At 44.5% G+C, this 187023-nt stretch carries 171 protein-coding genes and 1 pseudogene; 81 read left to right on the top strand and 91 right to left on the bottom strand.

Annotation, left to right across the window (positions count from 1 at the left end):
- Nucleotides 1-186: hypothetical protein (locus TW84_RS24960; RefSeq protein ID WP_205622496.1), on the top strand; the 186-nt coding region annotated here is incomplete at its 5' end.
- A 40-nt stretch (nucleotides 187-226) separates the two neighbouring features.
- Here the strand turns inward: TW84_RS24960 and TW84_RS15290 are convergent.
- Together TW84_RS15290 and TW84_RS15285 are read right to left on the bottom strand one after the other, a co-directional pair.
- The gene (locus TW84_RS15290) at nucleotides 227-745 is read right to left on the bottom strand and encodes an NUDIX hydrolase (protein ID WP_045976490.1); all 519 of its coding nucleotides are present in this window, start codon (nucleotides 743-745) and stop codon (nucleotides 227-229) included.
- Between the two features lie 59 nt (nucleotides 746-804).
- Complete coding sequence (locus TW84_RS15285; RefSeq protein WP_045976489.1) at nucleotides 805-2442, bottom strand: methyl-accepting chemotaxis protein; 1638 nt, start codon at nucleotides 2440-2442, stop codon at nucleotides 805-807.
- 309 nt (nucleotides 2443-2751) lie between these two features.
- On the opposite strand from TW84_RS15285, the gene TW84_RS15280 reads away from it, so the two are divergent.
- Complete coding sequence (locus tag TW84_RS15280; RefSeq protein WP_045976488.1) at nucleotides 2752-3750, top strand: 2-hydroxyacid dehydrogenase; 999 nt, start codon at nucleotides 2752-2754, stop codon at nucleotides 3748-3750.
- 36 nt (nucleotides 3751-3786) lie between these two features.
- On the opposite strand, the gene TW84_RS15275 is transcribed toward TW84_RS15280, so the two are convergent.
- A complete protein-coding gene (locus TW84_RS15275; RefSeq protein ID WP_045976487.1) occupies nucleotides 3787-6147 on the bottom strand; it encodes an ATP-binding protein in 2361 nt (786 codons plus the stop codon).
- 214 nt (nucleotides 6148-6361) lie between these two features.
- Between TW84_RS15275 and TW84_RS15270 the strand changes: the two genes are divergently transcribed.
- The gene (locus tag TW84_RS15270) at nucleotides 6362-6856 is read left to right on the top strand and encodes a hypothetical protein (protein WP_045976486.1); all 495 of its coding nucleotides are present in this window, start codon (nucleotides 6362-6364) and stop codon (nucleotides 6854-6856) included.
- Between the two features lie 14 nt (nucleotides 6857-6870).
- Complete coding sequence (locus tag TW84_RS15265; protein WP_045976485.1) at nucleotides 6871-8493, top strand: ABC transporter ATP-binding protein; 1623 nt, start codon at nucleotides 6871-6873, stop codon at nucleotides 8491-8493.
- A 66-nt stretch (nucleotides 8494-8559) separates the two neighbouring features.
- Here the strand turns inward: TW84_RS15265 and TW84_RS15260 are convergent, their stop codons facing one another.
- A complete protein-coding gene (locus TW84_RS15260; RefSeq protein WP_045976484.1) occupies nucleotides 8560-9459 on the bottom strand; it encodes a LysR family transcriptional regulator in 900 nt (299 codons plus the stop codon).
- Between the two features lie 167 nt (nucleotides 9460-9626).
- Between TW84_RS15260 and TW84_RS15255 the strand changes: the two genes are divergently transcribed.
- From TW84_RS15255 to TW84_RS15240, 4 genes are all read left to right on the top strand, one after another.
- Nucleotides 9627-11318 carry an L-lactate permease gene (locus tag TW84_RS15255; protein WP_045976483.1) on the top strand — a complete coding sequence of 564 codons (1692 nt, stop codon included), beginning with the start codon at nucleotides 9627-9629 and terminating at the stop codon, nucleotides 11316-11318.
- 140 nt (nucleotides 11319-11458) lie between these two features.
- The gene (gene lldD / locus TW84_RS15250) at nucleotides 11459-12598 is read left to right on the top strand and encodes an FMN-dependent L-lactate dehydrogenase LldD (protein WP_045976482.1); all 1140 of its coding nucleotides are present in this window, start codon (nucleotides 11459-11461) and stop codon (nucleotides 12596-12598) included.
- Between the two features lie 221 nt (nucleotides 12599-12819).
- On the top strand, nucleotides 12820-13608 hold the full coding sequence (locus TW84_RS15245) for a PhzF family phenazine biosynthesis protein (RefSeq protein WP_045976481.1): 789 nt from the start codon (nucleotides 12820-12822) through the stop codon (nucleotides 13606-13608).
- Between the two features lie 275 nt (nucleotides 13609-13883).
- The gene (locus TW84_RS15240; RefSeq protein WP_045976480.1) at nucleotides 13884-14501 is read left to right on the top strand and encodes an esterase/lipase family protein; all 618 of its coding nucleotides are present in this window, start codon (nucleotides 13884-13886) and stop codon (nucleotides 14499-14501) included.
- A 96-nt stretch (nucleotides 14502-14597) separates the two neighbouring features.
- Here TW84_RS15240 and choV read toward each other — a convergent pair whose 3' ends face one another.
- From choV to betI, 6 genes are read right to left on the bottom strand one after another with little or no spacing between them, the layout of a single operon-like run.
- Nucleotides 14598-15785, bottom strand: coding sequence for a choline ABC transporter ATP-binding protein (gene choV, locus TW84_RS15235; RefSeq protein WP_045976479.1), 1188 nt, complete (start codon nucleotides 15783-15785; stop codon nucleotides 14598-14600).
- A gap of 2 nt (nucleotides 15786-15787) precedes the next feature.
- Nucleotides 15788-16630, bottom strand: coding sequence for a choline ABC transporter permease subunit (choW, locus tag TW84_RS15230; protein ID WP_045976478.1), 843 nt, complete (start codon nucleotides 16628-16630; stop codon nucleotides 15788-15790).
- Between the two features lie 48 nt (nucleotides 16631-16678).
- Nucleotides 16679-17617 (bottom strand): choline ABC transporter substrate-binding protein, encoded by a 939-nt coding sequence (locus tag TW84_RS15225; RefSeq protein ID WP_045976477.1) that lies wholly within the window; start codon nucleotides 17615-17617, stop codon nucleotides 16679-16681.
- A gap of 28 nt (nucleotides 17618-17645) precedes the next feature.
- Nucleotides 17646-19346: a choline dehydrogenase gene (gene betA / locus TW84_RS15220; RefSeq protein WP_045976476.1), complete on the bottom strand. Its 1701-nt coding sequence runs from the start codon at nucleotides 19344-19346 to the stop codon at nucleotides 17646-17648.
- Between the two features lie 19 nt (nucleotides 19347-19365).
- Complete coding sequence (gene betB, locus TW84_RS15215) at nucleotides 19366-20826, bottom strand: betaine-aldehyde dehydrogenase (protein ID WP_045976475.1); 1461 nt, start codon at nucleotides 20824-20826, stop codon at nucleotides 19366-19368.
- A 20-nt stretch (nucleotides 20827-20846) separates the two neighbouring features.
- A complete protein-coding gene (gene betI / locus TW84_RS15210; RefSeq protein WP_045976474.1) occupies nucleotides 20847-21443 on the bottom strand; it encodes a transcriptional regulator BetI in 597 nt (198 codons plus the stop codon).
- A gap of 467 nt (nucleotides 21444-21910) precedes the next feature.
- On the opposite strand from betI, the gene TW84_RS15200 reads away from it, so the two are divergent.
- Complete coding sequence (locus TW84_RS15200; protein WP_045976472.1) at nucleotides 21911-22615, top strand: substrate-binding periplasmic protein; 705 nt, start codon at nucleotides 21911-21913, stop codon at nucleotides 22613-22615.
- Between the two features lie 15 nt (nucleotides 22616-22630).
- Here the strand turns inward: TW84_RS15200 and TW84_RS15195 are convergent, their stop codons facing one another.
- The 3 genes from TW84_RS15195 to TW84_RS24435 all read right to left on the bottom strand — a co-directional run bounded on the left by TW84_RS15195 (nucleotide 22631) and on the right by TW84_RS24435 (nucleotide 27963).
- Nucleotides 22631-23827 carry a hypothetical protein gene (locus TW84_RS15195; protein WP_045976502.1) on the bottom strand — a complete coding sequence of 399 codons (1197 nt, stop codon included), beginning with the start codon at nucleotides 23825-23827 and terminating at the stop codon, nucleotides 22631-22633.
- Between the two features lie 352 nt (nucleotides 23828-24179).
- Nucleotides 24180-24644: a DUF1842 domain-containing protein gene (locus tag TW84_RS15190; RefSeq protein ID WP_052707929.1), complete on the bottom strand. Its 465-nt coding sequence runs from the start codon at nucleotides 24642-24644 to the stop codon at nucleotides 24180-24182.
- Nucleotides 24645-25098: 454 nt separating this feature from the next.
- Nucleotides 25099-27963, bottom strand: coding sequence for an XRE family transcriptional regulator (locus TW84_RS24435; protein WP_045976471.1), 2865 nt, complete (start codon nucleotides 27961-27963; stop codon nucleotides 25099-25101).
- Nucleotides 27964-28293: 330 nt separating this feature from the next.
- On the opposite strand from TW84_RS24435, the gene TW84_RS15180 reads away from it, so the two are divergent.
- Nucleotides 28294-28881 carry a hypothetical protein gene (locus tag TW84_RS15180; protein ID WP_157634053.1) on the top strand — a complete coding sequence of 196 codons (588 nt, stop codon included), beginning with the start codon at nucleotides 28294-28296 and terminating at the stop codon, nucleotides 28879-28881.
- Nucleotides 28882-28981: 100 nt separating this feature from the next.
- Here TW84_RS15180 and TW84_RS15175 read toward each other — a convergent pair whose 3' ends face one another.
- Both TW84_RS15175 and TW84_RS15170 read right to left on the bottom strand, forming a co-directional pair.
- Nucleotides 28982-29707: an aspartate/glutamate racemase family protein gene (locus tag TW84_RS15175; protein WP_205622495.1), complete on the bottom strand. Its 726-nt coding sequence runs from the start codon at nucleotides 29705-29707 to the stop codon at nucleotides 28982-28984.
- Nucleotides 29708-29720: 13 nt separating this feature from the next.
- Nucleotides 29721-30905 (bottom strand): DUF917 domain-containing protein, encoded by a 1185-nt coding sequence (locus TW84_RS15170; RefSeq protein WP_045976469.1) that lies wholly within the window; start codon nucleotides 30903-30905, stop codon nucleotides 29721-29723.
- Between the two features lie 482 nt (nucleotides 30906-31387).
- Between TW84_RS15170 and TW84_RS15165 the strand changes: the two genes are divergently transcribed.
- Nucleotides 31388-32671, top strand: a complete 1284-nt coding sequence (locus TW84_RS15165) for a linear amide C-N hydrolase (RefSeq protein WP_045976468.1) — start codon at nucleotides 31388-31390, stop codon at nucleotides 32669-32671.
- A gap of 176 nt (nucleotides 32672-32847) precedes the next feature.
- Nucleotides 32848-33744, top strand: coding sequence for a hypothetical protein (locus tag TW84_RS15160; RefSeq protein WP_045976467.1), 897 nt, complete (start codon nucleotides 32848-32850; stop codon nucleotides 33742-33744).
- Between the two features lie 230 nt (nucleotides 33745-33974).
- Here TW84_RS15160 and TW84_RS15155 read toward each other — a convergent pair whose 3' ends face one another.
- The 4 genes from TW84_RS15155 to TW84_RS15140 all read right to left on the bottom strand — a co-directional run bounded on the left by TW84_RS15155 (nucleotide 33975) and on the right by TW84_RS15140 (nucleotide 37057).
- The gene (locus TW84_RS15155; protein WP_045976466.1) at nucleotides 33975-35297 is read right to left on the bottom strand and encodes a TolB-like translocation protein; all 1323 of its coding nucleotides are present in this window, start codon (nucleotides 35295-35297) and stop codon (nucleotides 33975-33977) included.
- Between the two features lie 308 nt (nucleotides 35298-35605).
- Nucleotides 35606-35887 (bottom strand): DUF6966 domain-containing protein, encoded by a 282-nt coding sequence (locus TW84_RS15150; protein ID WP_045976465.1) that lies wholly within the window; start codon nucleotides 35885-35887, stop codon nucleotides 35606-35608.
- Nucleotides 35888-36028: 141 nt separating this feature from the next.
- Entirely contained in the window at nucleotides 36029-36793 is a 765-nt protein-coding gene (locus TW84_RS15145; RefSeq protein WP_045976464.1) for a hypothetical protein, read from the bottom strand.
- A gap of 66 nt (nucleotides 36794-36859) precedes the next feature.
- Nucleotides 36860-37057 (bottom strand): hypothetical protein, encoded by a 198-nt coding sequence (locus TW84_RS15140; protein WP_045976463.1) that lies wholly within the window; start codon nucleotides 37055-37057, stop codon nucleotides 36860-36862.
- Nucleotides 37058-38196: 1139 nt separating this feature from the next.
- Here TW84_RS15140 and TW84_RS15135 point away from each other — a divergent pair.
- A complete protein-coding gene (locus TW84_RS15135) occupies nucleotides 38197-39075 on the top strand; it encodes a hypothetical protein (RefSeq protein ID WP_045976462.1) in 879 nt (292 codons plus the stop codon).
- Nucleotides 39076-39331: 256 nt separating this feature from the next.
- Here TW84_RS15135 and TW84_RS15130 read toward each other — a convergent pair whose 3' ends face one another.
- From TW84_RS15130 to TW84_RS15115, 4 genes are all read right to left on the bottom strand, one after another.
- Entirely contained in the window at nucleotides 39332-40378 is a 1047-nt protein-coding gene (locus TW84_RS15130) for a GMP reductase (protein WP_045976461.1), read from the bottom strand.
- Nucleotides 40379-40719: 341 nt separating this feature from the next.
- Entirely contained in the window at nucleotides 40720-42201 is a 1482-nt protein-coding gene (locus tag TW84_RS15125) for a bifunctional ADP-dependent NAD(P)H-hydrate dehydratase/NAD(P)H-hydrate epimerase (RefSeq protein ID WP_045976460.1), read from the bottom strand.
- A 65-nt stretch (nucleotides 42202-42266) separates the two neighbouring features.
- Nucleotides 42267-42710, bottom strand: a complete 444-nt coding sequence (locus TW84_RS15120; RefSeq protein ID WP_045976459.1) for a PAS domain-containing protein — start codon at nucleotides 42708-42710, stop codon at nucleotides 42267-42269.
- A complete protein-coding gene (locus tag TW84_RS15115; protein ID WP_045976458.1) occupies nucleotides 42710-43714 on the bottom strand; it encodes a response regulator in 1005 nt (334 codons plus the stop codon). Before TW84_RS15115 ends, TW84_RS15120 begins: the two co-directional genes overlap by 1 nt.
- 810 nt (nucleotides 43715-44524) lie before the next feature.
- Here TW84_RS15115 and TW84_RS25075 point away from each other — a divergent pair.
- Nucleotides 44525-44711: pseudogene (locus tag TW84_RS25075) on the top strand (methyl-accepting chemotaxis protein); the annotation flags it as partial.
- Between the two features lie 55 nt (nucleotides 44712-44766).
- Here the strand turns inward: TW84_RS25075 and TW84_RS15110 are convergent.
- Nucleotides 44767-45228: a TetR/AcrR family transcriptional regulator gene (locus TW84_RS15110; protein WP_045976457.1), complete on the bottom strand. Its 462-nt coding sequence runs from the start codon at nucleotides 45226-45228 to the stop codon at nucleotides 44767-44769.
- 507 nt (nucleotides 45229-45735) lie between these two features.
- On the opposite strand from TW84_RS15110, the gene TW84_RS15105 reads away from it, so the two are divergent.
- Both TW84_RS15105 and TW84_RS15100 read left to right on the top strand, forming a co-directional pair.
- Nucleotides 45736-46035 carry a YfcZ/YiiS family protein gene (locus tag TW84_RS15105; protein ID WP_045976456.1) on the top strand — a complete coding sequence of 100 codons (300 nt, stop codon included), beginning with the start codon at nucleotides 45736-45738 and terminating at the stop codon, nucleotides 46033-46035.
- A 113-nt stretch (nucleotides 46036-46148) separates the two neighbouring features.
- Entirely contained in the window at nucleotides 46149-46748 is a 600-nt protein-coding gene (locus tag TW84_RS15100) for a hypothetical protein (RefSeq protein ID WP_045976455.1), read from the top strand.
- Nucleotides 46749-46789: 41 nt separating this feature from the next.
- On the opposite strand, the gene TW84_RS15095 is transcribed toward TW84_RS15100, so the two are convergent.
- Nucleotides 46790-47890 (bottom strand): 1-acyl-sn-glycerol-3-phosphate acyltransferase, encoded by a 1101-nt coding sequence (locus tag TW84_RS15095; protein ID WP_045976454.1) that lies wholly within the window; start codon nucleotides 47888-47890, stop codon nucleotides 46790-46792.
- Between the two features lie 197 nt (nucleotides 47891-48087).
- Here TW84_RS15095 and TW84_RS15090 point away from each other — a divergent pair, with 197 nt between their 5' ends.
- On the top strand, nucleotides 48088-48690 hold the full coding sequence (locus TW84_RS15090; RefSeq protein ID WP_045976453.1) for a hypothetical protein: 603 nt from the start codon (nucleotides 48088-48090) through the stop codon (nucleotides 48688-48690).
- 95 nt (nucleotides 48691-48785) lie between these two features.
- Nucleotides 48786-50654, top strand: a complete 1869-nt coding sequence (locus TW84_RS15085; protein ID WP_045976452.1) for a methyl-accepting chemotaxis protein — start codon at nucleotides 48786-48788, stop codon at nucleotides 50652-50654.
- Between the two features lie 31 nt (nucleotides 50655-50685).
- On the opposite strand, the gene TW84_RS15080 is transcribed toward TW84_RS15085, so the two are convergent.
- Entirely contained in the window at nucleotides 50686-52038 is a 1353-nt protein-coding gene (locus TW84_RS15080) for an alpha-amylase family glycosyl hydrolase (RefSeq protein WP_045976499.1), read from the bottom strand.
- Nucleotides 52039-52246: 208 nt separating this feature from the next.
- On the opposite strand from TW84_RS15080, the gene TW84_RS15075 reads away from it, so the two are divergent.
- Entirely contained in the window at nucleotides 52247-52903 is a 657-nt protein-coding gene (locus tag TW84_RS15075; protein ID WP_045976451.1) for a DsbA family oxidoreductase, read from the top strand.
- Nucleotides 52904-52906: 3 nt separating this feature from the next.
- Here the strand turns inward: TW84_RS15075 and TW84_RS15070 are convergent, their stop codons facing one another.
- On the bottom strand, nucleotides 52907-53809 hold the full coding sequence (locus TW84_RS15070) for a DUF808 domain-containing protein (protein WP_045976450.1): 903 nt from the start codon (nucleotides 53807-53809) through the stop codon (nucleotides 52907-52909).
- Between the two features lie 187 nt (nucleotides 53810-53996).
- Here TW84_RS15070 and TW84_RS15065 point away from each other — a divergent pair, with 187 nt between their 5' ends.
- Nucleotides 53997-54911 (top strand): M14 family metallopeptidase, encoded by a 915-nt coding sequence (locus tag TW84_RS15065; RefSeq protein ID WP_045976449.1) that lies wholly within the window; start codon nucleotides 53997-53999, stop codon nucleotides 54909-54911.
- Here the strand turns inward: TW84_RS15065 and TW84_RS15060 are convergent.
- Nucleotides 54906-55697: an AraC family transcriptional regulator gene (locus TW84_RS15060; protein WP_415674501.1), complete on the bottom strand. Its 792-nt coding sequence runs from the start codon at nucleotides 55695-55697 to the stop codon at nucleotides 54906-54908. The genes TW84_RS15065 and TW84_RS15060 overlap by 6 nt on opposite strands.
- Before the next feature lie 96 nt (nucleotides 55698-55793).
- Between TW84_RS15060 and TW84_RS15055 the strand changes: the two genes are divergently transcribed.
- The 3 genes from TW84_RS15055 (at nucleotide 55794) to TW84_RS15045 (ending at nucleotide 58645) form a co-directional block, all read left to right on the top strand.
- On the top strand, nucleotides 55794-56681 hold the full coding sequence (locus TW84_RS15055) for a DMT family transporter (protein ID WP_045976448.1): 888 nt from the start codon (nucleotides 55794-55796) through the stop codon (nucleotides 56679-56681).
- A gap of 330 nt (nucleotides 56682-57011) precedes the next feature.
- Nucleotides 57012-57776, top strand: coding sequence for a DeoR/GlpR family transcriptional regulator (locus TW84_RS15050; protein WP_045976447.1), 765 nt, complete (start codon nucleotides 57012-57014; stop codon nucleotides 57774-57776).
- Nucleotides 57777-57922: 146 nt separating this feature from the next.
- Complete coding sequence (locus TW84_RS15045; protein WP_045976446.1) at nucleotides 57923-58645, top strand: helix-turn-helix transcriptional regulator; 723 nt, start codon at nucleotides 57923-57925, stop codon at nucleotides 58643-58645.
- 289 nt (nucleotides 58646-58934) lie between these two features.
- Here TW84_RS15045 and TW84_RS15040 read toward each other — a convergent pair whose 3' ends face one another.
- The gene (locus tag TW84_RS15040; protein ID WP_045976445.1) at nucleotides 58935-60752 is read right to left on the bottom strand and encodes a hybrid-cluster NAD(P)-dependent oxidoreductase; all 1818 of its coding nucleotides are present in this window, start codon (nucleotides 60750-60752) and stop codon (nucleotides 58935-58937) included.
- A 365-nt stretch (nucleotides 60753-61117) separates the two neighbouring features.
- Between TW84_RS15040 and pyrC the strand changes: the two genes are divergently transcribed.
- Entirely contained in the window at nucleotides 61118-62146 is a 1029-nt protein-coding gene (gene pyrC / locus TW84_RS15035; protein ID WP_045976444.1) for a dihydroorotase, read from the top strand.
- Between the two features lie 54 nt (nucleotides 62147-62200).
- On the opposite strand, the gene TW84_RS15030 is transcribed toward pyrC, so the two are convergent.
- Together TW84_RS15030 and TW84_RS15025 are read right to left on the bottom strand one after the other, a co-directional pair.
- Complete coding sequence (locus tag TW84_RS15030; protein ID WP_045976443.1) at nucleotides 62201-63643, bottom strand: PepSY-associated TM helix domain-containing protein; 1443 nt, start codon at nucleotides 63641-63643, stop codon at nucleotides 62201-62203.
- A 128-nt stretch (nucleotides 63644-63771) separates the two neighbouring features.
- Nucleotides 63772-64125, bottom strand: a complete 354-nt coding sequence (locus TW84_RS15025) for a hypothetical protein (RefSeq protein ID WP_045976442.1) — start codon at nucleotides 64123-64125, stop codon at nucleotides 63772-63774.
- Nucleotides 64126-64465: 340 nt separating this feature from the next.
- On the opposite strand from TW84_RS15025, the gene uhpT reads away from it, so the two are divergent.
- From uhpT to uhpC, 4 genes are all read left to right on the top strand, one after another.
- On the top strand, nucleotides 64466-65857 hold the full coding sequence (gene uhpT / locus TW84_RS15020; RefSeq protein ID WP_045976441.1) for a hexose-6-phosphate:phosphate antiporter: 1392 nt from the start codon (nucleotides 64466-64468) through the stop codon (nucleotides 65855-65857).
- A gap of 145 nt (nucleotides 65858-66002) precedes the next feature.
- Nucleotides 66003-66614, top strand: a complete 612-nt coding sequence (gene uhpA / locus TW84_RS15015; RefSeq protein ID WP_045976440.1) for a response regulator transcription factor UhpA — start codon at nucleotides 66003-66005, stop codon at nucleotides 66612-66614.
- The gene (uhpB, locus tag TW84_RS15010) at nucleotides 66614-68125 is read left to right on the top strand and encodes a signal transduction histidine-protein kinase/phosphatase UhpB (protein ID WP_045976439.1); all 1512 of its coding nucleotides are present in this window, start codon (nucleotides 66614-66616) and stop codon (nucleotides 68123-68125) included. Before uhpA ends, uhpB begins: the two co-directional genes overlap by 1 nt.
- A 10-nt stretch (nucleotides 68126-68135) precedes the next feature.
- Entirely contained in the window at nucleotides 68136-69455 is a 1320-nt protein-coding gene (gene uhpC, locus TW84_RS15005; RefSeq protein WP_045976438.1) for an MFS transporter, read from the top strand.
- Here uhpC and TW84_RS15000 read toward each other — a convergent pair.
- From TW84_RS15000 to TW84_RS14990, 3 genes are all read right to left on the bottom strand, one after another.
- On the bottom strand, nucleotides 69452-69835 hold the full coding sequence (locus tag TW84_RS15000; RefSeq protein WP_045976437.1) for a cytochrome b562: 384 nt from the start codon (nucleotides 69833-69835) through the stop codon (nucleotides 69452-69454). The two genes, uhpC and TW84_RS15000, sit on opposite strands and share 4 nt — an antisense overlap.
- Before the next feature lie 79 nt (nucleotides 69836-69914).
- The gene (locus TW84_RS14995) at nucleotides 69915-70658 is read right to left on the bottom strand and encodes a phosphatase (protein ID WP_045976436.1); all 744 of its coding nucleotides are present in this window, start codon (nucleotides 70656-70658) and stop codon (nucleotides 69915-69917) included.
- Between the two features lie 50 nt (nucleotides 70659-70708).
- Nucleotides 70709-71158 carry an SRPBCC family protein gene (locus tag TW84_RS14990; protein ID WP_045976435.1) on the bottom strand — a complete coding sequence of 150 codons (450 nt, stop codon included), beginning with the start codon at nucleotides 71156-71158 and terminating at the stop codon, nucleotides 70709-70711.
- A 166-nt stretch (nucleotides 71159-71324) separates the two neighbouring features.
- Here TW84_RS14990 and TW84_RS14985 point away from each other — a divergent pair, with 166 nt between their 5' ends.
- The 5 genes from TW84_RS14985 to TW84_RS24900 all read left to right on the top strand — a co-directional run bounded on the left by TW84_RS14985 (nucleotide 71325) and on the right by TW84_RS24900 (nucleotide 78584).
- Nucleotides 71325-74201, top strand: coding sequence for an HD domain-containing phosphohydrolase (locus TW84_RS14985; RefSeq protein WP_045976434.1), 2877 nt, complete (start codon nucleotides 71325-71327; stop codon nucleotides 74199-74201).
- A 343-nt stretch (nucleotides 74202-74544) separates the two neighbouring features.
- Nucleotides 74545-76047, top strand: a complete 1503-nt coding sequence (gene zwf / locus TW84_RS14980; protein WP_045976433.1) for a glucose-6-phosphate dehydrogenase — start codon at nucleotides 74545-74547, stop codon at nucleotides 76045-76047.
- Nucleotides 76044-76760 carry a 6-phosphogluconolactonase gene (gene pgl / locus TW84_RS14975; RefSeq protein ID WP_045976432.1) on the top strand — a complete coding sequence of 239 codons (717 nt, stop codon included), beginning with the start codon at nucleotides 76044-76046 and terminating at the stop codon, nucleotides 76758-76760. Before zwf ends, pgl begins: the two co-directional genes overlap by 4 nt.
- Nucleotides 76761-76797: 37 nt before the next feature.
- Nucleotides 76798-78246, top strand: a complete 1449-nt coding sequence (gene gnd / locus TW84_RS14970; RefSeq protein ID WP_045976431.1) for a decarboxylating NADP(+)-dependent phosphogluconate dehydrogenase — start codon at nucleotides 76798-76800, stop codon at nucleotides 78244-78246.
- Nucleotides 78247-78446: 200 nt separating this feature from the next.
- On the top strand, nucleotides 78447-78584 hold the full coding sequence (locus TW84_RS24900; RefSeq protein ID WP_167336331.1) for a hypothetical protein: 138 nt from the start codon (nucleotides 78447-78449) through the stop codon (nucleotides 78582-78584).
- Between the two features lie 227 nt (nucleotides 78585-78811).
- On the opposite strand, the gene TW84_RS14965 is transcribed toward TW84_RS24900, so the two are convergent.
- Nucleotides 78812-80575, bottom strand: coding sequence for a sigma-54-dependent Fis family transcriptional regulator (locus TW84_RS14965; protein ID WP_045976430.1), 1764 nt, complete (start codon nucleotides 80573-80575; stop codon nucleotides 78812-78814).
- 255 nt (nucleotides 80576-80830) lie between these two features.
- On the opposite strand from TW84_RS14965, the gene exaC reads away from it, so the two are divergent.
- A complete protein-coding gene (gene exaC / locus TW84_RS14960) occupies nucleotides 80831-82351 on the top strand; it encodes an acetaldehyde dehydrogenase ExaC (RefSeq protein ID WP_045976429.1) in 1521 nt (506 codons plus the stop codon).
- A 273-nt stretch (nucleotides 82352-82624) separates the two neighbouring features.
- On the opposite strand, the gene TW84_RS14955 is transcribed toward exaC, so the two are convergent.
- Together TW84_RS14955 and TW84_RS14950 are read right to left on the bottom strand one after the other, a co-directional pair.
- Complete coding sequence (locus tag TW84_RS14955; protein WP_045976428.1) at nucleotides 82625-83392, bottom strand: sulfite exporter TauE/SafE family protein; 768 nt, start codon at nucleotides 83390-83392, stop codon at nucleotides 82625-82627.
- Between the two features lie 113 nt (nucleotides 83393-83505).
- Nucleotides 83506-84336 carry a DUF6279 family lipoprotein gene (locus tag TW84_RS14950; RefSeq protein ID WP_045976427.1) on the bottom strand — a complete coding sequence of 277 codons (831 nt, stop codon included), beginning with the start codon at nucleotides 84334-84336 and terminating at the stop codon, nucleotides 83506-83508.
- A 324-nt stretch (nucleotides 84337-84660) separates the two neighbouring features.
- Between TW84_RS14950 and TW84_RS14945 the strand changes: the two genes are divergently transcribed.
- Entirely contained in the window at nucleotides 84661-85029 is a 369-nt protein-coding gene (locus tag TW84_RS14945; protein WP_045976426.1) for a cystatin family protein, read from the top strand.
- 151 nt (nucleotides 85030-85180) lie between these two features.
- Here TW84_RS14945 and TW84_RS14940 read toward each other — a convergent pair whose 3' ends face one another.
- From TW84_RS14940 to TW84_RS14900, 9 genes are all read right to left on the bottom strand, one after another.
- Nucleotides 85181-85918, bottom strand: coding sequence for a substrate-binding periplasmic protein (locus tag TW84_RS14940; RefSeq protein WP_071209562.1), 738 nt, complete (start codon nucleotides 85916-85918; stop codon nucleotides 85181-85183).
- Between the two features lie 98 nt (nucleotides 85919-86016).
- Nucleotides 86017-86748, bottom strand: coding sequence for a substrate-binding periplasmic protein (locus tag TW84_RS14935; RefSeq protein WP_045976425.1), 732 nt, complete (start codon nucleotides 86746-86748; stop codon nucleotides 86017-86019).
- Nucleotides 86749-87134: 386 nt separating this feature from the next.
- Nucleotides 87135-87488 carry a 50S ribosomal protein L20 gene (gene rplT / locus TW84_RS14930; protein WP_004401084.1) on the bottom strand — a complete coding sequence of 118 codons (354 nt, stop codon included), beginning with the start codon at nucleotides 87486-87488 and terminating at the stop codon, nucleotides 87135-87137.
- Between the two features lie 41 nt (nucleotides 87489-87529).
- The gene (gene rpmI / locus TW84_RS14925; protein ID WP_019275792.1) at nucleotides 87530-87724 is read right to left on the bottom strand and encodes a 50S ribosomal protein L35; all 195 of its coding nucleotides are present in this window, start codon (nucleotides 87722-87724) and stop codon (nucleotides 87530-87532) included.
- A 105-nt stretch (nucleotides 87725-87829) separates the two neighbouring features.
- Nucleotides 87830-88381, bottom strand: a complete 552-nt coding sequence (infC, locus tag TW84_RS14920) for a translation initiation factor IF-3 (RefSeq protein WP_071881323.1) — start codon at nucleotides 88379-88381, stop codon at nucleotides 87830-87832.
- 3 nt (nucleotides 88382-88384) lie between these two features.
- Nucleotides 88385-90313 carry a threonine--tRNA ligase gene (gene thrS / locus TW84_RS14915; RefSeq protein WP_045976424.1) on the bottom strand — a complete coding sequence of 643 codons (1929 nt, stop codon included), beginning with the start codon at nucleotides 90311-90313 and terminating at the stop codon, nucleotides 88385-88387.
- A gap of 229 nt (nucleotides 90314-90542) precedes the next feature.
- Nucleotides 90543-91745 (bottom strand): hypothetical protein, encoded by a 1203-nt coding sequence (locus TW84_RS14910; protein WP_045976423.1) that lies wholly within the window; start codon nucleotides 91743-91745, stop codon nucleotides 90543-90545.
- Nucleotides 91746-91988: 243 nt separating this feature from the next.
- Nucleotides 91989-93593, bottom strand: a complete 1605-nt coding sequence (locus tag TW84_RS14905) for a methyl-accepting chemotaxis protein (protein WP_157634051.1) — start codon at nucleotides 93591-93593, stop codon at nucleotides 91989-91991.
- Between the two features lie 276 nt (nucleotides 93594-93869).
- Complete coding sequence (locus TW84_RS14900; protein ID WP_045976421.1) at nucleotides 93870-94310, bottom strand: Lrp/AsnC family transcriptional regulator; 441 nt, start codon at nucleotides 94308-94310, stop codon at nucleotides 93870-93872.
- Between the two features lie 146 nt (nucleotides 94311-94456).
- Between TW84_RS14900 and TW84_RS14895 the strand changes: the two genes are divergently transcribed.
- Together TW84_RS14895 and TW84_RS14890 are read left to right on the top strand one after the other, a co-directional pair.
- Nucleotides 94457-95041: a LysE family translocator gene (locus TW84_RS14895; RefSeq protein WP_045976420.1), complete on the top strand. Its 585-nt coding sequence runs from the start codon at nucleotides 94457-94459 to the stop codon at nucleotides 95039-95041.
- Nucleotides 95042-95137: 96 nt separating this feature from the next.
- Nucleotides 95138-95908, top strand: coding sequence for a siderophore-interacting protein (locus TW84_RS14890; protein WP_045976419.1), 771 nt, complete (start codon nucleotides 95138-95140; stop codon nucleotides 95906-95908).
- Between the two features lie 40 nt (nucleotides 95909-95948).
- Here TW84_RS14890 and TW84_RS14885 read toward each other — a convergent pair whose 3' ends face one another.
- Complete coding sequence (locus TW84_RS14885; protein ID WP_045976418.1) at nucleotides 95949-97061, bottom strand: DUF481 domain-containing protein; 1113 nt, start codon at nucleotides 97059-97061, stop codon at nucleotides 95949-95951.
- Nucleotides 97062-97335: 274 nt separating this feature from the next.
- On the opposite strand from TW84_RS14885, the gene TW84_RS14880 reads away from it, so the two are divergent.
- Nucleotides 97336-99165, top strand: a complete 1830-nt coding sequence (locus TW84_RS14880) for an MFS transporter (RefSeq protein ID WP_045976417.1) — start codon at nucleotides 97336-97338, stop codon at nucleotides 99163-99165.
- Here TW84_RS14880 and TW84_RS14875 read toward each other — a convergent pair.
- Nucleotides 99142-100026: a LysR family transcriptional regulator gene (locus TW84_RS14875; protein WP_045976416.1), complete on the bottom strand. Its 885-nt coding sequence runs from the start codon at nucleotides 100024-100026 to the stop codon at nucleotides 99142-99144. The genes TW84_RS14880 and TW84_RS14875 overlap by 24 nt on opposite strands.
- A 194-nt stretch (nucleotides 100027-100220) precedes the next feature.
- Between TW84_RS14875 and TW84_RS14870 the strand changes: the two genes are divergently transcribed.
- The 5 genes from TW84_RS14870 (at nucleotide 100221) to TW84_RS14850 (ending at nucleotide 105583) form a co-directional block, all read left to right on the top strand.
- Nucleotides 100221-101369 carry an S-(hydroxymethyl)glutathione dehydrogenase/class III alcohol dehydrogenase gene (locus TW84_RS14870; protein WP_045976415.1) on the top strand — a complete coding sequence of 383 codons (1149 nt, stop codon included), beginning with the start codon at nucleotides 100221-100223 and terminating at the stop codon, nucleotides 101367-101369.
- A 67-nt stretch (nucleotides 101370-101436) separates the two neighbouring features.
- Nucleotides 101437-102276, top strand: a complete 840-nt coding sequence (fghA, locus tag TW84_RS14865; RefSeq protein WP_045976414.1) for an S-formylglutathione hydrolase — start codon at nucleotides 101437-101439, stop codon at nucleotides 102274-102276.
- 202 nt (nucleotides 102277-102478) lie between these two features.
- Complete coding sequence (locus TW84_RS14860; RefSeq protein ID WP_045976413.1) at nucleotides 102479-102880, top strand: hypothetical protein; 402 nt, start codon at nucleotides 102479-102481, stop codon at nucleotides 102878-102880.
- A 121-nt stretch (nucleotides 102881-103001) separates the two neighbouring features.
- Nucleotides 103002-104681 carry an RluA family pseudouridine synthase gene (locus tag TW84_RS14855; protein ID WP_045976412.1) on the top strand — a complete coding sequence of 560 codons (1680 nt, stop codon included), beginning with the start codon at nucleotides 103002-103004 and terminating at the stop codon, nucleotides 104679-104681.
- Between the two features lie 152 nt (nucleotides 104682-104833).
- Nucleotides 104834-105583, top strand: coding sequence for a substrate-binding periplasmic protein (locus TW84_RS14850; protein WP_045976411.1), 750 nt, complete (start codon nucleotides 104834-104836; stop codon nucleotides 105581-105583).
- 80 nt (nucleotides 105584-105663) lie between these two features.
- On the opposite strand, the gene TW84_RS14845 is transcribed toward TW84_RS14850, so the two are convergent.
- The 13 genes from TW84_RS14845 to TW84_RS14780 form a co-directional block, all read right to left on the bottom strand.
- On the bottom strand, nucleotides 105664-106104 hold the full coding sequence (locus tag TW84_RS14845) for a hypothetical protein (protein WP_045976410.1): 441 nt from the start codon (nucleotides 106102-106104) through the stop codon (nucleotides 105664-105666).
- Between the two features lie 15 nt (nucleotides 106105-106119).
- Nucleotides 106120-106449, bottom strand: a complete 330-nt coding sequence (locus TW84_RS14840) for a hypothetical protein (RefSeq protein WP_045976409.1) — start codon at nucleotides 106447-106449, stop codon at nucleotides 106120-106122.
- Nucleotides 106442-107095: a hypothetical protein gene (locus TW84_RS14835; RefSeq protein WP_045976408.1), complete on the bottom strand. Its 654-nt coding sequence runs from the start codon at nucleotides 107093-107095 to the stop codon at nucleotides 106442-106444. Before TW84_RS14835 ends, TW84_RS14840 begins: the two co-directional genes overlap by 8 nt.
- A gap of 146 nt (nucleotides 107096-107241) precedes the next feature.
- Entirely contained in the window at nucleotides 107242-108870 is a 1629-nt protein-coding gene (locus TW84_RS14830; RefSeq protein WP_045976407.1) for an endonuclease, read from the bottom strand.
- Nucleotides 108871-109133: 263 nt separating this feature from the next.
- Nucleotides 109134-109748, bottom strand: coding sequence for a LysE family translocator (locus tag TW84_RS14825; RefSeq protein WP_045976406.1), 615 nt, complete (start codon nucleotides 109746-109748; stop codon nucleotides 109134-109136).
- A 1-nt stretch (nucleotide 109749) separates the two neighbouring features.
- Nucleotides 109750-110196: a hypothetical protein gene (locus TW84_RS14820; RefSeq protein ID WP_052707927.1), complete on the bottom strand. Its 447-nt coding sequence runs from the start codon at nucleotides 110194-110196 to the stop codon at nucleotides 109750-109752.
- Between the two features lie 59 nt (nucleotides 110197-110255).
- Nucleotides 110256-110633 (bottom strand): RidA family protein, encoded by a 378-nt coding sequence (locus tag TW84_RS14815; protein WP_045976495.1) that lies wholly within the window; start codon nucleotides 110631-110633, stop codon nucleotides 110256-110258.
- Between the two features lie 185 nt (nucleotides 110634-110818).
- Entirely contained in the window at nucleotides 110819-111619 is an 801-nt protein-coding gene (locus TW84_RS14810) for a hypothetical protein (RefSeq protein WP_045976405.1), read from the bottom strand.
- Nucleotides 111620-111770: 151 nt separating this feature from the next.
- On the bottom strand, nucleotides 111771-112814 hold the full coding sequence (locus TW84_RS14805; RefSeq protein ID WP_045976404.1) for an NAD(P)H-dependent flavin oxidoreductase: 1044 nt from the start codon (nucleotides 112812-112814) through the stop codon (nucleotides 111771-111773).
- A 517-nt stretch (nucleotides 112815-113331) separates the two neighbouring features.
- Nucleotides 113332-113751, bottom strand: a complete 420-nt coding sequence (locus TW84_RS14800; RefSeq protein WP_157634050.1) for a hypothetical protein — start codon at nucleotides 113749-113751, stop codon at nucleotides 113332-113334.
- The gene (locus TW84_RS14795) at nucleotides 113735-114073 is read right to left on the bottom strand and encodes a hypothetical protein (protein WP_045976402.1); all 339 of its coding nucleotides are present in this window, start codon (nucleotides 114071-114073) and stop codon (nucleotides 113735-113737) included. The genes TW84_RS14800 and TW84_RS14795 overlap by 17 nt, the downstream gene beginning before the upstream one ends.
- An 877-nt stretch (nucleotides 114074-114950) precedes the next feature.
- A complete protein-coding gene (locus tag TW84_RS14785) occupies nucleotides 114951-115796 on the bottom strand; it encodes an MBL fold metallo-hydrolase (RefSeq protein WP_045976400.1) in 846 nt (281 codons plus the stop codon).
- Between the two features lie 143 nt (nucleotides 115797-115939).
- Entirely contained in the window at nucleotides 115940-116554 is a 615-nt protein-coding gene (locus TW84_RS14780; protein ID WP_045976399.1) for a rhomboid family intramembrane serine protease, read from the bottom strand.
- A gap of 276 nt (nucleotides 116555-116830) precedes the next feature.
- Here TW84_RS14780 and TW84_RS14775 point away from each other — a divergent pair, with 276 nt between their 5' ends.
- A complete protein-coding gene (locus TW84_RS14775; RefSeq protein ID WP_052707926.1) occupies nucleotides 116831-119041 on the top strand; it encodes an Ig-like domain-containing protein in 2211 nt (736 codons plus the stop codon).
- A gap of 171 nt (nucleotides 119042-119212) precedes the next feature.
- On the opposite strand, the gene TW84_RS14770 is transcribed toward TW84_RS14775, so the two are convergent.
- From TW84_RS14770 to TW84_RS14750, 5 genes are all read right to left on the bottom strand, one after another.
- Nucleotides 119213-119497 (bottom strand): DUF7684 family protein, encoded by a 285-nt coding sequence (locus TW84_RS14770; protein ID WP_045976398.1) that lies wholly within the window; start codon nucleotides 119495-119497, stop codon nucleotides 119213-119215.
- A 191-nt stretch (nucleotides 119498-119688) separates the two neighbouring features.
- Nucleotides 119689-120075: a hypothetical protein gene (locus TW84_RS14765; protein ID WP_045976397.1), complete on the bottom strand. Its 387-nt coding sequence runs from the start codon at nucleotides 120073-120075 to the stop codon at nucleotides 119689-119691.
- Between the two features lie 90 nt (nucleotides 120076-120165).
- Nucleotides 120166-120642, bottom strand: a complete 477-nt coding sequence (locus tag TW84_RS14760) for an immunity 26/phosphotriesterase HocA family protein (RefSeq protein ID WP_045976396.1) — start codon at nucleotides 120640-120642, stop codon at nucleotides 120166-120168.
- A 264-nt stretch (nucleotides 120643-120906) separates the two neighbouring features.
- A complete protein-coding gene (locus tag TW84_RS14755; protein WP_045976395.1) occupies nucleotides 120907-121767 on the bottom strand; it encodes an HDOD domain-containing protein in 861 nt (286 codons plus the stop codon).
- 538 nt (nucleotides 121768-122305) lie between these two features.
- Nucleotides 122306-123562: an adenylosuccinate synthetase gene (locus tag TW84_RS14750; protein ID WP_045976394.1), complete on the bottom strand. Its 1257-nt coding sequence runs from the start codon at nucleotides 123560-123562 to the stop codon at nucleotides 122306-122308.
- Nucleotides 123563-123668: 106 nt separating this feature from the next.
- On the opposite strand from TW84_RS14750, the gene TW84_RS14745 reads away from it, so the two are divergent.
- A complete protein-coding gene (locus tag TW84_RS14745) occupies nucleotides 123669-124538 on the top strand; it encodes a LysR family transcriptional regulator (RefSeq protein WP_045976393.1) in 870 nt (289 codons plus the stop codon).
- Between the two features lie 124 nt (nucleotides 124539-124662).
- On the opposite strand, the gene TW84_RS14740 is transcribed toward TW84_RS14745, so the two are convergent.
- From TW84_RS14740 to TW84_RS14720, 5 genes are all read right to left on the bottom strand, one after another.
- Nucleotides 124663-125355: a hypothetical protein gene (locus TW84_RS14740; RefSeq protein WP_045976392.1), complete on the bottom strand. Its 693-nt coding sequence runs from the start codon at nucleotides 125353-125355 to the stop codon at nucleotides 124663-124665.
- Nucleotides 125356-125866: 511 nt separating this feature from the next.
- Nucleotides 125867-126604, bottom strand: a complete 738-nt coding sequence (locus TW84_RS14735) for an SDR family NAD(P)-dependent oxidoreductase (RefSeq protein WP_045976391.1) — start codon at nucleotides 126602-126604, stop codon at nucleotides 125867-125869.
- Between the two features lie 151 nt (nucleotides 126605-126755).
- Nucleotides 126756-127214, bottom strand: coding sequence for a hypothetical protein (locus TW84_RS14730; protein WP_045976390.1), 459 nt, complete (start codon nucleotides 127212-127214; stop codon nucleotides 126756-126758).
- Nucleotides 127215-127304: 90 nt separating this feature from the next.
- A complete protein-coding gene (locus TW84_RS14725) occupies nucleotides 127305-127820 on the bottom strand; it encodes a GNAT family N-acetyltransferase (protein ID WP_045976389.1) in 516 nt (171 codons plus the stop codon).
- 275 nt (nucleotides 127821-128095) lie between these two features.
- Nucleotides 128096-128650, bottom strand: coding sequence for a sugar O-acetyltransferase (locus tag TW84_RS14720; RefSeq protein ID WP_045976388.1), 555 nt, complete (start codon nucleotides 128648-128650; stop codon nucleotides 128096-128098).
- Nucleotides 128651-128889: 239 nt separating this feature from the next.
- Here TW84_RS14720 and TW84_RS14715 point away from each other — a divergent pair, with 239 nt between their 5' ends.
- Nucleotides 128890-129762 (top strand): LysR family transcriptional regulator, encoded by an 873-nt coding sequence (locus tag TW84_RS14715; protein WP_045976387.1) that lies wholly within the window; start codon nucleotides 128890-128892, stop codon nucleotides 129760-129762.
- 47 nt (nucleotides 129763-129809) lie between these two features.
- Here the strand turns inward: TW84_RS14715 and TW84_RS14710 are convergent, their stop codons facing one another.
- Nucleotides 129810-131483 carry an amidohydrolase gene (locus TW84_RS14710; RefSeq protein ID WP_045976386.1) on the bottom strand — a complete coding sequence of 558 codons (1674 nt, stop codon included), beginning with the start codon at nucleotides 131481-131483 and terminating at the stop codon, nucleotides 129810-129812.
- A gap of 268 nt (nucleotides 131484-131751) precedes the next feature.
- On the opposite strand from TW84_RS14710, the gene TW84_RS14705 reads away from it, so the two are divergent.
- The 4 genes from TW84_RS14705 (at nucleotide 131752) to TW84_RS14690 (ending at nucleotide 134288) form a co-directional block, all read left to right on the top strand.
- Entirely contained in the window at nucleotides 131752-132222 is a 471-nt protein-coding gene (locus TW84_RS14705) for an OsmC family protein (protein WP_045976385.1), read from the top strand.
- A gap of 109 nt (nucleotides 132223-132331) precedes the next feature.
- Complete coding sequence (locus TW84_RS14700) at nucleotides 132332-133531, top strand: DEAD/DEAH box helicase (RefSeq protein ID WP_045976384.1); 1200 nt, start codon at nucleotides 132332-132334, stop codon at nucleotides 133529-133531.
- Nucleotides 133528-133848 carry a N(4)-acetylcytidine aminohydrolase gene (yqfB, locus tag TW84_RS14695; protein ID WP_045976383.1) on the top strand — a complete coding sequence of 107 codons (321 nt, stop codon included), beginning with the start codon at nucleotides 133528-133530 and terminating at the stop codon, nucleotides 133846-133848. The genes TW84_RS14700 and yqfB overlap by 4 nt, the downstream gene beginning before the upstream one ends.
- Nucleotides 133848-134288: a GNAT family N-acetyltransferase gene (locus tag TW84_RS14690; protein ID WP_205622497.1), complete on the top strand. Its 441-nt coding sequence runs from the start codon at nucleotides 133848-133850 to the stop codon at nucleotides 134286-134288. Before yqfB ends, TW84_RS14690 begins: the two co-directional genes overlap by 1 nt.
- On the opposite strand, the gene TW84_RS14685 is transcribed toward TW84_RS14690, so the two are convergent.
- The gene (locus tag TW84_RS14685) at nucleotides 134281-135045 is read right to left on the bottom strand and encodes a substrate-binding periplasmic protein (RefSeq protein ID WP_045976381.1); all 765 of its coding nucleotides are present in this window, start codon (nucleotides 135043-135045) and stop codon (nucleotides 134281-134283) included. The genes TW84_RS14690 and TW84_RS14685 overlap by 8 nt on opposite strands.
- A gap of 328 nt (nucleotides 135046-135373) precedes the next feature.
- Between TW84_RS14685 and TW84_RS14680 the strand changes: the two genes are divergently transcribed.
- The 5 genes from TW84_RS14680 to katG all read left to right on the top strand — a co-directional run bounded on the left by TW84_RS14680 (nucleotide 135374) and on the right by katG (nucleotide 140204).
- The gene (locus tag TW84_RS14680; RefSeq protein WP_045976380.1) at nucleotides 135374-135958 is read left to right on the top strand and encodes a TetR/AcrR family transcriptional regulator; all 585 of its coding nucleotides are present in this window, start codon (nucleotides 135374-135376) and stop codon (nucleotides 135956-135958) included.
- An 85-nt stretch (nucleotides 135959-136043) separates the two neighbouring features.
- On the top strand, nucleotides 136044-137075 hold the full coding sequence (locus TW84_RS14675) for an NADP-dependent oxidoreductase (RefSeq protein WP_045976379.1): 1032 nt from the start codon (nucleotides 136044-136046) through the stop codon (nucleotides 137073-137075).
- A 12-nt stretch (nucleotides 137076-137087) separates the two neighbouring features.
- Nucleotides 137088-137705, top strand: a complete 618-nt coding sequence (locus tag TW84_RS14670) for a glutathione S-transferase family protein (RefSeq protein WP_045976378.1) — start codon at nucleotides 137088-137090, stop codon at nucleotides 137703-137705.
- A gap of 184 nt (nucleotides 137706-137889) precedes the next feature.
- Complete coding sequence (locus tag TW84_RS25195; RefSeq protein WP_275041674.1) at nucleotides 137890-138015, top strand: hypothetical protein; 126 nt, start codon at nucleotides 137890-137892, stop codon at nucleotides 138013-138015.
- A gap of 11 nt (nucleotides 138016-138026) precedes the next feature.
- Nucleotides 138027-140204 (top strand): catalase/peroxidase HPI, encoded by a 2178-nt coding sequence (gene katG / locus TW84_RS14660; protein ID WP_045976376.1) that lies wholly within the window; start codon nucleotides 138027-138029, stop codon nucleotides 140202-140204.
- A 346-nt stretch (nucleotides 140205-140550) separates the two neighbouring features.
- On the opposite strand, the gene TW84_RS14655 is transcribed toward katG, so the two are convergent.
- Complete coding sequence (locus tag TW84_RS14655; RefSeq protein ID WP_045976375.1) at nucleotides 140551-141429, bottom strand: NAD(P)-dependent oxidoreductase; 879 nt, start codon at nucleotides 141427-141429, stop codon at nucleotides 140551-140553.
- Between the two features lie 326 nt (nucleotides 141430-141755).
- Between TW84_RS14655 and TW84_RS14650 the strand changes: the two genes are divergently transcribed.
- From TW84_RS14650 to trhO, 5 genes are all read left to right on the top strand, one after another.
- The gene (locus tag TW84_RS14650; RefSeq protein WP_045976374.1) at nucleotides 141756-143153 is read left to right on the top strand and encodes an alpha-amylase family protein; all 1398 of its coding nucleotides are present in this window, start codon (nucleotides 141756-141758) and stop codon (nucleotides 143151-143153) included.
- A gap of 115 nt (nucleotides 143154-143268) precedes the next feature.
- A complete protein-coding gene (locus TW84_RS14645; RefSeq protein ID WP_045976373.1) occupies nucleotides 143269-143916 on the top strand; it encodes an HAD family hydrolase in 648 nt (215 codons plus the stop codon).
- A 190-nt stretch (nucleotides 143917-144106) separates the two neighbouring features.
- A complete protein-coding gene (gene yghU / locus TW84_RS14640; protein ID WP_045976372.1) occupies nucleotides 144107-144964 on the top strand; it encodes a glutathione-dependent disulfide-bond oxidoreductase in 858 nt (285 codons plus the stop codon).
- 275 nt (nucleotides 144965-145239) lie between these two features.
- On the top strand, nucleotides 145240-145629 hold the full coding sequence (locus TW84_RS14635; protein WP_045976371.1) for a VOC family protein: 390 nt from the start codon (nucleotides 145240-145242) through the stop codon (nucleotides 145627-145629).
- A gap of 152 nt (nucleotides 145630-145781) precedes the next feature.
- A complete protein-coding gene (gene trhO / locus TW84_RS14630; protein WP_045976370.1) occupies nucleotides 145782-146762 on the top strand; it encodes an oxygen-dependent tRNA uridine(34) hydroxylase TrhO in 981 nt (326 codons plus the stop codon).
- Nucleotides 146763-146910: 148 nt separating this feature from the next.
- On the opposite strand, the gene TW84_RS14625 is transcribed toward trhO, so the two are convergent.
- Together TW84_RS14625 and TW84_RS14620 are read right to left on the bottom strand one after the other, a co-directional pair.
- The gene (locus TW84_RS14625) at nucleotides 146911-147858 is read right to left on the bottom strand and encodes an endonuclease/exonuclease/phosphatase family protein (RefSeq protein WP_045976369.1); all 948 of its coding nucleotides are present in this window, start codon (nucleotides 147856-147858) and stop codon (nucleotides 146911-146913) included.
- A 115-nt stretch (nucleotides 147859-147973) separates the two neighbouring features.
- A complete protein-coding gene (locus tag TW84_RS14620) occupies nucleotides 147974-148360 on the bottom strand; it encodes a helix-turn-helix domain-containing protein (protein WP_045976368.1) in 387 nt (128 codons plus the stop codon).
- A gap of 44 nt (nucleotides 148361-148404) precedes the next feature.
- On the opposite strand from TW84_RS14620, the gene TW84_RS14615 reads away from it, so the two are divergent.
- From TW84_RS14615 to TW84_RS14605, 3 genes are all read left to right on the top strand, one after another.
- On the top strand, nucleotides 148405-148932 hold the full coding sequence (locus TW84_RS14615) for a DUF2938 domain-containing protein (protein ID WP_338061755.1): 528 nt from the start codon (nucleotides 148405-148407) through the stop codon (nucleotides 148930-148932).
- A 145-nt stretch (nucleotides 148933-149077) separates the two neighbouring features.
- Nucleotides 149078-149458 carry a hypothetical protein gene (locus TW84_RS14610; protein WP_045976366.1) on the top strand — a complete coding sequence of 127 codons (381 nt, stop codon included), beginning with the start codon at nucleotides 149078-149080 and terminating at the stop codon, nucleotides 149456-149458.
- 17 nt (nucleotides 149459-149475) lie between these two features.
- Nucleotides 149476-150876: a class II fumarate hydratase gene (locus TW84_RS14605; protein WP_045976365.1), complete on the top strand. Its 1401-nt coding sequence runs from the start codon at nucleotides 149476-149478 to the stop codon at nucleotides 150874-150876.
- A 37-nt stretch (nucleotides 150877-150913) separates the two neighbouring features.
- On the opposite strand, the gene TW84_RS24895 is transcribed toward TW84_RS14605, so the two are convergent.
- Together TW84_RS24895 and TW84_RS14595 are read right to left on the bottom strand one after the other, a co-directional pair.
- Nucleotides 150914-151063 carry a hypothetical protein gene (locus TW84_RS24895; RefSeq protein WP_045976364.1) on the bottom strand — a complete coding sequence of 50 codons (150 nt, stop codon included), beginning with the start codon at nucleotides 151061-151063 and terminating at the stop codon, nucleotides 150914-150916.
- 89 nt (nucleotides 151064-151152) lie between these two features.
- Nucleotides 151153-151503 (bottom strand): hypothetical protein, encoded by a 351-nt coding sequence (locus tag TW84_RS14595; protein WP_045976363.1) that lies wholly within the window; start codon nucleotides 151501-151503, stop codon nucleotides 151153-151155.
- A gap of 185 nt (nucleotides 151504-151688) precedes the next feature.
- On the opposite strand from TW84_RS14595, the gene TW84_RS14590 reads away from it, so the two are divergent.
- The 3 genes from TW84_RS14590 to TW84_RS14580 are packed head-to-tail and all read left to right on the top strand — an operon-like array spanning nucleotide 151689 to nucleotide 154665.
- The gene (locus TW84_RS14590; protein WP_045976362.1) at nucleotides 151689-152639 is read left to right on the top strand and encodes an HlyD family secretion protein; all 951 of its coding nucleotides are present in this window, start codon (nucleotides 151689-151691) and stop codon (nucleotides 152637-152639) included.
- Between the two features lie 5 nt (nucleotides 152640-152644).
- Complete coding sequence (locus TW84_RS14585) at nucleotides 152645-153568, top strand: ABC transporter ATP-binding protein (RefSeq protein ID WP_045976361.1); 924 nt, start codon at nucleotides 152645-152647, stop codon at nucleotides 153566-153568.
- On the top strand, nucleotides 153565-154665 hold the full coding sequence (locus tag TW84_RS14580; RefSeq protein ID WP_045976360.1) for an ABC transporter permease: 1101 nt from the start codon (nucleotides 153565-153567) through the stop codon (nucleotides 154663-154665). Before TW84_RS14585 ends, TW84_RS14580 begins: the two co-directional genes overlap by 4 nt.
- 37 nt (nucleotides 154666-154702) lie before the next feature.
- On the opposite strand, the gene TW84_RS14575 is transcribed toward TW84_RS14580, so the two are convergent.
- On the bottom strand, nucleotides 154703-155071 hold the full coding sequence (locus tag TW84_RS14575) for a VOC family protein (RefSeq protein ID WP_045976359.1): 369 nt from the start codon (nucleotides 155069-155071) through the stop codon (nucleotides 154703-154705).
- A 79-nt stretch (nucleotides 155072-155150) separates the two neighbouring features.
- A complete protein-coding gene (locus TW84_RS14570; protein WP_045976358.1) occupies nucleotides 155151-156083 on the bottom strand; it encodes an endonuclease/exonuclease/phosphatase family protein in 933 nt (310 codons plus the stop codon).
- A 299-nt stretch (nucleotides 156084-156382) separates the two neighbouring features.
- Here TW84_RS14570 and TW84_RS14565 point away from each other — a divergent pair, with 299 nt between their 5' ends.
- From TW84_RS14565 to TW84_RS14555, 3 genes are all read left to right on the top strand, one after another.
- Nucleotides 156383-158311 carry a response regulator gene (locus TW84_RS14565; protein WP_045976493.1) on the top strand — a complete coding sequence of 643 codons (1929 nt, stop codon included), beginning with the start codon at nucleotides 156383-156385 and terminating at the stop codon, nucleotides 158309-158311.
- Nucleotides 158312-158467: 156 nt separating this feature from the next.
- Nucleotides 158468-159253, top strand: a complete 786-nt coding sequence (locus TW84_RS14560; RefSeq protein ID WP_045976357.1) for a substrate-binding periplasmic protein — start codon at nucleotides 158468-158470, stop codon at nucleotides 159251-159253.
- A 70-nt stretch (nucleotides 159254-159323) separates the two neighbouring features.
- Nucleotides 159324-160001, top strand: a complete 678-nt coding sequence (locus TW84_RS14555; RefSeq protein WP_045976356.1) for an HAD family hydrolase — start codon at nucleotides 159324-159326, stop codon at nucleotides 159999-160001.
- Here the strand turns inward: TW84_RS14555 and TW84_RS14550 are convergent.
- Nucleotides 159970-160515 (bottom strand): GNAT family N-acetyltransferase, encoded by a 546-nt coding sequence (locus TW84_RS14550; RefSeq protein ID WP_045976355.1) that lies wholly within the window; start codon nucleotides 160513-160515, stop codon nucleotides 159970-159972. The genes TW84_RS14555 and TW84_RS14550 overlap by 32 nt on opposite strands.
- A gap of 176 nt (nucleotides 160516-160691) precedes the next feature.
- Here TW84_RS14550 and TW84_RS14545 point away from each other — a divergent pair, with 176 nt between their 5' ends.
- From TW84_RS14545 to TW84_RS14525, 5 genes are all read left to right on the top strand, one after another.
- Complete coding sequence (locus TW84_RS14545; RefSeq protein ID WP_045976354.1) at nucleotides 160692-162077, top strand: ATP-binding protein; 1386 nt, start codon at nucleotides 160692-160694, stop codon at nucleotides 162075-162077.
- Nucleotides 162074-162724 carry a response regulator transcription factor gene (locus TW84_RS14540; RefSeq protein ID WP_045976353.1) on the top strand — a complete coding sequence of 217 codons (651 nt, stop codon included), beginning with the start codon at nucleotides 162074-162076 and terminating at the stop codon, nucleotides 162722-162724. The genes TW84_RS14545 and TW84_RS14540 overlap by 4 nt, the downstream gene beginning before the upstream one ends.
- Complete coding sequence (locus tag TW84_RS14535) at nucleotides 162721-163530, top strand: DUF2861 family protein (protein ID WP_045976352.1); 810 nt, start codon at nucleotides 162721-162723, stop codon at nucleotides 163528-163530. Before TW84_RS14540 ends, TW84_RS14535 begins: the two co-directional genes overlap by 4 nt.
- 99 nt (nucleotides 163531-163629) lie before the next feature.
- Nucleotides 163630-165903 (top strand): glycoside hydrolase, encoded by a 2274-nt coding sequence (locus TW84_RS14530; RefSeq protein ID WP_045976351.1) that lies wholly within the window; start codon nucleotides 163630-163632, stop codon nucleotides 165901-165903.
- A 484-nt stretch (nucleotides 165904-166387) separates the two neighbouring features.
- Nucleotides 166388-167023: a TetR/AcrR family transcriptional regulator gene (locus tag TW84_RS14525; RefSeq protein WP_045976350.1), complete on the top strand. Its 636-nt coding sequence runs from the start codon at nucleotides 166388-166390 to the stop codon at nucleotides 167021-167023.
- Nucleotides 167024-167267: 244 nt separating this feature from the next.
- Here TW84_RS14525 and TW84_RS14520 read toward each other — a convergent pair whose 3' ends face one another.
- Nucleotides 167268-170393 carry an efflux RND transporter permease subunit gene (locus tag TW84_RS14520; protein ID WP_045976349.1) on the bottom strand — a complete coding sequence of 1042 codons (3126 nt, stop codon included), beginning with the start codon at nucleotides 170391-170393 and terminating at the stop codon, nucleotides 167268-167270.
- Nucleotides 170394-170402: 9 nt separating this feature from the next.
- Nucleotides 170403-171548, bottom strand: coding sequence for an efflux RND transporter periplasmic adaptor subunit (locus TW84_RS14515; RefSeq protein ID WP_045976348.1), 1146 nt, complete (start codon nucleotides 171546-171548; stop codon nucleotides 170403-170405).
- A 346-nt stretch (nucleotides 171549-171894) separates the two neighbouring features.
- On the opposite strand from TW84_RS14515, the gene TW84_RS14510 reads away from it, so the two are divergent.
- A complete protein-coding gene (locus tag TW84_RS14510; RefSeq protein ID WP_045976347.1) occupies nucleotides 171895-172380 on the top strand; it encodes an HAD family hydrolase in 486 nt (161 codons plus the stop codon).
- 219 nt (nucleotides 172381-172599) lie between these two features.
- Here the strand turns inward: TW84_RS14510 and TW84_RS14505 are convergent, their stop codons facing one another.
- Together TW84_RS14505 and TW84_RS14500 are read right to left on the bottom strand one after the other, a co-directional pair.
- A complete protein-coding gene (locus TW84_RS14505; RefSeq protein ID WP_045976346.1) occupies nucleotides 172600-173961 on the bottom strand; it encodes a diguanylate cyclase domain-containing protein in 1362 nt (453 codons plus the stop codon).
- A gap of 3 nt (nucleotides 173962-173964) precedes the next feature.
- A complete protein-coding gene (locus tag TW84_RS14500) occupies nucleotides 173965-174936 on the bottom strand; it encodes an ABC transporter substrate-binding protein (protein ID WP_045976345.1) in 972 nt (323 codons plus the stop codon).
- A 310-nt stretch (nucleotides 174937-175246) separates the two neighbouring features.
- Between TW84_RS14500 and TW84_RS14495 the strand changes: the two genes are divergently transcribed.
- Entirely contained in the window at nucleotides 175247-175954 is a 708-nt protein-coding gene (locus tag TW84_RS14495; protein ID WP_045976344.1) for an SDR family oxidoreductase, read from the top strand.
- On the opposite strand, the gene TW84_RS24145 is transcribed toward TW84_RS14495, so the two are convergent.
- Both TW84_RS24145 and TW84_RS14490 read right to left on the bottom strand, forming a co-directional pair.
- Nucleotides 175927-176082, bottom strand: coding sequence for a DUF2256 domain-containing protein (locus tag TW84_RS24145; protein ID WP_084720242.1), 156 nt, complete (start codon nucleotides 176080-176082; stop codon nucleotides 175927-175929). The genes TW84_RS14495 and TW84_RS24145 overlap by 28 nt on opposite strands.
- 4 nt (nucleotides 176083-176086) lie before the next feature.
- On the bottom strand, nucleotides 176087-177328 hold the full coding sequence (locus TW84_RS14490; protein WP_045976343.1) for an NADH:ubiquinone reductase (Na(+)-transporting) subunit B: 1242 nt from the start codon (nucleotides 177326-177328) through the stop codon (nucleotides 176087-176089).
- A 138-nt stretch (nucleotides 177329-177466) separates the two neighbouring features.
- On the opposite strand from TW84_RS14490, the gene TW84_RS14485 reads away from it, so the two are divergent.
- Genes TW84_RS14485 through TW84_RS25340 form a run of 3 tightly spaced genes read left to right on the top strand, consistent with a single transcriptional unit; the run spans nucleotide 177467 to nucleotide 179956 of the window.
- Nucleotides 177467-178855 carry a cytochrome ubiquinol oxidase subunit I gene (locus tag TW84_RS14485; protein WP_045976342.1) on the top strand — a complete coding sequence of 463 codons (1389 nt, stop codon included), beginning with the start codon at nucleotides 177467-177469 and terminating at the stop codon, nucleotides 178853-178855.
- Nucleotides 178856-178865: 10 nt separating this feature from the next.
- Entirely contained in the window at nucleotides 178866-179864 is a 999-nt protein-coding gene (cydB, locus tag TW84_RS14480) for a cytochrome d ubiquinol oxidase subunit II (RefSeq protein WP_045976341.1), read from the top strand.
- Complete coding sequence (locus tag TW84_RS25340; protein WP_084720241.1) at nucleotides 179864-179956, top strand: DUF2474 family protein; 93 nt, start codon at nucleotides 179864-179866, stop codon at nucleotides 179954-179956. The genes cydB and TW84_RS25340 overlap by 1 nt, the downstream gene beginning before the upstream one ends.
- 11 nt (nucleotides 179957-179967) lie before the next feature.
- On the opposite strand, the gene TW84_RS14475 is transcribed toward TW84_RS25340, so the two are convergent.
- Nucleotides 179968-180621, bottom strand: a complete 654-nt coding sequence (locus tag TW84_RS14475; RefSeq protein ID WP_045976340.1) for a Qnr family pentapeptide repeat protein — start codon at nucleotides 180619-180621, stop codon at nucleotides 179968-179970.
- A gap of 284 nt (nucleotides 180622-180905) precedes the next feature.
- Here TW84_RS14475 and TW84_RS14470 point away from each other — a divergent pair, with 284 nt between their 5' ends.
- Entirely contained in the window at nucleotides 180906-181382 is a 477-nt protein-coding gene (locus TW84_RS14470) for a peptide-methionine (S)-S-oxide reductase (protein WP_045976339.1), read from the top strand.
- A gap of 51 nt (nucleotides 181383-181433) precedes the next feature.
- On the opposite strand, the gene TW84_RS14465 is transcribed toward TW84_RS14470, so the two are convergent.
- The 3 genes from TW84_RS14465 to TW84_RS14455 all read right to left on the bottom strand — a co-directional run bounded on the left by TW84_RS14465 (nucleotide 181434) and on the right by TW84_RS14455 (nucleotide 185714).
- Nucleotides 181434-183125, bottom strand: coding sequence for a methyl-accepting chemotaxis protein (locus tag TW84_RS14465; protein ID WP_084720240.1), 1692 nt, complete (start codon nucleotides 183123-183125; stop codon nucleotides 181434-181436).
- A gap of 13 nt (nucleotides 183126-183138) precedes the next feature.
- Nucleotides 183139-183564, bottom strand: a complete 426-nt coding sequence (locus tag TW84_RS14460; protein WP_052707925.1) for a BLUF domain-containing protein — start codon at nucleotides 183562-183564, stop codon at nucleotides 183139-183141.
- Nucleotides 183565-184118: 554 nt separating this feature from the next.
- A complete protein-coding gene (locus TW84_RS14455; protein WP_045976338.1) occupies nucleotides 184119-185714 on the bottom strand; it encodes a BCCT family transporter in 1596 nt (531 codons plus the stop codon).
- A gap of 653 nt (nucleotides 185715-186367) precedes the next feature.
- Between TW84_RS14455 and tssI the strand changes: the two genes are divergently transcribed.
- Nucleotides 186368-187023, top strand: a 656-nt coding sequence (tssI, locus tag TW84_RS14450) for a type VI secretion system tip protein TssI/VgrG (RefSeq protein ID WP_045976337.1), incomplete at its 3' end; no start/stop codon positions are given.

The following is a 187023-nucleotide window of genomic DNA, read 5'->3' as shown; positions in this document are numbered from 1 at the left end:
GTACGCGCCAAAGGTACGCGACTGTCCGCAAAGGTACGCAGCGAATTTAAGGTCATTTGGAACATCAGCAATCAGAATGGGAGGGAAAGCCCACTAGGGCTGACGCACTGCAATGGTGGCTCAGTCGGGCATGATCTCAGAGCTATCATTGTGCCGATGTTATTCCCGACTCATTTAATCAATTAATTAAGTATTAAACCCACTAAGGCAGTGAGCTCAATACGGTTTAGAGCATTTCTTTAGCAATCATGTGTAGCAAAAACGTTTCACGCTCAATGCTCATGCCTTTTTTCGGGCTCTCCGCCATCGTTTTTTCATTGTGAGCAATGGCTTGATGAATATTCATCCAGACCGCCTTCATACCGTTGTTAATTTCGTAGTCTTCGTAAGCGGTTTCACCTAATTCACGATCGACTTTGCAAGTGTAACAATATGAATGCATGTGAATGACATCCGCATCGTCTTTGTACCAAGGACGGAATTCTTCATAGATTCCATATGGCTTGATATTGTGAATATTTTGCGCTCCGGTTTCTTCCTGCAGCTCACGTACCATACCGGCAATCACATCTTCACCCTCATCAATACCTCCGCCAGGAATGGTGTAATCATGATAACGTTCGGTATACAAAAGAAGAATATCTTCACCATCAACGACAATCGCTCTTGCCGCATTGCGTTGGAAAACAGTTTTATCGTCTAAGGGACCAATATCAGGGTGAATGGCAGTTTTGAGATGTCGCATGAAATCGTCGTCATTAAAAAATGTGTCGCGATTCTACCATATCACCCTGCTGTCTCAAGCTAAGCAAGCTTAAAGCGATTTATCATTGCCATCAAATCATCCGACACTCGCCCAAGCTCCTTACTAGAACTGGCCATTTGTGCCGACTCCCCAGAGACGGTCGATGCCATATCACTCAGACTCACAACATTGCGATTGATATCATTCACCGTCACCGTCTGCTCTTCTGCAGCGGTGGCGATGTGCTGATTCATGTCCTCAATCGTATGAACTTCTTTGTTGATCTTGTTCAGAGCCTCACCAGCTTGACTCGATAGCTGTGATGCGTTGGTGGCTTTTGCTGTGCCTTCATCCATGACTTTCACCACATTTTCAGCGCCGATCTGCAGTTTCTCAACAATATTTTGAATCTCCAAAGTAGACTCGTGGGTGCGAAGTGAGAGGCTTCTTACTTCATCAGCCACCACCGCAAAGCCGCGCCCTTGTTCACCTGCCCTTGCTGCTTCAATGGCTGCGTTCAGCGCGAGTAAATTGGTTTGCTCGGCGACACCTCGAATCACTTCAAGTACGGTGTCAACATTGCGCGCATCAGAAGCAAGCTTCTGTACAACCTGACTCGCAGACTGGATTTGCGCCGCAAGCTCATTAGCACCTTCAACGTTTCTGTCAATGATCGTACGGCTGTGATTGGCTTCTTGTGCAGCTAAACGACTCGCATCATTCGCTTCCACAGTGCGAGCCGCCACCTCTTCAACCGTTGCTAGCATTTCAGTCATTGCCGTCGCGAGCATATCCACATCGCTTTGTTGTTGGTTGAGGCTGTTGTCGATATGATGAACGGAAGTAGAAAGTTGATTCGCTGCGCTCGAAACCTGACTACCTGAATCGCTGATGCTGAGCATGATTCCCTGAACGGAAGCCACAAACTGGTTGAAATACCGAGCCAAAAGCCTCAATTCTTTGCTGCCTTCTTCAGGCAACCTTTGTGTCAGATCACCCTCCCCCTTGGAAAGGGTCTGCATAGCACGAACCGTACGCTTAATTGGAGATGTGATGGTTTTAATGAAAAAGCCAATGGCAATGGAAAGTCCTAAAAGAATACTGATCGCATAGCCCGCGGATGCAACTTCAGAACGATGCATATCAGCTTGAAGTGCAACCATATTCATTCCCGAGCCAATCATCCAACCCCATGGTTGGAAAATCAACGCATAACTGGTTTTAGGATCCAATGCCTCACTGTCTGGATTCTTCCAGCTATAGTCGACAAAACCACCGCCACTATGAGCGACTTGGTAAAGTTCCTGAACAAAGAATTTACCTTCACTGTCCTTCAGCCCAAGAATATTTTTGCCGAGCAAAGACAGTACGCCACTGGCTAACTGCACACCATCAGCATCACCGACAAAGATATAGTTGTCACCATCAAAACGCATGGAGGAAATGGTCTGTAACGCTCGGCCTTGAGCCTCACTTTCTGAAATTTGACCCGACTGATAGAGTTGATAGTAGTGTTTCGCGACACCTGAAGCGGATTCGACCAGAGTCGAAACACCTCGCTCATAGTTTTCGCGCATGTGTTCACGGGACTCCGCAATGTTGAGGAGAGTATTCGCAAATAAACCAATAGCAAACAAGCCTAATATAGACCACGCTCGTGCTGCTATGGACACTTCAGAAAGCTTTTGTTTAATCATATCCATATTTCCTAGCCAAAGAACAAAATCCCATTTGCTCTTAGCTTCACCTTTATTTAAGTAGATGATTAATAAGCCAAGAGCTATTTAATTTATAAATACCACTTTAGCAGCAAAAAAGTGATCTTGAGATGAAAATTGAGCAAATTTTGCTCGCAAAACTATTAGTAACAAAAGAGTCACTGTAAACATTTGAGCAATATAAGCGTTTCAAACTCCATATAAAATTTATGGTTTAATTTTTCTTGGAATCACGGTTCAATAGAGGCTGTTCTATTTCCTCCCGTAATATTTTGAGAGAGGCCTACCATGTTAGATGTCGCGGTGTTTAGCGCTAAGTCTTATGACGAAGCGTCGTTCGCTAAAGTAAACAAGCAGTATGGATTTGAACTCCATTTCCATGAGTTTCAGTTAACCAAAAAGACCGCCAAAATGGCCCACGATTGCGAGGTGGTTTGTGCGTTTGTTAACGATGATTTATCTGCACCTGTATTAGAAGTACTGGCAGAGCAAGGGGTAAAACTGATTGCAATGCGCTGCGCAGGTTTTGATCGCGTGGATTTAGATGCAGCTAAGCGACTTGGCCTTCAGGTGGTTCGTGTACCCGCTTATTCACCAGAATCTGTCGCAGAGCATACGGTTGGTCTAATGATGAGCCTGAACCGACGTTTCCATAAAGCCTACCAACGTACCCGAGATGCAAATTTCTCATTGGACGGTTTAGTTGGTTTTAACTTTCATGGTAAGACTGTGGGCGTGATTGGTACAGGTAAGATTGGCATCGCGACTATGCGTATCCTAAAAGGCCTGGGCATGAACATACTTTGCTTTGATCCATTTGAGAACCCTATCGCCATCGAACTGGGAGCGCGTTACTGTTCAAAACAAGAGTTATTTGAAAAAAGTGACATCATTACCCTGCACTGCCCAATGTCAGAAGAAAACTACCATCTTCTGGATGAAAAAGCATTCAGCCAGATGAAAGACCGCGTTATGATCATCAACACAAGTCGTGGAGGATTGCTGGATGCCGCTGCTGCCATCGAAGCATTAAAAACTGGACGGATTGGAGCCCTGGGACTGGATGTTTATGAAAATGAGAAAGAGCTCTTTTTCCGAGACAAATCCAATGACGTCATTGTCGATGATGTCTTTCGTCGCTTGTCCGCTTGTCACAATGTCCTCTTCACAGGGCACCAAGCTTTCCTCACCGAGGAAGCGCTCGGCAACATCGCTGATACTACCTTAGGTAACATTGACGCTTTCGGAAAAAACCGCGCTTCTGGTAATGAGCTGGTGGAACGATAGGATGAAAAAGGGCTTTCAGATGAAAGCCCTTTTGAGTTATTTCCTTAATGCATTGAGCTTGGCTTGAGCAATGCCAAATACCGTATCGATTGGATAGCTACCCTCATCACTTGGTTCACCAGCAGGTCTACCCATAAACAATTCGATGGCCTCAGTCACGTGGTCAATCGCCCAGATTTGAAACTCACCTCGTTCAACCGCCTTGACAACGTCAGGGCGTAGCATGAGGTTATGCATGTTGGCTCTTGGTATGATCACACCTTGGTTCTCGCTACGACCTTTAATTGAGCACACATCGAAGAAACCCTCAATTTTCTCGTTAACACCACCAATAGGCTGCGCTTCACCAAATTGGTTCATTGAACCAGTAATGGCGATGTCTTGTCGGTTCGCTTGTTTAGAGAAGGCTGATACGACCGCACAAAACTCGGCCATACTTGCGCTATCACCGTCGACGCCGCCATAGGACTGCTCGAAAGTGATGGTTGTGGTTAATGGTACTTTCGCCGTCTTGCCAAAAACCGAAGAAAGGTAAGCGGTCAATATCATCACACCTTTGGAGTGAATGCTACCACCTAAGTCGACGCTGCGTTCAATGTCGATCACTTCACCGCCACCATAGCAAGTCGTCGCCGTGATACGGTTTGGTGCACCGAACATGTACTCACTGGTGCTCAACACAGATAGCGCGTTGACCTGACCAATCGCTTCTCCTTCCGTTTGGAGCAAGGTCGTTCCGTTAATAAATCCTTCCATCACACTGTCTTTGAGACGACTGACTCGCATCTCCTGATTGGCCAGAGCCTCTTCAACATGACTAGAACGAATCATGTTCGAATTGGCCTGACGAGCAACGTAATTGGATTCTCGGATCAGGTTTGCGATATTGGCTGAGTGCAATGATAGCTTAGTCTGGTCACCTGACAGCCGAGAACTATGCTCGATAATCCGTGCGATGGCCTTCTTATCACAATGGAGCATGTTGTTGTCGTTGACGACACTGGAAATAAAACGCGCATACTGCAGTTCAGACTGCGGGCTACGGGTCATTTCGTCTTCGAAGTCAGCCGTTACACGGAACAGCTCACTAAACTCCGGATCGTAATGTTGCAGCAATTGATAAGTACGATAATCACCAAACAGGATGATCTTTACATCCAATGGGATAGCTTCAGGGTCAAGCGAAACCGCACCTGTTAACGTGACTTCTTTTTCGAGCGAGGTAAAGCTTAGTTTTCGAGCTCGCAGCGCACGCTTCAACCCATCCCAGACATAAGGTTGTTCAAGCACTTTTTGAGCATCCATCATGAGTACGCCGCCATTAGCTTTATGTAGGCTACCTGGGCGAATCAATGAGAAATCGGTAAATACGGTACCTTTGAAGGTGGCTGTTTCAATGTAACCAAACAAACTGTGATAGTTAGGGTTCTCTTCGACAACAATAGGGAATTCATCACCCTTACGGCTTACAAGTACGTTAACCTTATAGCGACGAGGCAGTTTCTTATCTAGAGATGCCGTAGCAACCTCTCCTTGCTCTGCACTTTGTTCGAGAAAAATATCCGCATTTTCAACAATATCTTGCTGGAGTTCTGTCAAATAAGCTTTTATTTCGGCGTAGCCAGAGTAGTCCTTTTTCAGCTGTTTGATGAAGTGAGTAATGACATCCAAGGTCACGTCGTCATTCAGCTTCTTGATTTTTTCACTGTACGCTTCTTCCCATTCCGTCAGCTGACGAACCATGTCTCTCAACTTGATTTCAAGCTCATCAATCGTAGAACCAAAATATTCTTGTTCTTTTTTAGTCAGTTCCTCAAAAGACTCCTCAGTATGCATCTCCTCACCATTCATAGCGACAAACTGGTAGTCACCCTGAGTCGTAATCGTGAGACTGATGCCTTTGGTTTTGGCTTCTTTGGTGATGACGGCTAACTCTGCTTCCTGTTTTTGCGCTAACTGGTTTTTAAGCTTATCAGCTCGACTGTAGTAGAGCTCATTATCGAATGCGAGAGGGATCGCATTGACTAATTTTGACATCAGTTTTTCGATGTCTTGCTTGAGTTGGCTGCCAATTCCACAGGGGAGTGCCAGTACTTTAGGTGTCCTGATATCCTCGAAATTTGCCACATAACACCAATCATAAAGTGCTTTCGCATCATGCTGGTGGCGATTGAGATAACGCAAAATCATTGTTCGCTTGCCAAGGCCGTTCTGGCCAATAGCATAGATGTTGTAGCCTTTCTCCTTAATGGACATAGCGAACTCTACTGCCTTTTGAGCACGTTCTTGACCGACGATTTCGTCAATGGGTGCCAGCTCTTTTGTAGACTTACTCGGTAGCATTTCCAGCTCCGCAGCATGATACAGCTGGCTCATTTCTAGCCGTTGAATTGCCATCTTTCTTTCCTTATTGTTGTTTTCCATCAACTCTATAACGACTTAGTGTAGGCCAGTTTTGGTTATATTTTAGTGACTTAGGCAGTATTAGAGTTCAACTGGCTAAATATCCACCAATTATGCTGACAAATATCATTTAAATGATAATTGTTTGCAATAGATAATAAATTGCATTTAAATATGCCTTGTTACGATTTTGGTGGAGTAATTGAACATGGATCTACAACAGTGCTGGACACATTACCTAAAAGCTGAACAGTTATTAGAACAAGGTCATTGGCCAGAGGCGCACTACTTGTACGATCAAGTTCTGCATCATTTACCGACGCATATTCAAAGCGCGCTAAAGGATGACCAAACCAAACCTTGCCAATTCAGCTGTTTATTGACTGGCTTACGAGATGCTGCTGTCTCTCAATCAGAGATCCTCAACAAGATGGGTCAGCATCAAAATGCCTTCGATTTGCTCAATCAAAGTTATGCTTTGCTGCAGTTTATGTCGATTGAATCTGCAGAATTGGTTCAGGCTACCCACCACATTCTTGCGAAAAACTGTGAGGATCTTTTGCGCCATATGGGCGCGTTTTGTAGTGCTCAACGTAATGCTCAGTGGATGTTAGAATTTCAACAAGTTCAAAAGGCTCATCACCACTTTTCAGCATTGAAGAGCTATGGCAATGCAACGGAAAGCTCGCATCAAATAAATTAAAACAAGGAATGCAAATGTCACAGATGCCAATTCTAGAAGTGAAAAACCTTTCAGTAAGCTTTACAACCAACGACGGTATTGTAGACGCAGTAAAGGATGTTAACTTTGAACTCTTTCAGGGGGAAACACTCGCTATCGTAGGTGAATCCGGTAGCGGTAAGTCCGTTTCGACTAATGCTCTGATGCAGTTACTACCAAATAACGCCATTGTTCACTCTCAGTCCAGCATCATTTTTGAGGGTGAGCAACTGGTCGATAAAGCCGAAAGAGAGATGCAGTCCATTCGCGGCGACCGCATTGGTATGATTTTTCAGGAACCAATGACGTCTCTCAACCCGTTCATGCGAGTGGGTATTCAGGTGGCGGAAGCCATCATGTGTCATCGTCCAGTCTCGCGTTCTCAGGCTAAACAAAAAGTACTTGAACTGTTTAATCTGGTTCACCTTCCAAATCCAGAGCAGGCGTACACTAAGTATCCGCATGAATTCTCAGGCGGTCAGTTGCAACGTATTATGATTGCGATGGCATTGATCAACGAACCTGACATTCTTATTGCTGATGAACCAACTACTGCGCTTGATGTAACAGTACAAGCAGAAGTGCTGAATCTAATTAAAGAGATTCAGGCTAAGATGGGCATGGCTATTTTGTTCATTACACATGACTTAGGGGTCGTAAAACACCTTGCTGACCGAGTCATCGTTATGTGTAAAGGCGATGTGGTTGAGGAAGGACAGTGCCAGGCCTTGTTTAACCATCCTCAGCATGATTACACAAAGATGTTGATCAACTCGATTCCAAAAGGCAGTAAAGATCCGGTAGAAGTTGGCGCACCGCCATTACTTAAAGCCGATAACATTCGCGTCAAATTCCTCATAAAGTCTCATTTTATTCAGAGCAAAAATGAGTACTTTGAAGCGGTTAAGGGTATCTCCCTGGAGCTTAAGCAAGGTGAAACTTTGGGTATTGTTGGAGAATCAGGATCAGGAAAATCGACGCTTGGCCGCGCACTTATCGGCCTGTTACCTTGTACAGGTGGGATTGAATTTAAAGGTCAGGATGTTAAGGCGCTAAGTGAAAAAGAACGCTTTGCGCTTAAGAAAGACATTCAGATGGTGTTCCAAGACCCTTATGGTTCTCTATCTCCACGTATGACCGTCGGCGACATCATTACTGAAGGTCTAACCGTGCATCAGCCTCAGATGGGCCGTGCTGAACGCATGCAGCGCGCTCGCAAAGCATTGGAAGAAGTGAGACTCGACCCTCACTCAATCAACCGTTACCCACATGAGTTCTCTGGTGGTCAGCGTCAGCGTATCGCCATTGCTCGTGCTTTGATCCTAGAACCGTCATTCATTCTGTTGGATGAACCGACGTCTGCACTCGACCGCTCGGTACAGTTGACCGTTATCGACCTGCTTAAAGATATTCAGAAAAAGCACAACATTGGTTTCCTGTTCATCAGCCATGACTTGAGCGTAGTGAAAGCACTTTCTGATCGAGTACTCGTGATGCAGAAAGGCGAAGTGATGGAAGAAGGCACCGCCGATGACATCTTCCACTCTCCGAAAAATGACTACACTAAGATGCTTATCGATGCGTCTTTCGATTTAGACGAAGAGATCGTCGCAGCTTAGTAAGCAGAAACACATTGGTTTGGCCGCCAATCAAAGCCGATGCATGGACGCATCGGCTTTTTTCTCTTAGAAATAGTGAGAAATAGCCAAGTAGCGCGCCCGAATGTGCTCAATTAGCAGCTTAACTTTATTGGGCGGTTGACGAGTAAACGGATAGACTGCGTAAATTCCCAACCGCTTGCCGACCAATTCTGGAAACAGATCCACCAATTGACCGTTGCGAATGTCGTGATAAACCAAACATCGTGGTACGTATGCAATCCCATGCCCGCCCATTGCTGCTTTTCTTAGTGCCGTCGCATTATCCGTCGAGAAGGAGCCGGACACCTTGACCGTATAGTTCCCTGCCTCAGATTTAAATTCCCACTCGGAGGCGCCTGTTGTTTGATAGGCGTATTGCAGGCAGTTGTGGGTAACAAGATCTTCGGGCTGGATCGGTTTTCCATTCCGCGCAATGTAAGAAGGTGATGCACAAACCACCCATTGAGAATCAAGAATATGTCGAGCAATAAGACTCGAATCTTCAAGGTAGCCCGTCCGGATCACAAGATCATACCCGCCTTCTACAAGATCAACAAAGCGATTATCGAGAGACATATCGACCGTTAAGCCTGGATGCAAGTTGCAAAATTCTGCCACTGCATCAGCCAAAATCAGGTCGCCAGAAATTGAGGGCACCGACATTTTGATGTGACCGCTGATATTCTCACCAAATCCCGATACTGCATCCATCGCTTCCTGAGCGGCTTGCTTCACATTTTTCGCGCCGTGGGTCAGTGCCTTACCAGCCTCCGTTAACGTCAATTTACGCGTAGTTCGATATAATAATTGAACGCCAATTGCTTCTTCTAATCGAGCTATTCTTTTGCTAACTACCGAATTTGTAAGGTTATTTATCTCTGCCACCTTACTAAAACTACCCAGTTCTACCACCTGAGAAAATAAAATTATATCGTCCGCACGCATATCATTATGTCATTTTTGGAATTAATTATTTTCATTATTTCCCTATATCAATAAAAAATAAAGGGGTAAATTCACCTCGAATTAACACAAATATCACAATTATAAAATCTAAGAGATTCCAGAGAATCCTGATTTGTAAAAGTAAAAGCCTGTACGAGGATGTACCAATGAGTGAAACCTTACTGGCCTTAGTGGCCTTTTCGCCGATAGTGGTTGCGGCTATATTATTAGTCGGTCTCAACTGGCCAGCGAAACGCGCGATGCCTGTTGCTTTCGGATTGACAGTAGTAATTGCCCTGTTCTGTTGGGATATGTCTACTGCCCGAGTTCTTGCCTCCATTTTTCAGGGACTGGGCATCACTGTCTCTGTACTGTGGATTGTCTTCGGTGCCATTTTCCTGCTCAACACACTAAAACACACTGGTGCGATATCAACCATCCGCAATGGATTTACCAATATCTCGCCAGACCGTCGAGTTCAGGCGATCATCATCGCTTGGTGTTTTGGCTCATTCATTGAGGGCGCCTCTGGTTTTGGTACCCCAGCTGCCATTGCGGCGCCGCTTCTTGTCGCTATTGGTTTTCCAGCCCTTGCCGCGGTTCTAATGGGAATGATGATTCAATCTACGCCAGTGTCTTTCGGTGCAGTGGGAACCCCAATTATTGTTGGTGTGAACAAAGGCCTAGACACACACAATATTACTGAAGCGCTTGTGACTAACGGCTCAAACTGGGACGCCTATCTTCAGCAAATTACCTCAAGCGTGGCACTTATCCATGCCTGTGTTGGCACCCTAATCCCGGTACTGATGGCGATGATGTTAACACGCTTCTTTGGTAAGAATAGAAGCTGGACAGAGGGCCTAGATATCATTCCATTTGCTCTTTTTGCAGGACTCGCCTTCACCATTCCTTACGCGTTAACCGGCGTGTTCTTGGGTGCGGAGTTCCCATCACTCATCGGTGGTCTGGTTGGTTTAACCATTGTGGTTTCTGCAGCTAAACGGGGGTTCCTAGTGCCCAACACCACTTGGGACTTTGAAGACGAGAAAAAATGGCCAGCAGAATGGTTAGGCTCTCTGAAGATTGATCTCACAGACCCTAAAGACAAGCCAATGAGCATGGTTATGGCTTGGCTACCGTATGTGCTTCTGGCTGTCGTTCTAGTTGCTAGTCGTGTCAGTGCTGAGTTTAAGGCTATACTGCGCGGCGTGAGTTTATCGTTTGGTAACATTCTTGGCGAGGCTGGTATCAGTACCGCTATCCAACCTTTATACCTACCGGGTGGACTCTTAGTGTTTGTCGCTTTGCTAGCAGTACTTCTTCAAGCACGCAGTACTGCCCCATTGGCGAAAGCGTTTGGTGAATCGAGCAAAACATTGATTGGTGCAGGATTCGTACTTGTGTTTACTATCCCTATGGTGCGTATCTTTATCAACTCTGGAGTCAACGGTGCTGATTTAGCCAGCATGCCTGTGACTACCGCAAACTTCGCTGCAGGTTTGGTTGGTGAAGCATTCCCTGCGCTCAGCGCAACAGTGGGGGCTTTGGGTGCATTCATCGCCGGCTCAAATACCGTCTCTAACATGATGTTTAGCCAGTTCCAATTTGAAGTAGCCCAAACGTTATCTATTTCAAGTGCCGTCGTTGTCGCTCTGCAGGCCGTCGGTGCAGCATCAGGCAATATGATAGCTATTCATAACGTCGTTGCCGCTTCCGCAACCGTTGGCCTTCTAGGTCGTGAAGGTGCAACACTACGTAAAACCATTATCCCAACATTCTACTATCTTGTAATGACGGGACTTATTGGTTTAGTGGCCATTTACGGTATCCAAGTTACCGATGCCCTAATGCAATAAGCTTTTTAGGTTAATACCCATCCCTTGCGAGACCAGCCACTCGTGTCGAATCACTGAGGGTATTAACGCCTTGTTAATCTATTACAGATGTCGTTCTTGCCTTATTTAGGCCCCCAATATGTAAATGTAGGACTGAATTTATGATCATCTCGGCTTCAACAGACTACCGTAAAGCGGCTAAATCGAAACTTCCGCCGTTCTTGTTCCACTATATTGATGGTGGTTCCTATGGCGAGCACACATTGCGACGCAATACCGAAGATCTCGCGGATATCGCGTTAAAACAACGTGTGCTCAAAAATATGTCTGACCTGGATCTAGAAACCGAAATCTTTGGTGAAAAATTCGCTCTGCCAATTGCGCTCTCTCCAGTCGGACTGACTGGCATGTATGCGAGACGTGGTGAAGTACAGGCCGCTATGGCCGCAGAAAACAAGGGCATCCCATTTACGATGTCGACCGTGTCTGTCTGCCCTATTGAAGAAGTCACCCCAAAGCTGGCACGACCAATGTGGTTTCAGCTCTACGTGTTAAAGGACCGTGGATTTATGAAAAACGTGCTTGAGCGCGCGAAAGCAGCCGGAGTCACAACCCTTGTCTTTACGGTTGATATGCCAGTGCCGGGAGCGCGCTATCGTGACATGCATTCTGGTATGAGCGGATCAAATGCTGCAATGCGCAGAGTCTTTCAAGCGATGCGTCATCCTTCTTGGGCATTCGATGTCGGCCTGTTTGGGAAACCACACGATCTAGGCAATATTTCAACCTACCGCGGTGAGCCAACCAAGCTCGAAGACTATATTGGCTGGTTAGGTGAAAATTTTGATCCTTCCATCTCGTGGCAAGACCTAGAGTGGATCCGTGACTTCTGGGATGGCCCCATGGTCATCAAAGGAATTCTGGATGAGCAGGATGCAAAAGATGCCGTTAAATTTGGTGCTGATGGCATTGTGGTTTCCAACCACGGCGGTCGCCAGTTAGATGGCGTGATGTCGTCGGTTAAAGCATTGCCGAGCATAGCTGATGCAGTAAAAGGTGATCTGAAGATCTTTGTTGATTCTGGTATTCGTACTGGCCTGGATGTAGTCAGAATGCTCGCCTTGGGTGCAGATTGCGCCATGCTAGGCCGTTCTTACATTTATGCACTTGCCGCACAGGGACAGGCAGGTGTAGAAAACCTTCTCGACCTCTACGAAAAGGAAATGCGCGTTGCCATGACTCTGACTGGTGCACAAAACATTAACCAACTCAATCAAGATTCTTTGGTGCGGTTTGCGTAAAAAAACTCGTCGTGGTCCGATGGAAATCATTCGGGCCACAACGCCTTTCTCTAATTCCAGCCTATAATTTCAAGTTCCCTCTACTAATTCATTGAACGAAATGCAACAAAAGCATTATTCTGTGTGAATCTATTCTCAATGAGAAACTGTACACCGTTACAATGCATTGTCTTTATGAATACCATTAAAAAAACAAATTCAAACAACGTATGGAGATAGATATGGAACTGGATATGTTCACCTGTGACGCATTTACAACACAGCGTTTCAAAGGTAACTCCGCAGCAGTTGTTCCTTTGACCGACTGGCTCAGCGACGAAACAATGCAAAATATCGCAACAGAAAACAACCTTTCTGAAACCGCGTTTATTAAACCGACTGGTGCTAACCAATACGAAATTCGCTGGTTCTCACCTAAAGCCGAAGTTGATTTCTGCGGTCACGCTACACTCGCTTCATCCTTTGTCCTTTATCAATTTTTTGAGACTAGTGGCACTATCGAGTTTGAGACTCGACAAGTGGGTAAGCTCAAAGTAGAAAAAGATCTTTCAGGTAGAATATTGATGACATTTCCCATCAAGGAACCAGTAGAATGTGACATTCCTCCTGCATTGTATGAATCGGTCTCTATCTGCCCAAACAAAGTCCTTAAAAGCCAGCAGGCCTACTTTGCTATCTATGAGAACGAACACGATATCAGGGAACTCAATGTGCGTAGAGAGCATCTGGAATCGCTCACTCCATTTGATCTGGTGGTCACCGCTCAAGGAACAGAGTACGATTTTGTATCTCGTTATTTCTGGCCAGATGTCGGTGATTGCGAGGATCCAGTGACAGGGTCAATTCATGCTGGGCTAGCCCCTTATTGGTCCAAGCAACTCGGCAAAACCCACCTAAAAGCTTACCAAGCATCAAAACGTGGAGGCATCTTGTATTGTCACATCGAAGAGAGTGAGGTCATTGTTTCTGGCGACGCCGTATTATACTCGCGCAGTAAAATCTACATTTAAGTCTGTGTGTAAGGCAGGCTAGATAGCCTGCTTTTTTAAGTCACTCGCTCAAAAACAACTCTACAAGCCACCGCACCTGTCTACTGCATTGTTACTCTCCAGCGACTCGCTTTGCTATTATCGTAAGCTCGGAGCTGATTCAATTCTTTATCATCATATCAATCAACCAGACTGGTCAATTACTGTCAGCAAATTATCAAATATGCTATTCCTCACTGGTTAAGCCAGTACAGAATTGGCAAAATAAGGTTAAGATTTTGTCATTGAGGCACCCTATGAAAATAGTCATTATTCATGGCCTGTACATGCATGGATTGGCGATGCAGCCATTGAGTCAAAAGTTGCGTTCATACGGATATGAGACTCAGACCATCAGCTACAACAGTGTATCGATCGATGAGAATAAGGTTTTGACTAAGATAGACCAAGCACTTTCACCTCATCAGCAAAACGTTCTTGTGGGTCATAGCCTTGGCGGCTTGATCATAAAGCATTACTTAGCCTCCAGAGAGCCAGAGACTAACAAAGTATCTCATGTCGTTGCCGTAGGTTCTCCTTTAAGAGGCGCTTCTATCGTTAGCCGTATCCAGGACCTTGGTATGGGCGCGATGCTCGGCAATGCTGCTGAGTTTGGTTTAAAAGAACATGAGGATGTTTGGCGCTTCCCTCAGAAACTCGGCAGTATTGCAGGTACACTGGCGTTGGGCGCTAGAGCGCTGCTGATGATGGGTAACAATACACTGTCTGATGGTACGGTCACCGTCGATGAAACGAAAATTGAAGGGATGAGTGACCATATAGAAATGAAAAGCGCGCATACCAGTATGATTTACACTTCGTTTGTACCTAAACAGATTGATCATTTTGTTCGCACTGATCATTTCTATCGTTGACGCTGAGGTGGTATTCAAGCGGTAAGCGCCCCAAGACACGGCGCGCAATGCCTACACATCATGCGCCGTTGGACTTTTTTCGTATTTAGTATTGTGCTAAGCCGCTTTTGAATGATTGAGCTTTCCTAGCAAGCCCGCATAAAAATCGCTGTCGTCCAACACGCCAATCAACTCATCATTTTCAACCAATAGTATCGGTTGACCACTGCGTTGTTTTAACTTGATCGCTTCTCGCATACCGATATCTGGGCTAGCAATCACCACCGATTCTTGACTGATGTCGCATAGCTCAGTGGCCTCATCACGCCAATCCACCAGTTTGAGATCGGCTTTATTATCCAGATGCAACTGATTATTACGTTCTTCAACCCACACTTTTTTCGTCGGACAGATTTGCCATCTCGCGTCTTCCTGTACCAACTCACTCGCAGGTTGCATTAGAGAGCGGCCTTTTAATACATTGAGCGGATTGGTGTGAGACACAAAGTCTTTAACGTAGTCATTTTCTGGAGATAGCACAATTTGCTCTGGCTTGCCGTGCTGAATCAGTTTTCCCGATTCCATAATGGCAATGTTGTTGCCAATTTTAAGTGCCTCGTCGAGATCATGGCTAACAAACAGAATCGTCTTATTGAGCTTTTTCTGCAACTGGATTAGCTCGTCTTGCAATTGTGCACGAATCAATGGATCAAGGGCTGAAAACGGCTCGTCCATTAATAGAATGTCGGTGTCCATGGCGAAAGCTCTTGCTAAGCCTACACGTTGCTGCATACCACCAGATAACTCATGCGGATATTTGTGCTCCCAGTCTGAAAGCTCGACCATTTCCAACTGCTCACGTGCTTTCGCTCGTCGTTCAGCTTTCGGCATACCTTGCATTTCAAGACCAAACGCAACGTTGTCGAGTACGGTCAGCCATGGCATTAAGGCAAACTTCTGGAATACCATAGATACTCTGTGCGTGCGCAGGTGTCTTAAGGTTTCTTCATTGCAAGAAGAGAGCTCGACCTGATTATCGCCATCCTTGATTTGCAACGAGCCGCGGCTGATTGAGTTCAAGCCATTCACAGCCCTAAGTAGACTTGATTTACCTGAACCAGATAAGCCCATTAATACGCAGATCTCGCCTTCTTTGACACTCATAGTGACATTATCAACGCCCACGACTTGCCCTGTTTGATCGATAATTTCCTGACGTGCTTTGCCTTCATCGAGCAGAGCTAAGGCCTTGTGCGGCTGATCACCAAATACAACATCGAGGTTCTGAATTTTAATCGCATCCATGATTACACTTCCTTCTGATTTGGAGATTTACACAAGCGATCTAAGATGATCGCAACCAGCACAATAGCCAGCCCCGCTTCAAAGCCCTGAGAAATATTCACAGTATTCAAAGCGCGAACCACTGGTTTACCCAGACCATCAGCCCCAACGAGAGCCGCAATCACCACCATAGAAAGCGACAACATAATACATTGGGTGATACCCGCCATAATGCTTGGTAGCGCCGCAGGTAGTTCTACCTTGAATAACAGTTTCATTTTGCTGGCACCAAATGCCTGCCCCGCTTCAATCAGTTCTTCCGGCACTTTGGTAATACCCAGATAAGTCAGGCGGATAGGCGCAGCTATCGCAAAGATGATGGTTGAAATTAGCCCAGGAACAATGCCCAAACCAAACAACACCAAAGTAGGTATCAGGTAGACAAAAGTAGGAACGGTTTGCATCAAGTCCAAAATTGGCCTCAATAAGGTATATAACCACGGACGATGTGCTGCCATCACGCCAACTGGAACGCCAATTAATACGGAAATCGTTGTCGCAGCAAACACTAAGACAAAGGTTTCCAGCATTTCTTGCCAGTAGCCAAGGTTAAGGATCGTTAGAAGTGCACCGATGATAAACAGCACTAAAGGAATGCTCCGATGTAGATACCAAGCAATAGCCGCGGTAAGAAGAATAGGCAACGCCGGTGGCATCCATTTAAAAAGGTCGACAACAAAAAGAATGATGGTTTCAAGAAAATAAGAAACAGAGTCGAAAAAGCCCGCTGCATTCATTGTCAGCCAGTCGACGCCCGTTTCCATCCATTCACCCACTGGGATTTTGTTGTTGGTAATAAAATTCACAATAAAACCTTACGTTGTTAGGTGGACGAAAACGCCCACCTAGTCACTTTATGCATTTGATTTGACGTAGTTGTTTACAGCTTCAGCTGCATCACTACCAGAAAGAGTCTTCACACCCTTAAGCCAAGATTTCACTTGCTCTGGGTTTGCTTGCAGCCACTTGAGAGCCGCCTTTGATGGTTTAACGTTTTGGTTAAGGATCGCTTCCATCAACTCATTCTCCATCTCTAGGCTAAATTCTAGATTCTGAAGTAGCTGACCTACGTTTTGACATTCATTTAGATAGTTAGAACGTACGTTGGTGTAGACATTCGCACCACCGTAGTTCGGGCCGAAGAAGTCATCACCACCATCAAGGTATTCCATATCGACATTGCTGTTCATTGGGTGTGGTGCCCAACCGAGATAAACAATCCACTGGTTGCGACGAGCCGCTCGTGATACCTGCGAAACCATACCTGCCTCACTAGACTCAACGAGGCTGAAATCTTTAAGCCCAAACGCATCACTATCAATCATTGACTGAATCAGGCGATTGCCATCATTGCCAGGCTCAATGCCGTAAATACGATCTTTAAATTTGTCGGCATTTTTTGCTATGTCAGCAAAGCTTTTGACGCCTGCGTCATAAACATATTTAGGTACGGCTAACGTGTATTTTGCCCCTTCAAGGTTTGCTCGAACTGTTTCTACTGTGCCCGCTTGACGGTATTTAGCGATATCTCCCTCCATGGTTGGCATCCAGTTGCCAAGGAAGATATCGATATCACCGTTTGCCATAGATGAATAAGTGACGGGAACAGACAATAAATCAGTTTTCGTTTTGTAGCCCAGACCTTTAAGTAGCTCGCTAGTGACTGCTGTTGTAGCGGTAATATCAGTCCAGCCGACGTCCGCAAATCGAACGGTTTCACATTGGTTGGCATAGGTTGCTGTGGCCATCGTACTTAGAGCGATAGTCGACAGCGTTTTTGTCATCATAGACATAATAGTTTCCTTGTAATATTTACTGACTTTACGAGATAGACGACACGTCTCTTTTCGGTGTCTTGATTCTCTGTTTTTCTTCCCAGTCCGGAGCAATCCATACTGGTAACTCTTTCCCTTCAATCAGAGGCTTGCCTAATATCAAATCGGCAGCACGTTCCGCAACCATAATAGTCGGCGCGTTGAGGTTGCCATTTGGAATCGTTGGGAAGATAGAAGAATCCACAACTCGCAATCCTTCGATGCCACGGACTCGACACTGCTCATCTAACACAGACATCGGGTCATCTTCTGCCCCCATTTTGCAACTGCATGATGGGTGGTAGGCACTCTCTACGTTTTGTTTCACCCACTCATCAATCGCCTCATCAGTCACTATGGTTTCACCCGGTTGTATTTCGTTACCGCGATAGACATCCATGGCAGGTTGAGAAAGGATTTCACGAGTCAGACGAATACAGTCACGCCAGTCCTGACGGTCTTGCTCCGTTGAAATGTAGTTAAACTCGATTTTTGGTTTGTCACTTGGATTAGCAGAGGTAATAGCGACACGCCCGCGGCTCTGTGGTTTGTTCGGCCCAACATGCACCTGAAAGCCATGACCATCAAACGCCGCCTGACCATCGTAGCGCATCGCGGCAGGTAGGAAGTGATACTGAATATTTGGCCACTTCAGTCCTTTGCGAGAACGGATAAATGCGCATGACTCAAAATGGTTCGTCGCGCCTAAGCCTTTACGGGTCAGGATCCATTCAGCACCGATCATCCCTTTGCTCACAAGACCCAGTTTACTGTTGAGTGTAATCGGTTTTTCACAGTGGTATTGGAAGTATACTTCAAGGTGATCTTGAAGGTTTTCACCTACCCCCGGCAAATCATGCATGACTTCAACGCCGGCGTTTTTGAGTACTGATTCAGGTCCAATACCTGACAATTGCAGCAGTTGAACCGAGCCGATTGAGCCTGCACTCGATACCACTTCTTTATTGGCATAACTCTTGACGACTTTTCCAGAGCGTTCGAACTCTACGCCAATCGCTTTTTTGCCATCCAGTAACACCTTATGGGCAACAACACCTTTAATTAGTGTCAGATTAGAACGTTTCAGTGCGCGCCTTAAGTAGGCGTTAGAGGTCGAAGCACGGACGCCTTTATCCACCGTCATGTGCATGGGGCCAAAACCTTCCTGCTGATAACCGTTGTAATCCTCAGTTTCCGGATAACCCGCTTCTTTACCCGCTTCAATAAAGGCTTGGTATAGAGGATTAAGCTTCATGTCGTTACCATTACAGGTTCCGACCGGACCGCTTCCTCCACGATACTTATCTTCGCCACCATTCCACGATTCAGCACGTCGGAAATAAGGTAGACAAGACTGGTAGTTCCAACCTTTTGCTCCTTGTTCTTCCCACTCGTCAAAATCACAGGCATGGCCACGGACATAAACCATTCCGTTGATCGAAGAGCTGCCACCCAGCACTTTACCTCGAGGGCAATGAAGCTTACGCCCATCCAAACCCTCTTCCGCGGTGGTCTCAAATTGCCACGCATACTTTTCTGTATTCATCGGGTAAGACAGTGCAGTCGGCATTTGGATGAAAATGCTTTTGTCCGTACCTCCAGCTTCGAGCAGAAGCACTTGATGCTCGCCACTTTCAGACAAGCGGTCAGCCAGTACACAACCCGCCGACCCTGCACCAACGATAATATAATCGTAGCGTTGCTCCATTTCGTATCTCCGTTGCTGCTTAGGCGTAAGGGCTGGCGTAATCGCCAAGTTCAATTAGGACACTCTTTGTCTGAGTGTAATGGCGAAGCGTTTCTGGTCCGTTTTCACGGCCAATACCAGAATGTTTATAGCCACCTACTGGCATTTCAGCTGGAGAATCACCCCAAGTGTTAACCCAGCAAATGCCAGCTTGCAATTGGTGAATCACTCGGTGCGCGCGAGACAGCTCCTGCGTAAATACCCCGGCAGCTAAGCCATAAGAAGTATCGTTAGCTCGCTCAATCACATCCGATTCCTGTGAGAATTTCAGAACAGACATGACGGGGCCGAAAATTTCATTCTGAACATGTGGCATGTCATCGGTGCAATCGGTGAATACCGTCGGAACAACAAAGTTGCCATTCTCCAACCCATTTTCTTTGACTTGATAACCGCCCGTCAGCAGTGTCGCACCGCTTTGTTTCGCTTCTTCAATCGCACCTAAAACCTTACCCAGATGTTCTTTGGAGATCAGAGCGCCGATTTGAGTATCCATATCCATTGGATTACCCACAATGAGCTTTTCAGTTCGTTCTTTCAACTGACTAACGAACCCATCGTAAATCGCTTCATGAACGTAAACACGTGTGCCATGAGTGCACACTTCACCTTGGGTATAGAAGTTGGCAACCATCGCAGCAGAAACTGCATTGTCTAGCTTGGCATCATCAAAGATCACCATTGGAGATTTGCCACCGAGCTCCATCGTGACTTGTTTCAGTGTTTTGGCGCTATCCGCCATCACAAGTTTGCCAGTACCCGACTCACCCGTGAATGAGACTTTTGCAATCTCTGGGTGTGCCGTTAGCATTTGTCCGACACGATGGTCTCCCTGCACGACGTTAAACACACCATCTGGCAGACCAGCTTCAGAGAAAATTTCTGCTAGTTTTAAAGCGGTCAGAGGTGTTTCTTCCGACGGTTTGAAGATCATGGCGTTACCTGCCGCCAAAGCTGGCGCAGATTTCCACATTGCAATCTGGATTGGGTAATTCCAGGCACCGATGCCAGCACAAATACCGAGTGGCTCGCGGCGTGTATAGAAAAACTGATTCTCACTTAGCGGTTGCTGCTCACCCTGCATTCCAGGCACCAAACCTGCAAAGTACTCGATAACATCGGCGCCGGTAACAATATCCACTTCAATCGCTTCCTGAAGCGGCTTACCTGTATCAGCCACTTCCAAAGCAGCTAGTTCATCATTGCGCTCACGCAAGATTGCAACCGCTTTAAGCAAAATACGGCTGCGCTCCATTGGAGTCATGGCCGACCAAATTTTAAAGCCTTGCTTGGCGGATTCGATCGCGCGCTCTAAGTCTTTAGGGCTCGCCTGACCAATAGTGGCCAGCGGCTCGCCATTGGCAGGGTTGTAAGTTGTAAAGCTTTCACCCGATGTTGCGTTACATGCACAGCCATCGATGTATAGTGATTTCATATCCATTTGATAGTTCTGACTTTTCGTTATTTTTGAGAATAGAAAGTAAGTTGTTTGTCCAGATAATCGTTGATGATCAATCTAGCTTTGTTGGCATCTATGCCATCAGGATTCATTATCCCGCGGAGCCAGATACCGTCGATCAAAGCCGCGATACCATGAGCAATGATTTCTGCCTGCTCTTTTTCAAACAGCGCTTTTAGCTCGATGCTCAAGTGGGAAAGAAGTCGCTTTTCATTAACACGTTGGAGGCGTTTGAGCTCAGGTTCGTGAACAGAATAGGACCAGAAAGCTAGCCATGTTTTGGCCACTTTGTTTTCCGCTTGATAGCCGACAAAGTTCCCATCAATGATGGCGTTAATACGCTGTTGATGGGCATGTTTTGGTAGCTGACTTAAACGCTCAGTCACGGTAGTGGAAAGCTGGCGAAGTACCTCTCTCATGGTTTCATGAAGCAAACCCTGCTTGCCACCAAAGTAGTGATTAACAATGCCCGTCGATACGCCTGCTTCTTTGCTAATCAGCGAAATACTCGCAGCATGCAAGCCGACTTTATCAATCACTGCCATGGTGGCTTGAACCAGTTGAGGCTTCCTTATGTTTGGCATCCCTACCTTAGGCATTACCGCACTCCCTTTTTTAATTGAACGTTCAATTAAATATAAAATGCCTGAAAATTAGTTAGTACTCAAACTATTTTTCAAAAAACCGATACATTAAACCTAAATTTTAGAGAATTTTGATTAATAACTCGATCAATCAATTTAGTCAAAATCAATCAATCCACAAAGTAGAAAACACATCCAACCCGCTGAGGAAATCGTAATTAAATCCATAAGTATCAATTAGATAATTCAAAAATGAACACTCAAACACTTGAGTGCAAGGCTTTATATAAATGCACAAACGTCACTCACCCGAGGCTACGACTTTTGCTAATCTGCAATTTATTATTTAGAGCACTAAAGATAAGAATTCTTTCGTTCTGTAAAAGTCAAACTGGCGAAATAGGCATCAAATTGAAACTAGTCAATCAAGGCTTTATTGACTATTTTAAGAACAGTTTACTCATTAATGGGGCTGAAAAAGTATGAGGTTGTTTTTACTGGCTTTTGTTCCATTTCTTGCACAGGGTTCCTTGATAAGCGTAAAAGGGACACAAGACGTATGGCCACCTTACTTTCAAGAAGCGCCAGACACAGGAAAAGCGCAACTGATTCTGATTGATATTTTTGAACATTCAGGCTTACTACTCGACATTAAGCTACAGCCTTGGAATCGAGCGTTGAAGAGCGTGCGAACAATGGAAAAAGATGTCATTTTAGGCGCATGGAAGACTGGAGAGAGGGAGCGCTTTCTTTATTTCAGCCAACCTTATTACTGGAATGAAATAGTGGTGCTGAGTCGACATAAAAGCCCACTACAATATAGCGGTCGTGAGAGTTTAACTGGGTTCACCATTGGTGTTCAGAGAGGTTACAGATACAGTGACGATTTTGAACAGCTTACCAATTTTAAGAAGTATGAGATCAGCAGTACAGAAGAAGGTATTGAAAAGCTGATCAAGCAACGCGTTGACGCCATATTAGTCGACAAGAACGTGCTGACCTACACATTAGAAAAGGCTCAGGTAAACCACGACCTTTTCCATATCAGCACGATTCATTTCAGTTGTATTCCTTTACACGTTGCGACAAGCAAAGAAAATAGCGCGGCCAAAAAGCATATAGATAAAATCAACACCACGCTCTCAGAAAGACAGGTAACAAGCCCCTGCATAAAAGTAAATCGTTGACTCAGTGTGAGCGGCTTAATCTGATACTAAACTTCGTTGAATGTGAGATGGCAGTCGCCCTGAATTGTAACGCCAATGAATCGCCCCCAGCACAGAGACGTCATAATAGCGAGTGACCCAATTTTTGCCCTTTACGCTTTGTAGGAATGAGGTTGGTAACACTTCAACATAGGACCCAGGGTTATAGTTTACAATCCCGGCTTTCTGAGCAATGGCCATAGACTCATGAAAACTATGCATACCGCCACCAATTAGATACCCAACAATCGCCAACATGTATTGTTTACAAAGTTCAGCATTCCAAGTGTGCAAACCGCCAAATGCACATGCTGCTTGAAGCAGTGTGCCAGTTGTTCCCGAGATTCCCGCGCCAAACAAGAGGTTACGGACATCAACATCATCATAGAAGCTATCTGCCGTTGCATGCTCTTCTCGGTTTGGGTCTCGCTCAAACATATCAACACCACGGTTGCGCTTCTGGTCAACGGCTCCAACGATATCCTGGCTTGAGGCCGGCACAATGCCACCTACCGTGCTTGCAGGTGCAGCATCACCCATTTTTTTGCGGCGGCCACGATAGCGGCTGTCATCAAACCAAGCTTCTCGTACTTTGTTGGCCAATACTGCATATTTGCCTTCTTCTGGCCCTTTGAGTTTTGGCAAAATTTTTCGCCCAACCGCATCGTGAATGGCGAGCTTCTGCTCCAGCGTTCCACTATCTAGCGCTAGAATCAGTTTTTCCCAAATGACAGAAGCGGCAATATCTTTGGCTTTTTCCTCACTAATACGGCCAAAACCCATTCTTCCACCAGTGAAAAAATAGTGTCCAATCTGCGCTTTGACCATTTCAGTGACGCCTTGAGAATCGTTACGTTTGTGTGTTTGGAGATATTGCTTAACACCGGTTGAAACCTTATTCACCGCTTCTTCTGTATACTCTGTAACGTTCAGTGCCATTACACCAAGCACAGATTGCGCCTCCGCCCGACGTGTCTGACTGATGTTCGTATCATAAGGCTTCAGTCGATATTTTCCCCTGCCCATGTTGAAGCCCGTATGCTCGCCTGTTTTGGCATAAACAACTTTAGAGTCTAACGTCACACCCCATGGCACATACGACTCGTGGCGGCTACGTGGAAGCCTACCGTTCTGAGTGTTTTTTGTTGTGTACCCACCTTGGCCACTAAAATCTCTAACTAAAAATTCAGGCATGTCTTTATTACTCCACATATCAATCTACCAACATACGAGTAGACCTTTTAAAATGCCAAATGATTTCAGTCTTAAAATAATAATGAGATAATGATCCAATAATTAGGCAAATTATTTTCGCTGTTTCTAGGTAGGTGATTCTCAGGCCAATGACGCTTTGTCTTCTGAAATCAAAAAATGACAAAAGAATAATGATTGATTGGCTTCATCTATAGCGCGCTGAATCAGTCGCTGAGCCTGCTAAAGTTGAGCTGTTACTATTAGGCAAAGGTGTCAGGTTATAACATCAAACACAGATAGTCGGCACTATCGAATATCTGTGTTTGGAACGCAGCGTCATTACTGATCGCGTTTACGCAGGCGTAAAATCGCCTTTTTCCACCTTAAGCTGCTCAATGCTTGGTACATGCTCCGGCACTTGCAGAGTAACGCGTTGATTTTCGACCTCAATCCATTCGCCCGAGCTGTTTTTGTATTGATACGATGCTATACCTGATTTCCAGTCATCATTGAGTAGGATATTGAGTGTTACGTTGTGAAGATCGATTCCCACAGGAGGAATGCCTGGATAAGGCTGGTAGCCCTGCAACGTCACCATGATATGGCAATCACGCATCGTACATTGATAATTGAAACTGCCATTGAGATCAGTCAGCACATTTAACGGTGGATTAACTGCCTGAAAAATATGTCCCTTACCCAAAATTGATTTGTCTTCGCTGGCTACGAGTAGCTTAATGTCAAAACTCACTCCTCCAGATAAACCGTTACCAATATGATAATGCGCAGCCAAAATTTCTTGTGATTCCATTTTCATTGTTTTCTCCAACTGATGTGTTGTCGTTAGTGACCTATTCAATGTAGATACACTGTCATTCACATTCAGTATCACTTTGGGCTCATTTCCATCTTCCCACATTAACCTCAGCAGGCACGCTGATGTTGGCTGTTTCTTTTTATCAACAAGCTATTTGTCCGACCACACCTGTTTTAGTAAAGCGCAGAGACCAACTGATACCAAACTGATATGGCGCAGTTGTGCACTTACGTTGATAAATAACCAAATATTCGAAAACAAAGATTAATGGATTAGAAAATGATGCAAGAAACTCAAGATAACCAAGCCCTCGCTAAACATTCTAACCCCGAAAGACAACGCCTTGCGGTACTCGGTGCCTACTCAATTGCGAATAATAGACTCGCTTAGCGCAAAAATAAGCGCGATTGACAAAACGTACTAACCAAAATAGCGCAAGGCTTCAACGTTGGCTCTACTGATTAAGGAACAATCGAGCACCTTGCTCATGTGCGATTTCATGGGACCTTTTGATCAGCTCAATATCATCATCAACTAAACGACCCAAAAGCGCATACATTGGAGATAAATAACAGGCTTCATTCTTTTCGAGAGCGACTGCGATCCCATCTTGCAAAATGTCCTGTGCTTCTTCTGAACGACCGACTTCACAATAGAGTTCAGCTTTCATCAATGAATAAAGCGAGTGCGCTATTTGGTCGCCGCTCGATGCTAACCAATGCTGATAGCCTTCCTCAAAAAGCGTGAGCGACGTTTCTTGGTCCGATGGTGCGGTGAAAAATAGCGCCCAACCCTTGAATAGAGAGGCTATGCCTGTATAAAAAGGGAAGTCGTTGGCGGCAGCAATGGCCAACAATTGTTCAGAAAGCGTGATGACCTGCTGGAATTCCTTCAGATGATAAGCAGACCAGATCTCTCCTTGTAACACGATAGCATAGCTGAACGGCTCATTCTCAAGGCTGATGTTGGATTGGAAACGCTGGAAAAATCGGATATCTTCATCACAACAACACAATGTGGCGGATAAACGGCCAAAGCACCCCGCCAACGCGATCGGATTAATGCCAATAGAAGTATAAAAATCCTTATTTACATTTTTTTGGTAACAATCAAATGACGCTTTTGCATGACAAATAGCAGCCTGATGCTTGGCAAGCCAAAACTGCGAATTAGTCAAACAGCTATAGGCCAGGGATTTACAGCGAGTATCATTTGATTGCTCAGCAAGAGAAAGCATTTCATTTGCTGTCTCCTCAGACAACTTAAAGTCCATCGCCATCAATTGCCTAACCCATAATCCGCTGAGTGAAATACAGTGCCGAAAGGTACAACTCAACTTTTTTGCCAATTCTATACATCGTTGATAAGCCACTACCGTACTATGACTTACCCACCCTTTTGTCGTTCGAGCGACTGTTGCCTGTGCCAAGTAAATATCAAACAATAATTCCAGCCACTGTTCAGGGTTTGGTAAGCGTTGGTAGTTTTCCAGCGCCGTATTAAGGTCATGCTTGGCACTGTTATAATCACCTGATTCTATGCATCGTCGTCCGAAAGAGAGCGACAATTGAGCAGCTTTTTGCCACTCCTCTGCCTTCGTATAGTAGCCGATGAGCTGTCGTTGTGTCTCTTGACAGGGAGAGGAATCACCAGACGCCAGATAATCGGCAATGGTTAAATTAATCGCCCGCTTCTCTCTATGGCTTGCTCTTCGTTGAATAACGTCATTCAAAAAAGGATGATTCAAATGAATCCCCTTTTCTGAAGACAGACTAATAAGCTTCTTTTCGAGCAGTGCTTCTATCACACCAGGGGTCGGATTCGACACCGCATAGATGTCCGTAGATGTCACGTTACCGTCCCAAAAAGATATCAATGACATCACGCGTTGCCATTCACTGGGAAATTCATCAACTTTGCTTTCAAGGTCTAGAGTAACCTCATTGGGTATTTTGTTTTGGCTATATGATGTCAAAAGCTGATAAAAATGAGCTGGGTTCCCTTGGGCCCTTTCTATAACTGAATTCATGACCTCCGTTGTGACGTTAAATCCCTCAAGAAATAACTTTTCCATTTCTTGGTGCAGAAGCGGTGTCAGCGTCATGTTGATCATAGGCAATCTGACTGAACTGAACGCTTCAACATGATGATTTGCTGTACGGGTCGGCAAAAAAGCGGCACCGATCAGTAGCGTCTCATTGTCAGACATCGCTATGAACCGGAGCAAGGTAGCAAGAGTGTGCTCATCGATTAAATGAAAATTGTCCATCAGCAAACAAACCGGATCATTATCGCTTTGACGTCGCTGCTCTGGTTCTTTTCGTATGCTGGAATCGTGTTCATTGCTTTCTTGCATACTCGTATCGATAGCCGTGCCTGAGCGCAATTCTTGTAATGCAGTTAACAGCGATTCACTCGGTGATGAAGCAAGCTGAAAATCGACCCTGACCGTTTTCCACCTGCGCTGGTCAGCCATATCTGAGAGAACGTTCAGCAGGTGACTTTTTCCTATTCCCTGAACGCCTTGAAGCGTTAAAAGGCAATGTTCGTTGATGCGCTCTACCTTATCGATGGCATAATGAAACAACTCAATTTCATGAGTTCTACCTTGTGTTTTGCCAAAACAAGCATCACTTCTTTTTAACAGCGCCTTGTAACCTGCGACAACAGCTTGGTCAGCATAACAAAAACACTGAAGGCTGGCTTCGATTAACTCATCTGAAACCAGAACTGTCGCGCTTTCAAGCTGCAAAGCGAGTTCTGACATTTCGTGAATGTACGCTTCGTTAAAATACCAAAGGTTGTCAGTCTGTAGAGATAAACCTTGAGTTGAAATGATCGCTCGAAAATAGGGCGTTACACGGTGAGAAAGGTTGAGTAGGATTTGTTGAATCGTCAAATACAACTTCTTGCCATCATAAATACAGGGCACAGCGGCAACTAAAGTGTTTCCAAAACGTTCAGTAATCAACGGGGACAACAAGGAAATATGGTCTAGTATTTCGTTTATGATTATTTTTGAATCAGCACGCACCCACAACGCCAAAGCCATTTTTTCAACACAAGGTTCTTTTTCTATCTCAGAACCGGCCAGTGTAGTACTCAATAATTCTTCAATAGGGACAGAGAAGAAAGTGGCCAATCGCCCAACGGTTCTTTTACTCAATTTGTTACCAAGTTCAGCACGTTTTATCGTGGCAATGGAAACACTACATCCTTTTTTTTGACTGCATGCATGCTCAAGCCCTTCCTGAGATAGCGCATGCTTTTCTCTTAATGCTTTCAGCCTCTTGCCATTAATCAAGACAGTGTCTGCCATTTTCGCTCCCTAGCATCATCTCCGTATGATAAATCATACTAGCTAACAAAGTGATATTTTCAAGGTGAGCAATTTTGTAACCGAATGATTTACATTGCTAAATGGACAAATTGATACTCAGTGATACTTTGTCATCAACACATGATGCTGGTTTGATACAGAAACATTCTTACGTATGTTTTATCTTAATTATGTCGTCCGAATAGTGAAATAGATGTTCAATATATATAGCTGACAGGACTTGCCTATCCTGTGGAATATAGATTACGGATATAAAATCACTCAAAGTTTATTTTAAATAACAACGTCAACTAGCTAATATGGAGAAACATGATGGAAAATATGCGACTGGTAGATCAGGTAAAAGTCAAAGTAGAATGCAAGCCAAAGTATAATACACAGGCAGAGGAAATTAACGGTTTTCTAAAACTTCAGCCAAATAAAGCAGGAGAAGTCGCTCAAAGAAAAATCTTTGTCGCGACAAACAAAGAGGAAGACGCCACTGTTTTTTTCCGCTATACAACATTACAACCTAAAGACACTGGCTATTACTATGTGGTGAAGGGTTCTGAAGATGATGATGGCACTGTATTATACATGGATGAAGAAACCACATCTGGTATAGTATACGCAAATAGAAGTTCACTAAATGACGAATTTACGGCGCAAAAAACGATTCACTCATGGAAAATTACCGAATCTACGAAACACAAAACATCTCGATTAAGCGCATTTCTAACCGGACACAGCCCAGACCTATTTAACGAAGCTCTTGCTGTTGCCCGAAAAGATCAGCTAGCTATTAGTAAACAGAATGGTGGCAAAGAAATCTTCTGTAATTCCAAAAGAAGCCGCGATGGACTTGTTGTAGAGATTATAACAATTAATGTAAATAATAAAGAATTAGAGAATGCTTAGATAATTCAGTACATATTAATTAACCTCACTATCTTAACGTTAAAAGCAGCCTTATATTGGCTGCTTTTTTAAAATGATATTTTTACTTTTTAAATTAGCATCAAGTATCATTTTCTTGATATGGATAACTCAAACCACTTTGATACAAGTTATTTTCCACCAACATAATTAAATATCCTATCGCACAACAGTTTGGATCCATTACCGGTACATTTTGTTTATATTTAGCCATCAGTAACTCATGCAACGGTGCTGAAAAATGTGTAAATCCGGTACAACCAAACATAATGCTGTCGGCACCATCTTGGTCAATGGCATGACAAGCTAGCTCGAATAACTCCTCAAGAATTTTTGCTTCCGCCTCTAAAGAGGGTTCTTTCAACTCATTGACGGTTTTGTTTAATGGCAATATAGAAGCAAGATTCTCGGTAACGCCAAAAGCTCGCACGTGTTCGTTCTGAAGGTCAACCACATCGCGCACCGTTAGAATAGAAACCTTCTGACTCAGCAACATGGCAGTAAAAAAGCTCGGCCTGAACCCGCCGATAACCGGGATCTTGACCGCTTGTCTTGCTGCTTCCACCCCACACATGTCCATGTCCGTCACAAACACACCATGATATCCATCTTTTTCTGCCTGAATCACTTTCTCTAGGACATAAGGTGCATTAATAGTCAGATCAATTCTAGATTGAATAAATGGAGTTCCTTGATCAATATGCTCTAAATCAATGGTGACTTTATCACTTCTAAAGCGATTCACACTGTCTGAGATTTGTTGTGTAAACTCAGTTGTGTTTACCGGAATAATTATCTTAAGTTTCATCCTCATCGACATTTCAACCTCTCAAGTTATTTTTTAGTGGGGGGTGATAGCTACCAAAGAAACCGAATCTTTTGAATATTGTGGAAAAATGCTGATGAAACCAAGGCTGATTAATTTGTGGAGCAGCATCCACGGTAAAAATCGCCATCTCTTTGAGTCGAGGATCAGCGCAATCTTTCTTCCATGCATCGATAATTTCATCATTGCTCATTAGCGAAGCATCACTAGACAAACAGCAAATTAAATCAGGAGCCATAGCGATTGGCGTACTTAAATCATCTACCCACAAAATCATATTTTCATTTTGTGAAATGACGTAATATTTGGTGCCGCTACCCTCTTCCTGATATTCTTGCGCGACCCAGTCAAAACCATTGCTGGTCATGGTAATAACGTTGCTCAATCTGCCTTTCATCACACAGTGTGCACCATCTAGCGCTTCTATCGCATTAAAACAAGACAGCTGATCTTGAATACATTCTCTGATGTGCCGACCAAGTGCTCTCGCTTTCAGTAACATACCTGGGACAACGGCATTATTTTGCTTTAGTTGCTCCCCTGACATAGCAAATGAAGCAAGGGATGCACGATCATCAAAACTCTTCGATGTGCTAATGATTCCTCTGGTCATCGCATCGACATCCGAACTCGATTCACATTCAATAAGGATGACCCCACCATCTTCTGTTAAAGACTTTTCTGATGTGAGTACACAAGGTGAAACAGAGATTGGGCTTTCCAATGCCAAGTTTGCAAACGTTGATAGCTGTAAGCATGGAAAGGCTCGCCCTCCGCCGTCACCATTGATGATCGGTATTTGTCTCTCTGCGGCAACCAGTAAACTCATACCATAGGCAATCGGGCCAGTTTCAACGGGTGACAATGTGGAAAAGGCAACCTTTTGGATTTTTTCTAGGTCGTGAAATGCCGTAGCGGGAGAGTATCTATATCCTTTTTGAAGAAACTTTTGTGGTGCTCCCATAGCTGCGAGTACTGGAAGCATATCAGTATCTTGGACGTCATTAACGTCAATATACTTCACTGTAACCTCAGATTTTGACGCGAATAGCTTGTCAATTTCCTTGAGCAATTCTTCGCCATTTTCCTGTGCCCCACCGCCGCCACACGCATAAAAATGAGCACCGCGAATAATATCTTCCAAATCTAAGCGATTTAAGCTTTTTACTCCTGATTCCATAAGTAGAGTCCTTTTTCCAAATCAGTAGACACAATAAACAGATGTCGAGATCAGTTCAGTATCACGTTGGTATCAAATCAGTATCATAAGTGATATTTCCCCATCATATTCGTAAAAAAACCTTAGTTCGAGTAAAGCGCGAGGTCTGTTTTAATGTCGGATGCAAAGAGCTATAGCTTTGTTTTTAGGGGATAAACAGCCGTTGTTTTCTCTCAATACAGGTAAGTCGCTTGAACTGGCGATGAAAAGAGTTTTGGTCGATATCGTTCGTCAACGCAATAAAACCTGTTAACTCTATCAACTGATACTAATCTGCTACTGACGTTTTTTGATTGAATACGTAGCTTAATCACGTGCACTTATCTCAAAGGGTCAAATCCATTGTTTAAGCGCAAACCTTTTTATCCATGGTAATTCTAACTATCGATGTAAAGAGTGTCTTGGGTATACATCATTCAAATTACGCAACAAAGAGCATGGCTATGTGTACAGATTTCAATATCAACTTTGGTTGTAACAATCTCCCCCTAACCTTATCCGCTAGAACCATGGAGTTTGCAGTAAACCTTCAGACCGAGGTTTGGTTTAGAGCTAAGCAAAATTTCCAAATTACTACCTTGACGACTAGCGGAAAAGCGGACCGGGTTTTTAATGTTCAGCCACCAGAGTGTCATAATTATCAGCATGAGTTTAAAGCGAGCTGGAAAGGAGCATTAAGCTTCATCCACTGTAATGGCGTTACTCAATACAACAACCCTCTTATTACATCAGATGGTATAAATGAGTCAGGGCTTTCAGTAGGCTCACTCTACTTGCCAATACTTAATAAAAATATTCCGACATCTCGCATACCTGATGAGGCCTTTGCGTTAGGTAGCGGTCTGTTGGGAACCTTTATCCTGTCTACGTTTACTACTGTGGAAGACATGGTGAGCTACTTCACTACCCACCCTGTATACGTATTTAATTCGACTATTTCAACCGGGGAATCTGAGGGTGACAATATGCCTTTAGATCAGCACTTCGTGATTCATGATGCAAATAGTGACAGTGCTGTCATTGAGTTTATCAACGGCAATATGCATATTTATCGATCATTTAAAGAGGGCGAGACGGTCAATCCGCAATCTAGGTATCAATGTATCGAATACAAATTCGATGATTACAAAGTGATTGTGGACCACTCCTACGTGGGTGTTATGACCAACTGCCCGAATTACCATTGGCATGTCAATAATCTTTCCTATTTTTCCAATTTACGTAACTACAATCCAGAATCGGACAAAGACGTGTCCTTACAACGTCACCTCCAAGTTCCAGGACCACTTCAAACCGTGAATGGGGCTGGATTAAAGGGGCTACCCGCCGATCCCACACCGCCATCTCGATTTGTACAAACCTATGCAATTAAGCAATTAAGCGAGCAACCAAGCAACTTCGATGAAGCATTCTCCATAGCGCAAAAGCTTCTCAACCGCGTCGATATACCTTTGGGTATTATGGCGAATGATCTACACACATCAGACAATCCTGAAGTATTTTTCAGCGATATTACCCAGTGGAGTGTGATTAGAAATAACAGTTATCATTCACCTGCCTTGTATCTGCGTACTTATGGAGATATGACTTGGCGAGTCGCGAACGTCAAAGACTACATGGGATTAGATAGGGATTGCCAGATCTCAAGCGTATTACAGCTCATGCCAACAACAAAAGCATTACCGTTTGAACAAGTCGAGTCTAGACCAACGGTCAAAATCGCCTAAATCGAATTTAGATACCACACGCCCCATGGACTCATGGGGCAGATACCACTAGAGGAGGAGGAACTGGTCCTTGGTAGTGTTTTTTGGAGCTTAATTGCAAAACACTTGAGGATAGTACTCTAAATTCAAAACATCTCGTTACGAGAAAAACGATTCATATAAGAAGGAAATACATAATGTCAGTTACTGAACCTAACGTGTTAGAACCAAGTAAATCAATTTCTGAAAACGTAGCTCCAGCTAAAGGCCATGTCACTGGTTTTCTAGGTGCTACTTTCGCACAATTTGCAGCAAGGAACTTAGCAAACGCTGCTTTAAATTCATTCAGTGTTCCTTTAGCTAAAACCGCAAAAAGCTTGTTCTTGCGCGCCGACTCTTCAACGAGAATGTCTCCAAATGATTACCTTGAACAAAACTTTGTTCGTATCTTTAGAATGACGAGGCAAATATACCAAAACGTCAATGATATACCTTTGATAAATGCGAGGAACTTACTACAGTCGAGCTTATCCAGTTTTGAAGAAATTATAACTAATGACCCAGAGGGTGATTACGCTCAAATGAACTACGATAACGCAAGATATGCTGTCACTAAATGTAAAGAAGCCTTAGCTATATTTGACGACCATTCAGATAATCAAGAGTGGATAGGCGCTTACTTTACAGCAGCCAGTCAATATTGCTTCATTTGCCGTCAGATCCTTCAATATCAGAAAGACAACATATTTGTTGAAAATGTTATCGCGAAGGAAAATGTCCTTTCTCAAATTGATAAATCGATAACATACGTCACCCAAACAGTTAATGTAAATGACATGATCAAAGCTGTTAGCAACAAAGTTGCTGAAGTTCGTTATAATAAAGGATCTACCCACCCATGGGGATTCCGCTACTACTTATCTGAAGATAAGACTCACTATAAAACTCTAGCCAACAAAACTAAAGATGGAATGACAGAGTGTAGTGACGCTATCAGACAAAATGCGATTGATTTACTTGAAACTCAAATAATACAACCAGATGTTGTGAGAAGTTGGGAGCTAATTAAGCTTGCGATTGAAGAAGACGTCTAGCTTGAAGAGCTACTAACATAATAATCTCTTTAAAAAAGGCGCCATATTTGGCGCCTTACTAACTTCCAGTAAAAACAACTATCTAAAACACTTTATCAGACACTGGACTTTTATAGTGCCGTTACAGGTAAACGTTGTGAGAGCCCAGTGCCGAACGTTTGGTAGCATATCAGCTAAAAGTGCTTGTTCCCGCACATCCGTCCAGTGCGGGAACAAAACAAGTGGAGGGTTTAGTTGATGTATGGTAAACAGATTTCTGGGATGATTGGTTCGCTTGGCTGCCCCATAATATATAGATAACTTTCTGAGTGTTCCCCTTCAAGTAAACCAGAGCCACGCCCTTGCCATAGAACACCATTACCATTACCATAAATCATAGGTAAAATTGTCTGGCTCGAAGGTTTGCCTGTCCGCTGTGATATACTGGGCTGAATCATCTTCTGATGAATGCGGTCAAAATAAACGACCTGATAAGAAACACTGTTCAAAGCTAAGTAATCGCTGTTTCTGGTTGAAAAGGCAAAGCTTTCGGCATCATTTGAAACAGAAGGCTTATAAATCGCTTGAATCAGTTCTTCGTTGATATCTTTGACGTATTCATATTTCTTCGTCGCAATATGGTATAGGACAAGATAGCTTTGATATTTTTCGTAGTGGCTGTATTCAGGAGAGGATGGCTTTCTAGCCTCGTAAACAACGTACTGACCATCGGGACTGATACTAAAAGCACTAGTATAAGCTGAGTCTAATGCATAGTTTTCTCTGTGTAAGGACGATATTTTGATGTGTTTATCCTCGATACGATCATACAAATACAGATTCTGACTATCTATATCACTAACATTGTCTGGATCCATTTCCGATTTATATGCCACATAAACTGTGTATCTACCGTCATCACTAAACGGACGTATCGAACTTATCTTTATTTCTGCCTCGTTTCCATAAATATCTATATTGACTTTCTTCGTCACTTTTTCTTTTAGATCCGTAATAGATAACTTGCCTAATACATGGGAAAGCATCACAATGCGCTCGTTGATAGGGTAGACAACTGATGTCATTTCGCCCTTGTCTTGAATATATGGAAGTTGGTTCTCGTCATACTCTGCTGGCATTACTTCATCAGTCATTCGATCCCACACAGCTGTCTGTGAACCCGATTTATGGGAAAAACCTATATAACGTCCATTAGGAGATATCCTTACCCAATTCATCAAATCTCTTGGGCCCAAAAGGGATGGTCGCCCTAGTGGCTTTAGTTCCTCAGTCTCTGTGTTTTTGATAAACCACTCAGTCTCAACACCCTCTGAAACCCAGTCTTTATCCCTAGAATTAAACACAACGTATTTATTGTCGCGTGTCATTTTTGTAGATAAAGCCCAATTAATTCCCTGTATCCCGTATTGTGAAGTTACAGAATTTGAATCTGAGCTCACAGAATATGGAGCACCTTCCATCACCCTATTTTGGGAGAGAAGCTCAGGGTTGAATTCAACGGCAAAAGCTGACTGCGATAAAACCGCTAGCAAAGTAAAATATAGTATACGCATAGTACTGTCTTTAGTAATTGTTTAAGAATTAATACATGCGACCGCTTTTCACAAAAATTAAATAACAATAGCTAAAAGTTTTCAGGCAAAAAAAGCCGCAAAATGCGACTCTTAATTATTCGAATTTTCTGAAGTGTGGAGTTACTTCTCTTTACCGAAAACGTTGTTCTCTTGCTCTTGGGAAACTTAAAGGGACAGGCACTTTATCTGTGAAACTTAAAGGGACAGGCACTTTATCTGTACTTTATCTGTACCAATTCAGACTAGTTCCAAGTTTGCCGAGCGTTGATAGTACGTATTGAGCGTATTTATTTTTGTTCGTGCTTGATATCAGTAGCAAGCTCCCATGCTCGTGTCCTTAGCTCACTAAAGACTTCGTTTTTCCGAGTGATTTGACTTAGATACACGTCATTGAATGAGCCCATGCCACCATATGCGAGTAACACTTTTTCAACCCCATAAAAATCAGATTCAACTAGCCAATTTCTAGCTTGTGACATCCAATCGCACCAGTGTTCTTGACCATCCTCATCCAACATTTGAATCAGTCTGTCTAAAACATTTATCAACTCTTTCGTTTTCGGTCCCATAGATACCTAAATACAACAGCTTAAAGGGACAGACACTTTATCAGATTTTCAGTGCTTTCTACTTATCCAGCTTAAAAAGCTTAAAAGGACAGCCACTACAGTTTCGCTGATTCGGTAACAAGGAGCCACTAGGCTCCTTGTTTAGAGATAAGTCTCAGGCTCTTTGTGTTCTTCTTCTTTTTCCCTAAAGCGTTCTTCGTATCGGAAGTCATGCAAATGAGCATGAACAATTTCTCTGAGTGGAAGTGCGATGGTAAATTTATCTAGTTCAACGGAGTCTTCCTGCTCATTCTCTATGTCTTCCATCACTGCATGATAGGGCGTGATCTTGTGGAGCTCTAACGTGTCTCTGTCTCGATATCCACTTAAGTAGGGCACGATATAAATATCGTTAAAATGACCGGTTTGTATTTCGTAGATATAGCCTATGTATACTTTACGGTCGGACATGGTGAAAAGAATAGGGAGCTCGTGGTAGTGAGACTTGAAGAATAGCTGCGTGAACTCTGGGCTTTCCGAATCCATAGAAAACTCAAACATGAACTTAGAAAACTTACGTTCTTCGTTGATGTAGTAGAGTTTTGGGAGAAGCCGGCTTAAGATCAGAGCAATGATTGAGATATCAAATAAAGCGAACTCAGTGTGGGTAGACTCACTTCTAAATACACCAATCAGTACCAACTCACCAACCGAGAAGTGCAACCCTGTCAGTTTTCCGAGCCAAATGCCTATCGCATACACAATCGTCCCGATAGCGAATAAGAACAAACCGATAGCCGCAGACATCAAAAAAGTATGGTATCCATTACTACGCTTTAGTTGATAGTGTGTTTTGTGCCATTGCTGAGCGAAAACATAACCAGAAATGCAAAGTATTAACACAAAAAGTATTGATGGTTTAATCATTTATTGACGTCCATAAAAAAGGGCTAATGCGAATTAGCCCCGGTGTGTACCCTATTGTGTGCAATGTCATGCCTGCACTTTATTGTCTTTCAAATAGCCTTCTCTAGCAGCCTTGGCTTGTTCTTGCGCAGCTTTGCTTTTACGGAAAGCTTTCATATCCATCACCACACGATCTGGGTTAACCATTTTCAGCATTGGGTAATCGCGCTTCGTGGTATTCTGTTTACCAAAGAAGTTTCGGAAAATGTCCATAATCCAACTCATAAATACCTCCTAGATAGACTCACGTTATCAAGTCGGTGTTCTTATCGTAACGTTAGTATAAGTGAGTAAAAGGCAGAGCGACACAGATCTGCTTCAATCCCATCAATTTATGATTATCAATCTAACGTATCACTTATTACCGAGTCAAATCTTCAGGGTCAGATTAGACCTTTCATCAAAAGATGAACTTAAAGGTACAGGCGCTTTCTGTGACCTTTCCCCCCTAAATTAACTGATATGAAAACGAATGGGCTTGGTCTGGCTCGATAGATAGAAGCTGATACAAGGCTTCAAACTGAGCTGTAATGAATCTGAAGATATTCGCCATGTTTTTATCGATACACCATAAGCGTAGAAAAACGTCGAGCTTAAGCTCTAATATTGATCGGTTTAGAGACTTGAACGGTCCTAGGAGCGTATGATAATCCCCCACTAACAAAGTTAGTGGGGATTTTTTATGTTTGCTCAAGAGCTGCTTTTGGCAAACAGAAACTTAAAGGAACAGACACTTTATCAGACTATTCGTTTATTCACCGATCTTCTAAATTCAATCACAAGATATTGAAGTAATGCTGATGATTTGCGCGCTCAACTCAAAACGAATGAATTGAGTGCTTTTCTTGAGAAGGCTATATGGTGTTCATTAAGTCGTCGTATAGGGAAAAACAATAAGAGCGCAACCTTTTTCGTCTTTAGGAGTAAAGTGATTAAGATTTTCAAATTTTGTTTTATTGATAGTGGTTTAATTGACAGACCAATTAGGCCTATCTTCCCATCTGCCCTTATTAAAAGAAGATTCCCACCCTATAGGCAATATAGCTATTGGCGGTAACTTAACATCTAGTGAAGAACGTGTTATCGCAGCATATCATTCTATTTTTAGCGATAGCACGTATTGCCCACAATAATATAATAAAAATAGTGGTGGATATTGTGTTAGTTTTTAACTTTTCACCATAATAAATACCAGATTTTAATTGTCATACTGATCGTTTTGAACAATTAATAATCCGAGCTTTTAGAATAAGACGAATAAAGCGCCCCACGTTATGGTCAAATATCTTTGAATAAGATAAGCTTGCCACCAATTATGTGACTGGCTCACAATAATAGTAAAGTTTAAACAAGGAAACCGCATCATGAGGCAACACTATTTTGGCAATTGGTATAATGATTATACCTCAGGGAACCTAACTGCATTGAAAAGCGCACTTAAAAAGGGAGATACCAAAACAGTGGCTGCGCTTAGTGAAGAATTATTTGATAGTTATCTTGATGTAACAGCAGCGCTAGATATTAAAGAAATTAAACAATATGCTGAAGTAATGGGAGATGTGCTCACTGATATCAAGCTTGATGTTTGCATGGGAGAATTAGTAGACCACCATCAGCCCGATTATATTGAAATGGCTTGTCGCAATAGTATTGCGCTTGGAATTGGCTTCCCATTTTATGACTATTACTCAACTGAAATGACCGCAAACCGCATGGAGTTTGATGTTGAGTTTTTCGAAAGTACTGTTGAGCCTGGTTTCAAGCAGCTGTATCAAGCTGGGAAAATGTCTATCACTGTATTTTTCAAATTGGTGTGTGATATCGTGGGTTATCTAGATCCCATACCATATACAGCTGATTATTTGTTCCGCTTATTACAAAGTCCTGAGATTGACATTAGTACGTTTTCAGAAGAAGAGTTCACCGAGTGCCTCGACGTATGTTTCGGTTTTTACCATCTTAACCCTGAAGTTTTCCGTTTATTTGTAAAGCAAGCTAAGGGTCGTAAGGCGACCAAATCAACCGAAGTATGGCAAGAATCTCGCGAATATTATTTAATCACCTACCAGTTCACCTCATCTTTCGGTGAACGCTGTGCTTGGCATGATTATGAGGAATCATACATTGATGCCTTCACTGAGCTTAAACACAGCGGAATAGTTTCGGATGTAGAAGCAGAGGTTGTCGATTGTCTAAGAGCAGATCGGCTGGATAAATTAGCAGAAATATTTATTAACGCATAAACAAAATACTACCTTATAAAAATTATCGGTTTTATTTGGTAAGTATGACGTGAAATTGGATAACAGACTCCCGCCATAATGTCGAAAAAGCTTAAAAGGCCGGTACATTACTACAGTTTTATGCAAACCTGCTAAATAACGCAAAGAAAAAATTTTTCGCTGGCTGTCGCCACTTTGTCGCCACTTTACGATTTTCAGGCAAAAAAAGAGCCGCAAAATGCGGCTCTTAATTATTCGAATTTTCCGAAGTGTGGGATTACTTCTCTTTACCGAAAACGTTGTTCTCTTGCTCTTGTACGCGGATGAAAGTCGTACGCTTAGTTAGCTCTTTAAGCTTTGCTGCACCTACGTATGTACAGGTTGAACGCACACCACCAAGGATGTCTGAGATAGTGCCGTGAACACTGCCGCGGAATGGCAATAGTACGGTTTTTCCTTCAGCTGCACGGTACTTTGCAACACCGCCTGAGTGCTTGTCCATAGCAGACTGAGAAGACATGCCATAGAACTTCATGAAGCTCTCTCCGTCTTTCTCAATTAGCTCACCACCGGACTCTTCGTGGCCTGCCAGCATACCGCCTAGCATAACGAAATCAGCGCCGCCTCCGAAAGCTTTTGCTACGTCACCCGCACATGAGCAGCCACCATCACCGATGATCATACCACCTAGGCCGTGGGCAGCATCACCACATTCGATGATTGCAGAAAGTTGAGGATAACCAACACCTGTTTTAACGCGAGTAGTACATACAGAACCTGGGCCAATACCCACTTTCACAATGTCTGCACCAGCTAGGATAAGCTCTTCACACATATCACCAGTCACTACATTGCCCGCAGAGATAACTTTGTTAGGGAATGCAGCACGTACCTTCTCGATGTACTCTACTAAGTGCTCAGAGTAACCATTCGCGATATCAATACAGATGAAGATAAGTTCTTCAGATAGCGCCATGATTTCTTTTGTCTTTTCGAAATCAGCATCTGAAGTTCCCGTAGAAACAAACACGTTGTTTAGTGTTTTTTTATCCGCTGATTTCACGAAGTCAGCCCATTGCTCTACGGTATAATGCTTGTGAATTGCAGTCATCACGCCATGTTCTGCTAAAGCTTTAGCCATTTCAAAGCTACCGACTGAGTCCATGTTTGCTGCAATTACGGGTGTGCCAGACCATTGACGACCACTATGCTTGAATGTAAAATCGCGGGTTAATTCAACTTGAGAACGACTTTTGAGAGTAGAACGCTTCGGGCGGAATAGTACATCTTTAAAGCCTAACTTAAGTTCTTGTTCGATACGCATGATAAATTTTCCTATAAGCAAATTTACGTGTCGTGCGTTTTCGGGAAACGTTGGCAGACGCTTTACCGAGTTTCGGACACAAAAAAACCGGAGCGTTGGCAGACGCTCCGGTTTTCAGCATTATAGGCTGTGATTTATTTCCCGCAAGACTGATATTTTCAATTTATTTGTGATACCATTTTGTTATCTTGCAAATCCAATTCCCCTAACTTCAAGCACAAACTAAAACAAACGTTAATAAACAATAGCTTAACAAACAAACCCTATCAGCGCGCAACCGTTTTCCGGAATCGATAACACTGTTGTTTTTGCACATTTTCATCTCGGGCAGCACTGGCCGACTATTTTCCATTTACTAAATGTCGAATATGAGGCAATAAATCACGTGCACAGAGTCCTCGTTCACCGTTTATTTCAGCATCTCTGTCAGCAGCAAGACTATGTATCATGACACCTCTCACGGCAGCATTGACCAAACTTTCACCTTGCACCAATAACCCAACGATGATACCCGTTAGAATATCCCCCATTCCTCCTGTCGCCATACCAGGGTTCCCTGCATTGCAGATATACGTTTCCTTACCATCAAAAATGAGAGTCCCTGCTCCCTTTAATACAACAACGCCACCATACTTTTTGTAAAGGTTCTCCACAGCCCTGAACCTGTCACTCTCAATTTCTTGAACGGAGCACTTTAAGAGTCGAGAAGCCTCACCAGGATGAGGCGTAATAATACGCTTTGCATCATAATTTTCATTTTCGGCAAGTAAGTTGAGTGCGTCTGCATCATACACTTTTGGCAATGTAGAAAACGACATAGCTTTAAACATCTTGGTAGCATTAACGTCCATTCCTAACCCTGGACCAATAGCAAAACAGTCACACCATTGGTTCAACCTAAAATCACTCGCCTCGCTATCCAACCAAGAAGATATCATCACTTCGGGACAGGATACTAAAGCGGGTTGTGTATTCTCCGGGTGGGTAAGTAATGCCGTTAAACCAGCTCCCGCTCTCTGGCAAGCCAGTGCCGAGAGTATTGCAGCACCTCCAAAACCTTGATTCCCACCTATAATAACAGCTTTGCCATGAGAGCCTTTGTGGGCACTTCTTGAACGAGCTATGACGGGGGCAAAATCGCCGATATTATTTAACAGTAGTGACGACGGCACGTTCTGTTGATTAAAGACGTCGTCAACACCTAGTCCAGCGAAATGCACTTTTCCTGTGTAATCGCGAGCTCGTCCGGTAAACAAGCCTTGCTTCAAGCCTATAAACGAGACAGTATGTTCAGCCTGAACACATGTGCCTAAAACCTGTCCAGTATTGCTACACAACCCAGAAGGAATATCCACTGAGACAACCGGGACATCTGTTTGATTAAGCATCTCAATGATAGCAAAAGCCTCTGCTCTGACACTACCGGTCAACCCCGTACCCAACAAGGCGTCAAGAATGCAAGTGTAATCGAGTACAGAATCTAAGCTGGGCAGCTCGGTACGGCCGCCCACTGAAATAAAATCCAGATATGCCTGCAACGCGTCACCTTTTAGTCTGCTCGATTCGACACACTGCCACAGGGTCACATCTATACCAGCTTCAATCGCCAGTTTTCCCACAACATAACCATCTCCACCGTTATTTCCACCACCACAAACAACGAGCAGTGAATCGCAGTTCGAATATTGGCTTCTCACCACTTCAAAAACCGACTGGCCTGCGCGAGTCATAAGTTCATACATAGTGACTGATTTACTTTTCGCAGCAGTGGCTTCACCTGATTTCACCTGCTCGCCACTATAGAGAGGAATGGGTACTGACATTGGCTCTCCTTGGTTAAAAATAAAGCCAGAACAACTCTGGCTTTCATTAACTAGGTCAGTTGAGGCTATTTATTTTGATTCTGTGACACCAAAGCTTCGGCTGTCGCATCTTGTATAGACAAGAACAAAGAACGAATTTCACCCGTCGGCGTTCTCATCGGGTTGAGTGTAATATTTTGGTACATGAATTCCGACTGTTGCGTGACTGGACGTACATTGCGACATTTGAACAAGTAAGGACGCTGTTGCCACGTGATAAAGCTTCGACACCCAAGATCATAGACAGGTTTAGTCTTAAGCTTAAACCAGTCTTCTGGTATTTCAGGGAACAACTCGAATAGCGGCTTTTCTATCGCGTCATGGGCTTGCACACCACTATGATGCGTCATAAATCCGTTCCAAACCTGAACTTTATATTCTCGGTCAATAACAATCAGCCCAAGATCGACATTTTGTACCATGTCCACCATCCAGTGGAATTGCTCAAATTCTGCGGGAAGATTTACCATTAAAAGTCCTCCATCAAATAAGACAACTTGTTGTCGAGCAATGGGAGGGACTCATCAACAAACATAAACAACAAATCACATCGAATAGATGTACCATCAATGTTGTAACTCACCTCAAAGGTCATGGTTTTCTGAAACGAGCCAGTCGTTGACTGAATCACCGAATCAATGGAAATATGCTGGCCTAAAAGCACGGGTGAGCTTTGGAAAAAACGCACCTCCGCTTGCTTGCCCAAACCATTCAAAAACGAACCAACGAGGATATTTGAAACATCCATGAGAAGTTCCAGTTCTTCCAGCTCTTCACTGTCAGCCGGAACCTTCATAAGTTTTTTTAGATCACAAACACTAGAATCACTCAGCAATACTAGTGCCTCACCGGCAATACCCTCACCACTAAATCCCTGACACACTCCTGAAACTTGATCATTTTCTGCTAGGTCACGCAGTGCCATATGCAGCTCACTGACTTCAAAGATATTAACATTGGGAAGAGGAAGGTGGACAAACACATCAAAATGGCGAGCTAAGGCATCTGCGGCTCGGCCGATAGACACATTGGCTACCTCCATATAGATGTCTCGGCGACGAAGAATAGGCAGTTCAACAGTAACAGGCGTGACAATTTGTGGTTGACTTGGTTTTTCAACCAATTCTTTTAACACCGCATTGAGTGCGTCTTTATCAATCGGCTTTTGGATAAACGCTTTCGCGCCAAGCGTCATCACGCGTTCTTTCGCTTTGGGTTGGATGTCACCCGATACGACAACGACTTGGATATCAATACCGCGCGTGCCTATCTCTTCCAGTGTCCCAAAACCATCGAGCTCTGGCATGGTCAAATCAAGGAACATTAACTTGAAGTCGTTTTGTTCCAACTGCTCCAAGGCATCTAGACCATGAACAGCAAAAGTGATGTCTGCATTCAAAGAAGCCGGTAATGAACGCGCCATTTGCTTTCGGGCAAGCGCAGAATCGTCACAAATAAGGACAGGAAAAGCCATGCATATACCTACTGCTATTCTTGTTACTAATAGTTTCAGTGTAACAGATAGTTAGATCATCAGGCATGAATCTAAACAGATTAAACGTATCTATTTTGAGAACGCCGAGCAGACACTCTAATGCTGCCAAAAGACGCTGAACCTACTACCAACAAATTAAACAAAACTACAACCAATAAAGCCTAGAGTCATTTTTCTTCACTAGCTTTCAACTGAAACAAATCTTCATCAGAACCTACCCCATGTACTTAGGTGCAATCTTTTTGAAAATCCGCTCTGTGCGAAGAAAAACATCGATGAGCACTAGTTCCCAAAAGGATACGGCTCCTTCGACCGAAATTTCGCCTGTTTCCGTATGAAGGAAAGCCGGCTTTACGCTAAAACTCGGTTGTCTGCGGCTTCATACAAATCAAGAACGCTGATTGAGTGACCAAGCGTATTTCCACCAAAGACTTTATCCGTATAAAACAAACTGTTCTTCTATAGGCAACACAGACAAGCATATATTCACAGTCGTCAATATGCTTGAAACATGTGTCAGACTCTTCCGAACCTAGTAAAGTATTGAAGTACATGTAATGCTCGTCAAGGCAATCAAGTAAGTGAACACCAAACTCTTACAAAACTACTTATGCCTAATTTGATATCAAGCCGATTATCACCACGGCACTATTTGGTCACTCGATGTAAGCTACTTTTGACATCTAGGCAACCAAGATAGAGACTATTTAATTATCCCAAGTTCCAAAAATTGTACTTACGTTGATTGAGAAATAAAGAACCAGTTTGATTGTCTTGTCGATGCGAGGTCAAATCGCTACAGCGATTGAAGAAATGGCAAGGGTAACCGAAGACATCAACTAAAGCGTTCAATCTATCAGTGATAGTATGCTCCGCCACCAACATCCTAGCCAGCGACACACGTGATGAATGCGAAGGGTTAGTCAACAATCTGGACTCCCAAGGTAAGCTGGTCAATCAATTCCGTAAGCTATAAATACAAAAAGCCTTCCAATCGGAAGGCTTTTTTGACACGGCAACGATATGATCAATTACTTCGCCATGCGAACCAGTGATTTACCAATTAACCACTCTAACTCTTTGGCACTGTCAACGCCGAATTGAGCTTCAGTCGTTTTGTAAAGGCGTTCAATCCCATTCATTGCAAACTCATGAGTGTTTTGAGAGGTTACGATATGGTGGAATAGCAGGCGCAGAATCGCTAGGAACTCGGCATTGTCTAACGCTTTTACCCAGCTGTCTGAGAAATCTTGCAGACTATTGTCAAAATTCAGATGCTCGACAAACATCTTGAAGATTCGACCGTCTAACGCCGCGGTAAAATCAGTCTTCTTTGGAAAGTGGTGGCTGATACCTGTTCGCGATACACCTGTCTGTTGACTTAGGGTTGTGTAAGACATCTTGTCATAGCCCAGACGCAAAAGTTGATCCACTACTGCGTCCATAATCTTCTGAATCGTGATTTCAGTATCTTCTTTACTACGCTTTGGCATGTTCAGGCTCTTCTCTCTGTAAATCCATCTAACTCAAACGAGTCAATAATGATGCCCATCAGATATCCTACAAGACATCCACTGTAGCTTCACAGGGTCCCTGTGGGGAACCTAATAAAGCCATCGTACCATATAATACGAACGGCGTCTTAGATGGAGCACACGATGCCGTGCAAGATAACTTTTCACAAATCACCACATCAGGGAAATTTATAAAATAAATAGGCATTATCTTTCATTTATATAATTTAGCTGACGATAATTATATAAATCGAACTTGCTTACAACTAACTGCACATCCTCATGACTCTAAAATGACATGATATTTCGCAACAACATGACTAACATCACACTATTTGACGTGTTTATCAATTCCAATCCATTCACCTAACCATTTTATAACATAACATCCGGTTCCGAGCTCATTTTTCAAGTGTTCGCATTTTAATGGATCACTTGAAAATAACTCGATAAAATAACCATAACTTTTGTAAGAGGATTGTCGTAATGAGCACACAACAAGAACAAGCAGACGTATGTGAAGCATGTGGTTGCGCTGGCGAAATGGGCTTTATTATCAAAGAAGGGGACGATGTTGCAGAAGTGACGATTTTTGCCCAAGGTAAAGCCCTTCTCGAAGCGGAGCTGAATAAATACATCGATTTGGCAAAACAGGTCTGCGAAGGCGTAGAGTATGAAATCTCTTCTATTGAAGAAGACTCGAGTGAACTAACAGCCCGATTCAAATTCGAAGTCAGCGCGGAAAAACTGATTTTTGAACTAAAGACTCGCTCCCTAGCGCGCTAAGCTATTAAAAAGCGGACATTCAGTCCGCTTTTTTGTTCACTACTTCATCTCTTTATTGACCCGAACCAAACTCCTCATTAATACTTAGGGCAAACCATTGTCTGGATTGTCCTATGAAGCACTGGCTTGTGCCTTCTCTCGTTGTGCTGCTGTCTGCACCTGCTCTCAGTGAGCCGATTGATCATTATCGTATTCTCAATCACTTAGATAATTATGGGAACTTAGATCTGCGCAATAAACCTTATAAAGAGCTGCCATCAGGCTTGGTTGTAAAAGGTAACCTCAATATTGCCAAAACCAGCATTAAAGAGATTCCTCAAGGCGTGGATATTCAAGGCAGTCTAGACGCTTCTAACAGTCAGCTAAAAAAGATAGCAAAAGGCGTCAATATTAGAGGCTATGCCAACTTACTTGCGTCGCAAATTGTTCGATGGCCAGCAGGAATCAAAGTCGGCGGATACGTAAACCTTACAGATACCCCCTTAACCAAACTCCCTCCTCGCTTTAGAGTGAAAGGGGATTTAAGTGTGATTAGAACACCATTGGAATCTTTACCAGAGGGTTTAACAGTTGAGGGAGATCTCTATATTGGCGGGTCAAAAATTACTAAGTTTCCAGACAAGATGACCGTCAAAGGCAACATATTCTTAGGTGGAAACCGAATAACCAAGTGGCCTTCTCAACTCGACCTTGGTGGTGCGGTGGCACCTTAACCAATAGAAAAAAGGACGCTCATCGCGTCCTTTCTGATCTTTTAACTTTGGTTTTTAACTGGGTTAGCGTAGCTTGCGACCAAGTAAGACTGAGCACCTTCCGGAAGCTGGTTCAGCTTGCTAGCCAAAACATCTTTAACCTGCTGTTCGACTTGCTCATCACCCGCCGCCAATTTATTAATTGGGAACAGCTTATAGTTGTCATGTATCTGGCGATCAATTTCTTCTGCCAGAGCTTCCGGTGACTCGAACTCATCACCAATCACATCACCAAATGCAACATGGACACGGCCTTTGTCGCCTACGATTCCCTGAATAATACTTTCAATATCTTCAAATTCGCCTTTTTCATACGTACCGCTTGTCGCCTTCTCAAAAAGCTCACGCGCTTTAGCAATGTCACAAGGATCATTCTCATAAGAGATAGCAACAGGAACAATTCTTAGCGACTTTATGTACTCAGCGAACTCTAACTTCTGCTTACGGCCTTCAACGTGGAACATTTTTAGGATCGCCGGATCAGTAAAGTCATTGCCATCTTTAGCACGACCTTCTTTCTGCGCAATCCAGATAGAGTTCCCCGTATCCAATGAATGTTTGATGTAGCCCGACAAAGTACCTAGCGCCTTCATCATTTCACGAGGGCCTTTTGCAGAGCGCTTTACAATAAAGCTCTTGTTTAGCTTCATCAACTCAGTCGCACAAGGTTTTTTCAGTAGGTTGTCGCCAATAGCGATACGTACTGTTTTATGATCACTCTGGTGTAGACCGTAGTTGACCAATGCTGGGTCCATAGCGATATCACGGTGGTTGGAGACAAATAGATAAGACGTCTGCTTATCCAGCTTATCTAAACCTGAGTACGTTACGCCCTTAGTTGTTGAATTCAATGTCTGCTCAAGGTACTTCTTTACTTCCATCTGAATCACTTCAACGGAGTTGAGTTTAGACCATTTCATCTTGAGGTAAACTTTAACGATTGGTGACATCAAGGCTTTAAACCAACCTGCATGGTTTGCAAATCGATGTTGTAGAATTGCACTGATGAATTCTTCATCGTTAATCAGGCGGTCAATCGCCGCTGGAATTTCTTCGTCATTGTACGGACGAATTTCAACAAAAGGGTCGTTTTTAGAAGTCATTTCTTATTACATCTGATAAAAAGCTCGCCTATTCTACGCGGAGATGGGGGGATTAACAGCTATACTTCTCTCATAATCAAAAAGGTCAGACCAGAGTAAAATCACCGCTTATTTAGAAAGTCGGAGTTAAGTTGGCTTTTTCTGCAAGAAACGTTAACCTTAGCGCCCCTTGAGCATACAAGAATATGAGCAATTTAATGCACTACGCAATCTCGCATAACAAGAGTGAATTTCAGTATCTAACCATGACTCCACGTAAAAAGAGTATCAAACACATGTTACTCAAGGTGGAACAAGGTTTAGCACTAATGAAACTTGGAAAGTCTGAGTATGCGATTGAAGCAGGTCAGACAGTTTGGATTCCGTTTGATGTATTATGCGCATTGACCTTTTTCCCTCAAACTCAAGTTCAGCAAGTGGAAGTCTCTTGTCGTGTCACAACACCCCTGCCAAAACAAGGTGGATTCGTTGCACTTAATGAGTTGACTAATGCTTTGTTAAATAGGCTGAAGGTGATGGAGGAAACTCATGAAGCCCAAAGAGACATTCTAACTGTATTGCAGGCAGAGCTGTCCGTCTTAAAGCCGCAGTTAAAAGAGAGCAAGCTAACCCAAATAATTAACCAGTGGTCACCGAATACCGACAGCAAACTGTTGGCAGAGCAACAACTCGTTTTGACGGTTCGAGAAGCCTATAAGCGAATGAAGTCTGGTAAGAAGCGAGAGCAGATCATTGCCGACCTGTTCGACGACAATGAAGCGATGTACTCACAAATTGAGCATGCAATTCTAGGTAAATAGCCGAAAACTTCACTCAGTTACTGGCTGATTATCGATTTCGTAACTATAAATCTATAAATATCCTCTGTATTTGTAGATGAAATAGGAAGGCGAATATGAAATTCAGCCATAAAATTGTGGCGGCATCCTCTCTCCTTTTACTGGCCACAGTCACTTTACTTACCCTACAGCAATACTACACGGTCCAAACAAAAATTAAATCTCAGGTCACCTCTAGTGTCGCAGAAATCGTCGATGGCGTCAGAGACACAACGGCCGCAGAGATTAATGGGCGAAAAGCCATTGCTAGCTATGCCACCAGTATGTTGGAGTCCAACCTTGCTTTGGACGCCATGGAAACCGTCATTACTCGCCCAATAGTTAAAGAGACCTTCCTATTAGCCGGACTGGGCTTCGAAAAAGATGGTTCAAACATTAATAACGATCCTTCTTGGAATCCTGGCCCTACTTGGGACCCACGAGCTCGCCCTTGGTACATCGATGCGAAAAATGCCGGTAAGCTCATTATTACGGCTCCTTATGCGGACTCGGCAACCGGGGAGATTCTCGTGTCGATTGCCACTCCGGTGAACGACAGCGGGAAGTTCATTGGCGCGATATTCTACGACGTTAGCCTTGCAGGTCTAGCCGATGTCGTGAACAAAGTACAGCTTTTCAATGCAGGATACGTGTTCATTGTCGCCGGCGATGGGACCACCATTGCGCACCCTCAAACCGAACTTAACGGCAAACCAATGAAGGACTTCTTAGGTAACGCTGGTATTCAGGAAGATCCACAACAAGTCTCTATCGAGGGTAAAGATTACACCCTCGACTTCTCTAAAGTCCCAGGAGAAGATTGGTACATCGGCGTTGTTCTAGATGAAGAAGTGGCCTATCAATCATTGGCGGACTTGCGCAACAGCTCAATTATCTACACTGTCGTAGCCTTGATCATTAGCGTCGTCATTCTGCTCGTCTTGATGACTGCACTGATGAGGCCACTTGGCGCACTGAATAGTGCGATTCAGGATGTGGCTTCTGGTGAGGGTGACCTCACTCAGCGTCTCGATACCAATACCGATCAAGAATTTTCATCACTGGCGGCAGGGTTTAACTCATTTACAGGTCGCCTCCAGCAACAGATTATTCAGTCCAAGGCTATTGGAGAAGAAATTCTACGCGGCTCTGAGATGACCTCGATGGGGTTACAAGAGTCAGCCGCTGCTATGCAAGATCAGCTAAGGGAGCTGGAACAACTTGCGACCGCTATGCACGAAATGGCAACAACGTCAGGCGATGTTGCTAACAATGCGCAGGGAGCAGCATCGGCAGCAAAAGATGCCGATGAAGCAACCGAAGTGGGCACACGTGTCGTAGGAGATACAACGGGCGCTATTACAGAATTATCACAACGTATTGATGAAGCCGTTGAAGAAGTAAAAACGCTTGAGTCCGCAACTGGGAACATTGAAACCATTCTGAAAGTTATCAATGATATTGCAGATCAAACTAACCTACTCGCACTCAACGCGGCGATAGAAGCAGCGCGTGCTGGTGAGTCGGGACGAGGGTTTGCGGTTGTAGCAGATGAAGTTCGAACGTTAGCTCAAAGAACGCAAGAGTCCACCACTGAAATTCGCAATATGATCGAACAGTTGCAATCAGGAGCAACTGCAGTAGCTGGGGCAATGAACATGAGCAAAGAGACCGCCAGCAATGCGGTGCTGCGTGCTGAAGAGGCTAACGCAGCCCTGAATAGCATTCGCGATGCGATCCAAGCCATCAGTGACATGAACATTCAAATTGCTTCAGCGGCGGAAGAACAGAGCTTGGTGGCCGAAGAAATAAACAGCAATACCGTCAAAATCAAAGACCTATCTGTTCAGGTAGCAGACGCCGCTGAGAACGCCAATATTGCCATGCAGGCTCAAACCGAAAACATTCGCGAGCAGGATGCCATTCTCAACAAGTTTAAAGTATAAACGCTGTAGCCCTCCGTATTGGGAGGGCTTTTTATTGTTTCAGCAACATTAGGCTCTCTTCACCATTAACCACGATACTCAAACGACTAAGTTGGCTTGAATGGCTTTCACCAGATAGCAAGTCTAACCATTCCCCACTCGCCGGCACCTCGACCTTCTGGGGACGCCTCGATTTATTGATCACCACCATGCCATGCTCCCCTCGTGAGAACACTAAAAGATCATCAGATGCCTCGATCAACCGCATCGTTTTACCATGCATTAAGTTATAAAAACGAATTCGGGCAGTCATTCGCTCATCATTCCAAGCGTCTACCCAACGTGGTTTACCATCAACTCCTTTCAAACCACTGGTATCAAGATCGGTATAAACCAACGGGACACCACCATCTCTGCCCAAGATGTAGCTGTATGCCAGCCATTCTGTTTTGTCTGGCATCACTAAATTAGCAAACACATCGTTGTTAGGTATGTCATGTGTAATCGCAAAAGTAATCGCTCGATTCTCAGACAGTGCTTGGCCAAAACAATAAGGGTTAACCAAGCTCTTGAGACTTCCTTTGGCTTCAAATGCATCAAACATAGTCTGGAATAGAGGAAAATCATACGCTCCCAAACGTGTTTGAGCCAAAAACGGCTCGAGAAAAATGTCATACTCGGGCTTGGTAGCTCCACCGTCTGTAATAATTTCGCCAAAGATATGAATACCTTCACAGATATCTTCGCTCCAAACCTGCTGCAAATGATCTAGTGTCATGTGCTTGGCCGCATCGATTCGAAACCCTTTTACACCGAGTGCTTTTAGCGCCTTAAGATAATGCTGTTGTTGTTCAACGACACGTTGATGCACTCGCAGAGTTGGTAATCCCGGATCCGTTGGGCCACCGGTAATGCGACCATTTTGCACCTGCCACTTGTCTTGCCAATCTTCAATACCGAAAGCTTCAACAAAATCATCTTCAATAAATAAAGGTTTGCTCAGATCGCCGAATAGTTTTGTCTCTTCGTAGTAGTCAGAATCGCTTTTGTAAGACTCCATAACCTCTTTCGCCGGATATTGTAGATCTAATCGTTGATGAGATTCGTTCGCCATGTGGTTAAACACCACATCCGCATACACATAGATAGAACGCTGATTCAGGACGTCGACCATGTTTGTAAAGTCTTGTGTGTTGCCTAACTGGTTATCAATTACGCGATAATCTTGTGGCTGATAACGCTGCCACCACTTTGTACCTTGTGCTAGTTTTAGAGACTTCATTGGGGGGGAAACCAGCACAGATTTATAACCCGCCGCAACGATCTCTTCAGCGCGTTGAGCCACTAATGCATACGGCCAGTCGAAGGCATGAAGAATGACGTTGGCTGTCTTAAAAGCGGTCATGTCATGTTCCTTAAATTCAATTTTCATGATCATCTGCTCATCCACAGATGAAGAGTTGAAACAATTATAATAACCTAAGACTTTTTTTCTTCCCCCCTACCAAGCGGAATGGGTGTAGTAGTTCTAAGGCGTAGAATTTGAACTATTTATAAATTTAATTATCTTCACTCGCTATAATGAAACATGAAGCAGGAAAAAGGCGTCAATCATGAAGAGTGTCCGCATAGACATAGTGTCAGATCTCGTTTGCCCGTGGTGTATCATAGGATACAAACGACTGGAGCAAGCCTTGATGACGCTATCAGACAGTATTGAGGCTGAGATACATTGGCACCCATTCGAATTAAACCCGGCAATGAAGCCAGAAGGCCAGAACCTGCGTGAACACTTAGCGGACAAATACGGCACGTCACTAGAAGCAAGTATATCGGCTCGTCAAACTATTGCCTCGCTAGGTGAAGAACTCGGTTTTGAATTTAATTTCACCGATGAGATGAGCATCTACAACACACGTAAAGCCCACCAGCTTCTATTGTGGTCACAATCGCAGGATTTGCAGCTGGATCTCGAAATAGCCATGTTCCACGCCTATTTTACCGATGGTAAAGATGTCAGCGACGAGAAGGTTTTACTCGATATAGCGGAGTCATTTGGACTCGATCGAGAAACCTGTCAGGCCGTTCTGGAAGACAGCAGTTGGGAAGAGACGGTCGCCTCCACGGAACAACAGTGGCTAGAAGCTGGGATCAATGCGGTGCCTGCTATCATTATTGACCGCAAGCACCTGATTTCTGGCGCTCAGAGTAGTGATATTTTGGTTGAAGCGCTAAGAGAAATTACTCATCAACAGAGCGATATAGACTAAAAACTAGCTGTGTTGGCGAATCTTACCAATAACCCCCCAAGCCAGCACAATCAGCACGCCAGCGACAACGCCAATTAGACCGTTTAGTATCGATGGAAACAGGGCTTTCGCCAATGTTAGGTTGGGTAGATTTAGTAAAATCGGCTCAATCCAGTGGTGAATCGCAGGAACATTGTGTACCACAATACCACCACCGACTAAAAACATGGCCGCTGTACCTACGACCGCAAGAAACTTCATTAACTTTGGTGCGAACACGATTAAACCTTTGCCAATTGAGGCCCTGATGCCCTGACCTTTTGAAATACGATTGAGGTAAAAACCGAGATCATCCAACTTAACGATGGCAGCCACTAGGCCATAAACACCGATTGTCATTAACACCGCAATCAAGCTAACAACGATAATTTGCGTCAACATTGAGTGACCTTGAACGGTGCCGAGCGCAATCACAATGATTTCGGCGGATAAGATAAAGTCGGTGCGAATTGCACCAGCCACTTTCCTCTTCTCATAATCCTCGATGGAGCCTGTTGGTTCCTCCTCTTCGGCTTCCGTTTCTTCACCAGAGTGAAACAACTTCTCCACTAGCTTTTCAGCACCTTCAAAACATAAGAACAATCCACCGAGTAACAACAAAGGCATGATCAACCACGGAGCGAGCGAACTCATTAATAATGCCGCAGGCACCAAAATCAATTTGTTGCGAAAAGAGCCTTTAGCAACACTCCAAACGATAGGGATTTCACGTTCCGCCGCCACACCGGATACCTGCTGCGCATTAAGCGCTAAATCGTCGCCCAGCACACCAGCGGTTTTCTTTGCTGCTACTTTGGACATCAAAGCGACATCATCCAACACCGTAGCGATGTCATCTAACAGGGTTAATAGACTCGCACCCGCCATTTGTTTTCTCTTTGAAATACGACATGTAACCAAATGTAACACCACCTCAAAAGAACTTAAACAGAATTCTCGTCAGTAATGGGTCAATAACAATCGGCTGGATATTGGTTCAACTTATATTGATTGCTTCCCCAAAATGGGCGTTTTATGCTGTGGCCCACATTCCATAACAAACATAGGCAAAGTGATGCACTGTTCTTACCCTATTGGAACACCCGGTCAAAAGTGGCAAGACGCAGAGCGACTGGCTTGGCGTGAACAAACCACCATCAAACGTGAATACCATCAAGAGGTGGTTCCAAAGATTTTAGCCCTACAAGCAAGGTTCGATATCGAACAATATGGTGCGCTCTCCTACGATCCACACCGCTACCCACTTTTTTGCATTAAAAGCAGTAATTGGAACAGCGCAAAACCCGTTGTTCTGATCACAGGAGGCGTTCATGGCTACGAGAGCAGCGGCGTTCATGGTGCACTCAAATTTGCTGACACTCAGATGGAAAAATACGCTGAACACTTCAATATCATCGTCGCTCCATGTGTCAGCCCATGGGGTTACGAGACCATCAATCGCTGGAACCCATTAGCGATTGACCCAAACCGCTCTTTCTATGACAACAGCCCTGCAGAAGAATCCGCCAACCTAAGAGCGCTTGTGGCATCAATAGGGCAAGAGGTATTGGTTCACATTGATTTGCATGAAACGACAGACACAGATGAAACCGAATTCAGGCCGGCTCTGGCTGCCCGTGATGGCATTGAATATATCGAAGGTATGATTCCTGATGGCTTCTACACCGTGGGTGATACGGAAAACCCTCAACCTGAGTTTCAGGCAGCGGTGATTGAGTCAGTTAGAAAAGTGACTCATATTGCTCCCGCAGATGAAAAAGGCGAAATCATCGGCTCGGCCGTGGTACAGCATGGCGTCATCAACTACCCGATGGTGAAGCTTGGCCTGTGTGGCGGTGTAACCAACTGCACTTACGGCACCACGACCGAAGTCTACCCTGATAGTCCTAAAGTAACCGATGAAGAGTGCAACGATGCTCAGGTTGCAGCGATCGTAGGCGGTTTGGATTTTGTCATCAAAACGCTATAACAACTTACTTTTGTACTGCTCCGGGGTGTGCCCGGAGTATTTCTTAAACATTGCGATAAATGGACTGGCTTGATTGTAGCCTAACGTCAAAGCGACTTCTTTGACTGAATGCCCCTTTCTCAGCAAGTCCATTGAGTATAAATAGCGTACTCTCAGCCTCCACTCGGTAAAACTCATCCCTAGCTCAGACTGACAATGTCTCGCCAGAGTACGTTCGGTGGTATGCACTTTCTCGGCCCACTCAGACAGACTGGTGTTATCGATCGGGTTTTCTTCTACTTCCGCCAATATTCTTGCTAGGTACTTATTGTCCGAAGATGGCAGAAAGTGATGCTGAGTATCTCGAGTCGCCAATTGATCTAATAAAACCTGTACTAAGCGTCTATCTGGCTCTGTTTGTGCAACGTTAATCCCTCTCTGACGAAAATCATCGATGATTGAGGAAACGATAGGTGTGATTTTGATCAAACTGGTACAGTCGGGAAAGTTCGTGGTCAGATCTTGTGCAACGTTCAACGAACAATATGATAGCGGTTTACGATTGTAGCTGGTGTGCATAACCCCAGCTGGCACCCAGATAGCGAGATGCGGCGGCGCAAGAAATCGAGTACCTTCCGCCTCCATTTCCAAAATACCACCACTAATAAGCTGAACTTGGCCCCACGGATGACTATGCATTCTCGTTTCCGTGTTCGACAGGAACGCTTCAAAATTCATAAACACATCTGATGGTGCCTTATCAATTGATAAGGAAGGGTGAAGATGTCTGACTGGTTTTCTCAACATTGTCTTCCTGTCGCGCTCGATGTCTTTTAAGAGATATCTACAATCATACAGACCTGTCAAACTCACTACCACTGTTCACTTTGAGATTGAGATCACATGGTCTACATACTTCCAATTTTTACTGTCTTTATCTGGGGAGGCAATGCCATCATCAATAAAATGGCCGCTTCAGTAATTGAACCCAGTGCGATGAGCTTCTTTCGCTGGTTTTTTGCCATGTTGGTACTCACCCCTTTCTGCTTACCTCAAGTCATAAAACAGTGGACTGTAATCAAGCCTCACTTGAACAAACTTGCCTTCCTCGCTTTACTTGGCATGGTGTTGAATCAATCTCTAGGGTACTATGCAGGCGTGACCACCACGGCTTCCAACATGGCATTAATCACCTCACTGGTCCCACTCCTTAGCGTATTTATGAGCCTACCGCTGCTTGGCAAAAGCATCTCTCCGCTCAGTATTATCGGTGGCATTATTTCTCTGGTAGGCCTCTCATTCATGCTAGGCCAAGGAGATATGGTTTTCTTCCTCCACCAAAGCATCACTGAAGGCGACGCCCTGATGGTGGTAGCCGCCATTTGCTACGCCACCTATTGCGTTCTAATAAAGCGCTGGAGAATGCCTTTGTCCAACTGGGTTCTCATCTACATGCAAGGGGTATTTGCAGTACTTATGCTTGCACCACTTTGGCTGTCGAGCGAGCATTTAGCCCCCACTTCGGATTCCATTCCTCTGATTGCTTATGCGTCTATCGCAGCATCTATTCTTGCTCCTTGGATGTGGGTTAAAGCAATTAATGCTATAGGAGCAGATTCAAGTGCAATGTTTATGAACTTACTCCCTGTGGTTACAGTGACACTTGCAGCAACTTTACTGGAAGAAAATATTGCGAGCTATCATGTTGTGGGCGGAATTATGGTGATTTCAGGTGTCATACTTTCACAAATAAAACGAGAGCAGAGCTTAAAAAATGCTAAACAAATGTAGGCTACTGGTCTCAGGAGACTAGAGGCTGACATCAACCAATATCAATATAATACTGATCGGTTTTGTAAAGGCCTGTCCTGAGCCAACGTTACGTTGCCACAAGCTGATGAAGTAGATCGAGGATTTACATTCGTCACTTCTAGTCGATAAAACTCAGTACATCACTGAAAATAGGGTTCAAAACCAACGTGCTAGACGCGCCAATATATGTTCGTTGATGTGAACATTTTCTTAAAACGAACGTAAATCAGACAGTTTCGCTCACAAATTATTGCTTTGCCGTCTGCAAACCGTAGAATTACTCTATTCCAACAGACAAGGACATTGTTAGTGAAAGCCATTAAGCGGCACCAGGAAATCATCGAGCTGGTGCAAACTCAGGGTTTTGTTAGTACAGATGAATTAGTCGAACGCTTTGACGTAAGTCCACAGACCATCCGACGTGATCTCAATGAGCTCGCTGATGAAAACAAGATTCGCAGAAATCATGGCGGAGCCACCATTGCATCCAGCTCAGAAAACTCCTCTTATCAAACTCGACAAATTTCCTATCAAAAGGAAAAAGGCCAAATTGCTTTAGAGCTAGTGAAACATATTCCTGACGGTGCAACTTTGTTCATTGATATTGGTACCACCCCAGAAGCGGTTGCACGAGCCTTGCTTGGAAAACACCAGAATCTGCGTATCGTAACCAACAACATCAACGTCGCAACAATTCTAATGTCTAAACCTGACTTTAAAGTCATTCTTGCTGGTGGTGAAGTCCGCGGCAAAGACGGGGGAGTAACTGGTGAAGCAACATTAGACTTTATTTCTCAGTTCCGCCTTGATTTTGGTATTCTCGGCATTTCAGGCATTGACTATGACGGCTCATTACTCGACTTCGACTATCATGAGGTTCGCGTCAAAAGAGCAATAATTGAGAACAGTCGTTCAGTTCTTCTCGGTGTGGACAATAGTAAATTTGGTCGCAATGCTATGGTCAAACTTGGCACTATCGCCGACGTAGATCTCATCATCACAGATAGAAGCCCCCCCAAAGAAATCGAGTCCTACGCAAAAGATAATGACACTGTTCTTCAGGTTGTAAAATAATATAAGGCGCTAAATGCGCCTTTTATTATATTTTCGCTGTTTTAATGTTCAAAAATGCCACACTCTCACTTCGAACGTAATAAAAACATTACATAACCAGAATGTAATTTGTTATAAGTAGAAAAAAGCGACGTTATTGGCAATAAATGAAAGAAATTTTACGTCTGATCGATGACTATCAAACCATTGATTCTATTGACTCAATGCAAGAATTGCTGGCGCGGTTGAACACGATTGTTAACAGTGAGTACTTTGTGCTGGGTGTGTCCTTTGAACCGCATATCAAAAATGGTCGATTTATTGTCGTAGACAACTTTCCCAGTCCATGTCGAGAAGACTCCTTCAGTCTAGAGTTGATGTATGTTGACGTAATCAGTAAATTTGGTGCGTCAAATTCTATGCCCAGCGTTTGGCACTCTGCTAAGCAAATTGATACTCACTGTGAAGAATTCTACTCGTTGTCACATGTCAACAAAATAGAACAAGGTATCAGCATTCCCATTCACGGATTGAATGGCGAAGTCGGCATGCTCAGCTTCGCTACTTCCGACGTCATAAGCTACCCAACCAACACTGATGTGTTGCTGTTCACTCAATTGATTGTTCCTCTAATTGTTCAGAATCTATGTCATCTAGCTAAAGCCTCTCAAGCCGAAAGCACCAAGACGATACTCACCAATCGGGAAATAGAGTGCCTGACTTGGGCTGCCGATGGAAAAAGTGCATTAGAAATAGCGGGTATTGTTAACTGTACTGAGAGAACCGTAAAGTTTCACCTCAGCAACGCTTGCAAAAAGCTCGGTGCGACCAATCGCTGCCAAGCGGTAACGCGAGCTTTGCTTGGCGGGCATATTAAACCGTACCAGTAAGGGAAAGTAGCCAATCCCACTTTAGTAACAAATAATCAAAGTTGGTTTGATTAGTTATTAGTATATTTTTTGCTTTAATATACTATTTCTTATCAAATTTAATACAAAACCTGTCCGATCGTACAGTTACGCCATCCTATTGTTTTTAATATCATTATTTCACTGAGTTACGACACGTCAGTTGGCTCAGACTGATGAATACAACCTAAATACAAATTAAACAAAGTATTCACACTAAAAAAAGCCCCGGACCATTGGTTCGGGGCTTTTTACCAATAAGCTTCAAAAGTTAACTCACCACATCAATATCTGTTTCAGGAATACAGCAGCAAGCGAGAGCAACGCCCATATTTATTTCGTGGTCTTGCAATCCGGGCACATCCGGTTGGTGGACTTTTCCCGATTCAATCGTCACTCTACATGCACCACACAAACCAGCGCGACAGCTATGTGCAATTGGAATACCTGCATCCTCCGCCTGTTCCAGTAAAGGCTGCTGGTTATTGCCGACAAAAGGCTGACCGTTAACACTAATCTGAACCTGTTTAAAAGGTTGTGTAGTGGTTCGTGAAATACTAAACGCTTCTTGATGGTAATACTCTTCTGGCAACCCTTTTTTCAACAGAAGGTTTTTAGCTTTCTGCATAAAACCATCAGGACCACATACAAACACCTGACGCTGTTCAAGGTTTTCAATCTGCTTTAAGTGAGCGGTCGTTAAGCGCCCTTTTAAACCAAACCAGTCAAGAGAAGGCTGAGACAGCGAAATCAACACTCTCAAACTAGGGTGTTTACGTTTATAGCGATCCAACTCTTCTTTACATGGGATATCTTCAACACTACGGCATTGATGATAAAAGATGACATCATCCGCTTGGTCATGATCAGATAAGTATCTCAACATGGACAACATTGGCGTCACACCGCTTCCCGCAGATAAAAGTAAAATAGGTTGATCGTGTTTATTTCCAAGATGGAAACTGCCATCGGGATTTTCACAAGCTAACGTATCACCGACTTTCAGGTTGTCGTTAAGCCAATTAGATACTTGCCCACCGTCAATACGCTTGACAGAAATGGCTAACCGACTAGGCCTTGAAGGACTGGAAGAAAGCGTATAACGACGTGCAAATTTTTCACCATCAATATCAACTAAAATCGGTAAATGCTGGCCGGGTTGATACGCCGGAGCAGTGCCATATTCTGGTTCTAACCAAAATGTGACAAAGTCACGAGCAATTTCTTCGCGTTCTACGCAAGTCATCGTCAACTGTTGCGGAGTGTTGTCTGGATAGAATTCTTTCTCTTTGTACTCGAGAACTTCAACAACATCTCCCTGACGAACCATACCCTCGTTCTTAGCGACTAGATTTTGACCGAAGAAAACACCACCTCGCTCGTTGGCGCGAAACTGAGATAATGTATTGAGTGGCTCTTTACTGGCTCTGAATTCACCTTTATCGACGTCAACCGTTGTCAGAATGCAGCGTTCACAAGCTTTGACCGCTTCAAACTCTACCTCACCGATACGAATTCGTTTCCAACTGTCTTCCTCAAATGCTTGATTTGTAGATACAATTAAATTTGCACGAAACTGGTCCATAGAGTGATGTTCAGGACTTCGACGGTTGAGTTCATCTAAAGATCCCTGACCAATTACCAGCATTGGGTAACCGTCGGCAAAGCTTACGTTGTGCCCAACTTTTTCTCGCACTCGGTTCGATTGCTCGCCTGAAAACAACAACTCGACTCTCTGTTGCAATACTTCACTAAACCAATCGTCCGCCTCGTCCGTTGTAGTATAAGCAGTGAAGTTATCTTTCCATACCTGAGCAGGGGCTTCCTGCATTTTGAAATCTGAGTACCGTAGGCGAAGTGGCGATTTGCCATCGAAGACAAAAATTAAGCCATCTGGCGTTAAGCTAGATTGGACTTTAACCATATGCGGATACTTGCGAGCTGTGACCATGGAGCCATCGGAGAAAGCAAGCATGAAACGGCGGTCAAACATCAGGCCTTGCTTCTCTACCCACGAAGAGGATTGTGTAATCCCACCTAATGATTTTACTGGATACACGTTTATTTGAGAAAGAGTTGGAGCTGGCATTGCGATTCCTGAACTTCGTTGTTTGCTGCGATTATACCCGACTCTTTAGTGAGATGTTTCATGAAGATACCTATTGAGAGCGGAAAATTTATCTAGCACTTTCTGCTTGATATCATTCAATCTGCGATTATCTCAAGTATGGGAATTGCAACATTGTTGTTTTGCATATCGAAATATAAGCCCGCACTGTTTCTGAATTCAAGGCTTACCTTTCCGCCTCAATGAGGCACATGAGATAAAAAACAGATGCAATAGCAAGCGCTTTGCTCTATCATCCTGTCGCCTAAGCGTAAGCGTTTGCCTTCACAGTTTTTCGTTAATGCTTAGGCTCCAATCAGACAACTCAAATTATGGTGGGAGCAATAATGACAACACTTACGATCACTCGTCCTGACGACTGGCATGTTCACTTACGCGATGGTGATGTTCTAACAGATACCGTCCGCGACATCAGCCGCTACAATGGCCGAGCGCTAATTATGCCAAACACAGTCCCACCAGTTACCGACACTGAAATGGCACTCGCTTATCGAGAGCGCATCATGGCAGAAAAACCAAACGAGCAATTTGAGCCCTTGATGGCATTGTACCTTACAGACAACACATCACCCGATGAAATTCGCAAGGCAAAAGCCTCTGGAAAAGTGGTTGCTGCGAAGCTCTACCCTGCAGGTGCGACAACCAACTCTGATTCAGGTGTGACGTCTGCAAAAAACATCTACCCAGTACTTGAAGCAATGCAGGAAGTCGGCATGCTACTTCTGGTCCACGGTGAAGTCACTACCCATGATGTCGATATTTTTGACCGTGAGAAAGAGTTTCTAGATACCGTTTTGGCGCCCATCGTCAATGATTTTCCAAAATTGAAGATCGTTCTTGAACACATCACAACAGCGGAAGCGGCCACTTTCGTCAAAAACGCCAATGATAATGTTGCAGCCACCATCACGGCTCATCACCTCCTATATAACCGTAACCATATGTTGGTTGGTGGAATAAAACCTCACTTCTACTGCCTACCGATTCTCAAGCGCAACACCCACCAAAAAGCGCTGATTGAGGCAGCAACCAGCGGTAGCAAGAAATTTTTCCTAGGTACAGATTCCGCTCCCCATGCAAAAGGCATGAAGGAAGCAGCGTGTGGTTGTGCTGGTTCATACACAGCTCACGCCGCACTAGAGCTTTATGCAGAAGTATTTGAGCTTGAGGGTAAATTAGAGAACCTTGAAGCATTTGCGAGCCACAATGGCCCTGACTTCTATGGCCTACCACGTAACTCAGATACCGTGACGCTCACTAAAGAAAAGTGGGCAGTGGCGGAGTCGATGCCCTTTGGTAAGGACATTGTCGTCCCCATTCGCGCGGGTGAAACCATCGACTGGTCGGTAAAATAATCGCTGTACACATGATTAGGCCACCATTTGGTGGCCTTTTGGTTACCGAATTGGCTACGGGCGCTGCTGACGGAACACGTACCAGTCAATCACACCAAAGAGGACGATTGTCAACGCCGCTAGTGGAAAAAACGCCGCAACCATAGCAAGTGTCATTACTCCCACCTTCCAAATGCCTTCACTTGCAAAGCGAGGCGGAATACCGACCTGAGTCTTGCCTGATGGCCTTCTGATCCACCACATCACAATACCGATGACAGAAATAACAATAAATGCCACGCAGAATACAACATTGAGTACCTTGTTCACGACACTGACATCCCCTTGGTGCAAAGACACTCCTGCTGCCATAAATTTAGCAAACAAACTGTAGTCTTCCCATGTCACATCCACCAACACTTCACCTGTGTACTGGTCTATGTGAGTGGTTTTGTCTTTTCTTGGATCGTAAATGTCGCCCGCCATAGAATTCGCTGCTAGCGTATATACACCCGTTTCAGACTGAGGCAAAAAGAGATTAAACTGAGTAAAACCAAGGCGCTGTGCTTGCTCGACTATCGAATCGATGCCAATACTCTGACTGATATCATACGAGCTATATTCATGATGAGCATGATCTTCGCTGCCATGAACATGCCCCGTAGATTCAGGTAACGGAGCTTGTTCTAAGTTCCATGGCATTTCTTCCTCACTACCGTGATTGAGGTCAGCGTGGGTCAGCTTTGACTCGGGCTTTTCGCCCCAAGTATAGTAAGTAGGAAACGTATTCCATGCCTGAACCAACTTGCTGCCCCAAACACCAGTCCAAGCCAAACCTGAAATAATGAAAAACAACAACACAATGGACAACAAACCGCCTAAGTTCGCATGCAAGTCACGCATCAAGATACGTGTACCCGATGTAAAACGCACTTTCAGAAATCCCGCTTTGCTTGCGTTGTCCCTTGGTAACCACAAATAGATCCCCGTCACCAACAGTAAGATACTCAAGCTAGCAGAGACTTCGATTAAGTAATCCCCCCATTGACCAATCAGCAGAGTTCCGTGGATTTCATTCGCAAGCTGATACCAGCTGTCACTGCGAACTATTTCACCTAATACCTGACCACTATAGGGATTCACAGTGACAAACACCGAAGTTCCATCTTCGAGACGCACACTGAACTTGTTAACCAAGTTCGCTTTAGCGGCAGGAATATACTGGGTCACCTGCCCAGAAGGGTAACTGGCTTGGACGTTCTCTAGTTGCTGCGAGACGGGTACTTTTGAAGTTTCCGGCATGACGATCATTTGATCTCGGTATCGGGCTTGTTCGATGTCATCATCAAACAACATCACAAGTCCTGTCAGGCTGAGCATCAACATAAAAGGGATAACATAAAGACCAGCATAGAAGTGCCAGCGCCATGTCATGAAATAGCGTGATTTGATTCGAGTTTTGTCTGAAGATAGACGTGAAGATTCCTTAGGCGAAGTCTGAGTTTGACTACCCAACATTACAATTTCCTTTTTATTGCGCGCAGCAAAACCTTCAGATTTAATCCGAATGGTTCATTCAATAATGTCTGCTGAGCATTGACTTTACAGTGAGGTGTTATGCCTTATTTAATAATTTTATTTTTACATCAAGCAATAGACAGAGGCGGCGCACGCGGGAGTGCGAGCTGATAGCGAACGCTTAGAGCCAAAAAAGCATAGGCTTCATCACTCACATACGACTGTCGTGTAAAGTAAAGTGGTGTTGGAAGTGAATCCTGGTGGAAAGAAGAAAAGTGACTGAATGGACAAGGCTTGCCGTGCTGAGTTTCCGGCTTACCTTCTTCGACCTGAACGAGTTCGAAACCATTGATGGTACATAAGGTAGCCCAAACTCCGGCGTTGGAGCCGTGCGCATTTATGACCGGCATCAGAGAAACGAGCAGCCAACTCAGGGCACTCGCCAATAACATCATCCGGTTAAAATTCGTTGGGCGTAACATGATCACTCTCGATTTATTAGCTGCCACTATATAACGTGAAGTTAACAAACTCAGCCATTTATGCTGCAAAACATAAGCTTAGTCATAACTTTTCGATAAAAGGAACAATAACTAACCGAAACGCATTCAGCAAATCATGTGACGTTATTCACGAAACACTCACTAGCTAGTTCGATCTAGGAAATATTCCTAACTCACTTAAGAGCATCTCTCAAGCCACAACGTACCACGGTGAATACACTTAGCGCCATCGATTTAACTCTGATTGTCCATCAACTAAGTCAACCAAATTTATTATTTGCTTCGCCCAAAGGGCTAAGCTGGGCTCTAAGGATTCACTATGTTGAAATTTCTAGAACAAGTGCGTAAACCGACATTGGACTTGCCAGTCGAAGTACGCCGTAAAATGTGGTTTAAACCCTTCTTGCAATCTTACCTTGTCGTATTCATTGGCTACATGACCATGTACCTGATCCGCAAGAACTTTAATATTGCACAGAACGATATGATCTCCACTTATGGCCTGTCAATGACAGAGCTTGGCTTGATCGGTCTTGGCTTCTCGATTACTTATGGCATAGGCAAGACTGTGGTGTCTTATTACGCTGATGGCAAAAACACCAAACAATTTCTGCCTTTCATGCTCATCCTCTCTGGCTTGGCTATGCTGGGTTTCAGTATGAGCATGGGTGGTGGTAGTATCAGCCTTTTCCTAATGGTCGCATTCTATGCTTTGAGTGGTTTCTTCCAGAGTACCGGCGGCCCTTCTAGCTATTCCACCATCACCAAGTGGACACCACGCAACAAACGCGGTTCATACCTTGGCCTGTGGAACATGTCTCACAACGTTGGCGGTGCTGGCGCTGCAGGCGTTGCTCTATTCGGGGCGAATTACCTATTCGATGGTCACGTGATCGGCATGTTCATTTTCCCATCTATCATCGCGCTGATTGTTGGTTTTATCGGTATGCGCTTTGGTAGCGATTCTCCAGAAGCCTATGGTTTGGGTAAAGTAGAAGAGCTGTTCGATGAGGTTGTCAGCGAAGAGGACAATGCCGCGGAAGAGCAGCAAATGTCGAAGCGAGAAATCTTTGTTGAATATGTCCTGAAAAACAAAGTGATCTGGCTGCTGTGTTTCGCCAACATTTTCCTTTATATCGTGCGCATTGGTATCGACCAATGGTCAACGGTTTATGCATACCAAGAGCTTGGTCTATCGAAAGAAACAGCAATTTCTGGTTTCACCCTATTCGAAGTAGGCGCCCTAGTTGGTACATTGATGTGGGGTTACTTGTCAGACTTAGCTAACGGTCGCCGTGCGCTGGTTGCTTGTGTATCACTGGGTTTGATTATCCTATCACTTGAGTTCTATCAACACGCCACCAGTGAGTTCATGTACCTCGCTTCACTATTTGTATTAGGCTTTCTCGTTTTTGGTCCTCAGTTACTGATAGGTGTAGCAGCTGTTGGCTTTGTACCGAAGAAAGCAATCAGTGTCGCTGACGGCGTTAAAGGGACGTTTGCGTATCTTATCGGCGATAGTTTCGCGAAACTTGGACTGGGTATGATTGCAGATGGTACACCTATTTTTGGTCTGACGGGTTGGCAAGGTACTTTTGCTGCTCTGGATACTTCTGCAGCTATCTGTATCGGCTTACTTGCTTTCGTAGCGATAGCTGAAGAGAAGAAAATTCGTAAAGCTAAAAAGCAGCTCGCTCAAGTCAACGCTTAATACCCCCCTTAGCGCTATCTAATACTCTCTGCTTTGCCTGATTCAGAGAGATATAGATAGCGCTTTTTTAGTTCCAAACGCTATTTGCCTATTGGCAAACTTAACGGTAACTTACCCCTGATTCTACCTTGCTTGGATAATTGCCATGATAAATGTTGCTCTCGTTGATGATCACATCATCGTTCGATCCGGTTTTGCCCAGCTGCTAAGCTTGGAAAGTGACATTAACATCGTGGGGGAATTCAGCTCTGTGTCCGATGCCAAACAAGGCTTGCCCGGCAGTGACGCTCATGTGTGTATTGTCGATATCTCTATGCCAGATGAAAGTGGCCTCACTCTACTAGAGTCTATCCCTTCAGGGATCGCCTGCGTGATGCTAAGTGTCCATGACTCTCCTGCAATGGTTGAAAAAGCGCTGGAAGCCGGGGCTCTTGGTTATTTAACGAAAAGATGCAGCCCCGACGAGCTGGTTCAAGCGGTGCGAACAGCGGCCACTGGAGGCTGTTATTTAACACCAGAAATCGCATTGAAATTAGCCTCGCCTAAAGCAACAACCGCTGCATTGAGCCAGCTAACCAAACGAGAAAAGCAAGTCTGTGAATTGCTCGCAGCAGGTATGGATGTCAAGCTAGTAGCCAATCAACTCGGCTTGAGCCATAAGACGGTTCATGTCCATCGCGCCAACGCTATGGATAAACTCGCGGTCAAAAACAACGTTGAACTGGCTAAGCTGTTCAGTCAGGAAATTCCGCTCTGATGCGTAACTATCTAATCACTTCTGCTTGTGCTTGGTTTATCACCCTATGTAGCTGGTTTTGTCTTTGGGTCATTTCCTATTACTTTGTCAATGACGCCGAGTTAGCGATACTCTTTTTTCCCTTCGCTCTTAGATTGGGCGTAACATTACACACCGCCAAAAAACACTGGCCCGCGATCTACACGGCAGAATGGCTACTCACTGTCTGCCTCGCGTTACTATTGGAGCAACCTCAATGGCTCACCGTGATAGCTGCCAGTATGGCCAGCATTCCCGTTACAGCATTGGCTATGCGTTTCAACTATGGTAGCCAATCTCAGCGCTTAATAGTGCAAGCCTCTGCAATCATAGTGACGTCATTGATCAACGTTGCAGCCGTAAGTAGCCACGCAGACCCACTGAGCTTAGTATGGTTGGTCAGTATCACTGGGGGGCTTATGCTAGTACCAACGTGTTACCTTGTCTGGAACTACTTGTTTCAGAGTACCTGGCTACCACTCACTTCCAACGTAATCACTCAACCAATTCAGTTCAAGATCAAGCCGATTATTCTATTTGTCGCTCTATTCTCTGTCAGCATAGCCATGCAAGTTGGGCTTCCCGACGAATTGCGCCGCTTTGCGCCATTCTGCCTGGCTATCCCAATTGTTCTGCTCGCTTATCGCTACGGCTGGCAAGGCGCTATGCTTGGTACGTTGCTTAATAGTATTGCTTTGATCGCAGCACGCAGTGGGGTTTCTCAAATTGAAATCACCGACCTTCTGCTGTCCATTACCGCGCAAACCCTAACAGGAATATTGCTCGGTATGGCAGTTCAACGTCAGCGAGATCTAAATCAAAAGTTACGCTTCGAGCTAAGCCGCAACCAAAACTTGTCACGTCAATTGGTGAAAGCCGAGGAATCCGTCCGTCAAGAAGTCGCACGCGAGCTACACGACGAAATTGGACAGAATATTACTGCCATCCGCACTCAAGCTAGCATCATTAAGCGCGTTGAAAACTCAGAGATGAGCGCTAATTGCGCCTCCACTATCGAATCTCTATCGCTGAACGTTTATGACACGACCAAAGGGCTCTTGACTCGGCTCAGACCCAAAGCACTAGACGACCTTGACCTGATCGACGCACTCAAGCAGTTGGTTCGTGAAATGGAATTTGAGCAGCAAGGCGTTGATGTCACATTCCAGCTGCAAGGCAAGGATTTATCAGCGCTTAGCGATGCGACCAGCGCCACTTTGTATCGAATATGTCAAGAAGCCCTCAACAATGCGAAAAAGTACGCTCAGGCAAGCTGTTTAGAAATAGATATCAAGCTGGGTGAGAACGTCGAGCTGAACATTCAAGATAACGGCATTGGATTCAAACTGCAGGACAGCCAAAAAGGCTTTGGCTTAAAAGGTATGCAAGAGCGAGTGCAAGCACTCGGTGGCAAGTTTAACATTCGCAGCTATAGCCAGCATGAGTCAGAGCAGCATGGAACTGCTATTCATGTCGAGCTACCAGGGATTTGAGGTGTAGCATATGTCCGATTTTATCGATGCGCCTAATCGCAGTTCCCAAGAAGTAAATTCAACTTACCATTACTGGCGACTGCACATCATGGTCGGCATGTATATCGGCTATGCTGGTTTTTACTTTACCCGTAAGACATTCAATTACGCCACGCCCGCTTTGATCACAGACCTAGGTTTAGACAAAGGTGACATAGGTTTAATGGGCACCTTCTTCTATTTGACCTACGGTTTATCTAAATTTATTTCCGGAATCGTCTCGGATCGCTCCAATCCTCGCTATTTCATGGGACTTGGTTTAATTGCAACTGGCATCATTAACATTCTGTTCGGTTTATCCAGTTCACTCTATGCACTTTTCACACTTTGGGTTCTGAATGCTTGGTTTCAGGGTTGGGGGTGGCCTTCCTGTTCAAAGCTGCTGACTACATGGTATTCACGCTCAGAACGTGGTTTCTTTTGGGCAATCTGGAATACCGCTCATAACGTTGGTGGCGCGTTAATCCCTCTTGTGGTCGGTTACATGGTCCTGCATTACAGCTGGCGAGAAGGTTTTATTGTCCCTGGGGTGATTGGTGTCATCATCGGACTTTTCCTTTGTTGGAGACTCAGAGACAAACCTATCACCATGGGGTTACCCACCATAGGTCGATGGAAAAACGACAAGCTGGAGCTGGCACAAGAGAACGATGGTATTGGCCTCAAATCTCACCAAATATTGCGTACCTATGTCCTGAACAACAAATACATTTGGTTGCTTGCGTTTAGCTATGTGCTGGTTTACATCGTACGAACAGCGGTGAATGATTGGGGTAACCTTTACCTTACTGAACAACATAACTTCGATTTGATCAACGCAAATGCTGCTTTGTCCTTGTTTGAAATCGGCGGTTTTATCGGCTCTCTGGTGGCTGGTTGGGGCTCAGACAAGTTATTCGGTGGAAATCGTGGCCCGATGAACCTGATTTTTGCGATGGGAGTCTTTTTGTCAGTCGCCGCTTTGTGGCTAATGCCAGTGACTAATTTTGCGTTTCAAGCGGCAGGCTTTTTTGTGATTGGATTCTTTGTATTTGGTCCCCAAATGCTGATTGGTATGGCTGCGGCAGAATGTTCGCACAAAGACTCAGCAGGTGCTGCAACAGGCTTCGTTGGGCTATTTGCTTATATGGGAGCAGCACTGGCTGGATACCCTATGGCCATGATAATGGAACAATTTCACTGGACTGGTTTCTTCGTCACCATCTCGATCTGTGCTGCCGTTATCGGACTGTTACTCCTACCTTTCTTACAGGCACAATTTGGTAACAGTCCAAATAAAACATTAAGTTAGCCGAATAATTTACTCCAGATACTTGGGTTACGTTTATCGTGATATTCAATGCGAAGATCATCGACCTCACGAAGGGATTCTTTCGCTGATGCCATATCACCCGCATCCAATTCAGCTTCTATCTGCTCCAAAGCACCTGAAAGCTTATTAAAACCTTCAAGATAGGTATCAAACTTTTCTGGTGGGTAATCTCCACGCTTCGATTGTTCAACGAGGTTTGACAGGTTAGATACTGCTGCTTTCATATCCGTAATTTCAGTCGCTTCAGCAGCGTGTTTAAATTCAACTTTCATTTGCTTCATTGTTGCCTTCAGATCGAAATCTGACGCAAAGGCCTGTGCTGATACCATCAGTACCAGAGCCGGAATTAACTGTTTCATTGTCTTGTTCTTATCTTGAAATAGTAGAGATAAGTGTACTGAATTCATTCAACACACTTGAGATAGAAATTGTTTCAACTTATAAATTGATGTACTCCTCGATAGGGACTCGACCACGCAGTTCAAGAAAATCAAGGAATTGACGAACAGAATACGTGATAACCTGAGCACTGTCGATGCCAACATCATCCATCAGCTTGGACACCAAACTAAGGTTACCGACCTCATGACAAAAATGTGCATCACTCCCTGTGGTAAAGTACACGCCCAATTCCTTGCCGATTTGTGCAATCTCATAGCAGCGTTCAATACTCCCCACCCTGCTATTACCTTTTAATGTGGTGTTATTAATTTCGATGGCAACGTTATTATCTTTGGCACACGCAAGAACCGATTGATAGTCAAAATCGAAGTTTGGGTTGCCCAAGTGGCCCAGCGCATCGATTCGACCACTGCGTATGGTATTGATAAGCGCTTCAGTGTGTTCTTTTTCACTCGCAGGACGAAATACTGCTTCATGGAAACTAGCGATTGCCCAATCAAGGTTTTTTTGTGACGAGGGATGAATATCCACTTCACCCTGAATATTGAGTATATTGGATTCAATCCCCCGAATCACAGCAACACCTTCAATAAATCGAGGCAAAACCCGTTGGTTTGAAAAAAACCAGTAATGCGGCGCACCGGGCATAGATTCTGCGTGATCAGTGGTACAAAACATCTCCAGACCGTTCATTTTTGCCAGCTTAGCATTCTCAATAAGCGTACTATAAGCATGGCCACTGGCATAAGTATGGGTATGAGTATCAACAACAAGCTTCATAAAGACAATTTACCTCAATTTCAACGTCGTCCAGCCATAATGTTAACCATTTACGGATTCTGTTGCTCGCAGATTACTTTGATCATAGGCAACGCTTTCCCCCATCCAACATTAAACATGCTGACAAAATCTGGATGAGTTTCAATTGTCACTTTAAGCAAAACTGAGTTTTCCAGAGGGGTAATCTGATAGCTTTCTTTACTGCCTATCCACTTTTGTGCTGCATCACTATCTATGTCTTGAATATGTTCTGGGTTAAAAATAGCAATATGATGATATTCAATCACTTTGTGCTTTTCTATCCGGTCAACAAGCGCCCTTGTTCCACCGAGTTCGGGATCAAAAAAAGCGATATGATTCCCTTCTAACCACTCACCTTCAAACTGAGACTGAGGTGAAAAGGCAGTTGCCCATTGTGAGTACAGTTCTAGTTCAGTGAGCACTTTCCAGATGATTTCTGGCGTTGACGCCACTTCGATCTGATAGTTTAAAGTCAACATCCTGTTCATTCCCTTTACGATACCTCTAATAATTATAGTCGATTCAATGACCTATTCCTTTATAAATCCGCTAACTATCAACTCAGCCGCCATACATTCCACCACAACTTTTGCATGATTCATATATTGACCAATACTTAGTAAGTATCTCACTAGTGGGCATGAAATGAAGAAACGTCACTATTCGTTGAGCATCCATATTACGAGCTTGTTTCTGGCACTGACCTCTTTGGTTGGTGCGGTACTCATTGCGATAAGCTATCACCACTCACAACAGTTGCTTACCGTCAGTGCCAAAGAGCTGAGCAGCGAAAATAGTCGTAAATTAGAGTCGACGTTCAAAGTAAGTACGGGACCCATCCTCACTACGCTCGATTTCATGGCACTTAGCTCCATCATCAGTGAACGCCAAGCCCCTGACAAGGCGGAGCAGTTCCTTTCATCATTAGAACTTATTTTCCAAAGAAATCAGGGGCTTGTTGCACTTTTCTACGCTAACGAAGAGGGTGAGTTCACTATGATTCGTCCACTGCGTGACAATAAGTCACGCAAGAGATTTGGCGCACCGCCCAAAGCAAGCATGATGATCAACTTCACCAAAACTGACGGTTTCAATGAGTTCCACTACCTGGATGGAAACCATCAGCGCGTCGGCTACAAAAAAACCAATGATAATGAATTTGATCCAAGGGTCAGGCCTTGGTTTGTGAATGCCGACCCTGATGGTGATATACGACTGACTGAACCCTACTTTTTTTACTTTCTAAAAACCAACGGGGTGACTTTATCTCGCCGCTCCTCGGATGGAGGAAAAGTCGTTGCGGCAGATTTCACTTTGTCTTCACTATCTGAGCAGATTGGTGAAATTGGCTTCTCCAACAATACCAAATTGGTTCTGTTTGATAACCAGTTTAGGGTTCTAGCTCAGCATCAAGCTAGTATTGACTTAACTCAAGAAAACGGCCAAATACGGCAACAGCTTGAACAGAGCTTATTCGCACCAATCCTCAACCGGCATAGTAGCCAAACACTTTACGAAGCTTTTGTCCAAGAGGGTCAAGACTGGTCGGTAACGCTAACCCCCGTTGTCCTTAACGAGCATGTGCGCCTTTTACTCGCGGAGGCGACACCACAAGACGATCTATTAGTAAATCTACTGTCGATGCGGGACAGGCAAATCATAGTAGCCATTGTTATGCTGGCACTGAGCTTTTTGGTCGTTTGGCTTGTCGCTAACAAACTCGCCACCCCTTTGCACAACTTGGTATTATTGACTGATAACATCACGCGCTTTGATTTTAAGAAAACTCGTTACCCCAGGAGTGCCATCAGAGAAGTCGCTAATTTGACCGAATCGATCGAACTCATGGAACACACATTGCACGACTTACTGAGGTTATTGCGAGAGACAGCCAGCAATCAGGACTTTTCTGTTTTAGCCAAAACCATCACCCATCAAAGTTACCTTGTCACGAAAGCAGAGACCATCGTTCTCTATACGTATGCAGAAAAGCAGAATGCGTTTGAAGTTTCGGCAAACCATGCCATTATTCCATTTAAAATCGAGTTAAATGAATTCCTGTCTGAAACGGCTTGGTTAAAAACCGACTTACACCGAGGTGAGATTGTACACCTCAATCGAAGTGACAATGTCCTCAACCGATATAAAGAACGTTTCTATAATTCTGACGTCTACTTTTTCCCACTACTCAACAAAGAAAAACGTTTAGTTGGTATTTTACTGCTTGGGTATGAACGAAACATCACTAAAGGACAATGCGACAAACATGCCTTCCTCAAAGAACTGCTGAGCTTTGCTGAAATCGCCAAAGAAAACATCGATCAGATGCAGCAACAAAAAGATATGCTAAACGCATTCATCGAATTGATGGCTTCCGCAATAGATACTAAATCCCCCTACACAGGTAGCCATTGCCAACGTGTACCTGAATTAACAAAAATGCTCACTCAGGTCGCACAAGATGACAACATCCACTTCCCTCAGTTTAAGATGAACAAGGAAAAGTGGGAAGAACTTCACCTAGCGGCATGGCTGCACGACTGTGGCAAGATAACCACACCGGAATACGTGATAGATAAAGCAACAAAACTAGAAACCATTTACGATCGCATCCATGAAGTCCGAATGCGTTTTGAATTGCTCAAAGCACAAGCTGAAGTGGAATACTGGCAAGGGCTTTACCAAGGAGGTAGCGCGCCCGAATTAAAACGCACCCTGCAAGACACACACAAAACGTTAGATGAAGAATTTCAGTTTATCGCTCTGTGTAATATCGGTAGTGAGCAAATGGAACAATCTGCCATTGAACGGCTCAATAACATAGCAAAAAGACAGTGGAAGAGAACTTTGGATGATCAAGCTGGTGTATCTTGGGTAGAAAAACAACGCGCTGGTAGAACTGAAACATTGCCCGTAATGGAGCCTTTACTGAGCGACAAACAAGTCCACCAAATACCATGGGAACAGGGCGAAAGCCCACAAGATGTCTGGAAAGAGAGTTTCGTGCTGCAACCAAGCGACCTCAAATACAATCGTGGCGAACTATACAACCTCTCCATTCGCTACGGAACCCTGAATGATGAAGAACGCTTCATCATCAACGATCACATCATCCAGACGATTGCGATGCTTGGCTGCCTTCCTTACCCTGAACATTTGAAAAATATCCCAGAAATTGCAGGTGGACACCATGAACGCTTGGATGGTAAAGGGTACCCAAGAGGGTTGAATGAAGACCAACTTTCTATCCCGGCCAGAGTTATGGCCATTGCGGATATATTTGAAGCACTCACTTCCAGTGACAGACCTTATAAAAAAGCGAAGAACCTAGAGGAATCACTTAACATCATGACCCACATGGCCACTTCAGGTCATATCGATCCTAAGCTTTACTTACTCTTCTTAGAATACGAAATTGATCAGAAATACGCTGAGATGTTCTTAACGCCTCAGCAAATCGTTCCTGTCGAAAGAGAAACGCATATTCAAACCATCAAAGAGCACCTGAGGATTTCATTCTAGATCCGTATAAAACGTTTCAATCATGTAAACAAATAGAGTTTTAACTCCATTTATACTCATCTATCCAACCTCTCTATAAACCTATAAAAATCAATAATCTGACTATTTGGCTAGTCAATATTTAATCGATTGCCTTCACAAAGGTTGATGTATATCAAATACTCATAGACAATACGCTGCCGAACTGAGATTTATCTCTATAGCTCAAGAAGATTAAGGTTTTGGCTATCAAAGTAATAGGCATCACCGATTATCAATTTTGAAGTCCCGTTGATAGGGTTGGCACTTCCAAAGGCCAGCATTGACGGCACATGATAACTACCTCGTTTCTAAGGGAAAGATGATGGTAATACCAGAAAACAGCAGCATCGTTATTTTTGGTGCTTCGGGAGACTTAACGTATCGTAAGTTAATCCCTGCTTTATACCACCTTTATGCGAGTAAGCAGCTTCCACAAAACTTCGCCATTCTAGGTGTCAGCCGCACGGAATACAGCGACGAGTCTTACCGCGAGAAATTGAAGTACTCACTTCAGGAAATGGAAAAAACCGAGCCTGCAACGCTAGATGCATTCATTAATCACTTGCACTACCAAGCGATCAACACCTCTGATACCGCAGACTACAGCAAACTGGTTACCCGTCTTGACCAACTGTCCGAACAGTACCACTTCGAGCAACGTAACACACTATTCTACTTAGCTACTCCACCAAGCCTATACAGTATCATTCCTGCTAGCCTTGCTACACATGGTCTAAGTAACGAAGAGGATGGTTGGAAACGACTCATCATCGAAAAGCCGTTCGGCTACGATCTTGAGTCTGCTCAAAAGCTCGATAAAGAGATTCACGAACACTTCCAAGAGCACCAAATCTACCGTATCGACCATTACCTTGGTAAAGAAACTGTACAGAATCTACTGGTTCTGCGTTTCTCAAATGCGATGTTTGAGCCGCTTTGGAATCGCAACTTTATTGAATACGTTGAGATCACCGGTGCTGAATTCCTAGGTGTTGAAGAGCGTGGCGGCTATTACGATGGCTCTGGTGCGGTACGTGACATGTTCCAAAACCACCTACTACAGGTTCTTGCTATGGTTGGGATGGAGCCACCAGCACAAATCAACGCCGATTCAATGCGTGACGAAGTGGTTAAAGTTCTACAGTGTTTGAAACCTCTAGACGAAGAATCTCTGCGTAAAGACCTTGTTCTCGGCCAATACACCGCATCTGAAGTTCGCGGAGAGCACTTACTGGGCTACCGTGAAGAAAACGGTGTCGCCGAAGATTCACGTACTGAAACCTACATTGGTCTAAAAGCCTACATCAACAACTGGCGTTGGAACGGGGTACCATTCTACGTTCGTACTGGAAAGCGACTGCCGACACGCGTAACAGAAGTGGTTATCCACTTTAAGAACACACCGCACCCAGTGTTTGGTCAGAACGCACCTGAAAACAAACTCATCATTCGTATCCAACCGGACGAAGGCATTCAGATGAGTTTTGGCCTTAAAGAACCAGGTGCTGGCTTTAAAGCTAAAGAAGTGAAGATGAACTTCTCTTACAATGATTTGGAAGAGACTCAGATGCTGACTGCGTATGAGCGTTTACTACTTGATGCTTTGAATGGCGATGCTACTCTATTCGCGCGTACTGATGCCGTAGAAGCTTGCTGGAAGTACGTTCAGCCAATACTCGATTTCAAACAAGACCCACAAGCGCTATTTGGTTACGCCTGTGGTACATGGGGGCCAAAAGAAGCAGACGATCTACTTCAACGCGCTAACCGCGCTTGGCGCTTCCCATGTAAAAACCTAACAGACACGGACTACTGCGAACTATGATCAACCATAAGATCTTCCCAACAGCAGAACAGGTGGTAGAAAGCTTAGCGAACGACATGAAAGCGTTCAGCGAACTAGGTCGACCTGTTCATATTTCACTGTCTGGTGGTAGCACACCTAAAATGCTGTTTAAGCTACTATCAACCGACAAATACGCTACATCCATCCAGTGGAACAACCTGCACTTCTGGTGGGGTGACGAGCGCTGTGTGGCACCTGACGATACAGAAAGCAACTACGGTGAAGCGAACACATTGCTATTTAGCCAAGTGAACCTACCAGCTGAAAACATCCATCGCATCCGTGGCGAAGAAGAACCAAAAGCGGAAGCTGAGCGATTCGCACAAGAGATGGCAGATGTAATTCCGACTGAAAACGGCACACCTGTTTTCGATTGGATTCTGCTAGGCGTTGGTGCAGATGGCCACACAGCATCACTGTTCCCAGGCCAAACTGACTATCAAGATGAGAACCTATCAGTATTGGCTTCTCACCCTGAATCAGGCCAGATTCGTGTTTCTAAAACAGCGAAAGTTTTAGAAGCCGCTAAGCGTATCAGCTATCTTGTACTTGGTGCAGGCAAAGTTGAAATCGTAAACGAAATTCATACTACTCCGGCAAGCGAGCTGCCGTATCCAGCGGCGAAAATCCAGTCTAAAGCTGGCGAGACCGAGTGGTACTTAGATTCAGACGCAGCAGCAAAAATCGCGTAATGCGAGCGTCCATTTTTAGAGAAATTGGAGAGAAATAATGAAAGGTGATATCGGTGTCATTGGCCTAGCAGTAATGGGTCAAAACCTTATCCTGAACATGAACGATCACGGCTTTAAAGTGGTTGCTCACAACCGTACTGCTGCGAAAGTAGACGAATTCCTAGAGGGCCCAGCAAAAGGCACTAACATCGTCGGTGCGTACTCTCTAGAAGAGCTAGTTGAGAAGCTAGAGGCGCCACGTAAAGTGATGCTAATGGTTCGCGCGGGCGACGTCGTTGACAAGTTCATCGAAGCACTTGTGCCTCTGTTAGACAAAGGCGACATCATCATCGATGGTGGTAACACTAACTACCCAGACACAAACCGTCGTGTGGCTGCTCTTCGTGAGAAAGGCATCCACTTCATCGGTACAGGTGTTTCTGGTGGCGAAGAAGGCGCGCGTTTTGGTCCTTCTATCATGCCAGGTGGCGCAGCGGAAGCTTGGGAAGCGGTTAAGCCTATCTTCCAAGGTATCTCTGCAAAAACTGACGCTGGCGAACCTTGTTGTGACTGGGTTGGTAACGACGGTGCTGGCCACTTCGTTAAGATGGTTCACAACGGCATCGAATACGGCGACATGCAGCTGATCACTGAAGCATACCAGTTCATGAAAGATGGCCTTGGTATGTCTGCTGACGAGATGCAAGCAGTCTTCGCTGACTGGAACAAGACAGAACTAGACAGCTACCTAGTCGAAATCACAGCGGACATCCTTGGTTACAAAGATCAAGACGGTGAACCACTAGTAGAGAAGATCCTAGATACTGCTGGCCAAAAAGGTACTGGTAAATGGACAGGTATCAACGCGCTAGACCTGGGTATTCCACTGACGCTGATCTCTGAGTCTGTATTCTCTCGTTGCCTATCTGCTCTTAAAGACCAACGTGTTGAAGCTGAATCTCTATTCGGCAAGACAATCACACCAGTTGAAGGTGACAAGCAAGAGTGGGTTGATGCACTTCGTCAAGCTCTACTGGCTTCTAAGATCATCTCTTACGCTCAAGGCTTTATGCTAATGCGCGAAGCATCTAACGAGAACGGTTGGGACCTAAACTACGGTAATGTCGCTCTAATGTGGCGTGGTGGTTGTATCATCCGCTCTGCTTTCCTAGGTAACATCCGTGATGCGTACGAAGCGAACCCAGATATCGCATTCCTAGGTTCAGATGACTACTTTAAAGGCATTCTACAAAACAGCCTCAGCGCATGGCGCAAAGTCGCGGCTAAGTCGCTAGAAGCCGGCATCCCAATGCCTTGTACCATCTCGGCCTTGTCGTTCCTAGACGGTTACACTACAGCGCGTCTACCAGCTAACCTACTCCAAGCTCAACGTGACTACTTCGGTGCTCACACTTACGAGCGTACTGACCGTCCACGTGGTGAGTTCTTCCACACGAACTGGACTGGTACAGGCGGTGACACAGCGTCGACGACTTACGACGTATAAATCAGTTTAAAGGGGATTAGTACGGTATTTTATAATACCCCACACTCCTACTACAATTAATACGTTATGGAGGATGTTAGCCTAGCTGACATCCTCTATTTTTTGAAACCTACCACAAGGAGTCGCGTGAACCTTTACCGCGGCATTGGTGATTAGCTTAACCTGGACGGTTTATAACAATCTAAATTGAGGTTCTTGAAATGACTATTAATAAGTACTTTGTCTTTGTTCCTTCTATTGAAGGAAGCAAAGCGGAAAAGGAAAGTGAAGTGGTAAAAACTAAGGAAGCTCAACGTCAGGCATTAGTAAAACAGGCGCAGCAACAAGGCGGACTGTAAAGGCTAGGTTTCAATATATAAAGAGCGCCTTCTGGGGCGCTCTTTTTTTACTTTTGTCTTGTACCGTATATAAGAAAATCAGCGATGTACTCTCGCGACTCCATTGAAGCTGCATAATCATGAGGTAAAGCGCAGATGACGAATCATCAAATGCCGTCAATATACCTGCGTCAATGAGCTTATTTCACTGGCATAAAATGTCCAATCATAATGCCCACGCTCGTCTCTCATTTTGCTTTGATAATCCCCAATGCTTTGAGCTTTCGATAAACGGTATTCCGGCTGATTCCCAGCACTCGGGACACCTTGCTGACATTTCCGTTATGCGCATGGTAGGTGTCGATCAATGTGCTATTAAGCGTTGATTTCAAATCCTGTTCTACCACTTCACTTTGCACCGGAGTGTTTTCTAACAATGGCTGGGCAAAGTGAGTAGGCACATGATCAATACTGATTTCTTCTACATCGCTAGCAATCAAGCTGGTGACTTTGAGAAGGTTATCCAACTCTCTCAGATTGCCTAGCCAACGATAATTGAGTAATAACTGCATTAGCGACGCCGATATTTGCTGAGAGTTTTGTTGGTGTTTTGCGTGAATTGCCCGAATCAACGCGGCTTTGTCTTCGCGCTGATACAGTGAAGGTAAAGTAATCACTAAGCCATTCAATCGATAATAGAGGTCCTGCCTAAAGCGTCCCTGTGCGACCAGTTGGTTTAAATCCTGATGCGTTGCGGCAACCACCTGAATGTCCACTTGATAAGATTGAGCCGAACCCACAGGCATAACCACTTTGTCTTGCAGGACAGACAGCAAACGGCACTGCGCATCAAGCGGCATTTCCCCGATTTCATCCAGAAACAAGATACCTTTATCCGCTTGTCTAATCCGCCCTGAGTAACCGTGCTTACTCGCTCCGGTGAACGCTCCAGACGCATGACCAAATAGCTCAGACTCAATCAAATCTTTAGATAATGCCCCGCAATTAACAGTGACAAGCGGCTGCTTACATCGAGCACTGTGTTTGTGTAATGCTTTAACAAACTCGCCTTTACCAACTCCCGTTTCTCCGAGAATTAATAGACTAATATCACAGCCCAACACTTTATTTGCCTGTTGCCACGCTTGTTCAACTTGGTGATCACCATAGTGAAGTTCACTCGATACGCTGAGCCATTTTTTCTGGACCGGCTTCTGACCTAAGGTCCGTTTTTCAAAGACGAACTGCGCGCTCTGCTCTGGCTGCTTGAGAAGGCTCTCGACATGCTCTCCAACAAGTGCTGCCTTAGGGATAAGTTGAGTGGCGACCTGATTGTGTGCCACCACCTGACCATTTTCATCAGCAATCACTATGCCTTGCCAGCCACTCTTCAAAACTGATTCATTGTGCGCAAGGTTGATTTGCAATACTCCCTCAGGGATTTGCGTCAACAGGTAGTTTTCAATCAGCTGCACCATGTTCTGGACCAACAGCTGCGTAGTCACATCATGTTTGCTTTGCTCACTGGTTATATCGAGAATACCAACCAGCTCACCACGATGGTTAAATAACGGGCTCGCCGAGCAACTAATGAAGCGATGCTGTTTGATAAAGTGCTGCTCACCAATAATAGACACTGCTTTCTTTTCGAACAGTGCCGTTCCAATCGCATTCGTCCCTTTCAGCCTTTCCTGCCAGCAACTGCCTGAATCCAGCGCTATCGACATCAACTTTTCTCGGAATCTTTCCTGCCCCCAACTCGCAAGAATGACCCCTTCATCATCCGTCAAAATCAACCGGCTATCTGTTCGAGAAAGAACTTGATTAAACAAAGGCAAAGCGCACTGCTCCAGAGCCTCAATCACGCCTTGAGCTTTATAACGTCGCTCTTTAAGCAGCGCATTAGACACATTAATGTCTTCAGGTTTCTTTACCTGTTTGAGGCCCGCATTAGTACTTCTCTGCCATGAGGACATGAGCCAACTGTCTGGTTGATGGGTTTGTAGTTCCATACCTGTTCCACTCTTGAGCATTTGGGGTGTGCCATTTTGGAACAGGTGAACATTTTGTTAACACCCAATTCCATCTCCATGCGTTTAAAACAACACAGTCTAAGCCTTGAACACTCTAGCGCCAGAACAAAGTCACAACAAGTTTTTAACAATTGGTCTGTGATTTGCGTTAGTTAGATGAAGGGCAATTGAAGTGTTCACCGGTAGTGGCAGCTTCAAACATAACTTGAACGAGAAAATAATAAGGATATTTCTATGATTTACGCACAACCAGGCAGTCAGGATTCTGTGGTTAACTTCAAAACTCATTACGACAATTACATTGGTGGAGAATGGGTGAAGCCTGTATCTGGCGAATACTTTGACAACAAGTCACCAGTCAATGGGCAAGCTTACTGCAAGGTTGCTCGTTCGGGTGAGGCGGACATCAACCTAGCACTTGATGCGGCCCATGAGGTCAGAGCGAGTTGGGCAGCCACGAGCGTAACAGAGCGTTCCAATATTCTCCTCAAGATTGCCGATCGCATTGAGCAGCATCTTGAAGAGCTTGCCGTGGCAGAAACGTGGGAAAACGGCAAACCAGTACGTGAAACCCTTGCGGCAGATCTCCCTCTTGTCGTCGACCATTTCCGCTACTTTGCGGGCTGTATCCGCGCTCAAGAAGGCAGCGCAGCCGAGCTTGATGTGAATACCGCGAGCTACCATTTCCCTGAACCTATTGGTGTTGTCGGCCAGATCATTCCATGGAACTTCCCTATGCTGATGGCCGCATGGAAACTGGCTCCAGCGCTCGCGGCAGGTTGTTGTGTGATTTTGAAACCTGCTGAGCAAACCCCAACTTCTATCTTGCTTTTGATGGAAAAGATCGGTGATCTGATTCCAGCAGGCGTGGTAAACGTCGTCAATGGATTTGGTAGTGAAGCGGGTCAAGCGCTCGCCACCAGTAACCGTATTGCCAAAATCGCTTTCACGGGCTCAACACAAGTCGGAAACCACATTCTTAAATGTGCAGCCGATAACCTGATTCCTTCAACAGTGGAACTGGGCGGTAAGTCGCCTAACATCTATTTCCCAGACATATTCGACCATGAAGACGAGTACTTGGAGAAGTGTATTGAAGGTACGCTATTGGCCTTCTTTAACCAAGGCGAAGTCTGTACCTGCCCTTCACGCGTGTTAGTGCATGAGTCTGTTTATGACAAGTTCATCGCCAAAGTGGCCGAACGCGCAAAGAGCATCCAGCAAGGTAACCCGCTCGATACTGACACTCAGGTGGGTGCACAAGCTTCTCAGGAACAATTTGACAAGATCCTGAGCTACCTAGAAATAGGCCGCCAAGAAGGCGCGAAAGTAGTTTTTGGTGGTGAAGTCGCTCAGCAAAAAGACGGTATCGAGTCGGGTTACTACATTCAACCAACACTTCTTGAGGGTAACAATAAGATGCGCGTCTTCCAGGAGGAGATCTTTGGCCCAGTGATCGCTATTACTAAGTTTAAGGACGAAGCTGAAGCACTGGCCATTGCGAACGATACTGAATACGGCTTAGGCGCAGGTGTTTGGACGCGAGATGCTAATCTCGCCTACCGCATGGGTCGCAACATCGAAGCGGGTCGTATTTGGGTGAACTGTTACCACGCCTACCCTGCACACGCTGCTTTCGGTGGCTATAAGAAGTCAGGTATTGGCCGTGAAACCCACAAGATGATGCTAGACCACTACCAGAACACCAAAAACTTACTTATCAGCTACGATGTTAACCCACTCGGTTTCTTCTAAACACGAAGAGCGCCTTAGGGCGCTCTTTTTGCTGTCAGGCTTGGTCGTATTTATCGCTTTTTTTACGCTTGTCATTCCAAAACAACATGTCACTGGCGATCAAAGCGACCACTGAAACGGTGAACAAAGCTGGCATGTATTTCGGTATTGAAGCTCAGCGTATCAAATATTCAATAACACCTTACCTAAACTTCAAGCAAGCTCAGAATTTCACGATGACTTATATGGTTATTGCTGAGACATAGCATGACTCACCATGATCTATCATCTCATTCACGCCCAATAAACATCGTAGAAGAAATATGTGGTCATCAAAATGCTCGATACTGCCACAAAGCCTTTGACATATCGCTGAGGCACGTCACGTGACACCCGTGCAGCAGCGTAGCCCCCCGACAATGTCCCCAGCATCACGATAAAACCTTTGGGCCAGTCAATAGAACCCTCCACAACAAACACTAAGATGGCTGTCAGCGAAACACACGATGACACCAAAAGCTTGAGGCCATTCATTTGATTAATGTCTTTGTACCCAGAAAGAACCAAGTAACTCAATACGATAACCCCTAGCCCAGCATTAAAGAAGCCCCCATAGGCAGAGACCAATACCAAAACCACGGATAGTATTATGTTCAACCAAACTGGGTTTAAAGAGCCAGTACGAATCAGTTTTCTAGGCCACTCGCTGATTGTACTGCCGAATAAGAACAGCACCGTCGCAAATAATAACAACCAAGGGATAGCTTCTAGAAACAGAGATTCAGAAACACTTAATAGTAAGTAAGCCCCTAAAGCGCCACCGACTAAGCTAAGGATGACGGTAAACAAAATGGGTTTAGGGTGTTTAGCGATGTCTTGTCGAAACCCATAAGCACCACTGACGTAACCAGCACAGGCGGCAAAAGTGTTGGTTGCATTGGCTACAACAGGAGACACACCAACAAACAGTAAACTCGGAAATGTGATAAAACTTCCACCACCGGCAACACTGTTAAGAATTCCGCCAAGCACTCCGGCTACAAACAATAGAATCCATTCCATCTTTTTGATTCAGTTGGGAGTTGTCAGACTAATGTAACGTTGTTGATGAGAGAGGTAAACTAAAGTGACGATTAAATTCGCCTACTTCACCAAGCTTTTACCGCCCAAATCGGCTATTGAATATCCATTGCAACGCTTCTCCAATCTCGTAGCTCTTGGCGATAATGAGCGGTTTGCTTGTCTGTTACTGAGTTAATAATTCTAACCAGATATTTGTTTGCTATCGCTTTGTTGTGACCAATTTTTTCTTCAAGCTCTGTAGAATAGAAGCTGGCAGGGTTAAACATCAGCTGCTGGAAACGGGGTTTGAAGTATTCCACCTGCATGCGATTGGTCAGTAAAGCATTCACTTCAACTCGCATTTTGGTTTGATGATCAATCCAGTCATATGAGGTTACATAGAGTTGAGAGGTCCATTCCTGGATCATTTTTTCTTGTTCAGGCGTCACAGAACCCAGCCAATCATCAAAATTCTCAGTGATCTTTTCTTCATAGTTTTCACGAATTTGGTCTTCAGAGAGCTTCTGATATTTCTTTTTATAACGTGTATGTCGAACACGAATATTGTTCATCAGTTCTTCAGCTTGTTCATCCGACAGCTCACTGGCTAAAGCAAACATTTCTGGCGCTATCTGACTGACCAGTCTTTGAGTATGGTTCTGGAATTGCACTTCTTGCTGCTTTAAGTCCTCTTCAGTAAACGATTTGGGGTCAAGCGCAATGAGCTGATCTAAATGCTGAATGTAATTGGGAATTTCTTCTCGTCGATGCCAATCACTAAGCACTTCAATTTTTTCACTGACTAGCGCTTCTTGCTCGTCATTCAATTCAACAAAATCTTCCAGATACTCAACCAACAACCAATCCATATTGTTATATACAAACTTGGTACTACAGCCAGTTAAAGCAAAACAGAGCGTAGTTAACAATCCCCATTTTTTCATTATCTATTCCTCTGCCCAACACTGTTGAGGACATTGTAAGTGTAGCTCTCACACCTGAACTTGTTTAATGACCAGCAAATTAAGTACCAGAATTTTATACACCCTTTAGCTGGCTGAAATTCCATAGAAACCACTGGAATAAGGCGTTTATCACCTCAGTACTGCGTTTTGCTATGCTGAAAAGCGGCAATCCCTTTCCTCATCCTCAACTCTGACCTAAATTTAACTTGTCGAACATCTAAATCTCTATGATTGAAGCCACTCACTCTAGTAATAGATTGACCTAAGCTTCGCTTACACTCTTAACATCAAGGTATAATTATAATGAACAGAATTTTTGCTTCGTCAGTCATATCTGTGCTGGTACTTGTAGGCTGTGCTAAACAATCGCAGTCTGAGCAAGAACAGGCTAAAAGCCCAGTGTGCATGGAACAAGGGTTACCTGGTGGATGGTCCCCCTCAGGCATAACGCCTGAAGTCATGAGAGCGATGGATACCATTCTTGGTCAAATGAACAACGAGTCATCAGTCAAGCAAATCAACCAAGTAAGAACTCAAGTGGTCAGTGGGATAAACTACGCTATTGAATTTACGCTCGAAAACGGCGCAACGTGGCATGCGGTGGTCAATCGTAACCTTCGGGATGACTATATGATTGAACGAATTGCCAAACCTGGGCCTCTTTGCCCATAACACTACGGTACGGACCGCATATTAGAGAGTCATATATCGACTCCGCTTGCAGCGAACAATACACAGATGGATGTGTCGAGGCTTTACTTAAGCCTCTTGTCTATTTATGCAGATGAACTCATAAAATGAGACCCATTTTCTATCTTAAAACTTAGTCCTTTAATCCATACAGTACGTGCAGAGCTTCCAGCTTACCTTCCGCATGATTTTTAAAGTAGTTATTTAGAATCGAGATGATCTTTTCTGCTTCGGGGTGATCCTTTCTAACCGCAGCATGGAGTGGGGTTGAGTCAAAATAGGCTTTACTAAAGTAGAGTTTATCTTTTGGTATCCTCATTCCATGGGCTGTCCACCTTCCCACTGCTTCGTCAGCTACGAGCACATCGACTTTTTGGGCCATTAGGTAGCGGATGCTATTGGGTAAATCTAAGGTGTGGACAGGAATGATATCTTTGTACTCTCGCAAGTTATTGGCGTATGCATAATCATTAATTAGCGCAATTCTCATTCCTCGCAAACTATCGGCTGATTGATACTCAAATGGTGCTTCGCTGCGAGAGATAAAGACCATATCATTATTCGTATAAGGCTCGCTAAAGCGAAGGTATTTTTCTCTCTTTTCGGTTTTCCATAGGGAAACAATAACGTCATTTTGACCAGTCATGGTCTCCTTGAGTACCCTAGTCCAAGGCTTTATTGAGAACTCTAGCTCGTATCCGGCTGACAGCAATGCATCGGCAACAATATCATGGGCAACACCACTGCCTTGCACAGAATTCATAATGTAAGGTGGCCACAAATCCTGAGATACTTTCAATGTGGTAGCCATCACCGTCTGGCTCCAAAACAACAACAAGGCAAGGGTGAAGTGTGACCGCTTAAAGTACATGACAAAGTTCCTCAAAGACTAATATGAGTGGATGATGTTGCGACATTTTGTTTCGGCCCATAATGTCACCCTAATCGCATTCAGGTTGGAAATGCACACTATTCGTACTTTTCAAAAATGGCGGAGATCCTCCCCGACTGTTGGAGCACTTTCAGACCTGAATTAAAAGCCGAAATAATCTGCTCTTTTTTGGGGTGATCGCGACTCGTCGCTATGTATAAGGGGTTTGCAGCTAACGGTTTCTCAATCAGAGCAAACTCATCAATATCCATGCCGCTATTCTTTAAAAACCAGCGAAAAAAGATCTTATCTGCTACTAGCGCATCAATTCTTCCGGTTTTAAGTTTCTTAACGTTAGTGGCTAAATTGTCTGCATCTAAACGATCAAAGTCATTAGAATGCATAAAAGCATCATCGTAGGCGTAACCCCGAATTACACCTATTCGTTTACCATTCAGGCTTTTTAAATTGTCGTAATCAAACGTATTGCTCTTAAGCGTCACAAAAATCAGTGAGTTGGTTAAGTAAGCGTCACTATAGTAGAGGTACTCCAATCGCTCACTGCTTTTCCACACCGTGAGAGCAATGTCATAGCGTTGAGTTGCCACTTCTCGTAAGGCACGGCTCCATGGCTTGATGGTATACTTCATATTGTAGCCTTGCACAGCAAACGCTTCTTCTACAATCTCATGTGCCAGCCCTTTGATATCATGTGAATCAATCACATAGGGTGGCCACTCGTCCTGAATAGCCCAGACAACCTTCGCACTTACCGTTACTTGGGCGAACAATAAGTACAATGTTAACCCAATAATAATTCGCACAATCATGATCTGATCTCATCAAATACACTTCTAGAGAGTGTAGTCGATGTTGCGTAAGATTGTTCGACTGGTATGGTGTGGCTCTCACCTCGTTGCTTGATCAGAACGCCTACCTAGAGCAGCATAGCCCCCCATTGATGTGTTCGAATAGCGACCACTCACCAAATTCTGTTCAAGCCTTAGAATATCTACGCTCAATTAACCAGATTCAGTCTAGGAAGTTAAATACTGCTATCACTGATTGGGGAAAATAGGCAACATTAAAACATCTTTTCGATGGATGAACAGTAATACCGACGGGATTGGCGATATTGAATGAGGTGTGGGAATAATAGCAAACAAAAAAGGAGAGCCGAAGCTCTCCTTTTATTAATCCTAATCACTAACTCTAATTAAAGAGCAGCTTTCGCTTTCTCAACTAGAACTGCGAATGCAGCCTTGTCGAATACCGCGATGTCAGCAAGGATCTTACGATCGATCTCGATAGATGCTTTCTTAAGACCATTGATGAAACGGCTGTAAGATAGACCATTTTGACGAGATGCCGCGTTGATACGTGCAATCCATAGTTGACGGAATTGACGCTTCTTGTTGCGACGGTCACGGTAAGCGTATTGACCAGCTTTAGTAACTGCTTGGAAAGCTACGCGGTAAACACGTGAACGTGCACCGTAGTAACCTTTAGCTTGTTTTAGAACTTTCTTATGACGTGCACGAGCTTGTACACCACGTTTTACGCGAGGCATTATGCTTCTCCTAAACTAAACGATAAATAAACTAAAAAGAATTAAGCGTATGGCATCATACGAACAACTGCAGCCACTTCACATTTTGGAAGGATTGCGTTTGGACGTAGTTGACGCTTGTTCTTAGTAGTACGCTTAGTCAGGATGTGACGTTTAGTAGCGTGCTTAAACTTAATACCACCAGCAGTTTTCTTGAAACGCTTAGCAGCACCTTTGTTGGTTTTCATCTTAGGCATGATGAATAACTCCGCATTGTAGTAGTTTAATAAACATGTAATCAGGGCGAATAAAGCCCCGCCGCTTTGAAAAACGGCAGGGTTTAATTACTTGTAAGCCGTTAATTACTTCTTCTTAGGGGCAAGCACCATGATCATCTGACGCCCTTCGATTTTCTTAGGGAAAGATTCCACTACTGCTAAATCAACAGTGTCTTCCTTAAGACGATTTAGAACATCAACACCGATCTCTTGGTGTGCCATTTCTCGGCCACGGAAGCGAATTGTTACCTTCACTTTGTTGCCTTCTTCAAGGAAACGCGTCAGGTTGCGTAGTTTTACCTGATAGTCTCCAATATCAGTTCCAGGACGGAATTTAACTTCCTTAATCTGAACCTGTTTTTGCTTCTTCTTCTGCTCTTTAGCAGACTTGCTCTTCTCAAAGAGGAATTTACCGTAGTCCATTACTCGACATACTGGTGGCTCAGCGTTTGGACTAATTTCTACCAAGTCCATACCCGCTTCTTCAGCTGCTGCAACCGCTTCTTGAATAGAAACAACGCCAACTGATTCACCATCAGCGCCAGTCAAACGAACTTCACGAACGCCACGAATTTCACCGTTTAAACGATGAGCATTTTGTTTGGCCGGTACTTGGCCGCGTCTTCCGCCTTTAATAGTTTATTCCTCCAGATTGAGCTTACGGCTTGAGATCTCGTCTTGGATGTAAGAAATAAAGTCATCCACTTTAAACTTGCCGAGATCCTTACCTTTACGAGTACGTACTGCAATCTCTCCGGCTTCCATCTCTTGGTCGCCACAAACCAGCATATACGGTACACGCTTCAAAGTGTGTTCGCGGATTTTAAAGCCTATCTTCTCATTTCTCAAGTCCGCTTTAGCTCTAATTCCACATTTTTGTAGTTTTTGGGCCACTTCCTGAGCATAATCCGATTGCTTATCAGTAATATTCATAATTACTGCTTGCTCCGGAGACAGCCAAGTCGGGAAGAAACCGAAATATTCTTCAATCAGAATACCAATGAATCGTTCTAATGAGCCTAGGATAGCGCGGTGAATCATGACAGGAACTTGACGTTCGTTGTTTTCATCGACGTAGGTCGCACCCAAACGGCCTGGTAGGTTGAAGTCTAGCTGAACCGTACCACACTGCCATGCACGGTCTAAGCAGTCGTGCAGCGTAAATTCAATTTTAGGGCCGTAGAAAGCACCCTCGCCTTCTTGAATCTCGTATGGAATATCCATCGCTTCAAGAGACTGTTTCAACGCTTCTTCAGACTGATCCCAGATTTCATCTGAACCCACACGTTTTTCTGGGCGAGTAGATAGTTTAACGACGATGTTATCAAAACCAAATGTCTGATATGTATCGTAAACCATCTTGATACAGCTAGTGACTTCGTCTTGAATCTGACTTTCAGTACAGAAAATATGCGCATCATCCTGAGTAAAGCCCCGAACACGCATGATACCGTGTAGCGCACCAGAAGGTTCGTTTCGGTGACAAGAGCCAAATTCCGCCATACGTAGCGGTAGATCACGGTAAGACTTAAGTCCTTGGTTGAAGATCTGAACGTGGCCAGGACAATTCATTGGCTTAAGTGCATAGTCACGGTTTTCAGAAGCCGTTGTAAACATGGCTTCTGCGTACTTGTCCCAGTGCCCAGAGCGTTCCCATAAAACACGGTCCATGATTAGTGGACCTTTAACTTCCTGATAGCCGTATTCAGTCAGTTTTTCACGAACGAATACTTCAAGATCTCGGAAGATAGACCAGCCGTTGTGATGCCAGAAGACCATACCCGGAGCTTCTTGCTGCATGTGGAATAGGTCTAGCTGCTTACCGATTTTACGGTGGTCACGCTTCGCTGCTTCTTCTAAGCGAGTAAGGTGCGCTTTAAGCGCTTTTTTGTCATGGAAAGCAGTACCGTAGATACGTTGTAGCATCTTGTTGTCACTGTTACCACGCCAGTAAGCACCTGCTACGTTAAGTAGCGTGAAGTGCTGACAGAACCCCATATGTGGTACGTGTGGACCACGACACATATCGATGTATTCTTCATGATGGTAAAGACCTGGACGATCATCACGAGAAACGTTCTCGTCTAGGATTTCCATCTTGTATGTTTCACCGCGAGCTTCAAATGCATCGCGAGCTTCCTGCCAGCTAACCTTTTTCTTGATGACTTGGTATTTGGTCTTAGCAAGCTCTTTCATACGCTTTTCAATCTTTTCTAGATCTTCTTGCGTTAGAGAGTGCTCAAGGTCGATATCGTAGTAGAAACCATTATCGATAGTTGGACCAATCGCCATTTTCGCTTCCGGGAAAAGCTGCTTGATCGCGTGACCAAGTAGGTGAGCACATGAGTGGCGAACGATTTCTAGACCATCTACTTCATCTTTAACTGTGATGATTTCTAGGCTCGCATCTTGTTCGATAAGATCACAAGCATCAACACGGTTACCATCAACACGACCAGCGATGGTTGCTTTAGCAAGACCAGGACCGATAGATTGTGCGACATCAAGAGTAGAAACAGGGTTGTCAAATTGACGCTGACTGCCGTCAGGAAGAGTAATAATAGGCATTTAACTATCCTTTACAGTGGTGTTGCACACCAAGCAACACTTGATTGTAGAAATATCTTTATATAACAAACAGTTATAAAAAAATAAAGATGTAGGCATACAAACTTGGCTCACTTTTAGGTACAAATACAGATGAACCTCTCAATGAACCAAGTTGGGCATACTAAAACATTCTGAGCTAAAAAGACACCAGCAACTGAATATCACTCAAAATCATCAGTAAAAGAAATCAGTTGAAGCCAGTCTGACAATGCTGAGCAACCATTTGCCGATACTGAAGCACGCTGGCCTGAAAAACAGGGTCTTGCAAGCCAGGGGCATCTGAAGGAGTGTCAATTTCATGTGGGTCGGGGTTCAGTTGTAAATACTCCAGTAAAGCTCGCAGATAATCCCTATTTAGTAGGCTGTTGACGGCGTATATAGTTCGCCCACTATTGGTATCTGTATAGGATGAGCTAACATAGGCGTTACTATTTGTATTAAGCAGTTGCTGTAACGCTGGTACATTACTTGGCCCTGACCAAACGCTGTCATGAGCTGACTGAGCGATATTGCCCGCAAACTGGTCATTCTGATTGGTGGTGAGACTTAACCGACCAGAAAAATTAACGGTGTGCCCTGTAACACCATTGGTTATGCCATCTGACATCAGTGGATGATACTTGATAAAGACATTATCTTGATTACTGGATGTATTGATTGTTCCTGACGTCGTGAAGCCATACTGAGCGACATAATAAAACTCTCCAGCAGAGCAGGAACGCTGCACAACCAATGGAGTCATAAAAAGAAAAGAATCAGGGTAGTATGTCTGTATCAATGGCCCGTTAAATGCGAAAGTGTAGGACCCAGCTCCTGAGTGCCAAGAACCCGAAGCTGGTGACGTTACTTCACCCAACTTATATAAATCGCACCCCATTAGAGAAAGGCTAATAGCGTTACAAAAATCACTAGTATTAATATGCCCAATGTATTGATCGGTATTTGCGTCTAATGGATCTTTAATACCAAAAACTGGCAAATCCAACACCGTCCGACGTCCATCACTTTGAGCGACACCACTGACGGTAATACTACCCTGGGAGTTCTCATCTCTTAGGTATTGAACTGTCATTTGGCATGTCTGTGACGCGGCGAGTTCTACTCCGTGACATTGATTATCAGTCACCGAAAATCCCACTGCCAATCCAGACGTTTCTACCGTTAGATCCAATTGCTCTGAGCCATTGTTCTCTATAGTTAATGTGGTTTCTCTGAGTCCATTTACATTAATCAAGGCGCGTCCCTGATTTGACGAGCGATAAGTTAACGTTGAGGTCGAACTAGATGGCTGAGTCGTTTCACTACTGTCACTGCCACTACCCCCATCATCGCCACCGCAAGCCGATAAAAATAGCGACAACAATAGTACCCATATATATTTCATCTTCATTTACCGTCCTATCCATAGTAACCGCTAATACTAGAACGATGGTTTTCTTGGTCAAGGAAAAATCATATTTCCCTTAGCATTGAAGGCTTATTGCTGTCATTTATAAACATTCATTCAAATTTAACACAACACAAACCATTCAATAATTATATTATATACAGCAATAATATAACCACAAAACAACTCATAAGTAATAATCATTGCTTTCCACTCAAACGTCAATAACGCTTATAAACAACACAATTAAAGCTTAAAGAAATCGAGTTTAGTTTTCTGTTTCTCCACCAATTTAGATAAGGTCGTGCTAGCGTTAGTACTTTGGCTCGTTGCTTCTACGTTTTCGCAAACCAGAGATAGCATCGTTGTAATGTTATCGTTAATATTCTGAGCTACCAGAGAGTTCTGTTCAGTCGCGGTGGAAACTTTCATGTTGAGTTGATTGATGTCGGACACTGATTGCGTTATGCCCGTCAAAGCTTCACTGACTTGATGTGAATGACTGTTACTACTGGCTAACAAATCTAGGCTGCTCTGCATACGTTCGTTGGCCAAATTAGCTTGGTGCTGGATATCTTCTATGATGCTTTGAATCTTAGTGGTTGATTCCTGAGTGCGCCCAGCCAGCATCCGAACTTCATCTGCAACTACAGCGAACCCGCGACCAAGTTCGCCAGCTCTCGCCGCCTCAATGGCGGCATTCAGTGCTAATAAGTTGGTTTGTTCTGAGACATTCTTTATTACCTCCACCACAACATTAATATTTTCTGATTCTTTTTTCAGTATGTGTATCACCTCTGCTGCACTGCCAAGAGATTTACTCATCTGTTGATTCACTTGATGACTTTGTTGAAACACATTCAACCCTGACTGAGCCAATTGATCCGCTTGCTGAGCAGTGGTGTCTGCTAATTGCACATTACCGCTTAAATGCTGAGAAGCGCCAGTCAATTGAGCGACTGCAGCCACAACATATTCAATCTCCTTCAACTCTAACTGGGCATTATTTTCGGTTTTTCCCAGAGCAGAAGTCAATTGTGTGGAGGCGGTAGACACTTCTTCACTTGTCTGTCGCAGCGCTTGCACGGTCGAATGTAACCGACTGACTGTTTTGTTAACATCTCGACTCAATTGGGCAATTTCATTACGTCCTTTAACGTCTAAAGATACTCTTATATCACCCTCCGCGACGTTGCTTACCGCCGTGCGCAGCGTCAATATCGGCTTCACAATAATACCCGACAACCACCAAGCTAAGAGTAGAGACAAAACCAACAGGGTAAATACCATAATGGCTGCCGTATTTTGAACTGTTTGGTAGTTGGCCTGGTTTTCTGCTGTCATCACCCCTGAGAAGTGTACAATCTTTTTCGACATCTCCTTGAGCAATTTCGTCATCTCATCGACATTAGCGCCGAGCTGAGTAATGAAAGTCTGTTGCTGGGGTTCATCGGCAGTACCACTTTCCCCTTGCCTCACGACGTCAAAGAATTGGGTTGACAGTGCGACATAGCGAGCTAACGCTTCACGGATCTTCTCGATATCCTCAGCAAACGTTTTCCTCTCCATCAACATCGACAAATAAGCTTCTATCTGCGCTATCCTCTCTTCGACTTGAACTTGGTTTTCAGCGTCAATAGGCAGCATACGCAATGAGTACAGTTCATCATCAATTTTGGATAAGGTATCTTTATAGAAAATCAAAGATTGAGCATTCACTACAGAGTTTTTCTGCACATTGGCTAAATTATTATTGGTCACTCCAAAAGAGAGCAATAATAAAATCGCTGCCAATATGACAGGGGAGAGAACCTGAGCACGAATAGACATGTTGTTTAAGAGCGAAGTCACTGTTTCGATCCCTTATGTGGAATTAATCTAATATCGCTCTTTATAGACTAATAACTATCGGCACAATGACAGGTTGGACGAATTTATAGATATTTTATACTTATTTATCAGAAAGGTACTGCACACTAAAAGTGTCTTTGCCCATCAACATTTAGAATAGAACGTCGACTCCATTTCATTGTTTAGACAACAAGTCTTTCATAAAGATATATGACATTCCTTGTTATCAATATGTTTTACAATCAACTCAGAATATTAAATCATACGCCTGTTTAATTACCTTTGATCTTTAGGAGAATCCATTACCACCATAGTCGTAATTGCATTGACCTGAGCGCACTCACCTAATACATCGGCATGAAATTTTTTATAACTGGTTAGATCTTCAGTTTCGACCCGCAACAAGTATTCATTTGCACCCGTGATATTGTGGCATTCAACAACTTGATCGACAAACCGAACATGCTGCTCAAACTCGAGCTGGGCTTGCCGACGATGGCTCGCTAACCCGACCGACACATATGCGATAAAACCAACACCCATCTGGGTTCGGTCAAGAACAGCTCGGTAACCTTTAATCATTCCCTGCCGTTCGAGTTCTTGTACCCGTCTTAATGTCGCCGAAGCAGATAAACCAATTCTTTCAGCAAGTGTTACATTGGCTATTTTCCCGTCACTTTTAAGCTCAAGCAATATTCTTTCGTCAAATCTGTCCATAACGCCTCCCTATTGTGCAATTTACGCCTAAGGTTCGAATAAAAGCACAAAATTGCGCTCTAATCCACCTATTATAGAACTTGACCGGTCAGACAATTTATTGAATTTAGCAATCTTTTCCACCCAATAGATTAAGGGATATTATTATGGAATTAGAACAACTGAGCGCTCTGGTGCTCTTTGCCTTTGTCTCGACCTTCACTCCGGGACCTAACAACATCATGCTGATGACATCAGGCGCAAATGTGGGCTATAAACGAACGTTACCCCATATGTCAGGGGTGGCTTTTGGGTTTGCCTTCATGGTGATGTTGGTCGGTATTGGGTTGACTGGTCTTTTTGAAGCCTACCCTGTTACTCACAAAATTCTTAAGTATGTCAGCCTAGCATACCTAGGTTACCTAGCGATTAAAATCGCCCTGAGCGGCAAAGCAAAGGACGTCGAAAACTTTAAGCCAATGACTTTTTTGGCCGCAGCCAGTTTTCAATGGGTGAACCCCAAAGGTTGGTCCATGGCACTCAGCTCCGTCACTTTGTACAGTAACGGCGGCGGTTGGCTGGAGCTATCTATCATCGCCTCAACCTTCTTATTAGTCAATTTCCCATCAGGAAGCTTCTGGATCATTGCAGGGCGAGAACTCCAGCGCTGGTTAACAAGCAATATAAGAGTGAGAAGTTTCAATATGCTGATGGCTGCGCTATTGGTTGGTTCAACCTTACCGATGCTGTAAGCAGGCATTCCAATGTAAATATTGTTAAAGATACTGTCTCGCCGATGAAAGAGCTGTTAGTCTAAATGCGAAAGAGAATAGTTATCGAGTAGAAATATGAATAAGCCATCAGCAAAACAACTCACCGTCCAGTCAACACAGACTATTACGCCAAACATGCAACGGATTACGTTGCATGGCTCCGAGTTAGCTGAATTTCCAGTCGACTGTATCGGCGGCTACATCAAACTCTTATTTAATCAAGAAGGTGGTACCGATTTAACTCAACTAGGCGAAGAACAACGTCCAGTGATGCGAACTTACACTATTCGTCAGTTTGACCCCGTATCCTCTACCCTTGAAGTCGACTTTGTTCGCCACATCACGGAAGATTTGCAGTGTGGTTTTGCCGCACGTTGGGCAATGAGCGCTCAGGTTGGTGATGTAATTTCTATCGCGGGGCCTGGTTCGATCTCTACGATGAACCTTGAGGCTGACTGGTTCTTTATGGTCGCCGATATGACCGCTTTGCCAGCTTTGAGCGTTAAAATTCAAAGTCTACCTGAACAGGCTATCGGTTATGCGGTTATTCAAGTCGATTCAGAACAAGACCGCCAGCCGATTAATGCACCAGAAAACATCAAGATTATTTGGCTTGATGCCTCACAGTCTCTTGCTGAACAAACCCAAGGCTTGCCTTGGCTGGAAGGCGAAGTATCTGTGTGGTGTGCATGTGAATTTGATTCAATGCGCCAACTAAGACAGTACTTCCGCAATGAAAAGGAAGTAGAGCGTGAAAATATCTACATCAGTAGCTATTGGAAAAAGGGCGTCTCAGAAGACGGCCATAAAGTCATCAAACGGCAAGACGCAGACGAGAATCAATAATCAAACAAGCGAAGCGACCTAGCTTCGCTTTTTGGTTTGATTAGATTTCATAACTCAGACCAAAATTGATTTTATAGTCATCGTTTTCCGGTACGACACCGTCTGAATCTGCCTTGGTTTGAGATACGTGTTCCCAGCTGGCTTTGATACTGAACTCTAGGTCACCTACCACGTCGATATCAAACCCAAGATCATTTTTATGGCGCATACCACCCGCATCATTACTTGCCCAGTCAAGGTTATAGGTATAGTTGAAATCGATGTCCTTAGTCAATTCATACTCAAAGTTCGATTCCAAGGTTAAAATCGTACTACTGGCACTATCTTCCTCTCCGGCTGCTACGGTCGAGAACTCACTGTATTGCATACCTGGGCCAATCGACACGTCCCATTCTGCATCCGTGTTAGCAACGAAAAAATAGCCCACTTGCATTGAAGCATTGACTTGATATTCCAAGTTTTGAAATTCGTCACTCAGTGCTGAAAACTTGATTGGTCTGAAAAAAAGTCGGTTGTTGATATAAATATCGTAAGAGCCGTCAAACTGGCTCTTCTGAGCCGTTTTTTCTTTGTTGGATTCAGACACCTCATGACGTGCATTTAGCTTGGTTCTAGATTCGACCGTATTTCGCTCAGCCTCGACTTCACCCAGCATTGAAAACTCATCAGTGTTACCTTTGCTAATATCTAGGCCAAGGAACAAGTCAGCGGTCCAATAGTCAGAGTCCTTTTCAGCCCCTCGATAAATGGAAACCACTTGAGCTACTGGAAAAGACTGCTCCTGATCGCCTTTTTTTAGATAGAGTTTGTTGTCTCGAATAGACAAATAACCATCATGAATATCACCGTCAGCTGTACGAATAGTGAAATAACTTGCCGTTTCAAGCACAGATACATCTTCGAGTTCAATTTCCTGATCGCCAAGATCATCACTGTCGAACTCGATTTCTTGATCGTAAGAGTTTGATTCCTTTTTAACAGTTCCAGTCAATTCACCTTTTAGCACTTCACCGGATTTCAATTTCACCCAATCGTCACTTTCATCGATGTAAACAGTCTGGCTATTAAGCTCTTCTGTCACTTCTTCGGCGGCAAAGGCATTTGGCTGGGCAACAACAGTGGCAATACAAAAAGCCGTTACTTTAAGTTTCATCTGTACCTTTTCTGTCTGGTAGAAACCAATCTAATCACGCATAAGATAATGAGACAACTGAACTTCAATGTCAGAAGCGAGACAAGCGACTGTCAATGTTATTGGCCACGATGCTTAAGCAAGATCATAGAAAAACTAAGCTATTTCACCTCAGCATGACACATCAACCAAGCAGCCATCGAGCCGATACCAGGTTCCATCTATTAACCAAATAACAACACTGCACTTACAACTCACTTGTAAATAGCTCTTTTTTGCTTTTAAATCAATGGTTATGACTATTGCAGCGACACTCAGACCACTAACATTACTCTTCATCAGCTCATTTTTGCTGATGGGAAGCCATGGCTTAAGCGGTATCCTACTCCCTGTTTCGCTTACAGAGGCTAATATCACTATCCAGTCGATTGGCTTCGTCCTCTCCATGTACTCTGTCGGATTTCTGCTGGGAGCGATCCTAGCCAAACGCATTCTGCGCAACATCGGCTTAGTGCGAACTTTTGCTATGTGCGGCAGTCTTGGAGCCAGTGCGATTCTTATCATGGGATTGAGTTCCGACGTCTGGATATGGGCAATAATGCGCGCGGTGATGGGCTTTTGTATTGCTTGTGCAACAACCACTTTAGATACGTGGTTTAATAGTGTGTCGACCGAATCCAATCGTGGAAAAATTCTTGCTTTTAATCAAGTGGTTATCCTCAGTGCGATTACGCTCGGTCAGTTTGGTCTCGCCATCGCCCCGCCAAATGAAACCACGCTTTTTATTCTATGCGGCGTACTTTTTAGTATTTCTGTTACCCCTGTGGTGTTCATTTCTCAGTTCGAGCCAGAAATCGAGCAAGCAGATTCCATCCCTCTCAAATCCATTTATCTGCTTTCTCCGCTAGGATTTGTCACCTGTTTCGTGTGTGGCATCCTATACTCGACCGTTGCTAACATGCTGCCCATTTACGCCGACGGCATTGGTATTACAGGCTTCCAGCTTTCCGTTTTCATGGGGGCAGCCACGGCTGGCGGAATCTTGCTGCAATTACCCATGGGATATTTATCTGACCGGTTTGAGCGACGTAAAGTCATACTTGGAGGCTGTTTTACACTCGCAGTGGTCAGCTTTGCTTTGCCCGTTTCGATTGAATGGCAATGGACATTCACACCACTGCTTCTGGTTGCAATGACGATGGGGTTGATCGCCTGTCTTTATCCTCTAAGCATTTCAGAGACGTTTGACCGTGCGATAAAATCACAACTGGTCTCAGTTTTATCCGGCTTACTGTGTGTTTACGCACTCGGGTCAATTATAGGCCCTTACACTGCTTCAGTATTAATGGAGCGACTAGATGATAGCGCATTGTTTACGTTCCTCATCATGGTGGATTTAGGGCTGATCATATTTACCATTTATCGAATGTCAGTCCGCGAGGCACTACCAGTGGAAGAACAGGAAAGTTTTGTTATGCACACCCCTGCATCCATTCACGGAGACCTAGACCCACGAACTGAATATCAGGAAAGTTCGATTTACGTTGAAGAGGCTCTAGAGAAAGTCGAAGCGCTAGCGGCATCACACCCATCCAATGCTATTAATTTTATTCGTCGTCTTGCTAGCAAACAACCGGAATGGGCGGTGTCTATTGCTGAGCGAGCAGCGCAGCTCGACAATATTGATACTGTTCTGCTTTTCAGAGCTATCACTTTGACCAATCCAGAGCTGTCCGTAGACATAGCGAAGCGTTTAGCGGAATCTGACGATAACCAGATAGAAGAACTCGTTGAATGGTTGGTGGAAAAAGAGCCCGAGAATGCGATGTCTGTCCTAGCGGCGATTACCGAGTCTATGGACAATACACCAATCAAAGTGATTGAAACACTCGCAGAGCATGACCCAGACAAGCTTGTCGAAGTCAGTCAGGAACTGGTAGCAAATATGGTGGAAACCAATAGCAATTTACGGCCTGCTGACCGCGAAGAAAGTAACCTGACTGAATCCGTCGAGGAATGGGTCAATGCTGTTTCAGAAACCGCACCAGAACGAGCTGAAGAGATCGCGGAAATAGTCGAGCAGTCGATTCAGGAAGCAGATTTAGACTCCCATGCTTCCTCCTAGTTTATCCGCCAGAAAATCAATCAAAAGTCGAACTTTAGGGGACAGGTTTCTGTTCTGAGGGTAAAGTGCCCAAATACCTTCCCTGTTGTCACGATAGTCAGACAATACTTCAATCAGTTCGCCACCATCCAACCCTTCTCTCACATAATAATCAGGCAACTGAACTAAACCTAACCCGCGCTTAGCCGCATTCAATAAAGCCGACCCAGAGTTACAATGAATACGTCCGGAAACACGCAGCGATTTTTCCCGTTTGCTCTCTTTAAAGCGCCAATAATCAATAGAGCCAACCAAACATTGGTGATTCTCCAGTTCAGATAAAGTATGTGGTTCACCATAGCGTGCTAAATACTCAGGGCTACCGCATACATAAAGTTGACGGCTAGATAATCGTTTCGCTACTAGGCTGGAATCCTGCAAACGACCCAACCTAATCGCCACATCCACACCCATTTCAATCAAATCGACTTTTTGGTTTGTTAAGTTAAGCTCTAAGTCAACCTGAGGGTAAGACTCAAGAAAATCGAACATTAGTGGTGCCAGGTGTGTTTCACCATAGGTTACCGGTGCAGTCACTTTGAGTAACCCTTTGGGAGTGGATTGCATTTGAGTCACGGCAAGCTCGGCTAACTCTAGTCCTTCGACCAAATGTTTGCACTGTTGGTAATATACCTGCCCCGCTTCAGTTATAGAGACTCTCCGAGTTGTACGATTAAGCAGCTTAACAGCAAGTCTTTCTTCCAACGCAGAAACACGCCTGCTGATCTGTGCAACAGAAGTATCGAGTCTCTTCGCTGCCGTAGTAAATGACTGCGTTTCTGCGACCGCGACAAATTCACTCACGCCATCCCAATTAGCCATAATAATTCTCCCAAAAAGTCGGACAGCAAGTTTATCATTATTACAAATATGTAAAAATCATTTTCATTTAATCGGGATTATCTTCATTAAAGAAATATATAAAATAGCCTCTAGCCAAACGAAGCTGCGAGCGAAGAGTTCCTCGTCTACGCTTACAACGTCATAAAAAACAATTAAATATCAAGGAAAATCCAATGGCACTAGAGATCAAACCGGGTCAAGAGTTTATCAAATCAAAAGCAGCCGTAGCTTGGGCTGCAGGTGAACCGCTAAAAATGGAAGAAGTCGATGTACAACTGCCTAAAAAAGGTGAAGTGTTGATTCGCATCGTTGCAACTGGTGTTTGTCACACTGATGCTTTTACGCTTTCTGGTGATGATCCTGAGGGTATCTTCCCTTCCATTCTTGGTCACGAAGGTGGCGGTATTGTTGAAATGGTTGGTGAAGGCGTCACCAGCGTTGAAGTTGGCGACCACGTTATTCCTTTATACACTGCTGAGTGTGGTGAGTGTAAATTCTGTACTTCAGGTAAAACTAACCTATGTCAGGCAGTACGTGAAACTCAGGGTAAAGGGCTGATGCCAGATGGTACAAGCCGCTTCTCTATCAACGGTGAAACCATTTTCCACTACATGGGTTGTTCCACTTTCTCTGAGTACACGGTTCTTCCAGAAATCTCATTGGCAAAAGTGAATAAAGAAGCACCACTTGAAGAAGTCTGTCTTCTAGGTTGTGGTGTCACAACTGGTATGGGCGCAGTACTGAACACGGCTAAAGTACAGAAAGGAGACACGGTTGCTATCTTCGGCCTAGGCGGTATCGGCCTATCTGCAATCATTGGTGCACGTATGGCTGGTGCCAGCCGCATCATAGGCATCGATATCAACGAGAGTAAGTTTGACCTAGCAAAACAACTTGGCGCGACAGACGTCATCAACCCCCAGAAATTCGAGAAACCAATTCAGGAAGTCATTGTTGAAATGACCGATGGAGGCGTAGATTACTCATTCGAGTGTATCGGTAACGTCAATGTGATGCGTCAAGCGCTTGAATGTTGTCACAAAGGCTGGGGCGAGTCGGTAATCATCGGTGTTGCGGGCGCAGGCCAAGAGATCTCAACTCGTCCATTCCAACTAGTCACTGGCCGCGTATGGCGTGGTAGTGCGTTTGGTGGGGTTAAGGGTCGCTCTGAGCTTCCAGAGATTGTTGAACGCTACATGGCGGGTGAATTTGGCCTTCAAGAATTCATTACCCACACTATGGGCCTCGACGCAGTCAATGAAGCCTTTGACCTAATGCACGAAGGTAAGAGCATCCGTACTGTTATCCATATGGATCAGTGAGCCTAGTTTTAGTCGTTAATAAGTCGCCACATCACCTGATGCGGCGACTTTATCTGAGAGAATATCAATGAGTTTATCCAACATCAGTCAGAATAAAGTCGCAGGCGGTTGGCACAAGCAATACACTCATGCTTCTGCCGCGTTAAATTGCACGATGCGTTTTGCTATCTTCCTCCCACCAAATGCAAGCAAAGAGTCTCCCGCTCCCGTGTTGTATTGGTTGTCTGGGTTGACCTGTAGCGATGAGAACTTCATGCAAAAAGCGGGGGCGTTTAAAAAGGCCGCTGAACTTGGTATTGCAATCGTGGCGCCTGACACTAGTCCACGTGGTGAAGACGTTGCTGACGACGAAGGCTATGATCTGGGCAAAGGCGCGGGGTTCTACCTCAATGCGACTCAAGAGCCATGGTCTACGCACTACCATATGTACGATTACATCGCTCAAGAGCTCCCTAAGGTAATCGAAGCTAACTTCCCAATCTCTACGGTCAAAGCCATTTCTGGCCATAGCATGGGTGGGCATGGCGCGCTCACCATTGGTCTGAAAAACGCTGGGCAATTCACGTCAATTTCTGCCTTCAGTCCAATTTGTAATCCAATGCAATGCCCATGGGGTCAGAAAGCCTTCAATGCTTATTTGGGGAACGACTTTGAAAGCTGGAAAGAATATGACTCTAGCGAACTTCTCAAACTAGCCAAGTCACCTTTACCTATTCTCGTCGATCAAGGTGATGCCGATAACTTTCTTGTTGAGCAGCTAAAGCCTGAAACTCTGATAGCCACAGCGGAAACCCACGGCTCCGATTTAGAGCTACGCATGCAGACCGGGTATGACCACAGCTACTATTTCATCGCTAGTTTTATTGATGAACACCTGATGTTCCACGCGAAACACATGTTCAAATAAACACTATTCACCGAAGAAAATCCTCTCAATGCTTTCTGTTGCGGGGATTTTTCCGGTCAATTAACGAGATCGACAAACTTCGAATGCTGGCCTGTTTTGTTCAATCGATATCAATACAATAAAGTAGCGTCTCGGTCGACGGTCCGTTCCTTAGTAGGAGTTGTGGTAGACTATCCCCTCAAATTAGGTAGCGAATAACACCATGTCTAAAGCCAAACTTATAATCATCATATTCATTTCGGCTCTGAGCTTGCTCCTTGCTTACGTTTTTATCCCAACACATGTTCGCCTTGGGCAAGAGATCGTCAACCGCCCCATCGCCGAAGGCGTTCAGCTGGTCGGGTACAAAGCGACATCTAACGATCCCAAAGATGGCAAGCTCAATCATTATTTTCTGCTAGCTCAAGGGCAATCGGCAAAAGAGGCCCAGCCCTTTCTTGTTACGTCTGATCCTTTTATTCGCGTGGAAAGTGTTGTCGACAATAAACTATACATCACCATCACTGGCCGAGTAACAACCTTCAATAGCGACTTATGGATCACCAAAACGGACGGTACCGCACATCACTGGTTAATAAGCGCCAACATTAAGTACATTCGATAGTCTTTTCGTGTTTAGGCTCCAGCCCGAGTTGGGCTGAAGCCCCTTCCCTTTCATACTGGTAATCACACCCCAAATAGGTACAATCTCGCCTCCTATTTATTCGTCTCGATGGTAAGCTGACATGCATCAACCTGAAAATTTGTTTACTCCGTTCAATGCCCCCATTGATGGATATCGCTTACCCGACAAGTTTACCTTCCCGTTTTTCTATCAACCACATCCTTTATGTGAACTTGCCGCGCAAGAGTTACAGCAATACTTATCTGATCAAACTCACTGGCAGCATAACTTTGGCATCGATGGCAGCCAAAGCGGGACAGGCAAAATGTTTGGGGTACTGCTGGTAGAGTCACTTGAGGGCAAGATCGGTTACCTTTCAGCCTTTTCAGGTAAGATAGCAGACAAGAACATACTCCCAGGCTTTGTTCCACCTGTTTTCGATATGCTGGCAGAAGAGAGTTTCTTTCGGGCAGAAACCGCTGAAATCATGGCGGCGAATAAGAAGTTCAATCTATTAAAAAGCAACCCTCGCATTGCCGAGCTGACTTCTAAGATAAAACAACTCACCTCTGAGTATCAGCAGCAAGAGCAGTTACAGCGTGAGGCAATGATTGCAGGCCGAGCTGAACGCAAAGCACAACGTAAACTGGCTGAATCCTCATTCGCTGGAGAAGCACTACAAAACAGGCTTGATGAACTGGCGAAACAAAGCGTCGCGGAAAAAAACGTGCTCAAATACCTCAAGCTGGAGTGGGATGACAAAATTGCCGTTTTACAACACGAGCTAGATGAATTAAACATCAACCTGAATGCATTACAAGAGCAACGCAAAACCCTGTCTAACACGTTGCAAAATAAGCTGTTTGATAACTACCGCTTTCTAAATATCAGAGGAGAAGAGAAATCCCTCAATGCGATTTTCAAACCGACCAATGCCCCTGTACCACCAGCAGGCGCGGGCGAATGTGCTGCACCAAAGCTGCTCCACTTTGCCTTTAAACATGGTTTTAAGCCGCTCGCATTAGCCGAGTTCTGGTGGGGTGTGTCGCCTAAATCAGAAGTTCGTCAGCATGGAAAGTTCTACCCTTCGTGCCAAAGTAAGTGCTTCCCCATTTTGGGTCATATGCTCGAGGGGATGGACGTTGATGACAATCCGCTCGAAGAAAACTGGGCTGAAGACAAAGAACTTGAAATCTTATTTGAAGATGAAGCCATGGTTGTCGTCAACAAGCCTTCAGGGCTACTATCAGTGCCCGGAAAAACCATCAAGGACTCCGCATACACACGCTTGCAACAGCGCTACCCAGATGTTGAAGGCCCCTTCGTGATTCACCGTCTGGATATGGCGACATCAGGACTGCTGGTTTTTGCTCTGACAAAGCGCGCGAACAAGAGCCTACAGAAACAATTCATTTCACGCTCAGTGCAAAAGCGCTATATGGCGCTGCTTGAAGGAGCAGTCAGCCAAACCAGTGGCCAAATAACGTTGCCAATGCGTGGCGATCCTGATGATCGCCCTAGACAGCTCATCTGCTTTGAGCATGGGAAACCTGCCGAAACTTATTGGGAACTAATTGAAACACGAGATAATCGCTCCAAGCTGTACCTTTACCCAAAAACTGGTCGCACCCATCAGCTCAGAGTTCACTGCGCTCATCATCTCGGGCTTAATTTGCCTATGGTTGGCGATGGTCTCTATGGCCAACGTGCCGATAGATTGCACTTACACGCACAACGATTAAAGATCGAACATCCTTACACTAAACAACCCATGACTTTCGAAGCGGACAGCGAATTCTAACCCTGATAAAGCACCGATAAACGGTGCTTTTTGATTCACTACATGACGGTTTCTAGTCGAATATCGCCTCAATCGCCCTTAAACTTTTTGGTGATATCCTTATCAGCAACTATTCTTTTATTGAATCTATTTGCATGTTTAAGGAAGAAAAAATGCGCAGCTTAACCAAAACCTTTTTGTCTCTGGCCGTTTCTCTGCTCTTTGCCACCCTAGCTCAAGCTAACACCGTCAAACTTGCCAACGGTGAATGGGCGCCGTACATGTCCAAATCACTTAAAAATGGAGGCTTCATGACTCAGATTGTCAAAGAAGCCTTTGAAGCAGAAGGCTATCAAGTTGAGTTTACTTATATGCCATGGAAGCGAGGCTTCGAAGAATCCAAAGCAGGAAGTTTTGATGGTTCACTGATATGGGGTAAAAACCCTGACAGAGAACAGTTTTTCCATTTTACCGACTCCGTTATCACATTAAGTACCGGATTATTCCAACAAAAAAGTAAACCAGTAAACTGGAGTAAGAAAGAAGACCTCAAGGACTTCAAAATCGGCGGTGTCACTGGGTATGCCTATGGGGTCGAAGATATGGAAAAAACTGGGCAAATCAACATACAACGTATCGCTAGTGCCGAAAACAACTATAAAAAACTCAGCGCTGGCCGTCTCGACATCGTGTTGGAAGATATGGATGTGGGGATGGAGCTCATCAACAAACTCAATTTAGCCGACAAAATAGAGCCCAATGAGAAAACGCTGTCTGCGAGAGATTATTTCGTGATCATTTCCAAAAAATCACCTCGTGCGCAAGAGCTGGTCGATGCCTTCAACCGAGGACTGGCGAAACTCAAAGCGGAAGGAAAACTGGATGCGTATCGGGAAGCGTCGATTCGCGGCGAGTACAAATAACGCCTGTTGACTAGGCCAACGATGTTATATCAATAAAGGGATGGCAAATGCCATCCCTTTTTTGACTCATTCAATATCTATTAAGCCGTCTTTCGGGTCCAAAGATAGGCACCAACGAAATAGCACAGAATCGTTGCTACGGATAAACCAAAGTTCTCAACAGTGGAAACTAGATCAGCGTTTAAAAATGCCGATATGCTCGTCACGATAACCGCCGAAATCGCTACATTCCTATAGATGTTAACTCGAGACGTTTTGGCACAGTAATAACCTGCATAGCAAGATATCAAGCCAGCCAAGACTAAAAGTACCCACTGGACAGGAGATTGATAATCAAATTGAAACAGTACAGCTGCAAGCTGGTTGGCATCCCCACCAGTTTTGACTAAATAACCGGCGAATCCCAAAATAGCAACAAATGCTAGTACAGTTGTCCCGATAATATCAATTAGGACAGAAACAATAATGGCCTTTACTGGCTTACCTTTTGGTTCATCTCTATTTAGGAGAGTATTTTCCATCGAGCTTTGGTTCCTTTATTTGTTTGATAATTCGTTGTTACTTTTTTTAACCCACTTCTCACCATCTGAATCAGTGAGATAGCCGTTTCTTATTTTCCCTTGGGTAAGCCATTTTCCGTCAACATAGAGATTGATAGTGCTTAGTTTGACCTTATATGTCCCAACTGTTAACACTCCCTTTTGGAAAAGCTCAAATGAGCTATCTTCACGAAGTAAAATGTAATGCCCATCTTCTTCGGTATATTCATATTGGCCTTGATAGTCATAATCCCGGGTGGATTGACATCCCAACAGCCCAATTACACATAGAAATAGTAAACTTAATTTCAATAAACGCTTAGTCATTCGCTTCTCTCTCTTCAAGTACTTTCGTATAGACACGGAAATGGAAAATGCTGCTAAAAATCAACCCAGTCAAAGAAAGGACTTCTGAAAACCCTATAGAAACAAAATAAGCTATCGAATTTGATGGTTCTAATAGCGTAATCAAAACTTCCAGTATGAACAATGGTGCATTAATAGCGATACCACCTAGTATCAGTGTTAATACAACACCGGAGGTGATACTCCAACTCTCGCTCATAGACTGAAAAGTCGACCGCCTATTAAGAACAAACTCAAAGTCGGCAAAAGCATATTTCGCTATTAAATACAGTCCGGGGATGACCAACGCAATAAGACCTAAAACAATAGCAGTACCATACACGAGGTACAGAATTGAAAGTCTGAAACACTCGGTAAGCGTTACAGATAAGTCTCGAGTACCGCCGGTAACGACTGCCGCCATGTATTTAATCAATCTACAAAATGTGTAAGCATGCGCAACAATAAATACAGCCACATACATAACGAAAAACACTTGAGATTCTTGATTCAACTCATGAGCCACAGAGAGTGCAGCCATCATAAATACGAAAGGGGCAGTAATAATGAAGATTGAGCTGAAATTGTTTTTTAGGAAATAATAGCTTTCAAGCAAAAGCCTTTTCATGTGTACTGTCGTTAAAGCATAAAAATTTGGAATGCTTTATATCAAACCCATCAACAAATAACAATGTTATCGAAAAACTAGCTGCCTTTTGCTCTGTGAGCACAAACCCAAAGGCCTAACATACGTTAGGCCTTTGGGCATTTTGGTTAGTCTCCCCAGACCATGTTGACAAACTCTGGGTGGTCAACGTACGGGTTGCGGTTACCTTGGAAATTGTACACCGCGTTGTTGCGATCAATTTCCTTCTGATCGACAGGGTCATTGGCATGCCAGCGTTTTAGCATCGCTAACACCCAAGGTTCAAATACTGTCGTATTGGTACCATTAAGCACAGCGTTAGCGTTATCGCTGTTCCCTTCCCAATTAGCGATCTCGTTTTCGTAGCGCGTCGCCATGTAGAAATACGTACGGGCCAAATCACCTTTGAACGCATCAATCGGCTCAAACACCGTACCAGCGTACCCCAGGCTAGACACGGCAGAACCGACTTTTGAACCGTTCGAAGACGTGTAAGTGGCACTACCCACTTCACCGAATGGCCAGTTGCTGCGCTTTGCATTCACATAACCATCTGTGGCGTACAAGTGGTGACCATCTGAGTTCATTGGCTCCACTTTGCCGCCAAACCAACTCTTAGGGAAAGAGTGTTCGCGGTTGTAACAATCGCCCTCTTTGCGATACTGGCCACATTGGTCTGTTACTTTAGTAAATTGAATCGAATCGCTGCCAGAGATCTTCTCCGAGTAGATATCGAGAATCGTTCCATCCTTCTCATAGTAGTTATCAATATCAGCGGTTTTAACCAAATTCCAGATGGCAGAGTAGCCTTGAGAATTATGGTTATTGATGATGTTGTAGAGCGCCGTTTTCAACGCATAACCTGTCTTACCTTCGGCTGATTTATAGTAGTCACTGGAGGTTGGTGGCTCTGGATCAGGGTTACTACTACCAAGCGTAAAGGCATGCTGGGAAGCGTTGGTAAACTCTCCGCCAGAGGCCAGTGTTTGACCGTTAGACGCTAGCGTGTAAGACCCATTTCCAGAGCTACAACAGATACCATCGCCATAAGAATCAAGGATTTCAAACACATACGACCCTGATTCAACACACATCGCCTTCTCATAGCTGGCGTTGTTACCGTAGTTAGAGCCAGAGAACAACGTCTGATTATTGCTATTTTTCAGCGTCCAGCTTGTTTCAGAACCATAACTGTCAGTCGTCAGCTTGAAAGAAAGGTCATGATGACTACAAGTGGCTGGAGGTGGCGTTACTGCACCATCAAATGGCTGGAAGTTATCTATGTAGACAACCTCTGAACCTTCAAAACCAGATTCATCATAGAAGCGCAGCCCAACGTTAATGCTCTTGGTACTACTCGCCGTATACGAGTACGCAATGTCCTGCCACTGACCCGTTTGGCTAGGCACGCTGTAGTTTTGGTATCCATCCACATACAGACGGGCTTTAACATTGCCTTGAGTATGGTAAACAGACACAGAGAAGCGATACGTCTGCCCCGATACCACGTTCACAGACTGCTGAAAGTCCGTGTTGCTTTGGGTACCAGTATTGACCGTCACTTTTGCGGCACTGTTACCACTTTTGACAATGCTGGTTTCCTGTGACACCGAGATGCCACTGTCTATTGTGTTCCACCCTGTTGGAGAGGAACTGCTCCATTGTTCGAAATCACCATTAGTCATTTCAGCTAGAGCAAGCGTAGGGGTTAGAAATAGAGACGCCAATAAGACGCTTTTATTCAACGGAGAACTCATCTTGTTTCCTTTTTATTTTATAAGTCCGAAATATAGATTAAGTTTTATTCATCGAATTACTAATACCTGAGTCGCAATTTTAAGCAATAGAATCAATAAGAATTCAAGAAAGTTTAATATTCCGCTCAATTCCAACAGATTTAACAATAAAAAGAAGCGAGAGTTTAATCACAAAAAAAATGTGTAACTAACCTTTTTTAAACAGAACAATAAAACCACCTGTATAATGCAGGTGGTATTATTGTTGATGACAGGAAAAGTGGCTACTGCCTGCTTATCAATAAATTGGCCCCCGAAACAGCAAGAAAGGCAGCACATGCTCGATTAAATCGCTTCGCCATCTCAGGCCTCAAGAACCAATGTCTCAGATAGAGACCGAACAGTGCATAGAGACTGATCGCCGCCAGTTCAAGTGCTAAGAACGTCACTCCTAACGTCAAGAACTGCTGATCCACGTTCGCCGTCACATCAACAAACTGAGGCAAAAACGCGGTAAAGATTAGAATCGCTTTGGGATTTCCCGCGGCGAGCGCAAACTCTTGCTTAGCGAGCCCAAAGTGGTTGCGAGTCTTATCCAACTCTGCCACTGGGCTGGATTGAGAGCGCCAGAGGTTAAACGCAATCCATAGTAGATAGAGTGCGCCCACTAGCTTGATTGTAAAAAACAACACTTCGGAGGTATAGAGAACGATAGCCAATCCAGACGCAGCCAGTGCAATCATACAAGCAAAAGCGACAATGCGCCCCAACCCAGCGACCAATGCAGTTTTAAATCCGTAACAGCGAGCATTGTTCATCGACAACAAATTATTTGGGCCTGGCGTCATATTGAGAGCAAAGCACGTAGGGATAAACAGGGCTAATTTCAACAGTTCCATATTATGTTTGTTCCAGTTTACTCGTCCATACGCTCGACATATGTGCATAACGAGAAGGTCTAAATTGTTCTGGTTTATTCTTATTCGCCCAAAATGCCGGGCCGCCAAAGTTCTCTACTGCACGATAATACAATCTTGCGCGGCGTAAACGAAGCTTGCGAAGAAGACAGAACCCGCCCTTATGTTCGATAGTACGAATCATATTATTCAGAAAGACTCTGTCCGCTGTGTTTTTATCGTTAATATCCTTACCATGATGGTACATCCAGTCATGAATGTTGCAGCTTTCTGATACTGAGAGCCCATATAAACTTTCCGGTACTAACTTTCCTTTCCAACCAGACGTACCACATCCATTGACAATGAGTTCTCGCTCATCAGGTGTTGCCACCCAGTAGCTTTCAGGGGCATACAATTTCAAGTTTCCTCTGCTGCTCTTCTCGCTCATTTCAGATCCTTATTAAGCTTTGAATTACTTCTGATTAAGTAGGCGTTAAAGACGCAATCTTAATCACTTAACGCAACTGTGGCTTCGATCTCTATCTTCAAATCGGCATGAATCAGTTTAGAGACTTCAATCAGTGAGCAGGCGGGCAGTTGTCCGGCATAGAAAACAAAGAGCTGCTCACGAATTGCAGGGAGTAAATTGATGTCAGTGACGAAAATCGTCAGCTTAATTAAATCGCTCTTCGTACACCGCTCATGATCCAGTATCCGACCAATCTGGTTTAAGACTTCAGCACTTTGCTCCACCAAACCTCTCGTTTGTGCTTCAGTACCAAAGGCCGTCAGTCCAGAAATATATAGCGTCTTATTGTGTTTGGCCGCATGGACGTAGGGCCCTGAAATTGCGGGTAGAAAATCGTAGTTTAGTTTTTGTGTCATAAAAAGAAAATCCTGAGTGATTGGCTTAAAGGGAAAGTATGAGTACATAGGTAAACCGTCATACCTTTTGACACTCAACACGCTCAGCGTTGTGAGTTAAATCTCTAAAAATACCAACGCTATATCGCCAGCAGTTGATATAAAAAGCGCCAGAATAAGGGAGTGTCAACGTTTGGCTTAACCAGTCAGCTAAGTTTTGATCGAATTATACTGACTAACGGTTTGATCACGTCTTTATCACTCCAATATTGGCCATGGCTAAATGGGTTCCATGATGCGATCAGACTTCCAGCATTAATGGGGTGATCCTCAACGATAGCATGGTATGAATCATCGAGTTGCCTTAATGGCCAGCCAAGGACATCATCTGGATCATAGTAATTATCCCATCTGAACGAAGGATGAGGCTTAGTGAAACAGTGCCTCTCTTGCAATCCTGCATTAAACAAAGGAATGTTACACCCTGTAGTGATGAGGTTCTCACAAGTTTTTAATTTCATGAAGGATTCTTTGTTGTCACTATCAACATAATTCTCAAACATATTGAGACCATGTTCTGCGTCCCATAAATAATTTGAGATAACCTGGCAACCGAGCGAATGAGCAACAATGATCACTGGTCTGTTTTCATTCTCGCCAATATCAGCATATGCGCATTCAAGCGTTTTGAAGATTTCTTCTTGCACAGCGAGATACTTATCTTTTCGCCTGTGTGAACTGTGCTCGAGCGAACCCGCATCGCCAAACCCATAAAGAAAAAACTGCCTCAATCGTGTGGCATGTAAATCATTGCTCGGCTCTGACATCATGGCTTTCCACAGATCATCTTGTGGTTGCTGTAAAATAGGCGCGTACTGAACATTGTGAAATGACACCTTCACCCATTCAGAGCCCAGTTCCTTTTTGAGTGCTTTCTCTAGCTCATCATAATAATTTAGTTTTACCTTCCCCATTCCATGTAATGTTATTAACGCTACTTCTTTCATTAAAAGTTCCTTGTTAAAACAGCGACAAACCACAGCCAGTCAACCAGCAAGCTTGCTCACTTCTATCGCTTGCCCAGATCACGATCACGTGTGTGTGAATTTTCGTTTCTTGAGACGGAGCAGCACACTGTTGATAAAACGCCAAGTGTGTCTAGTCTGATTTGCCAGCTAGCTGCAATGTGAGATCTCTCGCTGAAATCTGTTTGCATCCTTGAGTATTTTGACCACACCATAGCGGTGAAAAGTCATCAAGACCCTGCTTTTCGGCACGGCGACGCAATTGAGATATTTCTATTGAAGCGTATGGAAACTCTGGCGCTCGCGCTGTCATACAACCCAGTTCACTCATAACGCGGTTCATAATCCCTCTGGCGGGTTTACCCGAAAAGAGGTTCGTTAACACGGTATGCGAAGACTTAGCACTCTGTATTGCCTGTTTGTGAACTTCTGATGTATTAGCTTCCGTGCACAACAGATAGGCCGTACCAAGCTGTACCGCCGACGCACCTAACTTCATGCAAGCCAATACTGAATGGCGGTCACTCATCCCACCCGCAGCAATAACGGGGACCTTGACGCGATTAACCACTTGCGATACCAGTGGTACTAGCCCCATTTGGGTCGAGATATCACTGGATAGGAACATGCCTCTGTGCCCTCCCGCTTCTACTCCTTGAGCAATAATGCCATCGACACCATGTGACTCCAGCCAAAGCGCTTCTTCTACTGTGGTAGCCGATGAGACAACTTTGGTTCCCCAGCTTTTCACACGCTGTAATAAGTGTTTGTCTGGAAGACCAAAATGAAAGCTAATGAACTCAGGTAAGAAGGGTTCAATTGCATCAGCGATATCATGGCTAAAAGGCACTCGACTGCCACTAGCAGAAGACTCCACTTGTAGTCCCAACTCGTCAAAGTAAGGCTGAAGTGTCTCTCGCCATATTATCTGGCGATCTTCATCGTAAGGCTTGGGATCATGGCAGAAAAAGTTGAGATTAAAAGGCTTACTCGTAGATGCCTTGATTAATTCCATTTCGCTGACAATATCTTCAATAGTCAGCATACCGCAAGGGAGTGAACCTAACCCACCAGCCTCACTTACCGCAATGGCAAGAGCACTCCCTTGCACTCCTGCCATAGGGGCCTGAATGATCGGCAGCTCGGTACCTAGAAGTTGTTTGAAATCTCTATTCATCGTCATCCTTTACTGAATTTGAGTTGTAAGGCCAAGCGTTGGGGTTATCTTACAAAACCTTGATGGTAAACCTTGCTGGGACAGACACTTTAGCAAGCTACTGAAAAGCATGAAATATAACAAACATAGCCATGCTCAATGAGTGTGAGGATCTCAGAATAAGCAACCGATAGCATTCGTACCGAATTGACCTTAAAAAGTGTGAAGAAATCGGGTTTGAGGGAAAGTGGGCAGGATCGATACTCTGCCTATGCGACCATTCAACGACTTGTCGTTTCTGAGGGTGGCAGTCCCTTTAGTGAAATGTTGATAGGACAAACACTTTAGTAAGCTACTGAAAAGCATGAATGATAATGAACATAGCCATGCTCAATCAGTATGAAGAAATCGGGTTTGAGGGAAAGTGGGCAGGACAGATACTCTGCCTATGCGACCATTCAACGACTTGTCGTTTCTGAGAGTGGCAGTCCCTTTAGTTGTCCTTTAGTTCTTTGATTATAGCGTCCAGCTATAGAGGTTATAAGGACTCGTAGACGTCATTGGAGACAAAGGGCATCTGTATTTGATCTTGTATTGTTAAGAGCGCTTGCCGATCGACATCAGTCGGCATCTCACCATTAAGCTCATGCAAGCCAACGTATTCGTTGAAAAACGTTTGAATGTCTTTAGACTGCTGCAAAACTGACTGCTTGAGAGCCCTAACTTGCTCGCCAATACACTGGTTATAAGCGTACTGCGCTAAGTAACTGAGCACGACTCTTTGCTGTTCCTTAGACAAATTTGACAACCATTCTGATTGTGGAAAAACGTCACCGCCTGACTTAGCCAACTCGAAACAGTGTTCTTTTTGTGTCAGCAAGGCTTTGTAGGGCTCGGTTAAACTCGGGGAGGAACACCCCACCAAAAAAACCAATGACAAGCTACAAAGCCGCTTCACTAACACACTTCCAAAATTTCTGTTCTTGACCATAAGTATATAGCTCTTCCTGCATTGCGAGGTTGTAGACTTGTTTTCTTAAAACGGGGTTTATCGACGCCATTGCATTGCCGAATTCATCCCAATGATACTCATAGATATCCTGAGCTGTATTAATAACACCCCCACCTTTGGTTCGAAATATTTCTAGGATAGGGCTAGTTATCATAAAACTCGACAAATAGTTTGCCAAATCGACTTTATAGTCGATGATTTTCAAAGTCGAACGAGAGCGTGAAGATAGCTTTAATCCTTTTATCGAGCAGTAGTTTTTAAACGGCATGGTCCTTAATCATAAAGTTCGTAGGATTATTCAAGCCAATTCAAACGAGTAGTAAATTATATTTAATTTAACAAATGTCTGTTTCACACTCTGGATCAAATAAGATACAAAATCAATTTGTAGAAAGAGTAGTAAAACCATATTCGACCAACTAGCCCTTTAAATTGTATGTTGATAGGATAAACACTTTAGTAAGCCTCTGAAAAGCATAGATATAATGAACATAGCGATGATGATTGCCCTAGTTTACTTAGTATGACAGTTAAATTACTCATCTAGAATAGTCCTTGCGATAATCACGTTTAAAACGAACTGTAGGGATAGGTTAAACAAATAATCTGATGGTAAGGTTTGCTCACTGTATTCAATTATCGGGTATCCATATTCCACAAAAACTATCATTACATAAAGGATTGCTATCACTCTTAACTGAAGCTTGGTAAATAGTGCGACCCCTTTAAATTTTGCGAACAAAGCAATTACCACAATGTAGTTTAGTAGAGGGATTATAAAGGCAATAGCCTTCTCTACAATATCTCCGTAATGGTTGTAAGAGTTCATAAATGCCGATGAGAGTACTATGAGCAAAAATAGAGCTAATGAAAATTTTTTCATAATTAAGCCTTGGATTTCAACAATAGTTATATTTAAAAATTTCAATAATTTAAATCAATAACTTATATCTAATTTAATCTAACATTATTTTCAAAAACATAAGTCACTCTCTATTAAGCATAAATAATCTTTTATTTGTTAAACTTCATCCTAGTTGAATTAAATAGTTAACCTATACATTAAAAATTTGAAACCTATTCCTTTAGTTCACAATTAAGTGAGCACAGAACGCCACACTGAAGTTGTTATGGTTCTCACTTCGCTAAACGGTAATACACCGACCAGTAGGTATCGCTTCCAAACGTTCTCCTAACACTTCTTTTAACAAGTCATAAGCCTTCTTACCTGTGCAGTGACCTGTATACAGCTTATCTATGGGGTATTGCAGCAACGCCCGCCCGATGTTTCTGATATCGTCCTTAGACCCGCCAATACTGTTAAACAATGGCAGTCCAACAAGGTGAAAGCCCCCTACCACTGCTTTTATCTTCTCGCCTGGGAAGTGGTGAATCGCCGTATCGACCATGTTAAGAACACCACTATGCGCACAGCCAGTAAATATCACTAACCCGTCATGTTCTTTGATCACAAGGAGCAACTCGTGATCGAATGAGTCGTTCTCCCATCCACTTTGAGATTGTGTATAGAGGTATCGATTACCTTTGGGCTTGTCGTGCTTGCTGCTGATCTCCGTGATAGCAAATACATTGGGTGCTATTTCAGTGGTCTGATTCACCAACACCAGTCGATCATGGCTATTTTTTAGCAAATCCGTGGTAATGCCGACATCATTTTTAAAACCGTAAGCGCGGAAATAATAGCTTTTTTCAGAGCAGTGTTTCAAAAACACATTGGCTTTCGAGTTATGGGCAACAAAATCGACAGCACCATTGCAATGGTCATGATGTCTGTGCGATATCACGGCGATATCTACGTCTTCGATCTTCACATCTAATCGCGGCGCATTTCGACAAAACGTATCACCACTTCCCATATCGAATAAAATTTTCAACGACTCAGTTTCGATATGCAATGATAAACCACGCTCAACCGCTAGATCTTGCCGACTATCCAATCGAGTATTGTCGACGAGTGTTGTTATCTTCATACTGTCCTTTTGTTTGATTTCTGATGTGTTCACGAGCGCCACATTGTGATGGCAGCTAAGGGGCAACTCGGTAACAAAACCCAAGTATAGTGAGCATATGTCAACTACTCAGCTATTTAACATGCCAAAGGTTAGCTATCAAATTAAACTAAGGGTGGACAGCGACCTTTGCCACTTAGTTGGAAGCAATGTGAAACTACAACACCTACGGTAAAGCTAATCACATGACCCAACTTTGGAAGATGGGACTCACTGAAAACAACATCCAAAACTAATGCAGGGGCCATAGTAAACGTCAACACTGCCACCACTAACTTGCCTTCAATCTCTCGTTTTAGAAACATAACCAGTCCCGCGCCTACCAATCCTAAAATGGCTTGAGAACCACCAGTGCCTAAATTCCATGGCTCAGGTACGGTGAACGTACTGGCCAAGGTGCCAATTACTCCCGAGATAAACCACACTGACAGGAAAGCACTAGCCCCTATTTTTCGCTCAAGTATACAACCAAGGGCAAACAATGAAAGTGCGTTGTAGATCATGTGGTACTGTTTGACATGAATGAGCTGAGAAACCGCTAAACGCCATAGTTCTAACTGCAAAATATGCTGATATGTTAAACCTCCGAAAGGCTCCAGTTCAGTAATACTGACCTTACCAAATAACGAACCAGTGATTTGAAAATTCACACAGAAAGAGACCACGACCGTCGACAATACCAAGGTTAACGTGGCGTAAGGTATTCGCCTTTTTGTCAATTTCCCTCCTTACTAGTCATATTCAATTGAGGTGATAATCAAGCGGTCAAAACACTTCACCGTCCTGCTTAAACAAATTAATAACCACTGATGATGCTATAGCCCCAGTATTATCCTGAACAAAAGAATATGCACCATAATAAATATCTCATCGCTATCAATAAACTCAAAAAATCACCCAAACAAATTCAATAAATTACCTATTAATTACTAAAATCCACTCTGCGGTTCGTTTTCAATATCTCAATCTTATTAAAAATAAGGAAAGATAAAAATATGGACATGCACAAGCAATTTAACGTTAAGGATATGTTGCTCCTTACAACTTTGACTTTGATAGTCATACTTACCTCTGGCTGTGGCGGTTCAGAAGGAGAAGAAAGCAGCGCCTCTACAACCCAACCTTCATCAGCAAGACCAACACCAAGCCAAGACGAGGCCACCGTCCAGTTAGAGCGCCTGACGCTCACTGCCTTTCCAGTTAAAACCAAAGGTACAAGCGAACTCACACTTATTACCGGCGGTGAACAATCTTTTCTTGCTGTGGCTGAGTACTCAAATGGCCGCTCCACAGTGTTAAACGAGGAATTAAGCCTCTCTGATTGGCAATCCAGCGACACAGAAGTCGCCGAGTTTATCCAACCAGGTGTTTTACAAAGCAAGGCCTCTGGCATGGTGACGGTTTCTTTCACCAAAGATAACCTCACCAGTAATTCAGTGGGGGTCACTGTAGACGATGCCACCATCATAGATATCGTCGTCACTCCTTCAATCGTGAGCATTGCTAAAGGACAAAACCAAGCCTTAACGGCCACCGCAACCTACAATAACGGTCTTTCCATGAACATCAGTGACTCGGTAATTTGGGCATCTGACGATCCCTCCAAAGCGACAATCACATCACAAAACGATCATGGCTTGCTCAAAGGTGACGATATCGGATCCACAACCATCACAGCGGTAAAAGATGATATCACCAGTAACAACGTCAACGTGGATGTCTCTGACGCTGTGATCACAGGAATTAGCGTCACACCTTCTATGGTCAATGTCGCCAAAGGCCAAACTCAAGCGCTGATCGCCAACATCATCTACAGTGATAACACTTCTTCGAAAACTAATGATTCGATCACTTGGGTGCCTGCCGAACCGGACATCGCCACCGTCACCACGAGCGGATTGTTATCAGGCGTCAAGGCCGGCACTACCACCCTCACTGCGGTCAAAGACGGTGTGACTAGCCAACCCATCGGCGTGCTGGTAAGCGACGCCGTCATCACCAGTATTAGCGTGACACCATCAGTCGTCACTGTCGCCAAAGGGCAGCACCAAACGTTAACCGCTAACGCAACCTACAGTGATAACACTGTGTCAGACATCAGTGACTCTGTCATTTGGAAGCCTGTCGATACCCATACCGCTACTGTTACCTCTGATGGCGTGCTGTCCGGCAGCAACGTAGGTACCACCACTCTCATTGCGGCAAAAGATGGCGTCACCAGCAATACCGTCGGCGTGGAGGTCAGTGACGCCGTGATCACCAGTATTAGTCTCACGCCCCCCACAGTTACGGTCGCTAAAGGGTACAAACAGACGTTGACGGCTACTGCCATCTACAGTGACAACACCTCATCGGATATTAGTGACTCCGTCACTTGGAGCCCCGTTGATGCGAGTATCGCCACCGTCACTCCAGAGGGGCAAGTCACTGGAGTAGGCGTCGGCACCACCGCTGTCATCGCGATGAAAGACAATATCACCAGCAACACGATTGATATTGATACCACCGACGCAGTGATGACAGGGCTAACGTTAAATCCTCCCGCTATCGGGTTGATGCTAAACTTTTCTCAGCAAATGAAAGCCACGGCCGAATACAGTGACGGTACTTCTTCTAATGTCACCGACTCTGTCGCTTGGTGGACGTCTATAGGAACCACCGAAATTTCATTAACTAATGATGGTTTGGTCAAGGGTCTCAAAACAGGAAATAGTGGCATCACGGCTACTTATAATGGTTTTAGCCATAGCGTTGAAGCTAACGTATGCAGTGGCAATGGCAGCAATGTAACGGGCAAGTGCATTTACACACTGGATGACGGCAATGGGAATTTGTTGACCAGCACCCCATCCATCGCTTATCTAAATAGCCTTGACCTAGGTGGAACTCCTCATACGAGTGGTAGAAATGGCCAGTTTTATACTTTTACATGGCAACAAGCGAAGGCGATATGCAATAAATACAGCGAGTTCAACCTCGCAGGGCGATCAAACTGGCGTCTACTTAGTACAGTTAATGAGTTTATCGGCTTTTACAATACCATTGGGCTCATCCGCGTTTGGAACAATGACACTTATCACTGGACCTCAAAAAAATCATCTTCATTGAAGTATCATGCCTATCGGTATACGGGAAATAATATTCACGTCTCAGGCCCCTTTGATGTGTCGACGCCATTTTTTGCTACCTGTCTTTCGGAGTCTTAGTCTGCGGTCTCATTGTCAGTTTGGGTAAGGCATTAAGGAATATAGGATATCAGCGCCTCTTAATGATTAACCGTCGGTATGGATGCAGCTAGAGACTAAAAAGACGTCCTTGGACGTCTTTTTACTGTATAGCGCACCTATTTCTTGGTTTTTTAAACATTGAGCGCTTAGCTATATACGAACAATGTTAACACTCGAGCTAGCGACAAAAGAACAACAGCGAGCAAACTCAACAACCTCCAGTTCCGACTCATTTGGATGAGAAGTCGTAATCACATCAAGTACTTGGCTACCATCTCCAACGACTAATTCGTCTATTACCTCTTCCCATGTAGAACAGTCAACACCAGTAATACATATTAACCTTGCGCCATCTTCGAGTATTTTGAGGAGCAATTCATCAGAATCCGCACTGTAATTAGATTGAGTCACAAGTACTACTTTTTGATTTCGCATTAAATAAATCCATTTCTAGCGTTGTTTGCGAGCTTGATTACTCATTAAATACCCATTTTGGCTTCGTAAGCTCGTAACCATAAACCTTCAATCCATTCCTGTTCTCCATTGTGTCGGATTTGTTGCGGCAATTTAGAAGCTTCAGCGGATTTAGCCCAGCTTAGAAAGGCAAGTATGTCTTTCTTTAGTCTTTATAACTCCTTCAACAGCACGGTTTGAGCTTTCGTCTTAAATTCGATTCTTTCAACATCGTAATTTAGGTTTTTGGGCTCATATTTAATCTTAACACCGTAAAAACTCCGAACCTTGCTTGGTTTGAGCTTCAACGGATAGGAGAACACTTCATTCTCAAAGCCTTTTGGTACTTCTCCACTCAGGCTAGGGAGATACGTGTGTCGAAAACACAACACATGCGTAATTGCGCCAGGTTTTGCCATTCTACCGCCCAAGCGAATAAGGCTAATATTTACTTCATCATCAATATAGTAAATACTTCTATTTTTACATTTGAACCCTAATTCAAGAAGAGGACGCAATACCACATTGTCGAACTGTTCTTCGAATTCTTGTTTTTCCATAACCTTTTAACGTCTTGTCTACCTTGGAGTCTCAGTCTCTTTCATCTATACAAGTTTCTAGGACAGGCACTTTGCCCCTTAACTCAAACATCAATCATCTTGTTGTGCCTCTAATTCAAGGGATTTGACCCAAATATTCTCAACACCAAGATAATGGTCGCGTAATCGATCTTCTATATGATTAACTCCCCATACAGACGCTCTTTCCAAACCGAGACACTCTTGGTATGTGGAGGGAATATCCTTTGAATCATCATAAAGAGTAACTTTTTTATTGATTCTGTCTTGCTTAAAAAACGTTACTGGCTCGGATAGGCTTTCACTTAATTCAACGTTGCCAATGACTTCCCAACGACCAGAAGTAATAGCGTTGTTCATCACCCACACTTTAAACAAAATAGGGCTCTCAACAACGTCACCTATTCTCACAATACTTTCCGCCTCGACTTTCATGTCATAGAAAGCCACTAATGGCTCTTTTAATACATGCCCAAAGCAAATTTCATTGTTATCAAGACGAATTTTAACTACATCACCTATTTTTCTTCGGGTTCTCTTCATTTTCATGGGTCACAAACTATTTATTCGCTTCGTATACCAATAATCGCGCTTACAAGCATACTAAACATTACAGAGATCAGATATTGAATTTTGATATCATACTGCTGAGCTGAAAATAATGGATTTCAAAAAAGAGGGTATGCCAAAAGGTCGATGGGACACGCATCCCGCCTGTGCAGTCTTTCAACCTTTGTATTTAACCACTTAGTAGATTGGCAGAGTAAGCCCCGTCTAGAATGGCATGCTGCCAACCAGTAAGCAGAGTGTCGCCTAACGCTCTAACTCGTCATTGGCTTGTGTATATAAGTCATCGTAGTCGTCTTCCAATTCCTTAAAGTCTAGCGTGGATAATCCGAGCACCTCTGAAACGCCTAGTTCGACATCCTGCCAATCAGGGGAGTCAGTATGACGCTTAGCACGCTCAACGAAATTTTCTGCCACTTTGAGTATCGCTAATGCCAGTTGGGATTCACTGTCCAAAGTAGTATCGAAGAAATTCGTATTGTGATGCTGTAAAATAATTGCGCACAATGGTTTAGGCAAATGCCAAGAATTTGCAATAAAATAGCCTAGAACCGCATGGTTGGTATTGTATTTTTCTTCTTCTAACACAACGGAGTTACAGCCTTTGTGATTTGCTTCGATCAAGACTTCTTTGTAGTCGTCAAACCGTAAAGCCAATAACGGAATACCACAATTATGAAGCAAACCCACGGTATAGAGCGTATCAATAGGCACTTTGTCTTTAATTCTATCGCCAATAAACAGCATGGCATTGGCAACATCTAAAGAGTCATCCCAAAAACGTTCCAATGAAATCGAGGCTTTTCCCTGAAGGGCTGATTTAAGTAGTAAAGAGGTCACAAGGCTATTTATTGTAGTGAGACCGATAATCATGACAGCTTGTTTTATCTCGGATATCGTTCTGCCCATACCATAGTATGGCGAATTAATTACCTTCAATATGGCTGACGAAAGTCCAATGTCACTTGAAATTAGGTCCGCGACGAGACTGATGTCGGGCTCTGGCTCCCCCATTATCTCCTGCAATTCGGACAACACTGTAGGTTTCGCTGGTACCTGAAAACTGGACACCACTGATGCTATTTTTTCTTCATCAATATCAACCATCTTATCTTCCCCAATGTTGGCCCGCGCTCAATGACAGCGACGCACTTAGTACAGCTAGTACTACGTTTTTATTGCGAGTAGAGCTTGCTCATCAAACAACCCAATAATTCTGGACTGGGTAACGTGAATAACATTCGCCCCGCAAAGCCAATACGTTCTCGACTAAGAGGCGTATCGACTCCTCTAAGGTTAGTTAAAGCGCGAATAAGTACAAAACCGTTTTATGGATAGATCTAACCACAAATGCCAGTGAGGTGTTGAAAGCATTGTAAGCGGCATGCGTATGGAAGGGCACCGCACAAAGGCCACTTTAAACAGGAAGAGAAATTCAGGACAGAGACTTTACTCTGCTTTGCTTTGCTCTGATGAGAACTCTGACTCTCAACCGCAGAGTTCTCTAATCAAGCTGTTGGAAACATTCGCGATCTGACACTCGGTAGAACTGTGCTGGCTTAATCATGCATAACGTGCATAAAAAAAGCGGCTTTACCCCGGAAAAGATAAAAGCCGCTTGCCAATAAGACGTACTATCGACGTCTTAGCGCATAATCATTTGCTCACGCCCAGGACCAACCGATACCATCTTCACGGGTACACCCATCAGTTGTTCAATACGTAACACGTAGTGTTGTGCAGCGACTGGTAACTGTTCAAATTTACGACAACCTGTGATGTCTTCGCTCCAGCTTTCCATTGTCTCGTATATGGGCGCGAGTGCTGCCGTTTGAGGCCAGATCGGGTTTTCACTGTGCTCACCTTCATAGCCGACACAGATTTTGAGATCTATAAGACCCGTTAAACAGTCGACCTTAGTCAGAGCGATTTCCGTCGCGGCTTGAAGTTCAACGCCGTTCTTTGTTGCTACTGCATCAAAGTACCCCATATCACGTGGACGACCTGTTGTTGCGCCGAACTCACCCGCTAGTTCGCGGAATGCATCTTGCTCTTCCATTGCAGTAATTAACGTACCAGTACCGACCGATGAGCTAAACGCTTTTGCTACGGCAATAACACGCTCTGGACGCAGAGCAGGAAGACCACTACCGATGCCTGCGTACATAGACACAACGTTTGAAGAGGTGGTCCATGGATACTCACCGTATACCAGATCACGGCCAGCACCGAGTTGTGCTTCGAACAATAGAGTTTGATCTTTTGCTTGTCGTTCTTTTAGCGGAAGCGTTACGTTGCAGATAGCATCACGCCATGGCGCCGACACTTCCAGCAACCAGCTAGCCATCTCTTCGGCGGTTTGTTCAAACTCGAAGCTTGGGTAAAGCGCTCGTAGCTGTGGGAGTTTCCAGTCCATCCAAAATTTGAGGCGTTCTACTAGAACGTCAGGTTGCTGTAGCCATCCCACTAAGATACCTTTCTTCATGACACGGTCACCGTATGCAGGCGCAATACCTTGACGAGTCGAACCGTATGCTTGGTCACCTAAACGTTGTTCTTCTAACGTATCTTCTTGTGCATGCAAAGGTAGGCACAATGTTGCGCGATCAGAGATGCACATGTTCACTTTAACCCCAGCTTGTTCAACTTCTGCCATTTCCTGTGACAGTGCTTCAGGGCTGATAACCATACCCGGGCCTAAAACGGCCAAACAGTCAGGGTTGAAAACGCCACTCGGTAGTTGGTGTAACTTAAACGTCCCTAGATCGTTAACGACGGTGTGGCCCGCGTTGTTGCCACCTTGGAAACGAATACTAGCAGAGGCTTGCTCTGCCAAAAAGTCAACGATGCGGCCCTTGCCTTCATCACCCCAGTTTGCACCCACTACAACGATAGACGACATAATTCATTCTCCTAAACAGACCGGAAAATCTTAGGGCGCTCGCATAAATAAGAGAAATTAATTATACTCATCAACTTGATAAGAGAATCATATCGAGCAATTTTCTATGTTAGATTTGAACTGGTTACGTACATTTGTCACCTTGGCAGAAGTGAAACATTTCGGAAAAACAGCGATTGAACTGCATATGACGCAGCCCAATGTCAGCCTTCACATCAAACAGTTAGAGCAAGCTACTCGTACCAAGTTGATCGAACGCAACCCAGTGCAACTGACTCAAGCAGGTCAACGATTGTTAGACACCGCACAGCACATGTTGAATGAGCTGCAAGTCTGCCAATCCGATCTCAATGCACTCAACGATTTAACCCAAGGTACGCTCTCAATTGCGGCAAGTGATATTGTTTCACGCCTATTGCTTATCAAACCATTCCAACAATTCAAAAACGAGTATTCTGGTATCGACTTAGCGTTGTTCAACACGACCTCATCCCAAGCGGTGGATTTGGTAAAAAGTGCTCGAGCTGATATCGGTTTTGTGATTGCACAGAAAGAGAGTCAGCCGTTGCACTTTACGTCACTTACCCAAATCCATTGGTGTGCTTTCGGCGATAACCTCTTCGATTGGCGAGAGAACAGCGAAGAGAATCAAACTCTCATTTTGTTAGGTCACGATACTCGAACACGTGAGTTGATTGATGCCTCTCTGCCGGGGCTAAACCTGCCTAAACATAGGGTGATGGAAGTGGGCAGTGTAGAAGCACAAATAGATTGGGCAGAAGCCGGATTTGGCACCGCCATTGTGCCTGACTTCTCCCTCGATCCAAGGTTGAAACTTTCTAGAAAGGTGACCCCACTACCCAGCTTTCCCTACACTGACTTCGGTTACATTGTTCGCCAAAATCAAGTACTGTCCAAAGCTGCAAAACAGCTTCTTAAATGGGTAGCTGAAAATGTCTCTCTGGAGCAATATTAACTTTCGAGTGTCTGTCCCTTTAATTTCTTTTTTAATTTCTTTTAAGTATTTATTCTAAATTCGCTTTATGTAAAACACTAACGAGGAGTTAGATTAATAATCTCTAACTCCTCGTTTTGTTTATTTATCTATGACAGCCTCCACAACCTCCGCCTGGAGTACCAGGAGATGAGTGGTTTAGAACGACACCAGACATTGAGCCTGAAGTTCTGTCATTTAAAGCGTCATTAACAAATGTCGTGGTAGCAGCTCCGGCAAATTCTCCAGCTACAGGGCCAAAAATAGCGCTTGTACCTGCACCAACACCTGTACCTATTGTTCCTGCAACAATCGTGTTTACAGTACCAAAACTATTGCCTGCATCAGGATCTGCAGCAATTGCACTGCCCGCAATCGCTCCAGCAGCCCCCGGGACAGGATTACTAGCTGCCCTTTTTTTTCTAGATCTTTTTGGTTGCTTAGCTTGAGTGACCCATTTAACTAAATCTGATTCAGAAAGTAGAACAATATAATTTCCCTTTCTTTCTATGTAAAAGCTCTCTCTTGCTGAAACAGCGAAAATATGAAATGCTTCAATGACATCGCCAGGAAACACCATTGAGCTATTCCCATTATTTACTTTAGCCTCAAAGACCAAACTCCCATAAGATGGACTCGTGACCATTGAAACCAAATCATCAGTTTCAAAACACATTGCCACGTCTTGTTTAACATAAAATCTTTGGCCGTTGTTAATTTCGTTACACGTTGTAGCATAAACTTTACTAGATATAGTAACTGCGGCAAATGCCACAATTAAAGACTTAAAAAACCTCATTATAACTCCTAACCATGAATAATATTATTATCGACTGCCTGACGATTATCAGGCTTTATCTTTGTCTATTTTTATTAATAGGCGGCGAGTATATTTATAGAAGAAGTAATCTGTCAATTATTCTACGAAATTTTTTAAGTAATTAGTCACTACAAGTATTAATGCATAATTTGGCTTACTAACGATGTCAAAACCTGTTTATTATTCAAGCAAAAAAGTGACTGACCATAATATAAACAAAACTAAGAAAATTATTATTACCATCTCAATTCTAATCTATAATCATGTACTAAATTTTGATTATTTAATCTAAAAAATAAGTTTCTTACTTTAAACAATGCAAAACGGTCAATTGTTGACAATTTCTTATCCAAGCATATCACTCTGCAATAAGTGGATTGGGCAGAAGCCGGATTTCGCACCACCATTGTGCCTGACTTCTCCCTCGATCCATAGTGTTAGGGTGCCTGTCCTCTTACTCTCTTACTCTCCTTACTCTCTTGTTGGCAATCTATGCCAATGATAGCCCACCATCCACGACCAATGTATGACCAACAATATAGCTCGCCTTATCAGACAACAAGAACTCGATCGCATTGACGATTTCATTCACTTCTCCGAAGCGCTTCACCGGAACGACATCAGACACATCGGCGCGAATACTCGGCATTTCAAGCTGGCGCTCTTCCCAGCGTGGCGTCCATGTTACACCGGGTGCTACAGCATTGACTCGGATTCCATCGGAAATGCTTTCTAGAGCAACGGAACGAGTTAATCCTTCAAGAGCATGTTTAGCGGCACTGTACATTGATGCATTGGGAGTCGGTCTAAGACCATTAACGGAGCTAACGTTAACGATTGATGCCCCCTCCTTCATCAATTTTAGTTCGGCACGTAAGCATAATGCTTGGGATAAAAAGTCCACGTGCAGTGTTTCTTTGAGACGTGATACGTCTACATCAGTAATACTCCCCCTAGAAGCCAGTGCTGGTGATGCGTTGTTTACTGCAACATCCAGCCTCCCATACTGTACTGCGATATGAGCAAACCACTTTTCTAGTGCTCGTTCATCCGCGATGTCGACCGCCTGGTAATCCACACTATTTAGCTTGGGATACTTAGCTAGAACTTTAGTCCACGTTTCTTGTGAACGAGAGCAAGTGACGACTTTATATCCTAGCTCTATCAGTCTTATGACCACCTGTAAACCAATGCCTTTCGAGCCTCCAGTAACCAGCGCAACTTTCATTCGCAACTCCTTCTCGCTGTCTTCGATTGCTAACACCACATGAAAACCAACAAATCCGATATCTTACCTACGCAGGTAACGACTTGTCCTTTCTTAGGGTGCCTGTCCCTTTAAGTTTTTGCCTTTAAGTTCTTTAAGTTCTAAGTTCTCTTTAAATTTCCTCTGTAACTCTTCCGTCTATCTGCTTGGCAAAATCCGCGTGAAAACTAATTAGCTCAATACCATCAATGGCTTTTATCGTTGCATTTTGTCCTTCAACAGTGCAAAAAGGAGGATACGCGAATAACAACTGGCCGACCTTTAATTCCAAATCGTTTGGAATATTTAATCTTTCAACCGGGGCCTCCTCCACCCAAGCCAAAAACTGCTCCCAGCTACAACCAAACTCATCAATTTCACCCGTTTCAGCATCTAATTTAATAACCAAATTGTCTCGAATAAGATATTGGTCACCAAAGCAATCCTGAGCAATGGGATAGTCACTTGCTTTAACTTCTCGATACAAGTTGTGGAAAGCCAACTCACCATCTAAAAAGGTATCAATATTTAACAAGCGCTCTTGCGCATTGCGAGAACGGATCTGCAGACCACCTGAATATAAAATTTTCATAATTTTCTCTAAGCTGAATATTCAACTAAGTAAGGAAAAGAGATAATACATAACCACGAACTAGCGTAATTAACGCCCCTCACGACAAAGTCACGCGTGCATGGTTTGTCCGTTGGGTGTCTCAAAGTGGATAAAGAGCATAACAAGATCCACATCGTTCGCTTTTGACAACGTATAGTTTTCACCGACGATACGCGATACTGCAGACTTCCAGAAACTGAGCGCGCCTGAATTTTCTTGCAGAATTCGAATCTGCCACTTGCCCGGATAGGCTTTTACGACTTGCGCCAAAACGCCCCGACCTACTCCCTGACCTTTAAACTTGCGTAGCACAAAGAATTGCTCAATGTCATACCGTGTTGGGTCACTGGGGTAACAACGAACCAGAACAAAACCAGCCATTTCGTTGTTGACCTTTATGAAATAGGGAGTGTGGTCATCTCGCTTCCAGTAAGGATCGAACTTTGAAACATCGTACCCATCAAAATGACCATCTTTAGTTGGATTCCATTTCATATACTCTGACATGTCGTAGACGTAATAACAGAACAAATTCTCAAGTACGTATCGCTCTTCAGGTTTTATTTTTACTAGTTGAACTTCCATTATTCTCCTTGCCAGCCAACGTTCTTACATTGCACGTGGTTCTATTTCGTTGAGCACATACTCAATTTATTCGCGCTAGACCATCATTGGCGCTTTAACTAGTGAGTAAAAGAACGGGACTATAACAGACATACTCATACTGAATGAGTGTGCCAATCTCAAAAATAGCTAAGTCAACGCTTTCACATCAAGTTCAACATTAAAGCTGTGAATGAGGCCGAATAAACGCAATAATCAGTTCATCCATGGTATAACAACACAAGGCTAAGTTATTTTTACTCGATAGGTTTTATGACTTTACAGGGATTCCCTGCGGCTACCACGTTAGAGGGTATATCTTTTGTAACAACACTGCCCGCTCCCACCACACTGTTTTCGCCAATGGAGACCCCCGGACAGACAATAACCCCGCCGCCTAGCCAGACATTATTCCCAATCGTGATGGATGTACCGAATTCTATCCCTTCTTCAACTCGACCTTTGACATCTAGTGGATGACCTGCCGTATAGATTTGAACATTTGGAGCAAATAATACGTTGTCACCAATATCGACTTGTGCAACATCTAACACGATACAATTGAAATTAGCGTAGAAGTTTTTTCCCAGTTTGATATTAGAGCCATAATCACAGCGAAACGGTGGCTCGATATAGGCGCCTTCGGAATCCGGAATTAGAGTATCTATCGCTTCTCGCCATTGAACCGTATCAGGAATACTGTTGTTGAGCTTTTGTAGTGTTTTTCGGCAATCAATACGTTCACTATAGAGCTGTTTGTCCCAAGCATCGTAGGGTTCACCTGCGAGCATTTTCTGTTTTTCTGTTATCATTTACAGCCCCTTGAATTCCAGTTACCACGACGCAAATCGTCGCACAATCTTAGTCAAAAATAAGCCTATTTCGACTCTCGATTACCCTGTATGTGAGATCGCAACTTTTATTGTCGTGCCAGTGACAACAAATAGGTTGGCATCGACATTAATCAAGTCCAACTTGGTCTCCATTGTTCACAACGTTACGGGTATTCTCTAAAATGGGCTCTATTGCCTTAACTGCTCGGATATCACGGATGAATACCACTCACCTTAAAGCTCTTCTTATCGCCATTGAAAATGGTTCTATTTCAGCGGCAGCGCGGAAGCTCGGTAAAAAGCAGTCTCAAGTCAGCCAGTGGATCTCTGATCTTGAAATTGATTTAGGTGTCACTTTCTTTGATCGTACAGGTAACAAAAGTACCTTGAGCGAGCAAGGTGAGCAATTACTTCCTTCCTTGACTCATACGCTTGCCCAGTTGGATAAACTCGCCGATAAAGCAGCTGCAATAAGTTTTGGTGAGCCAATCGCTGTACGCATAGGTATTGAGCATTATGTACCTGAATCATTGCTGTTAAACGCCATCGGGGAGCTTTTTCAGCTGCCCAATCTTGATGTCGAGATCTATCGTGGGGAACATACTGACTTACGAGAAGCTTTGGTCGCTGGAGAAGCTGACGTTATCGTTCGACATGAATCAAATCAGCTTCATCAGCCAGACGTGGAATGCGCCAAACTGGGATGTTATTCAGAGGGCTTAGTTTGCCAACACTCTATGTCTCTGGTAAAAGCTCAACCTGTATCGATTGCTGATCTAAGTAAACACAAAGAACTGATATGGGGAGAGGTTGGCGAAGAGGGTGAAGGTTTCAGCCCAGATTATGCCATCATCAGTGATTTATCTATATTGATTAAACTGCTTGAATCTGGTCATGGTTTTGCTTTTCTGCCCTTAGCAAACATCAAGGCACAGCTTGAAACTGGTAACTTAATTAAGCTGGATTCTGAGTTTGAACAGAGTGATATCCCACGACGCGTCGAGCTGAGCTGGCGGCCAGGACTGACCCTGTCAAAAACAGGCCATCAAGTTATAAAATCACTCAGACAATGTCATGAATTCACGCGCTAATCAGCTGGAATACAACGCCGCACTAGAGGATAGTGCAGCGCGATGATTTATTCGTCGATGTCGTAGACAACTTGACCATTGAGGAACGTCATCCAGATATCTGTCTTTTTGATTTTCTCTGCCGACAGTTTTGTAATATCACGCGATAGAATCGCAAAGTCTGCCGCTTTGCCCACTTCAATTGAGCCCGTAATGTCATCGAGGCCTAAACTCACTGCCGCATTGATGGTGTAGGCGTCTATGGCATCTTCCACACTCGGCAAGCCGGTTTTGCCCATAATTAAACTGTTACCAATCCCAACCAAAGGATTGATGTCATGCACATTCCAGTCACTGCTTAAGGAAACGTTAGCACCTGTTTCGAAGATGGCTTTCAGGTTCATGAGTGCTCGTGTTCTCTTCGCGCCGAGAAACGCCTCCGCCCATTGATGCTCGTGATAGGCAACATAGTCAGACCCCACTTGAAAGTCCGCGGTTACATTAAGTTGAGAAAAACGTTCGACGTCTTTCGAATTCACCAGCTCTACATGGGTCAGGGTATAGTTTTTATTGCTGCCTTGCTTACGGATGCTCTCTATCGCATTGAGGGATTCGCGTATCGCTCCATCACCAATCGCGTGGATATGCGCACCATAGCCAATTTTATCCAATGCGTTGAGCCAATCAGCCATTGCCTTTGGCGGAATGTAATTAATACCGTAGGGCTCGTCTGGAATATAAGTGTCTAAGTAAGGCGCGAGCGTCTTTGCCGTCCCATTGACCAGAATACCATCGCTGTACATTTTGACTTGGTCCACCAGCACAAGACGCGACTTGTCTGTTGCCAACACTTTAGACAGGAAGGAAAGTTGCGGCTGCATTGAATCAGTCGGGTAGATCCAAGGCCTTAAAGAAACACGTGCCGTCAGGTCACCGCGCTTTTCTGCTTCTTTCCATACTTCATACCAACCACGTTTCCAGTAGAGTCGGCCATCACCTATGGTGGTAATTCCATGTCGTCGTGCTTCATCGAGCCCAGCCATCATTCCTTCATAACTTTGATCAAACTGTTCTTCAAGACTATTCCAAGCCATCTCCATAACAATATCGCCAGCGTTATCAAACAAGATGCCATTGAGCTCACCAGTCTCTTCATCTTTGAGGATCTTGCCACCTTGTGGTTCCGGTGAATGTTTATTGATACCCGCGATATCTAACGCAACCGAATTGACCCACATTGAGTGGGAAGTCTGTTCCATAATGATCACAGGCTGATCAGGGAAAATCGAGTCGATGACCTCTAATGGCGTCCGTCTGTTGTCTTCTGCCAACACTGCTTCTATCGAAAAACCATAGCCCATTACCCACTCACCTCGGCGTGCCTCTTTACGACACGCTTTTAGATAGGGGATTTGTTCTTCAATCCCTGCATCCATACTCAGCTCACATTGACCGCCCGCTTCCGACGCAGCCTCAAAGACATGATTATGGTTGTCGATAAAGCCCGGTGCGATAAAACCACCATCCAAATCTATGGTTTCAGTCATCGAGCCAGCGAATCTCTTCATATCTTCTTGTGAACCGACATAAAGAATTTTACCGTTGGCGATAGCGATCGAATCGGCGTTTTGATGACCGTAAATATGGGCATTGGTTAACACCATCTCCGCAGAGTCAGCAGCGTGCAGATTGCCATTCATAGTTAAACTCAGTAGTAGTGTCAGAGGGTAAGCACATTTCATTGGCTTGGGTTCCTTTTTATTTATCCCTAACGTTTCATAGTATAGGGCTAGTCTCGAAACACAGCCTAGCAAGCCATTGTAATCGATGAAAAATAGTCACTATCAGAGTTTTGGGATAGCGATAAAAGTCTATAAGCCGGTAGAGACTGCAATCAGAGTCGATAAACGCTTCCGAATTATTGACATACTGCCTATGTCACACCCCGTTAATACGATATTCTACGAAGGTCTACTTCTCTTATTTTGCATCATATTCATGGAGGAATGCATGTCAGATTACAGTGCGACCATTCGCTGGAAGCGGGCCGAACATGAGACATTCAGCGACAACCAATACAGCCGTGCACATCTGTGGGAGTTTGACGGCGGCGTCCGTGTCCCTGCGTCTGCATCCCCTCATGTGGTACCGTTGCCTTACTCAGTCGAGGAAAATGTCGATCCGGAGGAAGCGTTTATTGCCGCAATATCAAGTTGCCACATGCTGACCTTTTTGGGGATTGCTGCTAAGCGTCGTTATGTTATTGACGCTTACGTTGATACGGCGATTGGCATAATGGAAGAAGATGAAAAAGGCCGGACATCGGTCACCAAGGTGACACTGAGACCCGATATCGTTTTCTCAGGTGACAAAAAACCAAATTACCTACAATTGGAGAAAATGCACCGCCTCGCTCACCAACATTGCTTTATCGCTAACTCTGTAAAAACAGACATCGTGACGGAGATTCTTAGTCGCTGATATTGCGAGAATTAAGCGAGGTAACGATCCCGTGTGGGCGTATTCATGTTAAACTCTGCGCCACATACCGGGTTTCTCCCGCTTCACTATTTAGATTCAGAGTGTATCGATGCCATTCTCTAAGCTCGGCTTAAGCCAACCAATAACCGACGCCATTCAGCAACTGGGTTACGACAAACCGACAACGATTCAGACCAAAGCCATTCCCGTGGTTCTGCGTGGCGAAGATTTAATTGCAGCCGCACAAACAGGTACAGGTAAAACCGCTAGCTTTGTGCTGCCAATGCTGGAAAAATTGAGTCAGGGCGAAACTCAGCGTAAGAAACGTATTCGTGGTTTGATTCTCACGCCAACACGTGAGTTGGCTGTACAGGTTGAAGAAAAAATTCGAGACTACGGCCAACACCTCGCTCTTACGTCACTCGCGATGTACGGCGGTGTGGATGAACAGGCTCAGAAACAAGCCCTAATTGAAGGAGTAGATATTCTGGTCGCGACACCCGGTCGACTGATCGATATGTATGGCAAACGCGCCGTACATTTTGAGGAAGTTGAAATGTTGGTACTGGATGAAGCCGACCGTATGCTCGATATGGGGTTTATTGACGACATCAACAAAATCCTTGACCGACTGCCAACCGATATTCAGCACTTGCTGTTCTCCGCCACTCTATCGAATAAAGTTCGAGACCTAGCGAAAACAGCGGTACACGATCCATACGAAATTTCAATCTCAGCCAATCAAGCGTCGAAAAAGAATATCGAACAGTGGCTAATTACGGTCGATAAAGACAAGAAGTCCGCCCTCCTCAGCCACCTAATCAAAGAAAACAATTGGGATCAGGCTCTGATCTTTATCGAAACGAAACACGGCGCAGCCAAACTGGCTCAACAATTGGAAAAGCGCGGTATTGAAGCCGAAGCGTTTCACAGCGGTCGTAGCCAAGCCGTACGTTCTCAGCTACTCGAAGATTTTAAAGCGGGCAAAATCCAATACATGATCGCCACAGGTGTCGGCGCTCGTGGTATTGACATTGAAGGCCTGACTCGTGTTATTAACTACGATCTGCCTTTCCCTGCTGATGAATACGTACATCGTATTGGTCGAACAGGTCGTGCGGATGCACAAGGCGAGGCCATATCCTTTGTATCTAAAGATAACTTCAAGAATTTGTGCATGATCGAAAGCCGCCTCGGCCATCTGATTGAACGTCGTGACGTTGAAGGATTTGAGCCGCGTAAACCTGTGCCTATTTCCATTTTAAACTACGTACCTAAACACAAGCGTCAAAACAAGGATTCCCAATGATCGCACCGACCAAAATTCTCTTTTTTGAGTTTCTGACTCCACTGATCACTTGTGGTAAAAAAACCATTACCATTCGTGATGAATCAGAAGCTCATTACGTGCCAGGTACTCAGGTTGAAGTCTTCACGTTGGAGAAAGATGAGAAAGTATGTGAGGTGAAGATTCTAGCGGTAGAACCCCTTCACTTTGACGATATCAACGAGTTTCACGCTGAGCAAGAAGCGATTGAGCTACCAAAACTTAAACAGCTGATTCGGGAAATCTACCCCAACACCGACGAGCTTTTCTTGATCACTTATGAACTGGTTGATGCATGATCGACTTTGATTTTCGCCCGGCTACACCGGGCGATTTCGACTTCTTATTCTCTCTCAAAAAGAATGCAGAATACGACGCGATAAAAGCAGTATTCGGTTGGAATGAACAAGTGCAACAACGTATTCACCTTGAAGAGTGGCAAGAAGACCAGCCCTCCATAGTGACTGTTAACGGTCAACCCGTTGGCAGCTTTTTGCTGCAAGACAAAGGAGAACACTTTTACTTTTGTCGTTTCTTCCTGCTCACCCAATACCACGGCAATGGAATGGGAAGCAAAATCCTGCAATACTGTATTGAGCTTGCCGACGCACAACGTAAGTCTATCCAACTGTGCTACTTACAAGGAAATCAGGTTGGTAGGCTATATGAGCGCTTCGGGTTTTATATCACTGGCGAAGACAACGCTTTTATCTACATGAAAAGAGAGCCTCTCATTTAACTCTCATGTTCTCAAAGTAATCATAGATGAGGGCTTCGTAACGTCCATCTTGCTTCATATCGAACAGTACTTGATCAAAGCGCTCGAGTAACTCAGAATGGCTGCGGTCTTTAGAGAACGCAATGTAGCTGGGTGTTGCTTCAACGGGAGGCGATAAAATATCAATATCACTATCCAACCCTTCTCTAACCAGAATGCTTCGGGCTCCAAATTCATTGTTCACCCAGATATCAGCGCGTTTAGTACGTACAAGGTGGGCACATTCTGAGGTGTTGTTTCTCTGGAAAACCAGCCGAAAGCGACCTTCCTTAATCTTCGCGTCCATCCGTTTTCCATAACTCACACCATTGACGACACACAAAGCGATTTTGGATACATCACCCGCTAAAATTTCCGCAGGTTTGTAGTCACTGCCTTTGAGCGCCATCAAACTGATGTTTTGGACGAAGAGCACATTCTGACTAAAATCGGCAAATTTCTCGCGCTCAGGATTTTTGAATGCGGTAAATATGCCATCAGCCCGACCACGCTTCACAAGTGTCAGTGCTCTTGCCCATGGTAGTACCCTAATGTTGACGGGAGTTTCAAGCTGGTGAAATACATACCTGACTAATTCAACCGCAACGCCTGATATCTGTTGTCCCTGCATTTCTATGTAGGGAGGATATTCCAGTGTGACCAAATCAACTGGCCTTGCCAAACAAGGTTTTACGGCCGCTAGAGCAAGAATGATCGTTCCTAAACGCAACCACTTCATCCTCTCTCCTTCATACAAAGCGATGACTCAATACGAAAGTTTAATGAAACTATCAGCAATAACTTCATTGCATAGAGTCAAAGACCTTCTACATTTACCTATCTTTAATAGTAATATCACTAAACAATATCGTTTGACTTTTTACGTCCATTCGGCGTTTTTCCATCATTCGAAGGGAACTTATTTAGTTAGTAATTGTGTGAGTCATTTTCACTCTGTCCAACTCTCGCCGTTCTTCTTTAGTATGCGGCTTAACCTTCAACAGCGCGGTAATTCATCCTATAAAATCTTTCTAGACGACTGGTCTAATTTGTTTTATAGTTCGCCCATGAACGAAAAAACAAACGACACTCGCCAACATATTCTCAATGTGGGTTACGAATTAGTGGTGAACAAAGGTTTCACCGCCGTCGGTTTATCTGAACTGCTTAAAACAGCCGATGTGCCAAAAGGCTCCTTCTATCACTATTTCAAATCCAAAGAGCTATTTGGTGAGGCACTGATTGAAGATTATTTCAGAAATTACCTAGCTCGCATCAATGTGATTTTTCATGCAGAGCAAGGGACTGGCTATCAACGTATAATGGGGTACTTCTCCCGCTGGCTAGAAGTAGAAAATGGTGTCTGTAATGCGAACCGATGTCTGGTGGTTAAGCTTAGTGCCGAGGTTTCTGACTTGTCTGAGCCGATGCGAATCACTCTTGCAAGCGGTGCGGGACAAGTCATTGATTCCATTGCTCAGTGCATAGAATCCGGTATCGAAGACGGTTCGATAAAAGCATTGGATGCGCAGCAAGTTGCGACCCAGCTTTACCAACAATGGCTTGGTGCTAGCCTTCTCAACAAACTGGTTCAGGATCAAGCACATCTTGAACGTAGTTTAGAGAGCACTCACTCTCTACTTAGCGCTTAAGTAACATATTCCCGTTTGATTCAACAAATCAACGGGAATTTTTTGAAATCCAAACTAGACGACTGGTCTAATAATAGGAAACGCAATGACTAACAACGTAAACCGCCGCATTGTTCTTGCTTCACGCCCTGTAGGCGCACCTGTTAGCGAAAACTTCCGCTTAGAAGAAACAGAAAAGCCTACGCCTGCTCAAGGTGAATTGCTGCTAAGAAGCGTCTATCTGTCACTTGACCCCTACATGCGTGGCCGCATGAACGATGCAAAATCCTACGCGGATCCTGTTGATATCGACGATGTCATGGTCGGTGGCACAGTGTGTCAGGTAGAAACCTCCAATCATCCAGACTACCAAGTTGGTGAATGGGTATTAGCTTTCACTGGCTGGCAAGATTATGGCATTTCAAATGGTGAAGGCCTGATTAAAATGGGCATGAGCCCAACTCACCCCTCTTATGCACTCGGTGTAATGGGTATGCCGGGCTTCACCGCTTATATGGGCTTACTGGATATCGGCCAACCAAAAGCTGGCGAAACCTTAGTAGTCGCAGCTGCAACAGGTGCGGTAGGTTCTATGGTCGGACAGATAGGCAAACTAAAAGGTTGTCGTGTAATTGGCGTTGCCGGTGGCGAGGAAAAGTGTCGTTATGCGGTAGAACAATTAGGCTTTGATGAGTGTATCGATCATAAAGCGGAAGATTTTGCACAACAGTTAGCAACAGCGTGTGAGCAAGGTATCGACGTTTACTTTGAGAATGTTGGCGGTAAAGTGTTTGACGCTGTGATGCCCCTTCTCAACACTGGAGCGCGTATTCCACTGTGTGGCTTGATTTCTCAATACAACGCAACATCGCTCCCTCAAGGCCCTGACAGAATGTCAATGCTGATGGGGCAGTTGCTGATCAAGCGAATCAAAATGCAGGGTTTCATTATTTTTGATGATTACGCTCATCGTTATGAAGAGTTTGCAACCGACATGAGCCAATGGCTTGCGGAAGGAAAAATTCATTATCGTGAACATTTAGTGGAAGGGTTTGACAATGCGCCAGAAGCATTCATCGGCCTTCTGGAAGGTAGAAACTTTGGCAAACTGGTTGTAAAAACTAACCGTCCACTATAAGCAGAGGTCAGCATGATTAAACTACATCACCTTAACCAGTCTCGCTCCAAACGTATTATCTGGTTGTTAGAAGAGCTAGGCATCGATTATGACATCGTACCTTATCACCGCGACAGCGTGACCTTTCTCGCGCCACCAGAGCTTAAATCTATCCACCCACTGGGTAAATCTCCGGTGATTGAAGAAGATGGCCGGGTCATTGCAGAGTCTGGCGCAATCACTGAATATCTTATCGATAAGTATGCGCCAGAGAAGCTTGCGCCAGCCAAAGGCTCTGATGACCACCTCGACTACCTGCAGTGGCTGCACTTTGCAGAAAGCTCTGCTGCTCTACCGTTACTACTAAAGGTCTTCGTTTCTAAAGATGGCGCTCAAATGAACTTCCTACCTGACTATGCTGAAGTCGAGTTGCACAAAGTGATGAGTTATGTCGACCAGCGTTTGCAAGGCAAGCGTTACCTAGTCGCCGAAAAACTCACTGGTGCGGATATTATGATGTCATTTATTGTTGATATTCTGACGAACTTTGGCTTACTTGAGCGCTACACCAATATTGCCCAGTATGCCTCACAACTTGCCAGCCACGATAGTTGGCAGACCGCCGAACAGCTTGAAATAAAGTTCAGCTAATTACTCGTGTACAGGGTTGCCAATCTTCGCTGGCAGCCCTGCCTCCCTTTTTAAATTTCCGTGATATTTTGCCTCTTACGCCATCGGTATGCATGAGATAGAAAACGTCTATCAATAACATAGCCACAACCAGTTTTATAAAAGCTCTCTCGCCATCTATCCTCAATGCTATCAAGTCATTCCAATGACGGATATTCAATCAGACGCTAGACCGATAGAAAACGTCCTTGGTTTTAACTGGCTAACCAATGATTCGATGGTCACCGATATAAGAAACATCAAAGTGGTGACCGTGAATAAGCGATACTAAAGGAGCAAATCATGGAACACAAAAACGTGAATACTGGCGGTAAATGTCCTGTCATGCATGGCGGTGCAACTTCTTCAGACTCATCTAACGTAGCTTGGTGGCCAAACGCCCTCAACCTCGACATCTTGCATCAGCACGACCAGAAATCGAATCCAATGGGCCTAGACTTTAACTATCGTGAAGAGCTTAAAAAGCTCGATGTTGAAGCCTTAAAGAATGATGTTAAAGCTCTGATGACTGATAGTCAGGACTGGTGGCCAGCAGACTGGGGCCATTACGGTGGCTTAATGATTCGGATGGCATGGCACTCTGCAGGCTCTTATCGTACTGGCGATGGTCGCGGTGGTGCGGATACCGGTAACCAACGCTTTGCTCCTCTGAACTCTTGGCCTGACAATGCAAACCTAGACAAAGCTCGTCGCTTGCTTTGGCCTATTAAACAGAAATATGGCAATAAAATCAGTTGGGCTGATCTGATGATCCTAGCTGGCAACATGGCTTATGAATCCATGGGCTTGAAAACCTTCGGCTTTGCATTTGGTCGCGAAGACATCTGGCACCCAGAAAAAGACATCTACTGGGGCGCAGAAACAGAATGGCTAGCAGAGAGCGGTGGTGAAAACAGTCGCTATTCGGGTGAGCGTGACTTAGAAAACCCGCTTGCCGCTGTCATGATGGGCTTAATCTACGTAAACCCTGAAGGTGTTGATGGTAAACCAGACCCACTAAAAACGGCTCAGGACATGCGTGTCACTTTTGAACGTATGGGAATGAACGATGAAGAAACTGTCGCACTGACCGCTGGTGGCCACACCGTGGGTAAAGCACATGGTAATGGAGACGCCGATAAACTGGGTGCCGAACCAGAGCGTGCAGAGCTAGATGAACAAGGTCTTGGATGGAACAACCATACCTCTCGTGGTATTGGCCGTGACACTGTGACCAGTGGGTTGGAAGGTGCGTGGACAACCCATCCAACTCAATGGGATAACGGTTTCTTCCATCTGCTGTTCAGCTATGACTGGTCTTTGCAAAAGAGTCCAGCGGGTGCATGGCAGTGGGAACCAGACAACATCAAAGAGGAAGACAAACCTGTTGATGTCGAAGATGCAAGTATTCGTCATAACCCAATCATGACTGATGCCGATATGGCGCTGAAAATTGATCCTGAATACCGCAAGATATCAGAACGCTTCTACAAGGATCCCGCTTACTTCTCCGACACCTTCGCTCGTGCGTGGTTTAAGCTGACTCACCGCGACATGGGGCCAAAATCCCGCTACTTCGGCCCAGATGTTCCGGCAGAAGAGCTAACTTGGCAAGATCCTGTCCCTGCTGGTCAAAGCAATTACGATGTTGCAGCGGTCAAAGCTAAAATCGCCGCAAGTGGTTTAAGCGTTAGCGAGATGGTTTCAACCGCTTGGGACAGCGCCCGTACCTATCGTAACTCAGACAAACGTGGCGGCGCTAATGGTGCTCGTATCCGCCTTGCGCCACAAAATCGTTGGCAAGGTAACGAACCCGAAAAGCTCGCTAAAGTCCTTTCGGTTCTAGAGGGTATCGCCTCTGAGTCAGGAGTAAGTGTCGCGGATACCATAGTTCTTGCTGGTAACGTTGGCATTGAGCAAGCAGCGCGCGCCGCTGGTATAAACATCTCCGTTCCTTTTGCTCCGGGACGTGGTGATGCAAGTGCTGCCCAAACAGATGTCGATTCCTTTGATGTGCTGGAGCCTGTCGCTGACGGATTCCGAAACTGGCAGAAGCAGCATTATGCGGTAAGCCCTGAAGAGTTGATGTTAGACCATGCACAGCTATTGGGTTTAACGGCCCCAGAAATGACGGTTCTGATTGGTGGTATGCGTGTGCTTGGAACCAACCACTCTGGGTCTAGTCACGGTGTATTCACTGATAATGTCGGTGCACTGACGAACGATTTCTTCATCAACCTGACAGACATGCGATACACATGGAAGCCAACTGGGCGTAACTCCTACTCTATTGTCGAGCGCAGCAGCGGTGAAGAAAAATGGACAGCAACCCGAGTCGACCTTGTATTTGGATCTAACTCCATCCTACGTGCTTACGCTGAAGTCTACGCTCAGGATGATAACAAAGAGAAGTTCGTCCGCGACTTCGTAGACGCTTGGACCAAAGTAATGAACGCTGACCGCTTCGATTTGAAACAATAACTTGCAATAACGCCCCACGGTTTTTGTGAGTCCGTGGGGTAGCAGAGATTTGATCTGGACAGATGTTTAACTCATCAACAATTTGGCAAAAAACTGTAGGTTGCACTAGTTTTAGATAGGTAACAGCAGTTAAGCAATGAAGCTCATATAAGACTTCACCAATCCATTAACCATAGATGTTACAAATGAGGAGAGTTGGCTATGAAAGGATTCGAATTCTTTAAGTTATTTGACACCAAAGAGCTGTTCATCTTCTACTGATATAGAGTATCCCGCTTGAATCAGTACTGAATTCCATACGCCGATCGCTAACCTGCACGCATCGGCGTATTGTTTGACTCAGCGCTTATTGTTTTTTCGCCACCGCTTTCATCAGAACAGAAGTATCCATACGCCCATAGCCATCTTGTTGTAGCTCAGCGTATTGCTCATCGACCTTCTTAGTTAACGGTAAATCTAGCCCGGCTCGTTCCGCTTCTTTCAGGCAGAACCCTAAGTCTTTGCGCATCCAATCAATAGCAAAACCAAAATCAAACTTATCTTGTGACATGGTCACGGCGCGATTTTCCATTTGCCATGAACCCGCTGCACCATGTTTGAGGGTTTCAACCACTTGTTTTACATCCAAACCAGATTTTTGAGCGAGTAGCAACGCTTCGCTAAGCCCCTGCAGAATACCGCCAATACAAATTTGGTTAACCATTTTACAGCGTTGACCCTGGCCATTTTCTCCCAGCAACGTCATTTGTTTAGCGTACACATCCATCACTGGTGAGATTTGTTCGAACACCACTTGATCACCGCCACACATAATGGTCAACACGCCATTCTCAGCGCCCGCTTGACCACCAGAAACTGGCGCATCAATAAACTGATTGCCGTTTTCTTTAGCTGCAGCCGACAATTCAACCGCTAGCTCAGCGGACGTTGTCGTATGGTCCACCAGCACAGCTCCTGCCTTCAATCCAGCAAGAACGCCATCTTCACCGTAAATCACACTGCGTACGTCGTCGTCATTACCGACGCAAACAAACACAACATCACAATCCTGAGCCGCTTGTTTAGGCGTCTCACACGCAACACCTTGGTATTCCTCAGCCCATTTGTCTGCTTTGGTTTTAGTGCGGTTAAACACTTTGGTGGAATATCCCGCTTTACTTAAGTAGCCTGCCATAGGGTAGCCCATTACACCCAAGCCAATAAACGCGACTTTCTGCTGACTCATTCTCATTTCCCTTTATCATTTTGTAATTAGGGACACAGTCTACTAAACATTACGGATCATTTTCACTATTCGTCATTCTTTGATTTGCGCAACGACGACAATCATCTGTCAGCAGCGAGGCGTCATTTAACCCTTGAAAATTGGACATTTACCAACCAATTCGAACGCAAAATAACCAAACTCATCACAAAATTCTACCCCTGTAGGAATTTTGTAAATTGCCCCCCTACAGAGTGTGACCGTAATCCAGTCTTCCATTTCAAGCACTATTAATAGCAATTTATAAAAATATCATTGCCCTGAATATCAATAACGAGAAACACCCTATGAAAAAAATAACAACTTTACTCGCTGCCACTGCTGCGCTCAGCGCACCGCAACTGACCTATGCCGACGCAATCCTACACGCGTTCAACTGGAAATATTCGGATGTGACAAACAACGCCCAGCAAATCGCCGCTAACGGATTCAAAAAGGTTCTAATTTCTCCCGCGATGAAATCTAGCGGCACAAAATGGTGGGCACGCTATCAACCTCAGGATTTTCGTGTTATCGACTCTCCACTGGGCAATAAACAAGACTTAGAAGCCATGATCGCTGCACTTAAAACACAAGGCGTCGAAGTCTATGCCGATGTTGTCCTCAACCATATGGCCAATGAGGCGTCAAAGCGCAGCGATCTCAACTACCCAGGCTCAGACGTACTTAACGAGTACGCTTCACGAAGTCACTACTACGCCAACCAGACCTTATTTGGCAACTTGAGCCAAAATCTTTTTTCTGGCAATGACTTCCACCCAGCGGGTTGTATCACCAACTGGAACGACCCTGGTCACGTACAGTACTGGCGACTTTGTGGTGACAATGGCGATACCGGACTACCAGATTTAGATCCCAATAACTGGGTTGTGTCACAGCAGAAAAACTACCTTCATGCCCTCAAGTCTATGGGAATCAAGGGGTTTCGCATTGATGCCGTCAAACACATGAGCCAGTATCAAATCGATCAGATTTTCACATCAGACATTACTGCTGGAATGCATGTTTTCGGTGAGGTAATTACCAGTGGTGGTAAGGGCGATAGCGGTTATGAAGCCTTTTTAGCACCCTATTTAAACAACACCGATCATGCCGCTTACGATTTCCCTCTGTTCGCTTCTATTCGCAGCGCTTTCTCTTTCAGTGGTGGATTAAGCCAACTCCATGATCCTCAAGCGTTCGGTCAAGCTTTAGAGAATTCACGTGCCATCACCTTCACTGTGACACACGACATTCCCACCAACGATGGTTTTCGCTATCAAATTATGGACCCCAAAGATGAGCAGTTAGCGTATGCCTACGTATTGGGTAAAGATGGCGGCACACCACTTATCTATAGTGATGAACTACCAGACAGCGAAGATAGAGATAATGGTCGCTGGGCTGACGTATGGAAAGACACCACAATGATCAACATGCTTAAGTTCCATAACTCAATGCAAGGTAAACCAATGACTGTTGTGCACAGTGATCAATGCACGCTGGTTTTCAAGCGTGGTAAAGCGGGCGTCGTTGGCATCAATAAGTGTGGCGAAGCAAAGTCTATAACAGTGGATACGTATCAACATGAGTTCAACTGGAACCTTGCTTACAAAGATACGCTAACTGGAGATACCACTGTCGTCACATCGCGTAACCATACATTCAATATTCCGGCCCGCACAGCAAGAATGTGGATGCTATAGTCTAAGTACAACTAGTAAAGGTCTGGTCAATACCAGACCTTTTTTCGGCGCTTTTACTATAATTTAGAAGTGTGCAAAAATGAGCGCCCGAACTGTTAATTAATATGCTGTACTCATGAAAATTCAAGCCGCTATCTTTGATATGGATGGCCTTCTGTTGGACACCGAGCGTGTATGCATGCGTGTTTTTAAACAAGCTTGCGTGAACGTCAACCTACCTTTCTATGAAGACGTTTATCTCTCCATCATCGGTCGTAACTCCGCAGGCATAGAAAAGATCTTTCGAGCCGCTTATGGGGATGACCTCGACAAACTCCACAATGAGTGGCGTCGCAACTACGATGCTATCGTCAAACACAAACCTATTCCAGTTAAAGACGGCGTTGTTGAACTTTTGGAATGGCTCAAACAACAGCAAATTCCAACCGCTGTGGCGACCTCTACTCAGCGTGACGTCGCAGAAGTTAAACTGCGCCTTGCGGGTTTAGACTCATACTTTGACAGCCTGACTTGCGGCTGCGAAGTGTCAGTCGGCAAGCCCGACCCAGAGATCTATCTACTGGCAGCCGATCGAGTCAATGCTCACGCCGAACACTGTATCGCATTCGAAGACTCCAATAATGGTGTAAAGAGTGCCGTAGCCGCAAAGATGACCACCTACCAAATCCCCGACCTAGTGGAACCTTGCGAAGACGTAAAAGCATTGGGGCATTATATTCTCCCCTCACTCCACTCAGCACTAGAACACCTTAAGCGAGCATAGTCTTACCACCCCTAGGGTAATATCAATGGGTTGCTTATCCGTCCATCTCCCTCCATTAGCAACCCCTTATTCAATTAACCGATTTGCAATAACCAAAGGTTCTAATAATCTGATAACGAGGGGTTTTTATCTCTTCATATCACCACCATCTAATCTAGTGCCGGATATCAATTTTGGACAAGGAATCATAATGACTAACCAATACGTACCACCAAAAGTTTGGAAAATGGATGACGAGAATGGCGGCCAATGGGCCAGCATTAACCGACCAGATTCAGGGGCCCGACACGAGCAAGCGCTACCCGTTGGTTCACACCCAATCCAGCTGCATTCTATGGGCACACCAAATGGCCAAAAAGTGACAATTATGCTTGAGGAACTTCTCGCCCTTGGGGTTAGTGACGCTGAGTATGACGCTTATTTGATAAAAATTGGCGACGGAGATCAGTTTGGTTCTGGCTTTGTCGAGGTGAACCCAAACTCCAAGATCCCAGCATTGGTTGACCGCTCAGGTGACACACCAATCAACGTATTCGAATCTGGTAATATTTTGCTTTACCTTGCCGAGAAATTCGGCCATTTCCTACCAACAGATGTTACAGCGAAAACAGAGGTCATGAACTGGCTGTTCTGGCTTCAGGGCTCCGCACCGTACTTAGGCGGTGGCTTTGGTCATTTCTACGCCTACGCGCCAGAGAAGTTTGAATACCCAATCAATCGTTTCTCAATGGAAGCGAAACGTCAACTGGATGTGTTGGACAAGCAGCTAGCAAACCATACCTTTATCGCTGGTGAAGAATACAGCATTGCGGATATCGCTATCTGGCCTTGGTACGGCAATTTAGTGCTGGGTAAGATTTACGACGCTGGCGAATTTCTTGACGTCGATAGCTATAAAAACCTTAAGCGTTGGGCTGAAGCCATTGAAGCTCGCCAAGCAGTCCAGCGTGGTCGTATCGTCAACCGTGCATGGGGCGAGGAGTGGGAACAGGTTCCAGAACGCCACAGCGCGGAAGATATCGATAAGGTACTTAAACTCAAACCTTAAGCCATAAAACACAATAATAAATCCTCCCATTCAAAATGAGAGGATTTATTTCGTTCCAACGCCCCCAACTAGAGCACTAATTGGGAAAACGCATTCGGCAATCACATCCTCGTTTCTGTACTACAACTCCGCCAGAGTTAAGTGTCACGCATCCATAGCTTCTTCCCAACCAATATCATCAGTAATAAGGAAAAAAACCGAAAGAAATCATCTCTTTTTTCCTTCCTAGATCACGATTAGCATTTCCTATCAAATACAACAACTGAGATGCAATTATGAACATTGAGCACGTTGCGCTCTGGACCAAACAGCTAGAGTTACTCAAAGATTTCTATATCAAGTATTTCAACGCAACGCCCAATAAAAAATACCATAACAGTGAAAAGAACTTCTCTTCTTACTTCCTATCGTTTAGCAGTGGTTGCCGGCTAGAACTGATGCAAATGGACAGCATTCCAGAGTCAAAAGATGACCTATATGACCAATTCACTGGTTTTATCCATATTGCCATTTCGCTTGGTTCAGAGCTTGCGGTAGAACAATTGACTCAACGTTTAGTTGCAGATGGCTACGAGTTACTTAGTGGCCCGAGAACGACGGGTGACGGCTACTACGAAAGTTGCTTCTTTGACCCAGACGGCAATCGGATTGAGCTAACGGTATAGATCAATCTTTTATCATCAGAATATGACAAAACATACTTCATCAATTTAACCCTAAAAACTGTCTGTATTTGTCGCTAGCGCTCTCCGCTATACTTCGCCCGATTTAACTCAAAGCTCTGGATTTACGCTCCAGTTCGCTAAAAGGAAAAAACATGACAGATTACGTAGTATGCGCACTTTATAAGTTTGTGCGTCTTGAAGATTATGTGGAACTTCGTGAGCCGCTAAAAGCGCTGATGGAACAACATCAGATCCGTGGCACTCTCTTATTGGCCAGCGAAGGCATCAATGGTACGGTCGCTTCTAGCCGTGAAGGTATCGACACTCTTCTCGCCTGGTTCAAGCAGGATTCACGCCTTGCAGATATCGTTTACAAAGAGTCATTCGACGCAAACCAACCGTTTAACCGTACCAAGGTTAAGTTGAAAAAAGAAATCGTGACTCTTGGTGTAGAAGGCATCGACCCTCGTCATGTCGTCGGTACTTACGTTAAGCCAGACGAGTGGAATGAGCTGATCTCAGATCCTGAAGTTTTCGTCGTCGATACACGTAATGACTACGAGATCGAAATTGGTACCTTCAAAAATGCCGTTAACCCGAAAACCGATACTTTCCGTGACTTCCCTGAGTACGTCGCTGAAAACATGGATCCAGCGAAGCACAAGAAAGTCGCTATGTTCTGTACTGGTGGTATTCGTTGTGAAAAATCTACGGCTTACATGAAGGAACAAGGCTTCGAAGAGGTGTACCACCTAGAAGGCGGCATCCTGAAGTATCTTGAAGAAGTGCCTGAAGAAGAAAGCATGTGGGAAGGCGATTGCTACGTATTCGATGGCCGTGTCGCGGTAAACCACCAGCTAGAGAAAAGTGGCTACGAGATGTGTAATGCGTGTCGTTTGCCAATTACTCAGGAAGACATAGAATCGGAAGCGTTTGAAAAAGGCGTTAGCTGCCCTAAATGTATCGACAAGCATACAGATGAGCAAAAAGCGCGCTTCCGTGAGCGTGAAAAGCAAGTTCAACTCGCTAACAAACGCGGCGAAACACACGTTGGAGGCGAGGCCGATCAGGTGATTGCTCAACGTCGAAAAGAAAAAATTGCCCGTAAAGAACAGCAAAGAAAATCTAAGTAACGCCTAGTCGTTCCGAATTCAATCCCCTCTGCATTTTTGCGAGGGGATTTTTTTGCACACTTGAAACGCTATCGATCACTAAAAGAACACATTAATTATTGAAATTATTGGAAATTTGATGAATAGCTATCAATTAGTGTCGAGCACATCACAGCACAAACCTAACTGTCACCGAGACAAACGCGTGATCACTCGCCTGCTTGTCCCGCTCAAAACTTGGATTTATGAGGTGATTGTCGAGCGTGGAATAGGATGTCACATCGGCCATTGAGTACTGCGAGTCGGGCTGAAACTCCTGCGACAATAAGATGTAGTCGAGCACGTTACCTTTTGCGAAATGATAGTGTGTGGGTGGACGCTCTGTCTCAGGCTGTTTGATAGCGAAAATGTCCCAACTGTCTCGCAGCTTAAGGCCTGATTCGCCTTCGATAGTTTTGGTCAGTAAACCTGTGATGTCACTGCTGATCGACTGATTCATATCTCCCATCAAAACAGTCGGAATCGGATGCTTCGCGTATTGTTGTTCCATCGCCAATCTCAGCATCACCGCTTCCCATCCTCTTTGCTGGCTTGAAAGCCATTGACCCACCAGCGGGTATCCTCCACCTTCTTCTATCGCTTCGGTGGCTCTCTGTGATTTTAGGTGGCTGACATAAACAGCTATTTCACCAATATCTGGAACTTCTACCACTGCAAAAACGGGCTGACGGCTAAACGCTGGCAGCGAGATTGAATAGCCTGCTAGCGATGATGCCGGTAACGTGACCGCTTCAACATGTGAGATAGGGTATTTAGAAGCCAGAGCCACAACGGGATGAGAGTAGATGTAATCACTTTCTATGTTTGGGCTATCTACACTGGCAAAATATGAGTAGCCCATTTCTTTGAATAACTGGCAGGCAGCATCAATACTAAATACTTCTTGAAGTGCCACTATGTCTGCTTCAAGGTTCTGAATGGCATTTTTTGTCCATTGGCATTTAGCTTGCCAAGCATCAGCATCATAAATATTCTCAAAGTCATAAAACGCACCGGGTGGTTCGATGAAATTGAACAAATTGGCGCTGGCAAATGTGAGTCTTTTGTCGGTTAGCAAAGTGCGACCTTATTGGTTCTAATTAGAGTCTGTTGACCTAGTGTTTAGTGTAAGCCTATCTATGGCAATCTGCTGATTGATAAGCCTGTTAAGCAAGCTAAGGTGACTTTAACTGTCACAGGTAATGTTTTACCGATTTCATCATTTTTTGAAATGAAGGGCAGTCTAGATGTGACCGCTCTGGACAATTTGCCACGTGGTTGAGACTATCCCGCACCGCTTGCAGTCTTTTAATCTGAGCATCGATTTCATGCGTTTTCTGAGTGAGCAGAGCCCTGTCTATCGACAACTCATCCTTGTCATCAAACATAACTGATATCTCATCAAGCGATAAACCTGCTAAGCGTCCTAGACAGATGATATTGAGCTTATTCAGTACGCTGGGGGCATATTGTCTTCGTAAACCATTGCGGCCAATTGAACGAATCAGACCAAGTTTCTCATAGTATCTGAGTGCAGAAGGCTTGAGCCCAGACCGACGAGACACATCCGCGATATCCATATTAATCACCCTTGACTTAAAGTCGACTTCAAGTTGTAGCCTAGATGCAATCTATCAAAACCATCAGCGAATACAACGAGGATATTCAAATGGAAACTCATATCTTGCTTCAAGCGACTCTGATCGGAATCGGCGCAACCCTCATCATGGACTCATGGGGAATCATGCAAAGACTGATTCTGGGCATTCCACCGCTCAATTACGGATTAGTCGCAAGGTGGATAGCTGGGATTCCAAAAGGGAAATGGATACATAAGACCATTATGAACACGCCATCGGTTTGGGGAGAAAACACCCTTGGTTGGCTACTGCACTATCTCATCGGGGTAGTTTTCGCCATCGGACATGTTTATTGGGCTGGAGAAACGTGGCTTACCTCTCCAACATTTACAAAAGCTTGGTTGACTGGCCTGGTAACCTTAACCTTCCCTTACTTCATTGTTCAGCCTTGTCTTGGATTTGGCATCGCTGCAAGCAAAACCCCAAAGCCAAGGCTAGCGAGAGCATTAAGCCTATTCACCCATACCGCCTATGGCGCCGGTTTATTCCTTTCGGCACTGCTCTTATCTTGAGGCGCCGCAGTAATCGCCGCTAATATCATCAGAAAACAGCACCTGATTGTGCGCCAGCGCACTGTCTGACATCCATACAGCAAACAGGGTTGATTCGAACACTCAAAGCGATAATAATTCTCATTACAAAAATTTTGAGGTCAGTATGGATAGCCAAAAACCGCTTTATAATGCTTTCTTTAAAGCACAAGATAGATTTGTTGATCGTTACACACCTTGTGGATTCGAACCCGATATCATTCACGACTACATACACTGGGCGATGACCTTATCTTCATTGTATGAACAAGGTACGGAGAATGAGAACCCACTACTGTGTGAACTTTATCTACGTCAGGTGTATTTTCATTTGATTGAAGCGATTCAGGATCCTGCGAGAAGCCGTACATTCCGACGGGTTTGCCTCGACGCAATCCATACTCCTCTACTCTGTTTAAAACGCTACTACTACCAATGGGAAGATGGCGATATTAAGTTTTTAAACCTACAACAACAATTGCAGCGTATCCAAACGCCACACGACTAAGTTCAAAAGGATAACCAATGACTCAATCTTCTGCCCCGCAAGAATTCCGTGTTGAAAAAGACAGCATGGGAGAAGTGAAAGTACCTGCGAATGCCCTATATCAGGCACAAACACAACGCGCAGTCGACAACTTTCATTTCAGCAAACATACCATGCCAAGCGCATTTATTCAGGCGCTGGCTTACGTTAAGCAAACGGCCGCTTTAACAAATGCTCAACTGGGTCTAATGGAAGGTGATATTGCCAATGCGATAGCCGACGCCGCACAAACCATTATTGATGGTCAGCACCTAGAGCACTTCCCAATTGACGTTTTTCAAACTGGCTCAGGCACCAGTTCGAACATGAATGCTAATGAAGTGATTGCGACGTTAGCCAGTGATATTCTTGGTGGTGACGTAAACCCTAACGACCATGTCAACATGGGTCAAAGCAGTAACGACGTCGTGCCAACAGCGATTCAGGTCAGCGCAGCCCTCACCGTAGAAAAACAGCTTATCCCAGCGTTAAATCACTTCATTACTACGCTACAGAGTAAGCGCAGTGAAATCGGCCATGTTGTGAAAACAGGCAGAACACACCTGATGGACGCCATGCCAATCACATTTGATCAAGAACTTGGCGGCTGGCAGTTCCAGCTTGAACAAGCGAAACAAGGGATTGAACAAAGCCTGATTGGCGTTAAAGCTTTGGCCCAAGGTGGTACCGCTGTCGGTACAGGTATCAATGCTGATCCAAGATTTGCTCAAGCCTTTGCAGATAACCTCTCTCAGGCAACACGTTTACAATTCACGTCTAGCGAAAACTTCTTCTATAACTTGAGCAGTCAGGATGCCTTAGTTGCTCTTTCCGGTCAGCTCAAAACGGCTGCCGTAGCGATTATGAAAATATCGAACGATCTACGCTGGATGAATTCCGGCCCACTGGCTGGCTTGGGTGAGATTGAACTGCAAGGCCTACAACCAGGCTCTTCTATTATGCCGGGCAAAGTCAACCCAGTGATCCCAGAGGCCGCAGCCATGGCAGCCGCACAAGTGATCGGCAACGACACCACCATCACCGTAGGCGGCCAATCTGGCAACTTCCAGCTTAACGTCATGCTGCCTGTGATCGCTTACAATGTACTGGAAAGCATCGAACTGTTAGCCAACAGCGCGCTGGCTCTGGCAGACAAAGCGGTCGCGACCTTCAAGGTACGTGAAGACAACCTTCAAGTCGCATTAGCGAAAAACCCGATTCTGGTGACGGCGCTCAACCCTGTTATTGGCTATTTGAAAGCAGCTGAAGTGGCTAAGAAGGCATACAAAGAAGGACGTGCCATTATTGACGTCGCAGAAGAAGAAACTGATCTTGATCGTACTACGCTAGAGCGTTTGCTTGATCCGGCGAAGCTGACTCAAGGTGGTGTTGCCGAATAAACCCGATAGCACACATCCTTGTGCTGTGTGCTCTGGTTTAGATCCAAGCCAGAGTAATGAGCAAAAATGGGACAGCAATCATTGATGCCATTTTTGCCAGTGACAACATCTCGCGAAGGACAATTTCACGCTTAGGTGACATCGTGTGCTTCGCATGATGCGCCACTATTGCTTGGGCATTGTTCATAGTTCCTCAAACATGCGCTTATGTTAGTGGAGACGCGATTCTAAAGCCTTATCTGAGGGACCGCAATGCCGATAGCCGTCAGAGTTTGGTTAAAACACCATCACATGATCCACCATGATTTTACCTTCACGATAAACCAAGACCATTTCAGCGACGTAATCTCCTTCAACTCGACTAAAACCTTGCTTCCAGACAAAGGCGGTTGAATCAGGGCGCTTGAACAGTGCTACCGGAACTCGGTCAGCGAACACGCCTTTTTGTGACTGATACTGTTTCACGACACGCTCGAAATAGTCCGGCTTTACGATATCGCGCAAGCGCGGGGTAAAATCCTGCACATGTTTCGCATGATTTATCTCTGTCGAAGCCTGCATTAAATTGTCCATTATTGGATTGGCTAGTTCCCAAAGAGCTTGATCACTCATTTGCTCAAAGTCCATTGCAACCTCTGTAATAACTGCATGAAGAAAAAGAACAAATCATACAAAATTAATCACTAGATTAATTTTGTATGAATTAAGTTTCTGTATCTATAGTTAACCGAGAATATATCCTATTTAGACAATCATTGGTATCGCTCCGCTTAGCGACACCTTCACCTTAACTTGCTGATTTGGAGTACTTTATGAAACGGTTCTTGATCGGTTCTGTTCTGATTTCGCTGTTAACTGCCTGTACACAAGATGACTCATCTCAAGCACTTGGTACGTTGGAAAGAGACCGTGTTACCTTCACTGCAACCGCCAACGAAATCATCCGTGCGTTACCTGCGACAGAAGGATCACAAGTAAAACTAGGCGAAGTGTTGGTACAACTTGATACCACTAGCCAAGAAGCGGTACTCGCCCGTGCAGTTGCTGAGCAATCCAAAGCAGAAGCTTACCTACTCAAATTAACCAATGGTGAACGCCCAGAAGACATTGCAGCTTCTCAAGCTCGTGTTAAACGTGCTGAAGCTCAATTAACTGAAGCCCAGAAAAATTACACCCGAAAAGCAGAGTTGGTTGAAAAACGCTTGATCAGCCAATCAGAGAAAGACACCGCACTTGCGGCACGTGACTCTGCGAAAGCGGAACTGGACTCAGCAAAGGAAGAATTTAGCAAGCTGACAGCTGGCTCACGTCTTGAAGATATCGAACAAGCAAAAGCCGAACTCGCGGCTTCTATGGCTGATGTGACTCTCCAGCAACAGAAGCTTAGCGAGCTCACCATTACCGCCACCCGTGATGGGGTGTTGGATAACTTACCTTACAATTTGGGCGAACGCGTTCCCGTCAATGGTGTGGTCGCCGTGATACAAGCAAGCCGCATCCCGTATGCGCGTGTTTATGTGCCAGCTAGCCATCGCATTGATTTCATACCGGGCAAATCCGTTTCCGTTACGGTAGATGGTGTTGAAAACCCAATCTCTGGAACCGTTCGTTGGGTTGCGAGCGAGCCCTCATTTACGCCCTATTATGCGCTCACCGAAGACGAGCGTTCTCGCTTGATGTATCTGGCGGAAGTTGACCTTGAATCCTCGGCTCAGCGACTACCATCTGGCATCCCAGCACAAATCGACTTGTCTAGAGAGTAGTGCCTATGGAATATGCGATTAAAGCAGAAAATGTGGTCAAGAGGTTTGGTGATTTCACCGCCATTAACGACATCACACTCAATGTACCCAAAGGCAGTATTTACGGCTTTCTTGGACCAAACGGCTGTGGGAAGTCCACCACCATCCGAGTGCTAACGGGTTTGCTCAGCCCAAGTGAAGGTGAGGTCGATGTGCTAGGGTTAGAAATACCACGCCAGTCTGAACTGCTGCGCCTCAAAATTGGCTATATGACGCAGAAGTTCTCCTTATATGACGATTTAACCGTCGAGGAAAACTTAGAGTTTATCGGTCAAATATTTGGTATGGGGTCCAAGCACCTCAAGCAACGTCTCAACGAACAGTTGAAAACCTACGGCTTGGACCAGCGCCGAAAACAACGTGTCAGTGGGATGAGTGGCGGCCAGAAACAACGTCTTTCCCTCGCGGCCGCCACTATGCATCAGCCTGAGCTCTTGTTTCTTGATGAGCCGACTTCAGCTGTTGACCCTGAAAACCGCCGCGAATTCTGGGAACAACTTTTTGATCTGTCAGACCAAGGAACCACGATTCTGGTTACGACTCATTACATGGATGAGGCTGAACGTTGCCACAGACTGGCCATCATGGAGGCAGGAAGAATTCGTGCCGATGGCGAGCCAGAGCAGTTAATGGCCGATATGGGTGTCAATATTGTTGAGGTCAAAGCAGACAATTTGCGGGCACTGAAGGAATCCCTTCTTGCCAGAGAGGAAGTGCGCTCTGCCGCGCAATTGGGCATTCGACTTCGAGTTTTGATTCATCAACATATCCAAGATCCGATTGCATGGTTACGCCAACAGTTTCCTGAGCTCAGTGAAGCGGAAATGAATCTAGCCAGACCGAGCCTAGAAGATGTGTTTGTCACCGTCACGGGAGAAGGAAGACAATGATCCAGTCAATCGCTCGCATGAAGGCGATCATGTTTAAAGAAATCCGTCAGCTTTCCCGTGACCGCATCACCTTTGGCATGGTTGTGATGATTCCCCTGATTCAGCTGCTGCTATTTGGTTTTGCGATTAACACCGATGTACGAAATATTCCTATTGGTGTCGTAGACCAAAGTCAGAGCACTGCCGGACGCGTCATAACAGAATCCGTCAAGGTCACCCAGGTGGTTGATGTCAAAGCTACATACCCGACTGCTGAACAGGCAGAACAAGCCATTCAGAACGGTGTTATACGTGCTGTACTGATTATTCCATCTGACCTCACGCAACGAATGACCCAAGGGCGAGTGCTAGGGCAATGGGTTGTCGATGGTTCCGATACTATGATCAGTTCAGCGATTCTTGCACTGCAGAATATGCCGTTAACGGACTTTGATTTTGAAATCCGTCCAGAACAACAAAAGACTTTTGAAGTCGCTTTGTTCTACAACCCAAGTCGCCGTTCTGCGGTGAATATTGTGCCGGGTTTGCTTGGTGTCATTTTAACAATGACGATGATTCTCTTCACCAGTGCAGCCATTGTAAGAGAAAGGGAACGTGGCAATCTGGAACTATTAATCACTACACCAATCCACTCGTTCGAACTGATGGTCGCTAAAATCATCCCATATATTTTTGTCGGCTTGATTCAAGTGTTCATTATTCTGGGACTAGGTCACTTCATTTTTGATGTACCGATTAACGGAGCTATTAGCCAGATCCTTCTAGGGACGCTGTTGTTTATCTCCGCAAGCCTTACTCTTGGTTTAGTGATCTCGACCGTAGCGTCCACACAGCTTCAAGCCATGCAGATGACCGTTTTTATCTTGCTGCCTTCCATTTTGCTATCAGGCTTTATGTTTCCCTATGAGGCAATGCCCAATGCGGCTCAATGGATTTCTGAAGCTTTACCCGCCACACACTTTATGCGCCTAATTCGCGGTATTGTACTGCGTGGCTCTGACCTAAGCGGTATGTGGCACGACACATTATGGCTGGCCTGCTTTACTGTGATTGGCCTATTGATCGCCTCGACAAGGTTCAAGAAGTCGTTGGATTAAAGGCACACGCCCCTCGATGATGAGGGGCGTTTTTACATTAACGGATATTTTGCGCGATTCGCCACAGCACGCCAGAAGGATCGATCAAACAAAACTCCAACATGCCCCACGGTTGTTCAATCAACTCTGTCACTTTACACTCAAAGTCCGTTTCGACACCGGACGCCTGAACATGACCCAACCAACCCATCGCATCCTCTACCAGTAAATGCATCATAGTGTTTTGTGCGTGTTCAACTTGATAGTAGTTCTGTAGTAGAAAAGCGGTGTGCTCTTTTCGCATGTAAGCAACGTCACCGAAGACTGAAGCAACCTCAAAGCCCAACGCCTGATAAAATCGTTGCGAAACTTCAAAATCTTTGCTGGGAATAAAGGATTTAATTTCCGTAATCGCCAAATTTGCCATAGTTACCATCCAAAGGCTGATTAAGTTAATCGGAGGGTAACCTAGCTAAAACCTTCACACAATAAGTTGAGAATAATAATCAATAACCAATCTCGGTTTTGATTAGAAAGTGGTCTGAGCCAGTAGGGTGAGGTGAACTTTGACGCTGGCAAATCTTTCTGCCTGAATTCATAGACTGTAGCCACAAGTGATCAATGGCGATCATCGAGACTGGAGGCGTATTAAAAGCCTCTGACCAATTTGGCCAACTTGCCACCGGAGCTTTCTGAAAAGTCGGGAACAGTTTTGCAAAACGTAAGCTGACCGCAGAGAGGTTAAAGTCCCCCAATATCATTACCTCATCGCTGGGGTAGAGTTCGACCAAGGATTCAATAGTCCTGATCAGAGCATTTCGCCGATACCACAACTCTTTGTTCCTCGGTGAAGTGGGATGGGCCACAATGAGCGTCATCGCGCTTTGATTGTGAGGATACCAAGTTCCACGAATGATGTTTTGTTGATCCGGTGTTGTAAACACTGACATATTTTTTAACGGGGAAACACTTAGTATCATCTGACTTGAAGGGTAACCTACCCCTTTTTGCCCTCCATAAAAATAAGGATAAACATCATTAAGCATTTGCAACTTATCACCAATGTTTGGTGCAACTTCTTGCATCACAACTAAATCAGCAGGTTTGGTGAGTAAGTAGTTAATAAATGCGTTAACGTCAGGGTTTTCATAGTAGAGGTTAAACTGTACTACTGAGACGGAGTTCGTGCAGCGTGCAACTAGCGTTTGATTGGACTTTGGCGCCATCAAGGCAAATGCACCCGCCAGTACAATACATATCGCACTTGGTGCCCACTTCATTCTTAACGCGAGAATCAGTGCAAACAATAGATAGACGATTAAAAACAGACTTGGGTAGGCGACCAGGTTTTCTACCCACCAATTCGCCTCTTTTAACGACAGCCCCGCCCACAACAAAGCTGGGCTGTAAACAATCAACCAGATTTTCCAACGCCTCACTGTAAGTCCTTTTAAAGTGGAGCTTTATTTAAGTATGTACCATGTTTCACTAAATGGTGCTTTTTATTGCTTCAGCCCATCATTCAGGCAACAAACGTGATGTCAGTGGCACTCAGTAGAAAATATAAGCATCAAAAAAGCCTCTTTGCCGTATTCCTTTACTGTACTGATGTGATTTCACCTCGCACTTCTCCGTGAAAAACTGAGGTGGATAGTGACTTGGTGTTCAAAAGAGTTTCCCTAAAACCACAATGCCAACTAGGCTATTAGTAAGCAATAAAACACATAAAAAATTTGCTATGAGAAAACAACGTCAACTTGGCATCGACAAGAAGCTTGTCATTGTCACCTTTTTCGTCAGCACGGCTCTGGCTTTTGCTATAGCGGGCGTGAGTTTGTTCGTCGATTACCGAACGGAGCAAGAGAACCTCGATAAGCAGATGTTGCAGGTCGAGGACAACTATGTGGTCAGTTTACAGAATAGCCTGTGGATGGAAGATCAAAAGCAGCTATTGACCCAAGCGAAGGGGATATTTCTATTACCTTGGGTAGACCGACTAACCATTATCGATAGCAGTAAGTCTATCATTGAACTTGGCACACCGACAAAAGGCCAAAAGATAACCAATACTTGGGATCTCACCTATCAGCAGGGCAACAAGAGCTTCACACTCGGCCAACTTAAAATAGAAACGGATCTTGGTCCCCGTTATGAGCTACTTTGGCAAAAATTTTGGCTTGTTCTTTCCTTAACTTTTGCCCAAACCCTTATCGTTGTGGCCTGCTTAATTTGGATTACCCTCAGGCTTATTACAAAACCCATTGCTAACCTCTCTTCCGCCATGGCGGACTTCGATGATGGCCCCACTCCAAGCAAGTTGACGCCCCCCAAGCGAATGTTTAGTGATGAAATTAGCGTGCTCATAGAGGACTACAACAACTGTGTTCAACAACTGCAGAATAAATACCAACACATTTCCGAATGCAAACAGAAAGCGGAAATCGCCAATGTAAAAAAGAGTGAGTTTTTAGCCAACATGAGCCATGAAATACGGACCCCAATGAATGGCATCGTGGGAGTGGCAGAGCTGCTGAAAGAAACCAAACCCAACGAAGTACAGCGCAATTATGTCGACATTCTACTCACCTCTTCCCATACCCTACTCGATATCATCAATGACATCCTCGATTTTTCTAAAATCGAAGCCGGCCACTTTGAATTAGACCCGACTGAATTCGACTTAAAGCTACTGATACAACAACAAGCCAACGAGTACAGTATCAGAGCCAAACAGAAAGAGTTGTTCTTCGATTGCAACATCGATCCGGCTGTACCTCAGAAAATTGAAGCCGATTCAATACGTCTCAAACAGGTCATCAACAATCTTATCGGGAACGCTCTTAAATTCACCCAAAGGGGTTACGTCGAACTCAATTTAAAGATGTTAGAGAGTGAGTCCGGTCAGCAGCTACAGTTTGAAGTCAAAGATACGGGGGTAGGCATTGCAAAAGATAAATTGAGCTCAATCTTTAACAAATTTCAGCAAGCTGATAGCAGTATCACACGACAGTACGGAGGAACAGGTCTAGGGCTAGCGATCAGCCAGAAAATCGTTCAAATGATGGGGGGTACGCTTGAAGTAACTAGCGAAGTTAACCTCGGCAGCAGCTTCTACTTCTCGATACCAATAGTTCGAGCCGCGTTAGGGCGAAGCGTATTCACTCAACCTTCGCCCAACTTGGTTGAGTTTCCGGCCTCTTCAACTACTCAGATGAAAAAGCTGGTACCGAAATACACCACTGGCCTCAAAGTGTTAGTCGTCGAAGACACACGAGTTAACCAACAAGTGATACAGGTAATGCTGAATCTGCTCGGACTTGAAGTCGACATCGCCCAGAATGGCCAGGAGGCATGGGAATACTGTCAACACAATAAAGTGGATGCTATTTTGATGGATTGTCACATGCCGGTTATGGACGGCTACGAAGCGACACAAAAAATACGCCAACTCGAAGGTTGGGCCGCTTATGTGCCAATTATCGCCGTGACAGCCAACGTGATCAAAGAAGAACGAGAACGTTGTTTTGAAATTGGCATGAATGGTTTCTTATCCAAGCCGATAAAACCAAAGGAAATAGAAGAAGCACTCATTAACTATGTTCCCGCCTATCAAAGCGCACAAAACAAAGCAAAAGTGGCCAATGGCGCACCAGCCTCGACCAAATAATGTATGACCGTCAAGGTGACAGAGTCGGAATGCTTTTCCAACAAGGCTAAGAGGTTGCTCAAACAAGCGCCCATTCATTAATCTTTGTCAGTCAAACTACTTATTACTTAAATTGTCATCTAAATTTGAAGATAGGGCATAATAAGAGGGCGAAGCATGAGTAGACTATTCACATCAGTATTGTTGATTATACACTCATCACTATGTCTCGCTCAGAGCAATGAACGCACCGTGACATTTGTTGTTGGAGACTGGGAACCTTACACAAGTAGCCAGAATAATCCCGAATACAAAATGGCAGAGGATCTCGTTACCGCTGCCTATGCAACTCAAGGCTATACAGTCGACATTAAGTACCATCCTTGGAGCAGAGCGTATCGATATGCCGAGATTGGCAAGTTTGACGGTACTTTTCCTTGGTTCAAAAATAAGCAACGCACTTCAATTTTTGAATTTTCCGAACCGCTCTTCACTCAGAAAGTTGTTTTTTTTTACCATAGCAAAAGTTACTTCGACTGGCAGAATATGTCGGATTTGAACAACTTCCGTATCGGCGCAACACAGGCATATGAAGTCACACGTTTGATGGCCTCAAATGGGGTCAAGCTGGAAATAGCCAATGAGGATCAAAGCAATTTTATTAAGTTAGCCAAACACCGACTCGATGCTTACCCCGCAGCCATTGAACGAGGGTACTACATGATGGGAACCTTGCTTACGGCCACCCAAATTGGACAGATACGAGTCCACCCAAAAGCTATCATCGAAAAAGACATGTTTGTGATGTTTTCCAAGCACAACCCAAACCGCAATCAAAAACTGAAGAGAGCCCTGAAATTAGGCATTCAGGAACTGTTCGAATCTGGTGAATATCAGAAAATCATCAGTGTCGATAGTCAAATTTCGCTCCCTGAGAAACCTGTCCAACAAGTTCAACGTTAAGTGCAAACAAACTGTCATACTTGTTCGCTAATCTGCCTTGCCTCCAACACTTACTCAGCGAGAGTCCAACATGTCTACTTCCCTCTACGTTTTCGATCTTGACGAAACATTAATCCATGCTGACAGTGCCATGCTATGGAATGAGTTTCTGGTGGAAAAAGGTATCGTTAAGACAAGCAGTTTTCTAAAAGAAGATCGACGCCTAATGCAGTTGTATTCACAGGGAAAACTGAACATGGATGAGTATCTCCAATTCGCTATGCTTCCGATAGCTGACTTACCAATACAAGAGGTTGAATCACTGGTTGAAGAATGTGTCGATAAGTGGATTGCACCCACGCAATTTCCCCAGTCTATTTCCTTGTTAAACGAGCTACATCAACAAGGCAAACAGACCCTGATCATCTCCGCTACCGTGAGTTTCATTGTAGACGCTGTAGCAAAACGTTTGGGGGTCAACCATTCAATGGGGATCGACTTGGTAACTCACAATAACCATTACACTGCGATAGTGGCGGGAGTTGCAAGTTACCGGCAAGGAAAAGTCACTAGGCTGGAGCAATGGCTTTTCCAGCAAACTGCTCACTACTCAGACATTCATTTTTTTACCGACTCAATCAACGATCTGCCTTTGTGCGAACGCGCTGATTTCGTTTACTTGGTTAACCCATGTTCTCAGTTGAGAGCTCTTGCTGAGCGCCCTAACTGGAGAGTGCTTAATTGGAACTCGCAGAAACTGCAAGGTTAACAGGTTCAGTGTCACCTTTGATGGACGACGGCACAAAGCGGAGTCCCAACATGGTACATCCATCTTCATAGTAGCGGTCTGTGAAGACTTTAAAGCCATGGGCACCATAGTAATCTTTAAGATGCTGCTGAGAGGATATAAAAATCGAATCTTGGGGATAAATTTCTCGGATCGTACTAAAGCTCAATGCCATGAGATCATGCCCGATACCCTTTCCGCGGTGACTTTTCGCAATGATGACACGACCGATACACACGTCCTTATCGTTGGCCTCGATAAACTGTTGCACCTCTGGGGGGTAGCCCAGTCCTTGAGCCATCAATCGGCTATAGGCTACCAGTTTATCACCATCGAACCCCATAACATGCCGAGTTTCCGGGTCAACATCCTTGCCGTCCAAATCACTATAAGGTGCCTGCTGCTCTACGATAAACACATCCACTCGCAAGCGTAAACATTCATAAAGTTCATAGACCGATAATTCTGAAAAAGTTTTGACTCGCCACTCTAACATTCTACTTCTCCTGTTTTTTTCAGAGCTCAAGATTAATGCTCATGTCATCAACAATCATTAACCTTTGTTAAGTAAAATCACCTCACTTTCGATCAACAGTGTTGACATAGGGGTTACAAACTCCACTGAAAAACCGCTAGAATTTCAGAGAATCCAACGCCAACACGAGTCCACCAATGCGCCAATATTACCTGGCTATGTGTTTTGTCATGCTATTTCCTCTCTGCTCTCAGGCACAGAGTGTTCAAGACAAATGGCAATCACTTTATCAACAGAGCTGGCAGTCGGCGGATTTATCTGTAAGTCAACAGCAACTTAGTCGCTTTCCAGTCGAACTACTCAAGGAAAGTGCTCGCTACCCAGATTTTTCGCATTACTCTTGGCAAGAGATTGAAACAGTTTATAAGGTATCTCAGGCCTGTCGTTCAGAGGGCTCTACGGCTGAACATCTCAAAGACGCGGTTGAGTTCGAATTGGCAATGTGCCGCAGTCAAAGTCTCAACCCACGGTGGTTTACCGACCGAGCTCTGCGCCATCCTGCTGGCGGAAGTTTTGCTGATCGCTACCTTGCACTGCAGCCCGACGCTGAAAAAGCGGACCTGCTGCCCTTCCTGACCATTGGTAATGTGAAACACCCTTTGCATCATGCCCTATCGCAACTTTCAGGAAAAGGACGAGAAGCCTTACTAAATGGCTATCGAGCTTGGATGGAGAAGGATAGGCTTTGGCTAAGTGGCGAGCAAGGCTGGAAATCCATACCAGCGCAAACATGGCAACCACTGGCGCGCAAGCTCAATATGACGCTTTCAGGCCCAAGCTGCACGTTGCGTTATAGCAACCTTTGTATCAGTGAGATCCCGGAAAACATTCTGGCATTGCGTTTGTTTATCGCTGGATTGTCCTTGCTAACACTCTTGATAGCAGCAAGAGCACTATACGCCAAACGTCGACAAAGTCGGGAAAGACGTTTCATTTTGCAGTTGCTCACACATGAATTGCGAACGCCAATCACCAGCCTTGGGTTGACGGTAGAAATGTTTCGTCATCAGTTTGATCACTTACCCAAAAGCGCTCAAGAAGCCGTTTGGCGTTTAATGTCCGATCACCAACGATTAGCGCAATTGACGGAGAACAGTAAAATCTACCTGAGCACACAACGTTCTGATCAATTAATGAAACAAACGGCTTACGTTAGTGATTGGCTTGAACATATCTGTCAAAAGCACCAGCTAGAATACCAGCTAAACCAAGATAGAGAGTTGACCTTGCCTTTCTATTGGCTTTCCATTTGTTTGGATAACCTAATCAACAATGCCAAACAACACGGGCAAGGCAAGATACTGGTTAACGTCATACTGAGCCGCACTTTGGTTATTGAAGTCATGGATCAGGGCGACTTTCTTTCTCCGATGAGGCGGCTTATCGCCCGAACAAGGCAATCCACCAGTGGCGAAAATATGGGAATAGGTTTGAATATTGTTGAACATCTCATCAAATTGATGGGTGGAAGGTTGCGCATTCAGCGTCGCCCTACTCGTTGTACTTTGGAGTTACCGTTGTGAAAACCCTACTATTGATTGAAGACGACCTGTTGCTTGGACAAGGGCTGGTGTCTTTGTTTGAATCAAACGGCTACCACTGCCTCTGGGAGCAGGAGTCTCATAGAGTCGAGCAACAATGGTTTAAAGCGGATCTCGTCATCCTCGACAGGCAGCTGAGCGACGGCGACAGCTTAAGGCATTTGCCGCACTGGTTGCTGTTAAAAGCACTACCCGTCATTATCCTCACTGCAAAAGTAGACACGTCACAGAAAGTTGAAGGTTTGATGGCAGGAGCCAAAGACTATGTCACTAAACCCTTTTCTCATGAAGAATTGTTAGCTCGAGTAGTAAGCCACCTAAGACCATTAGGAGATAGTTCACTGAGTTATGGTGGCATTGAAATCCACGTAGCAAAACGCGAAGCGAGCTTCAACAACCAAATTATTACCTTTAAGCCGAAAGAATTTCAGTTATTGGTCTTACTTGTGCAACATCAAGGGCGAGTGTTTCACAGAGATGAGCTGCTCAATAAAGTTTGGGGATATCAAGCATTTCCTAGCACTCGCACCATAGATAACCATGTGCTTCGCCTGCGCCAAAAGCTGCCAGTATTGAACATTGAAACCCACCGTGGGGTCGGCTATCGACTCAATGAGGCGACGTCATGATTTATAGACTGTTGTATGTGTTGTGTATCTTGTTCACTCCACCCAGTGTGTACGCAAACTGGTTTGACAACACGCCACTAGCGCGAACCTATGAAGCACTGCTCAGAAACCAATCTCAGCTCGCTTGGCAAGAGCTGCATCTCGCACTCAATCAACACAGTATCAGCCGTGAGTTTTGGCTGCCCATAAAGCAAGAAATTATGCAGCGTTCTCAATGTGGGCGGCAACTCGTCAGCTATTCAAAACCGTTACCTGCTGATCTTAGCCTTAGCTTTGTTCGTCGTTCCGGCCTTTCCTCACAAGGGTTTCAAGTTAAGTTATCCGCTGAAAATGTAAACTCAGCGTTAGAAGTTGAGCTGATATCACCCGTAAAGAAAGCCATCCTGCGGGGCTTACTTTCCGCCCAGCCAAGCTATCAGGAGATCGAAAGTAAAGAAATGCTTCAGGAACCTAAAGCAGGCATCTATCGACTAAAGCTTAATGGCAATGACTACGATTTAGTCGTCGCGTTACCGAAAAATAGCCACTGGTTAACGCTAGACAACATAACTCAGCAGGTCATTATTACCCCACCCGTCGTGGTGAATAGTTGTGCCAAACCCGTTGCAAACTGGCAATGGTTTAGTTATGACTATATATTGCTCAACAAACGTACACCAATTCAACAGTTCAACGTTCCGTTTCCTGATAAAACCCAGCAACCCAAAGGAGCCAAACACCTCAGTGCGTCGGTCTCTATCTTTGAGTATCAACAAGGACTTAAAGTTGAATACATACAAAGACTTGCCATTCCCTTTTCACCGTAAAGGTAAGCTCGAAAGCCAGTCAATTGAGACATATGGGTGACATTAATCCTTCGATCGTGAGCTCTAATGAATGTCTCTAACGACCCATAGGAATTTGTCATGCCTACTAAACTCAACCCTTTGACCACTCTGGCTTCATTCTCTTTATTGGCGATAAGTTTCGCCGTCACAGCCCAAGATGTGATACTGAGTGACCAAGCCAATCACATCTCTATTTCTCCACAAGATTTAGGCATCCGTTGGAATAACCTCATCGTTAACAGCGCGTCGTTGCGCGTGAATGGCCAACCTCAGACAAGTTCGCAGTTCAAAGCAGAGTCATCCAATCAAGCAAATTGGATCTTACAGCCAAGCGGTCTCAAGACCTCTGCAGTACTAAAAAACGGCGCATTGGAGCTCAGTTTCTCTGTCACTAAACAGCCACCAATCTCACGAGGCAAACCCTTAGCTTTAAGTTGGTTTGATCTCGCACAAACTCAAACGGATACGCTTTACCTACCGTTTAGTGAAGGAATGCGGATCCCGACAAACAACAAGATTTGGGCCAATTATCTGCAAGAAAACCACTCAGGAGCTAACACGACTCAAGACTTAAAAATGCCATTCTGGACGGTTCAACAAGGTGAACAAACCATCAGTTACCAGTTGATCACCCCCACTAACAATATTCTGAGTTTCTCCAGCTCAGAGCCTAACGTTGACATGAAGGCGAAACATCAGTTCACCTCACTCAACCAAAATCAAGCCTTCAAGGTGCGTATTACAGTGGGCAACGACTGGCTGGACGGAGCGAAGGCTTACAGACAATGGCGAATTGACCACAATCTTTCATCCACTCTCGCAGATAAGGCAAAGACTAACCCTCAATTAGTGAAGTTGATTGGAGCCAGCCAAGTTTACCTGTTCGGTAAAGACATGATTAGCACAGACGATGTCAAAGACTGGTGGGGCCTTAAAAACTGGTACTTTAAACAAACCAGTCTCACTATACCTCGCTCTGCAACAACACAGCTTAAGCCGCTAAAAAAAGGGGTGGACCTGATGAATCATTATCATAAACAAGTGCTGGTCGACTCGCTGAATTCCTCTTTACACCTCATGTATTCGGCACCAGCGCCATCACAAAACAACAATGCCATTGCAGATCAATTTCAGGTGGCTCAGCAACGAAAACGCTGGCTTATCCAACAGGCTTCGCCATACCTGATCGCTCCCGATAGGTGGGGACAAGCATTATCAAGCGATATGCTCGCGAACATGAACAAAGCCGGGCTGAGCAAACTTTGGCTCGGTTTTGACAACTGGATGCCCGCCTTTTATCAACCAAAGGTCATTGATGCCGCAAAGCGTTCAGGCTATCTGGTTGCCACTTATGATTCCTATAACACTGCCATTCCGCGAGGCTTAAACGACACATGGTTAACCGCACAGCTACCAGAATCGATGAGAGAGCAATGTGCGATTGAACAAGCAAACGGCAAAAAGAAAAAAGGATTCCGTGGGCATGGTTACTACCTAAACCCGAATTGTCAGTTAGATTATGTTAAGCAACGAGTTAAGGACATTGTTAAATATGGTCGATTTAACAGTTTGTTTCTTGATGTCGATGCCACAGCCATGGCAAGAGAAGACTATCGAGATCATAGTAGTGAAAGCGCTATGTTAAATGCCTTCAATCAAAGAATGGATTGGATTGCCGAACAAAATGATGTGGTACTTGGATCAGAAGATGGGAATAGTCTCACCACAACCGGAATCGCTTTTGCTCATGGCCTTGAAACAGTAGGTTTTGGCTGGACTGATAACGAAATGAAACACGATCGCCACTCACCTTACTTTCTCGGACGCTGGTATCCAGATCATAAGCCAGAGTTCTTTTTTAAGCGTGCTCAAGTAAAAGAACCCTATAAAACGTTACTGTTTATGCCACAGTTCAGGGTGCCTCTTTATCAAACCGTCTTTCATGACGAAGTGATCAATAGCCACCACTGGCACAGTGACAGCTTAAAGTTCACCAATGTTCAGGCAGAGCGTGATTTGACTTCCATGCTTTACAATACGCCACCAATGGTTCATCTGACACGAGATGAGGCAAGCGAACCGAATAGCCCGAGACTCGCAGCACTTGTACACTATCAGCAGGGTTACAAACCAATCCATGAACAATTGTGGGACAAACAGCTCTTGGACTTTAATTGGCTAGATGAGTCAGGCCAAATTCAGCAAACCGTGTTTAGTGACGGCAGTACTATTACCGCTAATTTTGGCCCCAAAAGCATCAACTTGTCAGAGATCAAAATATCACCCTATTCCATAGTGGCAAAACTGAGCAATGGCCGTCAGGTCAATTGGCAAGCAAATCCGAATCAATAAACCCAGAGCGGTGTATGCCGCTCTCATTTATCCACAAAGAGACTCAATTGAGGGACACAGCAACCAATAGCGCCCCTTGATATCGTGCAAAGTTACCCTCTATTTGTTGCACGAAATTTTCATAAATGAAATTTATATTTTCATATTTAACATTTAAACAAAAATAACATTAGTGTTACTTTAAACGACGTTGGTTACACTGATACAAAGTCATTCTAAAGACAACGAATACTTTATAACAGTTTGGATATGGACATTTTGACCAACAATCTCCAAACTAAAAAATTTAAATTGTTGCCCTTGTTTGCCCGCACAGTATGCCCACTGTGCGGGTATTTTCTTTCCGTACCACGCTACACGTTTAACTCGCTCACAATAATCAATGAATTCATCACATGATTAAATAGTGTTGAATTTTTTAACTATCGAGACCCAGAACATCGCTCTATAATTAATCACCTGTTTAATATCTAAGGCATTAATCGTGGCTGAATCATTCAGAAAAGCGGGCCGTCCGAGTACAAAAATCGATGCGCGAGCCAAGCTTATCCAGCACTCTAGAGAGCTCTTTACAATGATGACTTATGACAAAGTCTCGACCCGATTAGTGGCTAAGCGAGCAGGGGTGAACGTCGCGATGATTCGATACTACTTCGGTAGCAAAGAAGGGCTGTTTGAGACCATGTTGCGTGAAACACTTGATCCGATGAAGCAACAACTCAGAGCACTGGCTGCCGATAGCAATCAGAAAAACTTCCTCGATCTGATGCGCACCTATTATAGGGAAATGGTCAAAATACCCCTGTTTCCTAGATTAGTCGCACAACTCATGAATATGCCACCGTCCGAAACACAGCGAAAACTACTGGAAAAAGTCTTCGACGACATCGCTCAGCCGATGCAGAACGTCGTCTTCGACCAACTGGCTAACAGCGGTGTACTACGTAAAGACGTTGATCCGACCTTATGTCGTGTTTCTTACGTTAGCTTAATGGTCTTTCCCTTTATTGCTCCGCAAGCCTTACTCAATATTCACGGTATTGAACTCAGTGAAGAATTCTTAAACCGTCTGTTCGAGCATAATATCCAACTCATGACACAAGGCTTTCTGCAAACGTAAAACACAGCGGATTGGTTTGATGACACCCTCCCCCAAAGCCATACTTTGCGCAGTCGTTTCTATTTAGACTTTTTTGCAACAAACATTTGGTATCGACTTGCTGTGCCAGTTGAAAAATTCGATCAATGCTTCACCCTTATATTGATATCAACACTATAAACTTTGAAGCTCTAGACAGCTCGACAAAGAAAACTAGCCTAGGTCATATATAAGAAAAGGGGCTTAATTGCCCCTTGTGTCTGAATTATGGTTCAACAACCTCGGCTGTCGAGCGGCGAGTCAGTTTCTGTTTTATCCAGCGGAAGATGCCCTTAATGTCATCCAGCATCAGGTACAAGCAAGGAACGAGTACTAACGTTAATAAGGTAGCAAACAACACGGCAAAACCTAAAGCAACTGCCATTGGAATGACGAATCTTGCCTGCAAACTCGTTTCAAACATAATGGGTAGAACGCCAACGAACGTAGTGATTGAAGTCAGTGTAATAGCACGGAACCTTGCACAACCGGCTTCAATCACAGCCTCCTTAATTGCCACCCCACCGGCACGCACATGATTGACGTAATCCGTCATGACTAAGGAGTCATTCACCACGACCCCAGCCGCCGCGATCAGGCCGAAGGTAGACATCATACTAAGGTCCAAACCAAACCAATAATGTCCCCAGATTGCACCCGTGAGGCTAAACGGGATGACGGACATGATGATAAGCGGTTGGGTATAACTCTTCAGCGGCACGGCCAATAAGATATAGACGATGATCATCCCTGCAACAAAGAAGATTTTTTGCTCATCTTGCTGAGCTTGTTGTTCTTCAATCGTGCCACCAAGCTCGCTTGTCACACCAGGGTAATCTCCTATGATGTCTGGAATAATCTGCTCATGGATTCTGCCAATCACCTCGTTTGGTTCTACCAACTCTTCGTCAATAGAACCATAAACATAGACGCTACGGTAGCCTCCTTCACGACGAATACTGCTTACCCCTGGTTTCTGGTTAATGTTGACGACATCCCCCAGCATCACTTTCTTGCCTTCTGGGGTAGTGATCACCGCATAGCGCAACGAAGCAAATGCTTCTCTGGTCAGCTTAGGGTAACGAACCATCACTTTGATCTCTTCACCATCACGCAGCACACGTTGTGCCTCGCCGCCATAAAAGCTTCCGCCAACTTGTAATGCAATATCAGAAAGGTTAAGCCCCAAATCATAGGCAACTGGTGCGAGAGACAACAGAACTTCCTGACTGCCAGAATCAATTGAAGACGAGATATCAAATAACCCTTCCTGCTGCTTGAGTTCAAGGATCAATGTCCTTCCCGCAGCGTTGAGTGTCTCGATATCGGCACCGTATAAAAGGAAACCGAACTCATCGCCTTTCCCATCATCGTTAACATTGTCTGCAATAGTCAGCATTTTCAGACCGGGTATCACGGGCAACGATTCACGCCAGCGACGAGCCAGCTCAAACGTATTAAAAGGACGAAGTTCTTCATCCACTAGTGGGATCACCAAACGACCTTCTTTACGACCCTGATTAAACGTCAGAACGTCCCTAATCATGTTCTGACCGGTCTGCTTCTCCGTTTCCTCATCAATTCTTAGCACCGTACTCTCAATCAGCTTCAAGGCGTCAATAGTCTGTGCACTTGACACATTATCGTTCATCACAAGCTTAATGCTTGGGAAGTCATGTGGTACTTTCGGCGATGGTATGATTCTCACGTAGTTCGCCATAACCAAAGCAATACTGATCACAAGCAAGGCTGAGAATCCAGCAAATACGCTCCAGCGCCAGTAAGTACAAGCGGTAACAAAGCGCTTGTACGGGCCATGAACAAAACTAAAGAAACGCTGGTTGAACCTATCTCGCCAACTTCCCTTTTTAATCGGCTTAAAGTGCGAATGTGCCAGATGTGACGGCAATATCAGTTTGGACTCAATCAAGCTAAAGATGAGGCAGAGAATGACAATTGCTGCAATACCAAAGAAGAAGGCACGTTCAATGCCCTTAGACATCAAAAACGGCGCGAATACGGCAATCGTAGTAAGGACGCCAAACGTAGCTGGCGTTGCTACGCGCCTAACGCCACGTACCACATTATCAACTCCGCCGCCGCTTTTCTCGATCTCAGAATAAGCACTCTCACCGATGACAATAGCGTCATCAACAACTATGCCTAACACCATAATGAAAGCGAACAGGGAGACAATATTGATACTGACACCAATCGCTGGCATTAACATCACCGCCCCGAGGAAACAGACAGGCAAACCTATCATGACCCACATTGCCAGTTTGACGCGCAAGAAAAGGCTGAGCATTAATGCAACCAAAACAGCACCTTGCAGCAGGTTTTTCAGCATCATATCGAGGCGTGCATTGAGGTAATAGGTCATGTCGACCAAAGTTTTGATCCTCAAGTCTGATGGCAATTGCGCATTCTTTTGTTCAATGTAAGACTTCACTGATTCAGCAACCGTCACCATATTTTGGTCTTTCGTCGCTTTTACAGAAAGGTAAATGGCATTGTCACCAGAATACTTGAAGTATCGATCATCCTCTGTAAAGCCATCTTTTATAGTGGCGATATCCTGAAGCAATACCTTTCCGCCATTCGCTCCGATTTTGACAGGGATATCGCGAAACTCATCGCCGTTGTAGTACTGATTTTCGATACGAACCGAAATCATCCCTGTATTCGTTCTCACCTCTCCTGCTGAGTAGTTCGCGGAATAACGCTGGATCGCTTGTGTGATATCGTTAAGCGTTAGGTTATATTTGCGCAGTATCTGCGGCTCAACTTCAATCGCGATTTCATAGTCCGGCGCACTAAGCTCGACCAAAGCGACATTCTGTAGCTGCAGCAGTTCATCTTCGATCTGCTTGGCTATCGGTTTGAGCTCTAGAAGCGAGCGGTTACCAACCAACGCCATTTCAATCACATCCTGGCGAAACTCAAACTGATAAACCTGAATAGGCTCCATTGCAGCGGGAAAATTAGAGACCGAGTCCACCTTCTGTTTGACCTTATCCAGCACGTCGTCAACATCTTGATCGACATCTACCTCTATCTCTATCGCCCCACTGCCTCGCGATGCCGTCGTTACTGCCTTTTTGATCCCTGTAACATCTTTGAGCGACTCTTCGAGTTTGATGAGAATACTCTCTTCGACTTCCTGTGGAGAGGCGCCTGGGTACTGAGCACTCACATTGATGTAGTTAACTTCAATATTGGGGAACATTTGACGTTGAATAAAGAAAAAGCTGACCGTTCCGACAATCAGCACAAACACCATAAGAAGGTTGGCAGCAACTGGATTGTGAGCAAAGTAAGCAATGAGCCCTTTTTGTTTTGAATCGTCCATGTGTCGTCCTTATTGCTCAGAGTCTGTTGGAACGACTGCGACTTCAACTTGCATCCCTTTTTGCGGATACTCAGGAACGGTTAACACGATCTGATCCTCGTCCGTCAAGCCTTCACTGATGAGCATAAATTCTTTCTCTGCTCGCAGAACATTGACCGTACGAGGTTCCAGTTCATTGTTCTCGTTGACTACCCATACCTGCCGATTGTTCACCAACTCTTGTGGCAAACGGTAAATGTGCTTCAGTTCCTTGCCAACAAATTGCACTTCAACATAGGAGCCAAACTGGAGTGGAGAAGCATCGGTATCAATCGCATATGGGTCATCAATACCAACGACCATATTGATCATTCGAGTCGTGCTATCAACAACGCCAAGGTCACGTTTAATCACCCCCTCACGTTGAATATCTACAATCCCTCGCTGAATCACATTGGCAGAAAGACCAGCGTATTGCTGCGGTAAAAAGGCACTATCAAATCCAGCAATGGGAATATGTATTTCAGCCGCTTCAATATTGTTTAACGTCGCTACATGCGCTCCAGCTGAAATGTACTGGCCAACACCAATATCCCTCGCTACGACCAAAGCATCATAGGGGGCAACTATTTTGCAATTTTCAAGATCTCGATTGGCGCGCTTGAGCGCAGCCTGCGCAGATTTCACCTGAGCCATGGCACTTAGTACCTGAGGTTTGCGCAAATAAAGGTCCGTCACCTGCTTAGCTGGCAGGTTTTTCGCCTGTCGTTTAGCCACCTCCGCTTTGGCTTTTTCTTCAATCAGCGCAGCTCGGGCACTCGCCAAGTCAGCCTCTGCTTGAAGTACTGCGGCTTGATAGTTGTCACTTTCAATTGTGAATAGAGTTTCGCCCCTTTTCACCACACCACCAGCAACAAAGTTCGGATGCCAATCAATAACCTCACCTGAAACCTGAGCTGAGAGCTGGGTCACTTCTACAGGTATCAATTCACCATGACTAGTAATAAGCACCTTGTGATCACTTGAGTGAACGGTTGAGACTGTAACAGTCAGAGGTTTCTTGTCAGGTTTCTGATCAGCATCTTCGGGAGCACTCGACGCAATCGCGGCATAGCCAGCGTAAGCGCTTCCAAGAATAACGAACGGAAGCAACCAACGTAACGGCTTAATGTTCATAAATAATCCTTATTAGAATGACAGCCTATTATTCTTACCTGATCATTAAAGTCAGGTACTATGTTATACGTGTAAGCACTAGCTTTGACATCATGGAGGTACGAAATATCCATAATATTATTGGCTTTTATTGATTGCCACATTCAGCTAGCCAACACTGAGGTAAAAAATGGTCAGCAAAGAGAATGCCAAGATAATAAGCACATAAATACATAGCCTTAGAAAGAACAGCGACGGAAATTAATACTATAGCCAAGGTAAATACATCCACATTTCGGCGAAATTTACCTCTAGAGTGATAACCATCGATGGGAAATCACTAGGACACAACGTCACGGAGAGAGCAATGAACAAAATCTATCTATTTGATTGGGGCAATACGTTGATGGTCGATTTTCCTGATCAGCAAGGAAAAATGTACTTGTGGCCGAATGTTAAAGCAGTTAAAAACGCGGAATGTACGCTCAAAGCACTTAGCCTTCAGTATCCGATCTACGTAGCAACTAGTGCGCAAGATTCATCGGAACAAGACATACAGCAAGCATTTCAAAGAGTGGGGTTGGATCCGTATATAAACGGTTACTTCTGTAAAGCGAATTTAGGGTTGGATAAAAACAGGGCCGAGTTTTACCTCGAGATAGCGAAAACTCTATGTCATCCACCACATCAACTAATCATGGTTGGTGATGCGCTTGAAAAAGACATTTATCCAGCCAACGAAGCTGGGTTGCAAACCATCTGGTACAACCCAAACAAGCGCCCAGTAGCAGAAAACATTGACAGTATTCAGGACTTGAAGGAACTGTTAAATGAGGCTCTAGACCGAACCTGATACCAAACCATTCAACAATGCCCGAATTGGCCTGAATTTAAAATGAGGCGAGTGGTAGCCTATAGCGCTATGCCTCATGGTACATTCACTGTATACACTGGGTTGCGAATCATGTCTAAGCGAGAGACGAAGAAGAGAACCAAATGTTTAACCAACTGGTCATTTCTCAGCAGAGCCTTGCAGTAACCTTGCTTAGATCACGCTAAGCTCATTATCACTTTAATCATTGATAGAGGTTAATCTGACTGATTTCGATCCTTTCTTGCACACTGTTGTTTTGCCATCAAAACACGCGGAACCCGCCATCTTTTTCGCTCGATACATCGCCTCATCCGCCACACTTAGCAACGCTTCTTTATTTTTGGTTTGATCGGGGAAATAACTGACGCCAATACTGGCACCAACTTTGAGCGTACGACCATTAAACTGAATCGGCGCGTTAATCACATCCAGCAGTTGCTCAGCCTTTTTAGGTACAATATCAAAGTCATGTAAAAGATCGAGACAGATGACAAACTCATCTCCACCAAAGCGGCCAGCAAAATCAGATTCACGAATTGCCGCTGTGATACGATTGGCAACCTCGACGAGAATAGCATCTCCCGCTTCATGACCGAATGTGTCATTCACCGATTTGAAGTCATCTAAATCAATAAAGAAAATCGCCAGCTTACATTGAGTGCGGTTAGCTTTAACGATGGCATTCTCTAAGGCTCTATCAAATGCTCGTCGATTAACCAGATTGGTCAGAGGATCATGCTCAGATAAGAAGATCAATTGTTCTTGCTTGTGTTTAAGCTGCTGCGTCTGGCGCATCACCTCTTCTTCCAACTCTTGCTTAGTCACTGTGGTGTCACACAGAGACAAAGTCATCTGGTTAAAAAATTGCGCCATGACTCGGAATTCGGTGTCCATTTTCACTGCTTCAACTTTCGAGTCTAATTTCCCTTCAGCCAAATCGAGGATCGCATTTTTCATCGCTTCAGCACCCGACTTGAAACGAAACGAGATTAACCAGGCCGTTGCACTGACTAAAATGGAACAGATGATCAACCATGCTGCAGCATAAATCATCACCTGATGCAGACTTTTCGCATTGCGATTAAGTACAGACTGATGAACATACGCCAGCTCTTCCGTCATGTTTTGTACAATCATATTGTAACGTGAATGAAGCAGACCACGTGAATTGATATTCGCCAAGCCTTGGTCATCTAGCCCATTAATTGATAAAAAGTAGACTTGTTTCTCTTTGTTGAGTAAGGCGTTTAAACTCTGATTCATCCGCTGGATGTTGCCTAGCTGACTATTATTTTTCTTATAAGCGGTTAACTTAGTCGCCAATTCGGCTTGGGCTACATCCACTTCGCTGAGACTCGCTTCGTCACCATATTGAAGAAAAACCCACAACTGGCTTCTCAGTAAATCAACAGACAATTGTAAATCAATGATCTGATCTAAATCGGCTTTGGTTACGCGTTGTTCTTGAGCTACTTTGGCAAAAGAAACAATGATGAACAACGTCAGCATTAGGGTTGTGGTCGACAATACAAAGAGCTTTTTAAACAGTGAATCCAGCATAGTCTACTCTCGCAAAGCAATAATTTGTTGATAAGGTTGAGTAAAAAACAGATCTCTGAAATCGGGCTGTTCGCCTACGACTAAGCCACTTTCTACCGCCCACCTAGCTTGTAATTGGAGATTAGAAAGTAATGAATTGCCCAGCGATAAACGGAAAACGTAATCTTCCCATGACCACTTCACCTGATTGGCAGGAATATTGAGGCGCTTAGTGATAATACTGAGCGCCTTAGCCGGGTTGGCATTGATCCATGTTACAGCTTCATCAAGCGCACCGAGCAAATACATCGGCTCTTTGCCCGCAAACGCCAGATAAGGCATCGTCGATAACAAGTTAAATGACTGCTGATAAATCCCCGGCGTGCCGAGGTTTTTCACTTCAGCAGCGGATAAAATATCCGCTTTATATCCCATAGGCTCCCAAGCCGAAATCGCATCGACACGGTAGGACAAAAGCGCTGGGACCAACTCATGAGGTTGAAGGTAAACTTTTTCTACGTTCAGGCTTTTGAGATTGTTAGCAATCAGCACTGAATCAAAGTAAAACTCGCTAGCACTACCTTTGACAACGCCGATCTTTCTCCCTTGTAAAGATCTCACATCGTGAACTTGAGATGGATTTAGCGTCAGCAGCTTAAGATCATTATCTGATTCAACAAAGCTCACCAGTAGTGCCAAGTCCTCACGTTCAAAACTCTGGAACATCACCACAGATTCAGAAGCCGTAGCGTATTCTACATCTCGGTTTAACATCAAGTGAGTACAAGCAACACCACTTGAGCACGGATAGAGAGTAACATCGAGCCCATAGCGTTCAAACAGACCGAGATGTTCAGCGATCAAAAAAGGGGAAGCGAGCGGTGTCAAAGTGACACCAACCCTTATTTTGGTGTCACCCTTCTTGTCTCGCCACTCGTGCTGGCTGGCAAAAAGAGCCGCCACACCAATCAATAACGAGCCGAGACCTAAGACCATTAAATTCCGTTTAACAAGTGGCATAACATACACACTCTAAATTAAGAAACCTAGCACATATAAAACTAGCTTATAGAATTATGACTTTAGAAGGGAACTCCGCTTTTTATAGAAATCTGTGTAAGTCTTTGCTATTTGCGTGAAATTAATCACACAAATCAGCGACTAAAGCATCACAATCCTCAAAAAGAAGCGCTAAATAAAAAGTAATCAGACATTAATCTCTCTCAACTTATCAGCCGTAAAAAGACGAGAAGTCGAACTTATACGTCTTATTCTCTCTACACGCATCTAAATCCTAGGGTAAATCATGAAAGTACTTATTTTGGGCGGAAACGGTGGTATCGGGCACGCAATTTGTCGCAACTTAGTCCAACACTACCCGGACATGGAAGTGCATGCTTCTTACAGAAAGCATCAACCCATTAAGGCCGCCGAATCTATCATTTGGCACCAGTTGGATGTCACTAACGAAGCGCAAGTCGAATCACTAGCAGGCGAAATCGAGTCTGTAGATTGGATTATAAATGCCGTTGGAGTACTCCATGATGAGTGTCATGGGCCAGAGAAAAACCTTAAGTCATTTGACCCAGACTTTTACATCAAAAATATCATGCATAACGCTCTACCAACTATGCTGATCGCCAAACATTTCCAACAGTCTTTAAAACAAAGCCAGCAGCCTAAATTCGCCATTATCTCTGCCAAAGTCGGCAGCATTAGCGATAATCATCTGGGAGGCTGGTATAGCTATCGCTCATCGAAAGCAGCACTCAATATGCTTCTTAAAACCCTGAGCATTGAATGGGGAAGAACAATGCCTAAAGCGTGTGTGCTTTCTCTCCACCCCGGGACAACCGACACCGCGCTATCAAAACCCTTCCAGACCAACGTACCGGAGGGAAAACTGTTTGCCCCTGATAGAGTGGCAGCAGACTTGGTCAAGATCATTGCTGAAGCGACACCAGATAATAGTGGTCGTTTCCTAAGTTATAATGGAGAAACGCTCCCTTGGTGAACGCGATGTCTTCGACAACGCTCTGAGCAATACTTGACCTCTTGCCAACAGCGGCGCCATTTATGGCGCCATGTGAACGGTCTGTGGCAGACCAGACATATTTTTTGTGGTAAATGCTGTTTTTTCATTTAACTAATGACGGCTCCGCCTTAATCTTCTTTTAATGTTGGCTTCTTTGACCATGAAATCGAACAATGGAGCGAACAAATTTGCAAAGAGAATAGCCAGCATTATCCCTTCGGGGTAAGCCGGGTTGAGCGCCCTAATACCTATCGTCATCACACCAATGAGAATACCATAAGCCCATTTCCCTTTGTTGGTAAACGCTGCTGAGACAGGATCTGTCGCCATAAAGAAAGTACCAAAGGCCACCCCACCCAATACAAAATGCCAGTGGAAAGGCATCGAGAACATAGGGTTGGTTTGAGAGCCTATTACGTTGAGCAAAGTCGAAGCCACAGCCAACCCGACAATTACCCCTGCAACGATCCGCCATGACGCGATTCTCATCGCAATGAGAAACAAGCCAGCCAGCATGATCAACAACGTAGAGACTTCGCCCATCGATCCGGGTAGGTTACCCAAGAAGGCATCGATCCAGGCCAACACTTCACCCGTCATGTTGTTAATCAAAGCCCCCTGCCCACCTTCATACCATTGACTAAGAGGTGTCGCACCGGAATAACCATCCGCCGCGACCCATACTGCGCCCCCAGACATATTGGCTGGATAGGCAAAGTAGAGGAAGGCTCGCCCTGCTAACGCTGGATTTAAAAAGTTTCTACCGGTACCACCAAAAATCTCTTTTGCCACCACAATACCAAAGGTGATACCAAGCGCCGCTTGCCACAGGGGAATGGTCGCTGGGAGGATAAGAGAAAACAGCACAGAGCTTACAAAAAAACCCTCGTTGACCTCATGCTTTCTCACTACAGCAAACAAAACTTCCCAAAACCCTCCAACAATAAACACGGTGGCGTAGACGGGTATGAAGTAGGTGGCTCCTAGCAACATCTTACTCATCCAGCCTGCATCGGCTACGCCCTGTGCAGAGCCGAAAGCCATCATTAACCTCCAGCTCTCGGCAACCACGGACTCCAACTCAGCCGCTGAGTACACACTAAGCAGCGCCATGGAAGACTGGTTGCCGATATTGAACATCCCCCAAAACATTGCAGGGAAAGTCGCCAACCACACCATGATCATGATGCGTTTCAAGTCTATGCTGTCACGCACATGAGTCGCGCCTCGGTTCACCAATCCTGGCGTGTAAAAAATTGTCGCCGCGGCCTCGAATATAGGATAAAACTTTTCGTATTTGCCGCCGGGTTCAAAATTGGGGGCCATGGCATCTATTCTACTTTTCAAGCTCATATCTTTGCTTCCGAATTGACTTGTTTATTCTATTTACGAGCGTTCCCACCAATTGGCGCACTACTAATTTTCTCAGGTTATGAACAATCATTGACCGGACATCGTACATAAAAGTATGTTCACCGCGAGGAGCGTGTCATGGAAACGCTGGCAGTTGATTTAGCAAGATTCCAGTTTGCATTTACAGTCTCTTTTCACATTATTTTCCCGGCTTTTACTATTGGCCTAGCAAGCTACTTGGCCGTGCTGGAAGGCTTGTGGTTGAAAACGAACAGTGAAAAGTATCTTCAGTTGTACAAGTACTGGCTGAAAATCTTCGCGATAAGTTTTGGCATGGGGGTAGTCAGTGGAATTGTACTTAGCTATCAGTTCGGTACAAATTGGAGTGTTTTTGCCGACAAAACAGGGCCGATACTCGGACCTTTGATGGGCTATGAAGTGTTTACCGCCTTTTTCCTTGAAGCAGGTTTTCTCGGTGTCATGCTATTCGGAATGGACAGGGTCGGGAAAAAGCTCCATTTTGCTTCAACTTGCGTTGTCGCTTTCGGCACATTTCTTTCTGCATTTTGGATACTTTCCGTTAATAGCTGGATGCAAACGCCCGCGGGTTATTCTATCAATGAAGTGGGTCAATTTATTCCAGAGAGTTGGTTTGAAATCGTCTTCAACCCTTCTTTTCCATACCGATTAGTTCATATGCTACTCGCAGCCTACCTAACCACAGCTTTTGTCGTTGCCGCTGTGGGTGCCTATCACTTACTCTCAGCCCCACACAACCCTCTCGCTCGGGCAATGTTTTCAATGGCGATGTGGATGGCAGCGATTGTCACGCCAATACAGATTGTTGCCGGGGACATGCACGGTTTGAATACCTTGGAGCATCAACCAGCCAAAGTCGCGGCGATGGAAGGTCATTACCAATCACACAAAGGCGCGCCGCTAATCTTGTTTGGTATCCCCAATGATGAAACTCAGGAAGTGGAATACAAAGTCGAAATTCCCAAACTTGGCAGCCTGATTCTGACGCATGACTGGGATGGCGAAGTCAAGGGGCTTGATGCGTTTCCAGCGGATCAACATCCTCCTGTTGGTATCGTGTTCTGGAGCTTTAGAGTGATGGTAGGGATTGGTTTTGGCATGCTCTTCATCGGTCTGTGCAGTTTGTGGCTACGCAAACGCAATGCTCTCTTTAAAACGCCTTGGTTCCATAAACTGTGCGTCGCCTTCGGCCCAGCGGGCTTTATTGCTGTATTGGCTGGCTGGATAACCACTGAAGTCGGCCGCCAACCTTATACGGTGTACGGGTTACTCACTACTGCCGATTCTGCGTCGCCTATTGACGCCGCAGCGATAAGCGTTTCCTTAACCGCGTTTATCGTTGTGTATTTTGTTGTCTTCGGAGCTGGATTCTTTTATCTGTTGCGCTTGATGCGTAAATCACCAACAAAATATGAAGAGTCGTTGGATAGTCGCCTCCCTGATGGCACAGATTCTCCACCTGCTTCTCATTCCAACCATCTAACATGAGGAAGGCGCTATGGATTACGCACTAATATGGTATGGACTAATCGGGTTAGCTGTCCTCATCTATGTGATTTTGGATGGGTTTGATCTGGGAATTGGTATTCTCTACCCCAGCGCTCACAGTGAAAACGAACGGGATCTCATGATGAACAGCATTGCGCCTGTCTGGGATGGCAACGAGACATGGCTAGTTTTAGGGGGCGGCGGATTGTTCGCCGTGTTCCCTCTAGCTTATGCCGTCGTCATGCCAGCACTTTATGCGCCGCTGATCCTCATGCTGTTGGGCCTGATACTACGAGGGGTTTCGTTTGAATACCGCTTTAGAACCAAACGAGGCAAATTCCTGTGGGACGGCGCGTTCTTTATAGGTTCATTACTGGCAACAGCGATGCAAGGCATTATGCTCGGCGCCCTTCTCCAAGGGATCGATGTTGAAGGACGTTCCTATGCGGGTGGTTGGTTTGACTGGTTAAGTCCCTTCAGCCTCTTCTGTGCCCTGGCTTTGGTGTGTGCATATGTACTTTTAGGGGCTTGCTGGTTGATAATGAAATTACCTGATGACCTTATTAGCCGATACTACACGATCGCGAAGCGATGGGGGCTGGCATTAGTTTGCTGCATCACCATCGTCAGCATATGGTTACCTCTGAGTAATGGATTGGTATTTGAACGTTGGTTCAGCTTCCCTAACACCCTGCTTTTCCTAGTCATTCCAATCACTGCTGCGATGTGTATCTGGGCACTTTTTTCCGCTTTGTTGCAACACAAAGCCCTCAAGGCTTACCTTTGCGGAATTGGGCTATTTGTTATCTCAGCACTCGGTTTTGGTGTCAGCACCTATCCCTACTTGGTCCCTTTTGCCCTCACGTATCACGAGGTCGCTGGGCCAGATTCCAGCTTAGCATTCTTATTAGCTGGAGCCGCTATTTTGCTGCCCATGATCATCGCCTACAGCGCTTATTCTTACTGGGTATTCAGAGGAAAGCTCAAACACGGTGAAGGGTATCACTGATGAAGCAGTTAGGATGGTTTGTCTTAATCTGGTTGGCGAGTGTCTTTTCACTCGCCGTTATTTCAATGTCAATTCGTTGGGTACTGTTTTAAAGTTGCCATTTTTAACCAAGGACTATCAAACCAAACGGCGACAGCAGTTGTTCTTGCTGCCAGTCACAGATCTTCACACCATGGAGCGAGACACGGCGCATGTCTAGCCCCTCTAAATCAACATGAGTTAGGTCTGCGTTCTCTAGGTTGAATGTGCCCCACTGCTCCTTACTGAACTCACCTCGCGACAAATCTGCCCCCTGCATACTTGCGCCGAAAAGATTGGCTCCCCTCCAACGGTTTTCAAATAACTCGCACTTTTCTAACAAGGTACGCTCAAAGTTAGCGTAAGTCAGGTTACAGCCGGTAATGTAGGCTGAACAAAAGTAGGCCGAGTGACTGATGCGATTAACAAAATTAGCCCGTTGAAAGTTCGCCCCTTTTAAATCACAGTGCCTAAACTCAATACCAAAACACTCCGCCCCGACGAACTGGTTCATAGCTAACATACAGTTTTCAAAGCTGGCATCCTTGAGGTTAGCATATTGAAAGCTGCATCCTTCCAGTGCTTGTGCTTCAATGAACTTACAATTGATAAACTTAGCATCACGCAAGTCTGAACGGTCAAAGCAGCAATTGATAAACTGGCAACCCTCATATACATGCTGCTGTAAGTCTTGGTGCGAAAAGTCCTGCTGATGATAAATATGATTCTTTATAGACATGTGTTCTCCTTAGTTGCCGCAAGACTAGCACTCTAAGCCCTTGTTTTTCCATAAAAACAAACCCTTTGATATCAACAACTTAAAACACCCCAAAATCGCCAATTTAAGGCACCAAATCATCATTTTAAGGCTATGATTTTTAAAATTTCAAAGGCAGGTATGCAGAAAAAAGTTTAAACCGTTAAATCAATGCTCAAGCGAGAGTGATAAAAAGTAAAAAGAGATAGAGCTATAGGCGCTGTTTTGCTCTAATTAAGTGGCAGTTAATCTCGAGAGATCATGTAATGGAAGAAATCTATTTTGCCGGTGGCTGTTTATGGGGTGTGCAAGAGTTTATGAAGCACCTGACTGGGGTATCAATGACCGAAGCTGGCAGAGCTAACGGTACCAATCAAGATACCAAAGGAGAGTACGACGGTTACGCGGAATGTGTCCGCACTCAGTTTAATCCAGAAAAAGTGTCCGTTGAGGAGCTGATGGGCTACTTCTTTGAAATAATCGACCCCTATAGCCTCAACAAACAGGGCGAAGATGTCGGTAAAAAATATCGCACTGGTGTTTACAGCCAAAATCCACAACATTTAAGTGATGCCAAAGCATTCATTGATGCTCGACCAGACCGTGATCGGATTGTGGTCGAAATTCTGCCACTTACCAATTACGTAACAAGTGATGATGAGCATCAAGATCGTTTGACTCGTAATCCACACGATTACTGCCATATCCCTTTAGACCTACTGCATAAATACAGGCACAAATAACGGAAAAGGCCAGAGTATCAGTCTGGCCTTTCCCGAATCTCTAAACAGTATTTACACTTGAAACTTGTTGAGGTTCTTATGCAGGTCAATCACGTTTTTGGCGATCGTTTCACTGGCTACCGCTGTGCTCTTCGTTTCGTCCGCGGTTTCTTCAGCCAAGCTCTTGATATTAGTTAGATTATTATCCAAATCTTGAGCCACGGTGGACTGCTGCTCTGCAGCTGCCGCAATTTGCAAGTTTAAGCCCGCTATCTCATTGACCGACTCAGCAGCCATAGAGAAGGTGTTGGCAGACTCAGAACTCTTCTCCAAACAGAGTTTGGCGGTATCTGTGCCTTTCTTCATACTCGACACCGCGTTTTTCGCTTCCGACTGCAGTGTGTCGACCAGTTTTTGAATATCTACTGTTGCTTCCTGAGTGCGCTGAGCGAGCGAACGAACCTCGTCTGCAACCACCGCGAAACCGCGTCCTGTTTCCCCAGCGCGTGCTGCTTCGATAGCCGCATTCAACGCCAGCAAGTTAGTTTGTTCAGCGATACCTTGGATAGATTCCAATACTTGCCCGATATTATTGGTTTCAGACACAAGGTTTTCAATCACCCCGGATGAGGTGGTAACCTCATTGGCTAGTTCTTGGATAACTTCTTGAGTCGCGAGGGCTTCTTTCTGCCCTTCCATCACGTGCTTTCTCACTGCATCAGTCACTGAAGAGGCGTTTGCGGTACTGTTTGCTACTTCCTGTGTCGTCGCATTCATTTGGTTAATCGCCGTCGCCACTTGCTCAATATCACAACGCTGCTTTTCTACATTCTGCAAAGTACGCTGCATGGCAGAAACCGCCACTTCAGAAGACTGTCCGAGCTCTTCCGCCTTAGCATTGATTTGAGTAATGGTCCCCATCAACACACCCAAGAACGTATTAAACGCGTTCGCTACGGTACCCGTTTCATCTCGGGAAGAGTCATCCAATCGAATGGTTAAGTCTCCGTCACCTTCCGCCACTTGCTTGAGCCTGTCGATGAGATTCAATATCGGCGTCCGAATAGCACGAGTGATTAGGAAAGGCATAATGATGCCCAGCACAATTGAGGCAAAAGCAATGACCGTCATCCACTTTATCGCGTATTTCTCATCCTGTTCAGCTTGTAGAGCACTGGCGAGAGTAAAGTTTTGTACCTCATCGAGAATCGCAATCAACGCTTTATCGATTTCATCTTCGTGAGCTTCAACTTTCTTTGAAAACTTGAGCATCTCCTCAATATCACCATTGCTGCCATAGTCCATTGTTTTGTCAACTTCACCAACGAGCGAGCTGTAAGACTTCTCAACAGCTTTCAGCTTGCCAAGAAGATTCTTGAATTTTTCTTTTGCCTCAATTGAGTGCAATAACGGAATCGCTTTCTCTATGAAGGATTCAACGTCGTAGAGCTCTTTTTCGGTTTTGACCGTCAGGTCATGAACCTTTTTCTTGGCCTCTTCGAATAGGCTCTTCTGGGCCATACCTTGCTCAACACGGATCGCCTTAATGAGAGCTCTCTCGAATAGAATCGCTTGTTCCAGCTGATGCTCTGTTACCAAGGTCAACATTTTGGTCAACGGGATGTCTTCTTCCGCGATATCAGTTAGCTCTCTACCAATTTTGTTCATTTGATTCAGGGCAAACCCGCCCATGATTAACATGGCAAGCAATTGGCTACAGCCGAGCAAATACACTTTTTGGGCAATGGTTAGTCTTGATAACATGCCTGTTCTCCCTTCAATCCTTTTTAACGAAATGCTTGATCATTCGCATGGCAAAGCTTTTGTGCTCCAGCAGATAATTGAGATCGCCTTTGTGAGCCATAAAGTCACTAAAGCCGGGAAATGATGACTCAAGATGCTGATCAAGCACTTTAAAACCCATTTTCCAATCAGGGAAACTGCGAGACTCTATGTGATGAAAACCAATACGGTTAATGTTGGTGTGTCGAGTGTCTTTCTTTATTTTAAGAAACAGGGATTCGACGCTGTCTTCAGGCCCTTCTAATACTTGAATAAAGGTGCCGTAGCCGTCGTACAACAGAAGGCCGGTAATGTCGTTGTTGGTGTTATTTTTGCGTGCCTTGGACAGAATCTGTTCCAATTGCTCTTGCTCAAGCCGTTGAACCGCTTTACTGACATACACGAGTTCAATCATTTCCATTTATGGCTCCCTTCACGGTTGTGTCCTAAGACAACATATTCATTTTTATGCCGCGGACATCGTGTGTTCTGAACTGATTTTGCTCCATCAAGACAACAGGTAAAGACTCGTTAACAGATTATTATCAAAAGCATTTGTTATTAAGGCTTGCTCTCAAGAGCCTCTGCTTAAAAGCCCCACCACCCGATAGGTAACTCAATATTAACAAAATCTTTACAATTTACATGCCAAGTGGGAAAGCGCTAACAGCGATGAGATTTAAGCGAAAAGAGAGGAGAATATCCATTAAGTGCATATTGTAAGTTGCACATTGCAAAAAAAATCGCAATATGCAATTGCAATGTGGTTAGAGCCAACAATAGCCACACAAACATTATGGAAAAGAGATGCTTAGATTTTTTGCTGACTTTTTACGGTTGGCATCAATGCTCTAATCCGTCAGTCAAATGTTACGCAACATACCGCCATCGGTAACCACCAGCTCAACCGACTTAATGCGAGCAATAAAAAACCGAGCCTGTGAACTGGCTCGGTCTCTTATCTGGCATTTAAAATTATGCCAAACCTTGTTCTACCGCCATTTTATGCGCCACTTTTGGTCCCTGCCACAAAGCAGGTAGCAGAACAAATGATACTGGTACCGCAGTAATCACAATAAACGACTGCAATGAAGAAATACCACCATCACCCAATGCGATAAGAGCAATAGCAACCATACTCATCATTACCCCCCAAAAACTGCGCATCACTTTATTGGGGTTTTCTTCTCCGCTTATCACTGAGCTAATCGTATAGGTCATTGAGTCGCCAGTGGTAACAATAAAAGTCGTTGTCAGGATCAGAAAGAGGACAGCAATAACGGTTGGATAAGGCAGCTGACTTGTAATCGCAAGAAGAACAGCGGGCAAATTGAACCCTTCAAAAGCGGCAGAGATAGAACCCGGATGACTGAGTTCAAAAGCTAACCCACTGCCCCCGACAATACTGAACCAAAAACAAGTAATCAAAGGCGCTGCGATACTGACAGATAGAATCAACTGTCGAATTGTTCTTCCTCGGGAAATTCTCGCGATAAAAATCGCCATCATCGGGCCGTAGCCAATAAACCATCCCCAAAAGAACACGGTCCACCAGCTAAGCCACCCTGCATCACCACGATATAATGCCATAGGAACGAAATTATCGACCAAGCGACCTACGCCTTGAAGATAGCCGTCGACAATAAAGCTGGTAGGGCCGAACACCAGAATAAAACCAATTAGAGCTGCTGACAGGATAATGTTATACCGACTGATGAGTTGAATACCCTTACTGACACCACTCAATGCAGATAGCGTATAGGTAACCATCGCCAACAAGACGACCATTGTTTGTGTCACAAACGTATCGGGAATGGCAAACAGCGCATTCAACGCATAGCTAATTTGCAGACCTAAAAACCCGATCGGCCCGACTGTGCCTGCGGCGACAGCAATGATGCAGCACGCATCGACCAAATCACCGATCCAACCGTGAATCGCCTTATCGCCAAAAATCGGATAAACCAGTGTACGGGGCTTCAGAGGTAAACCTTTGTCATAGTGGAAGTGCATTAACACCACGGATGATAAACAGCCCAGTATGGCCCAAGCTAAAAATCCCCAGTGCATAAACGATTGTGATAAAGCATTGAGTGCAGCGGATTTAGGTGACGCTTGACCGAAATAAGGAGGGGCCGTTACAAAATGTGCAATCGGCTCAGCGGCAGCCCAAAATACACCACCACCCGCGAGCAGAGTACATAGGATAATAGATAGCCATTTAAAACAATCGAGATCCGGTGTCGATAAACCACCTAAACGCACACACCCGGTGCGCGATATCGCCAGATAAAGGCCAATCACAAAATTGAGTAATAACAGAACCTGCCAATAAGCACCAAAGTACTCAATCGCGTAAGAAAAGCCACCGTTTACCCACTTTGACAACAAAGATGTATCAAGTATTGCCAGCATCACGAAACCAATCAGAAAACTTCCACTCAACCAGAAAACTGGGTTGTTAAGTTGAAGTTTTTGAACAAAGTTGAGTGAGGGGGAAGTAGCCGGACGGTCAGTGCAATCAAGGAGACAGGTTTCTGCTCGGTCGACTGCCTGAGTCATATTAGACATGTAAAATTCACTTATATTGAGGCTGAATGCGAGCAAACAGCATGTATCGCTCTCACAATTTTGTCATTTATTTGTGAGATTCATCACGCAAATGCTAACACAGGCCTCAACAGAAGTAGACTGTTAATCTGTCCTGTCGGCAACAGCTGAAATAAAACCACAGTCTACTTAGTCATTAAACAGGCTTCTTCACAATGACTTAGCATATGTACTGACAGCTAAACGAACCTGTGATTTAGGTGTGACAATCAAACTGATGCCAATCAGAAACAAAGCACTGGCGATCACTTGAGGTACAGACAGCACTTCCCCATAGATGAAAAAGTCAGTATTTAGCATGGGCAAAAATACGACATCGGCCCAAAAAAGCAGCTGATAATCTGAGTATTAGGTATTAAACAATGTAAACTGCACCGCAAAAGCCATTTTGTCACCCAAAGACAAGATCCGTACATTTCACTAACCAAACCGCCTTATCACCCACCATTTTAGGCACTAACGTTACCCATTTAGTGTATTCCTCAGCCCCACTATCGGCTTGCACCTTACTTTTGCAAGGTGGCGTTATCTAAATAGCTTGGTACAGTTCATTCAACTGAGATGCATGTAGTTTTGTTGCAGATGATAACTTATCTTCACAAGAGTGAAACTGTATGGCGAATGATATTGAGTTTACCTTTGAGGTCTCCGATGTTGTAGAAAGGTTCAAAGTAGAAAGTTTTTGTGCTCAGGAAGCCCTGTCTACCTGGTTTGAAATCAATTTGACGGTGTTATCAGAGAGTAAGGAGATGACCTTTGATGCACTGAGTAGAAAAAACGGTGTGCTGAGTCTCTTCGGTCAAGGTACCGCGACAGCTCGTCATTTTCACGGTAGCATTTCTCAACTCTTCTACTTAGGCACGGGTCGGCGTTACTCTCGCTATCAGATTACCCTAGTACCGCAGCTGTGGTTTTTAACCCAGCGCCAAGATTGCCGGATTTTTCAAAATAAAACTGCGCCAGATATTATTCGCCATGTTTTTGATGACGCGGGGATGCACGATTACCGCTTGGAACTGACGGCTCACTATCAGAACAAAGACTACGTGCTCCAATACCGTGAAAGTGACCACCATTTTGTTCAGCGTCTTTTAGCCGAACACGGCATGTGGTTTTACTTTGAACACAGTGAAACCTCTCATACCATGGTGATTGTCGACAGTAATGATGCCACTCCTGAGCTGATAAGCACGTATCAGAACGCGTCCTATCTTGGGCCCATCCAGTTTCATGCTCACGGTGGTGGTGTAGCCGATAGAGAGCATATTTT

This window comes from Vibrio neptunius, from assembly GCF_000967495.1.
In the GTDB taxonomy this organism is placed as follows: Bacteria; Pseudomonadota; Gammaproteobacteria; order Enterobacterales; family Vibrionaceae; genus Vibrio; species Vibrio neptunius.
Note: the sequence above shows the minus strand (reverse complement) of the source record. Positions and strands in the feature narration are given on the sequence as shown.

Excerpts from the sequence above, each read along its gene's own strand:
- pgl (WP_045976432.1), top strand. The coding sequence starts at position 76,044 with ATGATCAACCATAAGATCTTCCCAACAGCAGAACAGGTGGTAGAAAGC.
- TW84_RS14520 (WP_045976349.1), bottom strand. The coding sequence starts at position 170,393 with ATGGACGATTCAAAACAAAAAGGGCTCATTGCTTACTTTGCTCACAAT.
- uhpC (WP_045976438.1), top strand. The coding sequence starts at position 68,136 with ATGTCCGATTTTATCGATGCGCCTAATCGCAGTTCCCAAGAAGTAAAT.
- TW84_RS14455 (WP_045976338.1), bottom strand. The coding sequence starts at position 185,714 with ATGTCTAATATGACTCAGGCAGTCGACCGAGCAGAAACCTGTCTCCTT.
- betB (WP_045976475.1), bottom strand. The coding sequence starts at position 20,826 with ATGGATATGAAATCACTATACATCGATGGCTGTGCATGTAACGCAACA.
- TW84_RS14830 (WP_045976407.1), bottom strand. The coding sequence starts at position 108,870 with ATGAGTTCTCCGTTGAATAAAAGCGTCTTATTGGCGTCTCTATTTCTA.
- TW84_RS14580 (WP_045976360.1), top strand. The coding sequence starts at position 153,565 with ATGATCCAGTCAATCGCTCGCATGAAGGCGATCATGTTTAAAGAAATC.
- TW84_RS15075 (WP_045976451.1), top strand. The coding sequence starts at position 52,247 with ATGAAGAGTGTCCGCATAGACATAGTGTCAGATCTCGTTTGCCCGTGG.
- TW84_RS14735 (WP_045976391.1), bottom strand. The coding sequence starts at position 126,604 with ATGAAAGTTGCGCTGGTTACTGGAGGCTCGAAAGGCATTGGTTTACAG.
- TW84_RS14835 (WP_045976408.1), bottom strand. The coding sequence starts at position 107,095 with ATGAAAAGGCTTTTGCTTGAAAGCTATTATTTCCTAAAAAACAATTTC.
- choV (WP_045976479.1), bottom strand. The coding sequence starts at position 15,785 with ATGGATGCGATTAAAATTCAGAACCTCGATGTTGTATTTGGTGATCAG.
- TW84_RS15095 (WP_045976454.1), bottom strand. The coding sequence starts at position 47,890 with ATGACTTCTAAAAACGACCCTTTTGTTGAAATTCGTCCGTACAATGAC.
- TW84_RS15055 (WP_045976448.1), top strand. The coding sequence starts at position 55,794 with ATGGTCTACATACTTCCAATTTTTACTGTCTTTATCTGGGGAGGCAAT.
- rplT (WP_004401084.1), bottom strand. The coding sequence starts at position 87,488 with ATGCCTCGCGTAAAACGTGGTGTACAAGCTCGTGCACGTCATAAGAAA.
- betA (WP_045976476.1), bottom strand. The coding sequence starts at position 19,346 with ATGGAGCAACGCTACGATTATATTATCGTTGGTGCAGGGTCGGCGGGT.
- TW84_RS14475 (WP_045976340.1), bottom strand. The coding sequence starts at position 180,621 with ATGTCTATAAAGAATCATATTTATCATCAGCAGGACTTTTCGCACCAA.
- TW84_RS14710 (WP_045976386.1), bottom strand. The coding sequence starts at position 131,483 with ATGAAATGTGCTTACCCTCTGACACTACTACTGAGTTTAACTATGAAT.
- TW84_RS14530 (WP_045976351.1), top strand. The coding sequence starts at position 163,630 with ATGCCTACTAAACTCAACCCTTTGACCACTCTGGCTTCATTCTCTTTA.
- TW84_RS15155 (WP_045976466.1), bottom strand. The coding sequence starts at position 35,297 with ATGCGTATACTATATTTTACTTTGCTAGCGGTTTTATCGCAGTCAGCT.
- TW84_RS14645 (WP_045976373.1), top strand. The coding sequence starts at position 143,269 with ATGAAAATTCAAGCCGCTATCTTTGATATGGATGGCCTTCTGTTGGAC.
- TW84_RS14635 (WP_045976371.1), top strand. The coding sequence starts at position 145,240 with ATGAACATTGAGCACGTTGCGCTCTGGACCAAACAGCTAGAGTTACTC.
- TW84_RS15125 (WP_045976460.1), bottom strand. The coding sequence starts at position 42,201 with ATGTCAGTACCCATTCCTCTCTATAGTGGCGAGCAGGTGAAATCAGGT.
- TW84_RS14890 (WP_045976419.1), top strand. The coding sequence starts at position 95,138 with ATGAATAAGCCATCAGCAAAACAACTCACCGTCCAGTCAACACAGACT.
- TW84_RS14725 (WP_045976389.1), bottom strand. The coding sequence starts at position 127,820 with ATGGAAGTTCAACTAGTAAAAATAAAACCTGAAGAGCGATACGTACTT.
- TW84_RS14550 (WP_045976355.1), bottom strand. The coding sequence starts at position 160,515 with ATGTTAGAGTGGCGAGTCAAAACTTTTTCAGAATTATCGGTCTATGAA.
- TW84_RS14545 (WP_045976354.1), top strand. The coding sequence starts at position 160,692 with ATGCGCCAATATTACCTGGCTATGTGTTTTGTCATGCTATTTCCTCTC.
- rpmI (WP_019275792.1), bottom strand. The coding sequence starts at position 87,724 with ATGCCTAAGATGAAAACCAACAAAGGTGCTGCTAAGCGTTTCAAGAAA.
- exaC (WP_045976429.1), top strand. The coding sequence starts at position 80,831 with ATGATTTACGCACAACCAGGCAGTCAGGATTCTGTGGTTAACTTCAAA.
- TW84_RS15225 (WP_045976477.1), bottom strand. The coding sequence starts at position 17,617 with ATGTCTATGATGACAAAAACGCTGTCGACTATCGCTCTAAGTACGATG.
- TW84_RS14860 (WP_045976413.1), top strand. The coding sequence starts at position 102,479 with ATGTCTAAAGCCAAACTTATAATCATCATATTCATTTCGGCTCTGAGC.
- TW84_RS14650 (WP_045976374.1), top strand. The coding sequence starts at position 141,756 with ATGAAAAAAATAACAACTTTACTCGCTGCCACTGCTGCGCTCAGCGCA.
- TW84_RS14560 (WP_045976357.1), top strand. The coding sequence starts at position 158,468 with ATGAGTAGACTATTCACATCAGTATTGTTGATTATACACTCATCACTA.
- TW84_RS14715 (WP_045976387.1), top strand. The coding sequence starts at position 128,890 with ATGAATACCACTCACCTTAAAGCTCTTCTTATCGCCATTGAAAATGGT.
- TW84_RS14885 (WP_045976418.1), bottom strand. The coding sequence starts at position 97,061 with ATGAAACTTAAAGTAACGGCTTTTTGTATTGCCACTGTTGTTGCCCAG.
- TW84_RS14775 (WP_052707926.1), top strand. The coding sequence starts at position 116,831 with ATGGACATGCACAAGCAATTTAACGTTAAGGATATGTTGCTCCTTACA.
- TW84_RS14875 (WP_045976416.1), bottom strand. The coding sequence starts at position 100,026 with ATGGCTAATTGGGATGGCGTGAGTGAATTTGTCGCGGTCGCAGAAACG.
- TW84_RS14745 (WP_045976393.1), top strand. The coding sequence starts at position 123,669 with ATGTTAGATTTGAACTGGTTACGTACATTTGTCACCTTGGCAGAAGTG.
- TW84_RS15070 (WP_045976450.1), bottom strand. The coding sequence starts at position 53,809 with ATGGCGGGTGCGAGTCTATTAACCCTGTTAGATGACATCGCTACGGTG.
- lldD (WP_045976482.1), top strand. The coding sequence starts at position 11,459 with ATGATCATCTCGGCTTCAACAGACTACCGTAAAGCGGCTAAATCGAAA.
- TW84_RS14700 (WP_045976384.1), top strand. The coding sequence starts at position 132,332 with ATGCCATTCTCTAAGCTCGGCTTAAGCCAACCAATAACCGACGCCATT.
- TW84_RS14620 (WP_045976368.1), bottom strand. The coding sequence starts at position 148,360 with ATGGATATCGCGGATGTGTCTCGTCGGTCTGGGCTCAAGCCTTCTGCA.
- TW84_RS15275 (WP_045976487.1), bottom strand. The coding sequence starts at position 6,147 with ATGGCAATTCAACGGCTAGAAATGAGCCAGCTGTATCATGCTGCGGAG.
- uhpT (WP_045976441.1), top strand. The coding sequence starts at position 64,466 with ATGTTGAAATTTCTAGAACAAGTGCGTAAACCGACATTGGACTTGCCA.
- TW84_RS14655 (WP_045976375.1), bottom strand. The coding sequence starts at position 141,429 with ATGAGTCAGCAGAAAGTCGCGTTTATTGGCTTGGGTGTAATGGGCTAC.
- TW84_RS14935 (WP_045976425.1), bottom strand. The coding sequence starts at position 86,748 with ATGATTGTGCGAATTATTATTGGGTTAACATTGTACTTATTGTTCGCC.
- TW84_RS15190 (WP_052707929.1), bottom strand. The coding sequence starts at position 24,644 with ATGAAAATGGAATCACAAGAAATTTTGGCTGCGCATTATCATATTGGT.
- TW84_RS14490 (WP_045976343.1), bottom strand. The coding sequence starts at position 177,328 with ATGAGCTTGAAAAGTAGAATAGATGCCATGGCCCCCAATTTTGAACCC.
- TW84_RS15285 (WP_045976489.1), bottom strand. The coding sequence starts at position 2,442 with ATGATTAAACAAAAGCTTTCTGAAGTGTCCATAGCAGCACGAGCGTGG.
- TW84_RS15000 (WP_045976437.1), bottom strand. The coding sequence starts at position 69,835 with ATGAAACAGTTAATTCCGGCTCTGGTACTGATGGTATCAGCACAGGCC.
- TW84_RS14685 (WP_045976381.1), bottom strand. The coding sequence starts at position 135,045 with ATGAAGTGGTTGCGTTTAGGAACGATCATTCTTGCTCTAGCGGCCGTA.
- TW84_RS14895 (WP_045976420.1), top strand. The coding sequence starts at position 94,457 with ATGGAATTAGAACAACTGAGCGCTCTGGTGCTCTTTGCCTTTGTCTCG.
- TW84_RS24145 (WP_084720242.1), bottom strand. The coding sequence starts at position 176,082 with ATGAAAAAACAGCATTTACCACAAAAAATATGTCTGGTCTGCCACAGA.
- TW84_RS14805 (WP_045976404.1), bottom strand. The coding sequence starts at position 112,814 with ATGAATAGAGATTTCAAACAACTTCTAGGTACCGAGCTGCCGATCATT.
- TW84_RS14460 (WP_052707925.1), bottom strand. The coding sequence starts at position 183,564 with ATGGAAATGATTGAACTCGTGTATGTCAGTAAAGCGGTTCAACGGCTT.
- uhpB (WP_045976439.1), top strand. The coding sequence starts at position 66,614 with ATGCGTAACTATCTAATCACTTCTGCTTGTGCTTGGTTTATCACCCTA.
- TW84_RS15080 (WP_045976499.1), bottom strand. The coding sequence starts at position 52,038 with ATGACCGCTTTTAAGACAGCCAACGTCATTCTTCATGCCTTCGACTGG.
- TW84_RS14965 (WP_045976430.1), bottom strand. The coding sequence starts at position 80,575 with ATGGAACTACAAACCCATCAACCAGACAGTTGGCTCATGTCCTCATGG.
- TW84_RS14495 (WP_045976344.1), top strand. The coding sequence starts at position 175,247 with ATGAAAGTACTTATTTTGGGCGGAAACGGTGGTATCGGGCACGCAATT.
- TW84_RS15180 (WP_157634053.1), top strand. The coding sequence starts at position 28,294 with ATGATGGAAAATATGCGACTGGTAGATCAGGTAAAAGTCAAAGTAGAA.
- TW84_RS14555 (WP_045976356.1), top strand. The coding sequence starts at position 159,324 with ATGTCTACTTCCCTCTACGTTTTCGATCTTGACGAAACATTAATCCAT.
- TW84_RS15270 (WP_045976486.1), top strand. The coding sequence starts at position 6,362 with ATGGATCTACAACAGTGCTGGACACATTACCTAAAAGCTGAACAGTTA.
- zwf (WP_045976433.1), top strand. The coding sequence starts at position 74,545 with ATGGTAATACCAGAAAACAGCAGCATCGTTATTTTTGGTGCTTCGGGA.
- TW84_RS15170 (WP_045976469.1), bottom strand. The coding sequence starts at position 30,905 with ATGGAATCAGGAGTAAAAAGCTTAAATCGCTTAGATTTGGAAGATATT.
- TW84_RS15290 (WP_045976490.1), bottom strand. The coding sequence starts at position 745 with ATGCGACATCTCAAAACTGCCATTCACCCTGATATTGGTCCCTTAGAC.
- katG (WP_045976376.1), top strand. The coding sequence starts at position 138,027 with ATGGAACACAAAAACGTGAATACTGGCGGTAAATGTCCTGTCATGCAT.
- TW84_RS14505 (WP_045976346.1), bottom strand. The coding sequence starts at position 173,961 with ATGCTGGATTCACTGTTTAAAAAGCTCTTTGTATTGTCGACCACAACC.
- thrS (WP_045976424.1), bottom strand. The coding sequence starts at position 90,313 with ATGCCTATTATTACTCTTCCTGACGGCAGTCAGCGTCAATTTGACAAC.
- TW84_RS14585 (WP_045976361.1), top strand. The coding sequence starts at position 152,645 with ATGGAATATGCGATTAAAGCAGAAAATGTGGTCAAGAGGTTTGGTGAT.
- TW84_RS15105 (WP_045976456.1), top strand. The coding sequence starts at position 45,736 with ATGAGCACACAACAAGAACAAGCAGACGTATGTGAAGCATGTGGTTGC.
- TW84_RS14465 (WP_084720240.1), bottom strand. The coding sequence starts at position 183,125 with ATGTTATCAAGACTAACCATTGCCCAAAAAGTGTATTTGCTCGGCTGT.
- TW84_RS14870 (WP_045976415.1), top strand. The coding sequence starts at position 100,221 with ATGGCACTAGAGATCAAACCGGGTCAAGAGTTTATCAAATCAAAAGCA.
- TW84_RS14990 (WP_045976435.1), bottom strand. The coding sequence starts at position 71,158 with ATGTTGACTTTAAACTATCAGATCGAAGTGGCGTCAACGCCAGAAATC.
- TW84_RS15115 (WP_045976458.1), bottom strand. The coding sequence starts at position 43,714 with ATGGCTTTTCCTGTCCTTATTTGTGACGATTCTGCGCTTGCCCGAAAG.
- TW84_RS14910 (WP_045976423.1), bottom strand. The coding sequence starts at position 91,745 with ATGAAGATGAAATATATATGGGTACTATTGTTGTCGCTATTTTTATCG.
- TW84_RS14940 (WP_071209562.1), bottom strand. The coding sequence starts at position 85,918 with ATGTACTTTAAGCGGTCACACTTCACCCTTGCCTTGTTGTTGTTTTGG.
- TW84_RS15200 (WP_045976472.1), top strand. The coding sequence starts at position 21,911 with ATGAGGTTGTTTTTACTGGCTTTTGTTCCATTTCTTGCACAGGGTTCC.
- TW84_RS24900 (WP_167336331.1), top strand. The coding sequence starts at position 78,447 with ATGACTATTAATAAGTACTTTGTCTTTGTTCCTTCTATTGAAGGAAGC.
- uhpA (WP_045976440.1), top strand. The coding sequence starts at position 66,003 with ATGATAAATGTTGCTCTCGTTGATGATCACATCATCGTTCGATCCGGT.
- TW84_RS14675 (WP_045976379.1), top strand. The coding sequence starts at position 136,044 with ATGACTAACAACGTAAACCGCCGCATTGTTCTTGCTTCACGCCCTGTA.
- TW84_RS14615 (WP_338061755.1), top strand. The coding sequence starts at position 148,405 with ATGCAATCTATCAAAACCATCAGCGAATACAACGAGGATATTCAAATG.
- TW84_RS15025 (WP_045976442.1), bottom strand. The coding sequence starts at position 64,125 with ATGTTACGCCCAACGAATTTTAACCGGATGATGTTATTGGCGAGTGCC.
- TW84_RS14770 (WP_045976398.1), bottom strand. The coding sequence starts at position 119,497 with ATGCGAAATCAAAAAGTAGTACTTGTGACTCAATCTAATTACAGTGCG.
- TW84_RS14900 (WP_045976421.1), bottom strand. The coding sequence starts at position 94,310 with ATGGACAGATTTGACGAAAGAATATTGCTTGAGCTTAAAAGTGACGGG.
- TW84_RS14720 (WP_045976388.1), bottom strand. The coding sequence starts at position 128,650 with ATGATAACAGAAAAACAGAAAATGCTCGCAGGTGAACCCTACGATGCT.
- trhO (WP_045976370.1), top strand. The coding sequence starts at position 145,782 with ATGACAGATTACGTAGTATGCGCACTTTATAAGTTTGTGCGTCTTGAA.
- TW84_RS14795 (WP_045976402.1), bottom strand. The coding sequence starts at position 114,073 with ATGCCGTTTAAAAACTACTGCTCGATAAAAGGATTAAAGCTATCTTCA.
- TW84_RS14500 (WP_045976345.1), bottom strand. The coding sequence starts at position 174,936 with ATGGTCTTAGGTCTCGGCTCGTTATTGATTGGTGTGGCGGCTCTTTTT.
- TW84_RS14705 (WP_045976385.1), top strand. The coding sequence starts at position 131,752 with ATGTCAGATTACAGTGCGACCATTCGCTGGAAGCGGGCCGAACATGAG.
- TW84_RS15110 (WP_045976457.1), bottom strand. The coding sequence starts at position 45,228 with ATGCCAAAGCGTAGTAAAGAAGATACTGAAATCACGATTCAGAAGATT.
- TW84_RS15245 (WP_045976481.1), top strand. The coding sequence starts at position 12,820 with ATGGAACTGGATATGTTCACCTGTGACGCATTTACAACACAGCGTTTC.
- TW84_RS14785 (WP_045976400.1), bottom strand. The coding sequence starts at position 115,796 with ATGAAGATAACAACACTCGTCGACAATACTCGATTGGATAGTCGGCAA.
- TW84_RS14535 (WP_045976352.1), top strand. The coding sequence starts at position 162,721 with ATGATTTATAGACTGTTGTATGTGTTGTGTATCTTGTTCACTCCACCC.
- TW84_RS14815 (WP_045976495.1), bottom strand. The coding sequence starts at position 110,633 with ATGACACAAAAACTAAACTACGATTTTCTACCCGCAATTTCAGGGCCC.
- yghU (WP_045976372.1), top strand. The coding sequence starts at position 144,107 with ATGACTAACCAATACGTACCACCAAAAGTTTGGAAAATGGATGACGAG.
- cydB (WP_045976341.1), top strand. The coding sequence starts at position 178,866 with ATGGATTACGCACTAATATGGTATGGACTAATCGGGTTAGCTGTCCTC.
- TW84_RS15040 (WP_045976445.1), bottom strand. The coding sequence starts at position 60,752 with ATGCCAGCTCCAACTCTTTCTCAAATAAACGTGTATCCAGTAAAATCA.
- TW84_RS15135 (WP_045976462.1), top strand. The coding sequence starts at position 38,197 with ATGAGGCAACACTATTTTGGCAATTGGTATAATGATTATACCTCAGGG.
- TW84_RS15240 (WP_045976480.1), top strand. The coding sequence starts at position 13,884 with ATGAAAATAGTCATTATTCATGGCCTGTACATGCATGGATTGGCGATG.
- betI (WP_045976474.1), bottom strand. The coding sequence starts at position 21,443 with ATGCCTAAGGTAGGGATGCCAAACATAAGGAAGCCTCAACTGGTTCAA.
- TW84_RS15120 (WP_045976459.1), bottom strand. The coding sequence starts at position 42,710 with ATGGTAAATCTTCCCGCAGAATTTGAGCAATTCCACTGGATGGTGGAC.
- TW84_RS15140 (WP_045976463.1), bottom strand. The coding sequence starts at position 37,057 with ATGAGTTGGATTATGGACATTTTCCGAAACTTCTTTGGTAAACAGAAT.
- TW84_RS14880 (WP_045976417.1), top strand. The coding sequence starts at position 97,336 with ATGACTATTGCAGCGACACTCAGACCACTAACATTACTCTTCATCAGC.
- TW84_RS15160 (WP_045976467.1), top strand. The coding sequence starts at position 32,848 with ATGTCAGTTACTGAACCTAACGTGTTAGAACCAAGTAAATCAATTTCT.
- TW84_RS15165 (WP_045976468.1), top strand. The coding sequence starts at position 31,388 with ATGTGTACAGATTTCAATATCAACTTTGGTTGTAACAATCTCCCCCTA.
- TW84_RS14565 (WP_045976493.1), top strand. The coding sequence starts at position 156,383 with ATGAGAAAACAACGTCAACTTGGCATCGACAAGAAGCTTGTCATTGTC.
- TW84_RS15280 (WP_045976488.1), top strand. The coding sequence starts at position 2,752 with ATGTTAGATGTCGCGGTGTTTAGCGCTAAGTCTTATGACGAAGCGTCG.
- TW84_RS14575 (WP_045976359.1), bottom strand. The coding sequence starts at position 155,071 with ATGGCAAATTTGGCGATTACGGAAATTAAATCCTTTATTCCCAGCAAA.
- TW84_RS14765 (WP_045976397.1), bottom strand. The coding sequence starts at position 120,075 with ATGGAAAAACAAGAATTCGAAGAACAGTTCGACAATGTGGTATTGCGT.
- TW84_RS14595 (WP_045976363.1), bottom strand. The coding sequence starts at position 151,503 with ATGGACTTTGAGCAAATGAGTGATCAAGCTCTTTGGGAACTAGCCAAT.
- TW84_RS14985 (WP_045976434.1), top strand. The coding sequence starts at position 71,325 with ATGAAGAAACGTCACTATTCGTTGAGCATCCATATTACGAGCTTGTTT.
- TW84_RS14680 (WP_045976380.1), top strand. The coding sequence starts at position 135,374 with ATGAACGAAAAAACAAACGACACTCGCCAACATATTCTCAATGTGGGT.
- TW84_RS15150 (WP_045976465.1), bottom strand. The coding sequence starts at position 35,887 with ATGGGACCGAAAACGAAAGAGTTGATAAATGTTTTAGACAGACTGATT.
- TW84_RS14590 (WP_045976362.1), top strand. The coding sequence starts at position 151,689 with ATGAAACGGTTCTTGATCGGTTCTGTTCTGATTTCGCTGTTAACTGCC.
- TW84_RS14610 (WP_045976366.1), top strand. The coding sequence starts at position 149,078 with ATGGATAGCCAAAAACCGCTTTATAATGCTTTCTTTAAAGCACAAGAT.
- gnd (WP_045976431.1), top strand. The coding sequence starts at position 76,798 with ATGAAAGGTGATATCGGTGTCATTGGCCTAGCAGTAATGGGTCAAAAC.
- TW84_RS15065 (WP_045976449.1), top strand. The coding sequence starts at position 53,997 with ATGCACTGTTCTTACCCTATTGGAACACCCGGTCAAAAGTGGCAAGAC.
- TW84_RS25195 (WP_275041674.1), top strand. The coding sequence starts at position 137,890 with ATGACGGATATTCAATCAGACGCTAGACCGATAGAAAACGTCCTTGGT.
- TW84_RS15260 (WP_045976484.1), bottom strand. The coding sequence starts at position 9,459 with ATGCGTGCGGACGATATAATTTTATTTTCTCAGGTGGTAGAACTGGGT.
- TW84_RS15030 (WP_045976443.1), bottom strand. The coding sequence starts at position 63,643 with ATGTTGGGTAGTCAAACTCAGACTTCGCCTAAGGAATCTTCACGTCTA.
- TW84_RS14730 (WP_045976390.1), bottom strand. The coding sequence starts at position 127,214 with ATGAAAATTTTATATTCAGGTGGTCTGCAGATCCGTTCTCGCAATGCG.
- yqfB (WP_045976383.1), top strand. The coding sequence starts at position 133,528 with ATGATCGCACCGACCAAAATTCTCTTTTTTGAGTTTCTGACTCCACTG.
- TW84_RS15175 (WP_205622495.1), bottom strand. The coding sequence starts at position 29,707 with ATGAAACTTAAGATAATTATTCCGGTAAACACAACTGAGTTTACACAA.
- TW84_RS24895 (WP_045976364.1), bottom strand. The coding sequence starts at position 151,063 with ATGAACAATGCCCAAGCAATAGTGGCGCATCATGCGAAGCACACGATG.
- TW84_RS14850 (WP_045976411.1), top strand. The coding sequence starts at position 104,834 with ATGCGCAGCTTAACCAAAACCTTTTTGTCTCTGGCCGTTTCTCTGCTC.
- TW84_RS15085 (WP_045976452.1), top strand. The coding sequence starts at position 48,786 with ATGAAATTCAGCCATAAAATTGTGGCGGCATCCTCTCTCCTTTTACTG.
- TW84_RS15195 (WP_045976502.1), bottom strand. The coding sequence starts at position 23,827 with ATGCCTGAATTTTTAGTTAGAGATTTTAGTGGCCAAGGTGGGTACACA.
- TW84_RS15265 (WP_045976485.1), top strand. The coding sequence starts at position 6,871 with ATGTCACAGATGCCAATTCTAGAAGTGAAAAACCTTTCAGTAAGCTTT.
- TW84_RS14955 (WP_045976428.1), bottom strand. The coding sequence starts at position 83,392 with ATGGAATGGATTCTATTGTTTGTAGCCGGAGTGCTTGGCGGAATTCTT.
- TW84_RS14470 (WP_045976339.1), top strand. The coding sequence starts at position 180,906 with ATGGAAGAAATCTATTTTGCCGGTGGCTGTTTATGGGGTGTGCAAGAG.
- TW84_RS14750 (WP_045976394.1), bottom strand. The coding sequence starts at position 123,562 with ATGTCGTCTATCGTTGTAGTGGGTGCAAACTGGGGTGATGAAGGCAAG.
- TW84_RS14510 (WP_045976347.1), top strand. The coding sequence starts at position 171,895 with ATGAACAAAATCTATCTATTTGATTGGGGCAATACGTTGATGGTCGAT.
- TW84_RS14740 (WP_045976392.1), bottom strand. The coding sequence starts at position 125,355 with ATGAGGTTTTTTAAGTCTTTAATTGTGGCATTTGCCGCAGTTACTATA.
- TW84_RS14945 (WP_045976426.1), top strand. The coding sequence starts at position 84,661 with ATGAACAGAATTTTTGCTTCGTCAGTCATATCTGTGCTGGTACTTGTA.
- TW84_RS15090 (WP_045976453.1), top strand. The coding sequence starts at position 48,088 with ATGCACTACGCAATCTCGCATAACAAGAGTGAATTTCAGTATCTAACC.
- TW84_RS14810 (WP_045976405.1), bottom strand. The coding sequence starts at position 111,619 with ATGAAAGAAGTAGCGTTAATAACATTACATGGAATGGGGAAGGTAAAA.
- TW84_RS15100 (WP_045976455.1), top strand. The coding sequence starts at position 46,149 with ATGAAGCACTGGCTTGTGCCTTCTCTCGTTGTGCTGCTGTCTGCACCT.
- TW84_RS14670 (WP_045976378.1), top strand. The coding sequence starts at position 137,088 with ATGATTAAACTACATCACCTTAACCAGTCTCGCTCCAAACGTATTATC.
- TW84_RS15130 (WP_045976461.1), bottom strand. The coding sequence starts at position 40,378 with ATGCGTATCGAACAAGAACTTAAGTTAGGCTTTAAAGATGTACTATTC.
- TW84_RS14605 (WP_045976365.1), top strand. The coding sequence starts at position 149,476 with ATGACTCAATCTTCTGCCCCGCAAGAATTCCGTGTTGAAAAAGACAGC.
- TW84_RS15045 (WP_045976446.1), top strand. The coding sequence starts at position 57,923 with ATGAAAGAAATTTTACGTCTGATCGATGACTATCAAACCATTGATTCT.
- TW84_RS14820 (WP_052707927.1), bottom strand. The coding sequence starts at position 110,196 with ATGAGCGAGAAGAGCAGCAGAGGAAACTTGAAATTGTATGCCCCTGAA.
- TW84_RS14755 (WP_045976395.1), bottom strand. The coding sequence starts at position 121,767 with ATGGTTGATATTGATGAAGAAAAAATAGCATCAGTGGTGTCCAGTTTT.
- TW84_RS14845 (WP_045976410.1), bottom strand. The coding sequence starts at position 106,104 with ATGGAAAATACTCTCCTAAATAGAGATGAACCAAAAGGTAAGCCAGTA.
- fghA (WP_045976414.1), top strand. The coding sequence starts at position 101,437 with ATGAGTTTATCCAACATCAGTCAGAATAAAGTCGCAGGCGGTTGGCAC.
- TW84_RS25340 (WP_084720241.1), top strand. The coding sequence starts at position 179,864 with ATGAAGCAGTTAGGATGGTTTGTCTTAATCTGGTTGGCGAGTGTCTTT.
- TW84_RS15060 (WP_415674501.1), bottom strand. The coding sequence starts at position 55,697 with ATGTTGAGAAAACCAGTCAGACATCTTCACCCTTCCTTATCAATTGAT.
- TW84_RS24435 (WP_045976471.1), bottom strand. The coding sequence starts at position 27,963 with ATGGCAGACACTGTCTTGATTAATGGCAAGAGGCTGAAAGCATTAAGA.
- TW84_RS14855 (WP_045976412.1), top strand. The coding sequence starts at position 103,002 with ATGCATCAACCTGAAAATTTGTTTACTCCGTTCAATGCCCCCATTGAT.
- TW84_RS15255 (WP_045976483.1), top strand. The coding sequence starts at position 9,627 with ATGAGTGAAACCTTACTGGCCTTAGTGGCCTTTTCGCCGATAGTGGTT.
- TW84_RS15145 (WP_045976464.1), bottom strand. The coding sequence starts at position 36,793 with ATGATTAAACCATCAATACTTTTTGTGTTAATACTTTGCATTTCTGGT.
- TW84_RS14950 (WP_045976427.1), bottom strand. The coding sequence starts at position 84,336 with ATGAAAAAATGGGGATTGTTAACTACGCTCTGTTTTGCTTTAACTGGC.
- pyrC (WP_045976444.1), top strand. The coding sequence starts at position 61,118 with ATGACAACACTTACGATCACTCGTCCTGACGACTGGCATGTTCACTTA.
- TW84_RS14760 (WP_045976396.1), bottom strand. The coding sequence starts at position 120,642 with ATGAAAATGAAGAGAACCCGAAGAAAAATAGGTGATGTAGTTAAAATT.
- TW84_RS14825 (WP_045976406.1), bottom strand. The coding sequence starts at position 109,748 with ATGGAACTGTTGAAATTAGCCCTGTTTATCCCTACGTGCTTTGCTCTC.
- TW84_RS14840 (WP_045976409.1), bottom strand. The coding sequence starts at position 106,449 with ATGACTAAGCGTTTATTGAAATTAAGTTTACTATTTCTATGTGTAATT.
- TW84_RS14485 (WP_045976342.1), top strand. The coding sequence starts at position 177,467 with ATGGAAACGCTGGCAGTTGATTTAGCAAGATTCCAGTTTGCATTTACA.
- TW84_RS14995 (WP_045976436.1), bottom strand. The coding sequence starts at position 70,658 with ATGAAGCTTGTTGTTGATACTCATACCCATACTTATGCCAGTGGCCAT.
- TW84_RS14515 (WP_045976348.1), bottom strand. The coding sequence starts at position 171,548 with ATGAACATTAAGCCGTTACGTTGGTTGCTTCCGTTCGTTATTCTTGGA.